The organism is Salinicoccus halodurans (genome assembly GCF_900114445.1).
Taxonomy (GTDB): Bacteria; Bacillota; Bacilli; order Staphylococcales; family Salinicoccaceae; genus Salinicoccus; species Salinicoccus halodurans.
Map to the genome: position 1 here is coordinate 466,964 of NZ_FOTB01000001.1, position 230,686 is coordinate 697,649.

Sequence of the window (230,686 nt, forward strand, 5' to 3'; positions counted from 1 at the left end):
TGCCGTTAAACCACTCATCATATCCCATGCCGTTCTGACAGAGGATGATTTCTGTCCCACTGTGACAAAGCTCCGGTATGATTTCTGATAAATCCTTTAAGGCAGTGGCTTTGGTGGCGATGAATATCAAGTCAAATTTAACAGAGGTATCATATGCATTGATATTCTTTATAGTGTATGGATAATTCATTCTCTCGCCATCTTCCAATATGGTGAAACCGGCTGCCTCCTTTCTGCCGAATAAAGTAACTGTGTGTTCCGTCTTTTTCAATTCACGGGCGATGATGCTGCCTACTGCGCCCATTCCCACTACTGCAATTTCCATTGATTTCTCTCCTTTGAAATAAGAGTGATGACTACATATTATGATGTGTTAAAATAAGTATAATATACATCAAGTGAAAGGAGTAGCCTGATGAAGACTACTAACGAACTGATCCAAATGAAGCAGGATGATAAAAAAATTACAATGGTTACTGCATATGATTATCCCAGTGCAAAACAAAGCGAGCAGGCGGGACTGGACACAATACTGGTCGGGGATTCCCTTGGGATGACAGTCCTCGGATATGAGAGCACTGTACAAGTCACAATGGCGGATATGGTCCATCACACCAGAGCAGTGAGACGGGGTGCGCCGGATACATATGTAGTGGTGGATCTGCCATTCGGCTCCTACCACACCAGTGATGACAAAGGACTTGAGAATGTACTTTCACTGTATCAGTCCTCAGGAGCAAACGCGGTTAAAATGGAGGGTGTCGGCTGCCTCGGAATCATCAGGCGTTCAGTGCAGGCAGGCGTACCTGTTGTGGCGCATCTTGGTCTGACGCCCCAGTCTGTCGGAGTGACCGGTTTTAAAATGCAGGCAGGGTCGATTGAAGAGGCGGAACAGCTTATGGGAGATGCCAGAAAAGTGGAGGAAGCGGGTGCATGCATGGTTGTCCTTGAAGCCATTCCCGCAGATCTGGCAGAGAAAGTCACCGGATCGCTGACAATTCCCACAATCGGGATTGGTGCCGGTGCCGGGACGGATGGCCAGGTAATTGTATATCATGATGTGCTGCAGTATGGAAGCGACCGTCTGCCGAAATTCGTGAAACCTTACGGGGATTTCAACAGCATCGGAGTATCCGGCCTTGAGCAGTATGTACAGGAAGTGAGATCCGGCGAGTTCCCGGATGAATCTACAACTTATAAAAAGAGGGTATTTGATAAATGATGAAAACTGCAGATACTATAAAAGCAACCCGTGAAATACTGAAAGCACACAGAGACAAGAAGATCGCACTCGTCCCGACGATGGGATACCTTCATGAAGGGCATATGACTCTGGTTGAAGAGGCGGGAAAGCATGCTGATTTTGTGGCCCTGAGTCTTTTTGTCAATCCGCTTCAATTCGGACCGGATGAAGATCTGGACACTTATCCGCGGGACCTTGAAAGGGATCTGAAGATCTGTGAGGAACACGGGGTGGATTTTGTGTTTCATCCTTCCGTCGAAGAGATGTATCCGAAAAAACCGGAACTGCTGCTCAACCTGGCAAGCATGTCTTCAATTCTGGACGGTATCAAACGTCCCGGCCATTTTGAAGGTGTGGTAACTGTTGTAAACAAGCTTTTCAATATCATTGAACCTGATTTTGCAGTTTTCGGAGAGAAGGACCGACAGCAGCTGATGATCATCAAAAGGATGGTCGCCGACTTCAATCATGATCTGGAGATCATCGGTGTGCCGACCGCCCGCGAAACGGACGGTCTGGCCAAGAGCAGCCGGAATGTAAATCTGACAGATATCGAGCGAGAGGAGGCTCCCGCAATTCATCAGGCACTGGAAATCGGAAGAGATCTAGTACAGGACGGGGAAACCGATGTTGAGGGCATTAAAGAACGGATTGAAATGCATATCATGGACCACACTTCCGGGGAAATCGATGATTTGCAGATTTTCACCCACCCGGATTTAAATACTATTCAAACAGTATCTACGGATGTTATAATATTTATTGCTGTAAAGTTCGAGAGTGTGCGACTAATAGATAATATGTTGGTGATTAAAAATGATTAGGACAATGATGAACGGCAAGATTCACCGTGCCGTCGTAACTGAAGCAAACCTGAATTATGTAGGAAGCGTTACTATAGATCCCGTACTTTTGGAAGCGGCAGATATTCTGCCGGATGAAAAAGTGCAGATTGTCAACAACAACAATGGCGAACGCCTTGAAACATATGTGATTGAAGGGGAACGCCACTCCGGTGAAATATGCCTGAACGGCGCTGCTGCAAGAAAAGTGCAGGTGGGTGATGTCGTCATCATCATCAGTTATGTTCAGCTGGAACAATCGGAACTTGAAGACCATCAGCCGAATGTAGTGATTGTCGACGAGGAAAACAAAATAATTGTTGCGGATTATAAAGAGAAAAGAAAAACAGAATATACAGCACATTAAGTAATTAGACGTAGGTTTAATTACTTTTTTTGTACAGGGAGGTGCAGCATGATCAAAAAAGCATTCATATTTGTTCTGATATACATCATTGCGATTTTAATCGCTCCAGTGATACAGTCCTATGACTTTAAAGAAGGGTTGAATATGCAGTATGCCGGAAAGTGGCTGGAAAACCACGTATACCCCGACTATGACAGGAGTGTCATCCATGAAGTGAACAGCACACAGACGCAGACAGTTGAAATCAGTATGGGTGAAAATTATGAGGCCGGAGATAAGGAAGTTCTGAGTTCAGAGTACAAAGGCGATTTTGTCGTCGAAGATGAACCTGGAATGTTCCGCCTTGTACTGGTGCAGGACGGCAAAGTAGCCGGCGGTTATACGAACAGCGACGATGTTTCCCTCAGCGATATAAATATTGAAGGACTTGACCGGGAAAAAGTCAGGGAAGTCTACGGGGAGCCGGAAGAATATATCGTAAAAGGTTTGAAGCGGCTCAGAGTAAACGAAGAAGGCTTCGAAGTGTTTGATCTTAAAGACAGCTATGTCTATTTCTTCTATGATCTGCATGAAGCGGATAAAGTGAATGGCATGCTGGTCCTGGATAAAGAACAGATCACCTCTATTGAAACACTCTATAACAATCCGCCGGCAGAAGAGAATTCCCGGCTGAATTATCTTGCTGTGAATGCTTCGCGCATCGAATATGGCCTGGAACCATTGAAATATGATTCGGAAGCATCCAATGCCGCACTTGGACACAGCAGCGACATGGCACAGAATGATTACTTTGAACATGAGTCGCCTGACGGCGGTACATTGAAAGACCGAATCGAATCAAATGATGTGGCATACCGCAAGGCGGGAGAAAACATAGCGATGGGTCATACATCAGCAATATTTGCCCATCACAGCTTGTTGAATTCTGCAGACCATAGAGTCAACGTTCTGAGTCCTGATTTTACGCATCTCGGGACAGGGACTGCCTATGGCGGAGAAGATGTGCCTTATTACACTGAAAATTATATACAAAAGTGAACCGGTATCCAAAAAGGATAAAATTAATCTTTTTATCTGGTTTATAAATGTTTACAAGGGGAAATTATTAATTGGACGCGACAGGTTTTTCACTATCTGAAATCCATCCAAACTGAACGATTGAATGAGGGGATGCAATTGATTGGTAAAACACAGGATAAAGACATTAGTGAACAAAAAGACATACTTGAGCAAGTTAAAATAATACTCGGAAAATAAATAGAGATACACCGGCTGTATTAAAAGGATGGATTGCCGGATAGTCAATATAGAAGGGCGTATGCAGATGCATACGCCCTTTACTGTTTCACTGATTAAAATTCGCGGAATAGACCGACCACTTTACCCAGTACTGTCACTGCATCCAGGTATATCGGATCCATCGTCTGGTTTTCCGGCTGCAGTCTGTAATAGCCGTTCTCTTTATAAAATCTTTTAACTGTCGCTTCATCATCTTCAGTCATTGCAACGATGATGTCACCGTTGTGTGCAATGTTCTGTTTTCTTACAATCACCCGGTCCCCGTCATGTATACCTGTCTCGATCATGCTGTCGCCGACAACATTCAACAGGAAAATCTCGCTGTTATGATTTGCAGTGAAATGTTCTGGAAGCGGGAAGTACTCATCTACATTTTCAACAGCTGTAATTGGCAGACCTGCCGTAACTTTACCCAGTACCGGTACCTGGATCACCGGAGCGTACTGGCTGTTTTCCTCCATGACGATTTCAATCGCACGGGGTTTGGTCGGATCGCGTCTGATATAACCTTTATCCTGCAGTTTGGAGAGGTGCCCGTGTACAGTCGAACTTGACTGCAGACCGACAGCATTTCCAATTTCCCGAACACTTGGCGGATAGCCTTTTTCCTGAACGGTCCTCTTGATGTACTGATAAATTTGCTTTTGTCTGTCCGTTAACTCCTTCATATTATACCTCCAGCTTTTATTAACTCAATTTTACCATATGAATATACGTGTTACAAACATTTGTTCGTAATGATGTTGACCCGGAACATCTGTTCTGTTATCATGATGATACAAACACACGTTCCAGGAGGAGATATTCATGACATTGAAGGAATTTCAGATGCTTTCTACCGTATTCGCTTTCGTATTGATTGCCGGTCTTATTTTCATGATACAGTCCCACAATGAAGAGAACATACATTCCGATGTTGCATATATAGATGAATTTCAGGTTGTTTCTTTTGAAGACGAACAAAACACATATGAGGAAACGGACGTTCCAGATGAACGGTATGCCGAACATACCAGGATGGACCAATTGGTCGAATTGATCGGTTTTATAAAATGATTGAAAGTATGAGGATGGTCTCATACTTTTTTTTATGGTAAATTATAGAGGAATGGACGGGAGGGTTCATTATGTTGGAAAATCATAAGCTGGAGCGGCTGAATGCACTTGCAGCAAAGAAAAAATCAGAGAACATATCCTCTGAGGAGCTGGAAGAGCTGAAAGGCCTTAGGGAAGCATATTTGAAAAACTTCAGGTCGTCATTCAGGAAACAGGTGGAAAACACCAAAGTCATAGACCCTGAAGGCAAAGATGTCACTCCCAAAAAGCTGAAACGCATACAGCAGAATAAAAACAATAAAAACTAAAGGAGCTTGTGCAATGACTTTTGATAAAACAGATCAGTTGGCAATCAATACTATCAGGACACTTTCCATCGATGCTATAGAAAAAGCGAATTCCGGTCACCCAGGCCTGCCGATGGGGGCTGCGCCGATGGCGTATACGCTTTGGAGCCGTCATCTTAATTTCAATCCGAATTCTGTAAAATGGTTCGACAGGGACCGTTTTGTACTGAGTGCGGGACATGGTTCCATGCTCATCTACAGTCTGCTGCATCTCTCGGGTGCACTTGAAATCGAAGAGCTGAAAGAATTCAGGCAATATGAATCCAAGACACCTGGACATCCAGAATTCAAGCATACAGACGGAGTGGAAATTACTACAGGGCCGCTTGGTCAGGGGCTTGCAATGAGTGTGGGTATGGCGATGGCTGAAAAGCATTTGGCTGCAAGGTACAACCGTGAAGGTATGGACGTTATCGACCATTACACTTATGTCATTGCGAGCGACGGTGACCTTATGGAAGGCATCTCTCATGAAGCATCTTCTCTTGCGGGGCATGTCGGACTGGATAAATTGATTGTATTGTACGATTCCAATGATATCTCCCTTGACGGAGACCTTGATATGAGTTTCTCCGAAGATATCCAAAAACGTTACGAAAGCTATAATTGGCATTATATCAGAGTCGAAGACGGCAATGATGTAGAGGAAATCGATAAGGCGATTACTGAAGCGAAGGCTTCAGATAAACCTGCGATGATCGAAGTGAAGACAATCATCGGCTACGGTTCCCCGAACAAGCAGGGCAAGAGTGCCTCGCACGGTGCACCGCTAGGCGCAGATGAAAGAAAAGCGGCATTTGAATATTACGGATTTGATCCGGAAAAAACATTTGAAGTGGATCCGTCTGTATACGACCGCTTCAGCGAAACATTGAAAATGCGCGGCAATGCCAAAGAGGCAGAGTGGAATAAAGTTCTCGAAGACTATCAATCCGCGCATCCCGACCTCTATAAAGAGTTCGATGATGCAATCAACGGAAGACTTGCAGAAGATTATGATAAGAATCTTCCGTACTATGAGGCGGGCGAGAAAAAAGCAACACGCGCCACTTCAAGCGATATGATACAGGTGCTGTCAGAAACAGTGCCGACGCTTTTCGGTGGTGCAGCTGACCTTGCGAGCAGTAATAAAACCAATGTCAAAGAAGAAGCGGATTTCTCCAAAGAGACACCGGAAGGGCGCAATGTATGGTTCGGTGTACGTGAATTTGGAATGGCTGCGGCTCTGAACGGCATGGCAGCCCACGGGGGTGTCCGTCCGTACGGTGGAACGTTCTTCGTATTCAGTGACTATCTGAAGCCGGCACTGCGTCTGAGTGCATTGATGAAACTTCCTGTGACATTTGTATTTACACATGACTCCATCGCAGTCGGCGAGGACGGCCCGACCCATGAGCCGGTGGAACAGCTTGCAGGACTCCGTGCGATTCCGAAACTGAATACGATCCGTCCGGCAGACGGCAATGAAACACGCGCTGCATGGAAAGTGGCAATGGAAGCGGAAGATGCTCCAACTGCGCTCGTCCTGACACGCCAGGATGTTGAAGCGATAGACGTACCTTATGAAAAAGTGGAAGAGGGCGTTAAGAAAGGTGGATATATCGCCTATGATGAAGGTGACGAAGCGATTCTGTTCGCATCCGGAAGTGAAGTGCCACTCGCTGTAAATGTGGCCAAACAGCTTAAAACACAGGGGATAAATGTCAAAGTTGCATCCATTCCGAACATGCAGCAGTTCTTCAATCAGGATAAAGAATACATTGACAGTGTTCTTAATCCTCATATTGAAAACAGGACAGCGGTCGAGATGGCAGCGGGCCTTGGCTGGCATCGTTTTGTAGGCCTGAACGGCAAGCTTCACACGATTGACACATATGGTGCCAGCGCTCCTGGAGATCTTGTCATTGAGAAATACGGCTTTACGGTCGAGAGAGTACTGCAAACTGTATTAGACAAATAACTTGTTGAAAAACACCTGTTTTTAATGTAAACTTTATAATGGTCTACGAAGAAAGAGGTGAGCAGTTTGGCTACTTGGATTTGGATAATTATTGTTACAGTTGCACTCATCGGTGGCGTTGCACTGGGATTCTTTATTGCGAGAAAGTATATGATGGACTATCTTGAAAAGAACCCGCCTATTAATGAAGACATGCTCAGAATGATGATGATGCAGATGGGACAAAAACCTTCCCAGAAGAAGATTAATCAGATGATGACAATGATGAATAAGCAAACGGATTCTAAAGATGCAAAAAACCGCGCTAAAGCCGCGAAGAAATAGAAATGGAACCTCTCTGCAGAAGCAGGGAGGTTTATTTTTTTAGAATCTGCTGTAATTTTGAATAAATATTTATTTCTTAAACACTTTGTTACCGATGTGACGAAGTGTTTTTTCATTTAAAATGTTTATAGATGAAATAAAATTATAAATTTTGGAAACATTACCATTTTTCAAAATATTAATTGATTGAGCATAAACATTCAGGAGGGGGATATGAAATGAACAAGAAGTATTTTATACTTTTCTTTGTTCTTGTACTGACACTGGCACTTGCTGCTTGTACTGATGATTCATCAGTGGACAGCGATGTCGAAGAGAGTACGGGGGGAGAAGAAGGATCTGATGAAAATGCAACTGGAGACGGCGGAGGCAAAGATCTGAACATTGCGATGATGGATGATGTGGTCACGTTGGATCCGCATGGCAGTAATGATTCAGCTTCAGCACAGGTCAGAAGGAATATTTACGAGACCTTAGTGTTCCAGGAATCAGACATGGCGCTTGCTCCGGGACTTGCTGAAGAGTGGGAAGCAGCTGAAGACGATGTTTGGAATATGAAACTGAGAGAAGGGACAACATTCCACAACGGTTCTGAGTTCACGGCAGAAGATGTCAAAGCGACACTTGACCGGGTCCGGGATACGGCAGTTGCATCGGAAGTTGCCTTCCTTTTCGAAATGATCGATGAGGTCGAAGTGGTCGGGGATTACGAAGTCAATCTACATACAGAATTTCCGTTCGCACCACTTCCAAGTCATCTTGCCCATAATACGGCAGGAATCATGAGCAAAGAGCTGATCGATCAGGATTATCAGGCGGCACTCGATGAAGCAGGTGTTGAGATGACTGCTGACGAATATTACGAACTGCGTGCTGAAGGCGGTTCTGAGTATGAGGATGTTGCGGAACAGATTTCTGAATACACCGGGGGAGTCATCGGTTCACAAAGTGACGGGACGAATCATCTGATGCTGCAATCGAGAACTTCAGGTGAAGAGACTGTTCTTGAGAAATTCGATGATTTCCAGGGTGGAGACCGCAGCTTCGAAACAGTCACTTTCCGTGTAATTCCAGAGAACGGTGCACGCATGGCCGAGCTTGAAACAGGCGGCATACAAATTGCAGGAGACGTCGATTCAAGCAGTGCCGTACGTGTTGTAGAACTTGATCCAGTCGGAAACATTCGAATTGAAAATGTTTCATTTGTAGAATAACGATAACTTTGTCCAAAGGCTTTTACAGTCTTTGGACTATTTTTATGCAGAAGTGTTTACATTCCTACTGAATTTATATACTATCAGTTTATTGTCTTTTTAGTTATATTTTATCGTATAGTTAATAATAGTAATTAAAATGGGAGCAATGTTATGAAAAAGAATAATAGAATGGTGAAAATCCTGAATTGGATAGAAAATACAGGGAATAAACTCCCGCATCCGGTGACCATTTTTGCACTTTTCACTTTGGCTGTTGTCGTTCTTTCGCATATCCTCTACATGATGGATGTCAGCGTGACTTATAACGGCGTCAATAATGAAACGATGGAACGTGAGATGATTACGGTGGAGGCGATCAGCCTGCTTGTGCCGGACGGCATCGCCTATATGTTCACGAGTGTGGTGGAGAATTTCACGACTTTCGTTGCACTTGGTCCCGTACTGGTTGCTATGCTTGGTGTGGGAATCGCTGAAAAAAGCGGCTATATCAGTGCGTTCATGACAAATACAGTCACCCGGGCACCTTCAAAACTCGTCACTCCGATTGTCGTGCTCATGGGTGTCCTGTCCAATGCGGCAGCATCAGTGGGCTATGTCGTACTGGTTCCGCTTGGCGCAATCATATTTTTAGGGTTCAGACGCCATCCGCTCGCAGGACTTGCGGCAGCATTTGCAGGTGTCTCCGGCGGTTACTCTGCCAATCTGGTATTGGGGACGAATGATCCACTGCTGAGTGGTATTTCAACAGAAGCTTCACACCTGATCGACCCGGGGTATACAGTGCTTGCAACGGATAACTGGTTCTTCATGTTTGCCTCCACATTCATCATTGTAATACTCGGTACACTGATTACGGATAAATTGGTTGAGCCGAGACTCGGTTCTTATGAGGGGAGCCTTGAAGGATCAGATGGCAATGGCATCAGTACATTGGAGAGAAAAGGGCTTCTGTGGGCGAACATTTCAGCTATCGCTGTCATCCTCGGAGTCGGACTTCTCGTTTTGATCCCCGGTGCGCCGCTTCAGGGTGAGGACAAAAGCATCATAAACTCTCCGTTCATCGACAGTATCATCTTCATCATGATGCTCGTCTTCCTTGTGCCGGGTGTAGTATATGGCGCGGTCACCAAAGAGATCAGAAATGACAAAGACATCGCAGAACTGATGACAGACTCTTTGAGTACAATGTCGGGATTCATCGTGTTGATTTTCTTTGCCGCGCAGTTCGTTGCATTTTTCAATTATACGAACCTGGGAACAATCATCGCAGTCAACGGCGCTTCTCTGCTGGAAGCGATGAATCTAAGCGGTGTAACAGTGCTGACGGCATTGATATTCATCACAGCAGTCGTAAATCTGTTCATGGCTGCGGATTCAGCCAAATGGGCGATAATGGCACCGGTATTCGTCCCGATGTTCATGCAGCTCGGAATAGCACCGGAAGTGACTCAGACAGCTTACAGAATAGGGGATTCGTCGACGAATATCATTTCTCCGCTTATGCCGTTCTTTCCGCTGATCGTTGCATTCGCGCAGCGCTACGGTAAAGAGAATGGTATTGGTACCGTCGTGTCCCTCATGCTGCCGTATTCCGTCATTTTCATTATCGTATGGTCAATATTCTTTATCATATGGTACATGATGGGTATATCGACGGGACCGGGAGCGAGTTTGGTTTATTAATAGATATGACTAACAGTATGAAAAGAAGACAAACCCTTTTGATAGGGGTTTGTCTTCTTGTTTACGCCTTCGTTTTATATTCAGTGATATGTTCCTGCAGTGTTTCATCCTTTCCAAACAGGAAATGCTTATGCATGTCCGGTGAATATTTGGAATTGACCGTCTCCAATCCGACTGCTTCTGCGACAGCACGAAGCATGGCGGGTGAAGCACCGCAGCAAAGTCCGATGTAATTGATTCCTGAATCATGTGCTTCTTTTGCCCACTCCGCAAGCTCATACCTGTTGTGATACAGTGGATCGAGTGCTGTAGGGAACGTTGTGTCCGTTGGAAGATGGCAGCTGCATCCGCCGTCCGGCAGATTGAAGAATGTTGGATTTTCTTCAGTTGTACGATAAGGCAAAGGCAAAGCCCCGACATATCCTGTAGTATTTTTACGTATTTTTTCCAGATAGGGCTGCATAGTATCCGGCCCCCTGAAGCAGTTCATGCCGACAACCAGTGCACCATTCTCCTCGAGGATTTTGCAGGATTCCTCTACGGTATATCCATCACGCAAGATGTTTTCACCCATCAGCCCGAGGGTGATGACAGCAGGCAGATCATATTTTTTGATTTCCTCCAGAGCGATTAATGCCTCTTCATGATAATAGTATGTTTCTCCATTGATATAGTCCACGCCTTCATCTTTACACCATGAAACCATCTCATTGAATATGGACCTTACCTTTTCTTTAGAGGCAGGATCATCAGGATTGAATATATTAGTGTTTGAAATATTGCCGGCGACCAGCGCTTCTTCTGACGGATGTTCTTTTGCGACTTCTTTCGCCAATTTGATTGCATTTCTGTTCAATGGTTCAAGAAGATCCTCTTTGCCGATGATCCTCATCTTTTCACGGTGTGCATTGTATGTGAAGGCAAGCACCACATCGGATCCCGCATTCATATAATCACGGTAGACCTGTTTCAATGCTTCCGGATTTTCAAGTGCCACTTCCGGTACAAATGAACCTGCCTGAAGATAGCCCCTTCGCTCCAATTCGAATAAATAACCTTCACCAACAATGACGGTACCTTGTTCCAGACGTTCCTTTAAACTTCTTTTGCTCATTTCTTTCGCCTCCTGATGGTATTGATATTAATAGCCGGAAGATATTCGGGAATTTAAAATGCCCTCTGCTTTTGAGAAAGAAGAGGGCAATGTATATATTAAAGTCTCCTCTTATCTTCTAGCGTGATGCTACTGGAATTAGCACAGTACTTTATATGCCTGTTGCCGAAGCGTCATAGGGCCAGTCCCTCGACTTCTCTGGATAAGAAAGTGTATCGAATATTTAATTGTTGTTTATCACTATAAACAGGAAAAATGTCAAAGTCAACACTAATTTGAAATATAATTTATTTTCCGAACTTTTAATAAAATAAAGCGGTATACCTTTGAAAGTCTTTCGATGTATGATATTCTGAAACTAGAAAATTAAATAGATGAGCACTGGGGGAGCCTTCTGGCTGAGACGATTTTCGGACCCTTGGAACCTGATCTGGATAACACCAGCGTAGGGAAGTGGTGAAATTTGCTGAATATAATTTATGTAAAGACGAATATATTTTCAAAGCCACTTATCCTTACGGGTGAGTGGCTTTTTTAGTGTTCTTTTCAATCAACGCAGAAAAAAGGAGTAATTGGATGAATGGACAGCTGCATCTTATCAGTGATGGTAATTTTTCAAAACAGCATTTGAATATCTTAATGAAAATTCACGGTGAAATCGATTATTTCCATCTGCGTGAAAAGAAAAAGTCTGCTGGAGAGCTGGTTGAAATTATTAATGTGCTGGAAAAGGGAAATATACCCCTGCACAAAGTGATTATAAATGACCGGATTGATATTTCGGTGATGAAAAAATGTGCAGGTATCCAATTGGCCTATCACAGTGCGCCGAGTACACTAGTAAGAAAAAGCTTTCCGGAAATAATGATTGGACAATCCATACACTCATTGGAAGAAGCGAAGAAAGCAAATGCAAAGGATATTGATTTTCTAGTGTATGGACACATTTTTGAAAGCCGGTCAAAAGTTGGGAAAACACCAAAGGGTGTGTACGAATTAAAATCTATTATTGATTACATATCTCTCCCGGTAATAGCGATTGGCGGCATAACACCGGAACGGGCTGAGGCTGTAATCAATGCAGGCGCTGAAGGTATTGCGGTAATGTCCGGCGTCTGGCAGGCAGATGATCCGGTGAAAGCAGTCAGGGATTATAGAAAAGTTCTGAAGGAAGGGATAATCGAGAGATGATAAAAATGTTTGACCAGATTATCGTGGGCGGTGGTGTGATTGGATGTTCAATTGCATATCAGCTGTCCAAAAGGGGATATCGGGTATTGGTTTTGGAAAGCAGCACGACAGGGTGTGAAGCATCTAATTCTGCTGCAGGCATGCTGGGGGCACAAAATGAATTTACTGAAGAAGGTCCGCTATTCCGATTTGCCCAGGATAGCAGACGTTTATTCAAAGAATTGTCTGATGAACTTATTTCAGAAACTGATATTGATATTCATTATGTCCATAAAGGAATTTTAAAACTTTCATTTGATCAGCAGCAAAATCGGCAATTGGAGGAAATCGAGGCGTTTCAGAAAAGTATGGGTAATCCTGCATATATTCTTTCACGTGCAGAAGTTCTGGAGTTGGAACCCGCTGTTACGTCTGAGGTGGCAAGTGCAGTCTATATGCCGGATGACGGACAGGTATCTGCACCAGACTTAAGCAAAGCATTTTTTAAAGCGGCTCAAAATCGTGGGGCAGTCATTCACGAAAATGAAAGAGTGGTTAATTTACTAGTGACGGATGGCGAAATATATGGTGTAAGCACGATCCATGATACTTACCATGCAGATCAGGTTGTTATTGCAACAGGTGCATTCAGCTCCGGATTGCTCCCGGAAACCGCTTCAACTATACCTGTAAAAGGCGAATGCCTGGAGCTGGAACTGGACACCCCGGTCATTCAGGCGACAGTTTCATCTGACAGCTGTTATCTGGTACCGAAACAGGCAGGAAAAGTGCTTGTAGGCGCCTCCTCCCTGCCGGGTCGGACTGATAAGGAAATCAGTGCCGAGGCTGTTTCGATGCTTTTGAAAAAAGCATTCCTTATGGTGCCGGAGTTATCGAAAGCAGGAATAAACAGATTATGGGCCGGAATTCGACCGGGAACTTCTGATGGTAAACCATATTTGGGAGCGGTGCCTGATGTTTCAGGTTTATATATGTCGGTCGGCCATTACCGCAATGGGATATTGCTTTCACCGATTACAGGGATCTATATGGCAGACCTGCTCACGGGAAAGCGGGTGGATCCATCCTATTATGAAAGTTTTAATGCAGGACGTGTGAAGGAATTTATTGGCAAGGGAGGTGGATGAAGATGAATTTAGTCATTAACGGAAACAGCATGGAACTGGGTGATGAAGTGAGTAGCGTCACCATGTTACTTGAGCACCTTGGGCTGGCAGAGAAGCCGCTTATCATAGAACACAACCAGGACATACTGCAGAAGGAACACTATCGTCAGGTAATGCTTGAAAATGGAGATACACTGGAAATTGTACATTTTGTCGGAGGAGGATAATTATGTTAAAAATTGGACAATATCAATTTGAATCGCGCTTATTTCTAGGAACGGGGAAATACCCGGATTATGATATTCAAAAGCAGGCTGTGGAGCAATCACAAACAGAAGTACTCACTTTCTCTGTGAGAAGGATGAACATATTTGACCCATCCTTACCAAACTTCTTGGAAAAGATCGATCCTGAAAAATATACATTCCTGCCGAATACCGCCGGAGCGAAAAACGCTGAAGAAGCTGTGAGGATTGCCAGATTGGCTGCCGCTTCCGGGAGATGTGACATGATTAAAGTAGAAGTAATCGGCTGTGACAGAACTTTGCTTCCGGATCCTGTGGAAACTTTAAAGGCAACTGAAGAACTGTTGAAACAAGGATTTACTGTCCTGCCTTATACGTCGGATGATGTTGTGCTCGCAAGGAAGCTGGAAGAAGCGGGTGCCCATGCCATCATGCCCGGTGCCTCTCCGATAGGCAGCGGCCAGGGGGTTATTAATCCGTTGAATCTTTCATTCATCATTGAACAGTCGAATGTTCCTGTCCTGGTTGATGCGGGGATTGGTTCTCCTGCTGATGCAGCTTATGCCATGGAACTTGGGGCTGACGGTGTCCTGCTCAATACTGCAGTATCTGGTGCAGAAGATCCGGTGAAGATGGCTGAAGCGATGAAACTTGCTGTCCATGCAGGCAGGTTTGGATACGAAGCGGGCAGGATTCCCAAAAAAGATTACGCTGTGGCAAGCAGTCCGGAGGAAGGTATCAGTGTCAGGAACTAACCGTTACCACCGTCAGACATTGTTTGAACCTATTGGTGAAACCGGACAGGACAGGTTGATGGAGAGTCACGTGCTTATTGTTGGTGCCGGTGCTTTGGGATCCGGCAGTGCCGAGGCTTTAGTACGGGCAGGCATTGGAAAGCTAACGCTTATCGACCGTGATTATGTTGAAGAAAGCAATCTTCAGCGCCAGCAATTATTCAGTGAACAGGATGCTTATGAAAAGCTGCCAAAGGCAATCGGAGCCAAGAATCGGTTGAATGATATCAATAGTATGGTCGAAGTGGAAGCGATCATAGCGGATGCAGGGGCAGACCTGTTATCGGAACTTGCGCCGGCCATTGATTTGATAATCGATGCGACTGATAATTTTGATATCAGGATGCTGGTGAATGACATTTCACAAAAATTCGAGGTGCCGTGGATATACGGTGCCTGTGTAGCCAGTTATGGAATGACTTTTACAATAATACCGGGTCAGACGCCCTGCCTTCAATGCCTGCAGGGATACCTGCCTGCCTCCGGTGCCACATGCGATAGCGTAGGGGTAATCCAGCCGGTAGTGCAACATGTTGTATCTTATCAGGTCACCGAAGCAATGAAACTTTTAACAGGGAACAGAGCACAAATATCCGGAAAATTGATTGCATTCGACCTTTGGAAAAATGAGCACATGGAGATGGAAATAGAAAAGTTGAAGAAACCGGATTGTTCGTCATGTTCCGAAAACAGGATCTATGCCCATCTGTCTTACGGAAATCAGATGAAAACTACGGTGATGTGCGGCCGGGACACAGTTCAGATTCGTCCACAGCATGGTATAGCCAATCTAAGCAAAGTGGCAGAAAACCTGCGGAGTAATAAAAACCTGCAGCTGTCATGGAACCCGTACCTCCTTTCAATCCAGGATGAAAATTTCCGGATTGTCCTCTTTAAGGATGGCAGGGCCTTGATACATGGCACAATGGATGAGATGGAAGCGAAAAATGTATACTATCGCTATATGGGGTGAAAATTGCAAAGAATTTCAATGATGAAAAATATAGATGCGGCTGCTATAAGAGCAGCCGTATTTTTTATGTGTTATTTCAAAATTAAAATCAGACTAAATGATTAGATATATATTATTTCATTTTTCGGAATATATGGTAAAATTTAATCTGAATGGGGCATTGGGGGTATGTATTATGCAGGTATTTGGAAAGCTGGGATGGTTTTTCAAAAGAGAATGGAGAAGTTATATTTTAGGCATCATCATGCTGGTGATGGTTGCACTGCTCGAGCTTGTCCCGCCGCAGGTAATCGGTTTTGTCATCGACCATATCACAAGATCCACATTGACAGGCGGCATTCTGATGCAGTATGTCTTCCTGCTTATCGGCGTTGCAGTCCTTACATATATCTTCAGGTATTTCTGGCGTATCATGATTTTCGGTGCGAGCTACAGGCTGGGGAGAATTTTGAGAAACAGGCTGTACAGGAAATATTCCGAGATGAGTCCGGCGTTCTACCAGAAAAGGCGTACCGGTGATCTGATGGCGCATGCCACGAATGACATCAGGGCGGTTCAGGCCACAGCCGGTGCGGGTATTCTGACGATTGCGGATTCATTGATCACCGGCGGTGCGGTGCTGATCACGATGGCGGTCACAATCAGTCCGGAACTGACGCTGATTGCGATGATTCCGCTCCCACTGATGGTGATCCTGACAAGCTATTACGGCACATTGCTGAACCGCGGATTTAAAAAAGCGCAGGCTGCCTTCAGCAAACTGAATGATAAGACGCAGGAAAGCATTGCCGGCATCAAAGTGACCAAAACGTTCGGGTATGAAAAGAACGACCATGAAGATTTCCGCAGACTGAGCGATGAAGTGGTTGAAAAGAATCTGAAAGTCTCGAAGGTGGATGCATTGTTTGATCCTACAATCATGTCGGTGATCGGCATAAGCTATTTCCTCGCTATTTTATTTGGCGCGCGGATGGTGCTGGATGATTCGATTACAATCGGACAGCTGGTGACGTTCATTACCTATCTCGGCATGATGGTCTGGCCGCTTCTTGCACTGGGATGGTTCTTCAACCTCGTGCAGCGCGGACGTGCCTCCTATGACCGGATTGAAGAAATCATGCAGACACGCAACCAGATCGGCGCAGCGCACAGGATTGAAGATCAGCCGGAGGGGGACATCAAATTTGATATCGGTGCATTCAATTTCCCGGAGGATGACTCCGATGGTCTGAGGGACGTCAGATTTACGGTGGAGAAAGGGACGACACTCGGAATCGTGGGACGGACAGGTTCGGGAAAAAGCGCTTTGCTCCGCCTTCTGCTCCGTGAATTCGACACGGTCAATCCGGAAGATATCATGTACGGCAGACACGCTATCAGGGACTACAGCCTGAAGAGTCTGAGAGGCCAGTTCGGCTATGTGCCTCAGGACCATTTCCTGTTTTCCACTACAATCAGGAATAACATCGCATTCAGCAACCCTGAAATGGATGACGGTGCGGTCGCTGAAGCGGCACGGCTCAGCCATATCCATGAGGATATCAAAGGATTTCCCGAAGGTTATGATACAGTCGTCGGAGAACGGGGTGTTTCCCTCTCAGGCGGACAGAAGCAGCGGATTTCCATTGCCAGGGCTTTGATTATTGACCCTGAAGTATTGATACTGGATGATTCTCTGTCTGCTGTGGATGCAGAGACTGAAGAACGCATCCTGTCCAATATGCAGTCGGAGAGAAAAGGCAAAACGAACATCATCACCGCCCACCGTATGAGTGCGGTCAGCCATGCGGATCTTATTATTGTGATGGAGGACGGCACGGTGATTGAAAGTGGAACGCATGCTGATCTCATGGCATCCCGGGGATGGTATCATGATACCTATAATGCACAGGCACTGCGTGAAGAACTTGAAAGTTCTCTGGATGCACTCGTTGAAAGGAGGGATGAGTAATGGAAGATAACACATTCAATCTCACCTTCCATGATCAGAAACGGGTACTGATCCGGCTGCTGCGGTATGTACTGCCTTTTAAAAAAATTCTTGCTCTTGGTTTTCTGATGCTGATCATTTCGACGGTGGCAGGTGTCGCGACACCTTATATCGTGATGATCTTCATTGATGAGTATCTGACGCCGGGCGTATTTCCTGAATCGGACATCACATGGCTCATCATCATATTCTTTGCCGTTCAGGTGGTGGGTGCGGTTACGACGTACATGCAGATATATCTGTTCCAGTATCTTGCTTTCAGGGTCATACAGCAGCTGAGGATCGATGCATTTGAAAAGATCGGCAGACTCGGGATGGATTATTTTGACAAAGTGCCCGGCGGCAGTGTCGTATCGAGGCTGACCAATGATACAGAAGCGATCGTGGAAATGTTCATCGGAGTGCTTGCGACCTTCCTCATGGCTTTCTTCATGGTGATTTCAAGCTTCGTCATGATGTTTGTCCTGGATTTCAAACTGGCGCTGTTCGCACTCATATTCATGCCGGTCATCGTATTGATACTCGCGGTCTACCGCAGGTATTCGGCAAATTTCTTTTCGCACGCAAGACAGCTTCTGAGTGATTTGAATGCAAAGTTGGCAGAGGGCATCGAGGGCATGAAGATCATCCAGGCTTTCAATCAGCAGAAGCGGCTCAGGAGTGAATTTGAAGAAATCAACGAAGCGCATTATCAGTTCAATATGAAGAATATAAGGCTTGACGGACTTCTGCTCAGGCCGGCCATAAGTATGATCAGTGTGCTGGCAATCGCATTGATTTTATCGTATTTTGGTCTGCTCAGTTTTGAAGGCGGCGTGACAGCAGGTGTCGTATTCGCCTTTATCCAGTACATGGAACGCTTCTTCGAACCGATCAACCAGGTCAGTCAGAATCTGAATATTTTCCAGCAGGCACTTGTCGCCGCAAGCCGGGTGTTCGCTCTGATAGATGACGGGCGGATGGAGCCGGTTCAAAATGAAAATGAGTCATATGACATTACAGAAGGGAAAGTGGAGTTTAAAAACGTCACTTTCAGTTATGACGGCAAAGTCGATGTTCTGAATGATATCTCATTTACAGCAGAATCGGGCCAGACGGTGGCGCTCGTTGGACATACTGGTTCAGGCAAGAGTTCGATCATCAATCTGTTCATGCGGTTCTACGAATTTGAAAGAGGCGAGATACTGATTGACGGGCAGTCCATCAAAGAAATTCCAAAGCTTGAAATGAAGGAGAAGATCGGACTGGTGCTGCAGGATCCTTTCATTTTCTACGGGACAGTGGAGTCGAATATAAAACTGTATCATCCTACAATGACTTTCGAGCAGGTGAAAGAGGCGGCGAAGTTCGTCAGGGCGGATCGGTTCATTCAAAAGCTGCCCGGTGACTATGGCCATAAAGTGATTGAAAAGGGGAGTGCGTTCTCAAGCGGGGAACGCCAGCTCATCGCTTTCGCCCGGACGATGGCCATGGATCCCAAAATACTGATCCTGGATGAGGCGACGGCAAACATCGATTCTGAAACGGAAGAGGAAATCCAGAAGTCACTTTCAAAAATGAGGAAGGGAAGGACGACCCTCGCGATTGCACACCGGCTTTCCACCATCCAGGATGCAGACCAGATCATAGTGCTGAACCGCGGCTCAATCGCAGAAAGCGGCACGCATGATGAACTGATCAGGAGCCGTGGAATCTATCACAGGATGTATCAGCTCCAGAACGGCCAGGGCTAAATGTCATAGAAAGTTCTAAAACATTCCCATAAACTATATAACAACCCCCATCACGTCTGATAAAATGACTATGAATGGGGGTAGTATCATGGGCAGTGAAGTAACGTTTCTCCTTGCATTCGGAGCCGGTGTTCTGAGTTTTATCTCGCCCTGTGTGCTTCCGGTGTTTCCTGCTTTCGTCTCTTACATAACAGGGATGAGCTATAATGAAGTGGAAAAACAAAAATTTAATGCAAGAGCGATATTGCATACACTTTTCTTCCTCGTCGGGTTTAGCCTGATATATATTGCACTCGGTTTTGGTACAGCATTTTTAGGCGGGTTCCTGATCGAGCATGGTAATCTGATAAGACAGCTGGGATCCATCCTGATAATCGTCTTTGGTCTGATCATAACAGGAGTGCTGAACTTCAATTTCCTGATGAAAGACAGGAAAGTACAGTTTAAAAACAGGCCTTCTGGGTTCCTTGGATCCATATTCATCGGTATGGCATTTGCTGCGGGCTGGTCGCCCTGCAACGGACCGATCATCGGTGCGATTTTCGCCATGAGTGCAACGGAGCCGGACAATGCCTTGATTTTAATGATCGTCTATTGCCTTGGTTTTGCAGTGCCCTTCTTCATTTTGAGTTTCTTTGTATCCCGCACACGCTGGATGCTGAAGTACTCTAATATCATCATGAAAGCGGGCGGCATCCTCATGATACTGATGGGAGTCCTGCTGTATTTTGACGGACTGACTCAGATCATCATCTGGCTGCAGCCGTTCTTTGGGGATTTCCAGGGGTTCTGATTATGAATATAGAGAATATTTTATTTATAACAGCCTCCATCATGGCGGTATTCATGGGAATCGGTGCAATAGTAGTAAGGCAGAAGGCGGCAAAACGACCTTTGACGATGAAGAAAATACTGATTCCGCCGGTCATGATGTCAACAGGTGCGCTGATGTATGTATTTCCGTACTTCAGACTGACACCTGTAGAAATCGGCGAATCGATCATAATGGGCGCCGTCTTCTCCGTCATACTTGTGGTTACCACGAGATATGAGGAGAGGGAAGGTGCATTATACGTAAGGCAATCCAAGCTCTTCCCGTTGATTCTTGTGACATTGCTGGTATTGAGGGTAGTGCTGAAATCAATTTTATCCATGAGTATCTCTCCGGGTGAAATCGGGGGCATGTTCTTTCTGCTTGCATTCGTCATGATAGTGATATGGCGGTTGAGCATGTATATTCATTTGAGGGCATTTAATAAGCAGCAGATCAGTTCACTCTGATCTGCTGCTTATTTTTTCTGTCTGCTCGAATATTGAGAATTTCTGCTTCTCATCATCCGCATATTGGAACAGGTCTTCATATGGTGTGTAATCTATCTTCAATTCGTTCAGCTTTTTCTTCATGAACTTATGGTCCCGTTTCGGAGTGGCAATGATGTAGCCCTTCATAATATGGTCGAGCGTAATCGTTTTAGCACCTTCATCCAGTGCGATTTTTGATATCCGTCCCGCAATCCGTTCCTTTGCGACATCCCTGAAAAGCTCGGGTACAGGGGAAACCAATTCATTCAATAATTCTTTCGACTCCGCATGCCACATTGGGAGTGCCCGGTCTATATAGTGATCCTGCCAGTCCAATTCGCTGTAACCATCTTCTTTGGGCATCCGCTTTAGAAACTTCCTGAACATGAAATATCCGCCGATGATCATCAGTCCCAGCATGATGAATGTCCACAGTGCAATCAGCCACATAAAAATGTCGTTCATACGCTCACCTCCTAGCCATTATAAGATTTTAAAGAATAATTGTCCATCTAACAATTTGTGTCGATATATGGTGTGAAAGGAGGTGGCGTACATGATCAAGAGTCTGAGTGCAAAGTTCTACTTCATTGAAGTGGATGGCGAAGGGGAAGAGAAGCTCCGTTTCAGATCCGTAAGGAATCTGGATACGAATGCGACGGACGCGGATATCAACACACTTGCTGATATCTATCAGAATTTGAGCAATGATTTTTATCCGACAGTCGAAAAAGAAGAAGTGTATGTAATCAAGTAGGCAGAAAAATTAGAAGGAGGAAGATTGAATGACTAAAAAATTGGTTGTTGTATTCAACACAGATGCAGACCGTCGTTTCACACTTAACATCAGTAATCCGGCGGATGACCTTACCGAAGCGGTCCTGCTCGAAGAAGCAGGACGCATCATCGCCACTGATGCGCTCGCACCCACGCAGGGCAAGCCGGTATCTGTCCATTCTGCGAAAATCGTAGAACAGAACGTCACTGAACTCATCTGACGATGGAGTGGGCTGCACTGGTCAGCGATGTTGGATTTCCGGCTGTGATCACATTTTTCCTTCTGTACAGAATGGAAAGTAAATTGGATGATCTCATAATATCCATCAGAGAGCTGCACTGAACCTAATCGAACCGTCCCCGAAAATTTACCCGGGGACGGTTTTTCTAGTATAATCATTTTAGTGAGGTGTTGATATTGAAAATTCTACATACAGCGGACTGGCATATCGGAAGACGTCTGAACGGTGCCGACCTGCTTTGCGATCAGATGCATGTGCTGGATCAGCTGATTGATTATATAAAGGAAGAGGAAATAGATCTGTGTGTGATTGCCGGAGATGTCTTCGACCGGAGCAATCCATCACAGTCGGCACTCGGGCTGGTCAATGAATATCTTTACAAAATAAATATTGAGCTCGGTGTACCGGTACTTGCCATCAGCGGCAACCATGACTCAAGATCCAGGCTGGATTACGGGAGCTACTGGTTTGAAAAAAGCAATTACCATATGCGGACATCCATCGAAGATATCCTGAAGCCGGTAATAATCGATGACCATCATTTTTATATGGTTCCTTATATGGACGTACTTGAAGCAAAGCAGTATTTTAAGGACGATACGATCGTTGCCCATCATGATGTATACAGAAAGATCACAGAAGAGATACATGGTGTCATGGACCGGGAGGCACGCAATATACTTGTCGGCCATATGTTCATGTCCAATGCCAAAGCGAGCGAGTCGGAACGTCCGCTTTCCATCGGGTTGTCGGAAGAGGTCGGGGCAGACTTGTTCAAAGATTTTGAGATGGTCCTGCTGGGCCATCTGCATCACCCATTCGCAATTGAGCATGACACTATTTTCTACAGCGGATCTTTATTGAAATACTCATTCTCCGAGGTCAGGCAACCCAAGGGGTTCAGGGTGATTGAAACGGGTGACGGGAATAAATGCCGCTTTGTTCCGACGAAATGCAAATACGACCTTGTACATTACAAAGGCAGTTATGAGGAAGTCATCAATGAAGCGGTGCGATTCGAAGATAACAATGCATATTTCAAATTTGAACTCACAGGCCTTGAAACCGTCAAGGACCCGATGGCTAAGCTGAAAATGATCTATCCGAATACGCTGGAGCTGCGTCCGGTGGTTGAAGCACATGAAAAATATCGGAGTACGGTGGATATCAATCAATCCGATGATGGTGAGATTTTCGATGCATTCATCAAACAGGTGCACGGCGCGGAACTCACGGAGTATCAGAGTGGACTATTCAATAAATTATTCAAAGGTGATGCAGATGAAACCGATTAGACTGGAGATGCATTTTTTCGGTCCGTTTGAAGAGGAATCGATCGATTTTGATTCGATAAAAGACAGCATGTTCCTGATCAGCGGCAAGACGGGATCCGGTAAGACGATGATTTTTGATGCCATCACATATGCTCTTTACGGCACATTGTCCACATCAGACAGGATGGAGGGTTCCGTCCGCAGCCAGTTCGCAGCGGATGGCGATGTAAGCCGCGTAAAACTAACATTTGAAATAAGAGGCAGGCAATACACTATCGAACGGACACTCAGCTATCAGAAGGAGGGCAGGAAGACGCCGGTGCCTCCGAAAGCCGTCATATTCAATGAAGACGGGGAAGTGCTGGAAGGCAGTATAAATGGCGTGAAGAATAAAGTGCTCGACATCATCAAGCTGGACGCAGACCAGTTCAGACAGATACTCATACTGCCGCAGGGGGAATTCAAACGCCTGCTCGTCTCCTCAAGTGAAAGCAAGCAGGAGATACTCCGGACTTTATTCAGAACAGAGCGGTTTGTACATTTTGAGCTCCGTCTGAATGAGCTGAAAAAAGAGAAACTCAGAGACATCGAACTTGTTGAAAGCAGGATTGAAGAACTGTTCAATACGCTGAGTGCAGGCGGAGATTCCGACTTGGAGGCGCTGATCAGTGCAGAATATCCCACAACAGGCAGGCGCATTGAAACAATTGATGAAATCCAGAACAGTCTGGGTGTCAAAAAGAAAAATCTGGACGCTGCACTTGAGAAACTGAAGGAGAATACAAATGTACTGAGGGAGACTATCCACGCAAAGGACAGGCATAATCAGCAGGTTGAAAAACTGCTCCTCACCAAAAAAGAACTGCAGCAGCATGAAGAACGCGCACCGCAGATAGAGGAACTCGAGACAGCTGTAAAAAATTATAAAAAGGTAAGGACCATAGAATATGAACTCCGCTCGGAAAAGGATCTGGACAGACAGAAAGAGACTCTGAAAGAGCGGATCAACACGCTGGACCATCAATATAAAGAGATGGAAGCGGCCGGGGAAACGCTGCAGAAAACGCTCGACAGACTTGAAGAATATAAAGAAGTATATAAGAAAAATGTGAGATGGATCAATGCGACAGAACGCTTCATAGAAGATGCGAGATATGCTGATCTGGATAGCACCCTTGCCAAAAAAGAAGAAGAGAAGACACGCCTGGATGCGGAAAATGAAAACCGGATGGCAGAACTTGAAGCAGTCCAAAAAGAGAATGACAGTATAGAATGGCATCATGAAGAAAGCGAAAAACTCCGTGATGAAAAAGCATATTCTGAATCTGAATCCGGTAAAATCCGGGAGCAGATTGAAAAAGAAAAGAAGAATGCCGAATATGATGAAAAGAAGAATATTCTTCAAAAGGAAATCAATACACTTAATAAAAAATTGGAAGAGACGGAGGCGGAGACGGCACAAAAACGTGAATCCGTAAGCAGCATGTATTCCTCAGAGGATAAGGCCCACATCGAACATCTTGTTGTCCACCTGGCCGAGGGACAGCCTTGCCCGGTCTGCCAGCAGACAGTGGGCATTCTGCCAGAGACACAGGAATATCTGAGTGAAGAAGATGAAGCGGAGTTCAAAAGGCTGGAGACGAAAAAGCAGAATCTGAAGAATGAACTGGATGATGCAAAAAAGAATCTCGGTATCATAATGGGCATACTCGGATCGATGGAACGGCATGATATCAAAGCGCTCGAAGAAAATCTTAAAGCGGCGCTTGACCATCAGACAGACCTCCAGGTGAGAATCGAAGAGGGTAATAAGCGCTATGCCAGGAAAAAACAGCTGGAGGCAGAAGTCAGCAAGCTTCAAAGCAGCATCAATGAAAACAAGCTCCAATTGAATAATGTGACCAACTCAGTGGAACAGCTGAAATCACTTAAAGCGGATTTTGAGGCGCAGACGCAGTTTGAAAATCAGGCTGATTTCGAAAGGGAATTCCATACAAGACGGGATAAAGTAAACCGCTATGAGATTCAGCAGCAGGAAGCAGACCGGAAAAAGCAGCATCACAATGAACAGAAATCACGGTTGGAGGAGAACAGGGAATCCAGTCAAAAGCAACTGGCGGAAATAGAGGAACACCTCTCCAAAGTCACGCCGGTAATCAATGATTTCATAAAAGACAATGATTCAGGAGACAGGGAATCATTGCTCGCCGTCATTAAAAATACGGCCATTGAGAGTGATGAGCAGCAGATAAAAGCATACTATACGCAAAAGGATATTTTGAAAAGCCGGATCACCGATCTGGAAGGAGTCCTTGAATCTGCGGAAACCATTCCATTGGAAGAAGAAAAGGAAAAACTGAGCCAACTTGAATCAGAGGTGGAGACAGGTACGAATGACAACGCCCGTCTGTCTGCAAAAATACACCATAATGAAACGATCAAGGAAAAGATCACGGATTTCGCATCCAGACATGAAGCTGAGCTGGGTGAAGTGAATGAACTGGTGGAGCTCGTCAATGCTGTCTCCGGTAAAAATGAGCAGAAAGTATCATTGGAACGCTTTGTGCTGACGTACTATCTGGATCGCATACTATACATCGCCAATGTCAGGCTGCTCGAAATGACCAGTCATCGTTATGAATTGAGACGGAGTACAGGCAGAAGTAACCGTAAGACAGGACTCGATATAGAAGTGTTCGACTTTTACAATAACCGGGCCAGACATATCTCATCGCTTTCCGGCGGAGAGACATTCCAGGCCTCCCTGACGCTCGCATTGGCATTGAATGAGGCACTGCAGCAGGAATCAGGCGGCATAAGCCTCGATACGATGCTGATAGACGAAGGGTTCGGTACACTGGATCCCGAAACACTTGATATGGCAATCAGCACTCTGATAGAGCTGCAGACCAGCGGCAAAATGGTCGGTATCATATCCCACGTTGAAGAGCTGAAGGAAAGAATGGAAAATATACTGGAAGTCAAAGCAGTGAATGAGCGGAGTACCGCAAACTTCAGATAACCGGGAGGGCAGCCTAATACATCAGGCTGCCTTCTTATTTCATGAGATTCCGAATGTCAATAAAACGCTTTACAGGTGCCACACAGTTTTCACAAAAAGCTATTTTTAGCGCTTGTCCGTGATTTTTTATTTGATATAGTTAGGTTAGGATAATTTCGGAGGTATGTTAGATGAGAAGGCTTTTATTGAGTATTGTTGTTTTTTCCATGATTTTATCTGCATGTAATTCCTCCGGCGTCGAGGTAATGTCAAGGTACGGCAATGAAATAAATGATTTTGAAGTCACCGACGAAAATGGTGAGACATTTACCCGCGAGGATATGGAAGGTAAAGTATGGATCCTGGATTTCATCTTTACAAATTGTGCGACTGTCTGTCCGCCGATGACCTCGAACATGACAGAGGTGGTCAATGAACTGGAAGCAAAAGGTATTGAAGATTACGGCATTCTCAGCTTTACAGTCGACCCCGAGACGGATACGCCTGAAGTGATGAGTGAGTATTTATCACATTATAATGTGCCGGAAGGCACAGAGTGGAAGCTCCTTAATGGCTATGATTATGATTTCATCAGAAACTTCGCAGAGAAGAATTTCAAGACAATCGTGGCACCGCCGCCAAAAGGCAGTAACCAGGTCACCCATGGCATCAGTTTTTACCTGATCGATCAGAATGGAAAAATCCTTAAGGACTACTCCGGTGTCGATACCGGGGATACATCGTTCCAATTGGATGAGATTGTTTCAGATGTGGAGACTGTCGTCGAAGAAGGGCCGCAATAATCATGGATCAGAACCTCCGGGTTCTGTTTTTTTGTCCTTTTTTCATAGATTGGTAAAATGATGAAGAATCTATTATTTTTGGAGGCGCGTTTATGGGAAAGAGAAACGTAATTTTGGATTGTGATCCAGGGCATGATGATGCGATTGCCATCATCATCGCAGCTTCAAAAAGAAGCCATTTAAACATTTTGGGAATTACGACGGTTGCCGGTAATGTTGCAGTGGAGAAGAACACCGTCAATGCGTTAAAAATTTGCGAACTGCTGGACCTGGATGTGCCGGTTTACAAAGGATCACAACGGCCGATGGTCAAGCAGAGTGAGATTGCCCCTGAAATACATGGAGAGACAGGGATGGACGGCCCGGCACTGCCTGAACCCATGAAAACACATGAAGATCAGCATGCAGTGGATTTCATTATAGAAACAGTAAAATCTTCCAAGGAAAAAGTGACGCTCGTACCGACAGGACCGCTTACAAATATCGCCATGGCTTTAGTCAAAGCGCCTGAGATAAAAGAAAACATAGAAGAAGTCGTACTCATGGGCGGCGGCACTTTCGGGAACTGGTCCCCTGCAGCCGAATTCAATATTTATGTGGATGCAGAAGCGGCTCAAGTCGTTTTTGAAAGCGGTGTGCCGATTACTATGTTCGGCCTTGATGTGACCCATCAGGTGATTGCTGATAGTGCTGTCCAGGAAAGATTCAATAAACTGGATAATAAAGTTGCGGTGTTCGTCTCCGAACTGCTGGAATTCTTCGGCGCGGCCTATAAAGACCATTTCGGTTTTGAGGGAGGACCTATCCACGATGCATGTACAACGATGTATCTGCTCGAACCGGAGGTGTTCGGAACGTGCCGTGTAAACGTCAGCGTTGAAACTAAAGGGGAATTCACTTACGGCATGACTGCAGTGGATCTGCTAGGGACAACCGGACTTGAGCCGAATACGCTGTTTGCGGAATCGGTCGATCAGGAGAGATTCTGGAATCTTTTTGAAGAGATATTGATCTCATACGATGAGGCGCTGTAACATAAACAGACCGAAAATTACAGTAATTGGAATCATCATGATCATATGAGGTGACACCCTATGGTTGTTACGTCAAGATTTTTATTATAGAGAATATTATTATGCATCCTCGCTGTCAGAGCGGGGATGTTTCTATATTCAAGCATGGATATTGCTCCCTCAGAAAAAACCTGATACAATCAATTATAATTCGGATAATCATTGTCCGGTTTAATGTATGATTAATGAGAAGCGGTGAATGATATGCAGATGAAAACAGGTGTCGAACAGTCAGTATACGCTGTTCTTCTATTGAATATGCTGCCGGAGAAGGCAGTGCTGCACAGTGAAGTGATCAGCGGACAGATCGGAGCATCACCCACATATTTTCAAAAACTTTTGAGAAAATTGGTAAGTGCCGACCTGATTACGTCCGTGCCCGGAGTGAAGGGTGGATTCAAACTTAAAAAGAACCCGGAAGACATCCGGGTATATGATATTTACGTTGCAATCGAAGGGCAGCAGTCTCTCTACAGTCCGAGCGGCATACTGAATGATGTACTGGAACTTGAGAAGGATGACCGGTGCTGTGTGCTGGGTGAGCTGATGGAAGAGGCTGAGGATTCCTGGAAGTCGGTATTGAAGCGGGAGACCATTGCTTCTTTGTCCGAGCAGGTGGAATCGAAACGTTTTGTGAACCATGTCACTGACCTGAAAAATTGGGTTGAAGAGAACATGGTGGTCTAATGAATATGGAATCAGGTGAGAGTATTGAAGCAGTTTGAATCACATAGAGGTTTTAACAGAACTTTCAAGGAAGGGAAGATGACTCTGGGATTGAACTTTCCTTTGGAAGCCTATAAAGGCAGTTTTCCGGAAATGGATCTGGAGAAACAGGTGCAGCTTGCGAGGCGTGCCGAGGATTACGGATTTGCCTCTTTGACAGTAAGAGATGCACCGTTGTATGACCCGGACTTTGGGGATGTTGGCGGTTTGTACGATCCGTTCATGTTCCTGACTTACATTGCGGCACATACGGATGAGATAGCACTTGCTACAGGCAGTATTGTCACAACTTTGAGGAACCCTCTCCATACAGCAAAATCCGCAGCGACATTGGAGAGTCTGTCAGGGAACCGGTTTTTATTCGGAGCAGCAAGCGGAGACCGTCCGGTAGAATTTCCGGCATTCAAAACAGATATTGATGATAAAGGAGAACTGTTCCGGGAATCCCTTCATGTTATGAGAAAACTATGGAAGGAAGAGTTTCCTGAAATCCAGACAGAACGTGTAAATTTGACGCACGGAGATGTGGTACCGAAGCCGGAGTTATCGGATATTCCTGTTTTCGGTACTGGCTACGGTAGTCAGACACTGGAATGGCTGGCTGAGAATATGGACGGCTGGTTCTTTTATCCGCAGGATTTAAAAGGACAGAAAGAGCTGATTGCGAAATGGCGGCAGGCAACAGAAATGTTCAAACCATTTGCACAGCCGTTGTTCGTCGACTTGTCCGAACGGCCTGGTGAAGCCCCCAAAAAGCGCCAGATCGGTTTCAGGGCGGGACGTAACTTTTTGATGGATTATCTTGATGCCTATCAGGATGCGGGAGTGAATCATGTGATGATCGGACTGAAGGATAGCAGCAGGCCGGCGGAAGAAGTGATTCAGGAACTTGGGGAGTACATTGTACCGAAATTTCCGGCAATAATGAAGCCAAAATTTACGTTTTTCAATAATTAAAGAAATGAGGATAGAGAATGATTATAGGACTCGATAGAATTAATGAACTTGCAAACAAACAGAAAACAACAGGACTGACAGACTTTGAAAGAGCAGAGCAGAAACAATTGAGGGAAGACTATTTGAAACAGATCAGAGGGCAGGTGCTCGATTCCTTTTCAGGATTGACTGTTGTCGATCCACTGGGTAATGATGTCACACCGGAAAAACTGAAGAGAGAGCAGGAATTCGCAAAGTCACTCGATATATAAACAAAGAAAAGGATGTTATCTGATGAGATTAAGTGTGCTGGACCAGGCGCCCGTTACAAAAGGAAATAATGCAGCAGATGCTTTGAAAAAAGCAGAGGAACTCGCAATACTTGCCGATGAACTGGGATATCACCGAATGTGGATGGCGGAACATCACAGTCTGCCGTCACACGTCAGTTCGGCACCCGAAGTCACAGCGGCAAGACTGGCGGCAAAGACAGAAAACATCCGTATCGGAACAGGCGGAGTCATGATGATGCACTATTCCCCGCTGAAAATGGCCGAAGTGTTCAAGACCCTCAGTGCCTTTTCACCGGGGAGGATAGATTTCGGTGCCGGAAGGGCACCGGGCGGAGATGGTCAGAGTATTTATGCATTAGCTGAAGGCAGACGGCCGCAGATGGATAATATGTATGAGAAATTCCAGATTGCTATGCAGTATATAAGTGATGAAACACCGGAAGGTAAATTGTACGGTGCAGTCAAGGCAACCCCGGAAAATGTCGCTTTGCCGGAAGCCTGGATGCTCGGCTCCAGTGGGAACAGTGCTATTGCGACCGGCAAACTCGGTGCGGGCTATTCATTCGCACAATTCTTCAATGGAGATTTGAGCAAAGGGATACTGGATGCATATAAAGAGAATTTCGAGCCTTCTGCTTTAATGGAAAAGCCCGAAATCAATGTATGTTACATGGTCACTGCTGCAGAAACGAAGGAAGAAGCAGAATTTCAGGCGCTGCCGCAGGACATCGCAAGCCTGAAACTCATGAGCGGGCAGATCACCCAGGCCATGACGCCGGAAGAAGCGGCGGAGTATCCGCTCACAGAGATGGATAAGATGCGGATTGCAGACAGACGTCATCTCCACATCGTCGGTTCGGCGGAAGAAGTTGCTAAACAGCTGAAAGATGAACAGGAAATGTACGGCTTCGATGAAGCGATGATATGCAGCATACCGCACTCCCAGGAGAAGCGGCTTGAAGTGTACAGATTACTTGCGAAAGAATTGTTCTAGTCAGCATATATATTAAAATGACACTCTTATTATTTAAAGGGTGTCATTTTAATATCATCTGTTTTTCAGGAAATCTTCACCAGTGCTGACATCTCTGTACTGCTTTTGTCATTATATAAAGCCGTCCAATCTGGTATATTAAGTGGCGAGGTGAAATTGATGAAAATTTATTTAGGAAGTCCGTTTTTTAATCAGGAACAGTTACATAGAGTGAAAAGAGTGGAGAAAGCTTTGGAAGAGAACGAATCAGTCACTAAAGTGTTCTCCCCGAGACTTCAGCAGGTGGATCATCTGGAACATGGTTCGGACGAATGGAGAGAAGCGGTTTATAACAATGACATCAAACATGTTGAGTGGTGTGATGCAATTGTTGCCGTCCATGATTATGAAGATAAGCATGTTGATCCGGGAACAGCTTTTGAAATTGGCTACGCCAAAGCCAAAGGGAAATTTATCGTCCTGTATCAGGAAAAAGATCCGCAACACGAGGCTCCGGTGAATTTGATGCTGTCAGATTCATTGGACGTATATCTGCAGGATTTGGAAAAACTGAAAAGTTATGATTTTAATAAAAAGAAAAGAATCAGACTCGAAAAATACTTCTTCGACGAAGTGGCGGAAGAAAAGTAATGGATCTACGTACACTTGAAATGCATGCAGATGAATTCCTTAATAAAAATTTTGATATTGGGCTTGGTGTTCCCATTCGGATTTCCAAACGCATGAAATCAAGGCTCGGGGCATTTCAAATAAAATACAGAGGCAATGAAGTTGTAAAAAACGAGATAGTGATATCCTATGAATTCATATATCATAACACGGAGGAAACAATCCTGGACGTCCTATATCATGAATGCGTCCATTACGCACTGTATGCCAAAGGGTTGCCATACAGGGATTCAGATGAAACGTTCATCAATGCACTCGGGCGTCTTGGAATCTCGAGAACCAGGACCTATGCCTACAAAGGCCGGAGTCACCTTTATGAATGCAGACGGTGCAGATATAATTTCAGCAAAAACATCAAGGGATATGAAAAACGGTATATATGCGGCAGATGCAGAGGGAAGTTCAGATATATAGGAGAAATGACATCACAGAATTGATGCGTTTCAGCAAAAAAGGCAGGCCTGATTTTGAATCAGATTCTGTCTTTTTTGCTATTTAAGTTATAAATTATATTTTTTGTTAAGATAGAATTATGAAAGCAGGGAAAAATACATATAATATACTTAAAAAGGGGAAGAGACGATGAAGCATCTGTTTACCATACTCATGGCTCTTACAGCAGTCCTGGCATTCGGACAAAGTGCTGAAGCGAATGAAATCAACAATTTGGAATTGGATATCCACATCAATGAGGACGGCTCTGTGAGTGTGACAGAAACACGTAAAGCGGAAATGACGGAAGGCACGGAAAATTATATGACCTTCAATGAAGAGGACATGGGTGAAGTCGAAGTTACGGATTTTTCTGTTGAGGGATACACTGAAGAAACAGATTGGGATCAGGATGCGGAACTTGAAGAGAAAGCCGGCAAATATGGGGTCATAGAGACTGATGACGGCATCGAGCTCGTTTGGGGCATCGGTGAGTATGGCGAACAGACATATGTTGTCAATTACACGCTTGAAAATGTTGTCAGAAATCTCGAGGACGGACAGTCACTGTATTGGAACTTTGATACGTTCAGTGATCTTCCCACAGAAGATTTCACCATGAATGTGACATCTGAAGTGCCGCTTGGCGAAGACATGCGGTTCTGGGGATTTGGCTTCGAAGGCGACATCAACCGTTCGGGTGACGGTATTACATGGAATGCGGAAGAAACACTGACGGATGCAAACGATGCTGTGCTGCTGATGCATTTCGCAGAAGGTACTTATAATACAAGTGTGACAGATGATGGCACACTCGCGTCAGAAGCTGAAGCGGCGAAAGACGGCTCCATATATGATGACGGGAGTCTGAGCGGCTGGGCCATCGGTTCAATCGTCGGAGGCATTTTTGCCGTTGGCCTTGCACTGATCTTAATCGTAAAACGATTTACTTCCAGGATGTCAAAAGCCGGTCATATCGATTCGGCTGCTGCTATCAACAGAAGGAATAAAGACCACGAAGCAGCCATGCCACCGGAAATTGATGATTATGCAGCTATCGCAATGATTCTGAAACATCTTCATATGGGTGGTTTCGAGGAAATATTCCAGGCGTACTTGATGAAGTGGACAAACGAAGGGAATATCACTATCGAAATCGACAGTGACCCGGATAAGAAACTTGATAAAGGTACAACTGAAATCTTCATTCGTGATTATCATACAATGGACGAACCTGATTCATACACTTTCAAAGAATTCAGCGATCAATTGAAGGATATGGAGCTCGGGGAAGACGGTTATGAACCGCTTCTATGGCGGATGCTCATTGAAGCGGCAGATGATGGCGGTCGAATCAATGAGGAAAGACTTACAAAATGGTCGAAGAAAAACGCGAAAGCAGTGAGTAAGGTTGCCGATAAGATTGAAAAGTACTCTGCTTATCGGCTGCAGGAGAACGGCTGTCTCAAATATGATACCGAGAAGATATTCGGCATTACGGTACCGCTCATGATTCCTACGGAGAAACTCCTGGATCATCTGACACAGTATAAGAATTACCTGAAAGAGGACTACGGCCGCATTCATAAAAATGCTGACTACAGACAGCATATGATATGGAGCGTACTAGTTGGCGAAGACCATGCTGTCAAAAAATATCTTTCCAAGTTAACTCCGGAAGACAGGAGTGACGCATATCCTGCATACATGCATTACTATTACGGACCGCATATGGTCAGCCAGAGCTGGTCGAAAGGACTCGGTCAGGGTGGTTTCAGCTCATCTGCAGCCTCAGGCAGTGGAGGCGCAACCGGTGCCGGCGGCGGTGCGGGAGCTGGTGGCGGAGGCGGTGGTGGTGCAAGATAATGCATCACCAGATGGTTAGAACGTATTTAAAGGGCGTGAAACTATGCTCCAGTTTGCCTGATTTTCACTTCTACTATATAAATTAGTGCCATAGAACCAGGCGGATCCTATGGCCTATTCTCAGTATTTTTTAGAGAATGAAGAATGTTAATCTATTTTATACAATAGGGATAAAATTGAGCAAAAAAATTACGGGGTTTTAAGAGATTTGTGTAACAATATTTTCTATACTATTATTTTTCTATTCATTTTCATAAGTCTTGAATCAATTTTTCGATTAAATCTCTAAATAAGTATAATTTTAATAGTACCAGTGCAGATATTCCAATTCTGTACTGTTTTTTTATGCAGTTTTTAATTTAAAAGCCAGTTAAACTCCAAATATTATGTTATTGCATTTTTACAACAATTTTAAAGTCTATTATTATAAGTTTGAAATGATATGGAGGGGATAACATGCTGGCAATAATTATGCTGGGTGGAGTAATTGCATCGTTCCTATATGCTGCAACTTCTATGAAGAACATTAATTTTATTTATAGAAGAAGCCAATGTGATTCATGTAATGGAAATTTGAGATGGCATCATCTTATACCAGTAATCAGTTATTTATTACTCAGAGGAAGATGTAAGTATTGCAGACGAAAAATCGACCTTAGTTATCCGATGTGCGAAATCATTGTAATTGTTCTTTTTGTTATGCCTTTATTCTTTGATTTAGGACTATCAGATTATACATTATATTATCTGCTTGTCTCTCTCTTAGTTCCTCTTTCATTCTATGATTTTAATACGTTGACTATACCGAATCATATGAACCTGCTGTTTTTATTTACGGGTCTGTACTTGACAGATTTATATTATATAGAGCCTGTCAGAGATATCATTGTTATCCTTATTCTGCATGTAATTTACATTCTTTTTTCTGACTCAATTGGATATGGGGATATAAAATTATTCACTGTCATCACTTTGATTACTCCTGTCAACTTCTTCATCTATACAATTTTGCTTACTTATATAATAGGTGGACTATTTGTTATTATGATCAATTTATATAAAGAACATAAAAATGAAAAAATACCGCTTGTACCCTTCATCGCAAATGCTGCAGTTCTATGTTTCTTTTTGTATGAAGATTTTAATCAGATATATTACGGAGGATTTTTATAACAATGATGATCAAAGAAATGCATACATCTGATAAACCGCGCGAGAGACTTATGACATACGGTCCAGATAAACTCACAAATCAAGAATTGCTGGCGATAATAATAAATACAGGAAGCAGGGACGAATCCAGCATTACTGTTGCAAATAGAATTATTAAAGATATGAAATCAATACGCGAGCTGCGGAACCTGACATACCAGGAATTGATCCAAATAAAAGGGATTGGCGCTGCCAAAGCGATTACAATTCTCGCAGTTATAGAAATCGCGATAAGAATGCATACGCATTCCCTGGAAGAGGACGTGTATATTAAAAGTCCAGATGATGTATGTAATTTGCTTATGGAGAAACTCAGATATTATCAGCAGGAGCATTTCGTTGTATTGTTTCTTTCCACTAAAAATATGATTATTCATCAGGAAACTATGTTCAAAGGTTCATTGAACAGCTCTATTGTTCATCCAAGAGAAATTTATAAAGAAGCAGTAAAAAGAAGTGCTGCTGCCATTATATGTGTTCACAATCATCCAAGCGGCGATCCCTCTCCATCAAGAGAAGATATTGAGGTAACCAAGAGATTGCATGAGTGCGGGGATATCATAGGTGTAGATTTTCTGGATCATATAATAATAGGCTCTGGAAAATATATCAGTTTAAAGGAAATGAACTATATAAAATAGGGGGAAGAGAATGGGCTTAGATATGTATATTTATCTAGAGGATAAAGAGACCGATGAAATTATCGAGTACAGCTATTACAGGAAGTTTAATGCATTGCAAGGGTACTTTGTTAAACAATATGAACTTGAAAACTGTGGAAAAATTGAACTGACCTATGAAATAGTGAATGAAATATATCTGATACTTAACGAAATACGACACCAACCTGAAAAAGCACATCTTTTGATGCCTACATTTCCAGGGCCTTTTTTCGGTTCATATAAATACGATCAGATATATCATGCTTATGTGCATCAGGCAGCAAGTGATTTTTATCATGCGAAGTTCATAGATCACAGCAGATATAAGCTCTATTTCACTTCAGACTGGTAAGGAACGCAATATATCTCTCGCATTGTTTTCGCCAGTATTGTTATACTTATCTTGAAATAATAAAATCTTTCATTGAAAGGGAGTTTCTATGTTTAAGAAAATGGCTTCAGATGCCCTCGGTTTATCCGATATCGGTAAAATTATCGATCCACAGGATTATGATCAGACGGATGCGGATGATTATGTAAGACATGAAGATGATGAAAAAATTTATTTCCTGATTAAAACTAAAATGGATGAGTACTGCTTTACTAATCTCGCCATTATTCATGTGGATGGAGAAAAAGCAACTTCCTCCAAACGTACACTGAAGCGTTATCCTTATACTCAGTTTGAAGTGAATAATGTTCTGCTTGAAACTGCCGGTACTATTGATATCGACATACAGATTAATTTTAACATGGGCAATGTGCCTTTCGTCATCGATGTCCAGAAGAACGAAATCGAGCGTCTGAAGGATCTTTATAAAGCACTCCTGTTCATTTCAGAACAGTCTTATGAAAATAAAATTATCAGCAGACATGCTGAACAGAGTTTGGATAAAGCGGTACAAATTCTTCAGAATGCACGACTTGGTGAAGAGAATACTGCAGATCAGTACAAAGCTTTAACAGAGTTCAGCTTCGACTGGTACAAGAACACCTATGAACAATATCAGAAACAGGATTACGGTGAGATTTTCGAAAAATATATTAATAATTAAAAACTAAATAAGTCCAGATGTATATATGGGCAATGAAAAGGGAGCAAACTCTATTTAATATAGATTTGCTTCCTTTCTATTAAATCTATCAGTACCCGGTACGGTCCGCAGCCTTTCTTACTTTTTAAACTTTATAGTCTGTCGGTTGACATGATAAATTTAATATCACATGACAATCACATTGTACTTATGTCCGTCCGGATCAGTGAACAGACAACCGTAGTAGCCTCTGATGACAGCGGGTCCTTCCAGTACTGATCCGCCGTTCAAGGTGATTTTTCTGCAGAGTTCATCGACTTCTTCGTTGGTTTCCATATTGAAAGAGACTACAAATTCATTTCCAGCGCTGGTGTCAGCGAGCTCTCCGCCTATGAAGGACTGTAGGACATCTTCCCTGAACAACAGTATCGGCTGCTCACCGACCAGAACCTGTGCAAGAGTTTCATCTTTGCCAGGATTTACGTCAAAGCCGATTTTCCCGAAGAACTCCATGGATGCCTGTACGTCTTTTACAGGAATGTTCAGCCAATATGACTTCATATTTTCACCTCCCATATAACCAGCTAAGTAAAATCGATGCGAAAAAATCTATAGTATTTCATTCAAATTGTAAAAAGTAATTTTTATTTTATTATATATGAAATGTTCACGAGAGTAAATTGAGTGTTACTTTTTAAATATATATAGTACTCTTTCATTATTTTCTAATAGGCTATGCCCACCCGCGATTTTACATAATTGTCATCTTCTACCTGACTGAACGCAAATTCTGCTGTATCCGGTACGGAGATCATTTTCCCTTCTTCCGGCAGATAATCTCTTTCTACGCGGTACTCCCCTGTATGTGCGCCGTCGGGAAGATAAGTCGGACAGACGATTGTCCAATCGAGCCCTGAGTCTTCAAGCAGCTCATAGACTTTGTGGTGTTCTTCCGCAGCCCTTGTTGTTTTGCGTTTTGATTCGCTTGACTGATAGCGCAGTATTTCCGGTTCCGTCCGGCTCTGGAGTATACCGGCTGTCCCGATAGTAATGATGCGTTTTATATCTTCCTCTTTCATCGTGCGGATGATTAAAGGCATGCTGTCTGTGAGAGTGGTGGTGCCGTCTGTCCCGAGTGCGCTGATTACCAAATCTGTTCCTTTTATTGCGTTTTGTATATCCATTTCATTTAAAACATTTCCTTCGGTCACATCCAGATTTTTATTATCCGTCTGCATATTCTCTGGATTACGCACCAGTACTTTAACATGATGCCCCTCACCAAGTGCAAATTCGAGTATGTGGCTGCCGACCCGGCCGGTGGCGCCTAAGAGTAAAATATTCATGGGGGAAGCCTCCTTCTATGGTATTTCCATTGTATTATAAATGACTGCTCTTTTTCAGAGGGTGTGTTTGAGCGGATTTTTATTACAATAATATTACAGAGGTGTAACATTTGTAAAATATGTTGATAACCGAAATTTATTACGATATGATGAACATGTCTTAAAAATAACATAACAAGGAGGACAACCTGATGATTAACTCAGCTAAAGTTTTATATACCCAACTTCATAACGGTGCCTCCTTTGATAGAGCCTGATTATTCATCATAAACTTGCTCTAGATATCATATATATTATTTTTTATCTGTGTTAGGGAGGCTTGAAGCCTCTCTATTTTTATGCGATTTTTCTGTGTGCACAAAATAGTGCGCACTTTTTTTATCGTTATTTTTAAGAAAATTCTGAATTCAAAGGGGATGACTTGATATGTCAATAATTGAGTTGGAAAGTCAGTTTGAAAATGCGCCAGAAGACTATGCGACAACAATGAAAACCAAGGGGTTTTATCGGCGGTAGGAGAAGATAAGAACCCTGATTGGGGACAGGGTGGTTAATCATGTTTGAATTTTTATTTAAATTGAAGTGGTTTTTTAAAGAAAACAAGGGACGCTATATATCGATCCTTCTGGTTTTGCTGATCGTCAATGTACTGGAAGTAATTCCGGCACAGTTGATCGGAAGGGCGATTGATTTTATCAGTACAGGAGAGATTACGACAATGCTCATGTGGCAGCTGATCTCCATTTTTGCTGCGGTCATCCTGCTGAGTTACACCGGCGGTTTTCTGTGGCAGTACCTGCTGATCGGCGGTGCAGTTAAAATTGAAAGTATCATCCGCATGAAACTGATGCGTAAATTCCTGATGATGTCTCCGAGTTTTTTTGAGAAGAATAAAACCGGTGACCTTATGGCACGTGCTACGAATGATCTTAGGAGTGTACACCAGGCGACAGCCTGGGGTGTGCTCACTCTCATCGATTCGACGACTTTCATGGGGACAATCATTCTGGCGATGGGCATTACGGTATCATGGGAGCTCACTTTTTATGCGCTGCTCCCCCTGCCGCTGCTTGCTGTGATTGAGGCGAAGCTTGGCCGAAAGATCAATGCGGCGCATAAGGAGAGTCAGGAAGCGTTCAGCCATATGAATGATTCTGTGCTTGAAGTGGTTGAAGGTGTCCGGCTCACACGAAGTTATGTACAGGAAGAGCCGGAAGGTGAAAGATTTAAGGGGATGACAGACAGCTACCTCAACAAGTTCATGAAGGTGGAGCGTCTCGATGCACTGTTCCAGCCGTTGACCATCATAGTGACGATGATAAGTTTCATGGTGGCATTCGGCTATGGTGCGGTACTCGCCAACCGGGGTGTCATCACCGTCGGCGACATTGTCACATTCAACATCTATCTTAATATGCTGGTCTGGCCGATGTTTGCGCTCGGCATGCTGTTCAATATCCTGCAGCGCGGCAATGCGTCTCTGACACGGATAGACACTGTGCTGGAGACGGAGGATGATGTAAATGATGACGGTAGCTTGATTGTTCAGGATACTGATATGAACTTCGATGATGTTTCATTCACCTATCCGCTGAGCACCTGTCAAAACCTTAAGAGTATAAATATCGAATTGGAGTCCGGGCAGACACTCGGAATCGCAGGGAAGACAGGAAGCGGAAAGACGACATTGATCAAACAGCTTTTGAAATACTATCCTGGCGGGGAAGGACGCCTGATCATTGACGGCATGGATGTTGCAGAACTCAGCAGGGTGCAGCTGCGTGAAAAGATCGGCTATGTCTCACAGGAAAACATCCTGTTTTCAAGGACTGTCGAACAGAACATCAGATTCGGGAAGCCGGAGGCCACTGACGAAGAACTGATGGAAGCAATCAGGCTGAGTGCATTTGATTCTGATCTGAAGCGGATGCCTGAAGGCCTCGGCACGATGGTCGGTGAAAAAGGTATTGCCCTCTCCGGCGGGCAGAAGCAGAGGATATCCATTGCGAGGAGTCTGATCAAGAACCCTGACATAATGATACTGGATGATGCACTGAGTGCAGTGGATGCTAAAACTGAAAAGAGGATCATTGATAACATCAGGGAGAGCAGAAAAGGGAAAACGACGATCATCGTTACACACAGATTATCTGCAATCACGCATGCAGATATCATCATCGTCATGGATGACGGTGAAATCGCAGAAATCGGCACCCACACAGAGCTTATGCAGAACAATGGCTGGTACAGTACACAAAGCATGTATTACCAGACGGGAGGTGTTTCCTGATGGAAGAATTAAAAAGATTACTGCAATATGCGCTTGTTTACAAATGGTTGTTCATCACAGGAATTGTCCTGATGATACTGATGGTCGGTTTTGAGCTTCTGGGGCCTTTCATTGCAATGCTGATCTTGGATAACCATATCAAGGTTGGCGGCAATTCAATCGAACTGACGCCGATTTTCCAGCTTCTCGGGCTTTTCTTCTTCATAAAAGTCCTTCATGCAATCTTCAGCTATTATCAGACGGTGATACTGCAGAAGTCGGGGGCACTCGTCGTCCAAAATATGAGAAATGATATTTTCCGGCATGTGCAAAAATTGCCGATCAGATATTTTGATGATCTGCCTGCCGGTAAAGTGGTGGCGAGGATTACCAATGATACCGAATCCATCCTTCAGATGTTCAGTATCGTCCTGCCCATGTTCATGGTCAGTGCGCTGACGGTGGGTGCGATTACCGTAATCATTTTCACCATCAATCTGTGGACAGGGCTGATGATGCTGATTTTCATCCCGCTTGTGATATTGTGGATGATTCTCTACAGGAAATATTCCAATGATTACAACCATAATAAAAGGGAGCGGAACAGTGATATGAATGCCATGATCAATGAATCGATCAATGGCATGCCGATTATCCAGATTTTCAACAGGGAAGCACAGATAGAGGAAGAATTCGGGGCGTTGAATGACAATTATGTAAAAAATTCAAAACGGCTCATCAATCTGGAAAGTGCAACAGGGGAAAATCTTCTGGAAAGTTTCAGGTCACTGATCTTTGCTGTCATGGTGTATATTTTTGCGTCCGGTTTTCTGAATGATACGCAGGCACTGTCGGTCGGAACGATGTATGTGCTGGTGGATTATATTACAAGGTTCTTCAATCCTCTCTATAACATCATCGGACAGCTCAATATTTTCGAAGAAGCGCGCGTAGCGGCAGTAAAAGTATTCGAGCTGCTGGATGCCAAAGAAGAACCGGATGACAATGGAAGACTTGAAAATTTCAGCGGGTCAATTCAATTTAAAAATGTCGGTTTCTCATATGATGGAAAAGAAAAAGTTCTGGAGGATATCAATATCAATGTTGCCACGGGAGAGACTGTTGCATTGGTCGGCCATACCGGCTCGGGTAAAAGCTCAATCATCAATCTGCTGATGCGGTTCTATGATCCGGCGGATGGCGAAATCCTCTTTGACGGCAGGAATATAAAAGATATTTCCAGGCAGTCACTCAGAAGCAAGATGTCCATCGTGCTGCAGGATCCGTTCATTTACAGCGGTTCACTTCTGTATAATATCCGTCTCAATAATAAAGACATCAGTGAAGAAGATGCCAGGGCTGCCCTCGTCAGCGTGGGCGGAGAGCATCTGATGGACAGGATGGACGCGGGCATACACAGTGAGCTTACCGAGCGGGGATCGACACTTTCGCTTGGTGAACGGCAACTGATTTCATTTGCCCGGGCTCTTGCTTTCAATCCGAAAGTGCTTGTGCTTGATGAAGCGACAAGCAATATTGATTCTGAGACGGAGCAGATGATCCAGCATGCGATGAAAGTTGTCAGCCGGGACAGGACCACTTTCATCATCGCCCACAGGCTGTCTACAGTGCAGCACGCCGATCAGATTTTAATGCTTGATGACGGCAGGATTGTCGAACAGGGCAATCACGAAAAGCTGATGCAGGATAAAAAGAACTATGCCAAAATGTATGAGATGCAGGTGACAGGAACACCTGTATAGTGTATTGACTTTTCGAATGGGTTGCTCTAAAGTTAAGAACAATCAAATAATTTATTTATCCAGAGAAGTGGAGGGATCAGGCCCGATGAAACTTCAGCAGCGGACTCTGCGGAGTACTGTGCTAAATCCTGCAGGCAGCGGCTTGAGAGATGAAATCTTAATAACCATTTGCCGATCATTTCGGCAGGTGGTTATTTTATTAGGAATGGAGGGTTTGAATGGGCATTGAGTTAAAAGATGTATCTAAAACATTTGAGGTGAAGGGCAGGAAAGTGGAAGCATTGAAGCCGACAGATCTGATCATCAATGACGGAGAGATTTTCGGCCTCATCGGTTTCAGTGGTGCAGGAAAAAGCACACTGCTCCGGCTGATCAATCTGCTTGAGCGGCCAACGACCGGCAGCATTACGGTTAACGGTGTGGCACTTGACAGGCTGTCTGAGAAAGAGCTGCGTATCAAAAGGCAGAAAATCGGGATGATCTTCCAGCAGTTCAATCTGATTGAATCGAAGACGGTGTATGAAAATATCGAGTTTGTCCTGAAAGCCAGTAAGTTCGACCGGCATCAGGTGAAAAGCAGGGTGGCAGAACTGCTGGAATTGGTCGGGCTGTCGGATAAAGTGCATTCATTTCCTGGAAACCTGAGCGGCGGACAGAAGCAGCGGGTCGGTATCGCACGGGCGCTGGCGAATGATCCGGAAGTCCTGCTGTGTGACGAAGCGACCAGTGCGCTTGATCCCGATACGACGAAAAATATACTTAAGCTGCTCAGGAAGATCAACAAAAACCTGGGAATAACGATTGTCCTCATCACCCATGAAATGGAGGTCATCAAAGAAGTGGCGGACCGTGTCGGTGTAATGTCGGACGGCGAAATCATTGAAACCAATGATGTATATAATATATTCAGTCATCCGGAACATAAAGTGACGCAGGGGTTCGTCCAGGACATTTATGATTTTGTCATCCCTCCGCATATAGTGGAAACGGATCAGTCCCGGGTGATCACCATCAAATTTTTAAATGAAAATGCAGAAGCCAATTATGTGAATCAGCTTTATCGTCATTTTGATCTGGAAATCAGCATTTTGAACGGCCGCATCGAATACATCAACGACATGCCGCTTGGTTTCCTTATGCTCCACGTCCAGGGCGGGAGCGGAGAAATCGGTAAATTAAAGCGGTTCATCGAAGAGTCCAAAGGTATAGAGGAGGCTGAAATTTATGAATAGACTGGTTGAAATTTCTCCACTTTTGTATAAGGCATTGCTGGAGACGACGCTGATGGTCTCCATCTCAATATTCTTCGCGGTACTGATCGGTCTTCCTCTCGGGATACTGCTTTATATTACGGCGAATCCTCTATTGTTTAAGATAAAGCCGCTGAATGCATTTCTCGGCGCACTGACAAACGTCATCAGATCTTTCCCGTTCATCATTCTGATCGTCGCGATCATGCCGCTTGCGACATGGCTGACGAACAGTTCACATGGCCCGGTTTTTGCAAGTGTGGCACTGTCCATCGCTTCAATACCTTTATTCGCAAGACTGGTTGAAACAAGCTTTAACGGCATCGATAAAGGCGTCATAGAAGCGAGTATTGCGGGCGGAGCTTCTTTGTTCCTCATCATCACGGATGTATTGATTCCGGAAGCGAAGCGCGGCATCACCCAGGCGATCACCCTGACGATCATTTCTGTGGTTGCATTCAGTGCGACAGCCGGAGTTGTCGGCGGCGGAGGCATCGGAGACCTTGCCATCCGCTATGGTTACTACAGATACGACACGGTAACGATGGTGGCGACTGTTGTTGTACTGATTATAATTGTTCAGCTCATTCAGATTATTGGCGACTATCTGAGCCAAAGACAGGAGGGGAGATAGATGCGCGGAATATTTACATTTTTGGGAATGACTCTGGCGATCATCATAGTGACCAGCGTACTCCTCTATGAAGATGAGGGGGAAGTCATCACGATCGGCGCCTCCTCAGGTCCTTACAGTGACATGGTGAATCTGGCCCTGAAACCGGCGCTCGAAGAACAGGGCTATACCGTTGAAATTGTTGAATACACAGACTATATCCAGCCTAATAATGCGCTGCACAATGGCGACCTGGATGCGAACCTGTATCAGAATGTGTCATTTATGAAGGATTTCAATAAGGAAAATGGGACGGATCTGTTAAATCTGATTCAGGTGCCGACAGCACCGATGGGGCTTTACTCGAGCCAGTTTGAATCATTGGAGGCCATTGAGAACGGCAGTGAAGTTGCATTGCCGCTGGATCCGGTCAACTCTTCAAGAGGATTCCAGACACTTGAAGACGCCGGCCTGATTGAAATTGCCGAAGATGCAAACATGCTGGCCATAGAGGAAGCAGACATTACCCAAAACAATAAAAACCTGGAATTCGTCTTCCAGGATTCGGGACAGCTGCCGAGGAGTGTCGATCAGATCGGTCTTTCCCTGGTGCCGGGCAACTACGCTCTGGCAAGCGGCATGAATCTGGCGGACGCCCTGCAGCTCGAAGTAATGAATGAAAACTTCCGGAATCAGATTGTCATCAATGCGGAAGATGAAAACAGCAAGATGGCAGATGATCTGATTAAGGCAGTGGAGTCCGAACACTTCAAGCAGACGATCGACGAAGAGTTCCAGGGATTCGATAAACCGGAGAGATTTTAAATGGCCAATAAACTGTTAAGCAGCATTCCGCCGAGCTATTTCGGCAGTGCCATGTCCAAAAAACTTGATATCGGCAAGCTGCCGCTTCTGAACCTGGCTGTCGGCATTCCGGACGGGGAGACACCGGACAGCATAAAAGAAGCCGTCACTGAATCAGTGTATCTGCCCGAAAACCAGAAGTATGGTGTATTCCGGGGCAAGCAGTCTTTCAAGGATGCAATCATACGCTTCTATAAAAATAGATATGATGTTGAACTCGGCGAAGAGAACATCGCGCTGCTGTACGGGACGAAAAACGGGCTGGTCCAGTTTCCGATGACATTCATAGAGCCGGGGGAGGGAGTCTATCTGCCCAATCCGGGATATCCGGATTATTATGCAGGTGTCAGACTTGCGCGCGGTGAAGTGTATGATCTGCCGCTTCTTGCGGAAAACGACTTTCTGCCTGATTATGATTCACTGGATGAAGAGGAAGTTTCAAATGCGAGACTGATCTATCTGAACTATCCTTCGAATCCTCTGGGTGCGGTGGCCACTAAAGAATTCTTTGATGCCACAGTGGAGAGATTCAAAGAAACGAAAACCAGAATCGTCCATGATTTCGCATATGCTGCATTCTCATTTGACGAAAAACATCCGAGCATACTGGAAAGTGATCCGTCCCTGGAATGTTCGATGGAAATCTATTCCTTGTCGAAAGGATTCAACATGTCCGGATTCAGAGTCGGTTTTGCCGTCGGCAACAGGGAGATGGTCGAATCCCTCAATATTTACCAGGACCACACCCAGGCGGGCATGTGGGGAGTGCTGCAGGATGCTTCCATAACGGCGTTACAGCATGAAGAGGAAATACTTCCTGTACAACACGTGAAGTTTCAGAAAAGAAGAAATATTATTGAAAAAGCTTTCGCGCAATCGGGTATCCCGCTGAACCCTGTGAAAGGCGGTATATTTGGCTGGATCCGGGTGCCGGAAGGCCATGATGGGGAAAGTTTTACAGACTTCCTCATAAGGGAGAAGTCGATACTTGTCACGCCCGGCATACCTTTTGGGACGCGCGGCCGCAATTATATCCGGATTTCACTCGCTGTGGATGACGAAACCCTGAAGTCCGTCATAGAGCGTTTTAACAGCATTAAAGGAATGTGGCAGTAATCTTTTTGTAAAATTTCTGCGAAATGCCCTTGAAACATTCCGGCATAACATGTACCATTATAAATGTAACGAAATCGACATAAAAGGGTAGATTTTCCGACTCATCATCGTTGAATCAGGCCTTTGATAGAACTTGGGTTCAATCCTGTTCTAGATATCATATATATTATTATCTTATCTGTGATAGAGAGGCTCCGGCCTCTCTATCTTTTTTGTATATGCTTTAAAAAAATGATCCGGATGTGGTATTCTTTTAATCAGATATAATGGATTATGGAGGCGCCTTACTGTGAATAAGCTTTTCAACCGAAATAAGATGCTGATGATACTATTCGGCATCATAGTACTCATTCTTCTGATCGGATTCTCGATGGGTGACAGGGATTCGACAACCAAAGCTGAACAGTTCACCGCTGATGCGACAGCCGGTACCCAGACAGTGATCGGTGCCCCCCTCAATTTCGTCAGCAGCATTTTCTCCACCATCAGCAAAAGTTTTGGTGCCATAGAGGAAAACGAAAAACTGAAGGCAAAACTTGATATGCTCCCGCAGATGGAAGCGGATATAGAACGGCTGGAAGCTGAAAATGAAGAACTCCGGGAAGCGCTCGATGTCAGTTCCAAAAGGGAATATGATACGACTGCGGCCCGTGTGATTTCCCGTTCGCCGGACCAGTGGCTGAACAGCTTTACCATAGATAAAGGGGAGAAGGACGGCCTTACAGAAGGCATGGCGGTAATGACGACTGAAGGACTGATTGGTACAGTAAGACGTGCCAACGGCGGATCCAGTTACATAGAAATGCTTACCACTTCTGTATCCCAGAACAATCTCTCTGTTGAAATCATGCATGATGATACACCTGTATACGGAAATGTCAGCAGGTATGACAATGAACGCAATCTTCTTGTTGTGGAGAATATCAAAAACAGGAGCGGCCTTGAAAAAGGGGATGAAGTCTTCACAAGCGGACTCGTCGGCGATTTCCCTGAAGGGCTCATTATCGGGACTGTAGTGGAAGTGGAAAATGATGAGTACGGACTGAGTCAGAATGCATACGTCCAGCTGAAGAGCAATGTGGACGATATCGATACGGTGTTCGTCCTGAAGCGCAGTCCGGAATCGACGGAGGATTAATATGAAAGCGATCATTATCTTCCTGTTCTCCCTTTTGTTCATGTACCTTGATTTTTTATTCGCGGAATTCAGCCCGGTCACGATCAGCGGTCTCGAAGTTTATTTTGTATCGAGGCTGCTGCTGATGTTTGTCCTGCTGATCTCGATCTATGTGAGCCCGTCGATGAGTGCATTCATCGGAATCGTCTTCGGTCTGATGCTGGATGTCTATATCGGTTCGGTCTATGGCATCCATTCTTTCGGCATGGTGGCCTTTGTGGCTTTCATGCATACGGCTTTCCGGGTGTTCTATAAGGATTTTGTAGCGATGGCATTCGTCATCCTGCTGCTCACATTCCTTTACGAAACATATATATATTTCATTTACAGGCTGCTTGATCTTGTATATATGCCGATTTTCGATTATTTGGCACTGAGGGCAGCCCCGAGCCTGCTTTTGAATGCGCTGCTCTTCTTTTTTGTATTTGTGACAGCCCTGAAGACCTCGAAAGTCAGAAACAACCTGCAATCTAAATATTGACACCTTTTATACCGCTTGGTATAATGCAGTAGTTGATGAATTTGTAGACATCAACCGCACAATTACGGGTTAAAGCGACATGTGTCCACCTGTAAATGGCGTGTCTTATTAAATCAGGAGGTGTAAGTATGTTTGCAATCATCGAAACTGGTGGTAAACAGTTGAAAGTTGAAGAAGGCCAAACAATCTACGTTGAGAAATTGAACGCAGATGAAGGCGATACATTCACTTTTGACAAAGTACTCTTTGTCGGTGGCGATTCTGTTAAAGTTGGTGCTCCGACTGTAGAAGGCGCGACTGTTTCCGCTAAAGTAGAAAAACATGGCCGCGGCAAGAAGATCACTGTTGTTAAATTCAAACGCAGAAAGAACTACTCCCGTAAACAGGGACATCGTCAGCCATATACGAAGCTCACAATCGGAAAGATTGAAGCGTAATGATTAATGTATCCATAAATATCAACGACGAAGGTCAGGTTGAGTCCTTTGACATGTCGGGTCACGCCATGTTCGATGAACACGGTAAAGATCTTGTATGTGCAGGCGCTTCGGCAGTTGTATTCGGATCTGTAAATGCAATCATCAATATGACCGGTGCCGATCCTTCCATAGAAATGGATGAGGATACAGGCTACTTCAGTTTCATAGCGCCGGATCCGGCGGATGAGAAGATGCAGGTTCTTTTGGAGGGCATGATCATATCATTAAAAACGATTGAAGAAGAATACGGCGAACATATCAGACTTGTATATAAGTGAGGTGAAAGCAATGCTTAAACTCAATCTTCAGTTTTTCGCATCCAAAAAGGGTGTTGGTTCCACAAGGAACGGACGTGATTCAGAATCCAAACGTCTTGGCGTCAAAAGACAGGACGGCCAGTTCGTAACAGGCGGTTCAATCCTTTTCCGTCAGCGTGGTACTAAAGTCCACCCGGGCGAAAACGTGGGACGCGGTGGCGATGATACATTATTCGCCAAAATCGACGGCGTTGTAAAATTCGAGCGCTACGGTAAAGATAAAAAACGTGTTTCCGTCTATCAGGAAGCTAAATAATTTATCTAACGGGCATCAGCTTCTGCTGATGTCCTTTTTCATTAAATGAGTAAAATACGATATGATATAATACAGAGGAATTGAGGTGAAATCATGTTCATAGATCAGGTTGATATATACTTGAAAGCCGGAGATGGCGGCAACGGAATCGTTGCATACAGAAGAGAGAAATACGTACCGATGGGCGGTCCTGCAGGCGGCGACGGCGGAAATGGGGCAGATATCATTTTCGAGGTCGACGAAGGACTCCGGACTTTGATGGATTTCCGCTATCAGAGACATTTTAAGGCAGCAAGAGGACAGAACGGGATGAGCGCGAATGCTCACGGAAGGAATTCAGAACCTCTGATTTTAAAAGTGCCGCCGGGTACAGTGATTAAGAGGAAAGATACAGAGGAGACTCTGGCAGACCTGACGCAGCATGAGGCGCGTGCAGTCATTGCAAAAGGCGGACGCGGCGGACGCGGCAACTCCCGTTTTGCGACATCAAGAAATCCGGCTCCCGACTTTGCCGAGAACGGTGAGCCGGGTGAAGAGTTCGATGTAATTATGGAGCTTAAACTCATGGCCGATGTCGGACTCGTCGGGTTCCCGAGCGTCGGTAAATCCACAATGCTGAGTGCAGTCTCAAAAGCGAAACCCAAAATCGGCAATTATCCTTTCACGACGATAAAACCGAATCTGGGTGTTGTGGAAACGAAAGACGGCAGATCTTTCGTAATGGCGGATCTGCCCGGTCTGATTGAAGGTGCATCCGAAGGCACCGGTCTCGGCCATCAGTTTTTACGCCATGTTGAACGGACGAAGGTCATCGTCCATGTAATTGACATCAGCGAATCGGAAGGCCGTGACGCCATTGAGGATTATAAAACGATCCGTAATGAGATGGCGCTGTACAATGAAAATCTGACACACCGTCCTGAAATCATCGTTTTGAATAAAGTGGATCTGGTTGCGGATGAAGAAGTCTTCGACCGATTTAAGAGGGAAATCGGCGGGGATAAGGAGATCTTCCGCATTTCTGCGGCTACCCGCAAAAATCTCGATGAACTCCTGTACAGAGTAGCCGATCTGCTCGAAGAGACGGATGCAGCTGAAGTCATTCCGGAAAACACAGACGAGAGGGTTGTCTATCGTCATGAAAAAGACAGGGACGCCTTTGAAATTACGCGTGATGATGACGGCGCCTATGTCGTGTCCGGTGCTTCAATTGAACGGATGTTCAAGATGACGGACTTCAACCGTGATGCGGCAGTACGCCGTTTTGCACGTCAGATGCGCACGATGGGCATAGACGATGCTTTAAGGGAAAAAGGTATTGAAGCCGGAGACACTGTAAGGATTCTCGGCGGCGAATTCGAATTTGTAGAATGATGGTGATTTCATGTATCAGTATATAAAAGGTGTGCTCAAAGAAGTGACACCGCAATATATAACACTTGACACAGGCGGTATCGGCCATTTGATCAATGTGCCGAACCCATTTAGGTTCGAAGCGGCATTGGACAGTGAAGTGACGATTTTCACTGAACTGATTGTGCGGGAAGACAGCCATACACTGTACGGTTTCAAAGATATGGAAGAGAAGTCTCTTTTCCAGTCCCTGCTCAAAGTGACAGGGATCGGACCGAAGAGTGCAATGGCGATACTTGCAGCTTCGTCTCCAGCAGGTGTCATCAATGCGATTGAAAATGAGGACCAGGCCTATATGCAGAAATTCCCGGGTATCGGCAAAAAGACTGCAAGCCAGATCATCCTGGACCTTAAAGGGAAACTGACAGCAGGGGAAGCCGTTGAGGAAGAAGCACCGAAAGACAGCAATGCACATTACATCAGCGAGGCGCTTCTTGCACTCGAGGCGCTCGGCTACTCGAAGCGGGAAATGACGCGTATAGAAAAGCATCTTAAAACCACCGAAATCCAGTCTGTGGATGATGCAGTGAAAAGCGGACTTAAATTTTTAGTACAGTAATGGGGTGCTTGTATGGATGAGCGTATTTTGGATGAATCCCAAATGAATGAAGAAGAAAATGTGGAGATGTCCCTGAGACCTGAACTTTTGCACCAGTACATAGGACAGAGTACTCTGAAGGACAATCTCAAAATTTTTATCGAAGCTGCAAGAATAAGGGAAGAGGCACTGGATCATGTCATTCTGCATGGCCCGCCGGGCCTCGGTAAAACGACGTTATCAAACATTATTGCGAATGAGCTCGGAGTGAATATCCGGACGACATCCGGCCCTGCGATTGAGCGGGCGGGGGACCTGGCTGCGATACTGTCGAGCCTTGATACCGGGGACGTGCTCTTTATCGATGAGATCCATCGTCTGCCCCGTGCGGTCGAAGAGATCCTTTATTCCGCAATGGAAGATTTCTTCCTGGATGTCGTCATCGGCAAGGGCGAAGAGGCGAGAAGCATACGCATCGACCTGCCGCCGTTCACTCTTGTGGGGGCCACAACGCGTTTCGGCAGTCTGTCCGCACCGCTCCGGGACCGTTTCGGCGTCCAGCTCAGACTGGAATATTATGATGTGGACAGCCTTGTTACGATCGTCAACCGCACAGCGGACATATTCGAAGTTGCAATTGATCCTGACAGCGCACTGGAACTTGCCAAAAGGTCGAGGGGGACGCCCCGCATCGCCAATCGTCTGCTCCGGCGGGTGAGGGATTTCTCCATCGTCAAAAAAGAGGATTCGGTTACGCTTGAAACGACGAATCATGCGCTTAAAGTGCTTGAAGTCGACGGGCTCGGCCTCGATCCGGTCGACCACCGCATCATGAATACCATCATCCAGACATATGGCGGCGGTCCTGTCGGCCTCGAAACGGTCGCGGTCTCGATCGGTGAAGAAGTGGTGACGTTACTCGATGTTTACGAACCCTATCTGATCCAGCGCGGATTTCTGGAAAGGACACCGAGAGGACGCAAGGCAACCGCTAAAAGTTTGGATTATTTTGGATCTCGGAGTGAGATCGATATTTTTAGAAATGAGGAATAGGGTTTGAAACTCGATGAATTTGATTTTGATTTACCGGAAGCATTGATTGCGCAGACGCCGCTGTCCGACCGTTCCGGCAGCAGACTGCTCGCTCTTGACAAAACGGGTGGGACTATAGAAGACAGGCATTTCACTGACATCATCGATTACCTTGACGCCGGAGATACGCTTGTATTGAACGATACAAGGGTGCTTCCGGCGCGTCTTTACGGCGTGAAGGCGGAGACGGGTGCGAAGATAGAAATGCTGATGCTGAAACCGATTGAGAACGGTTATGAAGTGCTCATCAAGCCTGCAAAGCGAGTGAAGCCCGGTACGAAGATTGTGTTCGGGGGAGGACTTCTTAAAGCAGTCTGTACGGATACTTTTGACGAAGGCATCAGGCACGTGGAACTCATGTATGACGGCGTACTTGAAAATGTACTCGACGAACTGGGTGAGATGCCGCTGCCGCCGTATATCAAGGAAACGCTGGATGACAAGGAAAGATATCAGACAGTGTATGCCAGACACAGCGGTTCGGCTGCTGCACCGACTGCCGGTCTTCACTTCACAGAGGCACTGCTTAAAGAGATAGAAGACAAAGGCATTAATATTGCGACGATTACACTGCATGTGGGTCTTGGGACATTCCGCCCGGTGAGTGCGGATGAAATCGAAGACCACAAAATGCATTCCGAGTTCTATATCATGAATGAAGAAACGGCGGATCTGCTCAATAAAACCCGTCAAAACGGTCGGAAGATCATCAGCGTCGGTACGACGAGCACCAGGACACTGGAGACGATCATGCGGGATTATGGTGAGTTCCGCGCTGCCAGCGGGTTCACGGACATCTTCATTTATCCGGGATTTGAATACAGGGCGGTTGATGCACTGATAACGAATTTCCATCTGCCGAAATCGTCACTGATGATGCTGGTCAGCGCATTTGCAAACCGTGATATGATCATGGAAACCTACCGTCATGCAGTGGACGAAAAATACAGGTTCTTCAGTTTTGGCGATGCGATGATTATTTACGAAGGTGATTATTAATGGCAATCAGATATGAACATATAAAAACATGTAAACAGACCGGCGCCCGTCTCGGCAGACTCCATACACCGCACGGCACGATCGATACGCCGATTTTCATGCCCGTCGGCACACTGGCCACAGTTAAGACGATGACGCCTGAAGAGCTTGCCGATATCGGCAGCCAGATTATACTGAGCAACACATATCATCTGTGGCTCAGACCGGGCAGTGATATCGTGGCTGAAGCAGGCGGCCTCCATAAATTCATGAACTGGGATAAGCCCATCCTGACCGATTCCGGCGGCTTCCAGGTATTCAGCTTGAGTGACAGAAGGAAGATAGAAGAAGAAGGCGTCCATTTCAGAAGTCATCTGGACGGCTCCAAACTTTTCCTGAGTCCTGAAAAAGCAATGGATATCCAGCACGACCTGGGGTCGGACATCATGATGTCATTTGATGAGTGCCCGCCCCACCCTGCCGAACACAAATATGTGAAGGATTCGATAGAACGCACGTCAAGGTGGGCGGAGCGGGGACTGAATCACCATATCAAAAGCGGCAAAGATAAAACACAGGCGCTGTTCGGTATCGTACAGGGCGGAGAGTATGCAGACCTGCGCGCGCAAAGTGCGAAAGATCTCGTTTCCATGGACTTCCCCGGCTATTCGATCGGCGGTCTTTCTGTCGGGGAACCGAAGCCGATCATGTACCGTGCGCTCGAAGAGACGATCCCTCATCTTCCGGAGGACAAACCAAGATATCTGATGGGCGTCGGTTCTCCGGATGCATTGATTGAAGGTGTAATCCGCGGTGTCGACATGTTCGACTGTGTCCTGCCGACACGGATTGCAAGAAACGGTACGACAATGACCTCAAAAGGCCGTGTCGTGGTCAAAAAGAAAATATACGAGAGAGATTTTACACCGCTTGATGCACAGTGCGACTGCTACACATGCAGAAATTATACGAAAGCGTATTTGCGCCATTTATTCAAAACGGATGAAATCCTCGGATTAAGACTTACTACTTATCATAACTTGTATTTTCTGTTAAAATTAATGGAAGATATTCGAACTGCGATTTTAAATGATAGTTTACTCGATTTTAAAGAAGCATTTTTCGAGTCTTATGGATTGAATGTTGAAAATCCGAAAAATTTCTAGTCAAGAGGAGAGATTTAGCAGATGGAATTTTTCATGGCCATCCTGCCGTTCCTGGTACTCATCCTGGTAATGTATTTCCTGATGATCCGTCCGGCACAGAAGAAACAGAAAGACGTACAGAACATGCAGAACAATCTGCAAAAAGGCGACCAGATCATTACGATTGGCGGTATGCACGGTGAAGTGGAATCATTCGACCAAAAGCATATGTACATCCGTACTGAAGATGCGGGCGGAGCAGTACTCAAGTTCGACCGTGTAGCGCTGAAAGAAATTGTAAAATAAATGCCGTGAGCTGACAGAATAGTGTCAGCTTTTTTTGGTTTCACTTTAAGTGTACAATAGGTATAATTGACACGTTGGTGAATTGTAGAAACAGAGGTGTAACATTGAAAACAAAATTTAGCAGAATAATAATGGCGCTGATGATAGTCGTCATCCTTTTTACAGTAATCGGTCTTACTCTTAAAGATGTTATGAAAGATGTGAATCTCGGTCTGGATCTGCAGGGCGGTTTCGAAGTCCTCTATGAGGTGGAGCCGCTTGATGAAGGTGATGAAATTGATGATACTGCACTGGAGAGCACTGCGAGCACCCTTGAATCCAGAGTGAATGTACTGGGTGTATCGGAACCTAATATTTCAGTGGAGAGTGACAACAGGATACGCGTGCAGCTCGCAGGTGTCGAAGATCAGCAGGAAGCGCGCGAATTGCTGAGCACCCAGGCGGAACTCACCATCCGTGACGTTGAGGATAACGTGCTGTTATCCGGAGCGGATCTTGTCCAGGGAGGTGCCAGCCAGAATTTTGATGAAACCGGCAATCCGATGGTTTCACTGGAACTTAAAGATCCCGACAAATTCCGTGAAATCACTGAAGAAATTTCACAAAGGCCCCAGGGTGAAAATCTGATGGTCATCTGGATGGACTTCGAGGAAGGCGAAGACAGCTTTGCCGAGGAAGCACAGAAGGAGAACCCTAAATTCGTCTCTGCACCAAGCGTGTCGGGGCCGATCAATTCATCCGAAGTCATGATTTCCGGCGGGTTTTCCGGAGAAGAGGGCCTGAAGCGCGCACAAAATATTGCCGCACTCCTCAATGCAGGCTCTCTGCCGGTCGAACTGACCGAAATCTATTCCAACTCCGTCGGTGCCCAGTTCGGTGAACAGGCGCTGGATGAAACTGTGACGGCCGGGCTCATTGGTGTGACACTGGTATTCATCTTCATGATTGCTTTCTACCGTCTGCCGGGACTGGTGGCAGCGGCTACGCTTACAGTCTATATCTACTTGACGGTATTAGGGTTCAACACCATAAGCGGTGTGCTGACACTGCCGGGTATTGCAGCCCTGATCCTCGGGGTCGGCATGGCAGTGGATGCCAATATCATCATGTATGAGCGGATCAAGGACGAACTCCGCATCGGACGGAATATCAAAGCAGCATATAAGAAAGCATCCGCCCAGTCATTGTGGACGATCGTCGATGCCAACCTTACAACATTGATTGCAGGTGTAGCACTGTTCATCTTCGGGACGAGCAGCGTCAAAGGATTTGCGACGATGCTGCTCCTTTCCATACTGATGAGTTTCGTGACAGCGGTCCTCCTGACACGGGTCCTGCTTTCACTGCTCGTGAAATCGGGATACTTCAACAGGAAACCCGGCTGGTTCGGCATCCGTGAAAAAGACAGGTTCGATATCAATGAAGGCAAGGAAATCGAAGACCTGTCGACGCCATGGGACCGTTTCGATTTCATCAGGCATTATAAAAAATTCTTTGCAGTCAGCATCGCAATGATCGTTGCCGGTGCAATCGTACTGTCCATATTCAAACTAAACCTTGGTATCGACTTTACAAGCGGTACACGGGCGGATATCACTACAGACGGTTCTGCCACAGTGGAACAGGTGGAAGAAGAACTTGAGGCGATGGACATCCCGCCTGAGAGCATTACGACTTCAGGCGAAGATAAAGTGACTGCACGTTACAATACGGACCTGTCTCAGGAAGAAGTGACGGGGATGCAGGAAAGGTTCGCTGAACTTTACGGCGCTGATCCGATGATCAGCACAGTCAGCCCGGTCATCGGCCGCGAGCTTGCAAGAAACGCAATGTTCGCACTTGCATTGGCTTCCGTCGGCATCATACTGTATGCGTCGATCCGGTTCGAATGGAGAATGGCCCTGCCGGCGGTCGTGGCGCTCATGCATGATGCATTCATCATGGTCGCCGTGTTCTCAATATTGAGGCTCGAAGTGGATATTACTTTCATTGCGGCCGTACTGACCATCGTCGGGTATTCGATAAATGATACGATCGTGAGTTTCGACCGCATCCGGGAGAACCTGAGGAAAGTCAAAGTCATCAAGTCGGATGAGGAGATTGACACTATCATCAACCGCTCAATGAGACAGACATTGACCAGATCCATCAATACGGTGCTGACGGTCATCATCGTAGTCATATTCCTCGTATTGTTCGGAAGCAGCGCAATACTGAACTTCTCAATCGCACTGCTTGTCGGGCTCGTCAGCGGCGTTTATTCCTCAATGTTCATAGCGATCCAGCTGTGGGGCATGCTGAAAAAACGGCAGCTCAGTAAAAATGACGGCAAACTCGTCGTTTATGAAGAGAAGAAAAAAGACGAAGAAAAAATATTGGTATAAAAGACCGCGCCCGGGGAAACCCGGGCGTTTTCAAAAGGGGGCAAAACTGTGTATCAGTCAAAGTATGAATGGAAAGTCCGCAAAAAAACGGCGGATATGGAAGAGGAAACCGTTCAGGCGTTCAAACTGAACAATCTGGAAAAGACTGTCCTGGAAAACAGAGGATACACCGCCCAGGCGGATTTGAATAGAATTTTTCGTCCCGAATCCTATGATGCATCGTTGATTTTGGGCATGGAATCTGCAACGTCAAGAATAGAAAAGGCAATCGCCAATGATGAGAGCATATTGGTCTACGGTGATTTTGATGCTGATGGTATTACGAGCACAGTGCTCCTGACCAATGCACTGAAGCAGAAGACACTCAACGTGGAATTCATCATTCCGGACAGGATCTCCGATGGCTATGGACCGAATATGTCGATTTTTGAAGAAGTCGTAGTCGGACAGTTCGACCTGGTGATTACAGTGGATAACGGGATTTCCGGGAAAAAGGAGATCGCATTCCTTACAGAAAACGGCGTGGACGTCATCGTCGTCGACCACCATGCATTCGGGGAAAATATACCCGACGTGACCATTATCCATCCGGATCATCCGGAGGGGAGCTACCCATGCAACGCACTTGCAGGTGTCGGGATTACCTACAAACTTGTGCAGGCACTGGGACTCGATAGACGGGAGGACCTGGCCCTTGTGGCCATCGGCACGGTAGCCGATCTTGTTCCGGTCATAGACGAGAACAAGAAACTCGTCATGGAGGGGCTCGAAGTGCTGAATGACAGACCGCTCCTTGGTATAAAATCACTGCTGAGAAGTGCCGGGCATGACGGACTGATTGATGAGGAAACAATCGGATTTACAATCGCGCCCCGTCTGAATGCCACAGGCAGGCTTGGGGAAGCATCCATTGCAGTCGAGCTTCTGATGGAAGAAGATCCGGATGCGGCCTACGAGCTGTCAATGGCGGTGGAGCGGATGAACCAGGAACGGAAACAGATTGTTGAAGAGATCCATGCAGAAGCGGCTGAAATGATAGACGGCACAAGCCAGATCAATGTGGTTTATAAAGAAGGCTGGCATCCGGGTGTAATCGGTATCGTCGCCTCAAGGCTCGTCGACCAGTTCGGCAAACCGGCAATCGTGTTCACCCTGGACGGCGAATCATACAGGGGATCTGCCCGCTCCATAGAGGGTGTGGATCTCCACGGTGTCCTCAAGGAGCATTCGAATCATTATACCAGCTACGGCGGCCACTCCCAGGCTCTGGGTGTAGAGGTGGCAGACAGTGATATTGAACTGTTCAAAGAAGAACTGGAACAGTACTTTGAATCCCTCGGCCTGGATCTGCGGCCGGTCAAACACATTGATTACCAGCTCAAGTCGGGCAATATGACGATGAAGGAATTCGAACGCTTTGAACGCCTGAAGCCATTTGGGCAGTCATTCAGGGCACCGATTTTCATGGTCAATAATGCAAAGATCGGTATGATCCGCCAGGTCGGGAAAGATAAATCCCATATTAAAATAACAATTCCCGAACTGGATCTGGATGTCATCGGCTTCAAGTTCGGCCACCTTTCACATGAAGTGGGCAACGGGGATACGATCAGCCTCATCGGCACAGTCAACATCAATGAATTCAACCAGAAGCGGTCGCTGCAGATGGTCCTTCTGGATGCGGGCATTGATACGGTGCAGATCATGGATATGAGGAGCCGTACGGATCAGCAGTTTGATATGATATCCAAAGATGACGTCTTCCTGATTCAGAAAGACAGGGAAAAGAAGGGGCAAAATTATTACCACTATGGTGAACGACTGCCTTTCGTAACAGGCAGTGTGGTGCTGCGCGATCTGCCGGACAGCCTGGATGACCTGACATACTCGCTGAATGATATACATGTATCTAAAATGATCCTGATTTTCCACAGTAAAACCGAACTGTTTTTCAGCGGCATCCCGGGCCGGAATGATATTGAAAAACTGCGGAATGTCGTCGAAAGTGCAGAAGACGGCTCGATCAATCTTGCCAGGCATGCACCGCCGCTCTCAAAAAAATTGGGCGTAACGATGACATTTCTTAAAATGATGACAGATATCATGGAAGATTTGCAGATAATCGAGCTGAAAAATGGTATAGTGTATAAGGGAAATGTTGATACAGACTGGAATTTGAATGAATCAACACATTTTAGACTTCTTAACAGCCGCATGGAAGCAGAAACGCGTCTGAAGATGTCCTCGACAAATGAATTAAAACAATATGTTAGAGCATTAATATCAAATTGAGTGGGTGTTACAATGGATTTAAGAAAATACGTGTCAGAGGTTCAGGATTGGCCTAAAAAAGGTGTGAGCTTCAAAGATATCACGACGATCATGGACAACGGTGAAGCATATGGCTATGCCACCGACCAGATTGTGGAATATGCCAGGGAAAAGGAAGTTGACATCGTTGTCGGACCGGAAGCGAGAGGATTCATCATCGGATGTCCGGTCGCCTACAGTATGGGAATCGGTTTTGCACCAGTCAGAAAAGAAGGGAAACTTCCTCGCGAAGTGATCCGGTATGAATATGACCTGGAATACGGTTCTAACGTGCTTACAATGCACCGGGATGCCATCAAACCGGGTCAGCGCGTTCTGATCACTGATGATCTTCTTGCCACAGGCGGGACGATTGAAGCGACGATTAAACTCATTGAATCACTTGGCGGCATTGTAGTGGGAATTGCTTTCCTGATCGAACTCAGCTACCTTGAAGGTAAGAAGCGTCTTGAAGGTTACGATACGATTTCATTATTAACTTATGATGAGTAATATCAAAAGTCTGTGAAAACAGGCTTTTTTTGGTCATTTATTTATTTGGAGCGCGTTTTATAGTATGATGATTCTAACTATTTCTTTCTGGAGAGGACGGTGAGGTCATGAATAAAGAATATCCATACACTAAAGATGATGTCATCCGCATGTGCAGTGATTACATGGATAATGATGATATCCGGATGGTGAAAGATGCTTATGAACTGGCTCATGAGGCCCACGAGGGGCAGTACCGGAAAAATGGCCTTCCGTATATTCTTCATCCGGTACAGGTTGCAGGCATATTAGCGGAACTTAAGCTGGATGGTCCGACCATCGTTGCCGGCTTCCTCCATGATGTTGTAGAAGACACACCATACACTTTTGAAGATCTTGAAAAGATGTTCAATGAAGAAGTTGCAGTGATCGTTGATGGTGTAACGAAGCTGGAGAAAGTCAAATACCGTTCAAAACAGGAAGAGCAGGCTGAAAATCACCGTAAGCTGTTTGTAGCAATTGCAAAGGATATCAGGGTCATCCTGGTAAAACTTGCCGACAGGCTCCACAATATGCGTACGTTGAAGGCGATGCCCGAAGCGAAACAGATCAGGACATCACGGGAAACACTGGAAATATATGCACCGCTTGCCCACCGTCTCGGTATCTCGAGCATCAAATGGGAACTTGAGGATACTGCGCTCAGATATATCGAACCGCAGCAGTACTTCAAAATTGTCAGCATGATGAAGAAAAAGAGAAGTGAGCGGGAAAGTGTCATCAATAATGCCATAGACCGCATTGAAGCGGAAATGGGCAAGACCGGCCTTGAGGGTCAGCTTTCCGGGCGGCCGAAACATATTTACAGCATCTACAAGAAAATGAAGAAGCAGCATAAGCAGTTCGATCAGATATTCGACCTCCTTGCCATCCGGGTCCTGGTTTCAAATATAAAGGACTGCTATGCGATTCTCGGTGTCATCCATACGATATGGAAACCGATGCCGGGACGTTTCAAAGACTATATCGCCATGCCGAAGCCGAATATGTACCAGTCACTCCATACGACCGTTGTCGGACCGAACGGGGATCCTCTGGAAATCCAGATCCGTACTTACGATATGCATGAGATTGCCGAAAACGGGGTTGCCGCACACTGGGCTTATAAAGAAGGCAGGAATCTTAAGGAATCGCCTTCTCTCGCCAACCGGATCCACTGGTTCAAAGATCTGGTCGATCAGGAAACATCATCTCCTGATGCTGAAGAATTCATGGAGGCGCTGAAGACCGATCTGCTGAGCGACAAAGTGTATGTCTTTACACCGAATGGGGATGTCGTCGAGCTGCCGAAGGGTGCAATACCGATTGATTTTGCCTATCAGGTGCATACTGAAGTCGGCAACAAGATGATCGGTGCAAAAGTGAACGGTAAAATAGTACCAATTGATTATGAGCTGTCCACCGGAGAAATCCTGGAAATCCGGACGAGCAAGCAGTCATACGGTCCGAGCATGGACTGGCTGAAACTCGTCAAATCATCGAGTGCAAAGAACAAGATCAGGGCATTCTTTAAAAAACAGGACCGGGCGAGCAATATCGAAAAAGGCAGATTCGCCGTAGAGCATGAGATCAAGAACCGGGAACATAAGCCGGATGACATATTAAAAGACCGCTATATAGAACCAGTACTGGACCGGTATAACCTGTCGAATGAAGATGATCTGTTCGCCATGGTCGGTTTCGGTGGCGTGACCGCACAGCAGGTGACGAACCGTCTGATGGAGAAATTCAAAGTTACCGAAGACAAGTCCAACCAGATCGAGGAAATCGACAGGACACATCATTATAAAGAGATAACGACCGAATCCGGCGTTTATGTACAGGGCATGGATAACATGCTGATCAATCTTTCAAAATGCTGCAACCCGATTCCAGGGGATGATATTACCGGCTACATCACCAAGGGCCACGGCGTAAAAGTCCATGTCTCCACATGCCCGAATATCAAAAATGAAACTGAGCGTATCATTGATGTAGAATGGGTGAGGAATAAAGACCGGGACCGCAAATATCAGGCCGACCTGGAAATAACCGGTTACGATAGACAGGGGCTGGTCAATGAAGTGCTGAACGTCATCGCCAGTACGAAATTCCCGATTACACGGGTGAACGGAAGATCGGACATCGATAAGCACGCCAGAATCAGCCTGTCCGTCATGGTGCAGAATGTCGCAGACCTTTACAGGATTGTCGATAAGTTAAAACAACTTCGTGATATATACAGCGTAGAACGCGTTTTTAAATGAGGTGAGAAAATGAGAGTCGTATTGCAGAGAGTTTCAAGTTCAACAGTAATCAGCAATGAATTTTTCAATGAAATCGGCAAAGGCTATTGTCTCCTTGTCGGTGTTTCAAATGAGGATACGGAAGCGGACGCGGTCAAGCTTGCTGAAAAAATTGCCGCAAGCAGGAACTTCGAGGATAAAGACGGCAAGATCAACCTCTCCATCAAGGATGTGGGGGGTGAAATCCTCAGTATATCGCAGTTTACGCTTTACGCCGATACCAGAAAAGGCAACAGGCCGAGCTTTACAAAAGCAGCAGGCAGAGAACAGGCTGATAAGTTGTATAAATTATTCAATGAAACACTTGAAGCACAGGGATTGACAGTCAAGACCGGCTTCTTTGGTGAAATGATGCATGTCAATATCAACAATGATGGTCCGATTACTATACTCTACGAATCTGAAGATGGAAAGATCAAGTGATGAACAGAGTAAAGAAAATACTTGGTGCAGCAGGACGGGCGATTCTTAGCTTCCTCAAATATAAGAAGCATCTGTATTTCCCGCCTTTGTTCTTTCTGATTCTGGCAGGCGTGGTCATTGGGGCAGCAGTCTTCATATACAGTAAATTCATAGAAGAAGAGTACACGCCGGTGGAAATGGAATTTGAAAAAGATTCCTATGATTTCACCGGACAGACGATTGTGCTGGATCCCGGCCACGGAGGAAAAGATCCGGGAGCCACAAGTGTCTCTGATATAAATGAGGCCCAAATCGTATATAATATCGCAGATAAACTGCGCAACCGGCTGGAAGAGAGCGGTGCTGAAGTAATTCTCACGCGGGAGGAAGGGCAATTTGTATCATTGGATGACAGGAAGAAAGAGGGCGACCTCTTCATCAGTCTTCACAGTGATGCAATGGATGACCCGTCCATTACCGGTTTCACTACTTACTATGCCTATCCGAATCAGAAAGAATTTGCGGCTTCACTGAATGCGTCACTGGATGAATATTCCTTTTTCCATAACAGGGGAAACCGGGAATATGGATATCAGGTGATCTGGCAGCTGGATTATCCGGCTGCCCTGATTGAACTCGGTTATTTGAGCAACCGTTTCGATGATCATACGATTACAGAAGCGGCTTATCAGGATCGTATGACGGAAGCGATTCTTCGAGGCATAGATAATTATTTGAATTGAATGCTTGACTTGAAAGCATTTAATCAATATTATATAACTTAATCGAATGAAATGAATTCAATCACCCGGAGAGGTGGTCGCCAGATTGTACAGAGATATCTGCCTTGGCTGGAAGCAGATACGTCAAACGACCAAAAACCGACACTCCGGCAGAATCCTGTTTTTTTGCAGGCGGTGACAGCCGTTAAAATGTCAGAGGGCTTATAAATTGATAAGCTGAATCAGGGTGGCAACGCGAGATTATCGTCCCTTATATCCAGTCGAGGATATAAGGGGCTTTTTTATATTTTAAATGAGGAGTGAGCCAAATGATCCAGATTCCAAGAGGAACACAGGATATTCTGCCTAAAGACAGCTATAAATGGCAGTTCATAGAAGAAAGACTGAACGAAATCGCAAAAAATTATAACTATAAAGAAATACGCACGCCGGCGTTCGAATCGACGGAACTTTTTGTCAGAGGTGTCGGCGGTTCAACAGACATAGTCAACAAAGAGATGTATACATTCCAGGACAAAGGAGACCGCAGCCTGACGCTGAAACCGGAAGGAACGGCGCCGGTAGTGAGGAGTTACATTGAGAATAAAATGCAGCATGACGTGGTTCAGCCGACCAAAGTGTATTATATGGCGCCGATGTTCAGGTATGAGCGCAAGCAGAAAGGACGTTACCGTCAGTTTGTGCAGTTCGGCATCGAGGCAATCGGCGTGGAAGATCCGCTGATTGATGTGGAAGTCATCAGCATGCTGATGCACATTTATAAATCATTCGGACTTAAGGATTTGAAATTATATATCAATTCAATCGGAGATCAGCACAGCCGTGCGGCGTATAACGAGGCACTTGTAAATCACTTCAAGCCATCCATCGATGAGTTCTGTTCAGACTGCCAGACGAGAATTGATACGAATCCGATGCGTATTCTGGACTGTAAAAAAGACCGCGATCACGAGCTGATCAAAACAGCACCGAGAATGTATGACTACCTGAATGAGGAGTCAAAACAGTACTTTGAAGAAGTGAAGGCAAATCTGGATGCCATCGGCATCGGATATGAAGTCGACTATAATCTGGTCCGCGGACTGGATTATTATACGCATACAGCATTCGAAGTGATGAGTGATGCCGAAGGCTTCGGTGCCATTACGACACTTTGCGGCGGCGGACGCTATAACGGATTGCTTGAAATGCTGGATGGTCCGCACGAAACCGGCATCGGGTTTGCACTCAGTATTGAAAGGCTGCTGCTGGCTCTGGAAGCAGAGAATATCGAAATTCCGGAACCCGAGGGCATAGATCTTTATATTTGTACACTGGACGCGCAGGCAACAGAAAAAGCAAGTCATCTCATACACACATTACGCACAAAAGGCATCAGCTGTGATATAGACTACAAACGCCGTAAGCTGAAGGCACAGATGAAAGATGCAGACAGAAAAGGGGCAGCATATACGATTGTGCTGGGCGAAGAAGAACTGTCGACAGGTAATGTTGAGTTGAAACATATGGAAACGGGAGAATCCAAAACAGTTCAGCTCGATGAGCTGGAAACATTACTGGAGGAGAAATAACCATGAGACATCATACAATTGAAGTGACAGAGTCACTGACAGGCGAAACAGTTAAATTAAAAGGCTGGGTACAGAAGCGCCGTGACCTGGGCGGCTTGATATTCATTGATCTTCGTGACCGTAAAGGCGTAATCCAGGTTGTGTTCAATCCTGAAGTATCCAGAGAAGCTTTGGAAACAGCAGAAAAAATCCGTTCCGAATATGTTATTGAAGTATCCGGAGAAGTATTGAAGCGTGATCCGTCCCAGTTCAATGACAATATTGAGACAGGAAAAATTGAAGTGCTCGTAAATGAAGTGACTGTGCTCTCCAAAGCGGAGACTCCACCGTTCCAGATTCTCGATGATACAATCGGTGAAGATGTGAGGCTCAAATACCGTTATATGGATCTGCGCCGCGAGAAATTACAAAATACGTTAAGGCTTCGTCACCAGATTAACAGAAGTGTAAGAAACTTTCTGGATAATGAGGAATTTGTGGACATCGAAACACCGGTTCTTTCTAAATCCACACCTGAAGGTGCGCGTGACTATCTAGTGCCGTCGCGTGTACACGAAGGCGAATTCTATGCATTGCCGCAATCTCCGCAGATATATAAACAATTGCTTATGCTTTCTGGTATGGAAAAATATTATCAAATCGTCAAATGTTTCCGTGATGAGGATTTAAGAGCGGACAGACAGCCTGAATTTACTCAGATTGACATTGAAATGTCATTCATGGATCAGGAACAGATCATGGAACTGAACGAACGCCTGATCCAGCACGTGATGAAAAATGTAAAAGGCGTCGATGTAGAGCTGCCATTGCCGAGAATGACTTATAATCAGGCTATGGGGGAATACGGGGTCGACAAACCGGATACACGCTTCGATCTCAAGCTGCGAGATCTCAGTGAGTTCAGTAAGACGGTCGATTTCAAAGTCTTCCGTTCCACAGTTGAGAACGGCGGCATGGTCAAAGCAATCGTTGTCAAAGGCGAAGCGGAAAACTTCTCGAGAAAAGATATCGATAAGCTTGAAGCATATGTGAAAACATACGGTGCCAAAGGTCTCGCTTGGCTTAAAGTGAAAGAAGATGCGCTGAATGGCCCGATTGCCAAGTTTTTCAATGAAGATAATCAGAAAGAACTTTTCGACACATTGAATCTTGCAGACAACGATCTCATTCTTTTTGTTGCAGACAAAGCAAAAGTCGTCCATGCATCACTTGGCAACCTGAGGAACAAGCTCGCAAAAGATCTGGATCTGATTACAGAAGACCAGTTCAATTTCCTTTGGGTCACAGATTGGCCGCTGTTCGAGTACGATGAAGATGCAGGCAGATATTTTGCTGCCCACCATCCATTTACATCTCCGAAAGCGGAAGATGTGGAACTGCTTGAAACAGAACCTGAAAAAGTAAAAGCAAATGCGTACGACATCGTTCTGAATGGCTACGAACTCGGTGGCGGCTCCATCCGTATCCATGACGCAGAAATGCAGGAGAAGATGTTCAAGGCACTCGGCTTCACAGATGAAGAGCGTGATGAACAGTTCGGGTTCCTGATTGAAGCATTCAAGTACGGTGCACCGCCGCACGGCGGCATTGCATACGGTCTGGACCGTCTGGTCATGCTCCTTGCAGGGACAGACAACATCCGTGACGTTATTGCATTCCCTAAAACAGCGAGCGCCGGGGATCTCATGATGAACGCACCATCAGAAGTGGCTCCGGAACAGCTGAAAGAACTGCATATAGAGCTGGATGTTGAGGAATAATTCTGATTTTCAATTTTCTTAATAAGACTTTGGACTGGGCAACAATAGTTGCTCAGTCTTTTCTATTTATGGATTGTTAAAAATATTTGAAAAATTTGTTACACTATAATAAATACAGTGGCATCAGTAAAAGGGGAACTTGGAGGGTAAATATGTTATTAAAGAATGCGACTTACTTAAACAGTGATATGAAATTTGAAACACAGGATTTTGTAATTGAAGAAGGGGAAATCAGTTTTAATTCAGAGCAGGAAACAGAAGAAGATGTAATAGACTGTGGCGATTATTATATCATTCCAGGATTAGCCAACGCACATTTTCACAGTTATTCCCCACTGGCTAAAGGGTTGATGAAAGAAATGGCACTCCAGAATTGGAGTGATGACTCGGATCAAGGAAAAATACAGCAGGCCTTATTTGATTATGTAGACAATAAACTGACAGAGGAAGAATTTACATACATTGCACAAAAAAGTTATATTGATATGGTGAAAAATGGCGTGACATTTGTAAGTGATTCAGACCCGCGATCTCCTGAATATTTAAAAGATGCACTGGATGAAATCGGTCTACGGGGTATTATTGATGCATATGAGGAAATTGGTGATTATTACAAAACAGAAGGAAAAGTCATATACGGCTCTCATTTACTTGAAGAAGAGGACATTACTGATGAAGAGTTGTTGAATGTTAAAGAAATAAAAGATAAGTATAATCCAATTATGATGACACATTGTCTGGAGAATAAGTGGAGATCAGATATCGTTCAATCCAAATATGGTCAATCCAGTGTGGATTTATACAAAGGCCGCGGTCTGCTTAATAAAAATACTGTGCTATTCCATGGAGTCTATATGTCAAATGAAGATATCGATATACTCGCTGAACTTAATGGTTCCGTTGTCCACTGTCCCATTTCTAATTTAGACACAGGTGCGGGTGTTGCACCCATATCTTCCATGATTGAGAAAGGAGTAAACGTTTGTTTAGGTACTGATTATTCCCATACAAATATTTGGGATGTAATGAGGATGACATACTATTTGCTGAAAATAAATAATCCTGTTCAAAGATATTCGGCTGAAGATATTTTCAAAATGGCGACTATTAATGGCGCGAGAGCTTATAATTTACAGGAAACGATGGGGAAAATAAAAGAAGGTTACAAAGCGGATCTAGTTTTCATTAGGAAAGAGCCAGAATTGGAACCTTTGGTATCCAGAAGTACTTTTACTAATTCACTTCATAATCTTTTGATTCATAGCAAAGAAGATTCAGTAGAACATGTAATGATTGAAGGTGGATGGATAATGAAAGATAGAGAAATCATGACGATAGACGAAGAGAAAGTAAAATCAAGGTATCGTCAAATTGCAGAAAAATTTGTAGAGTATCTTAACCGATAGTTTAATAAAAACGCACTTTATAGATGGCATGAAAATTAAAACGGCCATTTATCTTAGTTTCTTTATATTTTTTCTATAACAGTATATGATTTAAAGAAGTAATAACAACAAAAGGCGGTGTTTCATAATGAAAATTGCATTTATATCCGATATTCATGGCAACGCAACAGCACTTGAAGCGGTGCTCACAGATATTGAAAAGAAACAGGCAGATAAGATTGTCGTCCTCGGCGATATTGCCTACCGTGGTCCTGAACCTAAAAAGTCGCTTGACCTCGTAAGGAACCTTAATACGGAAGTCATCAAAGGAAATGCAGACGAATGGGTGCATCGCGGGATTAATGAAGGAGAAGTGCCGGATCAGGCTTTAGATATGATGAAAAAGGAACAGGAGTGGACGATTAGTAACTTATCGGCAGAAGATCTGGAATATTTAAGAAACCTGCCAGTAGAAGTGGAGGTTGATTTGACAGAGAAAATAAAAGTACATTGTTTCCATGCCACGCCTGATAGCGTGTTTGAGGTTGTCAAACCGGCAGAATCCGACCGGACACTGGAAGAAAAATTGATGACTAATAAAGAAGCACATATATTTCTGTATGGCCACATTCATCTGCCATATGTGCGTCATATCAATGGTAAATGTGTAGCAAATTTGGGCAGTGTCGGACTGCCATTTGACGGATTGAATCATGCTTCCTACCTGATTGCAGAAGGTGATGGGGAACAATTCAACATAGGAGTTCAGCGTGTACAATATGATGTGGAGAAAGTGAAAAAGCAATTGGAAGAAAATGAGTATCCAAACCTGGAATTCCTGAGCGGGATAATCGAACGCGGCGCTCTTCCACAATAATAACCATATAAAATGAAGTACAGAAAGAATCGACAGGGAGAATTCTCACCTGTCGATTCTTATTTTCTATCTATTTTTTGCGAGTGAGTTTCTTATTGATTTCATTTACCATATGTCTGTTCCTGAAGCGGGCAATCAACCAGATTGTGAAATAGATGATTATGAATATAATTATAAATATCATGAGACTTTCCGCAGTGAAAGGGAACCATCCTGCTAATATGGCTAACGGGAAAAATATCAGTAACGTAAGGGAGAAGTGGGTAATGGTAGACTTTGTGACGCTCATATCGGTATGGGAGAAAATCATGTCTCCCAATGCAAACATTATTCCCATTGCTCCCCAAACAAGCAAAGCAAGGGCTATAATCTGCAGTTCATTTAAGTTATTCTCGTATATCTGTCCCATATAGGACTGTGGATTAACCGGATGGTACTTGCCATCTGAAATGAGCAGCGAGAAAACAAGTGAAATGAAGATTCCTATGAACCATCCTGTTTTAATACCGTTAAATATCCTCATCATAAGCTCAACCTTTCTTTTATTGATTTTAAATAGCGTCGTGATGAAAAAGTGTATTCACCATTTTTCATGTAAATCTTAATCTGACCGGATGGGGTACTGGAAAGGTGATCCAGAAAATTGATATTGATAATTTCCGATTTGGATATTTTAATGAACTCCAAACCAGTAATTTCTTCAATCTGATAAAGTCTTTTGTCCACAGCATATGTGTTTTTGCAAGTCTGTACTTGAAGTATTTTATCTTCGATGAAAAAACGATGCACATGCTGTAATTTTATTCTGTAAATATCATTTTCAATCCTGCCGTTTAAAGTACTGTTAGAACCCATAGACTCAATATATTTAACGACGTTTCTTATTTCATCAGTCATTTCGGCTGCTTGGATAGAGATGATATCTTCAGATACTTTCGAACCGATCTCAATGTTAATTTTCATACAGGTAACCTCCTTATGTATAATTAAAGCAAAAGTCAGAATGCATTGGAAGGCAATCTGACCAAGCGGTGGATATGATAGATCAAGTGGTTGTAAAACGAGAGTGGTAATTCAAAAAAGCATTTTGAAACGGTGTTTTTCATAAATTATTAAGAACTGACCTCTATACTTTATAAGTGAAGGAGGAATCAATATGGAAAACTTAGGTATAATAATAATTTCAGTTGCGATGATTTTCCTGGCACTTACTTTTATACTGTTGATCATCGAACTGTATAACTACTTTTTTGATAAAGCTGGAGGGCATGCCTCAAGAAATTTTCGTTGGAAATGGCCGGTTGGTTTGTTTATCATCTATATTATACTCATAATAATAGGGATAATAATCATTAATCAGTGAGAAGGGTTGTCATGAACGGATATAATATTTTAATCGTTGAAGATGAAGTAAGCGTGTCTAAAGGATTGAAGAAAGTTCTGGAAGGTGAGGGAGCCAATGTTTCTGTTAATGAAACAGGTGAAGGTGTTGTTGAACAACTGGCAGATGCCCATTTAATATTAATGGATATCATGCTTCCTTTTGATGATGGTTTATCCATTTCCAAAGAAATTCTTCACCGGGTCGATATTCCAATCATCTTTTTGACGGCAATGAATGATATAGACAGTAAGCTTGATGGATTAAAATCCGGTGAGGACTATATTACCAAGCCATTTCATCCGTTAGAGCTAATTTCCCGTCTTAATAACGTAATCAGCAGACATTATGGAAATGAGATTAGCAAAGTGGATCATCTCAGTATAGATGAAAAAAATTTCACTGTTTTTAATGAGGAGATGCGAGAGATTTCTTTCACCAGAACAGAAAGGAAAATATTCTTTTATCTGTATAAGAATATTAACATGACACTTTCTAAAGATCAGATAATAGAATACACGTGGCCGGACGGGGATGTATTCGATAATATAGTGAGTGTCTACATTAAGAAAATAAGAAAAAAAGTTAATGATGCACATGGTGAACTTATTAAAACGATAAATGGTATTGGTTACAGGATGGAATTTCATGAATAATAAAAGTCTAATAAAAAAGTTCTATGTAGTAATGTTTCTGTCAGTTGCCGCAGTGCCCGTTGTATTTATATTAGTGAATTATTCAATGCTGCTCATTTATACGTTGTTCTCGGAAGTGCTGAATAACGAAGAGCCATTCAACAGTAGCTTCATGTACACCAATTTTTACCTTATATTTTTCATCGCATTGTCTATTCTGGTCATTTTAGGAGCGCAGTACTTTAAGAAAACAATAAATAGAATTAATGAAATACAGAATACAGTTAAACAAATTGCGTACGATGCGTCCGTCCCTGATAAGCTTATGACAGTTGAAGAAAGTGAAGATGAGATAAATCATCTCGCACAATCCATTAACATATTGATCGACAGGTTGAGATATAAGGAAGCCATGCTGAACCAACAGGAGAAACATCAGGATGAGTATTTAAGACAGTTGACTCATGATATCAACACACCGCTCACAGCATTAAACCTGGAATTGTATCAGTTTTCAAAAGAGCTTGATATTCAAGATGAAACTCTTACGCCTTTATACGAGAAAGTGAACTACATCAGTCAATTGGCTGGAAAGATTACAGTGGTGAATCAGTCTGATATAGATAACTACTATATTTTTAACAAAGATGTTGATGTCGGGACATTAATTGATAGGTCCTTGATGAAATGGGAATATTTATTTGATAAAAATGATATCGAGGTCCATTTAAGTGCGTTGGATGATCTTGTGTGGGTAGGGGATGAGCTCTGGCTGGAGAGATTACTGAACAATATTATTTCAAATATTTATTTGCATTCTCAAACAGACAGAATCGAAATTTCGTTAGAAGAGGGGTTGGTAATCAGAGATTATGGTACTGGGTACAATCTCAAAAAAACTTATCAGCCAGGTTCCGGAAGTTCAATTATTGACGATATAAGTAAGCGATTTTATATTGATCTTGATATAAAATCAAATATTAATGGAACAGAATACAGATTGAGACAACAGAAAAGCTCATGATGAACAAAGCCGATATTTATATAATATCGGCTTTAAAAGTATGGTTTCTAAAACCCATAGTATTTACAAGGATGATTGTAATTGGATATTTAATCAATAACTGCGCTTTCCAAAATGCTGAAGGTTAAATCTTTAGTATTCACTTCTGCCTTCAGACCATATGGTAATATAAATTTGGGTTCATTATGACCGAAGTTCATGTTATACAGAACTGGAATATCTTCACATCCTGATTCTTTTAGAATCTGTTTCCAAATATCTTTATATTCTTCGTAATACACTCCATCCTGGGGTCTTCCGACAATTATTCCATTTATCCGTTCAAAAATTCCCATTACTGACATTGCCCGTAAATAATCTTCGAAAAATTTCGGTTCAATATGGACTTCAGAGGTTTCCAGGAATAATATCGCATCATCGAATGCTTCAATCTCAGGAAAGAGTTCGGTTCCGCGCATGTTATTGAACACCTCGAAACATCCGCCGATAAGGTGCCCTTGAACGATGCCTTCACCATTGATACTTTCATATCCCTGGTTGCTTAAAAGAGGGCGTTCGATATCTTTATTCTCCTCGTTCCATCTCAAACCGAATTTCCTGATGTTATCGGCCGGTTTTATCTCACCAATGGCTTCAGATGAGAACCAGGTCTTTTTGATTGATTCGACAGTATATTCATCCATCGAAATATTCTCGGCAAAATCGGTCAGCAGGGCAGGACCGTAACTCGTGGAAATTCCATTATTATAAAACATGATGTGATTAGCGGTTGTATCGGAATATCCTGAGAAGATCTTAGGATAATTTCTCAATGCTTCAAAATCAATATAAGGCATTATGCGGATGGTTTCATTGCCGCCGATGCAACAGATGATCGCTTTTACTTCACCATCCTTGAGTGCAGCATTCAAATCTTCTGCACGCTTTTCAGGGTTTTCATATATATAGTCAATCCCTTTAAATGCATGCGGCATGATTTTCACTCTCAATCCGAAGACTTCTTCCAATCTTTTAATACCTTGTTCAGTACGCCAGCTGATGGTCTTTTCCCCGGCCAGACCGCTCGATAGGGAAACAATGGCTACAGTATCCCCTTTTCTTAATTTTTTTGGTTTAATCATAAAAATCTCCTTTACATATCAAAATATTCAAAAAACATATGATAATATAATACCATAGGTATTAATAAGGGGAATATGAATGAACAATATTGAAGTTATAAATAAAGTGCCGCAATTCATCGATTTTTTTGATACGAGCAGAGAGGAATATTTGGATCAGGAAGGTAGGTTTGAATTATGGAAAGAGACATATAATTTTGCTGCAGTTCCGCCGGGGGGAGGACGGACAGAGACTTGCGAAGACTTTATTGAATAATGCCTGGATTAAGTACGAAGCTAATATCAACATGATCAGACAGTGGAAACCGGAGAAAGGAAGACTGGAGAAATATCTGGAAGAGATAAAAGAATTGTTGGGATGTAGGGAACCTGTAGAACTTGTAGTGATATATTTTGTCGGAGGGTTTGAAGGCAATCCGTTCGTGGCGCCATATGATAAAAATAGAAGTGCGCTATGTCTGCCTATAGAGACCGATGTATCAGAAATCGTACTCTATCATGAACTGACACATATCGTTCATCATAAGATGGCAGGTTTAAAAGGAGAATGGGAAAGGCCCATTGGTACTTTAATATTGGAAGAAGGATTGGCAACACGGAGCAGTAGACATTTTGTATCCAACAAAAAAGATGAATCTTACATAGAATTTACACAGGGCTGGCTGGCTTCCTGTCAGGCAAGAAAGAGTGATATTATCAAAGAAATAATTCCCTATATAAAGGACTCCAGCGCAGAGACTATCATGAAATTCACTTTTGGTGAAGGAACCCAGGGTTTTGAAAGAGAATCTTATTATGTTGGCTGGGAAATGGTAGGAACCTTGCTTGAGAAAGGTGTTTCATTCGAAGAAATGGCTAATATTCCAGCGGATCAGATACCGTATAATATAGAAAAAGCCTGTAAAGACCTAGTTGAGAATTTCTAAATTATTGGAGAGCGCGGAGGATAATCAATGATCATTCAAGCTGAGAAAAGTCACATTGAAGATATGACAAGACTCGTATCTGTTCTGTGGAATGAGGATCGTGATATTTTGGAAGCAGAAATTACAAAGAATATCTGCAGGAATGATACCGTTTATTTTATAAAAATGGCAGATGGCAATCCGGTCGCTTTTGCCCAGTGTCAGCTCAGGTATGATTATGTTGAAGGGACAGATTCTTCACCAGTAGGCTATTTGGAAGGCATCTTTGTGAAAGAAAAATGGAGATTAAACCATATTGCAGCAGATCTGGTCAGGGAATGTGAACAGTGGGCGAAAGGTAGAGGCTGCACTGAATTTGCCAGTGATTGTGAACTGGATAATACTATAAGTCATAAATTTCATCTAAAAAGTGGATTTGAAGAGATGAACAGGATCATCTGTTTCAGAAAATCAATATAGGCATGGGGGCGTTGATAATGGATCAGTTGGTCGAAGAAATTAATAGATTCATAAAAAGCCGAAAGAAATGCCTGATAAGAATTAGCGGCCATGGGGCTGCAGGTAAAACAACATTTGCTGAGGCAATCATGAAAGAATTAAAAAGTAATACATATAATTATTTGAATACAGATTCTTATATCATCCATGGGGAGTACAGAAAACCTCTAGAGGCGACTTATAAATATAATAATGAAATACATAAAGGCAAAGTCACGGCCTGCCTGCCGGTGGCACATGAACTCAAAAGTTTGAAGCGGGATTTGAAAATGCTTAGGTCAGGAATGGATTTTCTGACTATCGATACAAACTGGGCACCAGCAAAGACGATTCATGCTGAACGGTATGTGACGATAGCCGACGGAATGAGTACTGCATTTTTGGAAGAGTCATTATTTGATCTATCCATCTATATCTATACAGATGGTCAGACAGAGTTGGAAAGAAGAGTGGAACGGGATGTTCATGAACGTGGAAAATCAATACAGGCTTTAATGGATACTCATAAGGAAAGAAGAATTCAATATGAACTATTCATGCATGATAGAAGGGTTGATTTTGATATTATTGTGAATGATTCATATGGTCGGTTTGTTGTTGAGAAAGGCTGGGTTAATTAGACGGAGAAATTGAATTATTATTTTAATGGTAAAGAAAAATCTGTTAAATCAGTGATTATCGGATAGTATTACGGCTTAAAAAGGAGATACCCATGAATACTACAACAATTAAAGAATTACATACAGAAGATGAAATACAAGATGCCTTTCCGATTATGCAACAGTTGAGAAGCCATCTTGATCAGGAAACCTACCTGGATTTAGTTTTAGAGGCAAAAGAAAAAGACAGCTATAAAATGTTTGCGCTGATTCATGAGGCGGAAATCGTTGCAGTAACTGGTTTTAAACCTATGATTACCTTATACTACGGCAGGTTTGTGTGGGTATGTGACCTCGTAACTGATACAAACAAACGCTCAAAAGGATATGGTGAAAAACTGCTTGGGTTTGTTCATGATTGGGCAGCAGAAAAGGGTTATGAAAGTGTCGCTTTATCATCCGGGTTGCAACGTACGGAAGCCCATCGCTTTTATGAAAATAAAATGGATTATGACAAAGCGAGCTATGTATTCAAAAATAATTTGAAGTAATTGGTTTATAAAATATTTTCTAAGTCATCCTTACATTGAGTTTGGCTTACACTTAGGTTGACATTAATAATAACAAAGGGGCAAATATGGATGTTAAGCAATAAAGGCTTTGATTTATGGGCAGACGATTACGATAAGACAGTGCAAATCAGTGAAGAAAATAATCTATATCCTTTTGCAGGATACAAAGAAATATTGAATCTGATATTCAATGAAGTGATGAGTAATGGCAAATCAAAAGTGCTGGATATTGGTTTTGGAACAGGGGTATTATCAAGCAGAATCTACGGGAATGCTCATGAAGTTCATGGTATAGATTTTTCTTCGGGCATGCATTCGATTGCTGAGGAAAAAATGCCGGAAGCGAATCTGGTGCTCTGGGATATTTCTGAAGGATTGCCGACTGAAGTGTCTGCTGAGAGTTATGACTTTATCATCAGTACTTATACTTTGCATCACTTGAATGATGAGGATAGGTATATTTTCATAAATGATTTGATGTCACATTTAAAAGAGAATGGTAAGTTGCTGATTGGAGATATTTCCTTTGAAACACGAGAAAAATCGGATAGATGCCGTCAGGATAATATAGATTACTGGGATGAGGATGAAATCTATTTTGTATCTGATGAAATAGGGGATAGATTGAAAATGGTTTATAGGTATGAGTACAAACAGGTGTCTCACTGTGGCGGCTTATATGTGCTTGAAAATTATTAATGACATAACACGACAATAATCATCTGATTTTTATTTTAAATACATATAGATAAGAAAATGAATAGAGGAGATACCCTTTGCCAAAAGTTATTCTAGGTATGACGATGTCACTGGATGGATTTGTGAATGATAATAAAGGGAGTATAGAACATCTGTTTCCAGATCTTGAGGCACTGCAGGGCAGTAAAATGATGAAGCAGTCGATTCGTGATACAGGAGCAGTGAATCTTTGCCGACTTTTATTTTATCATTTCAAGCACTTACTTTTGTGACTTATTCACATGAAATGGTACAATTATACATATATTAATAAAAGGAAGTTTCATGTTTATGAAAAATTTAACACCACGTCAGTTGTTAATCTTCATCGGTCGGATTCTAATGACAATCCTTGGTGCGTTTATTACTGCGTATGGTCTGGAGTCTGTTTTAATTCCAAACCAGGTGTCTGACGGCGGAATTACAGGTGTCAGTATTGTTGGCTCGAACCTATTTGATATTAAGTTGGGTTATCTGATTGCTGTATTAAATATTCCTTTTATCTGGCTCGGGTATAAACAAATCGGAGCTAAGTTTGCGATACTTTCTATTGTAGGAATACTTTCTCTCGCATTCTTCACATCCATAATGCATCATATACCGGCAATAATAGAAGGCGACTCCCTCCTTGTCACCATCGTAGGTGGAGTGATTATCGGTACTGGTATGGGAATTGCTCTTCGTAATGGTGGCGCTCTGGATGGCATTGATATGTTCGCAGTACTTTTATCGAGAAAGCTTCCATTTGGAACGAGTGATTTTATTTTATTTCTGAACATCTTTGTGTTTATACTTGTATCCACAGTATTTGGTTTCGAGGGTGCAATGCTTTCAGCAATTGCTTATTTCATCGCTTCTAAAGTCATCCATCTTATTGAAGAAGGATTGAGTGGCTCAAAAACATTTACGATCATTACAACAAAACCGAAGTCCATCATTGAAGAAATTAAAGATGAGTTGGGGCGTACATGTACATATAATGAAATTCATGGTGGATATACAGATATCGCCTTTACTCAGATTACATGTGTAATCAACCGTCTGGAAGAGCAGAAGCTCAAGGAAATCATTACTACAAAAGATCCTCATGCATTTATTGCCGTCTATGATGTTTCTGATGTCAAAAAAGGAAGTTTCATCAAGCAGGATCTTCAAAAATAATAATATTTGGAGCACGAAAAGAGCCTGAGGAAGACAAGTCATTAATCTTCCTCAGGCTTATTTTTTCATATAATTTTTTAGTCTAATGAGTTGGAAACTTTAACGACTTGTTTACCAAAGTTATCTCCGGTAAACAAGTTTCTGAATGCTTCTGGCAATTGATCAAACCCTTCCGCAATTGTTACTTCAGATTTGATCTTTCCTTCCTGGACCCATTTGGCAAGTTGTTCACTTGCATTTTTTGCATTATCCTGGAATTGTGCCACAAGGAACCCCTGCATCAGGGCCTGAGATTTAATCAGTTTTTGCTGAACACGCGGTCCATTATCCTCTTTACTGTTATAAGAAGAGATCGCTCCGCATACTGGAACTCTCGCGAAAGTGTTCAGATGATTGAATACTTCATCTGAAATAGGACCGCCAACATTTTCGAAGTATACATCGATGCCATCAGGCACAGCTTCTGCCAGCTTTTCAGAGAAATTATCCTTTTTGTAATCAATGCCTTCATCGAAACCAAGAGTTTCAGTAAGATAATTTACTTTTTCATCACCGCCGGCAATACCGACGACCTTCGCACCTTTGATTTTCGCAATCTGTCCAACGACAGAACCGACAGCACCGGACGCCGCAGAAACTACGACAGTTTCGCCTTCCTCAGGTTTGCCAATCTCCAATAAACCGCCATATGCCGTATGTCCTGGCATACCAAGTGTACTCAAGTATAGATGAAGTGGTACTTCAGTCGATGGAACTTTATTCACAGCATCACTTGAAACAGTGTTGAATTTCTTCCAGGGCAGTCCGCCCGTAACTACATCTCCTTCTGAAAAATTTTCGTGATTCGATTCAACAATCTTGCCGACGACATGACCATTCAATGGCTCGTCTATTTCAAAAGGCTTGGAATAAGATTTTGTATCATTCATTCTTCCACGCATATAAGGGTCCACGGATATATAAACACTTTCAATTAGGACTTCATCATTATCCGGCTTTTTAATTTCAGTATCTTCATATCTGAAAGTTTCATCACCAGGCAGCCCTTCCGGACGTTGTGCTAAAACTATTTGTTCGTTTTTCAAGGTAATCCTCCTCGTTTTTTAGTTAAATACATTTTGACATTTTATGACGCCTGAAGCAAAAATTAAAGCCTATTGTCAACAGAGTCTTCCATAGTATGCATCGTTATTTATCTGGTCTCATATATCCGATACAGTCGTATGATATTGATCTATGTAAACCTATTGACTCATAGAATCCTTTAGTTTTCTCAGTATAAACCAAATCCAGGTTACTCAGTTAGACTTGGAAGCCACATTTTAACGGCAGGGATATTATCTTTTATGACTCCCAACCGCACTTTCGATATATCTCTTTTAGATAAGTAGGTTACGACTTCATTATATATTTTCTGACCCAAGCCTTGTTTCCTGTATCTCTGATCGATGACTAAGTATCCAATCATGCAGGTGGAATCATCTGGATAGTGAAATAACAAATCCAGGAAACCAATGAGTTCCTCCTGATTGTATATTCCAAACACTTCTTTGTTTTGCAAATTGATGTTTGGTGGCACATCTATCAAAAATTCTTCCCGCACTTCTTGTTTGGTTGGTGTGTGCTGTACATAGTCAGTAAAATAATCTGTATTGTTCAGTATAAAATTATAGAATTCTGTAATATCTTCTGACGGATCTATTCTTTTCTTGAACAGTTTTTTCATCTAAATAACTCCTTAAATATCTTCTTCTAAATAAGTATATCAAATACAAAAGACATGAGGTCTGCACATTCGCAGACCTCATGTCTTTATTTTGAGGGCTTTATTCTAAAAGACCCGCTTCTTCCAGATAATCCTGCGCAACTGTATAAGGATCTTTGTTTTCCACCGCAACCTGATAATTCATCTCCTGCATCTCTGTATCACTGATCTGTCCGCTGAGTTTATTCAGAGGATCAATGATGTCCGGATGTTCTTCCAAAAACTCCTGTTTGAACAATGGTGCGCCCTGATATGGTGGGAATACATTCTGATCATCTTCCAGTATGACCATGTCATATCTTCTTAAGTCTGCGTCTGTGGAATATGCGTCCATCAGGTTTATATCTCCGTTGTTGATTGCCTGGTAACGCAGCTTCGGTTCCATGGTTCTCACATTATCGAAGTTCAGGTTATAGGCTTCCTGTATGGCTGGATATCCGTCTTCACGGTCATTGAATTCAAGGGTGAAGCCGGGATTGATCTGGCCTTCTATTTTCTTCAGGTCACTGATCGTTTCTAAATCATGTTCTTCGGCAAATTCCCGTTTTACAGCAAGGGTATAGGTGTTGTTAAATTCCATAGGCTCAAGCATCGTCATGTCGAATTGTTCTTCCAGGCTGGATTTTGCCTGTTCATAGACTTCCGCTTCATCTTTCGACTCGAGGGGCTCTTTTGTCAGTTCACCGAGCACTGTTCCTGTAAATTCCAGGTAGCCGTCGATGTCATCTGATTGTAAGGCGTTGAACAGGAAGGATGTCTTTCCCAATCCGTCTTCAACTTGTACTGTATAATCCGTTTCCTCTTCAATCAATATTTTATACATGTTCGTGATAATGGATGGTTCGGTTCCAAGCTTACCTGCAATCGTAATGGACTCTTCTTTTTGAGAAAACAGGGGAGCGACTGTAATCAGCAGCATCACTACAAGGATGGATCCCAGTGTGATGACAATCTTTTTGTAGGAAAGATTCTGTATCACTCTAAGTATGATATCAAATACGATTGCAAGGAGGGCTGCAGGTATGGCCCCTATGATAATCAGGGAGGTATTGTTGCGGTCTATACCAAGCAGTATAAGATCTCCCAGGCCGCCGGCACCGATTAACGCAGCGAGCGTTGCCGTACCGATGATGAGCACCATTGCTGTGCGTATACCGGCCATGATGACTGGCATTGCGATCGGAAGTTCCACTTTCATGAGACGGCGAATGGTCTTCATGCCGATGCCTCTGGCTGCTTCGACAAGTGAACCGTCGACTTCGACAATGCCGGTGTAGGTGTTCCTTAATATCGGCAACAGAGCATAGACGATCAGAGCAATGACCGCCGGCACTTTACCGATACCAAAAAGGGGTATCATCAGGCCGAGCAGTGCGAGGGAAGGAATCGTCTGCATCACAGCTGCTATGTTGATGACAATTTCAGATATCTTTCTCGTCTTGGTCAGCAGTATACCGAGCGGTACACCGATAAGTACAGCAATGATCAATGCAATGAATGAAAGCTGTATATGTTCAATAAGTGTCGTAAGGAGTTCACCTTTTCTTGCATTCAACGTCTCGAAAAATAGATTCATCGTTCGGCGCCTCCCTGTCTGTCAGCAAGATATCTGAAGACATCCTGGCTTTTCAGTATCTTTTTATTATCATCCTCACCGTTGACAATGATGCCGTCATGTTCAGAGAGGTGCTGGAAGGCGACCTGGATCTGGGTATCATCCGGTACAATCGGATAATCAGGGTAATCCGTATTATTTCCGGCAGGATGGCTGTCAGCGATGTCGCCGATTGTCAGCTGCTGCATTCTGTGTGTATCCAGGTCGCCGATAAAGTCCTTTACAAAATCATTTTCAGGCATTGTAAGGAACGCTTCCGGTGTGCCAATTTGTTCGGCGTGGCCTTCTTTAAGCAGGCAGATCCGGTCTCCCAGTTTCAAAGCTTCCTGGATATCATGGGTTACAAAAACAATTGTCTTCTTTATCGTTTTTTGAAGTTCTATGAGGTCATCCTGCAGTTTTTCGCGACTGATCGGATCAAGCGCACTGAATGGTTCGTCCATGAGGATGACGGGTGGGTCTGCGGCAAGCGCCCGTACAACACCTACACGCTGTTGCTGACCGCCGGAAAGTTCTTTCGGTTTTCTGTTTTTGAACTGCTCCGGTTCCATTCCGACCATTGTCAGTAATTCATCAATCCGGTCATCAATATCGGAGTCGGTCCATTTCTTCATCAGGGGCACTTGGGCAATGTTTTCCTTGATGCTCATATGCGGAAAAAGTGCAATCTGTTGAAGGACATATCCGATGTCCCAGCGCATTTCATAAACCGGATATTCACTGATCGGCCTCTCCTTGAAGTAGATATAGCCACTGGTCAATGGAATCAGCCGGTTGATCATCTTCAGTGTCGTTGTTTTGCCGCATCCGGACGGCCCAATCAAAACAAAGATTTCACCTTCTTTAATATCGAAACTCAAATCGTCTACTGCAATTTTGTCTCCATACTTTTTTGTCACATTTTTAAACTGGATCATCTTCTCGCTCCTATCAGTTTACTTATAGTTAAAGTATATAGAAAACCGGATACAATTAAAATTATTCGGGCATAATTGCTATCTTTTAAGTATGATATTTGCTCTATTGGGAGCAACGTTTTAATTTTTAAGATATAAGTGAAACGAAAGAACTCCGACCCTTGAGGAAAAGGTCGGAGTTCTTATAAACGAAAGCAGACTATTCTAGATTTGCATGATTGTCCTGCATTGTTTTTTCAGTGACATTTAGTTTCTTCTTGAGATCCATAACCATACTGTCTAAGAATATCTGGCAGCTTTGTTCGAATAAAGTGCCCAAAGGCTGTTGTGAGCCGGCTTCATCATACTTCGTTCCCGCTGGCAATTGAATGCTCAAGCTGGATAAATCCTTGATTGGAGCGTCGTCAGTTGTAGTAATCAGAACGATTTCTGCTCCAACACTGTCTGCTTTTTTAGCCAGTAATTGCAAATGTTCTGTAGTACCGGAGGCAGATATAACCAGCAGTACATCTTTTTCCTGTATTGAAGGTGTTAACGTGCCTCCTGCAACATAGACCTTTTGACCCAGCTGATTCAACCGCATGGCGAAACCCTGGCCAACAAGGCCGGAACGTCCCTTGGCAGCTATAAATAACGCAGAATCATTTAATAACATATCTTTGAGACGTTCAGTTTTTTCAACAGGCACCTGTCCTAAAGTCTGTTCTATCTCATTAATAATCAGTTTGTAATTATCCATCGTTACTTGCCGTCGATGACATCTCTGCAGTATTTTGCTGCTTCACGCGGATTTTCTGCATTGGCAATGCCTCCGCCAACAATGATAAGATCAGGGTTTTCATCCGCAACCGATTTGATTGTTTCAGGTTTAATCCCGCCAGCAACCGCAACTTTTGAATTTTTGATTACAGATTTAACAGTACGCAGGCTTTCCAATGGGGACTGTCCTTCAGCCTGTAAATCATATCCAGTATGGACTGCAATGTAATCTGCCCCCATTTCATCTAATTCTATTGCACGTTTCTCCAGATTCTGAACTGCAATCATATCGACCAGCAATTCTTTTCCATTTTTATGTGCTTCTTCTATAGCGGATTTGATGGAAGAATCTTCAGCAACACCCAGGATAGTGACGATGTCTGCACCAAAGTCCACTGCCTGGCTTACTTCATAACCCGCCGCATCCATAATTTTCAAGTCTGCCAAAACTTGCGCGTTATTCAGAGACTCCCTCATCAATTTAACGGAGGGTAAACCTTCATTGATTACAATCGGGGTCCCGATTTCAACGATATCCACAAAATCTTCTACCTCTTGGGCCAATTTCACTGCTTCTTCTTTGTTCAAAAGATCGATAGCCAACTGCAATTTCATATATTAAAACTCCTTCTCTAAATCTCTTACATAACCATTATGATACTATCTACTTAATGATACAATACTGACAAATATGTCATATAGGAGGAAGTCATGTTAATTGAGTATAATAATAAAGAATTTCATACTTCTAAAGATCTTGCACTATCAGTGGTAGGGGGCAGATGGAAGATTGCAATAATATATCATCTGCTGCAGACTGACGTCCTTAGATTGAATGAATTTGAAGAGAAACTGCCCGATATAAATCAGCGGATGTTAATAAGGCAGTTAAGAGAATTGGAAAATGACAGACTTATAGAAAGAATAGTCTATCATGTAGTTCCGCCGAAGGTGGAATATAAATTGACAGATGTGGGCCGCACTCTTGATAAAGTTGTTTATGCTATTTGCGATTGGGGAGATGAGTATTTAAATTTTATAGAAAAATCATGATGGAAAGGTTGGGGAAACTGCGAAAATGGCGTTGGATATATGCAAAGTGCATTAATTTTTGGAGAACGTATTCAAATCAGTTTCCTTTTTCATATTTATGTGGTATTATACTTGTAATAGGAATACCTGAGAAGTTCGTGATGTGTTGAATTATATTTTGACCTAACACCTTTTTAAACGGGAGCCTAATTGGTTTTCCTGCAAAAAACATGCCTGCCAGACAGGACGTTTGGAGCAGGAAACAGGGCACCCACCTGCAAATAGCAGGCCAAAATAATCAACAATAGCACACGGCTTATGCTTGGATATTCCAATAAGTATCGGATGATTTTCATCCGGTGCTTATTTTTTTGTCCTAATTTAATAAGGAGCATCTGTATAAGATGCTCCCGTTCATTCTACAAATTTTTAAGTTTTGAATAGATATCATTCAGCTGCTTTTCATACTTGGATACATCCGATGGCTCGAAGTAGGATCTTTTTGTCAGCGTATCTGGCAGGTACTGCTGTTTGACGACGTGGTTCGGGTAATTATGCGGGTATTTATAGCCGATGGCATTGCCGAGTTTTTCAGCACTGGCATAGTGGCCATCACGCAGATGTTTCGGCACTGCCCCGATTTTCCCTTTCCGGATATCCGATAGGGCAGCATCTATACTCTTGATGGCACTGTTTGATTTCGGTGACAATGCAAGTTCTATGACTGCCTGTGATAACGGAATCCTTGCTTCCGGAAATCCGAGGCGTTCTGCCGATTGGATGGCGTCCAGCGTCCGGCTGGCAAGCTGCGGGTTGGCGAGTCCGATGTCTTCATAACTGATGACGAGCAGTCTTCTGGCTATGGTCACAAGGTCTCCCGCTTCTATCAGCCTGCCGAGATAGTGCAGGGCGGCATCGACATCACTGCCGCGGATGGATTTCTGGAAGGCGCTCATGACATCATAATGCTGATCCCCGTCCTTATCATGTAAAAATGCTGACTTCTGCATGCAGGCTTCTGCATCATCAAGAGTGATAGTCACTCTTCCATTTTCATCCTTTCCGGTGCTGAGTGCAGCGAGTTCCAGTGCATTCAAGGCAGTCCGGACATCCCCATGACTCGAGAGGACGAAGTGTTCCATTGCATCATCTTCGATTTCAATATCCATCTCGCCGAGTCCGCGTTCTTCATCTTCGATTGCGCGTCTGACTGCAGTGCGGATGTCTTCTTCCTCAAGTGAATTGAGTTCGAAAATCTGGCACCTGCTTCGGATGGCCGGATTTATTGCATGATAAGGGTTGGATGTCGTGGCTCCGATCAGCACGATATTTCCGCTTTCCAGATGAGGGAGCAAAAAGTCCTGCTTTGCCTTATCCAGCCGGTGGATCTCATCCAGCAGCAAAATGACTGAACCGCTCATCTTTCCTTCATCTGCAACAATCTGCATATCTTTTTTTGTATTGGTCACTGCGTTCAATGTTCTGAATTTATAGCTTGTCGATCCTGCAATCGCACTTGCGATACTTGTCTTGCCGATACCGGGTGGCCCGTAAAGGATCATGGAGGACAGGCGTTTTGCCTGGACCATCCTTCTGATGATGCCGCCGTCACCCACAAGATGTTTCTGGCCGAGCACTTCATCTATGGATTTTGGGCGCATCCTGAAACTGAGGGGCTGTGTTGACATATTTTCACCTGCTCTGTTGATTATGTTATATTAATAGTACTACACTATATATTAACATGAACTTAAATTATGGGGTGCTTTATGAAAATCTCGACAAGAGGAAGATATGGATTATATTTTATGCTCGCGTTGGCCAAAGATTATGGAGTGAAAAAAAGAAGTGTGAAATCTGTTGCTGAAGAGCGGGGGATCAGTGATCTTTACCTTGAACAGATTGTTGCAAACCTTAAAAAGGAAAATCTGATTAAAAGTACGCGAGGCGCTTACGGTGGGTATGAATTGAACTTGCCGCCGGATGAAATCATGGCAGGCAGGATATTCAGGACGCTGGAAGAAAATATCGTTGCGGTTGAAACCGATGAGAAGGATACAGAGACGGAGAGATATCTCTGGAGAAGAATCAGGGATGCGCTGCGCGATGTTCTGGATCATACGACACTGCAAGACCTGCTGAATCACTCGGAAGACGAAGTGGACGACTATATGTTCTATATTTAAGAAATGCACCTTCGGGCTTCCCCGAGGTGCATTTTTACGTCAGAACCGACCGGATTTGAATATGGCATACAGCATGCCCATGAACAGGAGCACCGCAAGAGAGAAGCCGATTTCTATAACCGGTATGTTCCAGAATATGTTGGTCTCGCCACTCATCGCAGAACCGATGATCAGTCCGACCATGATGATACTGAATGACAGGAGGACGATACTGAAGGAGAGCCGGTTGCCAATCTGATCCAGCCTTCTCATATACTGTTCACTGCGTTTTAATTCAACCTCCACAGGCACCTGCCGTTTCTTCAGCGCCTTTGTGAACTCATAGAGATTGCTTGAGGCACTGGAAATATCATCACTGAAAGCATTCCATTGATCCATGGCACGCCCAGCAACATTTTTGGGGTTAGATCTTTCTTGGAGCAGCTGTTTGCCGAATGGTTCGGCGACATCCACGATGCTGAATTCCGGATCCAGTTTGCTGACGGTACTTTCCAGAGTCAGTATCGTCTTGCCCAGTATGGTAAAGTCGGCCGGCAACTTGATGCGGTGCTGGTTGGCGATGCCGAATATATCCTGCACCGCCTCGCCGAGATTCATCTGGCTGAGCGGTATATCGTAATATTTATCCCTCAGCAGCTCGGCATCCTTGGTCAGCTGCTTCATATCAACATCATCGGGCACAACGCCCATGCGCGCGATGGATCTGACGACACCGTCCGCATCTTTTCGCATCATGGAAATGAGAAGTGCACCGAAATTCGCCTTCATCTCTTTTGTCATTTTGCCCACCATGCCGAAGTCCATGAATGCAATCGTTTCACCCGGCAGCACATTGATATTGCCGGGATGCGGATCGCCGTGGAAAAAGCCTTCTATCAGAATCTGATGGAATACCGCATTCGTTACACGCTCAGCAAGTCTCGTGCGGGAATAACCGAGCGCTTCGATGGCTGCGAAATCATTGATCCTGACCCCTTCGACATATTCCATCGTCAGTACATTTTTCGTCGTTGCCTCCCAGTAGACTTCGGGAATATAGACTGTTTCGTCTTCCTTGAACTGCTTGCCCAGTCTTTCTGTATTGCGGGCTTCTATAGTATAGTCCAGTTCCTCCAGGATAGCGCGGGAAAATTCGTCGATCATGTCTTTGATCTGGTACTGCCTTGCCCAGTTCATGCGGGATTCGGCAAGGGAGGCAAGCCGGTGCAGTATTTCCAGGTCATTCCTGACCGTCTGCTCTATATCGGGACGCTGGACCTTTATGGCTACGGTTTCGCCGCTTAGAAGCCGCCCCTTATGCACCTGGCCGATAGAGGCGGAGCCGAGGGTATCCTTATCAATATATTCGAATATCTCGTCCTTGGTCGCCCCGAGAGAGGTTTCAATGATCGCCACGGCATCTTCATACGGAAAAGGCGGCACATTATTCTGCAGCTGTTCCAATTCTTTTATGATGTCTTCCGGAATCAGATCGGGACGGGTGCTCGCAATCTGTCCGAGCTTGATGAATGTGGGTCCCATCTCTTCCAGGAATAACCGGATGCGTTCGCCCCTTGATTTTTCCTCATTCTCACTCTTTCCCTGACGGAGCAGAATTCTCTTCGGCAGCGAAATCATCTCATCCAGTGCAAGTTCCTCCACGATGAAGCCGAAACCGGATTTGGAAAATGCGATCGCAATTTCCCTGTACCTTCTTATATATTGGATTCTTTTCTCAAAAATCATAGTGACCTCCTGGTTCAGCTAGTGTGCATTGTTCCCTTTAACTACAGTATACCCGCTGGAGGGGGCAATCATCTATTGAAATGCAAAAAGGACTTCCAAAAGGAAGTCCCCGGTTTACACACTGACGTGCTGAAAATAGTTATTGTAGATTGCTTTGAGTGCTTTTTCCTCATCTTCAATGCCGATTGCGAACATCATGCTGATTTCTGAGGCCCCCTGGTTGATCATGCTGATGTTGACGCTGTTATCACTCAGGGCGCTCGTCGTTTTGGTAGCGATGCCGATATGCTCCTTCATACCTTCGCCTACGATGACGAGGAGTACCAGATCTTCTTCGACGTACATATCTTCAGGTTCGAGCTTTTCTTCGATATCTTTCAGTATGTCCTCAAGCTTCGAATTGCCTTCGAACTGGTTGGATCTGATGATGACGGAAAGGTTGTCTATGCCTGACGGGATATGCTCAATATTGATCTCATGATCTTCAAGGATCTGCAGCAGCTGCCTTGTAAAGCCGATCTGCCGGTTCATCAGATACTTCCTCAGGGTGATTGATGTGAAGCCCTCATCACAGCTGATGCCGATGACCGGCATTTCGGGAATAAATTCCCTGTCCGCCACAATTTTCGTTCCTTCCACTTCAGGATCATTCGTATTGCGGATCATGATGGGCGTTTTATTCTTGTAGAGCGGCTCGATGGCCTCATCATGGAACACACTGAATCCGGCGTAGGAGAGTTCCCGCATTTCACGGTATGTGATTTCTTTGATTGCATGCGGGCTTTCGATAAGACCCGGATGCGCCGAATAGATGAAGCTGACATCAGTGAAGTTTTCATAAAGCTCGGCATCCACGCCCCGTGCCACGATGGCGCCGGTAATGTCCGAACCGCCGCGCGGGAAGGTTACAATCTGATCTGTTTCGGAAACACCGAAAAATCCGGGAATCACCAAAACATGGTCAGTGTAATCCAGTTTTGCAAGGGCGTCGTAGGATTCGGGGAGCAGCTGTGCATTTGATGGCTCATCCGTCACCCTGATCCCTGCTTCTTTCGGCGGCATGTATTTCGCAGGCACGCCGGTTTTATTCAGATATTCGCTTAAGAGCTGTGCATTGAAATCTTCTCCGCACGACTTCAGTGCATCGAGCAGCCGGTCTTTATTTTCTATGTTTTCAAGGTACCGATTTAAAATACTTTTGAAATCTTTCAGCAGATCGGAGGAGATATCGAGGTCGTTGATGATCAGCTCATATCTTTCCAGGATCTGCTCCATTGCATCATCCGTACTCAGGCCGGTCACCTTGTTTCCGTGAAGCGCAATCAGAAGATCCGTCACCTTGATATCGTCTTCGAATCTTCTACCCGGGGCGGATACGACGACAATACGTCTTGCCGGATCTTTTTTTATAATATTTGCCACTTTTTCCAACTGTTTTGCATCAGAGAGGGAACTTCCCCCAAATTTAACTACTTTCATGATCTTTACACCCCGCATAGGAATTTTAAAACTAATAATACATCAAAAATTATGAATTGTGTAGACATTAATTAAAAAACTTCTTGAATTTTTCAACTTTTCGCTCTAATATGTTATCTTATATGGTAATCCAGAAACAGGAGGTCTAATGACAATATGAAAATAGCGTTACTTGGTTTGGGTACAGTCGGAACTGGTGTCGTCAATGTACTCGAAAACAACAAAGAGAAAATTGCCGGACTCACAGGTGAGACACTCACCATCAGCCATGTTCTCGTCAACAATATTGATAAAGAGAGAGAAGTGGAACTGGGCGGGGCGGTTATTACAGATGATATTGATAAAATCATTGAAGATGACACTATAGATATTGTCATTGAAGTAATGGGCGGTATTGAAAATACGAAAGATATTTTAAATGCTTTCCTTGAAAAAGGCATCCATGTTGTAAGTGCAAACAAGGATATGCTTGCGGAACATATAGATGAATTGGTTGGAACTGCGAATAAAAACAATGCGCAGCTGCTTTATGAGGCGAGCGTGGCCGGCGGCATTCCGGTCATCCGCGGCATAGAACACAGCCTGAACAGCAACGAAATCACCAAGGTTCTGGGTATTCTGAACGGGACGACGAACTATATACTGTCCAAGATGACAATCGACGGCTGGAGTTATGATCAGGCACTCGATGATGCGAAAGCGAAAGGGTATGCCGAAGCCGATCCGACAAACGATGTCGAAGGAATCGATGCAAAACGTAAAATTGTGCTTCTGTCGAGGCTTGCGTACGACAGGACAGTGAATATGGAAGAAGTGCCGGTCACAGGCATCAGCGGGGTGGACATTACCGATATTAAAAACGCCGCCCGCGAAAATCTGACATTGAAACTGCTCGGTAAAAGTGAATTCAGGGACGGCACCCTCGCAATCAGTGTGGAACCTATACTGCTGCCGTCGGATCACCAGCTCGCAGGTGTGAACTATGAAAAGAACGCCGTTTTTGTAAACGGCAATGCTGTTGGGGAAGCGATGTTCTATGGTCCCGGTGCAGGGAGTCTGGAAACGGCATCCGCTGTCGTCTCGGACTTGATCAATGTGATCCGCTCCAAAGATTCGAACCACAAGAATTTTGCGCCTGACGAGCCGGCGGAAATCAAGACGGGCGGAGATACAGGCGAATATTATGTCAGGCTGAAAAGCGACGGTGGCGATGAAAAGCTCGAATCCGAATTAGATGCGCTCTCAATCGGCTTCCGGCGCATAGAAGCGGACGGAGATTTTGTGATCCGGACGCAGGTCCTCAGCAGCAGGAAGATTGAGGAACTTAAGCAGAATGATGCGGTGAGAGTTGAAGCGGTATATCAAATAGATGGAGTTGAATAGAATGGTGAACTGGCAGGGACTCATAAATGAATATACAGAATATCTTCCGGTGGGGGACAAGACGCCCCGGCTCACTCTGCATGAGGGGGATACACCTCTTATCCGGCTGGACAGCCTGAGTGAAAAGTACGGTTCAGAGATTTATGCGAAATATGAAGGTGCGAATCCCACAGGATCATTCAAGGACCGCGGAATGGTGATGGCTGTGGCCAAGGCGAAGGAAGAGGGCGCACATACGGTGATCTGTGCCTCCACAGGGAATACTTCCGCTTCTGCAGCAGCCTATGCATCAAGAGCGGGTCTGAATACGATTGTTGTCATCCCGGAAGGGAAAATTGCACTCGGCAAACTCGCGCAGGCGATGATGTACGGTGCGAAAATCGTTTCGATTGAAGGCAACTTCGACGAAGCGCTCAAGATCGTCCGCAAAATTGCCGAAGAGAAGAAAGAGATTGCTCTGGTGAACTCAGTCAATCCATACAGACTGGAAGGGCAGAAATCCGCAGCATTCGAAATCGTGGACGCACTCGGCAAAGCTCCCGACTATCTGACGATTCCTGTCGGCAATGCAGGCAATATTTCAGCCTATTGGAAGGGATTCAAGGAGTACAATGAGAAGAAAGGTTCTGAGCTGCCTAAGATCTACGGCTTTGAAGCGGAAGGTGCAGCTGCGATTGTGAATGATAAGATCGTTGAAGAGCCTGAGACGGTGGCTACAGCCATCCGTATCGGAAACCCGGCTAGCTGGCATCTTGCAGTGGAGGCACGGGATGAATCCGGCGGAATGATTGAATCCGTCACAGATGATGAAATCCTTGATGCCTATGAATACCTTGCAGCGACAGAAGGCGTATTTGCTGAACCCGGTTCGAATGCAAGTGTTGCAGGCATGCTCCGTTCGCTCGAAAATGGGAAGATAGAGAAGGGATCGACGGTTGTCACGGTATTGACGGGCAATGGTCTGAAGGACCCTCAGACTGCCATCGATCAGATTACGCAAAAGCCGAAAGTGCTGCCGAATGATGAGAATCAGATCATAGACTATATAGAAAGCATCACCGAAGATGGAAACACACCAGTTTAAAGTGCCCGCCTCCAGTGCGAACCTTGGCCCGGGATTTGATTCGATTGGTATCGCCCTTGAGAAATTCCTCTATATCGAGGCCCGCGAGAGTGATGCGTGGCAAGTAGAATTCAAGGATGCGTTTTTGGAAGTACTGCCGGATGATGCTACGAATCTGGTAGTCCAGACCGCAATCGCCACAGCCCGGAAATACGGCAGGGAGATGCCGGCTTTGAAGATATATATGGGCAGTGAAATCCCGCTGACCCACGGCATGGGCAGCTCCGCTTCGGCAATCGTTGCCGGCATCGAGCTTGCAGACCGTTTCTGTGATCTCAATCTGAGCGACTTTGAAAAGGTCTTCCGAGGCAGTGAAATAGAAGAGCATCCGGACAATGTGGGGCCTTCCGTTACAGGCGGCCTGTTTGTCGGATACTACAAAGATGATGAGCTGTTCTACAACACGCTTGACCTCGAGGGCCTCGAAGTCATCATGAGTGTGCCGGAATACGAAATCGATACGAAAGAGGCAAGAGGTGTGCTGCCCGAGACATATCCCAAGCAGGATGCCGTCGATCAGAATGCAATCAATAATGCACTGCTCATGGCAATGATGGCCAAAGACTTCAAATCGATGGGAAGACTCATGATGAAAGACCGGCTCCACGAACCCTATCGCAGGCAGCTGATCGGGGAATATGACCGGATCAGGGAGATAGCGCTCGATGGCGGTGCATATGCCACGGTGATCAGTGGAGCAGGACCTTCATTGCTGACGGTATGTGACGCCCGGGACGCAGAGGGAATCCTCGGTGCGCTCCAGGCAGTGCCGGGTTGTATACATGAACGCATCAAACTGTACAGGCAGAGATAGAAGAATCCCGCAGGTCAAGTGACCTGCGGGATTTCTGTATGAAATACGTATTATTCCTACCCGTTATATTTCCTGACGACTTCTTCGAATATATCATAGGAACGTTTTTGGGCATCCCTGTCATAAATATAGCTTACTGCCATGATTTCATCGACATTGAACTGGCTCTGGAATAATCTCAGCTTTTCGAGCACCGTGTCCGGCGCGCCGAGCATCGCCACAGGGAATCTGCTTTCAACAGCCTGTTTTTCATACGGTGACCAGAGCGTGTCCATATCATCGACAGGCGGCTGGAGCTTTTTGCGTCCGCCGCGTATGACATTGAGTACGAATTGGGACATCGTTGTGCTCAAGTATTTTGCCGCCTCATCAGTATCTGCACAGATGACATTCAGACAGGCGATTTTATAAGGCGCATCCAGCTGTCCGGAAGGTTCGAATTCCGCTTCGTATATTTTGAATGCATCTTCCATCTGCCCGGGGGCAAAGTGGGCCGCAAATGCATACGGGAGACCGAGGCGTGCCGCGATATGCGCGGAATCTGTGGATGACCCAAGAATATACATCGGGATATTCGAGCCGTGGCCGGGAAAAGCCACAACCTGGGTCTCCTCATCTGAAAGATATTTACGTATTTCTTCCACTTCGGATCCAAATGTATAGACGCCGTCATGGTTATTCCTCCTGATGGCTGCAGCAGTCCTCATATCCGTACCGGGCGCCCGGCCCAGACCGATATCGAGCCGGTCTCCGAATATCGCCTTCATTGTCCCGAATTCTTCCGCGACAATGAGCGGTGAATGGTTGGGCAGCATGACGCCGCCGCTTCCTACACGGATTTTATCCGTGTGGTGGAGTATATGATGAATCAGCTGGCGTGTAGCTGATGAAGCGATGGATGTCGTATTATGGTGTTCAGCCACCCAGTATCTTTTATAATCAGAGCCATCTACATGTTTTGCAAGCCCGATCATATCATTGATGGCATCGCTCGCATCATGTCCTTCGCGCACGGGTACAAGATTGAGCAGTGATGCGGATAATTTCTTTGGCATAAGTGCTATTCCTCCTTTTAAAATATAATTATCAGCCAAAGGATTTATTTTGTCTAATAAACGGTTTGGAAAGTATTAAAAATAACTATTCCATGTTAAAATCATTTAGTGTATAATTAATTCTATTTGAAAAGTGGAGGGTGAATGAAAGTGGAAGTATATGCAGACTTTGCAGCAACGACACCGATGGATAAAGAAGTCATGGAAAAGGTGTTTGCGAATGCAGATGAATTCGGAAATCCATCAAGTATTCATAAGATAGGCAAGCGTGCAAAAGCGAGGCTCGAGCAATCCCGCAGGGAAACAGCCGCTCTGCTGAATGCAAATCCTGCTGAAATCACATTCACCAGCGGTGCCACCGAAGCGAACAACCTCGCGATCAGGGGCATCGTTTCAAAATATGAACATCCACATATCATCACGACGGAAATAGAACATGCTTCCGTACTGAACACTTACAAGTCCCTGGAAGATGTGGCTGAAGTAACATATATCCCTGCCACAAAGAAAGGCGCCATCGATATGGAAGCGTTCAGGGACGCGCTCCGGGAAGACACGGTACTCGTCTCCATCATGCTTGTAAACAACGAGACCGGCGTGATGCAGCCACTATATGAAATCGGCGAAATGCTCGCAGAACACGGCGCAAAACTCCATGTGGACGCCGTCCAGGCATTCGGCCATATGGGTGTCGACGTGAAGGATCTCGGTGTGGATCTGCTCACTCTGAGCGGCCATAAGATATATGGACCGAAGGGCATCGGTGTGCTGTACAGAAAGAATGATGTTGTTTTGAGCCCGATGATTACCGGAGGATCCCAGGAGAGGGACCGCCGCGGCGGGACGGAAAACAGCATGTTCATATACGCGATGGCGGAAGCAATGAAGAAGGCCGACGCAGAAAGAACGATGCGCACTGTAAAAGAGATGCAGCTCAAAGAGAAATTCCTGAATGCAATGACCCATGCGGAAATACCGTTTGAAGTGAACGGGGATGTCAACCAGGCGGCAAGCCATATCATCAGTATCTATTTCCCGTGGACGGAAGCGGAGTTCCTGCTGACTGCCCTCGATATGGCCGGTATATATGTATCCGGCGGTTCAGCCTGCAGTGCAGGTACCGTGGAACCCTCCCATGTGCTCGAATCGATGTACGGTAATGACGAACGCGTTAAAAAATCCGTGCGTTTCAGTTTCTCCCATCTGATGGAGGAAGCGGAGATAGATACGATAGCACGCGCACTAAAAGAGATATATGAGAGATTATTCATAGAAAGTTAGATTTGAAAGGAATGTTGGATTTGGATAATTCAAAAATTACCGTAGTTGTCGGCATGAGCGGCGGGGTGGACAGCTCCGTCACCGCAAAACTGCTGAAGGAACAAGGATATAACACAATTGGGATATTCATGAAGAACTGGGATGATACGGACGAGTTCGGCGTATGCACAGCAACGACGGACTATGAAGATGTAAGGCTTGTTGCAGAACAGATCGGCATCCCTTATTACTCAGTGAATTTTGAAAGAGAGTATTATGACAGAGTGTTTAAATACTTCCTCGAAGAGTACAAAAAAGGAAGGACGCCGAACCCTGATGTAATGTGCAACAAGGAAATCAAATTCAATGCGTTTTTGGACCACGCGATGAAGCTCGGTGCGGATTACGTGGCAACAGGCCATTATGCGCAGGTAATCCATGGCGAAGACGGTGTAACTATGCTCCGAGGTGTGGATAATAATAAGGATCAGACTTATTTCCTCAATCAGCTGTCAACGGAACAACTGTCAAAAGTGATGTTCCCGCTCGGCCATCTGAACAAACCGGAAGTCAGGGAGCTCGCACAAAAATATGATCTCGCGACTAAAGACAAAAAAGATTCCACCGGCATCTGCTTTATCGGAGAAAGGGACTTCAAAGAGTTCCTGAGCGGCTATCTGCCTGCCAACCCGGGGCGCATGATTGAAATGGATACGGGGGAAGACAAAGGGCGGCATGACGGTCTGATGTACTATACGATCGGCCAGCGTCAGGGACTTGGTATCGGCGGGGACGGCGGACCTTACTTTGTAGCAGGCAAAAATCTTGAGACGAATGAATTATATGTCGTTTCAGGATATGATAATCCGGCGCTCAGCTCATCCAGCCTGGAAGCTTCCGAACTGAACCTGATCAACGATATGCCTGAAACATTCGACTGCACCGCAAAATTCAGATACCGTCAGGAAGACGTGCCGGTTACTGTAACGCGCATGGGCGACGATGAAATCAAAGTGGATTTCCATGAACCTGCCCGCTCAGTCACGCCGGGACAGGCCGTTGTACTTTATGACGGAGATGTATGTCTCGGCGGTGCAACGATCGACCGTGTCTTCAAGGATTCCAAAGTATTGGAGTACCTCGGATAATGGCGCTTGATTATGAGACGCTGATAAGAGACGGCAGGACTGAAGAAGCGATAGAAGCGATTTTCAAAGCGATTGATGCGGAACCAAAAGAGGAAGCTCACTATATAAACGCCGGCAACATGCTGCATAAAGCGGGAAAAGACGAGGAGGCGGAACGCTTTTTCCAAAAAGCGATTTCGCTGAACTCAGGCAGCACAAGCGCCTTTTATTCCCTCGCAAACCTTTACTTCGACCACGGACGGTTTGAAGAGGCCATCCGCCTCTATCTGCTTGCCTATTCAAGAAATGAGGAAGACGCGGATCTGAACTTCATGCTGGCGATGTCACATATGCATCTCGAACAGCCGGAAAAAGCGATACAGTTTTTTGAAGCGGCGCATGAGGCAAAACCGGATGATACGGGCATCAGTTTCCAGTATGGTCTGCTCTGCTGCCAGCTTGGACTGTATGAACCTGCGGAAAAACTGCTGGGTAAAGTGACCGCAGCGGAAAAGCATGCGGATGCCGAATATAATATGGGACTGCTGAAACTCATGAAATATGATGACAGGAAAACTGCCATAGGGCATTTTGAAAATGCGGCGGAGATTCAGAAAGACCATCATCTAGCACACAATGCAATTAAAAAATTAAAAGAAATGAAGTAAAAGCGCCTTTTAAGGAAAGTGATCCTGCATGGAACAGTCGACAATCTATGATGATGTATACATTACCGGGGAAGTGGAGCGTGTCATATTCATGAGTGAACAGACGCGTTTTGCTGTCCTGAAAGTGAATATAAGCGAGACGAATACCCATTTCAATGACGAAGCCATTGTGACGGGTTATTTCCATGCGGTGGCTGAGGGGGATTCATACCGGTTCTCCGGGAAAATAACAAACCATGCAAGGTACGGGGAGCAGTTCAGTGCAGATTCGTTCAAGAAGGAACTGCCGAATACAGTGAGGGGGGTCATCCAGTATCTATCCGGTGACACTTTCCCGGGAATAGGGGAGAAGACGGCCAAAAAGATTGTGGAATCCCTTGGCGTGAATGCCCTGGAGAAAATTTCTGATGATGCCTCTGTGCTGAAGGATGTCGGCGGATTGTCAAAAAGTAAAATAGAGATGATCCACAGGACGATCCTGGAAAACCGTCAGACCGAGCAGTCGGTGATCAAGCTGACGGAACTCGGCTTCGGCCCGAGGATGAGTGCGAAGATCCTGAAGACCTATCAGGATGAGACGATGCACATCATTGAAAAAGAGCCCTACAGGCTGGTGATGGATGTAGAAGGCGTCGGATTTGCGACAGCCGATAAGATTGCCCTCTCTTCCGGAATTGCGCTGAATGACACAGGACGTCTGAAAGCCGGCATCATGTATGTGATGGAGGCGGAAGTCATGGGGGACGGCCATACCTATATAGAGATGGGGCAGCTGATCGAGCTGACTGACGGCCTGCTTTCCAAAAACGGCGTCCGGCATTTCAATGACGATGAAATTACAGAAGCCGTCGAAACACTCGCAGACAATGACCAGCTGATCAGATATTCCGGCCGGATCTACATCCCTTCATTATTTTATTCGGAATATAAATCGTCAGAACAGATCTACCGCCTGATGAATGACAGAACTGATATTTCAATCAGTGAGGAAAAGGCGGGCGACATGGTCACAGAAGTCGGTGAACATTTTGGCATCGGTTATAATATCCGGCAGAAGGAAGCGATCATTTCCGCTTTGACCAAGAAGATATCGATTATCACCGGCGGACCCGGGACAGGCAAGACGACGATCGTCAAAGGGATCATCAATGCCTATCACCGGCTTCATAAACTCAAGGATTATGATGAATATGAAGCCGATGAGTACCCGATACGTCTGATTGCACCGACCGGCCGGGCGTCGAAAAGGCTGAGTGAAACTGCAGGCATCGCTGCATCCACCATCCACCGGCTCATCGGCTGGGGCTTGGATACCGGCAAGGATGAGATCATCGATGCGGAAATTGACGCGGAACTGATCATCATCGACGAAATGTCGATGGTGGATACATGGCTTTTCTATCAGTTCATGCGAAATGTCAAACCCTATACGATCCTGGTGTTCGTGGGGGACCGCGATCAGCTGCCTTCAGTAGGGCCGGGAACGGTATTCAAAGATCTCATATCTTCCGATGTCGTGCCCGTCACAGAACTAGATACCATCTACCGGCAGGGGGAAGGATCCTCAATCATCCGGCTCGCCCACCAGATCAAGACCCGTGAACGGATGAACATCACTGAAAAATTCAGTGACCGGCTCTTCATCCCGGCCCGCGTCAACCAGATACCGGAGCTCATAGAGAAGGTCGTGGACAAAGCGGTCGGCAAAGGCTATGATATGCGGGATATCCAGGTCCTCGCCCCCATTTACAGGGGGAATGCCGGCATTTCGAAACTCAACCAGATCCTGCAGACGATACTGAATCCTGAAGCGGAGGAAAAAAACGAAACCGAATTCGGTGACGTCATTTTCCGTGAGGGCGATAAAGTCATCCAGCTCGTCAACCGGGGCGAAGATAACGTCTTCAACGGTGACTCCGGTATCATTGAGTCCATACTGTTCAAAGATCAGGATGAAGCGGAGAAAGACACCATAATGGTGGATTTTGACGGCATCCACATTGCGTATGAGCGCAAAGAGCTGACTGAATTATCCCATGCGTACTGCACCAGTATCCATAAGGCGCAGGGCAGTGAATATCCGATCGTCATCATGCCGGTTGTAAAAAGCTACCGCCATATGCTGATGAAGAACATCGTGTACACAGGCATTACAAGAGCAAAGGAATCACTGATCATCTGTGGAGATTCAGAGGCTTTTTACGACGCGCTTGAGCGTGAAGGCATAGAACGTAATACGTCATTGGAAGAAATGATCCATGCACTGTTCGGCATTACTGAGAAAAAAGAAGAAGTGCAGGACCTGCCTGACGGGGAAAAGATTCTGAGTGAGGAAAACATGATGAAAATTCCTGCAATGATCAACATGGATGAAGTGTCACCCTATGATTTCAATTGACACACAGGGTTTAAATACTTATAATCAAAATCAAGTAATGACCGTAAGATTAAGTTGACGGAGCGCACTGTCAGAGACATTGTGGGTGGTGAAAACAATGATGCGCCCGTCACCGTGCTGTCTTCCGGTACAACGTGATAATACAGGAGTGACGGCTCAGGCCGTAACTTGGGTGGTACCGCGGTTTAGATCGTCCCATATTTTGGGAGGGTCTTTTTTTATTTCAAAAATCTTAATACGGAGTGATGGATATGAAAAAAAGAACAGGTAATGAATTAAGAGATCTTTTTCTTGAATATTTCAGCAATATGGATCACATGGTGGAACCGAGTGCACCGCTTGTGCCGATTGATGATGATTCACTGCTTTGGATCAACTCAGGTGTAGCAACGCTGAAAAAATATTTCGACGGACGTGTCATCCCTGAAAATCCGAAAATCGTCAATGCACAAAAAGCGATCCGTACGAATGATATCGAGAACGTCGGCTTTACAGCACGCCACCATACATTCTTTGAAATGCTCGGAAACTTCTCAATCGGGGACTATTTCAAAAAGGAAGCGATTGAATATGCATGGGACTTCCTGACAAATAAAGACTATATCGGCTTCGATCCTGACCTGCTCTATGTGACGATCCATCCGGAAGATGAAGATGCCTACAGGATTTGGAATGAGACCATCGGCCTTTCTCCTGAGCGGATCATCCGCATTGAAGGCAACTTCTGGGACATTGGTGAAGGTCCGTGCGGACCAAACAGTGAAATATTCTATGACCGCGGGACATCCTATGAACTGGATTCGCCTGCTGAAGAATTATATCCCGGCGGCGAGAATGAGAGATATCTCGAGATTTGGAATCTGGTATTCAGTGAGTTCAATCATAATAAAGACGGTTCATACACACCGTTGCCGAAGAAGAATATTGATACCGGCATGGGCCTTGAGCGGCTGGCGAGTATCATTCAGGACGCACCGACGAACTTCGACACCGATCTCTTCACCCCGATTCTCGGCGCCCTTGAAAAAATCAGCGGCAGCAGCTACGGACAGGATGATCAGATAGACACTGCATTCAAAGTGATCAGCGACCATATCAGGACGGTCAGTTTTGCAGTGGCTGACGGTGCGCTGCCTTCGAATGAAGGCCGCGGATATGTACTGCGCCGCCTCATCAGACGCGCAGTGCGTTTCAGCAAGGATCTGAATATCAGACGTGCATTCATGTATGAGCTTGTCGATACCGTTGCCGAAGTCATGGGCGGGTTCTACAGCAATGTCCGGGAAAGAAAGGACTTTATCAAAGAAGTGATCAAGAAGGAAGAGGAACGTTTCCTTGTAACACTTGATGAAGGAATCCGCATATATGAAGGTCTCAGGGATGAAGCGAAGAAAAATGATTCCGTAATCAGCGGGGAGGCGGCATTCCGTCTGTATGACACATACGGATTCCCGTATGAACTGACTAAGGAATATGCTGAAAACGACGGTCTCAAAGTCGATGAAGAAGGATTCATAGAAGAGATGAAACAGCAGCGTGAGCGTGCAAGAAATGCAAGAAAGGCCGGCGAATCCATGCAGGTCCAATCAGAAACGCTTGCTAACATCACTGCACCGAGCGTGTTCACGGGATACGATTCCAGGAAAGAAGAGGCGGTGCTCACGCATATCATCAAAGCAGACACTGCACTCGAATCTCTTTCAGAAACAGGCAGTGTTGAACTGCTGTTTGACAAGACGCCGTTTTATGCCGTAAGCGGCGGACAGATTGCGGACAGGGGAATCATCGAAAATAGAGAGGCAAAACTCGAAGTGACCTCTGTCTACAAAGCGCCGAACGGACAGAATGTGCATGTTGCAAATCTGCTCAGCGGTACAATCAATACGGGCGCAGTGTATTCTCTTACAGTCAGCCGTAATGACCGCAACTTCATTATTAAGAACCATACTGCAACCCATCTGCTGCACCAGGCACTTAAAGATACACTCGGCGATCATGTGAATCAGGCAGGTTCACTTGTTGAAAAAGAACGTCTGCGTTTCGACTTCTCCCATCTGGAAGGGCTGTCTGAAGCAGAAATAAAGACAATCGAGGAGATTGTAAACGAAAAGATATATGAAAATATGGATGTCAGGATTTCTGAAATGCCGATTGAAGAGGCGAAAGCGAAAGGCGCAATGGCTTTATTCGGCGAAAAATACGGCAGCGTTGTCCGTGTGGTGGATATCGATGAGTATTCAGTTGAGCTGTGCGGCGGCATTCACGTCAGAAACACGGCGGAAATCGGTCTGTTTAAAATCGTTTCCGAGTCAGGCATCGGTGCCGGTGTGCGCAGAATCGAGGCTGTGACCAGCAAATATGCTGCAGCCACGTATAAAGCGAAAGAAGACCAGTTGCAGAAAATCGCGTCTGTGCTCAAGGTGAAGGAAAATCAGGTCACTAAAAAACTGGATGCTGTGCTTGAGGAATCCAAGGCCTTGAAAGAGGAAAACAAATCCCTCAAAGCATCCAGACAGGATGAGAAGCTCAGCAATATCGACGCACTGGCGGAAACGATTGAAGGCGTGCGGGTAATTTCTGCGGAAGTGCCGGCCGGCAATGCGAAAGAACTGAGGGAAACGATGGATAACATCAAATCCAAAGCCCAGGATGCCATCATTGCACTCGCATCCGTGAATGATGATAAAGTATCACTTGTCGTCACTGTGCCAAAAACGCTCACAGACAGGATCAAGGCAGGCGAAATCATGAAAGGCATGGCTGAAGCGGTTGACGGAAAAGGCGGGGGACGTCCGGATATGGCCCAGGGCGGCGGAACCAACCCGGCGAATATAACAATTGCATTACAATTCGTTAAAAACCACGTTAAAAGTTCATTATAGAGGTATATGCATGCTATAATGGAACATAAATGTTAGTAGGATGGGAGTGCTGATTTTGAATCAATTTGACGAAACGATGAAGTTCAATGTTGAAGATACACAGGCACACAATGTCAAAGAAATACTCACAAATGTTTACAACACCCTGGAGGAACGCGGCTACAATCCTATCAACCAGATTGTCGGCTATCTTCAAAGCGGTGATCCCGCTTATATCCCACGTCATAATGAAGCCCGGAACCACATACGTCATGTGGACCGCGATGAGATCATGGAAGTTCTCGTAAGAACGTATATCGAGCGGGAGATAAATGAATAGAACGCTCGGTCTTGATGTTGGCACTAAAACGGTCGGGGTTGCCCTCAGTGATGCACTGGGGTGGACTGCCCAAGGTTTGACGACTCTGAAAATTGATTCTGAAAATGGTGTTTTCGGCATTGATGAAGTGGAGAAGATTGTACAGGAAAATGACGTATCCACCATCGTAGTCGGACTTCCAAAACACATGAACAACTCGATAGGCGAAAGCGGAGAACGATCCATCCATTATAGTAAATTGCTTGAAAAGAGCATGCCAGATGTTAAAATACTATTATGGGATGAGCGTCTCAGCACTGCAGGTGCCGAGAGAACGCTGTTGGAAGCGGACGTCTCCCGCAAAAAACGGAAAGCTGTAATCGATAAGATGGCTGCTGTATTCATATTGCAGGGCTTCCTCGATAATCCAGCAAAAGGAGAATAACCAATGAGTCAGGAAGAAATGGATTTTAACCAGGAAGAAGAACTTCTTACGTTATATGACGAAGAAGGCAATGAAGTACTGTACCGGAAAATGCTTGAATTCCATCATCCTGAATTCGGTAAAGACTATGTAATTCTTGCCGAAGAGGGCAATTTCTCGAATGATGATGAAGAGATTGAACTCATCCCGATGATAAATGTTGCCGATGAAGATGGCGAAGGCGGAAAATTCCTGCCGGTTGAAACTGATGATGAGTGGGATATGATCGAAGAAGTGGTCAACACCCGCATGGATGACCCGGAAGAGTAGGTCATTAGAAAAAGGTTACAGAATGGCTTCCAATGTCAATTGGAAGCTATTTTTGAGATAGGAGTTTTATATGAGTAGACATGATGACATCAAATTTTCCAAAAATGTATCTTCTTACCTGTCGCTGTTTGTCATCGGAATACTGGCACTCGCTCTGATCATTGCAGCAATCGTGATTTATATGTACATAAAATCAGGCAGTGAACCTCTTGATGCCAATTCAACGGAGACAAAACAGGTTGTCATTGAACAGGGCGCGTCATCTGAAATGATTGGGCAGCAACTGGAAGAAGAAGGCATCATAAGGAATGGAATGATGTTTGAGTATTTTCTTAAGCTGAACAGCATCACCGACTATCATGCCGGTGAGTACGAACTTTCGCCAAGTATGGATTTTGAACAGATTGCAAAGACTCTTGAAACAGGGCGGGTCTATCAGGAAGTCCTGTATCGTCTGACCATACCTGAGGGTTATTCGGTTGAAGAGATAGCGGCACAGGCTGAAGAACAGCTGCCCATTTCTTCGGATCGTTTTATGGAATTGATGGAAGATGAAGAATTTATCAAATCCCTCATCGAAGAGTACCCTGAAATGCTGACGGATGAAATACTGGATGAAGAGGTGAAATTCCCGCTGGAAGGCTATCTTTACCCGGCGACATATGATATTACAGAGGAAGAGCCGAAAATTGAGAACCTCGTCCGTAAAATGCTGGATGCCACGAAAGCCAACAGTTACAGTGTTTATAACTCAGTGGACAGCTACAGCATCAATGTAGAGGGCGAAAACAAAGATCTCACATTCCATGAGTTCCTCACCCTTTCTTCACTGGTTGAAAAAGAAGCCACTTCACTTGCGGACCGCTCCAAGATTGCGAGCGTATTTCTGAACAGGATGTCTGAAACGCCGAGTATGCCGCTTCAGACAGACCCGACAGTCCTGTATGCCCTCGGTGAACACCAGGAACGTACATTATTTGAAGACCTTGAGGTTGAAGATCCTTATAACACCTATATCAATACTGGATTGCCACCGGGACCCATTGCTTCTCCGGGCCTTGAATCACTGCAGAGTACAATGAATCCTTCCAATACGGATTATTATTACTTCCTTGCAGACAGCGAAGGGAACAACCACTTTGCAAGAACTTTCGAGGAACATGTAGAAAACAGGGAAAAATATATTAATAATCAGGAGTAGTTGGTAAAAGTATCTTTTCAAGTGATATAAACTGTGCTACTATGAATTGTGATAAATACAGCAACTGATAACTTCCGTTATCAGTTGTATTTTTTATATGTGGTGAGGACATGGAAATATTTGAATATATAGAGAAGATGAACAGCAGACCTGAACTGTTTCCTGATATGCTCGCCTATGCCGTGGAACATAAAGTGCCGATCATGGATCCCGACGCACTGCAGGTGATGAAACATTACATGCATCTTACCGGTTCGAGATACATATTGGAAATCGGTACTGCCATCGGCTACAGTGCAATGCATATGCTTTCGGTAAGTGACGATGTGAAAGTCGTGACGATAGAAAAGAATGAGGACAGTTACAGGACAGCCCGTGATTTTTTCAAAAACCATGGTGTGGCAGCAAGGGTTGAATCGATTCTCGGAGATGCCAAAGAAGTTGGAACCGGGAGTCTGTCCGACACTCCTTTCGATATGCTGTTCATAGATGCCTCCAAGGGCAATAATGAATACTTTTTCGAAACCTTCAGTCCATTGGTCAAAGATGGCGGGCTGATCATCGTGGATAATATTCTGTTGAGAGGACTGGTGGTGGAAGAAGAGATCCAGTCAAGAAACAGGCGGCGGATGAAAGAGAAAGTCGATATGTTCAATAAAAGAATCGCTGCGTCGGGAATGCTTTCATCATTTTTACCCGTCGGCGACGGACTGCTTATCATCAGTAAAAAGGAAGAGGGAACGAACGCATGAAAAGACCGACGATTATAGGGATAGCCGGGGGATCCGGGTCGGGTAAGACTTCAGTTACCAGAAAAATAATGGAATCATTGAACGGTCACAGTGTAGTGCTGATCGAACAGGATTATTACTATAAGGACCAGAGTGATAAAACTTTTGAAGAACGTCTGCAGACGAACTACGATCATCCATTTGCATTTGATAATGACCTTCTCATTTCTCATATCATGCGGCTTTTAGATCGTGAGCCTGTTGAAGTGCCAACGTACAATTACGAAATCCATACGAGAAGTGACGAAACGATTTTGGTCGAACCCAAAGATGTAATCATCATCGAGGGGATATTTGCATTGGAGAATGAAAAACTCAGAGATCTGATGGATGTAAAACTTTATGTGGATACTGATTCCGATATCAGAATTCTTCGGCGTATGCAGCGGGATATTGAAAAACGCGGCCGCACGATGGATTCTGTAATCAATCAGTATTTGACGGTCGTACGGCCGATGCATCTGCAGTTCATCGAGCCGACAAAACGCTTCAGTGATATCATCATACCTGAGGGCGGAGAGAACAATGTCGCCATCGACCTGATAACAACCAAGATCCGAACACTGATTGACAATTAATATTTTTAAAAAACATATAAGTATACGGAGGAATTATAATGGATATGCAAAAAGAATTTCCGATGACACAGAGTGGTTATGAACAATTACAGGAGGAGCTTGAACAGCTGAAGACTGTCAAACGTCCTGAAGTTGTTGAAAAGATCAAAGTTGCAAGAAGTTTCGGAGACCTTTCCGAGAACTCTGAATACGATGCAGCAAAAGACGAGCAGGGCTTTGTAGAGCAGGAGATTACAAAGATCGAAGATATGCTGCGCCACGCTAAAATCATTGAAGAGAGCAACAATACGAATGAAGTTCAGCTTGGTAAAACGGTAACATTCACTGAGCTTCCTGATGGGGATAAAGAACAGTACCAAATTGTAGGCAGTGCGGAAGCCAATCCTTTTGAAGGCAAAATTTCCAACGAATCACCGATTGCCAAAGCGCTGCTTGGTGCAAAACTCAAAGATGAAATCAACGTTCCGCTCCCAAATGGCAATGACATGAAAGTTAAGATCGTATCCATTGACTAATAACAGCATCATAGGAATCATCGGTGCGATGAAACCGGAAGTTGATATCCTGAAGGAGTGGATGGATATCAGCGCCACTGACACCATTGCGCATGCGAAAGTATACAGAGGCCGGCTCGAAGGCCGGGAAGTGGCTCTGGTTGAAAGTGGCATAGGCAAAGTGAATGCCAGTATGATCACTGCACTTTTAATAGAAAGATACGATGTACGCATCGTAATCAACACCGGAGTGGCGGGCGCCTTATCCAGTAAACTTGATGTGACTGATATGGTTGTCAGTACATCCGTGCTCCACCATGATGTTGACGCTGTGGAGTTTGGTTATGAGCTTGGTCAGGTTCCTGGCATGCCTAAATTCTATCTGGCTGACAAAGGGCTTGCCAAACTTGCTCTGGAAGCGATCAGCAGAGATCCGGATATTGAAGGTCACGGAGGTCTGGTTGTAAGCGGTGATTCCTTTGTGAGCAGCACTGCACAGAAAAAATCAATCACGGGTAACTTCCGGCAGGCCCTGGCAGTCGACATGGAATCTGCGGCCATTGCACAGACCTGCTATCAATATTCGACATCTTTTGTCATCATCAGATCGGTTTCCGACAAAGCAGATGATTCTGCGGATATGACATATGACGAATTTTTAGCGAAAGCTTGTATTCATTCGTCTGAAGTTGTAAAATCATTATTGAAGGACTTGTAATTTGGAGGGATATCCATGCTTTTTCTCATGATCATTTCAATCGTCATTACAGTCGGTATCGGATACCTGGTCTACAGGGATACTGAAACAGAAGATAATGAAATCATTGAATAATCCATAAAGCGCCTTAATTTATTAAGGCGCTTTTAATTTTGTGTTAAAATATAGGAAAACTCATCAGAGGTGCAGTATATTGAAGCTCTTAGAAAAATACTTCCTGCCCAGTGACCATGTAAAGCATTTTTACACCATCACTCCTGAATATTTGAAAGAACGGGGCATCAGGGCAGTGATTACTGATTTGGATAATACCCTTGTCGGATTCGATGAAGCACACGCAAATGAAGTTGTCATCAATTGGTTCAAATCTTTAAATGCTCATGATATAAAAGTGGCAATTGTCTCAAACGGCAACAGAACCCGTGTGAGCGGATTTTGTGACCCGCATGACATCGATTATATATTCAGTGCAAAAAAACCTTTGGGTAAGGCGTTTAGAAAAGCGATACGTATGATGGATGTTGAAGCCTCAGATACTGTTATGATCGGAGATCAGCTTATGACTGATATTTTCGGAGCCAACAGAGCAGGACTTGAAAGCATACTCGTCCTTCCGGTCAAAAAGAAAGATGGATGGGCGACACTGCTGAACCGCAGGATAGAGAGACGGATTATGAAGTACTTCGACCGTAAAGGTCTGATCAATTGGGGGTAATAAAGTTTGGAACAGCTTAAATGTATCGGCTGCGGCGCAGCGCTGCAGCCGGAAGATGAAACGAAACCTGGATTCATACCGGCGAGCGGCATGAATAAGGAAGACGCTATATGCAAAAGATGCTATCGTCTCAAGCATTACAATGAAGTAATGGATCTGGATGTTGATTCCGGGGACTTCATGGCGATGCTCAATGCACTTTATGAGACGGACGGTCTGATTGTCAAGGTGCTTGACGTCTTCGACTTCAACGGCAGCATCATTCCTTCATTCAATAGGATTGTAGGAGATAAAAAAGTGCTTGCAGTCATCAATAAGATAGACCTGCTGCCGAAATCGGTCAACAGGAACAGGGTGGTTCACAGAGCTAAACACATGCTCAGTGAAGCCGGTATCAAAGCCGTTGACACTGTAGTAATCAGCGCCAGGAAGAATGAAGGCATAGACATGCTGGTCAGGAAAATGTCTGAAATGGCTGACGGTCAGGACGTGTACGTCGTCGGAACGACCAATGTCGGTAAATCGACGCTGATCAACAAGTTGATTGAGAATACTACAGGGGATAAGGAGGTCATCACCACCAGCAAGTTTCCGGGGACGACACTGGACTTGATTGATATACCGCTCGGTCCGGATTCATTCATCTTTGATACACCAGGCGTAGTCGTAAAATCACAAATGGCACATTATGTGCATAAAGATTCCCTTAAATTCATCACACCGGTCAAAGAGATAAAATCAAAAGGCTTTCAGCTTAATGCCGGGCAGACTTTATTCATCTCGAATCTTGCAAGGGTGGACTTCACGGAAGGCGAACGCAACAGTTTTAATGTATATGCTTCAGATAAAGTGAACATCCATCGGACAAAACTGGAGAATGCGGATGAATTTTATGAGAAGCATTATAACGGCCTGCTGGCACCGCCGGAAATCGACCGTCCTTATTTGTCCGAAGATTATTCCGAGTTCGAATTCAGTGCGGACAGTGACAGTGATCTGTCTATCAGCGGTCTTGCATTTGTGTCCATAGGTGCAGGAGCAAAAATACGTGTCAGGGTTCCAAAGGGTGTGGATGTTGTTTTAAGGCCGACTATATTTAAAGGTGGGCTATGATGGGTAGATATGCAGTAATAGGACACCCGATTTCACATACACTGTCTCCGCTCATCCATCATGCAAACTTCGATGCAAAAGGAACCGATGATGAATATAAGGCGCTGGATATATCCGCGGATCAGCTGAAGTTCATCAGAGAGATAGCCGTGCGGGAAGCTCTTGACGGATTCAACGTCACAATCCCTCATAAAGAGACGATAATGGAGTTTCTGGATGAAATAGATGAGGGTGCAAGAATGATTGGCGCCGTGAATACAGTAGCTGTCAAAGATGGTGTTTTCAAAGGATACAACACTGATATTTCAGGGTATATGAATGCATTCACAGCACGTTTCGGGGAACAGAAACGAAAAGTCCTCATCATCGGTGCCGGCGGGGCTGCGAAAGCGGTGCAGAGGGCGCACAGTGACCACGGAGATGACGTGACTGTCGCTGCGAGGAGAAAAGAAAGTTTCGCACAGTTTAAAACTGATGATTTCACACCGTTGCTGATTGAAGATATTTCGATTCAAAACCAATATGACGCAATCATTAATACGACACCTGTCGGCATGAAAGATGAAGATGTCTTTGAAGTTATGCATATCCCTGCGACGATTGTCAAAGAGGACACTATCGGCATGGATCTGATATATCAGCCCGGATGTACAATATTCTTATCTTATTTTAATGGGAAAAATGCGATGAATGGTCTGCCGATGCTGGTTTCACAGGCAATGGACGCCTACACTATATGGACCGGCAAAAAGGGCGACTATGAAGCTGCAAATAAAAAATGCAAGGAATACTTTGGAGGTAAATCATGAATAATTTAACTTCACGTCAAGTGAAGCAGCTCAAATCTAAGGCACATCACCTGAATCCGATTTTTCAGGTCGGAAAAAATGGAGTCAATGACAATTTCACAGAGCAGATCAGTGATGTTCTGGAAAAAAGGGAACTTATAAAAATCTCAATACTGCAGAACTGCCTGGAGGACAAGGATGATATTGCCAAACAGATCAGCGATGCGACAGAAAGTCATGTGGTTACGATAATCGGCAATACGATTATCCTGTATAAAGAATCCGAAAACAGCAGGAAAATCGAACTCTCATGAAAATAGGCGTTTTTGGAGGTACTTTCGATCCGGTCCATATCGGGCATATCCATGCAGTGGCTGAGGCGAAGATTGCATTGAATCTGGATAAAGTCATTATTATACCGGCGCGGCAATCTCCATTGAAATCCAGTTCGCCGACCAAGGATAAGCACCGTTTAAACATGCTGCATCATGCTGTCGAAGGGTATGGTTTCATAGAAATAGACACTTTTGAACTGGAACAGGAAGGTGTCAGCTACACTTATGGAACAGCTCTGTATCTGGCCCGGAAGTATCCGGAGGATGAACTTTATTTCCTGATGGGCATGGACCAGTATCGGAGCTTTGATAAATGGCACAAGAACGATGAATTACTGGAACTGATGAACTTTGCAGTAATGGCGCGGGCCGCTGAAGATGTGAGGGTAAAACAGCCGTTCATTCATATTCAACAGCCTGTGGTAGAAGTGTCTTCGACTATTATACGTGAACGCATCGCCAACGGAAATATAGTACGCCATCAATTGAACAGCGCCGTTTACAAGTATATAAAGGAGCAGGGATTGTATGAAGCGTAAAGAAGCTATCGAGATTGTAAAAGAAAAATTACCGGAAAAAAGATATAAACATTCCAAACGTGTAGCCGAAACCGCTGCAGAGATGGCAAAAATCTTTAAAGGGGATGAAGATAAATGTTATCTTGCAGGGATGCTTCACGACTATTCAAAATATGATGAACTCAGTGAAATGTACCAGTATGTCACACAGTATGATCTGGATCCAGATCTTCTGAGCTTTAAATCTGAGGTCCTTCACGGTCCTGTCGCAGCTGTGAAGATGCGTGAGGAATTCGGTATAGAGGATGAAGAGATTTTTCAGGCAATCATGAATCACACTTCCGGCAGAAGCCAGATGACATTGAATGAGAAGATTATTTTTGTCGCGGACTATATAGAACCTAACAGAAGCCAGCCGGGTGTGGAATACATCAGGGACATCGTTTTTGAAAAACAGGATCTGGATTTTGCAGTCTACGAAATCACGAAAGCCAATATACTGCACCTTGTATCAAAAGATCGTGCAGTCTATCACAGGACGGTAGATTGTCTGAACTACTACAATATGGTAAAGGAGTGACAGGATGAAAAGTGTACAACTTGTACAATTGATGATTGAAGCATGTGATGATAAACGTGCTGAAGATATAATGAAATTTGATGTGACTGGTTCAAGCAGTGTGACAGATTATTATATTATCTGCCATGGTACTTCGGACAGACAGGTCCAGGCAATCGCGGATGAAATTAAAGAAGTTGCAAAAGACAACGATATAGAGGCTGTTGTTGAAGGATACAGAGAGGCTAAATGGATTTTATGTGACGTGAATAATGTGGTCGTTCATGTGTTCCATAAACCTGAACGTGAATACTACAACCTTGAACGCCTGTTTAAAAATGGTGAACACGTTGAAGTCTGATACGGTCTACAGACAGTTCAGCATGTATTATGATGAACTGACATATGATATGCCGTACGACCTCTGGCTTGATATCATACACCAGTATAAAGATGGTCGTAAATCTGTACTTGATATCGGCTGCGGGACAGGCACCCTGACCCGGCTTCTTGATTTTGAAAGTGTGTCTGCATTTGATCAGTCTGAACTGATGGTCACTGAAGCAAAGAAAAAAGAAACAGGGAATATTGAATATTTCACTGATGATATGCGCTACTTTGAACTGGACAGAAAATTTGATGTCATCTGTGCAACCGTGGACGTAGTGAACTACTGTCAGGATCCAGATGAACTGATGCAGGTATTCGGTCAGGTCAAAAAACACCTCGATGAAGATGGTGTTTTCATTTTTGATATACACAGTGTGTTTAAAATGGAAAATGAACTGAATGATGTGACCTACAGTGATGAAACTGAGCATATCACATATATTTGGCATGCAATCGCTGGTGAAGTGCCATTGTCAGTCGTGCATGAAATGACATTTTTTGTCAATGAATCCGAAGACAGTGAATTGTACAGACGTTTCAGTGAAACACACAGGCAAAGAACTTATAAACACAAAGATATGTTGAAGATGATTGATGATGCCGGTTTGAAGATCGAACTTGCCTTCAGTGATTTTAATATGGAAAATGCAGTAACAGATGTCTGCGAGAGAATATTTTATGTTGTCAAAAAAGCTTTGTAATCAATAGGTTACAAAGTTTTTTTGAGTTTTTTTATTTATCTGACAAATAAAAAAATCAAAATGGCCATTTTTACCTATATATAGATAAAGAGTCTTTTTATAAGGAGGTATATTATGGACATTAAAGATTTTTGGAACCGCTATAATATTTATATCGCTGGAGGTCTGTTTTTAGTTGCCGTTGTCATTATTGCCGTGTTGATTTTCCCACGGGAGAGCAAAGTCGAGATGATTGAACCGTTCCCGTCGGAAAATTTTGAGGAAGAAAGCCAGGAAGAACCGGCAGCACAGGAAAATACTGAGATCTTTGTTGAAGTCAAAGGTGCCGTGAAATATCCAGGCGTCTTCGAAATGCCCAAAGATGCCCGAGTGAAAAATGTGCTTGAACTGGCACAGCCTGAACCGGCTGCCGATCTTTTAAGTGTGAATCAATCGATGAAGCTCATCGATGAAATGGTGATCTACATACCGAAGGATGGCGAAGTTACCGAATTCGATCCTGCAGACGGGTTCGGATCCGAAACGGAAGAAGAGGGCAGTACAGTCAATATCAATACAGGAGGTATTCCGGAACTTACGACTTTAAACGGTATTGGGGAGAAAAAAGCACAGCTTATCCTGGATTACCGTGAAGAAAACGGCTTATTCATGAAAAAGGAAGACATCATGAACATACCGGGTATCGGAGAAAAAACGTTTGAAAGTCTCGAACCGTATATTACAATAGATTAAAAGAGAAAGCGGGGGATAATTTTGAGAATCGATTGGCATGAGTATTTTTTAGCGCAGAGTCACCTTCTCAGTCTCAGATCGACATGTGAAAGATTAAAAGTTGGTGCGACGATCGTTAAGGATAACCGCGTCATCGCGGGTGGATATAATGGTTCTGTTTCCGGCGAAGATCACTGCATTGATGTCGGATGCCTTGTTGAAGACGGGCACTGCATACGCACAATTCATGCGGAAATCAATGCAGTGCTCCAGTGTTCGAAGTTTGGTGTATCCACAGAGGGAGCCAGCGTGTATGTCACTCACTTCCCGTGTGTACACTGTACAAAATCACTCATACAAGCAGGAATCAGCAACATATATTATGCGGAAGACTACAAAAACCATGAGTATGCCCTGTATCTGCTGGATAAAACAGGCGTTCATTACGAACGCATCGATTTTGATAATAAGCGGGTTGCTCATTATTTTGAGAACATCGTATGATCATATTTTTAATATTGTTATCCATAATGAATGGTTATATCAGTTTGGAATCCCCGTTATTGGGGATCTTTTTTATGGGAGTAAGCAGTATGATCACGTGGCGGAGATTTCGTTCAATAAAATTTCTTCTCAGTCTATTACTATTGACAGCCCTGGTAATCACGGCTGTTTTTTTATTGCCTGAAAACGTTGAAGAAAAGCAGTTGGATCATATTACAGTTACAGGATACAAATATTATAAAGACGGTATTGCACATACTGTGACCCATGAAGAGGGGGCATATGATATGTTTTTAAATGATTCTGTAAAAGTTCCGATTGGAAAAAAGTGCAGTGGATTTTTTGAGACCTCTGTTCCGGGGGAAGAACGGAATTTCATAAAGAATAATGAACGTCTGGCTTTGAGAATCAACGATATGGATGGACGGATATATCATGAGACGATCGATGCTGCATCATGCAAAGACACTTCCATCACTTTCGGTATGCGGATTTCCGACATGCGGGATAAATATATAAGCAAAATGCTTTCGAATTCAGAATTCGAATATGCATATGATATTCTGACTCTCTCCATCGGTAATAAATCCTATATTACTTCAGAGTTTTTTGATGCGTTGCAAAAGCTGGGTATATATCATCTATATGTCATTTCAGGTACGCATGTCGCTTTCCTCAGCGGAATATTATTCTTTGTCCTGCAAAGACTCAGAATCACGATCAATGTGATAAAAGTGATCATGATCATCTGCCTCCTGTTCTTTTTAACTTTAAACTTTTTCAGTCCGAGTGTATTGAGGGCGGTAATGATGGCAATACTTCTGATCATTACTTCTTTTTTCAGGGAAAAACCTTATCTGACAGTAATTTCGACTACTGCAATCATCCAGATATTATATAATCCCTGGGTGATGTATCATGCTGGATTTCAATTATCCTACATTACAACATACCTTATCATTCTGAGTCGGCCATACTGGCAGAAGACAGGGCCGTTCACCCAACTGATGGGGATAACCGCCATTGCGGAAGTTTCGACGCTTGCAGTCGTCCTACAGCAGTTCAATGTGGTCAGCTTAAGTGGTCTGATCATGAATTTTTTCTTTGTTCCCTTATTTTCATTCATCATCTTTCCGATGGTGATCATCTATAATTTCATGTCCTTTACCATCTTTCCAGTATTTGCCGACGAAATATACCACTCTGTATTTACAATGCTGAAGGACATGATCTTTTTTATAGCTGATCTGTTCAGACATCGTTTTTCTGTTAAAAGTCCAAACGCAGTCTGGCTGATCATACTGATCACTCTGTCATATATGATTATGAAGGAAATCTGTCTTTTGAATCTGAAAAGGATCGGAGTATATTCTGTACTTTTTATTTTCAGCATCATATTTATTAACAGACTTTCCTGGTATGATTACACTGTGACAATGGTCGATGTGGGTCAGGGTGATTCATTCATAGTCGAAGATCATAAAAATAATGCAACAGTGCTGATCGATACAGGCGGGAAGTTCTATCCGGAGGAAAGTCAGTATCCACTGTCTGAAAAAACAGTCCTGCCATATTTGAAAGAATCCGGCATCGACCGCCTCGATATGATGGTGTTGTCGCACATGGATCTGGATCATACAGGGGAAGCCGCCCATATTTTACAGAAAAAGCAGGTGGATTACGTTTATCTGAACCCCGGCGATCCTGCTTTCAAAGATTGGTATATGTCAGAAGATGTTGTAAACTATGAAGGGCAGTTCATCAATGCAATGGATACTAAAGTAATGAATATAGGCGGCATTGAAATTACGAAGCTGTTTCCGATGGAGGAAGTGGAAAGTGAAGATTCCAATCAGCATTCTCTGGTCATGAAGGTGAACACAGGCGAATTCAGTTTTCTTTTTACTGGGGATACTGATATAGAAATGGAAAATCGTCTGATGGAAACTTATGGGCGATTGGAGGCAGATGTATTAAAATTGGCACATCACGGTTCGAATACTTCAACGGGAGGGGCATTTATTGAAAATACGAAGTTCCGCTATGCACTCGTATCTGCAGGAGTGGATAACAGCTATGGACATCCTCACCCTGAAGTGATTGACCGGCTGGGGCCTGTGCAGGTCTTTGATACTTCAAGACATGGAATGGTGCGTTTTAATATAAGAGGCGGAAAAATGTGTGTCGAAGCGAAGCTTGCACCGGAGCTCTCTCACTGCATAAAAAAAGAGCTGAATTAACAGCTCTTTCTGGAAGACTTACAGGTCTGCAACGATCTGGAAGATCTGTGCAATGACGTAGATTACAGTAAGTCCGAGGAAACCTACAACAAAGGCCAGACCGGAATCAATGACATCGTTGTTTTTGGATTGTACATGTTTTTCGAATTTATTCATGAGATAACCTCCTAAACATATCAGTTACAGTATAGGATAAATTGATGGAAAAAGCTATAATAGAATTAGAAATAATATAGGAGTGACTTAATTTTGGAACGATTGCAGCTGATATATGGTTCAAATACCATGCGCATAACAGAGATGGCAAAAGAGCTTGCAGGTTCATTCCTGGAATCACCGGATGAGTTCAGCCTGGTTACTCTGAATTACAAAGAAACATCAATTGAAGCGATAATAGAAGAAGCACAGACGCTGCCGTTCCTGTCCGACCAAAAAGCCGTCGTTGTGAATGACGCATTTTCCTTTACCGGAGCCAAAGTGAAATCTGAAGTGAATCATGATATCGACCGTCTCGTAGATTATCTGACGAACAAAAATGATGATACACTGCTGATCTTCAAAGTATTTAATGAGCAGCTTGATAACCGTAAGAAGATCACTAAAATAATGAAACAAAAGGGTAAAGTGACGGAAGTGGCTGAAATGGATGAGCAGGAAGTCCGTCAATATCTTTCAAGTATTCTTGCAGAGAATGAAGTGGCGATGGATAAGAGTGCGATGGATATATTCATCAATCGGACCGGCATCAATTATGAGACGGTGACCAATGAAATGAATAAATTGATTCTGTACGCAGAAAACACGATTACCGCTGAGGATGTAGAAGCCGTAGTCAGCGTCAGTCTGGAACAGAATATTTTCAAATTGACAGACCTCATCCTTTCAAGAAAGAAGGCGCAGGCAGTCAGATTGCTCAGGGAGCTGATACTGCAAAAAGAAGAGCCGATGCAGCTGCTCCATCTGATTATCGGACAGTTCAGGCTGCTGTATCAGGTGAAACTTTTACTTTCTCAAGGGTATCAGGCGGATAATATAGCAAAATCTCTTAAAGTGCATCCATACCGGGTAAAACTTGCGAGCCGTGATGTGGGGAAATACAGTCAGGAAGTTCTGGAGAACAAAATGGTGATGTGCAGAGATATAGATTACAAATTCAAATCCAGTTACCTGGACAGGGAAACACTGTTCGAGCTCTTCGTCCTGGAGATTTAAAAACCCGGTGCCAAAAAATTAATGGCACCGGGTTTATTCTGTATAAGTATCGGCAAAATAAAAAAACCTCCGCTATGGAAGGTTTTATTTAGACATGAGTCTGGATTTCATACGTGCAGCTTTGTTCGTATGAACAAGGTTTTTCTTTGCTGCTTTATCAACATGTTTAACTGCTTCAGACACAAGAGCGTCAACGTTTTCTGCATTGTTTTCTTTAGCAGTCATTGCGCGCTTTACTGCAGTACGCATTTCATTCTTTTGGGCAATGTTCTGAGCATGTGCCGCTTCACTTGTTTTTACTCGCTTGATTGCTGATTTAATATTAGGCATAGCATTCACCTCCGTCTCGGACTTGTACAACTTTAATTGCAACAAAAGTTATTTTACCAAAAGTAGCAGGCATATGCAATATAAATGGGGAAATGAATTGAAGAAAAATTTGATTGTTGTTATAATACAAGCATTGTCATTAAGAGAAAGTTGGAAGATATATGAATGATCAAGAGCGTATTGAACGACAGAAAAAGATAAGGAATTTTTCAATCATTGCGCATATCGACCACGGTAAATCCACTCTGGCCGACCGTATTCTGGAAAATACGCAGTCGGTTGCGACGAGAGAGATGAAAGCTCAGCTTTTGGACTCCATGGATTTAGAGCGTGAGCGCGGTATCACAATTAAACTGAATGCCGTTCAGTTGAAGTACACAGCAAAGAATGGCGAAGATTATATTTTTCATCTGATAGATACTCCGGGACACGTCGATTTTACATATGAAGTTTCCCGATCACTCGCTGCGTGTGAAGGGGCCATACTGGTAGTGGATGCTGCTCAGGGAATTGAAGCCCAGACGCTTGCGAACGTTTATCTTGCACTGGATAATGATCTGGAACTCATACCGGTGATCAATAAGATCGACCTGCCGGCAGCTGATCCTGACCGTATTGCCCAGGAAGTTGAGGACGTAGTCGGTCTCCCCAAGGAAGATGCAATCAAAGCATCAGCCAAAGCGAATATCGGTATCGAAGAGATACTGGAGAGTGTCGTTGAGACAGTGCCGCCTCCCGAGGGCGACCCGGCTGCTCCGCTCAAAGCGTTGATCTTCGACTCTGTCTTCGATCCTTACAGAGGGGTGATCTCTTCCATAAGAATTGTTGAAGGAACAGTCAGAGCAGGCGACAGGATCAAGATGATGGCAACAGGCAAGGAATTCGAGGTTGCCGAAGTCGGCATCAATACACCGAAACCGATGGCTGCAAAGGAATTGACAGTGGGTGATGTAGGCTTCCTTACAGCAGCAATCAAAAATGTAGGGGATTCCAGCGTCGGCGACACGATCACACTTGCCGATAATCCCGCCCAAACACCGCTCCAGGGATACAAGAAAATGAATCCGATGGTATTCTGTGGTATGTATCCTATAGACTCCAATAGATACAATGATCTGCGTGAGGCATTGGAAAAACTGGAACTGAACGATTCCTCCCTCGAATATGAAGCTGAAACTTCCCAGGCGCTGGGCTTTGGTTTCCGTACAGGATTCCTTGGGCTGCTTCATATGGAAATTGTACAGGAGCGCATCGAAAGGGAGTTTGGAATCGAGCTGATTGCAACAGCACCTTCGGTTATATATGATGTGCATCTGACGGACGGATCCAAAGTTGTAGTCGACAACCCGTCCCAGATGCCGGATCCGCAGAAAGTGGACCGCATAGAAGAACCTTATGTCAAATCGACAATCATGGTTCCGAATGATTATGTCGGAGCAGTCATGGAACTGTGTCAGAGAAAACGCGGCAATTTCATCACTATGGATTACCTGGATGACATCCGGGTCAATATTATCTATGAAATTCCTCTCTCTGAAATTGTGTTTGATTTCTTCGACCAGCTGAAATCCCAGACGAAAGGGTATGCATCCTTCGATTACGAACTGATCGGCTATAAGGAAAGTAATCTCGTCAAGATGGATATCCTGTTGAACAATGAGAAAGTGGATGCACTGAGCTTTATCGTACACCGTGACTTCTCATACGAACGCGGTAAGCTCATCGTGGAAAAACTCAAGAAACTGATTCCACGCCAGCAATTCGAAGTTCCCATCCAGGCTGCTGTCGGACAGAAAATCATTTCCCGTACGAACATCAAGTCCATGGGTAAAAATGTTCTTTCCAAATGTTACGGCGGGGACATCAGCCGGAAGCGCAAGCTGCTTGAGAAGCAAAAAGAAGGTAAGAAAAAAATGAAGTCAGTCGGTAATGTGGAGATTCCACAGGAAGCATTCCTGGCCGTCTTGAAAATGGATGAAGAGTAACAGCCACTGGTTCAGTGGCTTTTCCTTTTGACTGGAGTGAAGTTGATGGCTGAAAGCATGTATATCCATATCCCGTTCTGCAATCGAATCTGTACCTATTGTGATTTCAACAAAGTGCTGATCGATAATCAGCCGGTGGATGCTTATGTGGATGCATTGATAAAAGAATTGAAACAGATAGACCCTCAGACTCTGCGGACAATTTTTGTCGGCGGAGGCACACCGACGGCGCTCGATGAAGCGCAGCTCGAGAAACTTCTCATTGAAATCAATAACAGGTTTACAGTGACCGAAGAATTCAGTTTCGAGGCAAATCCGGACGAGCTCACCATGGCAAAACTCGATCTGCTTCACAAATACGGGGTGAACAGGATCAGTCTCGGCGTACAGACTTTCAATAATGAACTTCTGCGAGTACTCGGCCGGTCTCACAACTATGATGACATATTCCGGGCGATCAACCATCTCGAAGAAATCGGTCTGACCAATTATTCCATCGATTTGATGTACAACCTCCCGGGTGAAACGATGGCGGATATCGAAGACAGTCTGAAATATATATCAGAACTGAAACCTAAACATATATCATGGTATTCTCTCATCATTGAACCACATACTGTCTTTTATAACCGGATCAGAAAAGGACAGATGAAAGTGGATGATGATGAAGCTGAAGGTGAGAAGTACATGCACATCATCAAAGCACTGGATGGACTTGGCTATCCCCAATACGAAATATCCAACTTCTCCGCGCCCGAATATGAATCAGAACACAATAAGACATATTGGAAGAATGATGAATACTTTGGTGTCGGAGCGGGAAGCCATGGGTATATCGGCGGCAGGAGATACTTTAACATCAAGCCGGTCAATCATTATATCCAATCGATGGAGCAGGAGGGAACTGTCGTCAAAGAAACGCTTGAGCTGAAATTGAAGGAGCAGATGGAAGAGGAAATGTTCCTCCGACTCCGGATGAACCGCGGTGTGGATATTCGCAGATTTGAGGAGAAATACGGAAGAAGCATTGATTCCGTCTATGGAAAAACGATTGAAGATGAAATATCCAAAGGCAATCTTGAAAGAAGCGGCGGCCATATTTATCTGACAGAGGCCGGAAGGCTTGTGGGCAACAGCGTTTTCATCGGTTTTTTAAACTAATTCAATAATAAAAATCTTATGGATTGACATACTTTGACCAATTTGATAAATTAATATTGGCACTTAAGGATATGGAGTGCTAATGAGGTGATGTCAATGTTAACAGGCAGACAGAAAACCATCCTTTATTCAATTGTAGATGATTTTTTGAATGTGACGATGCCGATTAGCTCTAAACACCTGATTGACAAGTATAACCTTGACATTTCATCTGCAACTGTAAGGAACGAAATGGCGAAGCTGGAAGCGTATGGTTTTTTAACCAAACCCCATACTTCTGCCGGCCGCATACCTTCGAGGAAAGCATTGAGGCATTATATTGAAATGCTGACTGATCAATTGAGTGACGAGTATGATGCAAAGGACTCGAAACTCAAATCCCGTGTTGCTGATGAAATGAAACACAATGAAATGAGTCAGGCGCTTGCTGATTTTTTCAGCGGTATGACAAGTTACCTGACCCAGGTTTCTATGTCTGAGGAAGATGAACTGGTGAAAGGACTCTACCTGACACCAATAACAACTTCTACTTTACTTGTCATTATCGTCCTTGAATCGGGAGCCATTAAAAAGATTCCGATCAGAATGAGTGAGGATATCACCATTACGGACCTTGAAAAACTGGGTAATGAATTGAATTCGGCCGTTGTCAATCAGCCACTCAGTAAATTGACGGTTAAGATGAGTGACATGACGTCAATTGACCGGATCAATATTCTGAAGGCGGGTATCATCGATGGTATTACAGACGGAATCAATGGACAGAAGCTGATCAGCGGCCGTTCGGGCTTCAATCATTTGATTCATCAGATAAACAAAGACACAAGCACCCTGCAGTTTCTATATAATGATATGGAATCAGATCAGTTGAATAAACTCATTGATCTGAATACAATTGACGGTGTTGATGTGTACTTTGGCGATGAACTTAACAGGAATTATGATTCTATATCGGTAATTACCACGAACTTTGACATTTTTGGTCGAAGGGCAAATCTGATGGTTATCGGTCCCGAAATAATGAGTTACAAAGAAGTCATCAGACTGTTGTACTCATTCAGGAACCAGGAACGTGAAAGGGAGTGACTGCAGTGGCAGAAAAAGAAAAGAATGAAGAAGTAATCCAGGATGAAAAATTTTCTTCTGATGAAGAGGTGCCTGGCGGCATGGCTGAGACAGAGGAAGCAGTTGAAGCAACAGAGGAGGATACTCCGGAAGCTGATCCTAAAGATGAAGAAATCGAATCTCTTAAAAAACAGTTGGATGCAGAAGAAAATAAGTACTTGAAACTGCTCGCCGAATTCGAAAATTACAAGCGCCGTACAAAACAGGAAATCGACCTGAACAACAAGTATAAAGATCAGAATATCGCAGAGAGTCTGCTGCCGATAATTGACAACCTTGAAAGAGCGCTTAAAATCGAAGGTGAAACAGAAGCTTTCAACTCTCTGTCGAAAGGTGTGGAGATGGTCTATAATGACATGGTCAACACACTGATGAACCATGATATCCATGAAATCAAATCGACAGGCGAAGTTTTCGACCCCAACTATCACCAGGCTGTAATGACGGAACCCACCGACGGTGAACCGGGAATCATCATTGAAGAGTTCCAAAAAGGGTATACACTGAAAGATCGGGTTATCCGTGCAAGCATGGTTAAAGTGAGTGAATAATTTTAATTCATATAATTAATTGAACTAGTAATAGGAGGAATTTTTTATGAGTAAAGTAATAGGTATTGACCTCGGTACTACAAACTCAGTTGTATCTATTCTGGAAGGTGGGGAACCGAAGGTTATCCAAAATCCTGAAGGTAACCGTACGACGCCTTCTGTAGTATCCTTTAAAAATGGTGAAAAACAAGTCGGCGAAGTAGCTAAACGTCAGGCAATCACGAACCCTAACACAATCATGTCCATCAAAAGACATATGGGTACTGACTATAAAGAAGAAATCGAAGGCAAGGAATATACACCGCAGGAAATCTCTGCAATGATTCTCCAGAACTTGAAAGAAACTGCTGAAAGCTATCTTGGGGAAAAAGTCTCCAAGGCAGTTGTTACCGTCCCTGCCTATTTCAATGACTCTGAAAGACAGGCCACTAAAGACGCAGGGCGCATTGCAGGACTTGAAGTGGAACGCATCATCAACGAACCGACTGCAGCAGCACTTGCATATGGTCTTGATAACAAAGAATCAGAAGAAAAAGTACTCGTATTCGACCTCGGTGGCGGTACATTCGACGTATCCATCCTTGAACTCGGCGACGGCGTATTCGAAGTGCTTTCTACAGCAGGTGACAACAGGCTCGGCGGCGATGACTTTGATGATGTTATCATCGATTTCCTTGTTGAAACGTTCCAGAAAGAGAACGGCATCGACCTTTCCAAAGATAAAATGGCAATGCAGCGTTTGAAAGATGCAGCTGAAAAAGCGAAGAAAGATCTCTCAGGCGTGACAACAACTCAAATTTCACTGCCATTCATCTCAGCAGGCGAGGCAGGCCCTCTGCACCTTGAAACGACACTTTCACGTGCGAAATTCGAAGAGCTCACTCATAAACTTGTAGAACGCACTATGGGACCTACACGCCAGGCAATCAAAGATGCCGGCATTGACAGAAATGAAATCGACGAAGTGATTCTTGTCGGCGGTTCTACACGTATCCCGGCGGTACAGGAAGCAATCAAGAAAGAAGTGGGCAAAGACCCTAACAAGAGTGTGAATCCGGATGAAGTTGTGGCAATGGGTGCTGCAATCCAGGGCGGTGTGCTTTCCGGTGATGTTCAGGACGTAGTCCTTCTTGATGTAACGCCACTTTCACTTGGCATTGAAACTATGGGCGGTGTTTCCACGGTACTCATCGAAAGAAACACGACAATCCCTACAAGCAAATCGCAAGTATTCTCCACAGCCTCTGACAATCAGCCTGCAGTTGATATTCATGTACTTCAGGGTGAACGTCCGATGGCCCAGGATAACAAAACTCTCGGTCGTTTCCAGCTTACGGATATTCCACCGGCGCCAAGAGGTGTACCTCAGATTGAAGTGACATTTGATATTGATAAAAACGGTATCGTAAATGTTACTGCAAAAGATCAGGGTACAGGCAAAGAGCAGAAGATCACGATTGAATCCAGCTCAAACCTTTCCGATGACGACATCGACAGAATGGTGAAAGAAGCGGAAGAGAATGCTGAAGCGGATAAAACACGCCGTGAAGAAGTCGATCTCCGCAACGAAGCTGAACAGCTTGCATTCACTACAGATAAGACAATCGAAGACCTTGGAGACAAAGTAGAAGCTGAAGAAAAAGAAAAAGCTGAAGCTGCAAAAGAAGAACTCAACAAAGCACTCGAAGGATCTGACCTGGAAGAAATCAAATCCAAAAAAGAAGCGCTTGAAGAAATCGTACAAGGCATGTCCATGAAACTTTATGAACAGATGGCACAGGAACAGCAGGCGTCTGAAGGTGCTGAAGGCACAGAGTCGGGCACACAGTCAGAAGATGATGTTGTAGATGCAGATTTCAAAGAAGTGGACGAAGACGAAAAAGATAATAAATAATATATGATATTGAATGATGATTGAAGAAAGTCAAAGCCAACAGCATTGGCTTTGACTTTTTTAAATGATATAGTAAATAAGTTGGAGGCGATCAAATGGCGAAAAGAGACTATTATGATGTACTTGGAGTGGATAAGAATGCCTCTAAAGATGAGATTAAAAAAGCATATCGGAAACTCTCCAAAAAATATCATCCGGATATAAATAAAGAAGATGGCGCAGACCAGAAGTTTAAAGAAGTGTCTGAAGCCTATGAAGCATTGAGTGATGACAATAAGCGCGCGCAATATGACCGTTTTGGACACGAAGGCATGAATCAGCAGTTCGGCGGTGGAGGCGGTGGATTCTCCGGTTCCGGCGGCTTTGGCGGTTTTGAAGATATATTCAGTTCTTTCTTCGGAGGCGGCGGGAGAATGGACCCGAATGCACCAAGAAAAGGTGACGATCTTCAATATACGATGACAGTTACTTTTGATGAAGCGGTATTCGGTGTAACGAAAACAATCACAATCAAAAAAGAAGTCACCTGTGAAACCTGTGATGGGAATGGTGCAAAACCGGGCACATCCAAAACAACATGTAAAATGTGTTCAGGTGCAGGCCGTGTAGCTGTGGAGCAGAACACACCATTCGGCAGAATCCAGACGGAACGCACTTGTCCGACATGTAACGGTACCGGTGAAGAAATCGAAGACCCATGTGACAATTGTAAAGGTGCAGGTACTGTAACCAAAGATGTCAAAATCGAAGTGACAGTGCCAGAAGGTGTGGATAATGGCCAGCAGATCCGTCTGCAGGGCAAAGGTGAGCCTGGCGTAAACGGCGGGCCGGCCGGAGACCTGTATATCGTGTTTCGTGTTAAGCCGGATACAAGATTTACACGTGACGGAGATGATATTCATTATGAACTGCCAATTTCATTTGCACAGGCAGCACTCGGCGATGAAATAAAAGTGCCGACAATCCATGCTGAAGTGGTCCTTACGATCCCATCCGGCACACAGTCCGGGAAACGTTTCCGCTTGAAGGAAAAAGGCGTTAAAAATGTTCACGGGTATGGCTACGGTGACCAGTTTGTTACAATCAAAGTCGTAACGCCTACCAAGCTCTCAGATAAGGAAGTGGATATTTTCAGACAACTGGCAGAGCACGGTGGAGAAGAAATCAATGAACAGAATGAAAATTTCTTCGATAAAACAAGACGCTTTTTTAAGGGTGACTAATTATGAAATGGCATGAAGTTTCAATTAGCACGGCCAAAAATAACGAAGATGCTTTTTCTTCATTCCTGAATGAAATTTCCAAAGGGATATCAGTTGAACATTCCCTGGAGTTATTAAAAGAGAATGTAGAGGATTTCGATGACAAATACCGCCTTGATCCATCATTGCTGCCGGAACGTGATATCCGTATCCTTGTTTATTTCGATGAGACGGAAGACATTGAAGAGAAGATGGCACGCATTGATTCTTTCATAACCGGTTCTGAATTGGACCGTAAAGAGGACATCCTGGTTGAAAGAAAAATGATTGACGAAGAGGACTGGGAAAATGAGTGGAAGAAATATTTTCACAGCTTCAGAGTCTCAGAAAACTTTGTCATCGTCCCCTCCTGGGAAATTGAGGATTATGAATTCAAAAAGGATGACAAACTGATAAAACTGGACCCCGGCATGGCGTTCGGTACAGGGGACCATCCGACAACGAGCATGTGTCTGAAGTTTATCGAACGTATTGTTGAGCCAAAACACAAAATCATTGATGTGGGGACAGGTTCAGGCATTTTGACAATCGGTGCCCATCTAATGGGTGCAAGAAATCTGAAAGCCACGGATATAGATGAGTTATCTTTAAAAGTTGCCAGGGAAAACTTTGAATTGAATGAATGTGCATCTGATGTGTCAGTTGAAACAGGGGACCTCCTCACTACTGAAGACGATCAGTATGATATAGTGATTGCGAATATTCTGGCCCACATTATTGACCGAATGATTGATGATGCTTTCGAGACGTTGAAATTTGGCGGAGTCTTCATTGCTTCCGGTATTATTACTAAACGCCGTGATGATATTATCAAGCATATGGAAAAAACAGGATTCGACATTGTCGAAGTGCTTGAAGATAACGGCTGGGTAAGTATCATGGCTAAAAAGGCGTGATGATATGCAAAGGTATTTTACTGAAGAACGACTTATTGCAGGTGAAGTATACGCCTCAGAATCGGATACACATCACATGAAGAATGTCATGCGGTTCCGTGAGGGACAGGCATTTCATATGGTGGACAGTACGCGCACAGCATTTCTTTGTGAAGTAGTGGATGTCGATGATTCGGTTCATTTCAAAGTGATGTCGAAAATAGATGAATCTCCGGAACTCCCTGTGGAAACAACTATTTTCTGCCCGTTGCTGAAGGGTGAGAAATTTGAATGGATGATTCAAAAATCAACGGAGCTCGGTGCATTCGATTTTAATATTTTTGATGCTGAGCGAAGTGTGGTCAAACTCGATGAGAAAAAACGGTTAAAGCGTCTGACACGCTATGAAAAAGTGATTAAAGAAGCGGGAGAGCAAAGCCGCCGTAATCAAATCCCGGAAATTCATTTTACAGGCACTTTAAAAGATCTGGATTTCGATGCATTCGATGCTGTGCTTTTTGCATATGAGGGCAACGTCAATAACCCCGCAAAAAGCATGAACCAGGTACTGGAATCATTAAAACCTGATAGCAGAATCGCTTTTGTATTCGGCCCGGAAGGCGGCTTCAGTGATGATGAAGCCGCTCTGATGGAACAATATCATTCGGTCCGCCTGGGCGCACGTATTCTTCGTGCTGAAACTGCGCCGTTATATGCATTGTCAGCGATAAGCTATAAATTTGAACAGCCCGCATCTCATTGAAGAATGATGCGGGCTGTGCTATTATGTTCAGAAGATGAAATCATCAAATACATTAGGAAAGATCTGATTATATGAATGAAAAAACGATCGCATTTCACACTCTCGGGTGTAAAGTGAATCATTATGAAACAGAAGCAATGTGGCAGGTTTTCAAGGATGATGGATACAGCCGTGTTGATTTTGATCAGAATGCGGATGTTTTTGTGATCAATACATGTACAGTGACCAACACAGGGGATAAAAAAAGCAGACAGGTCATAAGGCGCGCAATCAGAAAGAATCCGGATGCAGTTGTCTGTGTAACCGGCTGTTATGCACAGACTGCGCCGAAAGATATTATGGATATACCGGGTGTCGATATCATAATTGGTACCGAAGATCGTGATAAACTCCTCGGCTATGTAGATCAATATCATAAAGAAAGACAACCGATCAATGGTGTCAAAAACATCATGAAGAAGCGTACATACGAAGAGATGGATGTGCCTTATTTCACAGATCGCACGCGAGCAACGCTTAAAATCCAGGAAGGGTGTAATAACTTCTGTACATTCTGTATCATTCCATGGGCACGCGGTCTGATGCGCTCCCGTGATCCTGAGAAAGTTGTTGAGCAGGCTGCTCAGCTGGTGGATCAGGGATATAAGGAAATTGTCCTGACTGGCATCCATACCGGCGGCTATGGTGAAGATCTCAAGGATTACAATCTTGCGCAGCTGCTCCGTGATCTTGAAGAAGTCGATGGTCTGAACCGTCTCAGAATCTCAAGTATAGAAGCAAGCCAGCTGACGGATGAAGTCATTGATGTCATCAATGACTCAAACAAAATTGTGCGCCATCTTCATATTCCAATCCAATCGGGCAGTGATACGGTATTAAAACGCATGCGCAGAAAATATACGATGGAATTTTTCGAATCCCGCATCATCAAACTTAAGAAAATCATGCCGAATGTAGCGATTACAAGTGATGTGATTGTAGGATTCCCGGGTGAAACAGAAGAAGAATTCATGGAAACATATGACTTTATCAACAAACATCATTTCTCAGAATTGCATGTATTCCCTTATTCCATCCGTACAGGCACGCCGGCAGCAAGAATGACGGATCAGGTTGATGAAACGGTCAAAAGTGAACGTGTACACCGTCTGATTGAGCTGTCAGACTCACTCGCTCAGGAATATGCGAATTTATTCAAAGATGATGTCCTCGAAATTATTCCGGAAGAAGAAAAAGACGGTAAACTCATTGGCCATTCCGACAACTACCTGAAAGTGGAAGTTGAAGGAGACGCCTCACTGACAGGTGAGCTTGTAAAAGTCAAAATAACAGAGCCGGGTTACCCGGTGAGTAAAGGTGAAGTTGTCAAAGTGCTTGAAAAACCGATGGTTAAAGCATACGCCTATCTCGAACGTACAATCTGATGAACGTGGAGCCATTTTACTGTATAATTTTATGAGAAAGCCTTGTGAAGGCTTCAGTTATGAAATCGGAGGAAAACAGATATGGAACTATCCAAATATATCGATCACACACTATTAAAGCCGGAAACGACTCAGGACCAGATTTTCGAGCTTTGCAAAGAAGCGATGGAGCATGATTTCTGCAGTGTCTGCATCAGTCCTGCCTGGGTATCGACGGCTAAGGAGATTCTAAAGGACAGTGACGTTAAAGTATGTACAGTCATCGGCTTCCCGAGCGGTGCCGTAACATCGGAAGTAAAAGCATTTGAGACGATGAATGCTATACAGAACGGTGCTGACGAAGTGGATATGGTCATCAATATCGGTGCACTTAAATCAGGCAATGAAGATTACGTATTCAATGATATCAAAGCTGTATGCGATGCTGCGGGGCAGGAGGTTCTTGTCAAAGTAATCATTGAAACTGCACTGCTTGACAGCGATGAAATCGTCAAAGCATGTGAGATCAGTAAAAAGTGCGGGGCTGATTTTGTCAAGACATCCACCGGTTTCAACGGCGGTGGTGCCACAGTTGAAGATGTGACTCTCATGAGACTTACTGTCGGTGAAGAAATGGGTGTCAAAGCAAGCGGTGGAGTAAGGTCATTTGAGGATGCGAAAATGATGATTGAAAGTGGAGCCACCCGTATTGGAGCATCCAGCGGAATCGCCATAGTACAAGGCGGAGTAAGTGAGAGCGACTATTAATTTTCGGTTGACCAGTTTTTGTCATTGTATTATAATGTGTGAGTACATAGTATAATACTGTGTAAACCAGATAGGCTTTTTGTTTATTCGGAGGGAGGGAAAACCATGTCTAAAACAGTTGTTAAAAAGAACGAACCAATTGAAGACGCGTTGCGCCGTTTCAAGCGTACAGTTTCAAAAAGCGGTACAATCCAGGAAGCTCGTAAAAGAGAATTTTACGAAAAACCAAGTGTAAAACGCAAAAAGAAATCTGAAGCTGCCCGTAAGCGCAAATTCAAGTAATCCGGCTCCCTCGGATAAATCATTATACAGAAGACAACATAATATATTATGTTGTCTTTTTTTTTGTAATATTTTAATTAATCGCGTTATTGATGTATAATGAAAGTAATGGAGGGGATTCTAATGGCGGTTATTCCAACATTCATACATACATTTCAATTCGGAAGTATTCTCGCTGATTTCAGAGATGTAGTAACCATGCCATGGGTTGCCTTTATTTTACTAGCAATTTTCTTCCTGGGCCTCATCTACCAGTTGTTTTCGGAGCATGTCAGCAGTATTGGGTTATTGTCAATTCTGTCAATCATCGTCTTCTACTCTGGCCACCTGCTGATCAGTGACTACAGCGGAATTTCACTTGTACTGTTTATCATCGGAACCATCTTCATCATTGTGGAATTTTTTATCATCGGTGCAATTTTGGGTATCATTGGCAGCATCATGCTCCTCATCAGTATTCTGCTGGTGGGGAATAATGTGGCTCTTTTCAGTCTTTTTCTACTGGCCATCATTATATTAGCAATCATAGAGTGGGTGATATTAGTGAAATTTAAAAAGAGGAAAATTCCATTTCTCAACAAGTTTATACTTACTGACGCAACGGATGCTGAATCAGGATATACTTCATTCGATGATCGTTCCTACCTTGTCGGTGAACAGGCTGAGACAGCAACGGCTCTGAGACCGTCCGGTATTATTCGTTACGGTGATGAGCGTATTGATGCTGTGGCAGAAGGTGCATTCATTGAAAGCGGCAATATTGTGAAGATCATACATGTAGAAGGCACCCGAGTAGTTGTACGTCCGCTGGAAGATTAAAACCAAATCAAAGGAGAGTTAAGCATGAACTTGTTCTTTATCACAGGATCCGGGCTGATGATTATATTCTTGGTGATCATTGCCTTTATCGTTATTTCTTTCTTCCTGTCTTTTGTACCGATAGGCTTGTGGATTTCAGCCATCGCTGCAGGAGTTAACGTTGGAATCTTCTCCCTTGTCGGGATGAGATTGAGACGTGTTAAACCAAAGCGTGTTATTGAACCAATGATCAAAGCCCACAAAGCGGGACTTAAAGTAACTACTAACCAGCTTGAGTCACACTTCCTCGCCGGTGGTAACGTTGACCGTGTCGTCGATGCACTGATTGCTGCTCAGCGTGCAAATATCAACCTTACATTTGAAAGATGTGCGGCAATTGACCTTGCCGGCCGTGACGTGCTTGAGGCCGTACAGATGAGTGTTAATCCGAAAGTCATTGAAACACCATTTATCAACGGTGTTGCTATGGACGGTATCGAAGTCAAGGCAAAATCGCGTATTACAGTACGTGCAAACATTGAAAGACTAGTCGGTGGTGCGGGTGAAGATACAATCGTTGCCCGTGTCGGTGAAGGTATCGTTTCAACAATCGGTTCTTCTGAAAAGCATACTAAGGTTTTGGAAAACCCGGACAGCATTTCTCAGACTGTACTGTCCAAAGGTCTGGATTCGGGTACGGCATTCGAAATTCTTTCCATCGATATCGCAGATGTGGATATCGGTAAGAACATCGGTGCCGATCTTCAGACTGAACAGGCTGTTGCAGATAAGAATATTGCACAGGCTAAAGCTGAAGAACGCCGTGCGATGGCTGTAGCGCAGGAGCAGGAAATGAAAGCCCGCGTACAGGAAATGAGAGCAAAAGTTGTGGAAGCTGAATCCAAAGTACCTCTTGCATTCGCACATGCGCTTGAAAACGGAAATATTGGAGTGTCAGACTACTACAACCTGAAAAACGTCGAGGCAGATACCAGTATGAGAGATTCAATCAATAAGATGACAGATCCAACTCGTTATAATGATGAAGACGAATAGGTCGTGATATTATGGAATTACTGCCTCTTCTTATCTTTTTGGGCGGCATAGTCTATTCATTGATTGCCAGTCAGAAAGATAAAGGGAAAAAGGAAAAGAGGGATATAGATCCCGGTAAGCTGGGTAATCCTTCCAAAACGAACAGACGGCAGCCTGGAAGTAACAAACAGGATTCCTCAAAAGGATTTTTTGAACAGATGAAGAACGAAATTGAGCGTTCATTTGGTGCTCCTGATGATAGCTCCGATGAGCAGCGCAGACAGCAAACGCCTGCATCCCGGAAAACGGAAAATTCAGGCCAGAGACCGGAAAGATCGAGCCAGCAGCGTCCTCAGTATCAGAGGGCTGAAAGGACGAGTTCATCAAGACCTGCGACAAACCGTTCATTTGGAAGATCTTTTGAGGAAAAAGCCGGAGAGTCCAAAATCGGAAGGAAGGTTATGGACTATTACGAGGACAAAGTTCCCATAGATCGTTCCAAGCATAGGGAACGGGCGCAAAAAGCGAAAGACTCCGTCTTTACAGAAGGATTCAACCGTTCTGAAGCTGAAAAACGTGTGGGAAGAATTGGCCGTGAATCAGCCGAACTGGCAAGATATTCACAGGACGATGATGATCTATCCCAATCCTCTGGAAAATCACCTGAAGTACAAAAAGAAAAACATGCACCCGCACTCGATAAAGGAGATTTTTCATTCGATCGTAAAGCAGTCCTTAACGGAATAATATTTTCTGAAATCCTTGGTAAACCCAGATCTAAAAGATGATGTCAGCATATGCTGACATCATCTTTTTGTCTTTTATGATTGATAATGATTATATATGATTGACTTTGATTGAATTGGGTGTTACCTTAATAGTGGTGATGAGATGATAACTAATCAGAGATATGAAAAAATCATGAATTACTTGAATGAAAATGGAAGCGGCTCTGTAAATGATCTCGTGGATATTACAAACAGCAGCACTGCAACTGTCCGCAGGGATCTGACTCATCTTGAATCGAAGGGGTTTCTGAAAAGATTCCATGGAGGCGCCACTGTGGATCAGATGGAACAGGAAGAAGATTACAGTGAAAAGTCTGTTAAAAATCTTTCCAAAAAGCTTAAAATCGCTCAAAAAGCTGCAGAATTGATTGAAGACGGTGATACCATATTCATCGATGCGGGCACTACCACATACGAAATGATGCCTTTTATAAAAGCTTCAAATATCACGGTAGTGACAAACAGCATCACATTGATTGACCAGCTTGTCAGAAACGGCCATAACACCCATGTATTAGGCGGAAAAGTAAAACCATCGACGAAAGCGGTAGTAGGTCATGATGTGATTGAAAAACTTAAAACACTTTCTTTTGATAAGTGTTTTGTCGGTGTGAATGCTATTGATATCCACCATGGATACACCACGCCTGATGAAGATGAGGCATATATAAAGCGGACAGCTGTAGAACAGGCGAGAAGAGCTTTTGTTCTGGCGGACAGTTCAAAATTCGAAAGAAGTGCCTTTGTTAAATTTGCGGGAGTGGAAGAGGCAGTAATCATTACTGAAAACGAAAATCATCCTTTTCTTGAAAAGATTGATGACAGAACGACTATCATAGGAGGTGGCGTCAGTGATCTATACAGTGACATTTAATCCATCGGTCGATTATGTATTAAGGCTTGGAGAAATAGAAGTTGGCGGTCTTAATCGTACAGATGATACAGAAAAATATGCCGGCGGAAAGGGTATCAACGTCTCAAGAGTATTAAAACAGCTTGCATCTGATTCAACGGCACTGGGATTCTGTGGCGGTTTTACGGGTGAATTTATAAAGGATTCTTTAAACTCCCAGGGAATATCCCATCAATTTATCGAGATTGAAGAAGATACTAGAATTAACATAAAACTTAAAACCGCATCCGAAACCGAAATCAATGCAGGTGGACCGAAGATAACAGAAACAGATATCGAATCATTAAAAAAGCAATTACTCATACTTAAAAATGATGACCATGTCGTATTTGCAGGAAGTGTGCCGAAAGGGCATGATCGCCTGTATGAGGAACTGACTCAAATTTTATATGAAAAGGGTGTCTCTTTCACCATCGATGCTGAAGGTGAAAAACTTACTTCCACACTACAGTATCAGCCTTATCTCATAAAGCCGAACCTTTTTGAACTTGAGGGAATCACAGGGAGGAAGCTAAGCGGCGATAAAGAAATTGCAGAGGCTGCAAATGAACTGCTTAAACGCGGTGCGGGAAACGTACTGGTCACTCTTGGAGGCGATGGCGCTTTATTCATAAATCAGGACCATCAGTTCCGGATTCCTTCTCCTGAGGGTGAACTCAGGAATTCTGTCGGCGCAGGAGACTCCACCGTTGCAGGTTTCATCAGCAAACGTGGTGAATCTATTGAAGAACAGGTGCGTTATGCTGTTGCATGCGGAAGCGCAACAGCATTCAGTGATGACCTCGCGTTGAGAAAAGAGATTGAAGCTCTGGTTCCGCAAATAGAAATTAATCCGATTGAAAGGGTGAAATGATGAGAATAACAGAACTATTGACAACCGGCACTATTAATATGGACGTCAGTTCGACGGATAAAAATTCTGTAATCAGAGAGCTTACCGAAGGTCTCTTTAAGGCAGCCAGAATTACAGATATGGATAAATTCGAAGCAGCAATCCACAAGAGGGAGTCACAGAGCACTACAGGAGTAGGGGATGGTATTGCTATACCCCATGCACAGACAGCAGAAGTCAGGGAGCCGGCCATTATGTTTGGCAGGAGTGAATCCGGTATCGATTATGATTCGATGGATGGTCAACCAGCATATTTATTCTTCATGATTGCAGCGCCTGAGGGACAGGCAACAACACATCTTGATGCTTTGGCGAAACTTTCCACCATCCTGATGAACGGGGAGGCAAGGGAAAAGCTGATGGCTGCAAAAACTGAAGAGGAAGTAATTCAGACAATCGATTTCTACGATGAATCTGAACCGACGGAAGAGGAAACAGCCACAGAAGCCTCTGATAAACCATTCATTGTCGCCGTAACTGCGTGTCCGACAGGGATTGCCCACACTTATATGGCAGCGGATGCGATTAAGAAAAAAGCCGGTGAACTTGGCTACGATATAAAAGTGGAAACGAACGGTTCTGCCGGTGTAAAAAATGCTCTGACATCAGAGGACATTGAGCGGGCGGCCGGAGTCATCGTCGCTGCAGATACCAATGTCGAGATGGCACGTTTTGATGGTAAGAATGTTGTGGAAGCTCCGGTGGCGGACGGCATTAAACGTCCTGAAGAATTGATCAGTCAGTCAATCGACAACGACAGACCCGCTTATTCAGCCGGCAGTAAAAAGCAGAAAAATGACAGTCAGGAAGGCGCTTCAAAAGGGAAGTCATCCATCTACAAACATTTGATGAGCGGTGTATCCAACATGCTGCCGTTCGTAGTAGCGGGTGGTATTCTGATTGCCATCAGCTTTATGTTTGGTATACATTCTGCTAATCCTGAACATGCAGAATATAATCCGCTCGCAGAAATGATCAACTTCATCGGTTCCAATGCCTTTGAACTTATGATTCCTATACTTGCAGGTTTCATTGCGATGAGCATTGCAGACAGACCGGGTCTCGCTCCCGGTATGGTCGGCGGTCTCATGGCCGCAGCAATGGGTTCAGGATTCCTTGGCGGTCTGATTGCAGGATTCCTCGCTGGTTATCTGATGGTCGGTATTAAAAAAGTGCTTGAAAGCCTGCCGCAGGTGCTGGAAGGATTGAAACCGGTACTTCTTTATCCATTGATCGGTGTGTTCCTGACAGGATTGATCATGTACTACATTGTTGATCCGCCGGCAACGGCCTTGAACGAATGGATGAACACGACACTGGGCAATATGAGCGGTGGAAACATCGTGCTGCTCGGAGCTATTGTCGGCGGAATGATGGCAGTAGACATGGGCGGACCTGTCAACAAGGCCGCTTACGCATTTGGGATTGCAGCATTGTCCGCAGGAAACCCGGAACCTATAACTGCTGCTATGATCGGTGGTATGGTGCCCCCGCTTGCAATTGCATTTGCAACAATGGTATTCAGAAACAGATTTACTAAAGTGGAAAGATCTTCTGGTCCGACAAATCTCATCATGGGTGCATCGTTCATTACAGAAGGTGCGATACCATTTGCTGCCGCCGATCCGGTCAGAGTCATTCCATCCATGATTATAGGTTCTGCTACAGCGGGTGCCTTGGCAATGGCATTTGCAACATCCATCAATGCACCTCATGGTGGTCTATTCGTAGCGCTTACAATCGGTGAAGGGAAAATGATGTTCCTTGTCGCATTGCTTATCGGCGCAATATTGTCAGGCATCATTCTTGGCCTGCTTAAAAAGCCCGTGGAAAATAATTAAAAATTAAAACTGGGAGGCGGTTGATATCCGTCTCCCAGCTTTTTGTTTCTCCGCACATTTTCCGTTGATTATTGTTCTAAAAAGTTGCTCAGAAACTGTCTGTCCTCAAGTCCAAGTATATCCACACCGAAATAAAAGAGGAGGGATATACCGATTGTCCACACGATAACGCTTAGTGTCACCCACCAGAACGTCGCTTTTTGTGTACCTCCCAATATGACTGCCATCAATGCGGTGAAATGACTGCCGACGAAGAATGGACCGATAAACGCAAGTCCGGGCAGACCATATTTGCGGAAAAGGTTCTCTGCTCTCTGAATCTTCCTGCTCTTCCCTTTACCTGCTTTTTCAAGCCTGTCCAAGTACCATCGTTTGATGCGATCCATCATGACGACGAGTGTCAGTAAGGTTATGAGATTTCCGGCTATACCGATGATATTCGTCATTAAAAAGTCCATTCCTGCGACAATTCCGATCGGAACAACGATAAAAGCCTCGAACAGCGGTATTGCTGAAAATATAAATACGATTATATATGCGATGATGAGAGAAGTGTTCATTTTATCCTCCTACAGCTGAATGTGGCATTACATCATAAATTATAAACGAAACCGTTTCATTTGGAAGATGATGATTTTAGTATGGCACTGCAAACTATTTTCAGTCATGTTATAATTATTCAAAATTCAAAAAATAAAGGTGATACGAATATGAGAGTTTCCAATGAAATCGTCAGTGATGCAATTGCTCTCAGGAGAGAATTGCACAAGAACCCAGAGCTCAGCACCAAAGAATATGAGACTTCCCGCCGTATTCAAAATCAGCTTGACCGGCTGGGAATCCCTTATAAGGCTGGATACGCCGGTACAGGCATACTCGGAGTCATCGAAGGAGGACACCCGGGAAAGATTGTGGGTTTGAGGGCGGATATCGATGCGCTTCCCATCCAGGAAATATCACAGGAACCATTCAGTTCCGAAAAAGCGGGGGTCATGCATGCATGTGGACATGATGCCCATACTTCCATGCTGATTGCAACAGCGCGTGTGCTTCTAGAACGTATTGATGAAATTCACGGGACGGTGCTGCTGATTTTTCAGCCTGCCGAAGAGTTATCCCCCCTTGGTGGTTCACAGAGTATGATGGATGATGGTGTATTTGATGAATACAAACCTGATGTATTGATCGGCCAGCATGTCTGGCCGGGACTGCCTGCCGGGCAGTTTGGTGTGATGTCCGGGCCAATCATGGGCAACTCGGATAAATTTTTTCTACGAATAAAAGGGTCGGGCGGCCATGCGTCGATGCCTCATGATACTGTCGATGCGATCATTGTTGCCAATCAGGTGGTTGCAAGTCTGCAAACGATTGTAAGCAGAAATGCAGATCCCATGGAACCCGCTGTCGTGACGGTCGGCCGTTTTGAAGGCGGGACAAAGCACAATGTAATTGCAGAAACGGTTGAAATAGAAGGAACGATCCGCACTCAATCTGATAAGATGAAAACACTCGCGAAAGAAAGGTTTTTTGATATTGTTGAGAAAGTGACCAGCGCAATGGGAGCTGAAGTTGATATGCAGTTCGATGATGGCTATCCTGCAACTGTAAATACAAAAAAATGGGCAGACCAGCTTTATGAAACTGTGCATGGATTATACGGTGAAGAGGCACTGCCGAAGGTGAATCCAAGCCTTGCCGGTGAAGACTTCAGCAGGTTCCTGCAAAACTATCCAGGGGTTTACTATTGGTTGGGCAGCTCAGTCGGAGAAGGACAGAAACCGCTTCATAATCCAGCATTCAGATTCAATGAAGAGGCGATTCCCTTTGGTGTGGAAGTGATGTCCGAGGCAGCAATTGATACTTTAAACACTTTAAAGACTACATGACTGAACGTGGAAAATCACCCGTTTCATAATCCAATTAAAACGGGTGATTTTCTGTCATACCTGGGCATTCAGTTTTTCATTGCAGTACTCCAGTGCTTCCCGGGTTATCCCAATTAGTTCCGGATTGTTTTTTCGACTGCTTATATTTAGAGCACTTTCAAAAGCGTCTTTTGCCCAATTGTAATATCTCATTTCCAGATAACATTTCCCGCGCTGATATTCCAAAAGATCAGTGTATTCATCAATGTTATTTCTATTGATGATTGTTTCAGCTTTTTCAAAACACAGCAGCGCTTTTTTTAATTCATCTGCGTATATATAACTGACACCCAGACGTATGAATGCAGGTACTTGTTTATTTTCATCTTCTGAAATCAACCGTAAGTTTTCTGAATGATAATGGATGGATTCATCCGGTTTATTGATTACTCTGTAGAGGTCTCCCAATGCCTCTGTGGCGAACAGTTCATTTTCCAAAGACAGTGTGTCCTGTTCCATATGCTCTTCAAGTTCAAATATAATATTCAGAACTTTTTTTTCGTCATCCGTCTTTTCCCTCAAATTTTGATTTGGATCAAAATGAGTATTCTTGAATACCTGTTCTACTCTTTCCCTTATCGAATGCTTCATCCACATCATCCCCTCTGTTTTTAATGTGAACCTTATTATTAACTTTTTACACGTATAGCATACCATTAACTTAAAAAAGTAGAAAGCCGGAACATTAATCCTGCATAGCAGTAATGTTTGAAAGATGACATTTTAGTAAATAGTCTATTACTGTAATGCAAAATAAGAGGAGGAAGGAAATTGGATATCAAAAAAGGCGAAAATATGTTTTTCGCAGGCGAGGATGAATTAAATCCTGAAGCTGAAATTGTTTTTTATATAGATGACGACGGAGACTATGTGATTGAACACACTGAAGTACAGGATAGTCTGAAAGGGCAGGGGGCAGGCAGCCAGTTAGTGGATACAATGGTGGAATTCGCAAAACAGGAAGACAAAAAGATTACAGCCAATTGTCCATTTGCCAAAAGTGTCATTGAAAAGAATGATGAATATAAGCAAATGCTCAAATAATAGTCTGATGCCGGGGATGACCAGTCCCCGGCATTTTCTGTATAATGTAAATGATGTATACTGGATGAGTATTTGAAAGGATGATGAGATTGGCTAAAAGTGTAGTATTGGCTGAAAAACCTTCAGTCGCACGCGATATTGCGGGTGTGCTGAAATGCCATAGAAAAGGGAATGGCTATATAGAAGGAGATAAATATATTGTTACATGGGCGCTTGGACATCTTGTGACACTTGCAGATCCGGAAAGCTACGATAACAAATATAAGCAGTGGAAACTGGAAGATCTGCCGATGCTTCCAGAGCCCTTAAAACTGACTGTGATTAAAAAATCAGGCAAACAATTCAATGCGGTGAAATCACAACTCCTCCGTAAAGATGTTGATAAAATCATAGTGGCCACTGATGCAGGTCGTGAGGGCGAGCTCGTTGCCAGATGGATCATAGAGAAAGCGAAAGTCAAAAAACCGATAGAACGTCTGTGGATTTCCTCTGTGACAGATAAAGCGATCAAAGAAGGATTCAACAATCTGAAGCCGGGGAAAAAATATGAGACTCTTTACGAGGCTGCTGTTGCAAGGTCTGAAGCAGACTGGTACATAGGCCTCAACGCGTCAAGGGCACTGACTACAAAATTCAATGCCCAGCTTAACTGCGGACGTGTCCAAACGCCGACGCTCGCCATGATCGAGCAGAGGGAAGATGAAATCAGGAACTTCAAAGCCAAAACGTATTATGGCATAGAGACAGTAACAGATTCTGTCAAATTCACATGGCAGGACGATAAAGGCAGCAACAGAAGCTTTGACAAGGACAAGATCGATTCAATCATAAGTAAAATCGGAAATGAAGATTTAAAAATTACAGATATTCAGAAGAAAGCGAAAAAGACTTTCGCGCCTGCTCTATACGATCTGACAGAACTTCAGAGAGATGCAAACAAACAATTCGGCCTTTCTGCAAAGGAAACATTGAATGTAATGCAGAATCTTTATGAACGTCATAAAGTGGTGACTTATCCGAGAACGGATTCCAGGTTCATCTCCCAGGATATTGTCGCAACCATTCCCGAGCGTCTTAAAGCATGTGGAATCGGCAATTACAGAAGCTCAGCTGTCAAAATACTGAGAAATAAAATCCAGGTGAACAAATCTTTCGTGGATGACAAAAAAGTCAGTGATCACCATGCAATCATTCCGACTGAAAATCATGTTCATCCTTCCGACTTCAATGAAAAGGAAAAGAGAGTGTATGACCTGATTATCAAAAGGTTCATAGCTGTACTGCTTCCTCCTCATGAATTTGAGCAGATGACAATCAATGCTTCAATAGGGAAAGAATCATTTACCGCCCGGGGGAAAACAGTTATGAAGGAGGGTTGGAAAGAGGCGTATTCCAACAAATACGATGATGATATTGAAAATGATGTGAAAGATCAGCTGCTTCCGAATCTTCGGAGAGGAGATGTACTCAAAACAACCCGTATTACGCAAACTGCGGGCCAGACGAAAGCGCCGTCGAGGTTTACAGAAGCCAGTCTATTATCTGCAATGGAAAACCCGGCAAAATATATGGAAGTTCAGGACAAGAACCTGAAAGCAACACTTGATTCCACAGGGGGACTCGGCACTGTGGCAACAAGAGCAGACATCATAGACAAGCTGTTCAATTCCTTTGTGCTTGAGCGTCATGGACAACAGATTAAAATCACTTCCAAGGGCAGACAGCTTTTGGATCTCGTACCGGATGCATTAAGATCTCCGGCAACAACTGCAGTATGGGAACAGAAGCTTGAAAATATCGCTGAAGGTAATCTTAAAAAAGAGGTTTTCATAGAAGAGATGAAGCAGCATACTAAAAAAATCATCTCTGAAATCAAGAACAGTGATAAAAAATACAAGCATGACAATATTTCAGGCAAGATTTGTCCTGATTGCGGCAAACCCCTTCTTGAAGTGAATGGAAAACGCGGGAAAATGCTTGTGTGCCAGGACAGGGAATGCGGGCACCGTAAAAACATATCAAAAACTACGAATGCGAGATGTCCGAGATGTAAAAAGAAGATGACGCTAAGCGGCGAAGGAGACGGTCAGATCTTTACATGCATATGCGGCTATAGGGAAAAGCTTTCAGCGTTTGAGGCCCGCAGGAAGAAAGAAGGTCGCGGCAAGGTGGATAAACGGACAGTCAATAAGTATATCAAAAATCAGGACGAGGAAGAGCCAATCAACAATGCACTTGCTGAACAGCTGAAAGCTTTAAAACTGGATGAATAATCTATATTCAGTATCATTTATGTAATCATATAGAAAACAGCCTTAGGGATGGGGGTTCAAATGGAAAATAAAATTTTATTCATACACAGTGCCGGACCACAGACAGATACTGACGGAAGTACAGGAATGCTTGAGCGATTGAAAGATACTCTCGGTCCAGCATACACAATAATCGCTCCGGATATGCCGGATCCGTCAAATCCGTCTTATGCAGGGTGAGCGGAAGATATTGGAATAAGTCTTTCAGGAGTGGACAATGTCATACTCATTGGTCATTCTCTTGGGGGCTCGATTCTTCTCAAGTATTTATCGGAACAGCATCCAAAGGCCAATGTAAGGGCCCTGTACATAATATCCTCACCATTATGGGGGTTCGACGGTGAATGGCATAGTGATGACTTCGAACTTAAAAAAGGGTTTGATAACAATCTTCCGAAGATTGGACATCTTGCCCTGTACCACAGTGAAGAAGACAGTGTTGTACCTTTAAAACATCATACTGCATACAGAAGAATACTGGATGCTGATGAAACTAAAATCATCAAAGGAAATTCACATAGTTTTCCGGAGGGTCTTCCCAATCTCGCAAGAAGCATACAGAAACTTGAGGAGCAGATTTAATGAGTACACTTTTCATGATCATATTCATGATACTGATGTTTCCGATCATCGCTACTGCGTTTATTTATCTGATAGGAAACAAAAAAGAATTCAACAAAGTGATTCTGTATATATGGATATCCGCTATATTCATCGCGGGACTTTATGTGTTATACTTCCTGTTCACAAAACTTTTATAGTCGCAGCAAAGTAGACACTTATTTTAAGGAGAGAACACTTTGGTCAAATGCAAAAACTGTGAACAAGAATGGCCGGCTAACGCCATCTTGAAAAGATATATCACATTGGATATAGGCATGGACTGCCCCCATTGCGGCAAAACTCAATATTTATCAAAAGAATATCGGAAAAGAAGCATCATGGCGACGCTGCTCATTCCTCTTCTTATATTGATCCCGGCCTTCTTTGATGTTTCCTTCCTCACAATTGCCATTACTTTCATGGCGGCTTTCATTGCTATTACTTTCGTCCATGTATTTACATTGGAACTTGCGTGTGAAGAAGAAACCTGGAGGAACAGTCCGTATGGATAAAGCAAAACGTAATATTACCATTGTTGCAATCATACTGATCATTTATCTCGTACTTGCAAATTTTGCACTCGAAACTGCTTGGTGGGCGCAGATGATCGTCATACTGATCGGTTTGTCTGCCATCATGCAAAATTACCGGGTGGTTAAAAAAGATGAAATGACAAAAAAGAAAAAAGAGATCAGCAACAGAAAAAGATAATACATTTCGAGCCACTCATCCAGAGTGGTTTTTGTATTTATATAGAATCCACAGTTTTAGGGTAAACTCCAGTATGTATAATATAGACATGAGGTGTACAGAATGAAGATGGAGAGACTCTATGAATCTGCCAAATCCCAATTGAATACAGTCAGAACAACAAGAAACGGTAAAATGGGACATGTCGCTGCTGCACTGGTCACAGACCGGGGCAATGTGTATACAGGTGTTGCTCTTGACCTGCCATCATCAATAGGATTTTGTGCAGAACATTCAGCTATCGCTTCCATGGTGACTGCCGGGGAATACAAGATTGATAAGATCATCGCTGTTTATGAAACAGGTGACATATTGCCGCCCTGCGGACGGTGCAGGGAACTGATCAATCAAGTAGGGGAAGATAACTATCATTGTGAAATCGGACTGCCGGACGACAGAACCGTCAGACTTGATGAATTGCTGCCTGAGCGTTGGGATGCAAAATATTTCATATAATTGATATAGTATTCCTATATAGGAATTAAGAGAGGATGTTTCAAATGGCAAGTAACTTTAATAATATCAATCTAGTTGCCCAGGAAAATACGAAAAGATTGCAGAAAACGATTCCTGATACGATGAAAAGCTTCAAGGCATTGCAGGATTCAGCATATAAAGCAGGTGCTTTGGATGAAAAGACAAAGGAATTTGCAGCTTTATCATTCGCAATTGCGGATAAATGTGAAGGATGTATCGGCAATCACGTCAATAAACTCATAAAACTGGGTGCAACACGTGAGGAAATCGCAGAGATAGCGGGTGTTGCCATCGTAATGGGAGGTGGTCCGGGCAGTGTATATGGCGGTAAAGCACTGCAGGCTTATGATGATTCAACAGATGCATAAAACATGAAAGGCTCCCAAAGATTTTGGGAGCCTTTCATGTTTTCAGCCATCATATGCTCCTTTCAGCTCGGCAATATCCAGCTTTTTCATTTTCAGGAATGCCTCAGTCACTCTCTTTATCTGCTCTGGTGAACCTTCCACCATCATTTCATCCATTACGGACGGAGTAATCTGCCATGAAACCTCGTATTTATCTTTCAGCCAGCCGCACTGCTCAGCTTCAGGCACTGCAGATAATTCTTTCCAGTAATAATCGATTTCTTCCTGATTTTTACAATTGACAAGCAGTGAAACCGCTTCGTTGAAATTGTAATCATGATTTCCTGGCCCATCCATTGCTGCCAGGCACTGGTTTTCTAGTTTGAAATCAGCAAACATTACCGTCATATCTTCTCCGGATCTATTTCCAGCTATTTCACCCATTCTCGAATTTTTGAATATTGAGAGGTAGAAATCGACTGCTTCTTTGGCTTTGCCGAAATTATGATTCACAAACATCAGTGACGGGACTATGAATGGTCTGTCCTCACCAGCAGGATCAGTCAATATCAGCTGCCAGCATACTCCGTATTTATCCTGGACGCATCCGTACTTTCTGCTGTATGGATATTCACCCAGTGGCATAAGTACATTACCACCGTTTTTTAATTTTTTCCAGGTCTCTTCCAGGTTCCGTTCCGCATTATCATCATACGATGGATCAAAGTTCACGAAAAATGATATTGATGGATTGATTTTAAAATAAGGTCCTCCGCTGATGGCCATAAATGTATAGCCATTTATTTCAAATGTGACGGATTGTGCATCTCCTGAGGGTGTATTATGAAGTTGTGTCTTATTCAAAACTTCAGAGTCGGGAAATACATTCACGTAAAACTCAGCTGCTTCCAACGCTTCATTGTCAAACCACAGATGCGGCACAATCGTTTGTTTCATAATTAACCATCCTTCCATGTTTGATCAATGCTTTTATAGAACGATTATCTGGTAAGTACAGTCATACTATTTTAAAGTATTCCCGATGGCCGGAATTGGATTGTTCTTCAAGATCCGTGCCAGGTGGATGAGGTTATAACTGAGCATTTCCGTCTGTTTCTTAGTAAAGTCACTGTCCTGTCCTGCTTTTATATAGGAAGGTCCGGGACCGGCTTCTCCTACCCAGTAGGCAAGGTTATTCGGCGGAATGGTAAAACCAAGGTTGGCCATCCGGGAAAGGATTGATCCCCCCGCTTCCTTGGCGCCATCCTCATTGCCGGTTACAACCGTACCGAAGACTTTGTTGTAATATTTGGACTGGCCGTTTTCGGCAGTTTCACCGCTCTGGGCATAGATTCTTTCCATGACGAGCGTCGCCACGCTGCTCTTATGGCCGTTCCAGATCGGCGTACCCATCACGATGATATCCGAATTAACGATTTTATCAAATATCATCGGCCATTGGTCGCCTTCGCCCATGTCTGCACTCATTCCGATTTTGATATTGTAGTCGGAAACTCTTAAGAGCTCGGTTTCGACACCTTCATTTTCAAGGATCTCAATGGACTTTTTCATCAACGCTTCCGTGTTGGACTCCTGATCACCGTGTTTTAAAGAAGTGTTCAGATACAATGCTTTCAAAGCCATCATTAAAAACTCCTCTCATTATTTTTGATTCATTCAATCTGTTCCCCGGTACCGGATGGACGAAACTATTGAGCAATTAAATAATCAGCAGGAAAACGGGTAGAGATTATAGTTAAAGATTTGAAAGGAGTTATACAGATGGGAAGATTAGAGAACAAGATGGCATTGATAATCGGTGGTACTTCAGGCATAGGTGAAGCTGTTGCCAGAGCATTTGCCGATGAAGGAGCAAAAGTTGCCGTAGCTGGAAGGAAGGAGACAGACGGGAAGCGGATTGTGGATGAAATAGAAGAGAATGACGGCAAAGCCATTTTTATCCGCATAGACACGACAAAAGCAGAAGACCTGAAGAAAGGCTTTAGCAAGATGATAGAGGAATTCGGGACGATAGATATCCTATATAATGGTGCAGGCATCCACGACAGTTATCAAAATGCCGTAGAAACTGATGAAGAGATGTATGACAAACTGATGGAAGTCAACGTAAAAGGGCCGTTTCTTGCAGCGAGGGAGGTACTCCCGGTCATGCTGGAAAAAGGTAAAGGGACAATTATAAATATAGGATCCCAGTCTACTTTCGTAGCCGGTGCCGGCGGTTCCTCATATGTAACAAGTAAACATGCCATTGAAGGATTCACTAAACAGCTGACCTACGATTTCGGCAGTAAAGGGATTAAAGCCAATTTAATAGCACCTGGTTTTATAACGACTCCAATGGTTGAAGGCGTGAATGAAGAACGATTGAAAGATATACCGGCGCAAAGGGCGGGCAAACCTGAAGAAGTCGCTTCGATTGCTGTGTTTTTAGCATCTGAGGAATCTGATTATGTACAGGGTGCGTCAATCAAGATGGACGGCGGATGGACGGTAGGCAGATAGGGGTATACTGATAATAATATATTGAGAAAGCAGGAGTCTTATGCAAACTTTAAAAACAGCGAATGGTATTGTAATGGAGTACCCTGGAGGGTGCGGTAATGCACCGAGAAAGTTTTTTATCGTCAAAACTCTGGCAGCGGCAGCCGAAAAGGATAAACGATTTCTGGCCGATGCTTTTGCAGAAGATGTGGGCATTCCTGAAATGCCGCAGAACATTGAGAAAATCATCGTGCAAAGTGTCATCACCCATGGCAGGGATGCCGGTTTCGAATGCACTGTCTATTTCACAGACAGAGCACCGGTTGCAGCGGGTGTTTTCATGACTTTTAAAAGTGCTGGAAAAAATGAAATCATCCGCATAAATGTTTTCAAAAAAGATGCTGAAGTATAACCTTTTGTTACTTTTTCATTGTAGTAATTCATTGCAGTGACTGGGGCTTAGTGGTAAATTTAGATTGAAAGAGACTAAGAAAAAGGGGTTTATGAATGCCTAATATTATTAGTATAGACAGCCTTGAAGAGGCACAGGCACTTATCGGTGCCAACGATCAGCATATTACTTACCTTGAGGAGGAGTTCGGCGTCACGATCCATACGCTCGGAAATGAGATTACCGTGAGCGGTGATGATGATGACAATGTCGAGCTTGCAGAGGATGTTCTGATCAATCTTTTAAAAATCATTCAGCGGGGGATGAAGGTCAACCTTCGCGATGTCCAGTCTGCTGCAATGATGGCCAGAAAGGGTACAATCGAGTACCTTGCCGATCTCTATAATGAAGAAATAGCACGGGACACCAAAGGGAAAGGCATCCGTGCGAAAACTACGGGGCAGAGGCTCTATATTGAAAATATTAAAAAGAATGACCTGACATTCGGCATCGGTCCCGCCGGTACAGGCAAGACGTTTCTCGCAGTCGTTTTTGCCTGCCAGATGCTGCGTGAAAACGATGTGAAACGTATCGTGCTGACACGCCCTGCAGTCGAAGCGGGTGAAAACCTGGGCTTTCTGCCCGGTGACCTGAAGGAAAAAGTGGATCCTTATCTGCGTCCATTATATGATGGTCTTCATACTGTCCTTGGAGTAGAGCAGACAGACCGGCTGATTGAGCGTGGTGTGATAGAGGTTGCACCTCTTGCATACATGCGCGGTCGTACTTTGAACGAAGCCTTTGTCATCCTTGATGAAGCCCAGAACACGACGGAAATGCAGATGAAGATGTTTCTGACACGTCTTGGATTCGGTTCAAAAATGGTCGTAACGGGCGACGAAACACAGATCGACCTCCCGGGTTCCACAAAGAGCGGCCTTGTCGAATCTGTTAAACTGCTAAGTAATGTAAGAGGCATAGCAATCAATAAGATGGATGAATCTGACGTTGTGCGTCATCCACTTGTATCGAAAATCATTAAAGCATATGAGAAGGAGCAATAATATGATTACAACAGACTTCATTGATGACGAAAATCATACTGACAGTGGCCAGCAGGAGGAAATCCAAAAGCTTCTCAGTTTTGCCTATGATTATTTGAAACAGGAACAGGATGCCGAAGTCAGCATTTCATTTGTGGGCGAAGAGGAGATCCGGGAAATCAACAGGAATTACCGCGACAGGGATCAGGTGACGGATGTCATCAGTTTTGCCCTTGAAGATGAAGAAGACAACCTGATCCATGAAGATGCACTCCGCACATTGGGGGATATCATAGTCTGCACTAAGAGGGCCGGAGAGCAGGCATCTGAATACGGGCACTCATACAGACGCGAACTTTTATTCCTGACTCTGCACGGGTTTCTTCATCTGTTGGGCTATGACCACATGGAAGATGAAGACGAACGTGAGATGAATACCCTGCAGGATGAAATTTTAGATGCTTTTGGGGTCTCCAGAGAGGTATAATATGATTAACCGATTATTCAGGCGTTTCAAATTCGCTTTCATGGGGCTCGAAACCATGTTGAAGAAAGATATGCATGTTCTCTCCCACATGATGGTTACAGTCCTGGTAATTTTGCTTGGACTGTTTTTTAACCTTGAAAAAGTGGAATGGCTGTTTATCATCAGTGCGATCTTTGCTGTGCTTATCACTGAAGTCATGAATACCGGTGTGGAATATACGGTCGATTTGGTGACGGAAGATTTTCATGAATATGCCAAAGCGGCAAAGGATGTTTCTGCGGCAGCTGTTCTGCTCGCCTGCATTTATGCAGCGGTTATTGGATTGATAATATTTATCCCATATATATTTTAGCCGGAGAATGGAGAGAAAAATATGAACGATGGAATTTTTAAGGAAGAGTGGATCAAAGAAGTGCGTACTGCCCAGTCAAGGGCATATACACCTTATTCGAACTTCAACGTAGGTGCACTTTTAATCACTGAGGATGATGAATACATCTATGGTGCAAATATTGAAAACGCTGCTTATCCGGCGACTATATGCGCTGAAAGAAGTGCGCTTGTCAGTGCATATTCGAATAACATAACCAGGTTCAAAGCCATCGTTATTGTAACGGATGCCGATGAACCCTCAAGCCCCTGCGGGACATGCCGCCAGGTAATGAAGGAACTCTGTTCCGATGATATGCCTGTCTATATGACCTGCAAAACGGGGAAAATAATCAAGCGTACAGTGGATGAATTGCTGCCGCTTGGCTTCTCAGGAAAGGATTTTGATTAATGAGTGAACAGGAATTCAAATCCGGATTTGTCAGCATCATCGGGAGACCGAATGTAGGGAAATCCACATTTATGAATAAAGTGCTCGGACAGAAAATAGCAATCATGTCCGACAAGCCACAGACGACAAGGAATAAGATACAGGGTGTCTATACGACCGATGATTCACAAATGATCTTCATCGATACCCCCGGTATACACAAACCCAAGCACCAGCTTGGGGAGCATATGATGAAAGTTGCCAGGAATACGCTGCGTGAAACGGAAGTCATTTTATTCCTGGTGAATGTTTCTGAGGAAATCGGACGCGGTGATGAATTTATCATTGATATGCTTCAAAATACAAAAACACCAATTGTTCTGGTGATGAACAAAATCGATCTGGTGCATCCGGACAAGCTGATCCAGCAAATAGAAGTATACAAGGATAAGCTTGATTTCAGCGATATTGTGCCGATTTCAGCATTGCAGGGAAATAACATCGATAAGCTGCTCGAAGTGATTGAAGGATATCTGCCTGAGGGCCCGATGTACTACCCCGCTGACAGAGTCACTGACCATCCCGAACATTTTATTGTGAGTGAGCTCATCCGTGAGAAAGCGCTCCATTTGACGAGCCAGGAAATTCCGCATGCCATCGGCGTTGAAATCGATAAGATGAAGGCCGACGAAAGAGGAACCATCCATGTCAGTGCAACCATATATGTAGAACGGAATTCACAAAAAGGCATGGTCATCGGCAAGAATGGAAAAATGCTGAAGGAAATAGGCAAACTGGCCAGGGTGGATATTGAAAATCTGCTGGGCAGCAAAGTCTTTCTGGAAGTCTGGGTCAAGGTGCAGAAAGACTGGCGCAATAAAACACAGTTCATCCGTTCACTTGGTTATAAAGACGAGGAGTATTAGATAAAACAATGATATATCAGCAGAAAGGCGTGATGATCCGGCAGACGAACTACAGTGAGTCGAGCCGGATCATCACTATATTGACAGAAGAGGGCGGCCAGGTTCCTTTGATGGTCCGCGGCTTCAACAAACCCAACAGTCCATTCATCGTTTTGCGTCAGGGTATAAAGGAATTCCTGTTTACGTATACGCGGTTTAAAGGAATGGGGACATTGAATGAAGTGGATGAGGTCCAGCCCTTCAAAAAGGTGAATGCGGATTTCGACATATACAGTCATGCTTCCTACGTCATGGAGCTCGTCATCAGGGCACTCGAGGAAGATGTGCTCCATGACAGTTTCTACAGACTGCTGATCAAATCATTGAAACTTATGGAAGAGGGCAGTCAGCCTGCCGGTGTCGTCGCTTTCTGTGCGATTAAGATGCTGCCGTATTACGGCGGCGAATTGAATGTTACCGAGTGTGCGGTATGCGGTTCCAAAAACAACAGGAACTTCTTTAATTATTCTTTCAAGTATCACAGTGTGATTTGCAGCGCCTGTATGAATGATGAAACCGGTGCGCGTTCTGTACCGGTAACGAATCGTGTGCTCTATCTGGCAGGATATATGAAGCATGTGGCAGTCACCAATGTGGATTCTATAAAAATTTCTGAAGAGAACGCCGGAAGTCTGTTGAAATTCGTTGAACTGATCTATGATGAATACACCGGTGTTTATTTTAAATCACGAAAACTGCTGCAATCCTATTAAAAAAGCGTGGGTCCTTAGGGACTCACGCTTTTAGCTTCTTAATAATTCATTTTTTCTTTGAGGAAACTGTTCACTTCATCAATGTCGACGCGTGTCTGTTCCATAGTGTCGCGGTCACGGATTGTCACTTTGTTGTCCTCGAGGGAATCGAAGTCGAAAGTGATGCAGTAAGGTGTGCCGATTTCATCCTGTCTTCTGTAACGCTTTCCGATGGATTGTGATTCATCGAATTCGACGTTGAAATCACCGGCAATCTTTTCGTAGACTTTAATCGCTTCATCACTGAGCTTCTTGGAAAGCGGAAGTACTGCAGCTTTGAATGGTGCGAGCTGCGGATGGAAACGCAGAACAGTACGGGATTCGCCGTTTTCAAGTGTTTCCTCTTCATAGGCATCGCACAGGAATGCGAGTGTTACCCGGTCGAGCCCGAGTGAAGGCTCGATGCAGTATGGAATATATTTTTCACCGGTCTCCTGGTCGTGATATCTGAAATCTTCACCGGAATGCTCCATATGCTGGCGGAGGTCATAGTCTGTACGGCTTGCGATGCCCCAAAGTTCACCCCAGCCGAACGGGAATTTATACTCGATGTCTGTTGTTGCATTGGAGTAGTGGCTCAGCTCGTCTTCATCATGATCCCGAAATCTTGTGTTTTCAGTTTTCATGTGCAGGTCCGCAAGCCATTTCTCAGCAAAATCTTTCCAGTAATTCTGCCATTCGATCTCGGTGCCCGGTTTACAGAAGAACTCAAGTTCCATCTGGTCGAATTCACGGGTTCTGAATGTAAAATTACCCGGCGTGATTTCGTTACGGAATGATTTACCGACCTGGCCGATGCCGAAAGGCAGCTTTTTACGCATTGTGCGCTGTGCATTTTTATAGTTGACGAAAATGCCCTGTGCTGTTTCCGGTCGCAGGTACAGTTCGTTTGTTGATGACTCTGTAACCCCCTGGAATGTTTTGAACATCAGGTTGAACTGGCGGATATCAGTGTAATTGTGAGCGCCGCAGTTCGGGCATCGGATGTCACGATCATCGATGAGGCGTTTCATTTCTTCAAAGCTCAAACCGTCAGCGACAAAAGTATCATCTTCTTTCTGCATTACGTCTTCGATGATCTTATCCGCTCTGTGACGTGATTTACATTCTTTACAGTCAATCATCGGATCGTTGAAGTTACCCAGGTGCCCGGATGCTTCCCACGTTTTAGGGTTCATCAGTATTGCAGCATCAAGACCAACGTTGTACGGTGATTCCTGGATGAATTTTTTCCACCATGCATGTTTGACATTACTTTTAAGTTCCACACCCAGTGGACCGTAGTCCCATGTGTTGGCAAGACCGCCATAGATTTCACTACCTGGGAATACAAATCCCCTGGTTTTAGCTAAATTGACAATTGTATCCATTTCCATTTGAATCGGCTCCTTTTAAATATTGAGTTAATGTTGTATGGAGAAAAACACAAAAAGTCCCCGGACAACAATAGACGATTGTCATCCGGGGACGAGCGTAGCCCGCGGTTCCACCCCAATTAGTGTATACACTCCGCTTTTATATAATAGGTTGTTTTATCCATCATCTACGCCAATTAATATGTTAAGCTCACACCATCCTTAACTCGCTTCAGTATCATTATAGCCGGAGTTTGATTGTTCTGCAAACATTTGCTTATATTTCTTTATTGCCATGAATGTATTATAATTAGTTTGTTGGGAGTGATGGCATGGAATTGAACGAGAGACAAGAAAAAATACTTAAAATTGTGAAGCAGCACGGACCGATCACCGGAAGTAAAATTGCAGAGCAACTATCTCTGACTAGAGCCACACTGCGCCCTGACCTGGCTATACTTACGATGTCAGGCTATCTTGACGCAAGACCGAGGGTGGGGTATTTTTATACTGGAAAAGAGTCTGAAGAAGTAATGAGTTCCAAAATAAGAAATATCATTGTCAGTGATGTACAGAGCGTCCCTATTTTAATCAAGAAAGATACATCCATTTATGAAGCGATCGTCAAGATGTTTTTGGAAGACGTGGGGACGCTGTATGCGATAGATGAAGATAATGGCCTGGCCGGTGTCATATCCAGAAAAGACCTTTTAAGAGGAACGATGGGCGGCAATGATATAGAGAAAACACCGGTCAGTGTCATCATGACCCGTAAACCGAGTATCACTATTTGTTATCCAAATGATCTATTGATATATGCGGCAAATCAGCTGATTGAAAAGCAGATCGATTCGCTGCCTGTTGTTGAAAATCATGATGGCGTGGAACGCGTAATAGGAAGAATAACCAAAACGAATATTGCACGTGTATTTGTCAATCTCATGGAATAAGGAAGTGTTTGAATGTCTAAGTTGAAAGTGATTGTCGCCTCTGATTCTGTCGGTGAAACGGGAGAGCTGGTCGCAAAGGCCTGCCTTTCACAGTTCAATATTGATGAATCAGGTGAAGTACTGATCAGGTATCCTTATATAGAAACAGAGGAACATGTGGATGATGTAGTCGATCTTGCGAAAAGTAAGAATGCAATTGTAGTCTTCACCATCATTACACCGGATCTCCGCAAGTATATACAAAAGGAATTGAAAAGCGAAGAGATCCCTTCTGTGGATATCATGGGACCATTGATGAACGTCCTGGAAGGCAAAACAGAAGAACAGCCATACTATGAACCGGGACGTGTCCATAAGCTGGATGAAGATTACTTCAAGAAAATTGAAGCTATTGAATTTGCCGTAAAATATGATGACGGCAAAGATGCCGGCGGCCTGGACAAGGCGGATATCGTCCTTATCGGCGTATCCAGGACATCGAAAACGCCATTGTCCCAGTTCCTTGCGCTAAAAAAATACAAGGTGATGAACGTACCATTGGTGCCGGAAGTCGTTCCTCCCAAAGAGCTCTTTGGTGTAGATCCAAAAAAATGTGTCGGATTGAAAATCAATCCGCAGACATTGAATAAGATCAGGAAAGAACGTCTGACGCAGCTCGGACTGAAAGACACAGCAAGCTATGCAAATGATAAAAGAATCCAGGAAGAGCTGGACTACTTTAATAAAATCATTTCAAAAATAGGCTGTCCTGTAATTGACGTATCGGAAATGGCCATTGAAGAAACAGCGAATGAAATCATGAAATACGTCGATGGCCGAATAGATGTTAAGGGATGATGAGACTTGCGAATCTCTGAAGAGACAGTAGAAGCAGTTAAAAATGGGACCGACATTACTGAACTGGTTTCCAGTTATATAAAACTGGAAAAACGGGGCCGGAATTATGTCGGTCTCTGCCCGTTTCATGATGAAAAGACACCGTCATTCACAGTAAGTCCAGATAAGCAGATCTGTCATTGTTTCGGGTGTAAGAAGGGCGGCAATGTATTCCAGTTCTATATGGAAGTTGAGAACAAGACATTCACTGAGTCCGTGAGACTTCTCGGGAAGCCTCTCGGCATTGAAATAGAAGCGGACGAAGCCGGTGCGCCGGACAGTGACATGCAGCTGATCCGCATGCATGAATATCTGACTGACCTGTATCATCATATTCTGATGCATACCAATGAAGGTCAGCAGGCTTTGGATTATTTGACGGACAGAGGTTTTTCCGCCGACATCATACGGAAAGAAAAAATCGGCATTGCCCCCGATATGCGTGATTTCACAAAAAACGCCCTGTCTGAAAAAGGTTATTCCATGGAGCTTGCCTATCAGGCAGGACTGATTTCAAGAAATGAAGAGAACTTCTCATATTATGACAGATTCAGCGGCAGAATCATGATCCCCATACGCAACCATCAGGGCTATATTGTCGGATATACGGCCAGAAGCCTTGACGGCAGGGAACCAAAGTATCTGAACACCCCTGAAACACCAATCTTCCAAAAACGACAGCTTTTATATAATTTAAGTGATGCCAGAAAAGACATCCGCAAAAAAGACGAAGTCATTCTGATGGAAGGCCACCTTGATGTCGTGAAAGTAAAGATGACGGATGTCCAGAATATTGTCGGGCTGATGGGAACTGCACTGAGCGGAGAGAACATCCATACACTCAACCGCCTGGCATCAAACATCACTTTCATGTTCGACGGGGATGAGGCCGGCCAGAGCGCCCAGATGACACTTGGTGAGCAATTGCTCAAATCCGGTGCGAATGTTTATGTAATCTCGATACCAAAAGGATTGGACCCCGACGAATATATTGAAACCCGGGGGACGGAAGCATTTGAAACACTCGTAAAAAATGAAAGGAAACATTATATTCATTTTAAAGCTGACCAATTGCTTGAAGAGAGCCTGAATAACGATATGGCATTTTCGACCAATCTGAATTCCCTTGCTGAACAGCTGAAATTTGTCAAAGATGAAGTGACCAGGGAGAAATTGCTGCAGCACATTTCTAGTGCTTATAAAATAGATAAAAAATCGATTGAAAACAAGGTCCCCGCTGTAAATAAGAATTCCACTGGCAATGCAGCAAATACCGGCGTAATCAGACAGCTGCCGCTCCGTGAGCGTAAAGAAAGATACTTTTTACGCGCGATGATCAAGGATCGTGAATTGTTTAAAGAATTTGAAGATGATATTGATGAAGAAGTATTAACCACGCCTGATTATTATGTTATATTTAAAGGGTTGTGCGCATATTTTGACAACCAAGATGTATTTGATATATCCTCATTTAGCCAATATATAGAGGGAGGATTATTCAGTACTGTCGTTGAACTTGATAATATGCTGATCCATGATGACATTACAAGGGAAGAAATCAATGATTATCTCGAGGACCTAAGTGGTATTAGGAATAGTGAGAAAGAAAAACAGTCCCTTTATATGCAGCTTCAGGAAGCAGAAAATGACAACGACATTGAACTTCAAGCAAGGTTGGCACAGAAGTTGAACGATTTAAACATTCGTTACAAAAGGTGAGCGTAAAGTCTTACTAGGAGGGCTTTTAATGGCAGAGAAGAAAGAACAAACAACTGAAACTAAAGATGTCGAACTGTTCACTTCCGTTGAACAAGTTAAAAACTTTTTACTGGAGAGAGGTAAGAGTCAAGGACACCTTTCCCATGAAGAGATAGCTGATAAACTTTCAAGCTTCGAGCTGGATGCTGATGCTATGGACGAGTTCTTCGACGAATTGAACGAAAATGATATCCAACTCATAAACGAAAAAGATGCTACAGATACTGATGAAAAACTTAACCTCCATGATATGAGCGCACCGCCCGGTGTCAAAATCAATGACCCTGTAAGGATGTACCTGAAGGAAATAGGCAGAGTCGATCTGCTGAGTGCGCAGGAAGAAATTGAACTTGCCAAGAAGATAGAACAAGGGGATGAAGTTGCCAAAAGCCGTCTTGCGGAAGCAAACCTGCGCCTGGTGGTGAGTATCGCCAAGCGTTATGTAGGGCGCGGCATGCTGTTTTTGGACCTCATCCAGGAAGGTAACATGGGGCTGATCAAAGCCGTGGAAAAATTCGACTTCTCCAAAGGTTTCAAATTTTCCACTTACGCGACATGGTGGATCAGGCAGGCGATTACGAGAGCGATTGCCGACCAGGCAAGGACAATCCGCATCCCTGTGCATATGGTAGAAACGATCAACAAATTGATCCGTGTGCAGCGCCAGCTGCTTCAGGATCTTGGTCGTGAACCGATTCCAGAAGAAATAGGAGAGGAAATGGACCTGCCTGCTGAAAAAGTCAGGGAAATCCTTAAAATTGCCCAGGAGCCGGTATCACTCGAAACACCAATCGGTGAAGAAGATGACAGCCATCTGGGTGACTTCATTGAAGACCAGGAGGCACAGAGTCCGTCAGATCATGCCGCTTATGAACTGCTGAAAGAACAGTTGGAAGATGTGCTTGATACTCTGACCGACCGTGAAGAAAATGTACTGCGTCTGAGATTCGGACTTGATGACGGAAGAACCCGCACTCTTGAAGAAGTAGGCAAAGTTTTCGGTGTCACACGTGAGCGAATCAGGCAGATAGAGGCAAAAGCACTGAGAAAATTGAGGCATCCAAGCAGAAGCAAGAGACTCAAAGATTTCATGGATTGATTTTCAATAATCTAGTGTAATTTTTATTGAAAAAATCTTTTGACTTTACTGCGTTTTGATATACAATTAAATATGTGAATACGTATATGTAAAGAGATTAGGGGGGTTATTAAAGATGAATCGAAATCCTGTTATACCTTTTATACTTATTATTTTTCTGGGTATAGGACTCGTTTTTCTCCTTTCTTCCCAAGGAGCGACTTCTGATCAAGGAGAAGAAGAGCAAACTGCTTCCGAAGAAGGTGGAGGAGAAGAAGGTGCTTCAAGCGGTGACTTCGACGCTGAAGGTTTCGCCCGTGATAACTGTGCTTCCTGTCACGGTCAGGACTTCTCTGGCGGCATGGGACCAGCATTGGCGGGTACAAGCCTTGACGAAGCGACGTTCACTGAAACTGTAAGAAATGGTAAAGGCTCAATGCCCGCATTCAGCCAGGATCAGATCGCTGACGAAGATCTGACAGCACTTTACGAATTTATGGCAGGTCAATAATTGACAAAGAAACCTCCGCATATGATGTGGAGGTTTTATTTTTATTCATACAAATCCCCGACGGAGGAACTCTAGATGCTTGATGAGAGACTGACGAAAGTAGCAGCATATATAAAGGGCGGAACACTGGTGGATATTGGATCTGACCATGCGTATCTTCCTATTTATGCAATTAAAAATAACATCGTTCAAAATGCAATCTGCGGTGAGGTTGTAAAGGGACCTTTTGATTCCACAGTTGAAAATATAAAGTCACATGCACTGAAGGATAGAATCGAAGCCAGATTCGGTTCAGGACTCGAAATCGTGAACCATGATGATGACATTGATTCCATTACGATATGTGGCATGGGCGGACCCTTGATTGCGGATATTCTGAAAAGCGGATTTAAAAACGTGAAGGGGAAGCCGAGACTGGTGCTTCAGCCCAACACATATTCATATCCAGTGCGGAAGGCACTTGTGGATTTGGGATATTCAATAATAGAAGAGACTGTAATCAGAAATGGGCGGCATTTCTACGAAATCCTCGTTGCCGAAGCGGGGCACGCTTTCTATGATGAAAAGACATTGATGTTCGGTCCGGTGAATCTGCAGAAACGCGAGCAGGCGTTTATACAGAAACTGGAACGGGAACTCGAGCATCAGAAACGCATTCTCGCGAACTTGGAAATCAATTCAGGAAATCAGGAAAAAATCAATGAAATCCGTGAAAATATATACTTGCTGGAAGAGGTGTTATAAAAATGGATGTTAAAGCATTACTTGGTATTCTGGACAAAATTGCCCCATTCAATGACAGTGAGGACTGGGACAATACCGGACTTCTGGTCGGCGATATGAACGCTGAAGTGACTGGGATTCTGACAACACTTGATTGCGGTCCCGGGACAGTCGATGAAGCAATCGAAAAGGGTATGAATGTCATCGTGGCCCATCATCCTCTTATATTTCCTGAAGTTTCCTCTGTCACAGAGGAAGGTGTGGGTGCCATTATCCGCAAACTGATCAAAAATGATATAAGTCTGATCGCCATGCACACAAATCTGGATCATCAGCCAAAAGGTGTCAGCTACATGATTGCTGAACAGCTTGGGTTTGAGAACACGGAAATATTAATCAGACATCAGGAATACTACAAAAAACTGAGAATCAATATTCCGGCTGAAAATCGTGAACAATTGAAGCGCGATCTCTCTGAAGCCGGAGTCGGGGAGCAGGGAGATTATACTGAGTGTTTCTTCGAATACCCCGTAAGCGGGCAATTCAGACCAGGCGACGGAGCAAATCCCCATATCGGTGCCCGTGGCGAGCTTGAAAAGGTTGAGGAATATATAGTAGAAGCCATATACGAAGCTGCCCGAGAGACACAGGTGATAGAAGCACTGATCGCTTCCCATCCTTACGAAGAACCGGCATATGACATCCTTTCAATAAATAAACCGGGTGACAAAGGTCTGGGTGTTTCATTTGAGTATCAGGGAACCCTGGATGACCTCGTTTCACTGGTCGAAGAAAAATCCGGGCTGTCTGTAGTCAATGTGGTTAAAGGATCAGATGAAACTATCAATAAAGTAGCTGTGATCGGCGGGTCAGGTATGAGTTATATCGATGGGGCGTTCGCCTCCGGAGCTGATGTTCTTTTGACAGGTGACGTAAAATATCATGAAGCCTATGACGCAAAACTCGCAGACAGGAATATCATCGACACGGGCCATTATATGGAAGTTGCAATGGCTGAAGGATTGAAAAAATTAATAGCGGAAGAAATAGATATAAATGTAGAGGCTGCTAAGATATCTACTAATCCATTCTCATAAGAAAATCCCCGGCATTCAGAGTTTCAGCTCTGAATGCCGGGGATCAATATTATGAAGATTTTTTTATTCCATAATCTTAACTGGTTTCGGATTCCTGATTTTTGGCAGAATTTTATTTTTCGGTACGGTTGATTTAGGAGATTCTGCATTTTCTTTATCATATTTCTTAATATATTCAATAACTTCGCGAACAATCGGCGTTGGCGTTGATGCGCCCGCGGTGACGGCGACAGAATCAATGCCTTCCAACCACTCGGTCTTCAGTTCATCCAGGGAACTGATGCGGTATGCATTTGTATGGGCAATTTCCTTTGATACCTGAGTAAGGCGATTGGAGTTGTTACTCTTAGGATCGCCGACAACGATAAGGAGTTCTGCTTCCTGTGCCTGTTCAGCAACTGCTTCCTGACGGACCTGTGTTGCAAGACAGATCTCCTTATGCACTTCTATATGCGGGAATTGAAGTTTGAGCTGATCCATCAGATGTCCTACATCCCACTGACTCATGGTGGTCTGGTTCGTAACAATAAGTTTCTTGTTTGCAATATCATGAGGAAGTGCCTTGACATCATCAAGTGTTTCAACCAAATGAACCCTTTCCGGATTGACGCCTACGGCACCCTCCGGTTCAGGATGTCCTTTCTTGCCGATATAGATGACATCGTAGTCATCGGCAGTCTTCTCGCGGATCAGTTCATGTGTGATTTCCACATCCGGACATGTCGCGTCAATGCACGTCAGCCCTTTTTCTTTCGCTCTTTCCTTGACCTGGGGCGAAACACCGTGGGCTGTAAATACTACAGTGCCCTCGTTGATGTTTTCCAGGATTTCCAGACGGTTGGGACCATCCAGTGTGATGATACCATCCTCTTCAAATGCATCTGTCACATGTTTATTATGAACAATCATGCCTAGTATATATATCGGTCGGGGTAGTGACTTATCCATAGATGCATTTCGTGCAATCACCATGGCATCCACCACACCGTAACAATAGCCGCGCGGGGTAATTTTAATAATATCCATAGAAAGAATTCCTCCTTATATAGCATTATAACCAATATCGGGATGTTTTTAAATCATCTCGAGGTCTGATTAATGAATAATAGCATCACGGACATATTTCGGTTATAATTGAAGTCGAGTTTATTTATAGAAATCAGGTGAAACAATGAGTAATGCTTTTAAAAGATTCAACTTTGACGATAAAATGATGGAAGCGATAGATGAAATAAAATTTACACATCCAACACTGATCCAGGAACGGGTAATCCCTAAAATCCTGAAAGGCGATAATGTTGTCGCCCAGTCCGAGACTGGAAGTGGAAAGTCACACGCCTTCCTGCTTCCGATCGTTTACAAAGTGGATGCAGAAAAAGACCATCCACAGGCGGTCATTCTTGCACCAACAAGGGAGCTTGCCAAACAGCTTCATAAAATGACGATGGATCTTCTGAAGTCCTATCCCGAAATCCGTACAGCTGCCTTTATCGGCGGTACGGACTTGTCCAAGGATGAACAAAAAGCCGGCAGAACTCCTCATATTGTAATCGGTACGCCAACAAGAGTCAAAGATCTGATGCAGTCAGGTGCACTTGATCTCCACCTGGCCGACAGGGTGGTCATCGATGAGGCCGATCTGATGATCGATCTCGGATTCCTGGAACAGATTGATGAAATAGCGAGAGCACTGAGTGACGATGTCAGTCTTCTGGTATTCTCTGCCACCATCCCTGGGGCACTGCGTATTTTCCTGAAAAAATATATCGGGGAAGTTGAAACAATCATTATAGATACGCCTAAAAACAAGACGTCCATACATTACAGTCTTGTTCCGGTCCGCGGAGAAGAAAAACAGAATAAAGTTCTGGATATCGTACAGCATGTCACGCCTTACATCGGTCTGATTTTTGCAAATTCCCGTGAACGAGCAGATGCCTTGTTCGATCATCTGAACAGCGCGGGGGTATACGTCGGTCTTTTCCATGGCGGTCTCAAACCACGTGAACGTGCAAAAGAAATCAAGAAGATCAGGGCACTTGAATATGAATGGGTAGTCGCAAGTGACCTTGCGGCAAGAGGTCTGGATATTGACGGTGCTTCGCACGTCATCAACTATGACATTCCGAAAGAAATCGAATTCTTCACCCACAGAGTGGGGAGGGTCGGCCGCGGCGAATATGAAGGAACGGCGATCACACTGTATACCCCGGATGAAGAACATCTCATCAATCTGATTGAGAATAAAGGATATGCCTTCAACCATGAAGATTTCAAGCATGGTGAGTTCATTAAAATAAAATCGAGAACCCAGCGTGCTTCGAGAAAGAAAAAAGAGACAGGTCTCGAATCGAAACTCTCACACAGAGTGAAGCGTACTGGTAAAGTGAAGCCGGGCTATAAGAAAAAGATGAAAGCGGAAATGGATACTTTGAAAAGGGAAGAGCGCAGAAAGTATTCCATGAAAAATAAGAAAAAAAGATAAAAAGGATGAATAAGATGCTTTTAGGTTCCCATGTATCAATGAGTGGTAAAAAAATGCTGGAAGCAGCAAGTATGTCTGCAGAAAGTTATGGTGCCAACACATTTATGATCTATACGGGTGCGCCGCAAAACACCCGAAGAAAGAAGATAGAAGATCTAAATATCGAAGCAGGAAAAAAACATATGGAGGAACACGGCATCTCGAACATTGTCGTACACGCTCCATATATTATCAATATCGCAAATTCCGAACGTGAAGGTGTGTTTGAGCACGGGGTGGAATTTCTGCAGGAAGAGATCATCCGGACGGAGCATCTGGGCGCCAAACAGATTGTCCTGCACCCTGGCAGCCATGTCGGCACAGGTGCCGAACGAGGAATCGAATCCATCATCGAAGGCCTGAATGAAGTGCTGTCTTCCAAACAGGATGTTCAGATTGCACTTGAAACGATGGCTGGCAAAGGTTCAGAAGTGGGGAGAACATTCGATGAACTTGCAAAAATAATCGATGGTGTAACCAATAATGACAGGTTGAGCATATGTTTCGATACGTGTCACGTCCACGATGGAGGATACGATATCGTAAATGACTTCGACGGCGTCATCGAAGAATTCGACAAGACCATTGGCATTGACAAAATCAAAGTCCTCCATATTAATGACTCCAAAAATGAACGTGGTGCACATAAAGACCGTCATGAAAACATCGGTTTCGGACATATCGGTTTTGATGCTTTGACCCGTGTCATCAACCACCCGGAATTCAAGGATATTCCTAAAATACTGGAGACACCTTTTGTCGGTCCGGATAAGAAGAACAGGAATGCGCCTTACAAACATGAAATTGAAATGATCAGAAATGGCAGTTTCATTCCTGATCTGAAAGAGCAGATCAATCCGGATATTAAAGATCTCGTATAATAGTATTATTATAAAAGACTGTACCTCATTTTTGAGATGCAGTCTTTTATTTCGTAATGATTCCTATTTACAAATCGTAATGATTCCTGTATTATATTGTAATGACTAAAACTAAAGGAGCAATTGGAATGGAGCACCCAATATTTGAGATAGAAAATCTCTCCTACACTTATAAAGATAAAATGGAAACAACCCCTGCTCTTAAAAACATCAACCTTAAAATAGACAAAGGTGATTTTGTTGCACTGGTTGGTCCAAATGGATCGGGAAAAACGACATTGATCAAGCTCATCCTGGGTGTCATCAAACCACAAAAAGGTGAGATCTCCATAAATGGTAAAAGTCTTAGAAATTTCAATGCCTGGCAGGAAGTAGGCTATGTATCACAGAAATCCAACAGTTTTTCAAAAGGATTCCCTGCAACTGTAAGAGAAGTCGTATTGAGCGGACTGACAAAAGAAAAAGGTCTGTTTAAACGTTTCAACAGGAATGATGGAAAAAAGTTGGATGATGTATTGAAACTGTTGAATATAAGCGATCTCAAAGAGAAGAATATTTCTCTTTTATCCGGTGGGCAGACACAGCGTGTTTTCATTGCACGGGCACTGATCAGCAACCCGAGCATACTGGTGTTGGATGAGCCGACAGTCGGCATTGATGCGAAACATGTCAAGGAATTTTATGATGTCCTTCTGACACTGAAAGAAAAATCAGTGACCATCCTGCTCGTGACTCATGATATCGGTGTCGTTGTCGATCATGCCGACGAAGTCGCATGTCTGAATGAACATCTGCATTTCCATGGGACAAATCACGAATTCAAAAATCTGGGCGAAGCAGAATTGTCCAAAATCTACGGTTTTCCGCTGCAGCTTGTCAGCCATGACCATGAAAGGGAGTGCTGCAGTTGATCCAGGCATTGATGGAATATGACTTCATGAGGTTCTCATTTATAAGTGGACTTATTGTAGGTCTTATTGCACCACTTATAGGAACATTCATCGTCATCCGCAGATTGTCACTTATTGCCGATGCACTCAGCCATGTCACACTGGGCGGCATCACTTTCGGAGTTTATCTTTCATCCCTGATCGGGACAACGATAAATCCTCTGATTACAGGCATACTGTTCTCTGTTGCAGGTGCACTCGGAATCGAGAGACTCAGAACAGTCTATAAGCATTACCAGGAACTGGCGATTCCAATCATCATGAGCTTCGGCATCGCACTCAGTGTATTGTTCCTTTCACTGGCAGATGGGTTCAACCAGGATTTGTTCGGTTATCTTTTCGGCAGTATCAGTGCTGTGAGTATTTCAGATCTGATACTTATCGCAGTAATCGGCGTTATCGTCCTCACATTCATATATCTGTTTTATAAGGAAATGCTGTTGGTTTCATTCGATGAAGAATATGCAAACGTAATGAATATCAGCAAGTGGATTCATTTCATGTTCATCATCGTCGTTGCACTCGTCATCAGTGCCTCGATGAGAATTGTTGGAATACTGCTTGTCAGTGCTCTGATGACACTGCCGGTTGCTTCGGCAATGCGGGTAACTTCGAGCTTCAGACAGCTTATGATATTCAGTGTGATATTAGGCGAGGCATCAGTAATTGCGGGCCTTTTCCTGAGCTTCTATCTTAATATTTCACCCGGCGGCACAATCGTCCTTGTTTCTATATTAATATTATTGGTTACAATTCTTCTTGACCGTATGGGAGTGAGTAAAAATGACACAACAACTGAATCAGTACAAGGATAAATTAAAAGAGAAAAAACTTAAAATTACAGATAAACGTATGAGAATGATCGATCTGTTTTTGGATGAAGAAAGATATTTAAGCGCCAGGGAAGTACAGGAAAAGATGAATAAAGAGTTCCCGGGCATCAGTTATGATACAATCTATCGTAATTTATATACATTGAATGATATTGAAGTATTGGAGAAAACAACATTCGATGGAGAGATGCAGTATAAAATTTCATGCACCTCACATCATCATCATCATTTCATCTGCAACAGCTGCGGTGATACCAAAGTAATTCATTACTGTCCAGTCGATACATGGGCAGATGAATTGAATGATGTCGAGATTACGAATCACAAAGTCGAACTTTATGGTCTGTGCAAATCATGCAGATAAATTCAAAGGGCAGCCTGTCACACAGATGACAGGCTGCCCTTTACTGTTCCGGTCTATATTCAAGTATTAAAAAAATGCCACCGGTATAATTTCCCGGCGGCTGCAGCCAAATACGATATCTATGATTTTGCTGCTTCTTCTTTCGCTTGTCGTTCTTTTTCAAAATGTTCTTCAGCAAGAATATCGATTTCTTTCTTAAGCTCATCGACCATTGTTTCCTCCGGTACTTTACGAACAGTTTTGCCGTGCATGAACAGAAGTCCTTCGCCGCGTGCACCGGCAATTCCGATATCTGCTTCCCTTGCTTCACCCGGTCCGTTTACTGCACAGCCGAGTACTGCGACTTTCAGTGGTGCTTTTATATTAGAAATGTATTCTTCAACTTCATTGGCAATGGCAATCAGGTCGATTTCAATCCTTCCGCATGTAGGGCAGGCGATGAGTGTTGCTGCATTACTTGCAAGACCATAGCTCTTGAGTACTTCTTTCGCAACTTTCACTTCTTCAACAGGGTCTGCTGAAAGTGACACCCTCATTGTGTTGCCGATACCTCTCGAGATGATTGCGCCGAGGCCCGCTGCACTCTTAACAGTTCCGGCAAACAATGTGCCACTTTCTGTAATGCCGAGATGCAGTGGATAATCAAATGCTGCAGCTGCTTTCTCATACGCTTCAATCGCAAGATTCACATCTGAAGCTTTCATTGAGACGATGATGTCGTGGAAATCAAGCTCTTCCAAAATTTTGATATGGTGCAGTGCACTTTCCACCATACCATCTGCAGTAGGGTAACCATATTTTTTGATGATATGTTTTTCGAGACTTCCCGCGTTCACTCCGATACGGATCGGGATACCTTTTGCTTTGCAGGCTTCAACAACAGCTTCCACTTTTTCGCGGCGGCCAATGTTGCCCGGGTTGATACGGATTTTATCTGCGCCGCCTTCAACAGCGAGTAAAGCCAGCTTGTAATCAAAATGGATATCAACGACGAGTGGAATATTTATGCGTTTCTTTATTTCCGGAATCGCAAGGGCATCTTCCTCTTTCGGGCATGCTACCCGTACGATCTGACATCCTGCTTCTTCCAGCCGATGAATTTCATTTACAGTCGCTTCCACATCATGAGTTTTCGTCGTTGTCATGCTCTGAATGATTATCTGATCGGCTCCGCCGATGGTAAGATCGCCAACTTTAACCGGTCTTGTTTTAGTACGGTGTGTAATTTGAGACATAACCAAACTCCTCATAATTAATGATTCTCTGAATCAAATGCTATTATACTAGATATTCTGTAAAAATGTAAATGTAGTGCATCCAAGATTACGTTTTCATCACAGGAAGTTTCCTGAAGTAGTGATAATAGAACGGCAATGACAGGAAATACAGCCACCACAGGCTCAATCCTGAAAAAATGGTGATGACTATGATCGGGATAAGCATAAGGACCGTGATGAACGATGATATTTTAAACCAGTTCATGAGCCTTGATTTTTTCTTAGCAGCAACAGCCGCGAGATGAAGTATATAATTCCCTGCCCACATCAGAATAACTGCAAAAAACGTGATGAGCGCAAGATACAGGACGCTGTAGACCATAACATAGAAATAGAGACTTGAAGTTTGCTGATCAATGAAGGTTTTCAAATCTTCATCATTATTGACCTGTCCGATATAGGAATAATCCAGGCCGGAATCCTGTACATCTTTTATATATATGCCGTCTTTCAGAAAACCTATAAAGACATCCTCACCAATTTCATCCACATTTCCAGTTTCCAGGTCCTCTGTGAATAAAATCTCTCTGCCCCCGGCGGTGACTGTTCCCGTCTGGCCGGCATATTCGCCGTTTATAATTTCGAAATCCGGCACCTCGGATTCAATATCACCTATCCCCGATGCTGCCTGAACCGTCTGGAAAAGGGTGATGATGTTCGGCAGGGAAACCAGGAGTGAAATGATGAATATATTGAGAAGCAGCTGTCTGAAGTTCACTGTTCTGAATAAGGGATATTTCTCAAATGTAAGTATGCGTTTAAAAAAAGTGAGATATTTCATTGGTATCCATTGTCCTTTTTTACTATTTGTATAAATATATTCTTTCCATAAATAATTTAATCATACAAAGGGCTGAAAAGAATACAGATAAATCAATACATTTGTTATTTTAACATCGAATTGATATATTTAGTATGTAATCAATAATATTTGGAGGGGAATTTACTATGGCTTTTGAACTACCAGAACTACCTTATGCTTATGATGCGTTGGAACCACATTTCGACAAAGAAACTATGGAAATCCACCATTCTAAACACCACAACACTTATGTCACTAAACTGAATGATGCTGTTCAGGGTACAGACCTTGAAAGCAAATCAATTGAAGAGATCATTAAGAATCTGGATTCAGTGCCAGAAGATAAGAAAACTGCTGTCAGAAACAACGGCGGCGGTCACTTGAACCACTCACTATTCTGGAAACTTCTCACTCCGGACGCAAAAGAAGTATCCGGCGAAGTCAAAGATGCAATCGAATCCAAATTCGGATCAATCGATGAATTCAAAGAGAAATTCGAAGCTGCAGGCGCAGCACGTTTTGGTTCAGGCTGGGCATGGCTGGTTGTAAACAACGGTGAACTTGAAATCGTTTCTACTCCTAACCAGGACAACCCTGTATCTGAAGGTAAGACTCCAATCCTCGGCGTTGACGTCTGGGAGCACGCTTACTACTTGAAATACCAGAACAAACGCCCGGAATACCTCAAAGCATTCTGGAATGTTGTAAACTGGGATAAAGTCAACGAACTTTACAGCAATGCAAAATAATCAATTGAAATTTTTTGGACGGGATACTGATCCCGTCTTTTTTTATGAATTTATTGATCCCGGTCAATTTTATTCTGCAGTCCTTTACTTAAAATATAAGTAAAGGCCGATGATTCTGTCATTGGCTGAAGGAGGAGCAGAGCATGAAAAAAGCAATTGCTGTTCTTGTGATGGGGTTCTTGCTTTCATCCTGCAGTGTTCCTGCAGACACCGTCGTACTGCCAGAACCTGTACCTTATCAGAAGCTGGGTGACCACTCTGAAGGAATCACTATGACATTGGAAGAAGATACTTTTTACACGCAGCCGGAATACATGAATATTTCACTGGTGAACAGAGGAAGTGAGAGCTATCATTACGGCACATTTTATCAGCTGGAATATAAATCGGACGGTTTTTGGCATATTGTACCCTACAGAGACAATGTTTTCGCCAAGTATCCCGATTTTAAAAATACTGGACGGATGATGCTGCCGGACCACGGTGCTGACCAGGTCTATTCACCGAAAAAACTTGACCTGCGGCTTTTCTCAGGTGAATACAGACTGGTGAAGACTTTCGTACATTCAGATTTCAATTATACTGTGACCGTTGCCGTGCCTTTTAAAATCACTGATCGACAAATCGAGAAATGAATCTGTTTTGTTTTCAATACAGTTGTGAAGGAGGGTGGTAAGATACTACTATTATAAATATAGGCGAAACAGATTTTAATTGTAATATTTTCGTCTTCGATTTATGATAGAATAGCTTTACAGATTGAGTTGTAAAAAGGATTGAGTTGTATTGAAAAGAGCAAAAATTAAAAGTCTTGCGGCCATAAACAGGCAAATATTAAAATCCAGGATCAATATAATAATGCTTGTTGTATTCCTGCTTTGCCTGACACTCATCTTCAGACTGGGCTACCTCCAGATTGTACAGGGGGATACTTACCAGGAAGAAGTGGAGAATGCACAATATGTGGAGATTAATCAGAGTGTGCCGCGGGGAGAGATTTATGACCGCAATGGTAATCTGCTGGTAGGGAATGAATCCCAGCGTGCCATCTACTTCACACGGCACCGCAATATGAATTCAGGCGAAATCATGGATCTGGCAAATGAACTGAGCGGATACATAAATATGGATACTGAAACGATCACGCTCAGGGATAAGCAGGACTATCTTATCGGCCAATACCCTGAGGAAGTAGAGTCCATCATGAGCAATGAAGTCACACTGCTCGAAGACGGCAACATCACCCAGGATCAGTTCAATGAAGAATTATACAGCCGGGTGACTGAAGAACAGCTGGATGAGATTCTGACAGAAGAAGATCTGAATACACTTGCTATATATGTAAAGATGATCAATGCGAAAGAGCTGAATCCGGTAATCATAAAAAGTGGAGATGTCACCGAGGAAGAGTTTGCCAAAGTTAATGAATCATTGGAAGAGCTTGACGGAATCACTACTGGAATGGACTGGCAGAGACATTATCCTTATGACGATACTCTAAAAACAGTTTTCGGGGAAGTTTCTTCATCTGAAGAAGGGCTGCCTAAAGAACTGCTCAATTATTATATGGCCAGAGGCTATTCGAGAAACGACAGGGTAGGCAAGACGTATCTGGAGTTCCAATATGAGAATGTACTCCGCGGCGAGAAGGAGCAGGTCAAATATTCTACGGATAAATCCGGTGAAATCATTAACCAGGAAGTGATAAAGCCAGGTGTGGCCGGAGATGACCTCTACCTGACGATTGATATCGAGCTGCAACAGGAGCTTGAGGAGCTGGCGGAACATCATCTTACTTCATTAAGGGAACTTGCAGAAGATGCGGCCGACCGCAACGAACAGAACGGGGATGTCGATTATACGATCATTCCGGACCACATGGACACTGTCGTACTGGTAGTACAGGATCCGAACAATGGTGATGTACTTGCAATGGTCGGTAAGAGGTTGAACGATGAAGGTGAAATTGTCAATTATAACTACGGGGCTCTGACATCCACCTATGTTGTAGGTTCATCAATCAAGGGTGCGACCGTAACGACAGGGTATCAGAATGACGTCATCGAAGCAGGCGAGTTCATGATCGATGAACCGCTGACATTCGCTGATGGTACGAGCAAGAGTTCCTTCTTCAACAGAGAGGGCGGAGTCAGAATTGATGATCAGGAAGCTCTGATGGTCTCTTCCAACGTCTATATGTTCAAAATTGCACTTAGAATGGCAGGTTTGAATTATTATGATGGCATGCCGCTGCCTAACGATATAGAAGAAGCGGGCCACAAATTGAGGAACGGCCTGAACCAGTTCGGCCTGGGTGTCTCCACTGGAATCGACCTGCCGAATGAGGCGACCGGACTCAGTCCTGAATTAAAACACAACCCGGGGAATTATATTGATCTTGCAATAGGGCAGTATGATACTTATTCAGCACTGCAGCTGTCGCAATATGTATCGACGATTGCCAATGACGGACAACGGGTTCAGCTTCATCTAGGAAAAGAAGTAAGAGGCAGTGATTCAAATGCTGATGGACCGATTTTGCAATCATTCAATGGCAAGGTATTGAATAATGTCAAGTACACCGAAGCCCAGCTCAATCAGATTCAAGAGGGATTCTATGATGCTTTCAACACACATGATGAGGCAACGGACAGATATGGTACCGGTTGGGACGCCTATCATGAAATCGAGCCGGAGGCCGCTGGTAAAACGGGAACAGCCGAAGCATACAAAGATGGCGATCCGGTTCTTAACCAGACTTACGTAGGGTATGCGCCTTATGACAATCCTGAAATGGCATTTTCCGTTATTTTCCCGAATATGCCAAATACAATCCCGTTCTTCCCGGCACAATACCTTGGACGGGATGTCATAAACAAATACTTTGAAGTGGTACATGGAGAAGAGGAAGTACCTGAATATCAATATGAACTGAGTGAGTTCTATCCTAAGCTGGTATATGGAAGTTATTAATGAGAACCACCCAAATGGGTGGTTTTTTTATGTCTTTACATAATCTTTACAAACCTTTCATTTCAAATTTACATTCAACCATTAAAGTATAAATGTAAGCAAATCACATATATTCTACTGGAGGAATTTAAGAATGAAAAAGAGTATGTTTCTTGCAGCACTGCTGATGAGCTTAATGTTCATACTTGCAGCTTGTGGCGGAGGTAACGCTGAAGATCCGACCAGCGGGGAAGGCAATGAAGCTTCGGGTGAGTCCGGAGGGGGCTCTGAAGAAGGTTCCGGTGAATCAGGCGGTTCAATCATCGGTGACGGTTCTTCTACAGTATTCCCTATCATGGAAATCATCAACGAAGAGTTCAATGCTGAACATGGTATGGCTGCTGAAATCGGAGTTTCCGGTACAGGCGCAGGTTTTGAAAGATTCACTGCAGGCGAAACTGACTTCCAGAATGCTTCCCGTGATATCAAAGAGGAAGAAGTTGCTGCTCTGGAAGAAGCAGGAATCGAATATACAGAATTCCTTGTTGGTACAGACGGATTGACTGTTGCAGTCAGCCAGGAGAACGATTTCATCGACAGTCTGACTTTCGATGAACTTTATACAATCTACAGTGGTGAAGCTGAATCCTGGAGCGATGTGCGTGAAGACTTCCCTGATGAACCCATCACTGCCTACGGACCTGACCAATCTCATGGAACACACGATTTCTTCAAAGAAGAAGTCATGAATGACGAGGACGTACAAGCTGAACTTATACAGGATACGAATCAGGTTGTCTCTTCTGTAACAGCTGACCCTAATTCAATCGGTTTCTTCGGCTACAGCTTCTACCTGAACAATCAGGATACTTTGAAAGCAGTACCTATCCAGGGACCTGACAGCGAAGAAGCGATTGAACCTACGGACGAGACAGTACAAAGCTACGAATATCCATTATCCCGTCCGCTGTTTGTCTATGCTAAGAATGAATCGCTTGAGAACAATGAATCATTCAGGACATTTATGGAATTCACACTTGAGAATGCTGCAATGGCAGCAGAAGAAACTGGGTACGTAGCGCTTCCTGAGGAAGACTACCAGGAACAGATTGACCAATTGCCATAAGTCATGACAATGAGAAATGGACGGGATCACCCGTCCATTTTTCAAGTATTTTTAAGCGAGGTTTATTATGAACGAATATAATATACGGGAAATGATTCAAAATAATAAAAACAACAAGAGCACAAAATTTATAGAAAAAGCTGTGCCAACCATACTCTTTATCATTACTTCTGTTTCAATTCTTACTACCATTGGAATTTTATATACTTTACTATCTGAAACGTTTATTTTCTTTACAAGAGTATCCTTCATCGAATTCATCACTGCAACCGAATGGAAAGCATTCAGCAGTAATCCTTCATTCGGTATCATTGCATTGATTATGGGAACTTTGAAAATAGTGGTCATAGCAACAATGGTTGCTGTTCCAGTCGGATTGGGGGCCGCAATCTATCTGAGTGAGTATGCAACTGACCGGATTAGAAGAATAGTCAAACCTATTCTTGAAATTCTGGCGGGTATCCCGACAGTCGTTTACGGTACGTTCGCAATCACCTTTGTAACACCGTTGATCAGGGAGATGTTTCCAGGAGTCAGTCTCTACAATGCGATATCTCCAGGTGTCGTTGTTGGCATAATGATCGTCCCGATGATTGCCAGCCTGAGTGAGGATGCGATGAGTTCTGTACCAGGCACAACAAGGGAAGGTTCCCTCGCACTCGGGGCAACCCGGCTGGAAACGGTATTCAAGGTTATTCTGCCAGCGGCTGCTTCCGGAATCATCGCCTCATTTGTACTTGGGATTTCCCGTGCAATCGGGGAGACGATGATCGTATCCATCGCAGCGGGCAGTACCCCGGGCGCTGATTTTGATCTGACTTCATCACTGCAGACAATGACTGGTTTTATTGTGCAGGTCACTTCGGGTGATGCAGCGTTTGGCACAGACCTTTATTACAGTTTGTATGCTGTCGGTATGACACTGTTCCTTTTCACACTGATTATGAACCTTGCAGCACAGTGGATCACCAAAAAATTCAAGGAGGAATACTAAGATGCAGCTTGTAGACAAAGACCAAGTCGCCAAATCTTTGGGCGGCAGACAACTTTTAAACAAATCGATGAAATTTTTATTCCTTCTGTGTACTTTGGTTGGTCTTGTAGTGCTGGTCACTTTAATAGTGGATACAGTATTGGACGGATGGAGTCATCTCACGTGGGATTTCCTGACAAGTTTCAGTTCCAGTCGTCCTGAGAGTGCCGGTATTTACGGTGCCATCATCGGATCGGTCTGGCTGATGGCTGTCACAGCGCCTGTAGCGATTGTACTGTCCGTCGGTACAGCACTCTATCTTGAAGAATACGCACCGAAAAATAGAATTACTAATTTCATCACAGTAAACATTTCAAATCTTGCAGGTGTGCCGTCCGTGGTATTCGGTCTGCTCGGTTTAACAATTTTCGTAAGACAGTTGTCACTCGGCAACTCTGTTCTCGCAGCCGGTCTGACTCTGGCTCTCATGATCATGCCGGTAATTGTCGTTGCAGCACAGGAAGCAATTAGAGCAGTACCAAGTTCCGTCCGTGAAGCATCGACCGGCATGGGGGCAACCAAATGGCAGACCGTTTCAAGAATAATTCTTCCGGCAGCCATTCCGGGAATAATCACCGGCATCATTCTTGCACTGTCCCGTGCAATTGGTGAAACGGCGCCATTGGTCGTTATTGGCGTGCCGGTGTCCTTACTCGTAACACCAAACGGTGTATTTGATACATTCCAGGCACTGCCGATGCAGATTTATAACTGGGTTAAGATGCCGCAGGAAGAGTTTCAGTATTTAACTGCAGCAGGAATTATCATTCTTCTACTCATCTTATTCTTAATGAACTCCGTCGCAATTTATATCCGTAACAAATATTCTAAAAGGTTTTAATTGGAGGTATTTATCATGGCAGAACTAAAAATGAAAGAGGAATTAGATATGAATGCAACTATTAATACTCAGACTGAAAAGAAAGATCCAGCGTCAGGCATAGTGCAGTCTTCCAAACCGGTTTTTGAAGCCAGGGATTTCAACTTATGGTATGGAGATAATCACGCACTGCAAAACATCAATCTTACGTTCAAAGAAAACGAAATTTCTGCAATCATCGGTCCTTCAGGCTGCGGCAAATCCACATTCATAAAATCCCTGAACAGAATGGTCGAACTTGTGCCCGTAGTACGTACAGAAGGTGACATCGTTTACCGTGAGCAGAATATATTCGATAAATCCCTGTCAGTTGAAGAACTCAGAACCAAAGTCGGCATGGTTTTCCAGAAACCGAATCCATTCCCTAAATCCATCTATGACAATGTTGCCTATGGTGCAAGAGTACACGGTATCCGCAAGAAGAAAGTTTTGGATCAGATTGTTGAGAAGAGTCTGCGCGGTGCAGCAATCTGGGATGAAGTAAAAGACCGTCTTAATGCAAATGCCTATGGGCTCTCCGGTGGTCAGCAGCAGCGTATCTGTATCGCAAGAGCACTTGCCATTGAACCGGATGTCATTCTGATGGATGAGCCTACAAGTGCCCTTGACCCGATTTCAACAACCAAAATCGAGGACCTCATGCAGGAACTCAAAGAAAAGTACAGCATCATCGTTGTTACGCACAATATGCAGCAGGCTGCACGTATTTCTGATAAGACCGCATTCTTCTATCAAGGATACGTTGTGGAACATGATGATACAAAAGTCATTTTTGAAAACCCGAAAGATAAGCGGACAGAAGACTATGTCTCCGGCAGGTTTGGATAAATGACTTACCGCAGTAAATTCCAAAGAGAAATGCATTCTCTCTATCAGGATGTCGTGAAGCTTGGAATTGAATGTTACCGGCGCCTTGAGGGGAGTACCGAAGTGCTGTCCGATGCAGATACAGGACGGGCCAGAGACCTCGTCAGAGGGGATAAGACAATCAATATCATGGAGTATGACATCAATACCCAGGTGATCAACCTGATTACAACACAGCAGCCCGTTGCGACCGACTTGAGGCTCATCATATCAAGCATCAAGGTTGCGGATGACCTTGAACGGATCAGTGATAACATCAGTAATCTCGGAGAAGTGAGAAAAAGGGTCAGACTCACCAATGAAAAACTGCTGCTGAGACTTTCCACGATGGAACGTCTTGCATTGCTGATGCTCGAAGATGTGCAGACAGCTTATGAAAATCAGGATACGGATCTGTGCATTGAAATCATTGAACGCGATAAAGACATCGATTCCCTGTTCGTTCAGATTACAACGACTGATATCATTGAAGAATCTGATGTATTTGTGACCGGCCAAAGCCAGCTGACTGCCAAATACCTTGAGCGCATCGGGGACCATATTAAAAATATCGCTGAACATGTGTATTTTGTACTGACAGGTGAAAAGTATGAAAAGATCACAGAGCGGTAAGAAAAGAGAACTCCGGATTTGTTTCCGGGGTTCTTTATTTTGATTTTTTATATGGGAGATTCTTTTTCTTTGCACATGTAAATACTATAATATGTATAATAGATATTATATAAACATTAATGACGATTATGGAAAGGGGGAATTTTTTGGATAAAAAATCTCTGCGTAAAAAAATGATATCAACCTTATCTTCACTGGACAAAAACTACAAAAATGAAAAAGAAGAAATACTGAAAGATAGACTTGTTGATTTTATAAAAGAGCATGATATTAAATCCATGGGAATTGTGCTGGCAATGCCCCATGAACTCGATACCGACGGCATCATCGCCTGGATGAAGGAAGAAGGCCGTGAGGTATATACACCCGTATGCGATTATAATTCCAAAGAGATGAATTTCTGCAGATTCGTTTCGTTCGATGATGTGACGATGGATGAGAAAAATCTGCGTGTACCATCAGACAGCAGAGACATAAACAACGAGGTCGATCTGATTGTGGTTCCCGGCCTGATCTATTCAGATACAGGATACAGGATTGGTTACGGAGGCGGTTTCTATGACCGTTTCCTGCAGGACTATCAGGGTTTGAAAGTTTCACTGCTGTTTGATGAACAGATTGGCGAAGTGGTTACAGAAGAGCATGACATACCTGTGGATGTGCTAATCACACCAGAGCGTATCATCGATGCAAAAAGCAGGAGGCTTATGGATGAGAAGTAAGTGGCATACAGCTTATGAACTAGCCCGTTACACGGGATATTCTTTTTTCAACTATGACAGGGACAATGGTACGATATGGCTTAAAAATCCTAAAGAAAATTCCATCATGTGCCTGAATGATTTCGACCTGACGGAAGAGGAAATGGATCACACTTCCGACACTCTTGCCGACAGGAGAAGAGCACTTTCACAGCATGCAGGTTTCAACATAAACACGATACACTGCATTCACATGACTGAGGGCACTGTCCGGAGAAAGGTGAAAGCAGACGGTCTTAAAATCGTACATAGGGGCATTGCCGATATGAAGCAGGTCATCCGCAATCCTTTCTTCAGGCTGGATATGGAATACAAGAATGCCAAAGATGACGGATACTACCAGCGACGTCTGATGGGGCAGCATCCTTTTGAAAAGTATATGATCAAATTCACACCGATGACCTATCTTCTGATCAGCATCAACCTGATTATCTTTCTGTTCAATTTTATTGCTGTCAGATTTTTCGACTCCTATCTACTGACGAACGGAATGGCTTTAAGTCATTTCAATGTTGTTTCAGGTGACTTTTACCGACTGCTGACCAGCTCATTCCTGCACGTGACGGTAGATCATTTCCTTTTCAATATATTTGCGCTCTATATATTGGGGAAATTTACAGAAAGCCTCTATGGGAAATTTCATCTTTTCATTGCATATTGTCTGACCGGAATCCTTTCAAGCCTGTTTTCTTTGATGTTTGTCATAGAAGGCATCTCACTTGGAGCGAGCGGGGCAGTCTATGGATTGCTCGGCATCATCATCGTCCACCTCCTGGTGCACGGCCGCATCAATGCAAAACTGTTGATACAGATCGCTTCAATCTTCATCGTGATATCCATATTTTCCCAGCTTTTCGCCAATATAAATCATTATGCGCATATCGGCGGACTGTTGTTTGGCGTGCTGCTCGGCATCATCTACAACCCACGGAGCTTTAGTTCAAAGTGGTTTTTTGGTGCATTCGCATTGACTATAATTCTTGCAGTGACTTCTTATTTTGTCATGCAGTCAAAAGATTCCAGCCAGCCTTTTGATGATATGGCAATTGAACATATTGAAGTCGGCGAGTATGAAGATGCATTGAAGATCGTCAATGAAGCGCTGAGGTCCGGAAATGGGACTGCTACAACATACTATGCACTGGGGCTGTTGGCAGGGCATGCGGGTGAGCGCGAACAGGCAGAGAAATATCATGAAAAGAGCTATCAACTCGATCCATCCAATGAATATGCAGCAAAATACCGGCTGATACAGTTGCGGAAACAGAGGGACTATGAAGAAATGGAAGTAGTCTTCGACCATCTGAACACAAAAAATATCGAAGATGAGGGGCTGAAACTCCTGACAGAGGAATATGATGAATAATAAAGATCTAAGTGATATAAATGCCCTGCTTAGAAGGTTTGGCATTTATGTATATGACAAAAATGAGAAAAATAAGCTCGCGCTCATAGAGATGGAGATAAAAGAGCTTTTTAAACACGGACTTATCACAAAAGAGGAATTTGCGGAATCACTTCTTATATTGAGGAAAAGGGGTTAGGAAATGGGTATGATTCTAGCGGCAGACATTGGCGGCACAACTTGCAAACTGGGAATTTTTGACGAAACACTTTCATTGATTGAGAAATGGGAGATCGACACAGATATTGCAGACGAAGGCAAGTATATATTATCCAACGTTTATGAAGCATTTAAATCGAAAGAGGAGAAACTGGAATTCAAAGTGGAAGAAAGCCTTGGTGCAGGGATCGGGATGCCGGGTCCTGTCGATTTTAAAAACGGAATTCTGGATGGCTGTATAAACCTTAACATCAGGGGGAAAAAATCCATTTCATCAATTTTCGAGGGAATCAGCGGTGTCAGAACAATTGTAGATAATGATGCGAATGTAGCAGCTCTCGGGGAACAGTTCAAAGGAGCAGGCCATGGACACTCGGAAGTAGTGATGATTACCCTCGGTACAGGTGTCGGAGGCGGCGTCATCGCGGATGGCAGGCTTATACACGGCACTGGCGGGTCAGGCGGGGAAATCGGTCATATACCAGTCGATTTCGCTGAAAGATTCCAATGCAACTGTGGGAAAAAAGGCTGTTTGGAAACAGTGGCTTCTGCAACAGGGATGGTGAATCTTGCGAAATTTCACCACTCACAGGACTTCAGGGATACAGTTTTGTCAGAAGAGATTAAAAATAATACTGTCACTTCCAAATCAATCGTGGAAGCGGCGATGGCCGGTGACCATCTGGGAGAATTCGCAGTTGATGAAGCGGCCAGGTATCTCGCCATGGCCATGAGCAATATATCGGTCATTACAAACCCTGGATACTTCATATTCGGCGGCGGGGTAAGTGAAGCTGGAACTTTTTTGACGGATAAAATAAAAAAATACTATACGCCGCTTACTTTCCCGCCGGCTGCAGAAGATATGGAAATTGTGATGGCCGAACTCGGTAATGACGCAGGAATGTACGGTGCTGCAAGACTGGTGAGACAATATTTGATGTAAAAAAGCGAGAACCTGAAGGTTCTCGCTTTTTTACATATAATCGTTTATATCATAGTTTGCGGATTCACCATACGTGTCTGATGTGATGATTTTCTTCAGTACCGAAGCGACAAAATCCGGCTCAAGCAGACGTTTCTCAGATTTATAATCTTTAAACTTGCCGATATTCGGAAATTCTTCTGGATCGGAACTTCTGATTGTATTCTGCATCTCTGTATCGATGACTCCTGGTCTGAATGTTGCCGATTGTATCGGGTATTTTAAATTGGCTGTTTCTGCCCGTGTTACACCGCTCAGCATATTCACTGCTGCTTTGGAGGTACAGTATGCCGCCCATCCCTCCATCGGACTGACTGCTGCACCGCTGGAGACAGTTAATATTTTCTTCACTGCCCGGAAGGATTTATATGACTTTATGAATCCTTTTATAATCAGGGCGGGAGCAAGCACATTCACTTTATAATTATCCAGATAACCCTTTGCGTCCATACTTTCAATAGATTTTATCGGATTTACCGTTCCGGCATTATTGATCAGGAGGATTTCATCCTCCTCTGCCGGTGAAATTGAGCTGAAAATATCCATGATATCCTCTTCAAGTGCGGTTTCATTCAGAAAATCGACATGATGTTCCTTGTATAAATCAATTTCCGTTTCAACTTCACGCCGCGTGATACTGATGATACGATCTTCTTTGAATGTCTCGATCAATGCCTGGCCGAGACCTCCTGTTGTGCCGGTGATAAAAACATATCTCATCTGAAACTCTCCTCTCTATCGCTAAATCAAGTATAGATAACCGGGATTTATTTGTAAAATAATAAAAAATACATAAATATGAATAAATATACTTGATTAAGCATGTTTATAATGGTAACATTTAAATCATTAAATTGATTATAGAGGTGAATGGATATGAAAGAAAAAGTGGTACTAGCGTATTCAGGTGGTCTTGATACAAGTGTTACAATACAATGGTTTATCGATAAAGGGTATGAAGTCGTTGCAGTCTGCCTTGATGTAGGAGAAGGAAAGGATCTGGACCTTGTGCATCAGAAAGCACTGGATATGGGAGCAAGCGAGTCCCATGTCATTGATACGACCAAAGAATTTGCAGATGAATTTGTTGCATATGCAATCTACGGCAACGCAATGTATGAACAGAAATATCCGCTCGTTTCTGCACTGAGCAGGCCTCTTATTTCCAAAAAGCTTGTGGAAATTGCCCATCACTCCAATGCGGACTACGTAGCACACGGATGTACAGGTAAAGGAAATGACCAGGTGCGCTTTGAAGTTGCGATCCAGAGTCTTGATCCATCACTGAAAGTGCTGGCTCCTGTACGCGAATGGACATGGAGCAGGGAAGAGGAAATCGACTATGCAAAAGAGAAAAACATCCCGATTCCAATCGACCTGGATTCACCATATTCCATTGATCAGAACTTGTGGGGAAGAAGTAACGAGTGCGGTGTACTGGAAGACCCGTGGAATCAACCGCCGGAAGATGCCTATGACCTGACTGTAAATATTCAGGACGCTCCGGATGAGGCAGAAGAACTCCTGATCACTTTCGAAAATGGACTGCCTAAAGCCATTAACGGCGTAAACTATAATCTGGATGACCTCATCATCAAACTGAATGAAATCGCAGGGGCGCACGGCATTGGAAGAATCGATCACGTTGAAAACAGGCTTGTAGGAATAAAATCACGTGAAATATATGAAACACCGGGAGCCAAGGTGATTTTGACTGCGAAACATGATCTTGAAACGATCACACTGACAAAAGACATCGCCCACTTCAAGCCGGTAATCGAGCAGAAGTTTGCCGAGCAGGTATACAATGGTCTGTGGTTCTCTCCGCTTTCTGATTCACTGAGAGGTATGCTGAAAGATATGCAGAATCCTGTTACCGGTGAAGTGAGAATTTCTCTCTACAAAGGTAATGTGACTGTTACAGGCAGACGTTCAGACAACAGCCTCTATAACGAAAAGCTTGCAACATACACTAAAGAAGATGCATTTAACCAAAATGCTTCCGTCGGTTTCATAGAAATATTCGGATTGCCTACAAAAGTGAAATCCATGCTCGACAGCGGAGTCAAACTCTATGACTAAGAAAGCATGGGGAGGAAGGTTTCAAGGTGAAGCCATTGAATGGGTGGACGAGTTCAACGCGTCCATCCATTTTGATAATGCTTTAATTGAAATGGACGTTGCCGGAAGCATAGCACATGCGACAATGCTTGCAAAACAAGCGATAATCACTGATGAAGAAAAGGATGAAATCACAGACGGTCTAAAAGCGGTCCTCCATGATTACAAAGAGGGGAATCTTGAATTTTCCGTCAGCCGTGAAGACATCCATATGAATATTGAACATGCATTGATTGAAAAAATAGGGGAAACAGGCGGTAAGCTGCATACGGCACGCAGCAGGAATGATCAGGTTGCGACGGATATGCATCTTTATGTCAAAGGCCGAGTCCAGGAAATCATAGAGAGCATAGAATTGATGCAAAAAACAATTATTGGCTTGGCAAAGGATAATATGCATGTGATCATGCCGGGTTATACACATTTACAGCGTGCCCAGCCTGTTTTATTCTCACACCATATCATGGTGTATTTCTGGATGTTAAAAAGAGATAAGGAACGTTTCCAGGATTCACTTAAACGCATAGACATATCTCCCCTCGGAGCGGGGGCAATCAGCGGCACCACGTTTGATATCGACAGAGAAGAAACGAAACAGCTGCTTGGTTTCTCCGACCTTTATCAGAACAGCATGGATGCTGTAAGTGACAGGGATTACATCATCGAAACACTCTCGAATATAAGTCTCGTCATGGTACATCTTTCCAGATTATCAGAAGAGATCATTTTCTGGATGACGGAAGAGGCGAACTTCATACAGCTTTCCGATCAGTTTACTACAGGCAGTTCAATGATGCCGCAGAAGAAAAATCCGGATATGGCTGAACTGATCCGCGGCAAAAGTGCACGTACAACAGGGGCACTTACAAGCATGCTGATGCTTTTGAAAGGACTGCCGCTGACATACAACAAAGATATGCAGGAGGATAAAGAAGGTCTTTTCGATGCGATCACGACAGTTACCGGTTCACTTAAAATCATGAATGGCATGCTTGAGACGATGGAGCTCAATGAAGATGTGCTTGAAAAGTCTGTGGAAGAAGACTTTTCAAATGCCACCGAACTGGCAGATTATCTTGTACAAAAAGGTGTGCCTTTCAGAAATGCCCATGAAGTCGTAGGTAGAGTCGTTTTGAAATGCATCAATGAGCAGAAATATCTTAAGGATCTGTCGCTGGAGGAATTTAAAACGGAGCATACAGCAATAGAAGAAGATATTTATGAAGTGCTGACACCCAAAGTTATGGTCGACAGAAGAAACAGTGCAGGTGGAACAGGCACCGAAGCAGTGGAAGAGCAGATAAAAATTGCAGAAGCCTCTCTGATGAATTAAATAAAAGAAGCAGGCCTCCGGCGGAGGCCTGCTTCTTTTTGGTTTTCATGTAACGATTCTCTTCCTAGTGTCCCAGGTCAGGATAACCGTATGTAAAGATTGTAGCGATTGCAAAGAATCCAAAAGTAGCTACAGTGGCAACACTGAAAAGTACCGCCAGCAGGTTTTTGTTTTTAATTGAAGCAACAAGTGCCCAAATACCAACGATGAAGACCATTAATGCTAATAATGAAAAGGCATTGATTCCAATATGAATGGTAACGCCACCGATTTCAAATAGTTCCCCTGTATCGATGAATGGCATTTTCGTTCAACCTCCCAATATTTCTCTTTTACCTCATATATATTGTATAATTAAAACATGACTTTGTCGAGTAGATTTTAAGGAGTGGTAAGAATGGATATCAGAACATTGCCTTTGGGCATGCTGGAGACAAACTGCTATATATTGAATAATGGGACAGGAGTATTGATTATCGACCCTTCGGGTGAGGCTGAAGTGATTGCGGGTGAAATCGAGAAGATCGGATTGCCTGTGGAAGGGATCCTCCTGACACATGCACATTTTGATCATATCGGCGCATTGGAAGAGACAGCCTGGGTTTACGGAGCAGACACGTGGGTCGGCAGTGAAGAAGCGGATTGGCTTTCCGATCCGGATAAAAATGGGTCGGGAAAATATAAAAGTATGGGCATGGAGCCGATATCTGCTGCCGTTGAACCGAACATTCTGGAAGAAGGGTCGATGCAGATCGGGAGCTTCGAATTCGAAGTCATCAATACACCCGGTCATTCACCGGGCAGCATGAGCTTTTTATTTGGTGATTTTGTCGTTTCCGGAGATGTACTCTTCAGCGGCGGCATAGGCAGGACGGATCTGTATATGAGCAATCATATCGATCTCATAAATTCCATCAGGGAAAAACTTTATGTGATGGATGAAGATACTGACGTCTATCCAGGTCATGGTCCCGCAACGACGATCGGACAGGAGAAGAGTTCAAACCCGTTTGTCAGAGGATAACAGAAGAAGGGAAATAAAAAAACAGGCGGAGTCCAAAAGGAATCCGCCTGTTTTTTATCCGAAGCTTGGTTCTAACAGGAATGTTGTGTAGTATGTAAATCCTACAAAGAAAAGGACTAAGTATGCAGCGAATACATACATATACATTCTTTCAGTTAATTTCATATACCCCAACAGAATGAAGAAACCGGTTTGGGCGATGAAGAATAATGTCATCATCATCATATCTCCGACATAGAACAGGATTGCAAACATTGCAGTCCAGAATCCAAGTGTCTTAAATACCTTATCCATAGGAACAGTCCTTTCATCGTTACTTAAACATATCATAATCAATTATAAATAAAGTTGACATTAAAGTAAACACTAAAAAAGCTAATAGTTTTGTAAGCTATTTCCATTAATCATAATTATACCTTAAAAACATATGCAAAAACAGAAAATCTGTATATTTATTTCTGAAAAGATCAAAACGGCCTTTTTTACCTATATATAGGGTAGGAGGTGTTTTTTATTGAAAACAATTTTAAGTGAAATCTTCAAAGACGCAATGCGTCAAAATGCAACCGACATTCATTTAACACTCGAGAGCAACACTGGTCTCATCAGAGTGAGAAGAAGAGGGGAAATGGTTACTCTGAATGAAGTGACCATAGAAGTATACAGGAAACTGATCAACTATTTGAAATTCACAGCTGAATTGGACATCAACGAGCATAAAGTGCCGCAAAGCGGCCGCACAGTATTTGAAACTGGAGAGCTTAAAGTCGGGGTGCGCGTAAGCACACTGCCAATCTCTCTGATGAACGAAATCATTGTCATAAGGATTCTCAATCCAATGGAAGACAGACAATCCGATGAATTATTCCATGCACGGGACAAGTATGAATTTCTAAAAGATTATATGTCACGAATGCAGGGGCTTATACTCTTTACCGGACCGACAGGATCGGGCAAGACCACTTTGATGTACCGTCTCCTCGCGGATATCATTTCAGAAAACAAGCGTCATGTAATCAGCATAGAGGATCCCGTTGAATATGAACTGGACGGCATCGTACAGGTGGAAATCAACGAAAAGGCAAACATGGATTACGCACCGTTATTAAAAGGCGTCCTGAGATGCGATCCGGACGTAATCATGTTTGGCGAAATCCGCGATGCGAAAATTGCAACGGAACTGCTCAGGGCAAGTCTGTCCGGACACCTTGTACTCAGCACTTTCCACAGTAAATCCGCAACCAGTACATTAAGCCGTCTCAAAGATTACGGCTTATATGTTGAAGAAATGATACAGAGCCTTTCTCTTATCATCAACCAGAGAATAATTCACACCCAGAAAGGAAGTTACATCATCTATGAATTCATGGATGAGCATCAGATAAAAAAATATCTGTTGGATGGCACATCCGACATCTTCACGCTGTCAGAGCAGCTTGATACATTGCATGAAGGAGGGATGATTACTGAAACGGAACTCACGTCGTTTAAGAGCAGGTTCAAATAGACTGGGGAAATATGACTCGCACTTTTTATACAAATTGGCGGATTTACTGGAAAACGGCTTCACGATGCATAATGCGCTTATATTCCTGCTTGAACAGTATGATGTGCTGAAAGAAAGAGATAAGAAAGATTGTCTGGTCATGGTGGAGGAAGGGGCGAGCATCAGCAGTATTTTGAAACGTCTTGGGTTTAAGAACACCATCATCATACAGATTTCATTTGCAGAAATCCATGGGGAAATGCTCATGAATCTGAGGGAATCCGCTTTTTACCTCGATCATATGCGTAACACCTCAAAGAAGCTGATCAAGGCAGTTCAGTATCCGCTTGTACTGATAGCGATATTCATCACTATGCTCGTCGTCCTCAACTATACAGTCATTCCCCAGTTCAATTCACTCTACAGTGCCATGGGGACGAGCTCACAGGGAGTCGTAACAATACTGACAGCATTTCTGCAGCTGCTGCCGCAGGCAGTGCTGATCGTCATCATGTCAGTTGCTTTGTTCGCCATCGCTGTCACTTTTGTCATGATGATGGAAAATGTAGAAAGAAAAGCAAAAATACTGCTGTTCATACCCATGCTGCGGTTTTATTTCAGAAGTTATCAAACCTACAGATTTGCCAGGGAATTCGGTTATTTCATAAACAATGGTCTAGAGGTAAAGGAAATTCTCGATCTGTTCATCCATCAGACACTGAATGAATATCTGCAGTATTCTTCCGCATTGATAGAAGAGAAGCTGATGCAGGGGGACACACTCTCCGGAGCAATCGGCGACATTGATATGCTGGATTCGAAACTTGCCGTGTTTGTCAGCCATGGTGAACAGAACAGCAGCGTCGGGAAAGAACTGATACTTTTCAGTGAGTACACACTGGAAAACATAGTAATGAAAATTGAAAACATCACAAGGAAAATCCAGCCGGTCATATTCCTGATACTCGGATTGCTCATCATCTGTCTGTATCTCGTTATTGTGCTTCCGATATTCCAGATGATGGCTACTATAAACTAGGAGGAATTATAAATGATTAAAAATTTAATGAAGAAAAAATTCAACAGCAAAAAAGATGATGGGTTTACATTGATTGAAATGCTCCTCGTGCTTCTCGTAATATCAGTGCTGATCATTCTTATCATCCCCAATATTGCGGCACAGAGTGCCAATGTACAGGATACAGGGTGCGATGCACAGGTGAAGATGGTCCAGAGTCAGATACAGGCTTATACATTGAATGAAGGCGGTGCACCGGCATCTGTCAGTGCCCTTGTTCCGGATTATCTGACGAATGATCAGGTGACTTGTGCAAATGGAACCGGAATTGTGATTGTAAATGGCCAGGCAGCGAAATCGGAATAGCGGCTTTACAATGATGGAAATGATGCTGACGCTGTTTATCATCAGCACATTGCTCATGATTACAGCTCATGCCATTCCGGAAAAGCATGAAAATTCAACGGATCAGGAAGTGAAAAATATTGCTTTCTTTTTCCAGGTTGCACAGACCAATGCATTGAATAAAAAGGAAGCGCATCTTGTGGAATTCGACCGCGTAAACCACCGCATCACCATCAAAAATGGTTTCGGACAGGCGTTGGAAGTTTATTCGCTCAATACATGCAGAATACTGCAGGGCGGGCTTCCCGGATTCCTATATAAATCCAACGGAGACACAAATGCATTCGGTACCATCCGGTTCGACTGCATGGGGGAACAGGTCAGTTTCATTTTCCAGATCCAGAAAGGAAGGTTCAGAATTGAAAGATGATGGATTCATGATGCTGGATGCAGTACTCGCGATGCTGATATTCTCAATGATCATCGGTGTGCTTATACCTGCATTGATGCTGATACGAACGACCGTAATCCATGCCGATAACACGCTCGAATTCAGCAGGTCATTATATATTGAACTTTTAAAGCATGATGAACCGGAAAATTTTGCACATGACGACTATATCCGCAAAGGAGACGCGATATGTGATAAAAACAATACGGAACTTTGTGTGCCGCTCAGGTAAAAATGGCGGTTTCACATATATCGAGGCGCTCGCCGCCCTGTCAGTTGCGGCACTCATAATGTCAGCCATGCCTGCTGCAATTTCGTACTTCGAAACACTGGATGAGTATACACATGATTTTGAAGCGGATTTTTTTGTCCTGGATATTACCGATGTGTATAACGAAAATAATAAGACGGCAGTGTCATCAACCGGCTTTTCTATAAACTTCGAGAATGATAAACGAACAGTGAGCTACCGCAAATCCGGTGACAGGATCATTAGAAGCGTGGACGGCAGCGGTTTTGTTACTGTCATGTTCGGAGTTGAAAATTTTAATATCAAAGACAGTGGAAAAGAAGTCAATTTGACTGTCGAAACTGAAAATGGTGACTTCAATGAAACGTTTACTTTCAAAAAATGATGGATTTTTCAGCTTTTCTATATACATTATTCTCATTTATCTGATAAGTTTATACTATCAATATTACAATGAGATGATGATTACACTGGATATACGCATGAATTTTATAGAAATCTATCAGGGTAAAATTCGCGGACTGGTTGAATAGGAGAGAGGAACCATGATTCTTATAGGCTTTATGGGAAGCGGCAAAAGCACAGTAGCTCGGGAATTGGGTGAAAGACTGTCACTGGATGTATTGGAGCTGGATGATGAGATAAGCAGGCTGAGCGGGAAAACTATCCCTGAAATATTTGCCGAAGAGGGGGAGGCGGGTTTCAGGTCGTATGAACATCAGGTGTTATCGGATGCCTGCAAAATCGACGGTATTATCTCGACCGGCGGCGGTATCATCACATATGATGATTCTTATGAAATTATAAAAAATACGGAGCGGAAAGTAATCTTTCTCAATGCTGAGTTCGAATCTCTGTATGACAGGATTTCGAATGACGCGACAAGGCCGCTTGCAAGCCAGCCTAAAGCACAGGTGAGGGCTTTGTATGACAGCAGGATAGAGAGATATAAAAGAGCAGCTGACCTGGAAGTGGATACCGCCTGCTGTCTCGAAGACACTATGAAAGCCATTCTGGATCCCACACCTTGACAGGCTTACACTTTTATTAGAATCAGCTTGCTATTTATTCACCCATGTGGGTATAATAAGGTCGAAATATTAATTGAATATTTTGCGATTGAACAATGCTCGAGAGAACGAGTGATCGTCGCCGAAGGAGCAAGCCGTACAGGTGAATCTCTCAGGCAAAAGTACAGCATTGGGACGCAATCCTGAAGACAAATCAACAGGGCAGCTCATACGAGCTGTTCTGTTTTTTTAAATTAAAGGAGGAGAATCATGTCTGAATTAAAAAAGACACCATTGTATGACTACTACCAGGAATCAGGAGCGAAAGTAATTGACTTTTCTGGTTGGGCACTGCCTGTGCAATTCTCAAGCATCAAGGAAGAACACCGTGCTGTGAGAGAAGCGACAGGTATGTTCGAAGTCAGTCATATGGGTGAAATCCGGGTTTCCGGCAAAGAATCTGTAGAGTTTTTGAACTACGCTCTGACAAATGATGTGACAAAACTCACAGATGTAAGAGCACAGTATACTATGCTCTGTAACGACCGGGGCGGCGTAATTGACGATCTCGTCATTTATAAACTGGATGAAAATGACTATCTGCTTGTAGTCAATGCCGGTAATACAGATACTGATTATGATGTACTTAAAGCGATCGGGGGCTTCGATGCTACTGTAGAAAATATTTCCAGTGAGTATGGACAGCTGGCTGTGCAGGGACCGGGTGCGCGTGCATTGGTGCAGAAGCACGTTGAGGAAGACATCAGTGAAATGAAGATGTTCCGTTTTAAAAAAGATGTAGATATCGAGGGGTCCAAAGTCATTCTCTCACAGACAGGATACACAGGTGAAGACGGCTTTGAGATTTACTGCGCAGCGGAAGATACTTTGAAACTGTGGAAACTTTTCCTTGACGGCGGTGCGGAACCTTGCGGGCTCGGTTCACGTGATACGCTGAGATTGGAAGCTGGCCTGCCGCTCCATGGTCAGGATCTGGCAGAAGACATCACGCCGGTTGAGGCGAATATGGGCTTTGCCGTTAAAACTGAAAAAGATGATTTTGTTGGTAAAGAAGTGCTCAAAGAGCAGAAGGAAGACGGTGCCCCAAGAAAACTCGGCGGTTTTGAGCTTCTTGAGAGAGGTATTGCCCGCACGGATTACGAGGTTAAGGACTTAGAAGGCAACAAAGTGGGTTACGTTACAAGTGGTACACAGTCACCATTGACTAAACGTTCTATTGGTCTCGCTCTTGTTAATGCAGACTTTTATGAGCTGGATAAAGAATTCAATGTAATCGTCAGAAATAAAGAAGTGAAGGCGAAGTTTGTTAAGATGCCATTCCATAAAAATTAACTGTGAGAAGGAGTGTATGAATTGAGTCATCGTTATTTACCATTAACAGAAAAAGATAAAAATGAGATGCTGGACACAATCGGCATCTCAGATATATCTGAACTTTTCAGCGATATTCCCGAGAACGTAAGGTTCAAAGGTGATTTGAACATCAAACCAAAGAAGAGTGAAACTTCACTGCTTCGGGAATTGGGACGTATTGCAAACAAAAACATCACGACGGAAACACACGTCTCATTTTTAGGTGCGGGTGCATATGACCATTACATCCCTACTGTGGTAGATCATGTGATCTCACGTTCCGAGTTCTATACGGCATATACACCTTACCAGCCTGAAATTTCACAGGGTGAACTTCAGGCCATCTTCGAATTCCAGACATTGATATCCGAGCTGACTGCTATGGATGTGGCGAACTCATCAATGTATGATGGTCCGACTGCTTTTGCAGAAGCGGCAACGATGGCAGCCGGAAAAACACGCAAGAAGAAAGTCGTTGTTTCAAAAGGTGTCCATTACCAGGCGGTCGAAGTACTGAAAACATACTGTAAAGCCCAGAACATCGAAGTAGTAGAAGTGGGGCTGGACGGTTCATACACTGACCTTGAAAAGCTCGATGCAGCTTCTGATGAGGATACTGCAGCAGTTATGGTACAGTATCCTAACTTCCTCGGCTCTGTTGAAGATCTGGAAGCAATCGAAAAGATTGCCCATAAGAATAAAGGCCTGTTTGTTGTAAACAGCAATCCGCTTGCACTCAGTATTCTGACACCACCGGGTGAATTCGGCGCTGACATCGTGACAGGTGATACTCAGGTGTTCGGTATACCGACACAATTCGGCGGACCGCACTGTGGTTATTTTGCAGCGACAAGCAAATTGATGCGTAAAATGCCAGGAAGACTTGTCGGTCAGACTCAGGATGATGAAGGCAACCGCGGTTTTGTATTGACACTTCAGGCTCGTGAGCAGCATATCAGGCGTGATAAAGCGACAAGTAATATCTGTTCCAACCAGGCGCTTAACGCACTTGCATCTTCAGTTGCGATGAGCGCCCTCGGTAAAAAGGGCGCCGTGGAAATGGCAGAAAGCAACATTCAAAATACGTATTATATGAAAAATCAGTTGAAATCCAAAGGTTTCGAAGTACTGGATGGACAATCATTCAATGAGTTCGCAGTCAAACTTTCAAAAAACGTGGATGAAATCAATGACGTTCTTTATGATGATGGATTCATCGGCGGGTTCAACCTTGGCAGAGTAGATGAGAATTTCAAGAACCACATGCTTATTGCAGTCACAGAACTGCGTACTAAAGATGAAATTGATTCATTTGTTGAAAGGTTGGGTGAATACAATGCTTAAGGGATCCAGTCCTTTGATTTTCGAAAGAAGCACAGAAGACCGTTTCGCATATTCACTTCCTGATCTGGAAGTTGAAAAGCACGAACTATCCGATATCATCGATCCGAAATTCATACGTAAGACAAAGGCCGAGCTTCCTGAAATCAGCGAACTCGATCTGATGAGACACTATACAGAATTGTCCAATAAAAACCACGGTGTTGATTCAGGTTTCTACCCGCTCGGCTCATGTACAATGAAATACAATCCTAAAATCAACGAAAAAGTTGCCAGGATGCCCGGATTTGCAAATAGCCATCCTGAACAGAATGACAAGGCGATCCAGGGTTCACTGGAAGTTGTCTACGATATGCAGGAGCATTTGAAAGAGATTACGGGCATGGATGAAATCACGCTCCAGCCGGCAGCAGGTGCACAGGGCGAATGGACTGCATTGATGATGATCAAAGCATTCCACGAAGCGAATGGCGACCATAACCGTACAAAAGTGATTGTACCGGACTCTGCACATGGAACGAACCCTGCAAGTGCGGTAGTAGCCGGTTTCGAGGCGGTTACTGTAAAATCAAACGACAGAGGGCTTGTCGATATTGACCATCTGAAGACCCTGGTGGGGAATGACACAGCTGCAATCATGCTGACAAACCCGAATACACTCGGTCTGTTTGAGGAAGACATTATTGAAATCCGTGACATCGTTCATGATGCCGGCGGCAAACTTTACTATGACGGGGCCAACCTGAATGCCATCATGGCCAAGGTAAGACCCGGAGACATGGGATTCGATGCGGTCCACCTCAATCTTCACAAGACATTTACTGGACCTCACGGCGGCGGCGGACCAGGTTCCGGACCTATCGGTGTAAAAGCCGAACTGGCGAAATTCCTTCCTAAACCGCTTGTTGTAAAAGATGAAGATGACACTTACAGAGTAGAGCACAACGTACCAGACAGCATCGGCCGCGTTAAACCGTTCTACGGCAACTTCGGCATCTTCCTCCGTGCATATACCTATATCCGTACAATGGGACCCGACGGTCTTAAAGAAGTGTCAGAAAACGCAGTGCTCAATGCCAATTATATGATGAGGAGACTTGAAGGCACCTTCGAGCTGCCATACGAACAGCATTGTAAGCATGAGTTCGTGATCAGCGGCTCCAGACAGAAGAAAATGGGCGTACGTACACTTGATATCGCTAAACGTCTGCTCGACTTCGGCTATCATCCGCCAACAATATACTTCCCGCTTAATGTTGAGGAATGTATGATGATTGAACCTACTGAAACGGAATCAAAAGAAACTCTTGATGGATTTGTCGATACGCTGATCCATATCTCCAAAGAAGCTGAAGAGAATCCTGATATCGTATTGGAAGCACCGCACACTACAGTCATCGGACGTTTGGATGAAACGCTGGCTGCAAGAAAACCTGTACTCAGATTCCAACGTGAAGAAATCATAGAAGAAAAATAGCATTAAAAAAAGGACCCGCGGGTCCTTTTTTTAATACAGATCATTTTGATTTTGTTTTTATTTTTCCAGTCCATTTGCTGATGCCGTTTTTCAGCATGTAAATATCACTATACCCCTTTTTCTTGAGCATTTTTGCCGCTCTGACTGACAGCCTGCCATTATGATCATATAAATAGATCGGCTGATCTTTTCTTAATGAATTCATTTTCATAGAGAAGTTCATCATTGGAATATTCCTTGCGCCCATGATATGACCGTGTTCATACTTTTCCTTTTCTCTCAAATCAATCAATTGAACTCTTCTCAGGTCTTTTTTAAATTCTTCTTCCGACAGGGTTTTGACATTACGCATGTTCCTGTATCCGTTTAATAGAAGCAACAGCAGGACAACGACAGCCGCCAGAAGGATGATCATCCAATTTTCCAAAACTCATCTCTCCTTAAAATTTCACATAAGTATATTATAAAGATATTTGTTATACTTTTAAAGAGGAAATGATAAGGGAGAGATGAGGAATGTCAGAACGTGTCTGGTATTACATAGAAAGTCATAAGAATGATGCTTTTTATAATATGGCTCTCGATGAACTTTTGATGGAAAAGGTAAGAAATAGAGAACTGCCCGCTGTGCTCAGATTCTATGAATGGGAAACGCCGACTCTTTCTTTGGGTTATTTTCAGAAAGTCAGAAAAGAAATTGACCTGGAGCGCGTGGAATCATATGGATATGAAATGGTCCGCCGCGCTACAGGCGGCAGAGGAGTGCTCCATGATAAAGAACTGACATACAGTGTTGTTCTGCCTGAGAGTTATGAAGGGATGCCGGAATCCGTCACAGAGAGCTACAGAGTTCTTTCCGGCGGCCTGCTCGAGGGATTCAGAAATCTCGGGCTGGATGCCCATTTCAGCGTACCTCAGACAAAAGAGGAAAGAAAAGAACTGACCAGTATCAGGAGCAGTGTGTGTTTTGATACACCAAGCTGGTATGAGCTGGTAGTGGAGGGCAGAAAAATTGCCGGCAGTGCGCAAACCCGCCAGAATGGCATCATCATGCAGCATGGATCCATTCTTCTCGATGTCGATATCGATCATCTTTTTGACATGTTCAAGTATCAGAATCAACGCTTTAAAGAAAAGATGAAAAAATCCTTCAAGGAGAAGGCCGTGGCGATCAATGACATCAGTGAAAATCATTTTACCGTGGAAATGCTGTACCCGGCTTTTAAGAAAGGATTTGAAAAAGGGCTGGATATGAAGACGGCGCCCTATGAACTGACTGAGGAAGACACCGAAAGACTGGAAGAGATCAAAATCAAATATGTTTCCGATGATTGGAACTTCAGAAAATAACAAAAGCCGGATTTGAGAATCCGGCTTTTCCTATCGCTTGCTCTTTTGTCTGTATTTGCGCTTTGATTTCCTCAGCGCCTTCTTGTATTTCCTCTGGCTGGGTGTAAGGATGAAGAAATAATATATTCCGTAAACAATCAGTCCCAGAACAAGAAGGAATATCAGCGAGCTTACAATCATGTTGAGAAAATAATCTAGGTTTGTCAATAAACCTATTGCTGCGATAATCACTACTATATATAACAAGATTTTCTTCAAAATCAGTCTCTCCTTAATAATTTATTAAATGAATGGACCGCGACCTCCACCTGGGTGTCATCCGGTTGTTTTGTCGTCAGATACTGAAGCAGCAATCCCGGGATGCCGAGCCACTTCAATACCGGAATATCCCTCAATTTGTTTGTCAGCTGCAAAAATTCAAAAGATAAGCCGATTACAACAGGAATCAGTGCGATCCTGTTCAGGATTCTCACGTAGAATGGCTCTACTGGAACAAACATGTAGACGACGAAACCGACGAGTACCGTGAAAAGTATGAATGAACTCCCGCATCTGTAATGGAGCCGGGATTGCCTTTGAACATTTTCGACAGTCAGATCCTGATCATTTTCAAAAGTGTTGATCACTTTATGCTCCGCACCATGATATTGAAACAGTCTTTTGACCATCGGCGTCATTGAAATCACATATATATACCCCAGCAGGAGTATCAACTTGAAAACCGATTCCAACAGCACTTGTCCGAAATGCGAAGTCACTGTCCCCGAAAACACTTCTGCAATAAATACTGGTATCAATGTGAATAAAAATTTGCCGATGATGAATGACAGTATGCCGACAATAATCGTCGACAAGACCACTTTTGTTGAGTTGGCCGCCTGTTTTTCCTGCTCGATATTGACATCGTCTTCAGGGTCACGCTCATAGCGGTCTGTTGCAAAATCCAGATGTTTCATGCCGTATATGCTGGATTCCAAGATTGCGACATTTCCTCTCAGCAGAGGGACTTTCTTTAGATTTTTGACCCATTTCTTCTCAGGCCGTTCCATTTCGAAATATTCTATTTCATCATTATTTCTGCGGATGGCAGTTACCATCCGGTTTTTTGTCTGGAACATGACACCTTCTACGACGGCCTGTCCCCCTATGGTTGGTTTATCCATTAGCTACGCTTCTTTCTCATCAGTAATATTCACTGGCGCTGTTGAGCTGCTGTATCCCTTCATCAACAGCTTCCATGGAACCTGTATCTGCTCCATTTTCAACCGACTGCAGAGCACTTTCTATTTCATCATTGGCAAGCTGCAGGGAGCTGTGCTGCCTTTTGAGGTATTCATTGAGTTCCAAACCTTTGGCAGAACTTTCATAGGTGCCCATGGCATCTTTGATTCTGGAGTTTATTCCGTCCATATCCTCACTGATAATAGACAGATCTTTTTCTTCTTTGGCCTTCTGGATCAATGAACTGAGATTGGCCAGTTCTTTTTCCAGAGTGCCTGAATACTCACCTACGATTGAAACGTATTCATCAATGTCGGAATTGCCGATTACAGATTGCATTTTTGAAATATCCTCTTCCAGCGCATCCAGGCGAAGGGTGTTTTTCTGAACATTCACTTCCTCGGTCTGAAGCACCCCCTGGAGTTCTGCTTTTCTGTCCTCGGCCTCGGACAGCTGTTCTTCTGCGGAAGGACTTCCGCATGCCGATAATAAAAGTATGGGTAATAGTATATAAATTGATCTTTTCATGTATAATTTCTCCTGTACATCATTTTATTATTCTATCATGTTATGAAATAATATTAAATCAATAAGTTACATGAGTTTAAGAACTTTAAAACGTTGATATTACAGGCTTTGGCGTTTTATCCTTCCGTGCCAGTAAGCAACCGTTCATTATATTTTAGTCACATGGCAGTCACAATGCAGCGAGTGCTTTCAGCGCTTTTTCCTCTTCCAGATCTTCCTTCTCTTTTATCAGATGACTGTAGACCCTCAGAGTGATGTTTACGTTTTTGTGCCCAAGCCGCTTGCTGATGTAGTGTATGACACATCTTTAAAAATAAGCAGACTGCAATGTGTATGGCGCAATCCGTGGAAGCCGATCTCTTTTATTTTTATCTCTCTGCACAACTTCTTCAAATAGTACCCCATCGTGCCGGCTTTAATTGATGAGCCGCGATCTCTGAATACATAGCCGTTCATATTCCGAGGGAGGGCAGCGATAAACGTTTGGATTTCTTTCATGTCTCATGCCGTGACTTTGACTGTCCGGGCTTACACTCCCTGGGTGGGCATACATATTTTTTAATCAACGAACATCCACAATATCGCCTATATAGACATAACAAAACCGCCCCGAGAGGCGGTTACTTTAAAGGTTAGTATAAATTAAAATCTACTGTTTCGTTAGTGAACATATTATCTTTATATCTTAATGTTAAATCTTCATCACCTTTCGGTACTTCAAAAACAACGGTGCCTGACACATTCCCGCCAGGGTCCAGAGCCCCCGAACTTAGTTGCTCTCCAACACCATCAAGTGAGACGGTTCCGAAAGTGTCAGTGATGTTGCCATTCCCATCCTGTAATTCAAAGTTTAAAGCATTATAATTAATTTCTTCATCTGATCCATTTACTATATCAAGATTTATAATGACAAATTCATAACCCTCTTTTACTACTTCAAATTCCCCCGGTTGGCGTTTTTCTACATTAGTGACAGTGATCTGTTTGCCATCAATATCTGCGGTATCACCAACGCTGTACTCTTGTGCTTCGGGTGCTGTTTCTTCTTCAGTAGTCTCTTCGGATTCTTCCTTTGTTGCTTCCTCAGTCGTTTCTTCTGTAGACGTTTCTGATGATGCAGTTTCTGAATCCTCTGTAGTAGATGTATCTCCGCCACCACTAAATGCAGCGGTACAGGCCCCGAAAAGAATCAGTACACCGATAATAATAGCCGCCCATTTTTCTTTTGCTTTTCTTCTTTCATATGTAATACCTCCTAAATATTGTTAAATTAATTGTACCATGAATTTACTTATAGTAAGTAGTGAATTTTATAATATTACCTTGGACTTGCTATGCTGGTGTTTTTTTGGTCACAGAGCAGTCACCAAATCCGCGCCAATACTGGTGCTATGCACGGCGTTCATGTTATGAAATAATATTAAATTGAATACTACTGAAATCTCCAACGATTTAATGTAGAATATATTTGAAAGGTGGATGAACAATGATCAAGTATGAAAAAGTCAATGCACTACTGGATAATAGGAACCTTGATGCGCTTCTTATCATGAGTGATTATAACAGACGTTACCTGACAGGATTCACTGGTTCCAGCGGAGCGGTCATCATGACCAAGGATGAAAAGTATCTGATTTCCGATTTCAGGTACAAAGCGCAGGGCAGAGAACAGGCAAAGGATTTCGAATTTGTACTGCAAGATAAGGCTCTGCTTGATTTCATCATGGAATTTATGGAAGCGAAGTCTTTTGAAAGCGTTGGTTTCGAAGGGGAACATGTAAACTTCAACACTTTCGACAGACTTGACAGCACTTTTGATCTTGTACCACTTACAGGGGAAATAGAAAAGATCCGCATGTACAAGACTTCCGATGAAGTGGACCTGGTAAAAAGAGCCTGTAATATTGCTGATGAGACATATGAGTACATACTTAAATACATTAGGCCGGGCATGAGCGAACTTGAAGTGAGAAATGAAGTTGAAAACTACATGCGCAAACTTGGTGCAGAGGGTTCAAGTTTTGATATGATAGTTGCAAGTGGCTGGAGGGGAGCACTTCCCCACGGTGTGGCGTCGGAGAAGACAATAGAGTCAGGTGAAATGGTCACGCTCGATTTCGGCGCCTACTATCAGGGTTATGCCTCGGATATCACGAGGTCATTCGGTGTCGGTTCCGTTTCTGAGGAGATGGAGAAGATTCATGACATCGTCCTGAAATCACAGCTTGCTTCACTGGATGAAATCAGACCGGGAATGACAGGCAGGGAAGCGGACAAAATTGCAAGGGACATCATAGAGAATAGCGGATACGGTGCAAACTTCGGTCATTCACTCGGACACGGACTCGGTCTTGAAGTCCATGAAATGCCAGGGCTTTCCAAATCGAGTGATGTAAAATTGGAGAGCGGTATGATCGTCACTGTTGAACCGGGAATATATGTTGATGATGTCGGCGGTGTGCGCATTGAAGATGATTGCCTTGTCACGGAAAGCGGTCTCGAAAAACTATCACACAGCAGCAAAGAACTATTCATTCTATAATTTGAAACAGTCCAGAATTCTGAGGAGGAAAATTTTATGATTTCAGTAAATGATTTTAAAACAGGCCTTACAGTTGAAGTTGAAGGCAGTATCTGGAGAGTCATCGATTTCCAGCATGTAAAGCCTGGTAAGGGAGCGGCTTTTGTCAGAAGTAAACTCAGAAACCTGCGTACAGGTGCAATCCAGGAAAAAACTTTCCGCGCAGGTGAAAAAGTCGGCAGAGCCCAGATTGACAACAATAAAATGCAATATCTGTATGCGGACGGCGACAGCCATGTATTCATGGATAACAACACATTTGAACAGGTTGAACTTCAGGCCTCCGCCCTTGAAGATGAACTCAAATATCTGAAAGAGAATATGAATGTCTCCATCATGATGTATGAAGGTGAAGTAATCGGCGTTGAACTTCCTAAAACTGTCGAACTCGAAGTAACAGAAACAGAACCTGGCATTAAAGGCGATACTGCCAGCGGCGCTTCAAAATCAGCGACACTGGAAACTGGTCTGGTTCTGCAAGTACCATTATTCGTGAACCAGGGAGACGTTCTGGTCATTAATACAGAAGAGGGCTCATATGTATCCCGTGCCTAAAAATAAAAGCAGATTTCAATCTGCTTTTATTTTTGCTTGAATTGGTATGACCACTTGAGTAAAATAAAAGACAGTAATTTTTAATTGTTAAGGAGAAGTAAAACATGAATCTGGAATATATCGATAGTCTAATTGAAAAAATGGAAAAAGCATCATTGACAGAACTCTCCTATAAAGATGGAGATGTTGACATCAAATTAAAAAGGGATACCGGAAATCATCTGCAGGCTGCCGCTCCCGCGCAGGTTCCTATGCAGCAGCCAGCTGTTGAACAGGCACAGGCAAGCGCACCTGTCGAGGAAGGCAAAATGATCAAGGCACCGATGGTCGGGACGTTCTACAAGGCCGCCTCGCCGGAAGCGGATGCCTATGTTCAGATTGGCGATAAAGTCGATAACACTTCCGTGGTCTGCATCCTTGAAGCGATGAAGCTTTTTAATGAGATACAGGCAGAAATTTCCGGTGAAATTACAGAGATCCTTGTCGAAGACGGAGAAATGGTTGAGTACGACCAACCGTTGTTCAGAGTACGATGATCAATAAAATACTCATAGCAAACCGTGGTGAAATCGCAGTTAGGATTATCAGGGCATGCACAGAGCTGGGTATAGATTCTGTAAGTATATATTCAGAAGCGGATGCCGACAGCCTTCACCGGAAAATAGCCACTGAATCCTATTGCGTAGGACCAAAGCTTTCCAAGGACAGTTATCTGGATATGATCAGTATTATTACCATTGCCAAAAAGACAGGATGCGATGCCATTCACCCAGGATACGGATTCCTGGCGGAAAACAGTGATTTTGCTGAAATGTGCGAGGCTTCAAACCTCATTTTCATCGGTCCTATGCACGAGACCATTTCACTCATGGGTGTAAAAGACGTTGCAAAAGATACTATGAAAAAAGCAGGGGTGCCTACGGTACCCGGCAGTGACGGCGTAGTCGCTTCGATAGAGGATGCCAAAAAAATCGCAGCTGACATCGGTTATCCGGTCATCATCAAGGCAAGCTACGGCGGCGGCGGAAAAGGCATACGCGTTGCACGCACAGAAGAAGAGCTCGTCCAAAACTATAAGATGACAGAGCAGGAAGCGGAAAGTGCGTTCGGCAATAAAAGTCTCTATATAGAAAAATATATTGAGAACTTCAGACACATCGAAATACAGGTGATAGGAGATTATCACGGCAATGTCATCCATCTCGGAGAACGTGACTGTACTGTACAGCGCCGCATGCAAAAACTTGTCGAGGAAGCGCCAAGCCCCATACTTTCCGAAGAAAAACGTGTGGAAATGGGAGAAACGGCAGTCCGTGCTGCAAAAAGTATCGATTATATCGGTGCCGGCACCATAGAATTCATTTATGACCTGAACGACGACCAATTCTATTTCATGGAAATGAACACGAGGATCCAGGTGGAGCATCCAGTGACGGAATTGATAACTGGAATCGACCTTGTTAAAATGCAGATCAAAGTTGCACGTCGTGAAGCGATCCCTTATAAGCAGGAAGACATAGAAATAAAAGGGCATGCAATTGAATTCCGTATCAATGCGGAGAACCCTTATAAAAACTTCATGCCGTCAGCGGGAAAAATCACCGACTTTATCGTTCCGGGCGGTTACGGTGTGAGAATGGATACTGCATGTTATGCAGGTTATCGTATTCCACCGTATTATGATTCAATGATCGCTAAATTGATCACTCATGCTGATACCCGGGAAGAGGCAATCATGACTGCACAGCGGGCGCTTGGAGAATTCATAATTGGAGGGATAGATACGACGATTCCATTCCATTCGAACCTCCTTAAAAATGAAGCGTTCAGAACAAATGATTACAATACAAACTTCCTACAGGAACACGATGTAATGAAATAAACCGGTTGAAAACCTGCTTTTTCTTATTTCCAGCGAAAAAGCAGGTTTTCAATTTGCCGAATCTGTGCAATTAAATTCTATATTTTCTTCCATAGAGAAATAGCTGCAAGTTGTTTCTAATTTCACGCATAATCATGCTATAATAAACTGACGGGGTGATGAACATGAGAATCCAGGACGTTAAATCGAACTTGGGATTGATAGAGATTTCTTCTGAAGTGCTGGAAGTTATTGCAAGCATTGCAGTTACAGAAACCAAAGGCGTTCATTCATTGCAGAATAATTTTGCCAGTGGCAACTTTGAAAAAATAGGCAAAAAATACAGAGGCCGTGGAGTCAAAGTTGAAACTCAGGACAATGAAGTGCTGATTTCAATTTATGTGACTTTGGATTCAAAAGGCAAAGTGCATGAAACAGCTGAAAACATCCAGAAGAATGTCAGTCAGGCGATCAGGAATATGACTGATCATGTGGTTAAGGAAGTCAATGTACACATCGTAAATATTAAATAAGAATTCAGATAGGTGTTATTAATGAACAGACACGAACAACGAAAAAAAATATTCCAGATAATATTCCAAAAAGACCATGATTTGGTAGATCTTGAAAATACCGCATTTTATGATTTATATAAGACGCACGAGTATATTAAACGGATCATTGACTTTTATCTCGCTAATAAGACACGGGTGGATGCTGATATTAGCGCACATTTGAACAAATACACGTTGGAGCGTATCCCGAAAGTGGAGCGCAACATTCTGCGTACTTCAATCAGTGAACTTCTGGAGGGTGACTCGCCTGAGAAGGTGGTTATCAACGAAGCAGTGCTGCTCGCAAAGTCTTACGGTGAGAAAGACAGCTACCGTTTTATCAACGGTGTGCTTAAAAACTTCATTAGAGAAACGGATGAAAATCCATATGGAGAACAGTAAGTATCTATCTGTGGGTGCTCTGACCAAGTACCTCAAATATAAATTCGACCAGGACCCGTATTTGACACGGGTCTTTATCAAAGGCGAATTATCCAACGTGAAAAGACATACCAGCGGCCACATTTTTTTTGCTTTAAAAGATGGCAATGCTGTAATTCGGGCCATTATGTTCTCTCGGAGTGCTAGTGGCTTAAAATTTGAACCAGAGGAGGGACAGAGTGTCCTGCTCCAGGGTAGAATCAGTATTTTCGAATCCAGTGGACAGTACCAGATTTACGTGGATTCCATGGAAATCGACGGCATAGGTATGCTGTTTGAACAACTGGAAAAAGACAAGAAGGAACTGGACGGGAAAGGTTATTTTGATGCCGGGCATAAAAAGCCCCTTCCCAGGTACCCGGGTACTATCACAATCATCAGTTCAGAAACCAGCGCAGCATACCGGGATATGATCACCACACTGCGCCGCCGCTTCCCGCTTGTCAGAGTGTCAATGATCAATACTATGATGCAGGGCCGGGGAAGCAGGCAGGCGGTCATCGACAGCCTGGATTACGCAGACAGTCTAAGCAGTGATGTCATCATACTCGCCCGCGGCGGCGGATCGATTGAAGATTTATGGACTTTCAATGAAAAGTCCGTTTCATTGAAAGTATTTGAAATGAAAACTCCTGTGATCACCGGAGTCGGTCATGAGACTGACACTACACTGGTTGATTTTGTTTCTGATGTCAGAGCCGCAACACCGACGGCAGCAGCAGAAGTTGCTGTACCTGACACCAGGGATATACAGGATAATCTCAGCAGTTTCGACACTTTCATGATGCGCAGTATGTCCAAAAAGATTGAGTTCCATAGAAATCAACTGGAATCTCTGTCGAACTATTACAAATTAAAAAATCCTGAGCTTCTTTATGATCAGCAGACGGAAAAGCTGGCAACCCTCAGGATGAATCTCGATACAAGAGTTAATACGATACTGCGGGAAAAGAGATACCGTCAAAATAGCATAAAAGATAAAATAGAATATAATAGTCCCCGGCCGATGATTGAACGGTTCAAAGAAATACTTGGTGAATCAAAAGCACGTCTGGATGAAGAGATGGCCGATACGGTCACTGACAGAAAAAAGCAGCTTTCATCCACAATTGAACTGCTCAACTCACTGAGTCCGACTAGCATACTGCTCCGGGGTTATTCATTCACTGCCAAAGATGGTAATATTGTCCGCAATTCGGAAACACTTGCCCCGGGTGATGAGATAGAAACAACGTTGAGTGACGGGGAAATCACATCTAAAGTGACAGAGGTGAAAAACAATGTCAGAAAATAAGACCGAGACTTTTGAAGAGAAAATGCAGACGCTGGAAAAGATTGTAAGACAGCTGGACGAAGATGAAGTTTCACTCGAAGAATCTCTCAAACTTTATCAAAGAGGGGTGGAACTGTCTTCAGAATGTGATAAAATCCTGAAAAATGCCGAACTGAAAGTGGAAACCTTGAATCGAAAGGACGATGAGGATGAATGAAGAGCTGAAGCACTACAATGATAGAGCGGAAAATCTTATACTGAATCATCTTGAATCGGGTAATGTTTCCAAAATGATAAAGGATGCAAGCATCTATTCAATACAAGCTGGCGGAAAAAGATTCCGTCCCTATTTAGTATTTGCCACATTAAAGTCATTCGGGTTGGACCCGGCTGCAGGTCTGTCTGCTGCGGGTGCAATTGAAATGATCCATACCTACTCATTGATCCATGATGATCTTCCTGCCATGGATGATGACAATTACAGACGCGGACAACTGACAAATCATAAAGTGCATGGAGAAGCAGTGGCAATTCTGGCAGGGGATAATCTGCTTACAGAAAGCTTTAATGTCCTGGCAGAAGATGAATCACTGCCTGCTGATATCCGAATCCAGCTTGTCCAGGTCGTTTCCAGGGCTGCCGGCCAGTCAGGGATGATTGGAGGACAGATGCTGGATATAGAGGCAGAAGGGAAAAATATCACTATGGATGAATTGGTGATGATCCATCGCCATAAGACAGGAAAACTGATCGTTGCTCCAATTGAATCCGCAGCAATCATTGCAGCTGCCGACGATGAAACCAAGGCTCTTCTGTTGAGATTCGCCGAATATCTCGGCATCCTATTTCAGATCAGAGATGACATCCTGGACGTTGAAGGGGACATGTCTGTTACAGGCAAGCTGTCCGGAAGCGATGCACGTAAAGAAAAAGTTACATATGTAAGCACATATGGTCTCAATGGCGCAAAAGAACAATTGGAATTATTGAAGGATGACGCAGAAGAAATATTGGAAAATCTGTCTTCAAAACTTGATACCGATGAGCTTTACAGCGTTCTGCAGATGTTTGCAGTAAGGGAACAGTGATAATTCATTATAATGAATTATCATTTTTTGTTTTTTAGTATTATCCAATAGTGGTATAATTGGCATTAGTAAATTCAAAGGTGGTTGCTATATGAACCTGTATAGTATAGAAAATCCATCATTTTTGAAAGGTAAAAGTGATGAAGAACTTAAAGAACTGGCACAGGACATCAGAGAATTCCTTATCCAGTCATGTTCCGAAACGGGCGGCCACATCGGCGCCAATCTCGGAGTAGTGGAATTGTCGATTGCACTGCATAAATATTTTGATTCACCGACAGATAAATTCATATTTGACGTTGGTCATCAGGCATATATCCATAAAATCTTAACAGGACGCATCAGTGGTTTTGATACACTGAGGCAATACAAGGGTTTGTGCGGTTTCCCCAAAGTTCGCGAATCAGAGCACGATGTCTGGGAAGCCGGTCATTCATCCACTTCTCTTTCAGCTGCGATGGGGATGGCAAAAGCGCGTGATATCCAAGGCGGAAGCCATCATGTAGTCCCTGTAATCGGTGACGGTGCATTAACAGGCGGCATGGCGCTTGAAGCACTCAATCATATTGGCTCCGACAGGACCAATATGACAATCATCCTAAATGATAATGAAATGAGTATTGCTCCTAATGTAGGAGCAATGCATAACATGCTGGGCAGGATGCGCACAAATACACAGTACAATCGTGTGAAACATGATATTGAAGATTTCATTAATGGTCTTCCGCAGGTAGGTTCAAAACTCAGGGATATGGCAGACCGTATTAAAGACAGCATGAAATACCTTGTAGTCAATGGTATCTTCTTTGAAGAACTCGGCATAAAATATATCGGTCCGGTCGATGGTCATGATTTTGAAGATCTTGCCCGGGCAATCAAATCATCCAAGGATTACAATGGTCCTGTTGTCGTGCACGTAATTACGAAAAAAGGAAAAGGGTATCATCCTGCAGAAGCAGATAAGCTGGGAAAATGGCATGGTCTCGGTCCTTATAAAATTGATACCGGTGAAGTGCTCGGCAGTAAAACAACGCCTTCCTGGAGTGAATTCATGTCCAACACTGTCCTTGAATACGCAAAGGAAGACGATCGCATTGTCGCTATGACACCTGCAATGCCGGTGGGAAGCAAGCTTACGAAATTCCAAAATGAACTTCCGGAACGTTTCTTTGATGTAGGAATTGCTGAACAGCACGCCGTAACAATGGCAGGCGGTCTTGCAGCAGCCGGCATGAAACCTTATCTGGCAATCTATTCAACTTTCCTTCAGCGCGGTTATGATCAGCTTCTTCATGACGTTGACAGGCAAAACCTGAATGTAATGATCGGCATCGACCGGAGCGGTCTGGTAGGTGCTGACGGCGAAACACACCAGGGTGTGTTTGATATCAGTTTCATCTCGCCACTTCCGAATATGACACTCATGATGCCAAAAGATGAAGTGGAGGCCCGGCAGATGATAGACCTGTCGATCCGCCACGAAGGGCCGGCAGCCATACGCTATCCGAGAGGAAACGTAAAAGGATTGGATATGACAGAGGGAAGAGCATCATTCGAACTTGGAGAATGGGAGGAAGTCGTATCCGGTGAAGATATCGCAGTCATTTCATTCGGTCCGACATTGGATCTTGCCATCGCTGCCGCTGCCGCTCTCAAAGAGTCGGGCATTGATGCAAAAGTGATAAATGCAAGGTTCATCAAACCGCTCGATGAAAAAATGCTACTTTCACTCGGCGTTCAAAATATACCGATCGTTTCAGTAGAGGAGTCCATGCTCGCAGGCGGGCTTGGGAGCATGATCGCTTCGTTCATGGCAGATCATCATTTCACAAATCCTATAAAGCGCATCGGCATTGACAGCGAATATGTCGAGCATGGTGATGTAAATAAACTCCTTGACGATATCGGCATATCGGTCGGAAATATCATACTGCAGTCTAAAACTTTACTGGAGCAGACCAATGAAAAAGAAATTAAGAATTGATGAATATATTCATCAGGAATTCAATTTTGGTTCATTGGAAGATATCAGAAGAATCATAATGGCAGGAAAAGTGCTGAATAACGATACACCCGTATATAAACCTTCTGAAACCATTGAGACGGCGAAAGCAAACATCCGTTTTAAAAATATCCGTCCTTTTGTTTCGAGGGGTGGTATAAAACTTAAGCACGCTTTGGAAGTCTTCGATCTGAAAATAGAAGGCAGCGTTGTCGCAGATATCGGTAGTTCGACCGGCGGTTTCACCGACTGCGCATTGAAAAATGGCGCTGTGCATGTCTACGCCATCGATGTCGGTACAAATCAACTGGACTACAGGCTCCGAACGGACAAAAAGGTCACTGTAATGGAACAGACCAATTTCAAAAATACCGTGCATGGGGATTTCAAGGATAAACCTGTTGTTTTTACGATTGATGTTTCATTTACCTCAATCGTTCCTATCCTGCGGCACATAGTGGATTTATTTGATCATGAATATGACATCATTGCACTCATCAAACCCCAGTTCGAATCCTATTTGGAGGAAAGGGAAGAAGATGGGATCATACATTCTTTGGAAACTCACGAAGCTGTGGTTACCAGAGTGATAGATGAATGTACCAGACTCGGACTCACTTCTATTGCTCTTGACCGTTCCCCGATAAAAGGGGGCAAAGGCAACATTGAATATTTATTGCATTTGAATCATGGAAGAACTGACTTGAAATCCATTGATGAGAAAGGCATTCGGCCAATTATTTTCGGCTGAATGCTCTTTTTTGTGTTATATTCATAAGCTTTATGATATTATATGAATAAATATACAACGGGAATCGAGGAGGACAGCCCATGTCAAATAAGTCAATAAGGCAGATTAAAATCAGAGAAATCATTTCAAATGGAAAAGTCGAGACGCAGGAGGACCTGGTGGAAAAATTGAATGTATATAACTTCAATGTTACACAGGCCACTGTATCCCGGGATATTAAAGAGCTACAGTTGATAAAAGTTCCTACACCGAGTGGATCTTATATCTACAGTATGCCAAAAGACAGGAAGTTCCATCCTCTGGAAAAACTCGGGAGATATTTGATGGACAGTTTTGTGAAACTTGATTATACAGGTAATCTCCTTGTTCTTAAAACACTGCCTGGCAACGCCCAATCCATCGGAGCCATAATTGACCAGCTGGAGTGGGAAGAAGTCATTGGTACAATATGCGGCGATGATACCTGTCTGTTGATTTGCAGGGATGAAGAGGCACAACTGGAAATTAAGGACCGAATCTTTAATCTGATTTAATTGGAGTGGTAACTTTGCTCATACGTCTGAATATAAAGAACTTTGCAGTACTCAAAAATATTGAGCTTGAATTTAATAATGGTCTGACAGTAATTTCCGGAGAATCCGGTGCCGGAAAATCCATGATCATCGAGGCGATCAGATATCTTTATGGAAAAAGGGCCTCGGTCGAGGATATAAGGTTTGAGACGGAAGGTGCTGTAATCGAAGGAGTATTTGATTTCCCTGAATCCCGGGAAGTAAGAAAACTTCTGGCCGAAAATGACATTCCTCAAGAAGAACTTTACATTGTCAGACGTGAAATTATGCAAAATAGAAAAAGCATCATCAAAATCAATTCCCGTATGATCACTTTGGGGGCACTCAGGAATATCATGAATGAAGTCATCAGCATTCATTCACAATCCTCTCAGAATGAAGCGTTGGAGTATGGAATGCATATTGTCTATCTGGACCGTTTCATAGGTATCCATGAAGAGGAAAAATATAAACTCTATAAAGAAAGTTACAAAAAATTCAAAGCACTTGAAGAAAAAATACAGGATCTGGAATACAAGGATCGGAACCGCATGCAGCAGCTTGAGCTCTACAGGCACCAGTACGATGAGCTTTCATCAATGGGTTTGGTACATGGAGAGGAAGAGCAGCTGGAAGAGGAAATCAGCTATTTCAATAATTACGAAAAGATCCACGATACACTTTCCATTATGAGGACCCAGCTGGACTCGGAATATTCCCCGCAGGTCATGTTGTATGAAATCCATAAATCTATCGAAACCATGAGTAAGTTCGATGAGACATATACAGCTTTCACAGAGACGATTTTAGAATCCTATCATCTGTTGAACGAGCTGGACAGCAAGGTGTCGGGCGACTTATCAAATGTTGATTACGATGAAGGAACGTATAATGAAAAACAGCTGAGGCTCGCTTCTATAAATAATCTTAAACGTAAGTATAACAAGACGACTGAGGAGCTGATTGATCTTAGGGAATCATTGAACGAAGATATCATGCAGCTCGAAAATATCGCCCAGTCATTTGAGAAGTTGGAAAGTGAAAAATCAGCTGCACTCGATGAAATGGAAAAACTGGCCAGCTTTCTCCAAAATTACAGAGTGGAACGTAAACATTTCCTTGAAAACCGTATAAAGAAAGAGCTTCATGATTTGGATATGCCGGATGCCGACTTCGAAATAGAAGTTAAAGAGGGGACATTCAATCAAAGAGGATATTCAGATGTTAAGTTTCTATTCTCACCGAATAAAGGAGAGCCTCTGAAATCGATGAACAGCATTGCTTCCGGTGGGGAAATATCCAGGGTGATGCTTGCCCTGAGGACAATATTCACAGAATTTGACAGGCATTCGCTGCTCATTCTCGATGAGATAGACACTGGAGTGAGCGGAGCTGTAGCTACAAAGATGTCAGAAAAGATGAAATTGCTGTCCAAAGCCAGACAGGTACTGGTCATCTCCCATCTGCCGCAAGCTGCAGCTGTTGCTGATAATCATCTGTATGTGTCCAAGAAAACCATGGGCGCGCGGACTGTTTCCACGGCTGAATATTTGGATGAAAGCGCACATGTATATGAAATTGCACGAATGATGAGCGGTTCCGATGTCACTGATGCAGCCCTTGAAAATGCAAAGACTCTCATCGAAGGACAAAAATAAGAGGCGGACATCAATCAGTCCGCCTCTTTATTGTTTCCCTGAGCCTTCCGACTTTGCCGGGATTGTTCTATAAACCGTTCCGACACCCTTTTATTCTTCCTTTCACGGTGCAGTATATAACCGCCAATGAACCATACGCCGAAAATTGTCAGCCCAAGACCGACAACAAATTGAACGACTGTCAGTGTAAAGGGATCATTGACTACCCCGAACATGCTGTCTCTCATATATTTAATTCCCAGTCCCGCAAGGAATACAGGAACAATCAGTATAACCAATGCAATCATTTTTCTCATGAAATCACCCGGAATTCTAATAGATAATACACATTATACATGAACAAAACTTCAGTTTAAAATAAATCATTCTTTTAAAACTTCTGAATATTCCATGTTTCGGTAAAATCATGTATTTTGATTTAGGGATATGTATAATAAAATATATGGGGAGGGGACATAATGAAGTTTGATGAAATATTCGAAGAGTACAAACATGAAATGACAACGCTTTCAATTTGCAAAGCGGCCGATATGGATGTGCTCAAACCTGTTCTTCGTCTTTTCAAAGAAACGAATATGAGATTTCATCTTGTGGATGATAAGTCCAGACTTGAAGAAATGCTCGAAACACTTGACGAAGAACTTATTGATGGCAACCGGATGATCGTCCATCATTCTGCAACTGATGAAGAAGCAGCAACAATTGCTGTAGGTCTCGCTGCAGAAGGTAAAGCAGATATTCTCATGAAGGGGCTGATTTCAACCTCGACGATCTTAAAGGAAGTATTGAATAAATCGCACGGTCTTATCCAAGACCGCATTCTGAGCCATGTTGCATTATTCGACCTTCCGAATTACCATAAAGCTGTACTGCTCAGTGATGCAGCAATGAATATTGCGCCTGACGCTGAGCAGAAAACAGCAATTATACGTAATGCTGCAGAGACCGGTCATAAATTGGGGATGGAAAGACCTAAGGTCGCGCTATTGGCAGCTGTAGAAAAAGTGAACAGAAAAATATCATCTACAATAGATGCCGAAACAATTATAGAAGCGGACGGACTTGCCGATCTGGATATATCAATCGACGGTCCACTGCAGTATGACCTCGCAATATCAAAAGAGTCAGCTGAACATAAAAACTTAGAATCTGAAGTCGCAGGGGATGCAGATATACTTATAGCCCACAATATCGATGCGGGCAACGTGCTGTACAAGGCGCTTGTTTATTCAGCAAATGCCAGGGTTGCATCTGTTATTACTGGCGCAAGTTTACCAATAGTATTAACATCAAGAGCAGATAGTGCGGAAGATAAATATAATTCAATAAGGCTTGCAATGAAGATTTCACAAAATTAAACAACGGGAGTGCTTATAATGATATTTGATAAAATGGTAGAGTTTGATTATGAACAATTGGTATTCTGTCACGATGAGACAAGCGGTCTGAAAGCAATCATCTGTATACATGACACTACACTCGGGCCGGCTCTGGGCGGATGCAGGATGTGGAATTATGAAACAGAAGAAGAGGCGATTGAAGACGTACTGCGCCTTGCCCGGGGCATGACTTATAAAAATGCTGCAGCAGGACTTAATCTGGGTGGCGGTAAAACAGTTGTAATCGGAGATGCCAAAAAAGATAAATCCGAAGCTTTCTTCAGAGCGTTGGGCAGATATGTTAACAGCCTGAACGGCAGATATATCACTGCAGAAGATGTGGGTACCACAGTGGCTGATATGGATCTTATCTATCAGGAGACCCCTTATGTCTGCGGAATGAGCGAATCCTATGGTACAGGCGGCAATCCAAGTCCGATGACGGCATTCGGAGTTTATATGGCGATGAAACGAACTGCCAAAGAAGCTTTCGATGACGATTCCCTCGAAGGCAGGACAATTGCTGTTCAGGGTGTAGGAAATGTTTCTTACAGTCTCTGCAGACATCTTCATGAAGAAGGTGCAAAACTCGTCGTTACGGATATCAGCCAGGAGGCCATTGACCGTGCCGTTAATGATTTTGGTGCAAAAGCCGTTGGGATTGAAGAAATATACGATGTGGAGGCGGATATTTTCGCACCTTGTGCACTCGGAGGCGTCCTGAACGATGAAACTATTCCAGCTCTGAAAGTCAAAGCGGTATGTGGCAGTGCCAACAACCAGCTTCTTGAAGAGGATAAGCACGGTGAACTGCTTCAGCAGCGCGGTATCGTTTACGCACCTGACTATGTCGTCAATTGCGGCGGCGTAATCAACGTGGCTGATGAACTTCAGGGATATAACAAAGAACGTGCCAAATCCAAAGTGGAAGGTATTTATGACCAGATGGATAAAATATTCAACATTGCCAGGCGTGACAGGATAACGCCGGCAGTTGCAGCAGACAGACTTGCAGAGGAACGTATCGAGAGCATGATGCGTGTGAAAAGCACATTTTCACAAAATGAAATCACACCCCTCAGCAGGAGGTAGCCGCGACTGATGCGATATAATATTCTCGTTCTCAACCTTGGGAGTACATCCACCAAAGTTGCGATTTACAATAATTTGAACAGCCTTGCCGAAGAAACTCTCAGACATCCTTCATCTGAAACTGTTAAACCCATGCCGGAACAGATTGAATATCGGTTGAAAGCGATTCTCGGATTTCTGACTGAGCAGAACTTTGATCCATCCACCATCGATATTGTGAGTGCGCGCGGAGGCACACTCAAGCCGATTGAAGGCGGCACTTACAACATCAATGACCAGATGGTGACAGATCTCCTCGAAAGCAGATACGGCAGACATGCTTCAAATATGAGCGGTCTCATAGCGGACAGGTTCAGAAACAAATATGACTGCAAAGCTGTAATCACCGACCCGGTAGTCGTCGATGAGCTTGTAGATGAAGTTCGTATGACTGGATTGAAAGGCATTGAACGAAAATCGATTTTTCATGCGCTGAACCAGAAAGCCGTTGCGAGAAAATATGCCGAATCAGTTCATAAAGATTATGAAGATATAAATGTTATCATATGTCATATGGGCGGAGGCATTACTGCGGGGGCGCACAGAAGAGGGAGAGTCATAGATGTAAATGACGGACTTTCCGGTGAAGGGCCGATGAGTCCGAACAGAACCGGTTCACTTCCCAATGGTGCATTCGCAAAATATGTCATCGATCATCAACTGGACTATGACTCAGCTTATGAACTCATTACTAAAAAGGGCGGATTCATGTCTCTTGCGGGCACACAGGACGCTCTTGAACTGGAAAAACAGGCACTTTCGGGCGATGGCAGTGCCATAGCGATATACGAGGCGATGGCAGTGCAGATTGCCAAAGAAATTGCCGCCCGGGCGGCAATTTTAAAAGGCGAAACCGAGCAGATCATTTTTACAGGCGGTCTCGCATACAGTGAATATCTCATCAACCTTATAAACCCGTATATTTCATTTATCGCACCGATCACCGTCTATCCGGGAGAGGAAGAGATGAGTGCATTGGCTGAGGGCGCGTATCGCGTGATAAGCGGTGAAGAAAGCATGAAGACCTACGAATAGGAGTGAAACTGAATGGCCCATGAATATGATTTAGTAGTTCTCGGCGGAGGAACAGCAGGATATGTGGCGGCAATCAAAGCCAGCCAACTTGGTTTGAAAACTGCAGTCGTAGAGAAAAGCAAGCTTGGGGGCACCTGTCTGCACAAAGGGTGCATACCGACAAAAAGCATGCTGAAATCCGCCGAAGTGGCAAATACGATTAAAAACGCAGAGCGATATGGTATAGAATCCTTTGTCCCTTCCATTTCCATGGAAAAGATAATCAGCCGTAAAAATGATGTCGTTGAACGGATGCACGGTGGTATCAAACAACTTATGAAGAAAAACAAAATAGATGTATTCAATGGATACGGGCGCATACTGGGACCATCCATCTTCTCTCCTATGGCAGGAACGATTGCTGTTGAAAACCCTGAAGATGAAGAAGCTGAAAGTGAGATACTTGTGAACCAAAATGTACTGATTGCATCAGGGTCTTATCCAAGAGCGCTCCCCTTCCTGCCGTTTGATGGAAAGGTCGTGCTCTCCAGTGATGATATGATGTCACTCAGCACAGTGCCCGGGAAAATGGCTGTTGTGGGAGGCGGCGTCATCGGTCTTGAATTTGCAAGTCTGCTTGCGGATCTTGGATCTGAAGTGACTGTCATGGAAGCAGGTGATCAAATCATCCCTGCAGAAGATAAAGACATCGCCAGCCATCTTAAAAAAGCTCTGGAAGATAAAGGCATCGAATTTATCACAGGCCTCTCACTCGACTCAGATTCTGTACAACGCTCTGCCTCCTCCATCACTTTTGATACAGATGGTAAAAGCAGAACATTTGATAAAGTCCTTGTTTCCATCGGGCGAGCACCGAATGTCGATGATATCGGCCTTTCGAATACCAAAATCCAATTGGAAAATGGTTTTATAGCAGCAGATGAGCATTATCAGACAAAAGATAAAAATATATATGCGGTTGGTGACGCCATCGGCAACCTTCAGCTTGCCCACGTAGCAACAAAAGAGGCGATGATCGCCGTAGAACATATGGTAGACAGTAATCCATTCCCACTTGATTACAGAACTGTACCAAGATGTATATATACTTCACCTGAAACAGCATCGGTAGGCTACACTGAAAAGGAACTGAAAGAAGAAGACAGGGAATACAAAGCACATAAAGTACCGCTTGCAGCCATCGGCAAAGCTGTGATTGCAGGGGGCGAAAAAGGGTTCGGAAAAATAATAGTGGACCCTGCTACAAAAGATATCCTTGGCGTTTCAATCGTCGGACCCGGTGCAACGGAACTGATTAATGAGGCTGCACTGGCAAAATTCCTGGATGCCTCGTCACTTGAACTTGGAATGTCGGTCCATGCCCATCCTTCCATAGGGGAAGTGCTGATGGAACTCGGACTCGATGCAGACGGGATAGCAATACATGTTTAAGGAGGACAATCGCTTGATGGATTTTAAAGAAGTGGGTCTCGATAAAGAAGACCTTAAAAAAATGTACCGTACAATGCTTCTTGCCAGAAAACTTGATGAAAGAATGTGGCTTTTGAACAGGGCGGGAAAACTGCCTTTTGTCATTTCCTGCCAGGGTCAGGAAGCAACACAGGTAGGTGCAGGATATGCACTGAATAAGGAAGTGGATGTAATCAGTCCTTATTACAGGGATTTGGCACTAGTGACTCATTTCGGGATGACACCGGAGGAAACAATGCTTTCCGCTTTTGCCAAACAGGGTGATATTTCCAGCGGCGGCAAGCAGATGCCTTCCCACTTCAGCAAAAAGGAAAATAACATTCTGACCCAGGGGTCATGTGTTGCAACACAAGTGTTGCATGCTGTGGGAGCGAGCTTCAAGTTCAAGATGGACAATGAAAAGCGCGTCGCTGTAACTACGCTCGGCGAGGGTTCGTCCAACCAGGGAGATTTCCACGAAGGCCTGAACTTTGTAGGGGTACATAATCTGCCCTTCATATGCATCATCGAGAACAATAAATATGCCATCAGCGTTCCGGCAAGCCTTCAATATGGTGCAGATAAACTTTCTGACCGTGCGGTCGGTTACGGGATGCACGGCGAACACATTGACGGCAACGACCCAATCGCCGTATATAAAGCAGTTAAAGAGGCCAGGGATCGCGCCGTCAATGGAGAAGGTGGAACATTGATCGAAGCGATGTCAACAAGACTTACTGCACATTCTTCAGATGATGATGACTCATACCGCGGAAAGACTGAACGTGAAGGAATCAAAGAAGAGGACTGCCTTATCAAATTCAAAGAATACATGATGGAACATGAGGTTGCTGAAAATGCCTGGTTCAATGAATTGGATGCAGAACTCAAAAAACAAGTGACAGATGCAACGAAAACAGCTGAGAAAGCACCTTATCCGATGGCTTCAGAAGCATTGACAAACGTGTACGAGGAGGTAAACCATGGCTAAAATATCCTACCTGCAGGCGATTAAAGAAGCACTCGATTATGAGATGGGCCAGGATGAAAATGTATTTGTCCTCGGTGAAGATGTCGGTAAGAAAGGCGGCGTTTTCAAAGTGACAGAGGGCTTGCAGGAAAAATACGGCGAACTCAGATGCTTGGATACTCCTCTTGCAGAATCCAATATTGTAGGGACGAGTATTGGTGCGGCTATGATGGGAAAACGTCCCGTTGCTGAAATTCAGTTTGCTGAATACATTCTTCCTGCAACAAATCAGATACTTAACGAAGCTGCAAAAATAAGGTACCGCTCTAATGGAGACTGGAATTGTCCAATGGTGATCCGCTCACCTTTTGGTGGTGGGATCCATGGTGCTCTTTACCATTCGCAGTCAATAGAGACAATATTCACATCGACTCCCGGACTCAAAGTGGTCATACCATCTACACCTGCTGATGCAAAGGGTTTACTTATCTCAGCAATCAGAGATAATGACCCGGTGCTTTTCTTCGAACATAAAAAAGCGTACCGGCTGCTGAAAGAAGAAGTGCCGGAAGGAGACTACACTGTGCCGATAGGCAAGGCCGATGTAAAACGCGAAGGTGACGATATTACCGTCATCACTTACGGTCTGTGTGTAAATTACGCACTTCAGGCGGCTGAACGTCTGTCGAAAGACGGCTATGAAGCAGAAATTCTCGACCTTAGAACTGTATACCCGCTGGATAAGGAAAGCATCATTAAAGCTGCATCCAAAACAGGCAAGGTACTGCTTGTGACTGAAGACAATCTGGAAGGCAGTGTGATGAGCGAAGTATCTGCCATCATAGCAGAGAACTGTCTCTATGATCTTGATGCCCCGGTCATGAGACTGGCCGGACCGGATGTGCCGTCGATGCCTTATTCGCCACCGATGGAAGATTTATTCATGGTCAATCCAGAAAAGATTGAAGCTAAAATGAAAGAACTTGCAGAGCATTAAAAGGGGGATAGCATAATGGAAGAAGTATTAATGCCCAAGCTGGGAGAAAGTGTAACTGAAGGTACGATTGAAAAATGGCTGGTTCAGCCTGGTGACACGGTTGAAGAATATGACGCATTGTGTGAGGTCCTTACAGACAAAGTCACGGCTGAAGTCCCTTCAGTGTTTGATGGCACCATCAAAGAGCTTCTAGTGGATGAAGGCGATACGGTTGAAGTCGGCACACCCATCTGCAGGATGGAAACGGAAGGGAATACCGAGTCTGAAGAACCTGCCTTACAGGAGGGAAACTCAGCAGAAGCACCTCCTGAGGAATTAAAACCGGAACAGCATGCTGCACCTGAGAAAGTGAATGCGCCGAAAGGCGCCCGTATTTCACCGGTAGTCATGAGACTTGCCAGTGAAAACGGCATCAATCTCGAAGAAGTGGCCGGTACTGGCTTTGAAGGCAGGATCACCAAAAAAGATATTCTCAAAGTGATCGAAGAAGGTCCAGCCAGAACAGAAGGACCAAAACAGGAAGTACAAAGCACCAAAAGCCCAGAGCCTGCTCCGGAATCATCAGCACAGCAACCTGCTGCAGGTGAGGAAATTCCTGTTACAGGTGTCCGTAAGGCGATCGCGGGCAAGATGGTCCAATCCAGCCAGGAAATCCCGCATGCATGGCTGATGATGGAGGTTGATGCTACAAACCTCGTGAACGTAAGAAATAAACATAAAGCAGCTTTCAAAGAGAATGAAGGTTATAATCTCACCTTCTTCAGTTTCTTTGTTAAAGCGGTTGCTGAAACACTGAAGGAATATCCTATGCTTAACAGTTCATGGCAGGGTGATAAGATTGTTGTCAATAAAGACATCAATATCTCCATAGCTGTCGCCGGTGATGACAAACTCTATGTACCGGTGATCAGAAACGCGGATGATCTGTCCATCAAAGGCATCGCAAAGCAAGTCAGTGAGCTGGCTAAGCTCGGACGGAATCATCAGCTGACACAACAGCATATGCAGGGCGGCACCTTCACCGTCAATAATACAGGTGCGTTCGGATCTGTTCAGTCCATGGGAATCATCAATCATCCCCAGGCTGCAATCCTGCAAGTGGAATCCATCGTAAAGCGTCCTGTCATCGTAGATGATATGATTGCTGTAAGACACATGGTCAATCTTTGTTTGTCCATCGACCACCGCATACTTGACGGACTTGTTGCCGGGGAATTCATGAAAGCTGTCAAGTCGCGCATTGAAAGTTATTCAAGTGAGCATACATCAGTTTACTAACCTTTACAAAAACGGTGATTCGATATAGAATTGAACCAAAGTATATTAAGTAAATCTCGTATTTATGAGGTTTATTCCCAAAGGAGTTTTTGTGATGAATATGGATTTCAATCTCTACATGAACGATGTCGTAACTCAGGCGCGAAGCGAAATGCGCGAATCCGGATATACAGAACTGACAACACCCGAAATGGTGGATGAATATCTGAATAAAGAAGGCACTTCACTCGTCATGGTCAATTCAGTCTGCGGCTGTGCCGGAGGCATTGCACGTCCTGCTGCGAAGCATGCACTCAACTATGATAAACTTCCAACCCAGCTGCTGACGGTTTTTGCAGGTCAGGATAAGGAAGCAACAGAACATGTGCGTGAAAAAGCAACGGACTTTCTGCCATCCTCACCGTCATTTGCATTATTCAAAGATGGTAAAATTGTAGACATGATCGAAAGGCATGAAATTGAAGGTCATGAAACAATGAGTGTCATTACGAATCTGCAGGCATGGTTCGAAGAGCATGGTCAAGAGGTATGATCATAAAAAGAGAGGTCCCCGGAGGGACCTCTTTAATTTGGTTACATCGTAGTAAGCATACTTACGCCAAACAGCAGACCTGAAACAACAATCAGAAAGATCATAAACCAGATTACTATTTTTTGAATTTTACTATTGCTCATAATATCATCCTTAAATTTTTGCTCTTTTTATTATAATATACACTGCTGTGACAATCAACAAAGTAACGGAGGAACGAAGCGATGAATAAAGAAAGACTGATCAATCAATTTATGGAAATGGTCCAAATCGATTCGGAAACAGGAAATGAAAGAAAGATGGCAGATTATCTGCTGGATATTTTCAATAGTATGGATGTTGAAGTTTATGAAGACGATACACAGAAAGAAACAGGCTATGGTGCCGGCAATATATTTGTGCGTCTTAAAGGGGATGACAGTGAAACTGAACCTGTCTATTTCACAGTACATATGGACACCGTAGTCCCAGGTGTCGGCATTAATCCTTCGATTGAAGGAGATTACATCGTCAGTGACGGCTCGACGATTCTGGGCTCCGATGACAAAGCTGGAATTGCTGCTATCGTTGAAGCAATCCGTTCTTTATCTGAATCCGGAACTTCCCATGGGGATGTTGAATTCGTCATTACTGTCGGTGAAGAATCCGGGCTGGTCGGCGCAAAAGCGTTTGATACTTCGGTGTTAAAAAGTAAGTTCGGCTATGCCGTGGATTCTACGGGGAAAGTTGGGACTGTTGTCACTTCAGCTCCGACACAGAGTAAAATCGAAGCGCATATCCACGGCCGTACAGCCCATGCAGGGGTTGCTCCAGAAGAAGGGGTCAGTGCGATAAATATAGCTGCAAAAGCAATCAGCCAGATGAAGCTCGGCCGTATTGATGCCGAAACGACTGCCAATATTGGACGCTTTCAGGGAGGCGGTCCTACCAATGTAGTGACTGACTACGTGAATATCCTGGCGGAAGCCCGCAGTCTGGATGAAAATAAGATGCATGCCCAGACACAGCATATGAAGGAAGCATTTGAATCCGCAGCAGAAGAGCTCGGCGGCAAAGCTGAAGTGGTAACTGAAGTGATGTACGCAGCACTGCAGGCTGAGAATGACTCCGAAGTGGTCAAAACCGTATCCAAAGCGATTGAAAACATCGGCAGGGAAGTCAGCCTGATCAGTCTCGGCGGTGGAAGCGACGGGAATGTCTTTGCAGGAAAAGGTATTGATACAGCAATTCTCGGACTGGGATATGAAAACATCCATACAACAAGTGAAAAGATGCCAATTGAAGAGCTTGGCAAGATTACTGAACTCATTACAGAAATCATCAAAGTACAGAAAGAAAAGAGGTAAGCTGTATGATTTATGATATTGGAGTCATCGGCCTGGGTGTCATGGGGACGAATATTGCGAAAAATATGTCACGGAAAGGATTCAAAGTCGTTACGTACGACTTCTTTGATGATGTCCGTAAAAATCGGATGAATGAATTGAAACAGGAAAATGTCGATATTGCCGCTTCACTCGAATCCTTCGTCAATGATCTGAAGAAGCCCAAAAATATACTTATGCTGGTAAAAGCAGGTGAGGTAACTGATCAGACGATCGAAAAAGTCGCTCCTTTACTTGAAAGAGGAGACACACTCATTGATGGCGGAAATGAACAGTATGAAAATACACGTCGCAGAAACATTGAACTTACCGAGAAAGGCATCAATTATATCGGTATGGGAGTCAGCGGAGGAGAAGAAGGTGCCCTGAACGGACCTTCGCTTATGCCGGGCGGCCAGAAAAAAGCATACGAAAACGTCAGAAATATTTTTGAAAAGATTGCTGCAAAAGCTGATGACGGCAAACCATGTGTGACCTACATTGGCAATGACGGCAGCGGCCATTACGTCAAAATGATTCATAACGGTATCGAATATGCGGATATGGAACTCATCGCAGAAAGTTACTTCTTTATGAAACATGCCCTCAAAATGTCGAATGATGAAATGAGTGATGTATTTTCAGAGTGGAATAATGGGGAGCTGAACAGCTATCTTATAGAAATAACAGCTGAAATCTTGAAATTCAGGGACGAAGAGGGTAATTATGTCCTTGATCTTATCCTCGACAAAGCAGGCCAGAAAGGGACCGGTAAATGGACAGGGATAGAAGGTCTGAAACTGGGTATCCCTCTATCACTCATAACAGATAGTGTGTTTGTCAGATGCCTCTCCAGCCTGATTGATGAACGTGCTCTTATCAGTGAAGCCTACCCAAGTGAAATGGGTACGGTAGAAGCAGATAAAGAAGCTGTTCTGGAAGATCTTAAAAATGCTCTTTATATCAGCAAGCTTATGTGCTATTCACAAGGGTTCAGACTGCTTAAAGAAGCCAGTGATATTTATGACTGGAATCTGCAGCTCGGCGAAATCTCGATGATTTGGCGCAAAGGATGCATCATTCGTGCCCATTTCCTCGAAAAAATCAATCAGGCGTATACAAATGATCCGGGTCTGACTAATCTCATACTCGACGACTTCTTCAAGGAAATCGTCACTGAAAATCAGCAGAGCCTGCGCAATATTGCCTCATCTGCAATAAAAAATGAAATACCGATGCCGGCTTTCCTGAGTGCCGTTTCCTATTTCGACAGCATGAAGCAAAAGCGCGTTTCCAGCAACATGGTTCAGGCACAGCGTGACTATTTTGGTGCACACACTTACGAAAGAGTGGATAAGGACGGCGCATTCCATACAGATTGGTTCTAATTATAAAACGGAGTGGCAGGATCAAAATGATCCCGCCACTCTTTTTCAATCAATATATAATGCCTGCCACACCTGGACTTTGGTATCCGGTGAGCCAATATCAAATGTACTCTTCAGAACTTCCATCGAAAAGTTGCAGTTCAGTTCACTGTCTTCTTTGAAACGCCATCTCCTGAATATATAATTGTAAATCCTCTCAACCGTATCCGGCGCCGGCCCCTGGGATTCGAATATGACGAAATCGCTGGATTCCGTATAAGTCTCTTCAAATGGAGCGGCGAGGGTCGAAGTCACACCGATAAGGACTTCCATCTCGTTAGCCACATACCTCTCATGCAGAAGAATCCCTTTTATACTGCCATTGTTGAACCTGAGCATTTCGTCAATGATGCCATTCCTGTTGAGATCATCCAGCAGCCGGTATTTGCGTTCCGCACTGTATTCGGAAATTGAAAATCTTTCCGCGACACCTACAATCCTGGTGCTTTCCAGATATTGTCTTCTTGCCGGGTATCTCGGTTTGTCAACCGGCACCACTTCAAAAGAAATGCGTTCGAGGAGATCCAGCGATCTAAAGTACTTTTCCGTTTCATATGGAGAGATTCCAAATTCATCGAGGTATGCATCTTTAAACGTCTCAATGCTTGAGAAACCATAGTATTTTGCAATGTCAATAATGCGCCTGTGCCCAGTGTACAATTCATAGGCAAGTTCTGTCATCTTCCGTTTCTGCTGGTATTCATAAGGTGTCATGCCTACCAGGGAAGTGAAGATCGTCATGAAGGACTTCTGTTCAACGCCCAGATTATTCAGCACTTTGTCGTAGTCGATCTTATCCCTGAGGTGGTCTTCTATATATACGATAAATTTTTCCACGAAATTTACTGTTTCCATGATATCCTCATTTCACTCATCATACATCCCACCACTTGAATCCATCACGCGAGAGCAGGAGGGTACTCTTTACCGGTCCGCTTGAACCGGATTGATAGTTCGGGAAGGACGCAGGGGCATTTTCCCAGGCTTTATTCACAGGATCCACGAATGCCCAAGCGTTCATCAATTCCTCCTGATGGGTGAAGTTCGTCGGATCACCGTTCAGGCAGTCATATATAAGATTTTCATACGCATCGACTGTACGGTCAAGATCTTGTTTGGCAACCGTGTATGACAATTTGATCTCTTTTGTATCCTTTTCACCGGCATAATCTTTTACATTAAGGTGAAGTGTGATGCTCTCGTCCGGCTGAATGCGGATAACCAGCAAGTTTTTAGCAAGCACATCATCTTCCTCATCCTGGTAATAAAGATTCTTTGGAACTTCTTTGAATTCCACTACAATTTTCGTTTCTTTTTCCTTCATCCGTTTACCGGTACGTACATAAAATGGTACGCCTGCCCATCTGAAATTGTCTATGAAGAGTCTGGACGCGATGAAAGTCGGCGTATTGGAATCTGATGCAACATTTTCCTCATTCCTGTATTTTGGTACAGCTTCGCCGTCTACAAGTCCTTCATCATACTGCCCACGGACAAAATGATTTTTAACATCTTTTTCGTCAAGCCTCCGGAGACTTTTCAGCACTTTTATCTTTTCGTCACGAATGTCATCACTATTCAGACTTATAGGCGGCTCCATTCCGAGAAGGGATACAATCTGGAGAAGGTGGTTTTGGAACATATCCCTCACAGCACCACTTTTTTCATAATATTCCCCGCGATCCAGGACACCGAGCGATTCGGAGGACGTGATTTGTATATTGGATATATAGTGATTGTTCCACAAAGGTTCGAACATTGAGTTGCTGAACCGGATCACCTCAATGTTCTGAACCATTTCCTTGCCCAGGTAGTGGTCGATGCGGTAGATTTCATGCTCATCAAATGTCTTTGCTATTCTGTTGTTGAGCGCGAGTGCACTGTCATAATCCTTACCGAAAGGTTTCTCGATGATCAGACGTTTGAAACCGGTTGTATCTGTCACTCCGGATTCTCTCAGGTTATCTGTAATCACTGTAAAGTACTGGGGCGGCATGGCAAGATAGAATAGTCTGTTTCTGCCGGTATCAAACTGCGCTTCCAGCGATTCGAATCTATCATTTAATATTTTATAAGTATTGCTGTCAGCAATATCCAGTTTCACGTAGAACACATGCTGAAGAAATGTTTCCAGACCATCCAGGCTCTTCAATTTTCTGTTGGCACTTATGGATTCTTCTGCTGTGCGTCTGAAATCCTCATCCGAAAGATCTCTCCGGCCCACGGCAATGATTACAAAATTGTCTTTTAAAGAACCTTCCTGAAATAAATGGAACATGGAAGGCAATAGTTTTCTGCTTGATAGATCGCCTGTTGCACCAAATAATGCAATGGCTACTTTAAACGGGTGTGTATTCATTTCCAACAAGTCCTTTGGTCAAATTTTTTCCTTACATTATTATTCCACTGTATACTGAAAAAAACAACTCTTTAATATGGTATAATGAACCAATCATTATAGATAGGTGATCATATGAAATTTACAGTTCTCGGTTCCGGGGCAGGCATTCCTTCAAGAACCCGAAACACACAAAGCTATATTCTCGATGTGGTGGAGGAAATCAATCAATATTTTCTGATCGACGCATCAGAAGGTGTGCAGCATCGTATATTACATACGACTGTACGCCCCTCTAAAATAAAACATATATTCATCACACATCTGCACGGTGATCATATTTACGGACTTCCAGGGTTTTTATCTTCGCGTGCCCATCAGGGCGGAGAAGACATCCCCCTAACCATTTATGGACCGCCCGGTTTGAAGGAATGGATCGGACTTACTTTAAAAACCAGCCATTCCCAATTGAATTATCCGGTCCATTATGAAGAAGTATCTCACAATGTACAGTATGAAGTCGAAGGTTTTACTGTAGACACATATTTACTGGACCATACCATTGACAGTTATATGTATGTATTCAATGAACCGGAAAAACTTGGAAAACTGAATACGGATAAACTGAAAGCGATAGGCATACAGCCCGGTCCTTCATATAAGGAGATTAAAAACTCCGGCACATTTTCTCATGAAGGTGTCACATATGATACGAAAGCGTTTCTCAGCGATCCTGTTCCCGGCAGGAAAGTATCTGTACATGGTGACACCAGGGTGATTACAAAACCCGATTATCTTTCCCTTTTGGAAGGTTCCGATCTGATTGTGCATGAAGCCACCTACCTGGAAAGGGAAATAGAAAAAGCACACATGTATTTCCATTCAGAAATACACAATGTGCTTCAGAATTTCTCTCAGATCGATTACCGGAAGATTCTGTTCAGCCATATCAGCAACCGGTATGACGAAGATGATATCAGACTGATCAAGGAGACACTGGATGAACATGTGTCCATCGCACATGATTATCTTGAAATTACCATCCCGCGTATTTCTTTATAAAGGAATCCACGGTTTCCCTGTAATTTTTCGGATTCCTGTTATAGCTTTCAACATGCCCGCCGCGTTCAGGGTACCAGGCCACCTTTGGTGGCTTTTTCTTATCATATAATTGTTTGCTCTGTTCATATGGAATGAACTTATCCGGTTTTGAGTGGATGAAAAGCATCGGCTGTTCAATTTTTTCTATCACACGGATGGGTGACACTTTAAATAGTGAAAAACGGCTTCTTATCCTGAAGAAAATGTTAGTGAAGAATAAAACGAATGGAGAACCTATTTTAGTGTATTGGCTGAATATGTTCGTCAGCTCATCTCCGAGCGTCGAGAAAGAGGCATCCGATATATAGAACTTCGCCCTGTTGGACAGCTCACCGGCATATAGTATCATTGTGGCTGCTCCCATGGATTCTCCGTGAACTCCCACTTCTATATCGGGACCATAATGCTCAAAAAGATGATCGATGACGGTCTCCAGATCATATTTTTCATAAAATCCGTAAGTCGAGTGGACGCCCCCTGTATTGCCATGACGCCTTGCGTCATATATTACAGCATTATATCCCATTTCCACGAACATATTCAAATATTTGATTGAACTGATTTTATTCTCCGTGACGCCGTGACACAGTACTATCCAATTGTCTGTATCATTCGGATGGACGAAAACTGCATTGATACTGTAGTCAAATCTGGAAGGAATCAGTACATCGTCCTGTTTCAGTTTCTGGAATTCTTCCATATTCAGGCGTTTGGCACGAGTTTCACGCCGTTTGATAACTTCCACATCTCTTAATTTGAAAAACAGAATCTGGCTGGAAGCGTAGTATCCGAGAGAAACCAGGAAAACAATTAAAGATGATATGGCTGCAATCAGCCATTTAATCATCGATTTCATATTCTATGCTCTCCGTATTTCAAAGTTTTTACCGCCTTCAGAATCCTGCTGTATTCCTGTTCTGTCAAATCTTCGGTTTTGCCATAGCTCTTCAGGTTGTCATTCAACTGTTCGAGACTGCTCACGCCGTTGACAATCACTGCGTTATTTTTTCTCAAAAAGGCATAGGAGAGGGCGGTCAGGTCTGAATTGAGGCGTGCAAGAGCGTCGATTGATTCTTTCAGTTCATCTTTCGAGTAGTCGAGGATACCTGACTCAAATTTTTCTTCCAGCACTTTTGAGGATTTGTGGCTCATAAGCCCCTTCATTACCGGTCCCCGTGCAAGCGGCCGGATGTCGCCCAGTGTCTCCATCACTTCGAGAGGACGATTATCGATCGGATTGAATTGCATCATCAGAGTGGCCATTGAACTGTGTTTTCTGTAATAATCAATGACGTTCATACGGATGGAAGAGATCCCGTAACTTCTGATCACACCGTCCTGCTTCAGGTCTTCAAAAGCCTGGATTGTTTCATCTTTATCATCTTCGATGGTTCCCCCGTGCAGCTGATACAGATCGATTTGATCGATGCCGAGACGATGAAGGGAATCCTTGACTGCCTCTTTAATATAGGAGGCTCCCGGATTCCAAGCTATTTTTTCCTGTTTGGCTGCATCGAACTGGTTGCCGACCTTTGTTCCGATGGTGAAATTGTATTGCGAACGGTATTTACTTAATATTTCACCAACCATTTGTTCATTTTCTCCGAATTGGTAAAGATCTGCCGTATCAAAATACGTGATGCCTGCACTGAGTGCCGCTTCAATTATTTTCTCAGCTTCTGCTTTGTCATCAGTGGGAAGGTTCATGCATCCCAAAGAAAGTTCTGAAAGAGAAAGGCCGTCTTTAGTATTCAAGTTTCTCATTTAAATCAGTCCTTTTTTAATAATCGTTTAATGCATACATTCCAATTATAGCAATTGTAACGCCATTCTTGCAGTAATGTGCAAAAATCACCCCATTAAACCAATTGCTTCAGGGTAAGGAATATGGGAACATATTCATGAGGGTATAGTTTACATATTGTCCGAATTCCGATGGACGATATATATGATACCATGTATATTTGATAATGGACACGAGGTTTCCTATATTGGAAAGGAAGTTAATCATGACGGAAAATAATAATTACAATCATCTTAAGGAAAAGATTATCCACGTGGACAGAGTATTTGACGGCAAAGTGATACAGGTCGATCATGACACTGTCGAACTGCCGAATGGAGAACAGTCCAAAAGGGAAATCGTCTATCATAACGGGGCCGTCTGTCTGATTGCAGTGCATGAAGATATTATGTATTTTGTCAGACAGTATCGTATTGCACCGGATGAATTCCTGCTGGAAATCCCTGCCGGCAAGATTGAAAAAGGGGATTTTCCCGAAGCTTCTGCGAAGCGTGAACTGGAAGAGGAAATCGGGGCAGCGGCAGACAGACTGGAACTGATCCATGAATTTTACGTCTCTCCGGGGTTTTCAAATGAATTTGTCTATCTCTATGAAGCAAAAGATATAAAAATGCAAACTCAGAAGCTGGATGATGATGAATTTCTGGATGTTGCAAAAATCCCGCTTCAGAATCTCAGGCAGATACTGTCGGATGGATCAGTCAGAGATTCCAAAACAATCATTGCAATTCAGTATGTAATTGAGAAGTACAATTTATAATCATTATAAATAAGTCTTTTAAAATAGTTGTAAATTCGATATAATGTTTGTGATTATCAAACAAAGTAGGTGAACACGTGGAAAACAGGATTGAGAGAATTAAAGACGCACTGCAGGAGGCAAGATATAAACTTACGCCTCAGCGGGAAGTGACGGTCCGGGTTCTGCTTGAGAATGAAAAGGATCATTTAAGTGCAGAGGATGTCTTTATGAAAGTAAAGGACAAATATCCTGAAATCGGACTGGCGACTGTCTACCGCACACTGGAATTGCTGAGTGATCTGAAGGTTCTCGACAAAATAAACTTCGGCGACGGGGTCAGCCGCTATGATCTCAGGAAAGAGGGCGCCAACCATTTCCACCATCACCTTGTCTGTATGGAATGCGGCTCGGTTGAAGAAATCGAGGAGGACCTGCTGACAGAAGCAGAAAAAATTGTAGAAAAAGATTACAATTTCAAAGTCCTGGATCATCGACTCACTTTCCATGGTGTTTGCAAAAAATGCCAGGAGAAGGAGTGACAGATGGATTTGGAAAGAAATATAGATGAGTACCTGCTTTTTTTGAGTGTAGAAAAGGGGCTGAGCCAGGCTTCGATCAGTTCCTACAGGCAGGATCTGAAACAATACGAGGTTTTTCTGGAAGAAAGGAAAATCCGGGATTACAGTACTGTTGACACAGAACTGATCATCTCATTCCTCAAACTTTTAAAAGAAAGCGGGAAAAGTGGGAAAACCATCACCCGGATGCAGTCGACGCTCAGAAATTATCATCAATTTCTGTTAAATGAAAATGTTGTGACCAGCAACCCGGCACTGCGCCTGCATTCAATTAAAGAAGATAAGAAACTGCCCGTCTATCTGACCGTTGAAGAGATGGAGACACTTTTGAAAACACCCGACGCATCGACAGCTGGTGTCAGGGACAAGGCGATGATGGAGCTGCTCTACGCTTCAGGCCTCCGCGTCAGTGAAGTCATCGACATAAAAACGACGGATTTAAATACCGATATGGGATTCATCCGTGTAAGGGGCAAAGGCAGCAAAGAGAGGATTGTACCGATGACCGACCATGTAGGCAGGCTTCTCACAAGCTACATAGCAAATGAAAGACTGTATCTGCTCAAAGATGACAATGTGGATGCTTTATTCATTACAAACAGGGGTAAAGGTTTCACCAGGCAGGGATTATGGAAAACGATCAAAAAATATGAAATGCTGAGCGGTATCGGAAAAAATATTACACCGCACACTTTCAGACATTCATTTGCTACCCATCTGATTGAAAACGGCGCAGATCTGAGGGCTGTGCAGGAAATGCTCGGGCATTCGGATATCAGTACAACCCAAATCTACACCCAGATATCTGCAGTTAAAATAAGAGAAATGTACACGCAATTCCATCCGAGAAAGTAGGAGATATTAATGTTTAATAAAATTCACCTCATCGTCCTTGATTCAGTGGGAATAGGGGAACAGCACGATGCAAAACAATTCGGAGATGAAGGTGCCCATACTTTAAGGCACACCCTGGAATCTTATCCGGTAAAACTTCCGAACCTGGAAAGTTTAGGTCTCGGCTGCATCGATCCACTCCCGGGCGTGGACTGCTCCGCGGAGCCGGAAGCATTCTACAGTAAGATGAATGAAGTGTCGCAGGGCAAGGATACAATGACGGGACACTGGGAAATTGCCGGACTGAACATTGAAGAACCTTTCAAAGTCTATCCGGACGGTTTCCCTGAAGCACTTCTTGATAAGATCCGCGAAGCAACAGGAAGAGGAATTGTGGGCAACAAACCTGCAAGCGGTACGGAAATTATCAAGGAATACGGAGAGCATCAGATGGAAACCGGGGATCTCATCGTCTATACTTCAAATGATCCTGTGCTCCAGATTGCCGCACACGAAGAAGTTATCCCGCTGGAGGAGCTCTACGATATCTGCGAGAAGGTGCGGGCCATGACGACAGATCCGGAATTCCTCGTCGGAAGAATCATTGCCAGACCGTATGTCGGGGATTCAAAAGAGACTTTCACCCGCACGGAAAACCGTCATGACTATGCACTGGAGCCCTTTGGCAGAACAGTGCTTAATGCACTAGAAGATAACGGCAATGATGTCATTGCGATTGGCAAGATCGATGATATTTTCACGAGTTCCGGAATCACAGAAGCTGTACGCAGTAAAAACAATGAAGATGGCGTAGATAAACTTCTGGAAGTGATGGACAAAGACTTCAACGGTATTTCATTCCTTAATCTTGTGGACTTTGATGCATTATACGGACACAGACGTGATCCAAAAGGATACAGCAATGCACTGAAGGCATTTGACGACCGTCTGCCGGAAATCACCTCTAAATTGAAAGATGACGATCTCCTGATCATTACAGCGGACCATGGGAATGATCCGACTTTCACCGGTACTGATCACACAAGGGAAAGCGTTCCTCTATTGGTCAAAGCCGGCAAAGATATGGCCTATGGTAAAATCAGCGATTCAGATACATTCAGTAATATTGCCGCTACCATTGCCGACAACTTTAAAATCGAATACCAGACTCATGGCAAAAGCCTGCTTCAGGAGCTCAACTAATATGAAGAACAGATACTCTGTCTTGATTTTCCTGCTTCTGTTTGCACTCATATGGGGCTTTGTGTACTGGATTTTCATAGTATAGAAAACATCAATTCTGATGTTTTCTTTTTTTGAGTGCGGCCTCCCGCTCCATTACAACATGCTCTCTGTCACGCAGCAGGTGCTTGTTGACTGTAAACTCGTCTGAGACCTTCTGATTCCTGCACCAGATGAGAAAATCATCATATGGTAAATGGGGAAGGTACGCTTCATGAAGGCTGTGCAGCATTTCATCTGTAAGCGGAAAGTGCAATGGTTTGAATTTGACCGAAGACATATTTTTGATGCGCTCTCCCATGACATCAATAAGAGAGGAATCCATGCCTGCCTTTTCGAGGCTGAACGGGTTTTCATCATATATCTTCAATGCTTTCCGGTATGACTTTTTGGCACCGGCTGTATTCTGCCGTCTGTAGTGATATTCTCCCACGGCCATTAATATAAGAAAAACTTCCTGGTCTTCTTTCGTTCTCGCAGGCTTACTTTTCCATGCTTCTTCCATGATTTCATGGCATTCAAAGTAATCTTGCTTTATAATGAGTTCGTTATAGAATTCTAGCAGATTGGATATTTTCAAAGAAAGACAACTCCCAAGTCAGAGGTAATTTTATGGATGTGTATAATGTAAAACTGGATATATTCGAAGGGCCGCTTGATCTGCTTCTCCATTTGATCAAGGAGCTCGAAATTGATATTTACGATATTCCGATGAAGACTCTTACAAAACAGTATATGGAATATATCGATCAAATGAAAGAACTTGAAATAAATATAGCGAGTGAATACCTGGTGATGGCAAGTGAACTTTTGAAGATAAAAAGCCATATGCTTCTGCCTGAACCCGCATATATGGAAGAAGAATATGAAGATCCACGCGAAGCGCTCATGGAACAATTATTGGAATATCAGAATTATAAGCAGTATGCTGAACAGCTCCAGTTCCTGAAAAACGAAAATGAAAAGATTTTTGTCAAAGCACCCCACGAATTTGACGAAGAAGAAGTTGATGATGGTGAAGTGGATATCTCCCTGTCCGATCTTCTGGCTGCATATGAAAAAGTGCGGTCAAGAGTGTCCATTGATCGGCCGATGAGTGTGACGATCCAGAGGGAAGCTGTTTCACGGGAGGAAGCTGAAGATTTTTTAAAAACCAGATTTTCAGGCTTAAAGAGACTGAATTTCACAGAAATCTTCAGTTTCAACGAATCCAGATCGATGGTCGTGGCTGTGTTTATTACCATTTTGGAACAGGTGAAATCAAGAGAGCTTGCACTGCACCCCGCATCCCGGGGGAATTTTGAAATTGAAAGGCTGTAGAAAGTATGGATAAGATAGATATTATAGAAGGTCTTCTGTATGTCGCCGGAGACGTCGGCCTGCCGGAAGAGCAGCTGATCATGCATGTGCCGATCACACGGGAACAGCTGAACAATGAAGTGAGTAACTATGACCGTACCAATCTGATGATACGCAGACATGGAGACCGCTTCTTCCTTGAGACGACTGTGGAAATGGAAAAGTATATACGCAGGATAATTGATGATAAACCTGCATCAAAACTATCCCAGGCGTCACTTGAAGTGCTTTCCATCGTTGCTTATAACCAGCCGGTTTCCCGGAACGATATAGAGATGCTGCGGGGCGTCGCTTCCGACGGTCCGGTATCCACTTTGACCGGCAAAGGACTTATTCAAAAAAAGCATCTGCAGGACACGCGCGCTGTACATTTTATAACTACGGATTATTTTCTCCAGATATTCGGTCTCAAATCACTAGAGGAGCTGCCGAGTCAGAAGGATATCATGGAGCAGGAAGAAATGGACTTGTTTTTCAACAGTATAGAGGAGGATGAATAGTTATGGAAGAAATCAGATTACAAAAAGCAATTGCAGACAGTGGAGTGACATCAAGGAGAAAAGCGGAGCAGCTCATCACAGAAGGACGTGTGGCAGTGAACGGAGAGATCGTTTCTGAACTCGGATCGAAAGTGACTATGTCAGATAAGATTGAAGTGGATGGTGTCCCTGTGACTAAAGAAGAGAAAGTCCATATTCTGTATTACAAACCGGCAGGGGAGATTTCAGCTGTCGAAGATGACCGCAGCAGAGGTACAGTTACAGATGCATTCAAACAGATGGATGCGAGACTTTATCCGGTGGGCCGCCTGGACTATGATACTTCGGGCATACTTCTCATGACCAACGATGGGGAGTTCACACAATATATGACCCATCCGAAATTCGAGATGAGCAAAACCTACCGCGTTAAAATCGACGGTATCCTAAAACGCGACCAGCAGAAGGAGATGCGTAAGGGCATTACTTTAGAAGACGGTAAAACTGCCCCTGCAGGTGTAAAAGTGATCCGCGATAAAAAGGACAGGCAGATGATTCTTGAACTTACAATCCACGAAGGAAAGAACCGTCAGGTAAGGCGGATGTTCGAACATTTCGGCCTGGAAGTGATCAAACTTACAAGAATCAGGTATGATTTCCTCACTCTTGACGGATTGGCAGAAGGAGAGTACAGGTTCCTTAAACCGCATGAAGTCAAGAAACTGATTGCGAATGCAAAGGACGAGTAACCGTCTCCAATTGTCATAATACTGTCATACAGGTCAAATTTATAAAATGCTATAATGAAATTTATGAATGAACGTACAGGCAGGTGAGAATATGAAGCGCGGAACACGCAATATATTAAGGGTAAGCATCATTGTAACTGTTGCCGTTTTAATCGGCATCACACTCTGGTTCAACTTGACCTCAGACAACAAAACTGTTGCAGTGGGGGATGAGGCAGTCGATTTTCAACTTACCACTATGGAAGGCGAACAAATACGCCTTTCCGAATTGACCGATGAAGGCAAAGGCGTGATTCTTAATTTCTGGGGAACATGGTGTAAACCATGCCGTGAGGAAATGCCTGATATGAATGATATCTACACAGCTGATGATAATGATGAATATGAAATCGTCGCAGTGAACGTTGCGGAAAATGAACAGCAGATCAAACAATTCATATCCGGTCTCGAATCGGATCTTGAATTTCCGATAGCACTGGACAAGACGCGGGATGTCACTGAGGCATACAGCATCGGGCCGCTGCCTACAACAATAGCAGTCAACCAAGAAGGCACTGTAGTCAAAAAACAGGAATATCAGCTTACTCACGAAGATATCCTGGCATTCATTGAAAATGCCACAGAATAGGATGAATGGATGATGGAATTAAAAGAAATCAAATGTGGATCCTGTGGTCATGTGAACCCGCCCGGCACCCAGCTGTGCCAGTCCTGCGGGAAAATGATCAACAGTGATTACGATAAGAAAAAGATTAAAGATCTAATGAGATATGATGGCAGCGCTGTAAGATCCAAGGTTAGGTCAAAAAGCATTTTTGACAAGATCTGGATCTTCTTCACTTCTATCAAAGTCGGTGTCTCGATTATACTGGCAATCGCCGTAGCAGCTGCAATCGGCACTATATTCCCGCAGGAATATTTCATACCGATTGGTGTTGATCCGGCAGACTACTACCAGGAGAACTACGGCACTCTCGGCTATCTCTATTATACACTGGGTTTCCATAATCTTTACTCCTCCTGGTGGTTTGTCCTGTTAAACGGAATGCTTGCCCTGTCAATCATCGCAGCAAGCATCGACAGGGGCATACCGCTGTTTAAATCGCTGAAGAACCAGCGGGTCAAAAAGCACGAATCTTTTTTCAGGAGACAGCGTCTGTTCAAACATGATGAAAATACTGAAAATGCCGAAAAAATCATAGGTCAGCTTAAGAAAAAGAGATATAAAGTCCGTCAGGACGGAAATAATTACTTACTTGAAAAAGGCAGACTGTCAAGGTGGGGGCCATATATCAACCATGTTGGCCTGATCATTCTTCTTACAGGCAGCATGCTCAGATTCTTCCCAGGCATGTATGTAGATGAAATCGTCTATCTCAATGAAGGGGAAACGAAGGATCTGCCGACTACGAACGGTCAGTATTATGTGAAAAATGATGGTTTTACCCTTGATACTTATGACGAAAAGTCAAAAGAGGTTTTCGACCAGGCACTGAACCAGGGCAATAATATAGTGAGCAACTTCCAAACGGATATAACCGTCTATGAAAATGAAAGCTCGGAAGTTGTAGGGGCAAAACCTGATCTGACTGAAATAGACAACTACAGCATCAGAGTGAACCATCCGTACCGTTTTGATTCATATGAACTGTATCAGTCGAGCTATGATGATTCGCAAATGAAGGCGATGACGTTCAGACTGGAAGACGCAGAGGGCAATACTGTCGGCGAGAATTTCACAGTAAACCTGGATGATCCGGAGCAGTCCTATCAGATAAATGAAAATACCGAAATCAAAATGAGGGCC

The 230,686-nt window shown here is 43.8% G+C and carries 256 protein-coding genes, 1 other RNA gene, 4 riboswitches and 1 other annotated feature (2 of these 262 cut by a window edge); of the genes, 212 read left to right on the forward strand and 45 right to left on the reverse strand.

Features of this window, described 5'->3' with window-relative positions:
- A protein-coding gene (locus tag BM271_RS02270) for a 2-dehydropantoate 2-reductase N-terminal domain-containing protein (RefSeq protein ID WP_046790021.1) crosses the window boundary here: on the reverse strand, window positions 1–325 show its beginning. The gene continues 545 nt to the left of window position 1, outside the view; 325 of the gene's 870 nt are visible here — the first part of the coding sequence; it begins with the start codon at window positions 323–325; its stop codon lies beyond the left edge, outside the window.
- 90 nt (window positions 326–415) lie between these two features.
- On the opposite strand from BM271_RS02270, the gene panB reads away from it, so the two are divergent.
- The 4 genes from panB to BM271_RS02290 are packed head-to-tail and all read left to right on the forward strand — an operon-like array spanning window position 416 to window position 3,490.
- Complete coding sequence (gene panB / locus BM271_RS02275) at window positions 416–1,222, forward strand: 3-methyl-2-oxobutanoate hydroxymethyltransferase (protein WP_046790022.1); 807 nt, start codon at window positions 416–418, stop codon at window positions 1,220–1,222.
- A complete protein-coding gene (gene panC / locus BM271_RS02280; RefSeq protein WP_420806924.1) occupies window positions 1,222–2,067 on the forward strand; it encodes a pantoate--beta-alanine ligase in 846 nt (281 codons plus the stop codon). Before panB ends, panC begins: the two co-directional genes overlap by 1 nt.
- Window positions 2,060–2,452, forward strand: coding sequence for an aspartate 1-decarboxylase (gene panD / locus BM271_RS02285; protein ID WP_046790024.1), 393 nt, complete (start codon window positions 2,060–2,062; stop codon window positions 2,450–2,452). The genes panC and panD overlap by 8 nt, the downstream gene beginning before the upstream one ends.
- Window positions 2,453–2,500: 48 nt before the next feature.
- On the forward strand, window positions 2,501–3,490 hold the full coding sequence (locus BM271_RS02290) for a CAP domain-containing protein (protein WP_046790025.1): 990 nt from the start codon (window positions 2,501–2,503) through the stop codon (window positions 3,488–3,490).
- A 314-nt stretch (window positions 3,491–3,804) separates the two neighbouring features.
- On the opposite strand, the gene lexA is transcribed toward BM271_RS02290, so the two are convergent.
- The gene (gene lexA, locus BM271_RS02295) at window positions 3,805–4,419 is read right to left on the reverse strand and encodes a transcriptional repressor LexA (protein WP_046790026.1); all 615 of its coding nucleotides are present in this window, start codon (window positions 4,417–4,419) and stop codon (window positions 3,805–3,807) included.
- Window positions 4,420–4,558: 139 nt separating this feature from the next.
- On the opposite strand from lexA, the gene BM271_RS02300 reads away from it, so the two are divergent.
- The 6 genes from BM271_RS02300 to BM271_RS02325 all read left to right on the forward strand — a co-directional run bounded on the left by BM271_RS02300 (window position 4,559) and on the right by BM271_RS02325 (window position 10,338).
- Window positions 4,559–4,807 (forward strand): hypothetical protein, encoded by a 249-nt coding sequence (locus BM271_RS02300; protein ID WP_046790027.1) that lies wholly within the window; start codon window positions 4,559–4,561, stop codon window positions 4,805–4,807.
- A gap of 71 nt (window positions 4,808–4,878) precedes the next feature.
- Window positions 4,879–5,115 carry a DUF896 domain-containing protein gene (locus tag BM271_RS02305; protein WP_046790028.1) on the forward strand — a complete coding sequence of 79 codons (237 nt, stop codon included), beginning with the start codon at window positions 4,879–4,881 and terminating at the stop codon, window positions 5,113–5,115.
- 13 nt (window positions 5,116–5,128) lie between these two features.
- A complete protein-coding gene (tkt, locus tag BM271_RS02310; RefSeq protein WP_046790029.1) occupies window positions 5,129–7,114 on the forward strand; it encodes a transketolase in 1,986 nt (661 codons plus the stop codon).
- Between the two features lie 66 nt (window positions 7,115–7,180).
- Window positions 7,181–7,438 (forward strand): YneF family protein, encoded by a 258-nt coding sequence (locus BM271_RS02315; protein WP_046790030.1) that lies wholly within the window; start codon window positions 7,181–7,183, stop codon window positions 7,436–7,438.
- 218 nt (window positions 7,439–7,656) lie between these two features.
- Entirely contained in the window at window positions 7,657–8,652 is a 996-nt protein-coding gene (locus BM271_RS02320) for an ABC transporter substrate-binding protein (protein ID WP_234960373.1), read from the forward strand.
- 153 nt (window positions 8,653–8,805) lie between these two features.
- Window positions 8,806–10,338 carry an AbgT family transporter gene (locus BM271_RS02325; protein ID WP_046790031.1) on the forward strand — a complete coding sequence of 511 codons (1,533 nt, stop codon included), beginning with the start codon at window positions 8,806–8,808 and terminating at the stop codon, window positions 10,336–10,338.
- Window positions 10,339–10,399: 61 nt separating this feature from the next.
- On the opposite strand, the gene BM271_RS02330 is transcribed toward BM271_RS02325, so the two are convergent.
- Entirely contained in the window at window positions 10,400–11,452 is a 1,053-nt protein-coding gene (locus BM271_RS02330; protein WP_046790032.1) for a homocysteine S-methyltransferase family protein, read from the reverse strand.
- A gap of 108 nt (window positions 11,453–11,560) precedes the next feature.
- Window positions 11,561–11,661, reverse strand: a riboswitch (SAM riboswitch).
- A 164-nt stretch (window positions 11,662–11,825) separates the two neighbouring features.
- Window positions 11,826–11,921, forward strand: a riboswitch (TPP riboswitch).
- 107 nt (window positions 11,922–12,028) lie between these two features.
- Here BM271_RS02330 and BM271_RS02335 point away from each other — a divergent pair.
- From BM271_RS02335 to BM271_RS02375, 9 genes are all read left to right on the forward strand, one after another.
- The gene (locus BM271_RS02335) at window positions 12,029–12,643 is read left to right on the forward strand and encodes a thiamine phosphate synthase (RefSeq protein WP_046790033.1); all 615 of its coding nucleotides are present in this window, start codon (window positions 12,029–12,031) and stop codon (window positions 12,641–12,643) included.
- 5 nt (window positions 12,644–12,648) lie between these two features.
- On the forward strand, window positions 12,649–13,770 hold the full coding sequence (thiO, locus tag BM271_RS02340) for a glycine oxidase ThiO (RefSeq protein WP_158462226.1): 1,122 nt from the start codon (window positions 12,649–12,651) through the stop codon (window positions 13,768–13,770).
- Window positions 13,771–13,772: 2 nt separating this feature from the next.
- Window positions 13,773–13,976: a sulfur carrier protein ThiS gene (gene thiS, locus BM271_RS02345; protein ID WP_046790035.1), complete on the forward strand. Its 204-nt coding sequence runs from the start codon at window positions 13,773–13,775 to the stop codon at window positions 13,974–13,976.
- Window positions 13,977–13,978: 2 nt separating this feature from the next.
- The gene (locus BM271_RS02350; protein ID WP_074924525.1) at window positions 13,979–14,749 is read left to right on the forward strand and encodes a thiazole synthase; all 771 of its coding nucleotides are present in this window, start codon (window positions 13,979–13,981) and stop codon (window positions 14,747–14,749) included.
- Window positions 14,736–15,761: a ThiF family adenylyltransferase gene (locus BM271_RS02355; RefSeq protein WP_046790037.1), complete on the forward strand. Its 1,026-nt coding sequence runs from the start codon at window positions 14,736–14,738 to the stop codon at window positions 15,759–15,761. Before BM271_RS02350 ends, BM271_RS02355 begins: the two co-directional genes overlap by 14 nt.
- Window positions 15,762–15,936: 175 nt before the next feature.
- Window positions 15,937–17,712: an ABC transporter transmembrane domain-containing protein gene (locus tag BM271_RS02360; protein ID WP_046790038.1), complete on the forward strand. Its 1,776-nt coding sequence runs from the start codon at window positions 15,937–15,939 to the stop codon at window positions 17,710–17,712.
- On the forward strand, window positions 17,712–19,484 hold the full coding sequence (locus tag BM271_RS02365) for an ABC transporter ATP-binding protein (RefSeq protein ID WP_046790039.1): 1,773 nt from the start codon (window positions 17,712–17,714) through the stop codon (window positions 19,482–19,484). The genes BM271_RS02360 and BM271_RS02365 overlap by 1 nt, the downstream gene beginning before the upstream one ends.
- An 88-nt stretch (window positions 19,485–19,572) precedes the next feature.
- Window positions 19,573–20,277 carry a cytochrome c biogenesis CcdA family protein gene (locus tag BM271_RS02370; RefSeq protein WP_046790040.1) on the forward strand — a complete coding sequence of 235 codons (705 nt, stop codon included), beginning with the start codon at window positions 19,573–19,575 and terminating at the stop codon, window positions 20,275–20,277.
- 2 nt (window positions 20,278–20,279) lie between these two features.
- Window positions 20,280–20,765 (forward strand): CcdC family protein, encoded by a 486-nt coding sequence (locus BM271_RS02375; RefSeq protein WP_046790041.1) that lies wholly within the window; start codon window positions 20,280–20,282, stop codon window positions 20,763–20,765.
- Here BM271_RS02375 and BM271_RS02380 read toward each other — a convergent pair.
- Window positions 20,757–21,251 carry a DUF2621 domain-containing protein gene (locus BM271_RS02380; protein WP_046790042.1) on the reverse strand — a complete coding sequence of 165 codons (495 nt, stop codon included), beginning with the start codon at window positions 21,249–21,251 and terminating at the stop codon, window positions 20,757–20,759. The two genes, BM271_RS02375 and BM271_RS02380, sit on opposite strands and share 9 nt — an antisense overlap.
- Window positions 21,252–21,342: 91 nt before the next feature.
- On the opposite strand from BM271_RS02380, the gene BM271_RS02385 reads away from it, so the two are divergent.
- The 18 genes from BM271_RS02385 (at window position 21,343) to BM271_RS02470 (ending at window position 36,801) form a co-directional block, all read left to right on the forward strand.
- Window positions 21,343–21,543, forward strand: coding sequence for a DUF1659 domain-containing protein (locus BM271_RS02385; protein ID WP_046790043.1), 201 nt, complete (start codon window positions 21,343–21,345; stop codon window positions 21,541–21,543).
- A 28-nt stretch (window positions 21,544–21,571) separates the two neighbouring features.
- Entirely contained in the window at window positions 21,572–21,784 is a 213-nt protein-coding gene (locus BM271_RS02390; protein WP_046790044.1) for a DUF2922 domain-containing protein, read from the forward strand.
- Between the two features lie 2 nt (window positions 21,785–21,786).
- Window positions 21,787–21,906: a YvrJ family protein gene (locus tag BM271_RS02395; RefSeq protein WP_074924526.1), complete on the forward strand. Its 120-nt coding sequence runs from the start codon at window positions 21,787–21,789 to the stop codon at window positions 21,904–21,906.
- 66 nt (window positions 21,907–21,972) lie between these two features.
- Window positions 21,973–23,100, forward strand: coding sequence for an exonuclease SbcCD subunit D (locus tag BM271_RS02400; RefSeq protein ID WP_234960374.1), 1,128 nt, complete (start codon window positions 21,973–21,975; stop codon window positions 23,098–23,100).
- Window positions 23,087–26,101 (forward strand): AAA family ATPase, encoded by a 3,015-nt coding sequence (locus tag BM271_RS02405; RefSeq protein ID WP_046790046.1) that lies wholly within the window; start codon window positions 23,087–23,089, stop codon window positions 26,099–26,101. Before BM271_RS02400 ends, BM271_RS02405 begins: the two co-directional genes overlap by 14 nt.
- Before the next feature lie 170 nt (window positions 26,102–26,271).
- Window positions 26,272–26,883 (forward strand): SCO family protein, encoded by a 612-nt coding sequence (locus BM271_RS02410; RefSeq protein WP_046790047.1) that lies wholly within the window; start codon window positions 26,272–26,274, stop codon window positions 26,881–26,883.
- 92 nt (window positions 26,884–26,975) lie between these two features.
- Window positions 26,976–27,917, forward strand: coding sequence for a nucleoside hydrolase (locus BM271_RS02415; RefSeq protein ID WP_046790048.1), 942 nt, complete (start codon window positions 26,976–26,978; stop codon window positions 27,915–27,917).
- A 243-nt stretch (window positions 27,918–28,160) separates the two neighbouring features.
- Window positions 28,161–28,643, forward strand: a complete 483-nt coding sequence (locus tag BM271_RS02420) for an RrF2 family transcriptional regulator (RefSeq protein ID WP_046790049.1) — start codon at window positions 28,161–28,163, stop codon at window positions 28,641–28,643.
- Window positions 28,644–28,667: 24 nt separating this feature from the next.
- The gene (locus tag BM271_RS02425) at window positions 28,668–29,639 is read left to right on the forward strand and encodes an LLM class oxidoreductase (protein WP_046790050.1); all 972 of its coding nucleotides are present in this window, start codon (window positions 28,668–28,670) and stop codon (window positions 29,637–29,639) included.
- Between the two features lie 17 nt (window positions 29,640–29,656).
- A complete protein-coding gene (locus tag BM271_RS02430; RefSeq protein ID WP_046790051.1) occupies window positions 29,657–29,890 on the forward strand; it encodes a DUF896 domain-containing protein in 234 nt (77 codons plus the stop codon).
- A 22-nt stretch (window positions 29,891–29,912) separates the two neighbouring features.
- Entirely contained in the window at window positions 29,913–30,905 is a 993-nt protein-coding gene (locus BM271_RS02435) for an LLM class flavin-dependent oxidoreductase (protein ID WP_046790052.1), read from the forward strand.
- A 159-nt stretch (window positions 30,906–31,064) separates the two neighbouring features.
- Window positions 31,065–31,535 (forward strand): nucleoside 2-deoxyribosyltransferase, encoded by a 471-nt coding sequence (locus BM271_RS02440; RefSeq protein WP_046790053.1) that lies wholly within the window; start codon window positions 31,065–31,067, stop codon window positions 31,533–31,535.
- Window positions 31,535–32,011, forward strand: a complete 477-nt coding sequence (locus BM271_RS02445) for a SprT-like domain-containing protein (RefSeq protein ID WP_046790054.1) — start codon at window positions 31,535–31,537, stop codon at window positions 32,009–32,011. The genes BM271_RS02440 and BM271_RS02445 overlap by 1 nt, the downstream gene beginning before the upstream one ends.
- Window positions 32,012–32,156: 145 nt before the next feature.
- Window positions 32,157–33,872 carry a DUF2207 domain-containing protein gene (locus tag BM271_RS02450; protein ID WP_046790055.1) on the forward strand — a complete coding sequence of 572 codons (1,716 nt, stop codon included), beginning with the start codon at window positions 32,157–32,159 and terminating at the stop codon, window positions 33,870–33,872.
- A gap of 456 nt (window positions 33,873–34,328) precedes the next feature.
- Window positions 34,329–35,045: a prepilin peptidase gene (locus BM271_RS02455; RefSeq protein ID WP_046790056.1), complete on the forward strand. Its 717-nt coding sequence runs from the start codon at window positions 34,329–34,331 to the stop codon at window positions 35,043–35,045.
- 2 nt (window positions 35,046–35,047) lie between these two features.
- A complete protein-coding gene (radC, locus tag BM271_RS02460; RefSeq protein ID WP_046790057.1) occupies window positions 35,048–35,725 on the forward strand; it encodes a RadC family protein in 678 nt (225 codons plus the stop codon).
- A gap of 10 nt (window positions 35,726–35,735) precedes the next feature.
- A complete protein-coding gene (locus BM271_RS02465) occupies window positions 35,736–36,098 on the forward strand; it encodes a hypothetical protein (RefSeq protein WP_046790058.1) in 363 nt (120 codons plus the stop codon).
- Window positions 36,099–36,186: 88 nt separating this feature from the next.
- Window positions 36,187–36,801: a PH domain-containing protein gene (locus BM271_RS02470; RefSeq protein WP_046790059.1), complete on the forward strand. Its 615-nt coding sequence runs from the start codon at window positions 36,187–36,189 to the stop codon at window positions 36,799–36,801.
- Window positions 36,802–36,966: 165 nt separating this feature from the next.
- Here BM271_RS02470 and BM271_RS02475 read toward each other — a convergent pair whose 3' ends face one another.
- Together BM271_RS02475 and BM271_RS02480 are read right to left on the reverse strand one after the other, a co-directional pair.
- Entirely contained in the window at window positions 36,967–37,341 is a 375-nt protein-coding gene (locus tag BM271_RS02475; protein ID WP_046790060.1) for a VOC family protein, read from the reverse strand.
- A 164-nt stretch (window positions 37,342–37,505) separates the two neighbouring features.
- Window positions 37,506–38,126 (reverse strand): NAD(P)-dependent oxidoreductase, encoded by a 621-nt coding sequence (locus BM271_RS02480; RefSeq protein WP_046790061.1) that lies wholly within the window; start codon window positions 38,124–38,126, stop codon window positions 37,506–37,508.
- 556 nt (window positions 38,127–38,682) lie between these two features.
- Between BM271_RS02480 and BM271_RS02485 the strand changes: the two genes are divergently transcribed.
- The 27 genes from BM271_RS02485 (at window position 38,683) to BM271_RS02615 (ending at window position 68,452) form a co-directional block, all read left to right on the forward strand.
- Window positions 38,683–40,416 carry an ABC transporter ATP-binding protein gene (locus tag BM271_RS02485; protein ID WP_046790062.1) on the forward strand — a complete coding sequence of 578 codons (1,734 nt, stop codon included), beginning with the start codon at window positions 38,683–38,685 and terminating at the stop codon, window positions 40,414–40,416.
- A complete protein-coding gene (locus BM271_RS02490; RefSeq protein ID WP_046790063.1) occupies window positions 40,416–42,158 on the forward strand; it encodes an ABC transporter ATP-binding protein in 1,743 nt (580 codons plus the stop codon). Before BM271_RS02485 ends, BM271_RS02490 begins: the two co-directional genes overlap by 1 nt.
- A 52-nt stretch (window positions 42,159–42,210) precedes the next feature.
- A riboswitch (SAM riboswitch) is annotated at window positions 42,211–42,314 on the forward strand.
- 62 nt (window positions 42,315–42,376) lie between these two features.
- The gene (locus tag BM271_RS02495) at window positions 42,377–43,390 is read left to right on the forward strand and encodes a methionine ABC transporter ATP-binding protein (RefSeq protein WP_046790064.1); all 1,014 of its coding nucleotides are present in this window, start codon (window positions 42,377–42,379) and stop codon (window positions 43,388–43,390) included.
- Window positions 43,383–44,042 (forward strand): methionine ABC transporter permease, encoded by a 660-nt coding sequence (locus tag BM271_RS02500; RefSeq protein ID WP_046790065.1) that lies wholly within the window; start codon window positions 43,383–43,385, stop codon window positions 44,040–44,042. Before BM271_RS02495 ends, BM271_RS02500 begins: the two co-directional genes overlap by 8 nt.
- On the forward strand, window positions 44,043–44,846 hold the full coding sequence (locus BM271_RS02505) for a MetQ/NlpA family ABC transporter substrate-binding protein (RefSeq protein WP_052749843.1): 804 nt from the start codon (window positions 44,043–44,045) through the stop codon (window positions 44,844–44,846). It begins immediately after the preceding gene.
- The gene (locus BM271_RS02510) at window positions 44,847–46,001 is read left to right on the forward strand and encodes an aminotransferase class I/II-fold pyridoxal phosphate-dependent enzyme (protein WP_046790066.1); all 1,155 of its coding nucleotides are present in this window, start codon (window positions 44,847–44,849) and stop codon (window positions 45,999–46,001) included. It abuts the gene before it with no gap.
- 289 nt (window positions 46,002–46,290) lie between these two features.
- Window positions 46,291–47,139: a rod shape-determining protein MreC gene (gene mreC, locus BM271_RS02515; protein ID WP_046790067.1), complete on the forward strand. Its 849-nt coding sequence runs from the start codon at window positions 46,291–46,293 to the stop codon at window positions 47,137–47,139.
- A 1-nt stretch (window position 47,140) separates the two neighbouring features.
- Window positions 47,141–47,659, forward strand: coding sequence for a rod shape-determining protein MreD (gene mreD / locus BM271_RS02520; protein WP_046790068.1), 519 nt, complete (start codon window positions 47,141–47,143; stop codon window positions 47,657–47,659).
- A gap of 42 nt (window positions 47,660–47,701) precedes the next feature.
- Window positions 47,702–47,775 (forward strand) — a sequence feature (ribosomal protein L21 leader region).
- A gap of 12 nt (window positions 47,776–47,787) precedes the next feature.
- Window positions 47,788–48,096 (forward strand): 50S ribosomal protein L21, encoded by a 309-nt coding sequence (gene rplU, locus BM271_RS02525; protein WP_046790069.1) that lies wholly within the window; start codon window positions 47,788–47,790, stop codon window positions 48,094–48,096.
- The gene (locus BM271_RS02530) at window positions 48,096–48,416 is read left to right on the forward strand and encodes a ribosomal-processing cysteine protease Prp (protein WP_046790070.1); all 321 of its coding nucleotides are present in this window, start codon (window positions 48,096–48,098) and stop codon (window positions 48,414–48,416) included. Before rplU ends, BM271_RS02530 begins: the two co-directional genes overlap by 1 nt.
- 10 nt (window positions 48,417–48,426) lie before the next feature.
- Window positions 48,427–48,711 carry a 50S ribosomal protein L27 gene (gene rpmA, locus BM271_RS02535; RefSeq protein ID WP_046790071.1) on the forward strand — a complete coding sequence of 95 codons (285 nt, stop codon included), beginning with the start codon at window positions 48,427–48,429 and terminating at the stop codon, window positions 48,709–48,711.
- A gap of 93 nt (window positions 48,712–48,804) precedes the next feature.
- The gene (gene obgE / locus BM271_RS02540; protein ID WP_046790072.1) at window positions 48,805–50,085 is read left to right on the forward strand and encodes a GTPase ObgE; all 1,281 of its coding nucleotides are present in this window, start codon (window positions 48,805–48,807) and stop codon (window positions 50,083–50,085) included.
- A 10-nt stretch (window positions 50,086–50,095) separates the two neighbouring features.
- Window positions 50,096–50,683, forward strand: a complete 588-nt coding sequence (gene ruvA / locus BM271_RS02545) for a Holliday junction branch migration protein RuvA (RefSeq protein WP_046790073.1) — start codon at window positions 50,096–50,098, stop codon at window positions 50,681–50,683.
- A 12-nt stretch (window positions 50,684–50,695) separates the two neighbouring features.
- Window positions 50,696–51,715, forward strand: a complete 1,020-nt coding sequence (ruvB, locus tag BM271_RS02550) for a Holliday junction branch migration DNA helicase RuvB (RefSeq protein ID WP_046790074.1) — start codon at window positions 50,696–50,698, stop codon at window positions 51,713–51,715.
- 3 nt (window positions 51,716–51,718) lie between these two features.
- The gene (gene queA / locus BM271_RS02555; RefSeq protein ID WP_046790075.1) at window positions 51,719–52,753 is read left to right on the forward strand and encodes a tRNA preQ1(34) S-adenosylmethionine ribosyltransferase-isomerase QueA; all 1,035 of its coding nucleotides are present in this window, start codon (window positions 51,719–51,721) and stop codon (window positions 52,751–52,753) included.
- Window positions 52,753–53,898, forward strand: coding sequence for a tRNA guanosine(34) transglycosylase Tgt (gene tgt, locus BM271_RS02560; RefSeq protein WP_046790076.1), 1,146 nt, complete (start codon window positions 52,753–52,755; stop codon window positions 53,896–53,898). The genes queA and tgt overlap by 1 nt, the downstream gene beginning before the upstream one ends.
- A 21-nt stretch (window positions 53,899–53,919) precedes the next feature.
- Entirely contained in the window at window positions 53,920–54,183 is a 264-nt protein-coding gene (gene yajC / locus BM271_RS02565) for a preprotein translocase subunit YajC (protein ID WP_046790077.1), read from the forward strand.
- A 104-nt stretch (window positions 54,184–54,287) separates the two neighbouring features.
- On the forward strand, window positions 54,288–56,567 hold the full coding sequence (secDF, locus tag BM271_RS02570; protein ID WP_074924527.1) for a protein translocase subunit SecDF: 2,280 nt from the start codon (window positions 54,288–54,290) through the stop codon (window positions 56,565–56,567).
- A 48-nt stretch (window positions 56,568–56,615) separates the two neighbouring features.
- The gene (gene recJ, locus BM271_RS02575; RefSeq protein WP_046790079.1) at window positions 56,616–58,859 is read left to right on the forward strand and encodes a single-stranded-DNA-specific exonuclease RecJ; all 2,244 of its coding nucleotides are present in this window, start codon (window positions 56,616–56,618) and stop codon (window positions 58,857–58,859) included.
- A 12-nt stretch (window positions 58,860–58,871) separates the two neighbouring features.
- Entirely contained in the window at window positions 58,872–59,390 is a 519-nt protein-coding gene (locus tag BM271_RS02580; RefSeq protein WP_046790080.1) for an adenine phosphoribosyltransferase, read from the forward strand.
- 149 nt (window positions 59,391–59,539) lie between these two features.
- Entirely contained in the window at window positions 59,540–61,675 is a 2,136-nt protein-coding gene (locus BM271_RS02585; RefSeq protein ID WP_420806925.1) for a RelA/SpoT family protein, read from the forward strand.
- Between the two features lie 9 nt (window positions 61,676–61,684).
- Window positions 61,685–62,137 (forward strand): D-aminoacyl-tRNA deacylase, encoded by a 453-nt coding sequence (gene dtd / locus BM271_RS02590; RefSeq protein WP_046790082.1) that lies wholly within the window; start codon window positions 61,685–61,687, stop codon window positions 62,135–62,137.
- Window positions 62,137–62,859 carry an N-acetylmuramoyl-L-alanine amidase family protein gene (locus BM271_RS02595; RefSeq protein ID WP_046790083.1) on the forward strand — a complete coding sequence of 241 codons (723 nt, stop codon included), beginning with the start codon at window positions 62,137–62,139 and terminating at the stop codon, window positions 62,857–62,859. Before dtd ends, BM271_RS02595 begins: the two co-directional genes overlap by 1 nt.
- 308 nt (window positions 62,860–63,167) lie before the next feature.
- The gene (hisS, locus tag BM271_RS02600) at window positions 63,168–64,430 is read left to right on the forward strand and encodes a histidine--tRNA ligase (RefSeq protein ID WP_046790084.1); all 1,263 of its coding nucleotides are present in this window, start codon (window positions 63,168–63,170) and stop codon (window positions 64,428–64,430) included.
- Entirely contained in the window at window positions 64,427–66,190 is a 1,764-nt protein-coding gene (aspS, locus tag BM271_RS02605) for an aspartate--tRNA ligase (RefSeq protein WP_420806926.1), read from the forward strand. Before hisS ends, aspS begins: the two co-directional genes overlap by 4 nt.
- Before the next feature lie 152 nt (window positions 66,191–66,342).
- Window positions 66,343–67,596: an amidohydrolase family protein gene (locus BM271_RS02610; protein WP_046790086.1), complete on the forward strand. Its 1,254-nt coding sequence runs from the start codon at window positions 66,343–66,345 to the stop codon at window positions 67,594–67,596.
- Window positions 67,597–67,723: 127 nt separating this feature from the next.
- A complete protein-coding gene (locus tag BM271_RS02615) occupies window positions 67,724–68,452 on the forward strand; it encodes a metallophosphoesterase family protein (RefSeq protein ID WP_046790087.1) in 729 nt (242 codons plus the stop codon).
- 70 nt (window positions 68,453–68,522) lie between these two features.
- On the opposite strand, the gene BM271_RS02620 is transcribed toward BM271_RS02615, so the two are convergent.
- Both BM271_RS02620 and BM271_RS02625 read right to left on the reverse strand, forming a co-directional pair.
- On the reverse strand, window positions 68,523–68,978 hold the full coding sequence (locus BM271_RS02620; protein ID WP_046790088.1) for a DUF3021 domain-containing protein: 456 nt from the start codon (window positions 68,976–68,978) through the stop codon (window positions 68,523–68,525).
- The gene (locus BM271_RS02625; RefSeq protein ID WP_046790089.1) at window positions 68,975–69,415 is read right to left on the reverse strand and encodes a LytTR family DNA-binding domain-containing protein; all 441 of its coding nucleotides are present in this window, start codon (window positions 69,413–69,415) and stop codon (window positions 68,975–68,977) included. Before BM271_RS02625 ends, BM271_RS02620 begins: the two co-directional genes overlap by 4 nt.
- Window positions 69,416–69,608: 193 nt before the next feature.
- Here BM271_RS02625 and BM271_RS02630 point away from each other — a divergent pair, with 193 nt between their 5' ends.
- Genes BM271_RS02630 through BM271_RS02640 form a run of 3 tightly spaced genes read left to right on the forward strand, consistent with a single transcriptional unit; the run spans window position 69,609 to window position 71,492 of the window.
- Entirely contained in the window at window positions 69,609–69,815 is a 207-nt protein-coding gene (locus BM271_RS02630; RefSeq protein WP_046790090.1) for a hypothetical protein, read from the forward strand.
- 11 nt (window positions 69,816–69,826) lie between these two features.
- Window positions 69,827–70,489 carry a response regulator transcription factor gene (locus BM271_RS02635; protein WP_046790091.1) on the forward strand — a complete coding sequence of 221 codons (663 nt, stop codon included), beginning with the start codon at window positions 69,827–69,829 and terminating at the stop codon, window positions 70,487–70,489.
- Entirely contained in the window at window positions 70,482–71,492 is a 1,011-nt protein-coding gene (locus BM271_RS02640; protein WP_046790092.1) for a sensor histidine kinase, read from the forward strand. The genes BM271_RS02635 and BM271_RS02640 overlap by 8 nt, the downstream gene beginning before the upstream one ends.
- An 89-nt stretch (window positions 71,493–71,581) precedes the next feature.
- On the opposite strand, the gene BM271_RS02645 is transcribed toward BM271_RS02640, so the two are convergent.
- Window positions 71,582–72,613, reverse strand: coding sequence for a S66 family peptidase (locus BM271_RS02645; RefSeq protein ID WP_046790093.1), 1,032 nt, complete (start codon window positions 72,611–72,613; stop codon window positions 71,582–71,584).
- A gap of 79 nt (window positions 72,614–72,692) precedes the next feature.
- On the opposite strand from BM271_RS02645, the gene BM271_RS14255 reads away from it, so the two are divergent.
- The 8 genes from BM271_RS14255 to BM271_RS02680 all read left to right on the forward strand — a co-directional run bounded on the left by BM271_RS14255 (window position 72,693) and on the right by BM271_RS02680 (window position 77,107).
- A complete protein-coding gene (locus BM271_RS14255) occupies window positions 72,693–72,869 on the forward strand; it encodes a hypothetical protein (RefSeq protein ID WP_158462227.1) in 177 nt (58 codons plus the stop codon).
- A 31-nt stretch (window positions 72,870–72,900) separates the two neighbouring features.
- Window positions 72,901–73,539, forward strand: a complete 639-nt coding sequence (locus BM271_RS02650; protein WP_143544893.1) for a DUF2268 domain-containing putative Zn-dependent protease — start codon at window positions 72,901–72,903, stop codon at window positions 73,537–73,539.
- Window positions 73,540–73,566: 27 nt separating this feature from the next.
- Window positions 73,567–73,998, forward strand: a complete 432-nt coding sequence (gene aac(6') / locus BM271_RS02655) for an aminoglycoside 6'-N-acetyltransferase (protein ID WP_046790095.1) — start codon at window positions 73,567–73,569, stop codon at window positions 73,996–73,998.
- Between the two features lie 17 nt (window positions 73,999–74,015).
- Window positions 74,016–74,657 (forward strand): uridine kinase family protein, encoded by a 642-nt coding sequence (locus tag BM271_RS02660; protein ID WP_046790096.1) that lies wholly within the window; start codon window positions 74,016–74,018, stop codon window positions 74,655–74,657.
- 92 nt (window positions 74,658–74,749) lie between these two features.
- Window positions 74,750–75,187: a GNAT family N-acetyltransferase gene (locus tag BM271_RS02665; RefSeq protein WP_046790097.1), complete on the forward strand. Its 438-nt coding sequence runs from the start codon at window positions 74,750–74,752 to the stop codon at window positions 75,185–75,187.
- 90 nt (window positions 75,188–75,277) lie between these two features.
- A complete protein-coding gene (locus tag BM271_RS02670) occupies window positions 75,278–75,907 on the forward strand; it encodes a class I SAM-dependent methyltransferase (RefSeq protein WP_046790098.1) in 630 nt (209 codons plus the stop codon).
- Window positions 75,908–75,984: 77 nt separating this feature from the next.
- Window positions 75,985–76,179, forward strand: a complete 195-nt coding sequence (locus BM271_RS02675; RefSeq protein ID WP_046790099.1) for a dihydrofolate reductase family protein — start codon at window positions 75,985–75,987, stop codon at window positions 76,177–76,179.
- A gap of 58 nt (window positions 76,180–76,237) precedes the next feature.
- Window positions 76,238–77,107 carry a YitT family protein gene (locus tag BM271_RS02680; protein WP_046790100.1) on the forward strand — a complete coding sequence of 290 codons (870 nt, stop codon included), beginning with the start codon at window positions 76,238–76,240 and terminating at the stop codon, window positions 77,105–77,107.
- Window positions 77,108–77,184: 77 nt separating this feature from the next.
- Here the strand turns inward: BM271_RS02680 and BM271_RS02685 are convergent, their stop codons facing one another.
- From BM271_RS02685 to hxlA, 6 genes are all read right to left on the reverse strand, one after another.
- Window positions 77,185–78,192 carry an NADP-dependent oxidoreductase gene (locus BM271_RS02685; protein WP_046790101.1) on the reverse strand — a complete coding sequence of 336 codons (1,008 nt, stop codon included), beginning with the start codon at window positions 78,190–78,192 and terminating at the stop codon, window positions 77,185–77,187.
- Between the two features lie 209 nt (window positions 78,193–78,401).
- Window positions 78,402–78,833, reverse strand: a complete 432-nt coding sequence (locus tag BM271_RS02690; RefSeq protein WP_046790102.1) for a GNAT family N-acetyltransferase — start codon at window positions 78,831–78,833, stop codon at window positions 78,402–78,404.
- Between the two features lie 100 nt (window positions 78,834–78,933).
- The gene (locus BM271_RS02695) at window positions 78,934–80,448 is read right to left on the reverse strand and encodes an ABC transporter permease/substrate-binding protein (RefSeq protein WP_046790103.1); all 1,515 of its coding nucleotides are present in this window, start codon (window positions 80,446–80,448) and stop codon (window positions 78,934–78,936) included.
- Window positions 80,445–81,404, reverse strand: coding sequence for an ABC transporter ATP-binding protein (locus BM271_RS02700; RefSeq protein WP_046790104.1), 960 nt, complete (start codon window positions 81,402–81,404; stop codon window positions 80,445–80,447). The genes BM271_RS02695 and BM271_RS02700 overlap by 4 nt, the downstream gene beginning before the upstream one ends.
- A 199-nt stretch (window positions 81,405–81,603) precedes the next feature.
- On the reverse strand, window positions 81,604–82,143 hold the full coding sequence (gene hxlB / locus BM271_RS02705) for a 6-phospho-3-hexuloisomerase (protein ID WP_046790105.1): 540 nt from the start codon (window positions 82,141–82,143) through the stop codon (window positions 81,604–81,606).
- Between the two features lie 2 nt (window positions 82,144–82,145).
- Window positions 82,146–82,778: a 3-hexulose-6-phosphate synthase gene (gene hxlA, locus BM271_RS02710; protein WP_046790106.1), complete on the reverse strand. Its 633-nt coding sequence runs from the start codon at window positions 82,776–82,778 to the stop codon at window positions 82,146–82,148.
- A 96-nt stretch (window positions 82,779–82,874) separates the two neighbouring features.
- On the opposite strand from hxlA, the gene BM271_RS02715 reads away from it, so the two are divergent.
- Complete coding sequence (locus BM271_RS02715) at window positions 82,875–83,216, forward strand: winged helix-turn-helix transcriptional regulator (RefSeq protein WP_046790107.1); 342 nt, start codon at window positions 82,875–82,877, stop codon at window positions 83,214–83,216.
- Window positions 83,217–83,336: 120 nt separating this feature from the next.
- A non-coding RNA gene (ssrS, locus tag BM271_RS02720) (6S RNA) lies at window positions 83,337–83,528 on the forward strand.
- A gap of 86 nt (window positions 83,529–83,614) precedes the next feature.
- Here the strand turns inward: ssrS and BM271_RS02725 are convergent.
- Window positions 83,615–84,883 carry a replication-associated recombination protein A gene (locus BM271_RS02725; RefSeq protein WP_046790108.1) on the reverse strand — a complete coding sequence of 423 codons (1,269 nt, stop codon included), beginning with the start codon at window positions 84,881–84,883 and terminating at the stop codon, window positions 83,615–83,617.
- 81 nt (window positions 84,884–84,964) lie between these two features.
- Between BM271_RS02725 and BM271_RS02730 the strand changes: the two genes are divergently transcribed.
- Window positions 84,965–85,381, forward strand: coding sequence for an RrF2 family transcriptional regulator (locus BM271_RS02730; protein ID WP_046790109.1), 417 nt, complete (start codon window positions 84,965–84,967; stop codon window positions 85,379–85,381).
- Window positions 85,382–85,420: 39 nt separating this feature from the next.
- Here the strand turns inward: BM271_RS02730 and BM271_RS02735 are convergent, their stop codons facing one another.
- Window positions 85,421–87,106 carry an ABC1 kinase family protein gene (locus BM271_RS02735; RefSeq protein ID WP_046790110.1) on the reverse strand — a complete coding sequence of 562 codons (1,686 nt, stop codon included), beginning with the start codon at window positions 87,104–87,106 and terminating at the stop codon, window positions 85,421–85,423.
- Window positions 87,107–87,220: 114 nt separating this feature from the next.
- A complete protein-coding gene (locus BM271_RS02740) occupies window positions 87,221–88,585 on the reverse strand; it encodes an aspartate kinase (protein ID WP_046790111.1) in 1,365 nt (454 codons plus the stop codon).
- A 156-nt stretch (window positions 88,586–88,741) separates the two neighbouring features.
- On the opposite strand from BM271_RS02740, the gene BM271_RS02745 reads away from it, so the two are divergent.
- Genes BM271_RS02745 through thrB form a run of 3 tightly spaced genes read left to right on the forward strand, consistent with a single transcriptional unit; the run spans window position 88,742 to window position 91,905 of the window.
- Window positions 88,742–89,968 carry a homoserine dehydrogenase gene (locus tag BM271_RS02745; protein WP_046790112.1) on the forward strand — a complete coding sequence of 409 codons (1,227 nt, stop codon included), beginning with the start codon at window positions 88,742–88,744 and terminating at the stop codon, window positions 89,966–89,968.
- A gap of 1 nt (window position 89,969) precedes the next feature.
- Window positions 89,970–91,052, forward strand: a complete 1,083-nt coding sequence (thrC, locus tag BM271_RS02750) for a threonine synthase (protein WP_200795315.1) — start codon at window positions 89,970–89,972, stop codon at window positions 91,050–91,052.
- Window positions 91,033–91,905, forward strand: coding sequence for a homoserine kinase (gene thrB, locus BM271_RS02755; protein ID WP_046790113.1), 873 nt, complete (start codon window positions 91,033–91,035; stop codon window positions 91,903–91,905). Before thrC ends, thrB begins: the two co-directional genes overlap by 20 nt.
- Before the next feature lie 56 nt (window positions 91,906–91,961).
- Here the strand turns inward: thrB and BM271_RS02760 are convergent, their stop codons facing one another.
- A complete protein-coding gene (locus tag BM271_RS02760; RefSeq protein WP_046790114.1) occupies window positions 91,962–92,960 on the reverse strand; it encodes an LLM class flavin-dependent oxidoreductase in 999 nt (332 codons plus the stop codon).
- Window positions 92,961–93,104: 144 nt separating this feature from the next.
- Here BM271_RS02760 and BM271_RS02765 point away from each other — a divergent pair, with 144 nt between their 5' ends.
- From BM271_RS02765 to BM271_RS02880, 24 genes are all read left to right on the forward strand, one after another.
- The gene (locus tag BM271_RS02765) at window positions 93,105–94,241 is read left to right on the forward strand and encodes a cysteine desulfurase family protein (protein WP_420806920.1); all 1,137 of its coding nucleotides are present in this window, start codon (window positions 93,105–93,107) and stop codon (window positions 94,239–94,241) included.
- A 20-nt stretch (window positions 94,242–94,261) separates the two neighbouring features.
- The gene (gene mnmA / locus BM271_RS02770) at window positions 94,262–95,368 is read left to right on the forward strand and encodes a tRNA 2-thiouridine(34) synthase MnmA (RefSeq protein ID WP_082103661.1); all 1,107 of its coding nucleotides are present in this window, start codon (window positions 94,262–94,264) and stop codon (window positions 95,366–95,368) included.
- Complete coding sequence (locus BM271_RS02775; RefSeq protein ID WP_046790115.1) at window positions 95,368–96,015, forward strand: tetratricopeptide repeat protein; 648 nt, start codon at window positions 95,368–95,370, stop codon at window positions 96,013–96,015. Before mnmA ends, BM271_RS02775 begins: the two co-directional genes overlap by 1 nt.
- Window positions 96,016–96,043: 28 nt before the next feature.
- Window positions 96,044–98,413: an SF1B family DNA helicase RecD2 gene (recD2, locus tag BM271_RS02780; RefSeq protein ID WP_046790116.1), complete on the forward strand. Its 2,370-nt coding sequence runs from the start codon at window positions 96,044–96,046 to the stop codon at window positions 98,411–98,413.
- 251 nt (window positions 98,414–98,664) lie between these two features.
- Window positions 98,665–101,295: an alanine--tRNA ligase gene (alaS, locus tag BM271_RS02785; RefSeq protein WP_046790117.1), complete on the forward strand. Its 2,631-nt coding sequence runs from the start codon at window positions 98,665–98,667 to the stop codon at window positions 101,293–101,295.
- A gap of 55 nt (window positions 101,296–101,350) precedes the next feature.
- Window positions 101,351–101,614, forward strand: coding sequence for an IreB family regulatory phosphoprotein (locus BM271_RS02790; RefSeq protein WP_046790118.1), 264 nt, complete (start codon window positions 101,351–101,353; stop codon window positions 101,612–101,614).
- On the forward strand, window positions 101,607–102,038 hold the full coding sequence (gene ruvX, locus BM271_RS02795) for a Holliday junction resolvase RuvX (RefSeq protein ID WP_046790119.1): 432 nt from the start codon (window positions 101,607–101,609) through the stop codon (window positions 102,036–102,038). The genes BM271_RS02790 and ruvX overlap by 8 nt, the downstream gene beginning before the upstream one ends.
- Before the next feature lie 3 nt (window positions 102,039–102,041).
- Complete coding sequence (locus tag BM271_RS02800) at window positions 102,042–102,347, forward strand: DUF1292 domain-containing protein (protein WP_046790120.1); 306 nt, start codon at window positions 102,042–102,044, stop codon at window positions 102,345–102,347.
- Between the two features lie 70 nt (window positions 102,348–102,417).
- Window positions 102,418–103,548 carry an endolytic transglycosylase MltG gene (gene mltG / locus BM271_RS02805; protein ID WP_046790121.1) on the forward strand — a complete coding sequence of 377 codons (1,131 nt, stop codon included), beginning with the start codon at window positions 102,418–102,420 and terminating at the stop codon, window positions 103,546–103,548.
- Between the two features lie 110 nt (window positions 103,549–103,658).
- The gene (locus BM271_RS02810) at window positions 103,659–104,300 is read left to right on the forward strand and encodes an O-methyltransferase (protein WP_052749844.1); all 642 of its coding nucleotides are present in this window, start codon (window positions 103,659–103,661) and stop codon (window positions 104,298–104,300) included.
- Entirely contained in the window at window positions 104,297–104,917 is a 621-nt protein-coding gene (gene udk / locus BM271_RS02815; protein WP_046790122.1) for a uridine kinase, read from the forward strand. The genes BM271_RS02810 and udk overlap by 4 nt, the downstream gene beginning before the upstream one ends.
- 38 nt (window positions 104,918–104,955) lie before the next feature.
- Window positions 104,956–105,432, forward strand: a complete 477-nt coding sequence (greA, locus tag BM271_RS02820) for a transcription elongation factor GreA (protein WP_046790123.1) — start codon at window positions 104,956–104,958, stop codon at window positions 105,430–105,432.
- Window positions 105,425–106,129: a 5'-methylthioadenosine/adenosylhomocysteine nucleosidase gene (locus BM271_RS02825; RefSeq protein ID WP_052749845.1), complete on the forward strand. Its 705-nt coding sequence runs from the start codon at window positions 105,425–105,427 to the stop codon at window positions 106,127–106,129. Before greA ends, BM271_RS02825 begins: the two co-directional genes overlap by 8 nt.
- Window positions 106,130–106,322: 193 nt before the next feature.
- The gene (locus BM271_RS02830; RefSeq protein ID WP_046790124.1) at window positions 106,323–106,844 is read left to right on the forward strand and encodes a YqeG family HAD IIIA-type phosphatase; all 522 of its coding nucleotides are present in this window, start codon (window positions 106,323–106,325) and stop codon (window positions 106,842–106,844) included.
- A gap of 6 nt (window positions 106,845–106,850) precedes the next feature.
- Entirely contained in the window at window positions 106,851–107,957 is a 1,107-nt protein-coding gene (gene yqeH / locus BM271_RS02835; protein ID WP_046790125.1) for a ribosome biogenesis GTPase YqeH, read from the forward strand.
- A complete protein-coding gene (aroE, locus tag BM271_RS02840; protein ID WP_046790126.1) occupies window positions 107,957–108,766 on the forward strand; it encodes a shikimate dehydrogenase in 810 nt (269 codons plus the stop codon). The genes yqeH and aroE overlap by 1 nt, the downstream gene beginning before the upstream one ends.
- Window positions 108,763–109,059, forward strand: coding sequence for a ribosome assembly RNA-binding protein YhbY (gene yhbY / locus BM271_RS02845; protein WP_046790127.1), 297 nt, complete (start codon window positions 108,763–108,765; stop codon window positions 109,057–109,059). The genes aroE and yhbY overlap by 4 nt, the downstream gene beginning before the upstream one ends.
- Window positions 109,056–109,619: a nicotinate (nicotinamide) nucleotide adenylyltransferase gene (gene nadD, locus BM271_RS02850; protein ID WP_046790128.1), complete on the forward strand. Its 564-nt coding sequence runs from the start codon at window positions 109,056–109,058 to the stop codon at window positions 109,617–109,619. Before yhbY ends, nadD begins: the two co-directional genes overlap by 4 nt.
- Window positions 109,609–110,178, forward strand: coding sequence for a bis(5'-nucleosyl)-tetraphosphatase (symmetrical) YqeK (yqeK, locus tag BM271_RS02855; RefSeq protein ID WP_046790129.1), 570 nt, complete (start codon window positions 109,609–109,611; stop codon window positions 110,176–110,178). Before nadD ends, yqeK begins: the two co-directional genes overlap by 11 nt.
- A 4-nt stretch (window positions 110,179–110,182) precedes the next feature.
- A complete protein-coding gene (gene rsfS / locus BM271_RS02860; protein WP_046790130.1) occupies window positions 110,183–110,518 on the forward strand; it encodes a ribosome silencing factor in 336 nt (111 codons plus the stop codon).
- On the forward strand, window positions 110,499–111,248 hold the full coding sequence (locus tag BM271_RS02865) for a class I SAM-dependent DNA methyltransferase (RefSeq protein WP_234960414.1): 750 nt from the start codon (window positions 110,499–110,501) through the stop codon (window positions 111,246–111,248). The genes rsfS and BM271_RS02865 overlap by 20 nt, the downstream gene beginning before the upstream one ends.
- 114 nt (window positions 111,249–111,362) lie before the next feature.
- On the forward strand, window positions 111,363–111,980 hold the full coding sequence (locus BM271_RS02870) for a helix-hairpin-helix domain-containing protein (RefSeq protein WP_052749847.1): 618 nt from the start codon (window positions 111,363–111,365) through the stop codon (window positions 111,978–111,980).
- Window positions 111,981–111,998: 18 nt separating this feature from the next.
- Window positions 111,999–112,463, forward strand: coding sequence for a ComE operon protein 2 (locus BM271_RS02875; protein WP_046790132.1), 465 nt, complete (start codon window positions 111,999–112,001; stop codon window positions 112,461–112,463).
- A 176-nt stretch (window positions 112,464–112,639) separates the two neighbouring features.
- Window positions 112,640–114,703, forward strand: coding sequence for a DNA internalization-related competence protein ComEC/Rec2 (locus BM271_RS02880; RefSeq protein WP_234960377.1), 2,064 nt, complete (start codon window positions 112,640–112,642; stop codon window positions 114,701–114,703).
- A gap of 18 nt (window positions 114,704–114,721) precedes the next feature.
- Here BM271_RS02880 and BM271_RS02885 read toward each other — a convergent pair whose 3' ends face one another.
- Window positions 114,722–114,859: a YqzM family protein gene (locus BM271_RS02885; RefSeq protein ID WP_074924528.1), complete on the reverse strand. Its 138-nt coding sequence runs from the start codon at window positions 114,857–114,859 to the stop codon at window positions 114,722–114,724.
- 93 nt (window positions 114,860–114,952) lie between these two features.
- On the opposite strand from BM271_RS02885, the gene holA reads away from it, so the two are divergent.
- A complete protein-coding gene (holA, locus tag BM271_RS02890; RefSeq protein ID WP_052749848.1) occupies window positions 114,953–115,915 on the forward strand; it encodes a DNA polymerase III subunit delta in 963 nt (320 codons plus the stop codon).
- A gap of 84 nt (window positions 115,916–115,999) precedes the next feature.
- Here holA and rpsT read toward each other — a convergent pair whose 3' ends face one another.
- Window positions 116,000–116,245 carry a 30S ribosomal protein S20 gene (gene rpsT, locus BM271_RS02895; RefSeq protein WP_046790135.1) on the reverse strand — a complete coding sequence of 82 codons (246 nt, stop codon included), beginning with the start codon at window positions 116,243–116,245 and terminating at the stop codon, window positions 116,000–116,002.
- Window positions 116,246–116,406: 161 nt separating this feature from the next.
- Here rpsT and lepA point away from each other — a divergent pair, with 161 nt between their 5' ends.
- The 17 genes from lepA (at window position 116,407) to BM271_RS02980 (ending at window position 134,581) form a co-directional block, all read left to right on the forward strand.
- Entirely contained in the window at window positions 116,407–118,230 is a 1,824-nt protein-coding gene (gene lepA / locus BM271_RS02900; RefSeq protein ID WP_046790136.1) for a translation elongation factor 4, read from the forward strand.
- Between the two features lie 45 nt (window positions 118,231–118,275).
- Window positions 118,276–119,391, forward strand: a complete 1,116-nt coding sequence (hemW, locus tag BM271_RS02905) for a radical SAM family heme chaperone HemW (RefSeq protein ID WP_046790137.1) — start codon at window positions 118,276–118,278, stop codon at window positions 119,389–119,391.
- Window positions 119,392–119,481: 90 nt separating this feature from the next.
- Complete coding sequence (gene hrcA, locus BM271_RS02910) at window positions 119,482–120,477, forward strand: heat-inducible transcriptional repressor HrcA (RefSeq protein WP_234960379.1); 996 nt, start codon at window positions 119,482–119,484, stop codon at window positions 120,475–120,477.
- A 5-nt stretch (window positions 120,478–120,482) separates the two neighbouring features.
- Window positions 120,483–121,067 carry a nucleotide exchange factor GrpE gene (gene grpE / locus BM271_RS02915; RefSeq protein WP_046790139.1) on the forward strand — a complete coding sequence of 195 codons (585 nt, stop codon included), beginning with the start codon at window positions 120,483–120,485 and terminating at the stop codon, window positions 121,065–121,067.
- A 46-nt stretch (window positions 121,068–121,113) separates the two neighbouring features.
- On the forward strand, window positions 121,114–122,961 hold the full coding sequence (gene dnaK, locus BM271_RS02920) for a molecular chaperone DnaK (RefSeq protein WP_046790140.1): 1,848 nt from the start codon (window positions 121,114–121,116) through the stop codon (window positions 122,959–122,961).
- A 95-nt stretch (window positions 122,962–123,056) separates the two neighbouring features.
- Entirely contained in the window at window positions 123,057–124,184 is a 1,128-nt protein-coding gene (gene dnaJ / locus BM271_RS02925) for a molecular chaperone DnaJ (protein ID WP_046790141.1), read from the forward strand.
- A 2-nt stretch (window positions 124,185–124,186) separates the two neighbouring features.
- Window positions 124,187–125,119, forward strand: a complete 933-nt coding sequence (prmA, locus tag BM271_RS02930) for a 50S ribosomal protein L11 methyltransferase (protein WP_046790142.1) — start codon at window positions 124,187–124,189, stop codon at window positions 125,117–125,119.
- 4 nt (window positions 125,120–125,123) lie between these two features.
- Complete coding sequence (locus BM271_RS02935; RefSeq protein ID WP_046790143.1) at window positions 125,124–125,861, forward strand: RsmE family RNA methyltransferase; 738 nt, start codon at window positions 125,124–125,126, stop codon at window positions 125,859–125,861.
- A gap of 71 nt (window positions 125,862–125,932) precedes the next feature.
- Complete coding sequence (gene mtaB, locus BM271_RS02940; RefSeq protein WP_046790144.1) at window positions 125,933–127,285, forward strand: tRNA (N(6)-L-threonylcarbamoyladenosine(37)-C(2))-methylthiotransferase MtaB; 1,353 nt, start codon at window positions 125,933–125,935, stop codon at window positions 127,283–127,285.
- An 81-nt stretch (window positions 127,286–127,366) separates the two neighbouring features.
- Complete coding sequence (gene deoC / locus BM271_RS02945; protein WP_046790145.1) at window positions 127,367–128,032, forward strand: deoxyribose-phosphate aldolase; 666 nt, start codon at window positions 127,367–127,369, stop codon at window positions 128,030–128,032.
- Window positions 128,033–128,137: 105 nt separating this feature from the next.
- Window positions 128,138–128,314: a 30S ribosomal protein S21 gene (rpsU, locus tag BM271_RS02950; RefSeq protein WP_017548804.1), complete on the forward strand. Its 177-nt coding sequence runs from the start codon at window positions 128,138–128,140 to the stop codon at window positions 128,312–128,314.
- A 123-nt stretch (window positions 128,315–128,437) separates the two neighbouring features.
- Entirely contained in the window at window positions 128,438–129,133 is a 696-nt protein-coding gene (locus tag BM271_RS02955; RefSeq protein WP_052749849.1) for an NfeD family protein, read from the forward strand.
- Window positions 129,134–129,172: 39 nt separating this feature from the next.
- Window positions 129,173–130,168: a flotillin-like protein FloA gene (floA, locus tag BM271_RS02960; protein ID WP_046791477.1), complete on the forward strand. Its 996-nt coding sequence runs from the start codon at window positions 129,173–129,175 to the stop codon at window positions 130,166–130,168.
- Between the two features lie 11 nt (window positions 130,169–130,179).
- Window positions 130,180–130,935, forward strand: coding sequence for a hypothetical protein (locus BM271_RS02965; protein ID WP_046790146.1), 756 nt, complete (start codon window positions 130,180–130,182; stop codon window positions 130,933–130,935).
- 103 nt (window positions 130,936–131,038) lie between these two features.
- On the forward strand, window positions 131,039–131,809 hold the full coding sequence (locus BM271_RS02970) for a DeoR/GlpR family DNA-binding transcription regulator (RefSeq protein WP_046790147.1): 771 nt from the start codon (window positions 131,039–131,041) through the stop codon (window positions 131,807–131,809).
- Window positions 131,787–132,701: a 1-phosphofructokinase gene (gene pfkB / locus BM271_RS02975; protein ID WP_046790148.1), complete on the forward strand. Its 915-nt coding sequence runs from the start codon at window positions 131,787–131,789 to the stop codon at window positions 132,699–132,701. The genes BM271_RS02970 and pfkB overlap by 23 nt, the downstream gene beginning before the upstream one ends.
- Window positions 132,701–134,581 carry a PTS fructose transporter subunit IIABC gene (locus BM271_RS02980; RefSeq protein ID WP_046790149.1) on the forward strand — a complete coding sequence of 627 codons (1,881 nt, stop codon included), beginning with the start codon at window positions 132,701–132,703 and terminating at the stop codon, window positions 134,579–134,581. Before pfkB ends, BM271_RS02980 begins: the two co-directional genes overlap by 1 nt.
- Window positions 134,582–134,649: 68 nt before the next feature.
- Here the strand turns inward: BM271_RS02980 and BM271_RS02985 are convergent, their stop codons facing one another.
- The gene (locus tag BM271_RS02985; RefSeq protein ID WP_046790150.1) at window positions 134,650–135,141 is read right to left on the reverse strand and encodes a small multi-drug export protein; all 492 of its coding nucleotides are present in this window, start codon (window positions 135,139–135,141) and stop codon (window positions 134,650–134,652) included.
- Window positions 135,142–135,291: 150 nt separating this feature from the next.
- On the opposite strand from BM271_RS02985, the gene BM271_RS02990 reads away from it, so the two are divergent.
- Window positions 135,292–136,467, forward strand: a complete 1,176-nt coding sequence (locus BM271_RS02990; RefSeq protein ID WP_046790151.1) for a M20 metallopeptidase family protein — start codon at window positions 135,292–135,294, stop codon at window positions 136,465–136,467.
- A gap of 54 nt (window positions 136,468–136,521) precedes the next feature.
- Here the strand turns inward: BM271_RS02990 and BM271_RS02995 are convergent, their stop codons facing one another.
- Window positions 136,522–137,097, reverse strand: coding sequence for a hypothetical protein (locus BM271_RS02995; RefSeq protein WP_046790152.1), 576 nt, complete (start codon window positions 137,095–137,097; stop codon window positions 136,522–136,524).
- A gap of 180 nt (window positions 137,098–137,277) precedes the next feature.
- On the opposite strand from BM271_RS02995, the gene BM271_RS03000 reads away from it, so the two are divergent.
- The 9 genes from BM271_RS03000 to BM271_RS03035 all read left to right on the forward strand — a co-directional run bounded on the left by BM271_RS03000 (window position 137,278) and on the right by BM271_RS03035 (window position 142,060).
- On the forward strand, window positions 137,278–137,550 hold the full coding sequence (locus BM271_RS03000) for a GNAT family N-acetyltransferase (RefSeq protein ID WP_234960383.1): 273 nt from the start codon (window positions 137,278–137,280) through the stop codon (window positions 137,548–137,550).
- An 80-nt stretch (window positions 137,551–137,630) separates the two neighbouring features.
- Complete coding sequence (locus tag BM271_RS03005) at window positions 137,631–139,823, forward strand: DNA topoisomerase III (RefSeq protein ID WP_269146996.1); 2,193 nt, start codon at window positions 137,631–137,633, stop codon at window positions 139,821–139,823.
- A 60-nt stretch (window positions 139,824–139,883) separates the two neighbouring features.
- The gene (locus tag BM271_RS14260) at window positions 139,884–140,042 is read left to right on the forward strand and encodes a hypothetical protein (protein WP_158462228.1); all 159 of its coding nucleotides are present in this window, start codon (window positions 139,884–139,886) and stop codon (window positions 140,040–140,042) included.
- Between the two features lie 30 nt (window positions 140,043–140,072).
- Window positions 140,073–140,444 carry an alpha/beta hydrolase gene (locus BM271_RS03010; RefSeq protein ID WP_052749850.1) on the forward strand — a complete coding sequence of 124 codons (372 nt, stop codon included), beginning with the start codon at window positions 140,073–140,075 and terminating at the stop codon, window positions 140,442–140,444.
- Window positions 140,444–140,623, forward strand: a complete 180-nt coding sequence (locus BM271_RS03015; RefSeq protein ID WP_046790154.1) for a hypothetical protein — start codon at window positions 140,444–140,446, stop codon at window positions 140,621–140,623. Before BM271_RS03010 ends, BM271_RS03015 begins: the two co-directional genes overlap by 1 nt.
- 39 nt (window positions 140,624–140,662) lie before the next feature.
- On the forward strand, window positions 140,663–140,977 hold the full coding sequence (locus BM271_RS03020) for a TIGR04104 family putative zinc finger protein (protein WP_046790155.1): 315 nt from the start codon (window positions 140,663–140,665) through the stop codon (window positions 140,975–140,977).
- Window positions 140,970–141,176 (forward strand): hypothetical protein, encoded by a 207-nt coding sequence (locus BM271_RS03025; protein ID WP_046790156.1) that lies wholly within the window; start codon window positions 140,970–140,972, stop codon window positions 141,174–141,176. The genes BM271_RS03020 and BM271_RS03025 overlap by 8 nt, the downstream gene beginning before the upstream one ends.
- Window positions 141,177–141,278: 102 nt before the next feature.
- Window positions 141,279–141,671, forward strand: coding sequence for a cytidine deaminase family protein (locus BM271_RS03030; RefSeq protein WP_082103662.1), 393 nt, complete (start codon window positions 141,279–141,281; stop codon window positions 141,669–141,671).
- A gap of 44 nt (window positions 141,672–141,715) precedes the next feature.
- Window positions 141,716–142,060, forward strand: a complete 345-nt coding sequence (locus BM271_RS03035; protein WP_046790157.1) for a carboxymuconolactone decarboxylase family protein — start codon at window positions 141,716–141,718, stop codon at window positions 142,058–142,060.
- A gap of 42 nt (window positions 142,061–142,102) precedes the next feature.
- Here BM271_RS03035 and BM271_RS03040 read toward each other — a convergent pair whose 3' ends face one another.
- Both BM271_RS03040 and BM271_RS03045 read right to left on the reverse strand, forming a co-directional pair.
- Window positions 142,103–142,996: a VOC family protein gene (locus tag BM271_RS03040; protein ID WP_046790158.1), complete on the reverse strand. Its 894-nt coding sequence runs from the start codon at window positions 142,994–142,996 to the stop codon at window positions 142,103–142,105.
- Between the two features lie 66 nt (window positions 142,997–143,062).
- A complete protein-coding gene (locus tag BM271_RS03045) occupies window positions 143,063–143,686 on the reverse strand; it encodes a flavodoxin family protein (protein WP_200795310.1) in 624 nt (207 codons plus the stop codon).
- Window positions 143,687–143,821: 135 nt separating this feature from the next.
- Between BM271_RS03045 and BM271_RS03050 the strand changes: the two genes are divergently transcribed.
- From BM271_RS03050 to recO, 8 genes are all read left to right on the forward strand, one after another.
- Complete coding sequence (locus tag BM271_RS03050; RefSeq protein WP_046790160.1) at window positions 143,822–144,562, forward strand: SDR family NAD(P)-dependent oxidoreductase; 741 nt, start codon at window positions 143,822–143,824, stop codon at window positions 144,560–144,562.
- A 40-nt stretch (window positions 144,563–144,602) separates the two neighbouring features.
- The gene (locus tag BM271_RS03055) at window positions 144,603–144,953 is read left to right on the forward strand and encodes a hypothetical protein (protein WP_046790161.1); all 351 of its coding nucleotides are present in this window, start codon (window positions 144,603–144,605) and stop codon (window positions 144,951–144,953) included.
- Window positions 144,954–145,048: 95 nt separating this feature from the next.
- Window positions 145,049–145,996: a PhoH family protein gene (locus BM271_RS03060; protein ID WP_046790162.1), complete on the forward strand. Its 948-nt coding sequence runs from the start codon at window positions 145,049–145,051 to the stop codon at window positions 145,994–145,996.
- A 1-nt stretch (window position 145,997) separates the two neighbouring features.
- Window positions 145,998–146,462 (forward strand): rRNA maturation RNase YbeY, encoded by a 465-nt coding sequence (ybeY, locus tag BM271_RS03065; RefSeq protein ID WP_046790163.1) that lies wholly within the window; start codon window positions 145,998–146,000, stop codon window positions 146,460–146,462.
- A 1-nt stretch (window position 146,463) separates the two neighbouring features.
- Window positions 146,464–146,814 carry a diacylglycerol kinase family protein gene (locus BM271_RS03070; RefSeq protein WP_046790164.1) on the forward strand — a complete coding sequence of 117 codons (351 nt, stop codon included), beginning with the start codon at window positions 146,464–146,466 and terminating at the stop codon, window positions 146,812–146,814.
- Window positions 146,815–146,835: 21 nt separating this feature from the next.
- On the forward strand, window positions 146,836–147,243 hold the full coding sequence (gene cdd / locus BM271_RS03075) for a cytidine deaminase (RefSeq protein ID WP_046790165.1): 408 nt from the start codon (window positions 146,836–146,838) through the stop codon (window positions 147,241–147,243).
- Window positions 147,243–148,148 carry a GTPase Era gene (gene era, locus BM271_RS03080; protein ID WP_046790166.1) on the forward strand — a complete coding sequence of 302 codons (906 nt, stop codon included), beginning with the start codon at window positions 147,243–147,245 and terminating at the stop codon, window positions 148,146–148,148. Before cdd ends, era begins: the two co-directional genes overlap by 1 nt.
- 8 nt (window positions 148,149–148,156) lie before the next feature.
- Entirely contained in the window at window positions 148,157–148,900 is a 744-nt protein-coding gene (gene recO / locus BM271_RS03085; protein WP_046790167.1) for a DNA repair protein RecO, read from the forward strand.
- 38 nt (window positions 148,901–148,938) lie between these two features.
- Here the strand turns inward: recO and BM271_RS03090 are convergent, their stop codons facing one another.
- On the reverse strand, window positions 148,939–150,315 hold the full coding sequence (locus BM271_RS03090) for a glycine--tRNA ligase (protein ID WP_046790168.1): 1,377 nt from the start codon (window positions 150,313–150,315) through the stop codon (window positions 148,939–148,941).
- 311 nt (window positions 150,316–150,626) lie between these two features.
- Between BM271_RS03090 and ccpN the strand changes: the two genes are divergently transcribed.
- From ccpN to BM271_RS03125, 7 genes are all read left to right on the forward strand, one after another.
- Complete coding sequence (ccpN, locus tag BM271_RS03095; protein WP_046790169.1) at window positions 150,627–151,244, forward strand: transcriptional regulator CcpN; 618 nt, start codon at window positions 150,627–150,629, stop codon at window positions 151,242–151,244.
- Window positions 151,245–151,256: 12 nt separating this feature from the next.
- Window positions 151,257–152,081, forward strand: coding sequence for a pyruvate, water dikinase regulatory protein (locus tag BM271_RS03100; protein WP_046790170.1), 825 nt, complete (start codon window positions 151,257–151,259; stop codon window positions 152,079–152,081).
- Between the two features lie 6 nt (window positions 152,082–152,087).
- On the forward strand, window positions 152,088–153,839 hold the full coding sequence (dnaG, locus tag BM271_RS03105; protein WP_046790171.1) for a DNA primase: 1,752 nt from the start codon (window positions 152,088–152,090) through the stop codon (window positions 153,837–153,839).
- A gap of 28 nt (window positions 153,840–153,867) precedes the next feature.
- Complete coding sequence (rpoD, locus tag BM271_RS03110; protein WP_046790172.1) at window positions 153,868–154,977, forward strand: RNA polymerase sigma factor RpoD; 1,110 nt, start codon at window positions 153,868–153,870, stop codon at window positions 154,975–154,977.
- Window positions 154,978–155,092: 115 nt separating this feature from the next.
- The gene (locus BM271_RS03115; RefSeq protein WP_046790173.1) at window positions 155,093–155,467 is read left to right on the forward strand and encodes a c-type cytochrome; all 375 of its coding nucleotides are present in this window, start codon (window positions 155,093–155,095) and stop codon (window positions 155,465–155,467) included.
- A 75-nt stretch (window positions 155,468–155,542) separates the two neighbouring features.
- Window positions 155,543–156,211 (forward strand): tRNA (adenine(22)-N(1))-methyltransferase, encoded by a 669-nt coding sequence (locus tag BM271_RS03120; RefSeq protein ID WP_046790174.1) that lies wholly within the window; start codon window positions 155,543–155,545, stop codon window positions 156,209–156,211.
- A 2-nt stretch (window positions 156,212–156,213) separates the two neighbouring features.
- Window positions 156,214–157,287 carry a Nif3-like dinuclear metal center hexameric protein gene (locus BM271_RS03125; RefSeq protein WP_046790175.1) on the forward strand — a complete coding sequence of 358 codons (1,074 nt, stop codon included), beginning with the start codon at window positions 156,214–156,216 and terminating at the stop codon, window positions 157,285–157,287.
- 63 nt (window positions 157,288–157,350) lie between these two features.
- Here the strand turns inward: BM271_RS03125 and BM271_RS03130 are convergent, their stop codons facing one another.
- Window positions 157,351–158,313, reverse strand: coding sequence for a 4-hydroxy-3-methylbut-2-enyl diphosphate reductase (locus tag BM271_RS03130; protein ID WP_046790176.1), 963 nt, complete (start codon window positions 158,311–158,313; stop codon window positions 157,351–157,353).
- A gap of 145 nt (window positions 158,314–158,458) precedes the next feature.
- Here BM271_RS03130 and BM271_RS03135 point away from each other — a divergent pair, with 145 nt between their 5' ends.
- The 5 genes from BM271_RS03135 (at window position 158,459) to BM271_RS03155 (ending at window position 162,839) form a co-directional block, all read left to right on the forward strand.
- The gene (locus BM271_RS03135; protein ID WP_046790177.1) at window positions 158,459–159,772 is read left to right on the forward strand and encodes a DEAD/DEAH box helicase; all 1,314 of its coding nucleotides are present in this window, start codon (window positions 158,459–158,461) and stop codon (window positions 159,770–159,772) included.
- A gap of 14 nt (window positions 159,773–159,786) precedes the next feature.
- Entirely contained in the window at window positions 159,787–160,692 is a 906-nt protein-coding gene (locus tag BM271_RS03140; RefSeq protein ID WP_046790178.1) for a deoxyribonuclease IV, read from the forward strand.
- Between the two features lie 128 nt (window positions 160,693–160,820).
- Window positions 160,821–161,603: a metal ABC transporter ATP-binding protein gene (locus BM271_RS03145; protein ID WP_046790179.1), complete on the forward strand. Its 783-nt coding sequence runs from the start codon at window positions 160,821–160,823 to the stop codon at window positions 161,601–161,603.
- Entirely contained in the window at window positions 161,600–162,457 is an 858-nt protein-coding gene (locus BM271_RS03150) for a metal ABC transporter permease (RefSeq protein ID WP_046790180.1), read from the forward strand. Before BM271_RS03145 ends, BM271_RS03150 begins: the two co-directional genes overlap by 4 nt.
- Window positions 162,426–162,839, forward strand: a complete 414-nt coding sequence (locus BM271_RS03155) for a Fur family transcriptional regulator (protein ID WP_046790181.1) — start codon at window positions 162,426–162,428, stop codon at window positions 162,837–162,839. Before BM271_RS03150 ends, BM271_RS03155 begins: the two co-directional genes overlap by 32 nt.
- A 119-nt stretch (window positions 162,840–162,958) precedes the next feature.
- Here BM271_RS03155 and ispG read toward each other — a convergent pair whose 3' ends face one another.
- Window positions 162,959–164,074 carry a flavodoxin-dependent (E)-4-hydroxy-3-methylbut-2-enyl-diphosphate synthase gene (gene ispG / locus BM271_RS03160; protein ID WP_046790182.1) on the reverse strand — a complete coding sequence of 372 codons (1,116 nt, stop codon included), beginning with the start codon at window positions 164,072–164,074 and terminating at the stop codon, window positions 162,959–162,961.
- Between the two features lie 88 nt (window positions 164,075–164,162).
- On the reverse strand, window positions 164,163–164,897 hold the full coding sequence (locus BM271_RS03165) for a DUF1189 family protein (protein ID WP_046790183.1): 735 nt from the start codon (window positions 164,895–164,897) through the stop codon (window positions 164,163–164,165).
- 167 nt (window positions 164,898–165,064) lie between these two features.
- Between BM271_RS03165 and BM271_RS03170 the strand changes: the two genes are divergently transcribed.
- From BM271_RS03170 to BM271_RS03225, 12 genes are all read left to right on the forward strand, one after another.
- Window positions 165,065–165,667 (forward strand): superoxide dismutase, encoded by a 603-nt coding sequence (locus BM271_RS03170; RefSeq protein ID WP_046790184.1) that lies wholly within the window; start codon window positions 165,065–165,067, stop codon window positions 165,665–165,667.
- 143 nt (window positions 165,668–165,810) lie between these two features.
- Window positions 165,811–166,302 (forward strand): immunoglobulin-like domain-containing protein, encoded by a 492-nt coding sequence (locus BM271_RS03175; protein WP_046790185.1) that lies wholly within the window; start codon window positions 165,811–165,813, stop codon window positions 166,300–166,302.
- Between the two features lie 151 nt (window positions 166,303–166,453).
- Window positions 166,454–168,640: a peptidoglycan D,D-transpeptidase FtsI family protein gene (locus BM271_RS03180; protein ID WP_046790186.1), complete on the forward strand. Its 2,187-nt coding sequence runs from the start codon at window positions 166,454–166,456 to the stop codon at window positions 168,638–168,640.
- Window positions 168,641–168,773: 133 nt separating this feature from the next.
- Window positions 168,774–169,745: a phosphate ABC transporter substrate-binding protein PstS family protein gene (locus tag BM271_RS03185; protein ID WP_046790187.1), complete on the forward strand. Its 972-nt coding sequence runs from the start codon at window positions 168,774–168,776 to the stop codon at window positions 169,743–169,745.
- Window positions 169,746–169,812: 67 nt separating this feature from the next.
- Window positions 169,813–170,739 (forward strand): phosphate ABC transporter permease subunit PstC, encoded by a 927-nt coding sequence (gene pstC / locus BM271_RS03190; protein ID WP_420806921.1) that lies wholly within the window; start codon window positions 169,813–169,815, stop codon window positions 170,737–170,739.
- Between the two features lies 1 nt (window position 170,740).
- The gene (gene pstA, locus BM271_RS03195) at window positions 170,741–171,619 is read left to right on the forward strand and encodes a phosphate ABC transporter permease PstA (RefSeq protein WP_046790189.1); all 879 of its coding nucleotides are present in this window, start codon (window positions 170,741–170,743) and stop codon (window positions 171,617–171,619) included.
- A 15-nt stretch (window positions 171,620–171,634) separates the two neighbouring features.
- Window positions 171,635–172,486, forward strand: a complete 852-nt coding sequence (gene pstB / locus BM271_RS03200; protein WP_269146991.1) for a phosphate ABC transporter ATP-binding protein PstB — start codon at window positions 171,635–171,637, stop codon at window positions 172,484–172,486.
- Window positions 172,487–173,137: a phosphate signaling complex protein PhoU gene (gene phoU / locus BM271_RS03205; RefSeq protein ID WP_046790190.1), complete on the forward strand. Its 651-nt coding sequence runs from the start codon at window positions 172,487–172,489 to the stop codon at window positions 173,135–173,137.
- Window positions 173,138–173,283: 146 nt separating this feature from the next.
- Window positions 173,284–173,859: a 5-formyltetrahydrofolate cyclo-ligase gene (locus BM271_RS03210; RefSeq protein WP_046790191.1), complete on the forward strand. Its 576-nt coding sequence runs from the start codon at window positions 173,284–173,286 to the stop codon at window positions 173,857–173,859.
- A complete protein-coding gene (locus BM271_RS03215; RefSeq protein WP_046790192.1) occupies window positions 173,849–175,264 on the forward strand; it encodes a rhomboid family intramembrane serine protease in 1,416 nt (471 codons plus the stop codon). Before BM271_RS03210 ends, BM271_RS03215 begins: the two co-directional genes overlap by 11 nt.
- Window positions 175,257–175,442: a YqgQ family protein gene (locus tag BM271_RS03220; protein WP_046790193.1), complete on the forward strand. Its 186-nt coding sequence runs from the start codon at window positions 175,257–175,259 to the stop codon at window positions 175,440–175,442. The genes BM271_RS03215 and BM271_RS03220 overlap by 8 nt, the downstream gene beginning before the upstream one ends.
- A 3-nt stretch (window positions 175,443–175,445) precedes the next feature.
- Window positions 175,446–176,408: an ROK family glucokinase gene (locus tag BM271_RS03225; protein WP_046790194.1), complete on the forward strand. Its 963-nt coding sequence runs from the start codon at window positions 175,446–175,448 to the stop codon at window positions 176,406–176,408.
- A 30-nt stretch (window positions 176,409–176,438) separates the two neighbouring features.
- Here BM271_RS03225 and BM271_RS03230 read toward each other — a convergent pair whose 3' ends face one another.
- Window positions 176,439–177,167, reverse strand: a complete 729-nt coding sequence (locus BM271_RS03230; RefSeq protein ID WP_046790195.1) for an SDR family NAD(P)-dependent oxidoreductase — start codon at window positions 177,165–177,167, stop codon at window positions 176,439–176,441.
- A gap of 156 nt (window positions 177,168–177,323) precedes the next feature.
- Between BM271_RS03230 and BM271_RS03235 the strand changes: the two genes are divergently transcribed.
- Together BM271_RS03235 and argH are read left to right on the forward strand one after the other, a co-directional pair.
- Window positions 177,324–178,529, forward strand: coding sequence for an argininosuccinate synthase (locus tag BM271_RS03235; RefSeq protein WP_046790196.1), 1,206 nt, complete (start codon window positions 177,324–177,326; stop codon window positions 178,527–178,529).
- Complete coding sequence (argH, locus tag BM271_RS03240; protein ID WP_046790197.1) at window positions 178,522–179,901, forward strand: argininosuccinate lyase; 1,380 nt, start codon at window positions 178,522–178,524, stop codon at window positions 179,899–179,901. The genes BM271_RS03235 and argH overlap by 8 nt, the downstream gene beginning before the upstream one ends.
- Window positions 179,902–179,965: 64 nt before the next feature.
- On the opposite strand, the gene BM271_RS14070 is transcribed toward argH, so the two are convergent.
- Complete coding sequence (locus tag BM271_RS14070; protein WP_046790198.1) at window positions 179,966–180,205, reverse strand: DUF2759 domain-containing protein; 240 nt, start codon at window positions 180,203–180,205, stop codon at window positions 179,966–179,968.
- Window positions 180,206–180,298: 93 nt separating this feature from the next.
- Here BM271_RS14070 and BM271_RS03250 point away from each other — a divergent pair, with 93 nt between their 5' ends.
- On the forward strand, window positions 180,299–180,925 hold the full coding sequence (locus tag BM271_RS03250; RefSeq protein WP_046790199.1) for an MBL fold metallo-hydrolase: 627 nt from the start codon (window positions 180,299–180,301) through the stop codon (window positions 180,923–180,925).
- A gap of 54 nt (window positions 180,926–180,979) precedes the next feature.
- Here the strand turns inward: BM271_RS03250 and BM271_RS03255 are convergent, their stop codons facing one another.
- On the reverse strand, window positions 180,980–181,219 hold the full coding sequence (locus BM271_RS03255; protein WP_017548861.1) for a DUF2626 family protein: 240 nt from the start codon (window positions 181,217–181,219) through the stop codon (window positions 180,980–180,982).
- Between the two features lie 220 nt (window positions 181,220–181,439).
- On the opposite strand from BM271_RS03255, the gene comGA reads away from it, so the two are divergent.
- From comGA to gcvPB, 10 genes are all read left to right on the forward strand, one after another.
- Window positions 181,440–182,432: a competence type IV pilus ATPase ComGA gene (gene comGA, locus BM271_RS03260; RefSeq protein ID WP_046790200.1), complete on the forward strand. Its 993-nt coding sequence runs from the start codon at window positions 181,440–181,442 to the stop codon at window positions 182,430–182,432.
- A gap of 34 nt (window positions 182,433–182,466) precedes the next feature.
- A complete protein-coding gene (comGB, locus tag BM271_RS03265; protein WP_234960387.1) occupies window positions 182,467–183,450 on the forward strand; it encodes a competence type IV pilus assembly protein ComGB in 984 nt (327 codons plus the stop codon).
- A 12-nt stretch (window positions 183,451–183,462) separates the two neighbouring features.
- Window positions 183,463–183,795, forward strand: coding sequence for a competence type IV pilus major pilin ComGC (comGC, locus tag BM271_RS03270; protein WP_143544895.1), 333 nt, complete (start codon window positions 183,463–183,465; stop codon window positions 183,793–183,795).
- On the forward strand, window positions 183,770–184,204 hold the full coding sequence (locus BM271_RS03275; RefSeq protein ID WP_074924529.1) for a prepilin-type N-terminal cleavage/methylation domain-containing protein: 435 nt from the start codon (window positions 183,770–183,772) through the stop codon (window positions 184,202–184,204). Before comGC ends, BM271_RS03275 begins: the two co-directional genes overlap by 26 nt.
- Window positions 184,194–184,457, forward strand: coding sequence for a hypothetical protein (locus BM271_RS03280; RefSeq protein ID WP_046790203.1), 264 nt, complete (start codon window positions 184,194–184,196; stop codon window positions 184,455–184,457). Before BM271_RS03275 ends, BM271_RS03280 begins: the two co-directional genes overlap by 11 nt.
- Window positions 184,417–184,860 (forward strand): ComGF family competence protein, encoded by a 444-nt coding sequence (locus BM271_RS03285; protein WP_234960389.1) that lies wholly within the window; start codon window positions 184,417–184,419, stop codon window positions 184,858–184,860. Before BM271_RS03280 ends, BM271_RS03285 begins: the two co-directional genes overlap by 41 nt.
- Window positions 184,861–185,020: 160 nt before the next feature.
- Window positions 185,021–185,506 (forward strand): shikimate kinase, encoded by a 486-nt coding sequence (locus BM271_RS03290; protein ID WP_046790204.1) that lies wholly within the window; start codon window positions 185,021–185,023, stop codon window positions 185,504–185,506.
- 88 nt (window positions 185,507–185,594) lie between these two features.
- Window positions 185,595–185,683: riboswitch (glycine riboswitch) on the forward strand.
- 69 nt (window positions 185,684–185,752) lie between these two features.
- Window positions 185,753–186,838, forward strand: coding sequence for a glycine cleavage system aminomethyltransferase GcvT (gcvT, locus tag BM271_RS03295; protein ID WP_046790205.1), 1,086 nt, complete (start codon window positions 185,753–185,755; stop codon window positions 186,836–186,838).
- A 21-nt stretch (window positions 186,839–186,859) separates the two neighbouring features.
- Window positions 186,860–188,203: an aminomethyl-transferring glycine dehydrogenase subunit GcvPA gene (gcvPA, locus tag BM271_RS03300; protein WP_046790206.1), complete on the forward strand. Its 1,344-nt coding sequence runs from the start codon at window positions 186,860–186,862 to the stop codon at window positions 188,201–188,203.
- The gene (gene gcvPB / locus BM271_RS03305) at window positions 188,196–189,677 is read left to right on the forward strand and encodes an aminomethyl-transferring glycine dehydrogenase subunit GcvPB (RefSeq protein WP_046790207.1); all 1,482 of its coding nucleotides are present in this window, start codon (window positions 188,196–188,198) and stop codon (window positions 189,675–189,677) included. Before gcvPA ends, gcvPB begins: the two co-directional genes overlap by 8 nt.
- A gap of 40 nt (window positions 189,678–189,717) precedes the next feature.
- On the opposite strand, the gene BM271_RS03310 is transcribed toward gcvPB, so the two are convergent.
- Complete coding sequence (locus BM271_RS03310) at window positions 189,718–190,104, reverse strand: rhodanese-like domain-containing protein (protein ID WP_046790208.1); 387 nt, start codon at window positions 190,102–190,104, stop codon at window positions 189,718–189,720.
- An 89-nt stretch (window positions 190,105–190,193) separates the two neighbouring features.
- Here BM271_RS03310 and BM271_RS03315 point away from each other — a divergent pair, with 89 nt between their 5' ends.
- Window positions 190,194–191,027 carry a lipoate--protein ligase family protein gene (locus tag BM271_RS03315; RefSeq protein WP_046790209.1) on the forward strand — a complete coding sequence of 278 codons (834 nt, stop codon included), beginning with the start codon at window positions 190,194–190,196 and terminating at the stop codon, window positions 191,025–191,027.
- Between the two features lie 30 nt (window positions 191,028–191,057).
- Here the strand turns inward: BM271_RS03315 and BM271_RS03320 are convergent, their stop codons facing one another.
- The 5 genes from BM271_RS03320 to BM271_RS14650 form a co-directional block, all read right to left on the reverse strand.
- On the reverse strand, window positions 191,058–191,285 hold the full coding sequence (locus BM271_RS03320; RefSeq protein ID WP_046790210.1) for an SA1362 family protein: 228 nt from the start codon (window positions 191,283–191,285) through the stop codon (window positions 191,058–191,060).
- A 2-nt stretch (window positions 191,286–191,287) separates the two neighbouring features.
- The gene (locus tag BM271_RS03325) at window positions 191,288–192,190 is read right to left on the reverse strand and encodes a DUF1385 domain-containing protein (RefSeq protein WP_046790211.1); all 903 of its coding nucleotides are present in this window, start codon (window positions 192,188–192,190) and stop codon (window positions 191,288–191,290) included.
- 19 nt (window positions 192,191–192,209) lie between these two features.
- A complete protein-coding gene (locus tag BM271_RS03330) occupies window positions 192,210–192,776 on the reverse strand; it encodes a hypothetical protein (protein WP_046790212.1) in 567 nt (188 codons plus the stop codon).
- A 258-nt stretch (window positions 192,777–193,034) separates the two neighbouring features.
- Window positions 193,035–193,274, reverse strand: coding sequence for a site-specific integrase (locus tag BM271_RS03335; RefSeq protein WP_046790213.1), 240 nt, complete (start codon window positions 193,272–193,274; stop codon window positions 193,035–193,037).
- 134 nt (window positions 193,275–193,408) lie between these two features.
- On the reverse strand, window positions 193,409–194,026 hold the full coding sequence (locus tag BM271_RS14650) for a DUF4352 domain-containing protein (RefSeq protein WP_082103663.1): 618 nt from the start codon (window positions 194,024–194,026) through the stop codon (window positions 193,409–193,411).
- Window positions 194,027–194,262: 236 nt separating this feature from the next.
- Between BM271_RS14650 and BM271_RS03345 the strand changes: the two genes are divergently transcribed.
- From BM271_RS03345 to recN, 13 genes are all read left to right on the forward strand, one after another.
- On the forward strand, window positions 194,263–195,318 hold the full coding sequence (locus tag BM271_RS03345) for a M24 family metallopeptidase (RefSeq protein WP_046790214.1): 1,056 nt from the start codon (window positions 194,263–194,265) through the stop codon (window positions 195,316–195,318).
- Between the two features lie 36 nt (window positions 195,319–195,354).
- The gene (gene efp / locus BM271_RS03350; RefSeq protein ID WP_046790215.1) at window positions 195,355–195,912 is read left to right on the forward strand and encodes an elongation factor P; all 558 of its coding nucleotides are present in this window, start codon (window positions 195,355–195,357) and stop codon (window positions 195,910–195,912) included.
- Window positions 195,913–196,016: 104 nt separating this feature from the next.
- A complete protein-coding gene (gene accB, locus BM271_RS03355; RefSeq protein WP_046790216.1) occupies window positions 196,017–196,448 on the forward strand; it encodes an acetyl-CoA carboxylase biotin carboxyl carrier protein in 432 nt (143 codons plus the stop codon).
- The gene (accC, locus tag BM271_RS03360; protein ID WP_046791483.1) at window positions 196,448–197,794 is read left to right on the forward strand and encodes an acetyl-CoA carboxylase biotin carboxylase subunit; all 1,347 of its coding nucleotides are present in this window, start codon (window positions 196,448–196,450) and stop codon (window positions 197,792–197,794) included. Before accB ends, accC begins: the two co-directional genes overlap by 1 nt.
- 164 nt (window positions 197,795–197,958) lie before the next feature.
- Window positions 197,959–198,306, forward strand: a complete 348-nt coding sequence (locus BM271_RS03365) for an Asp23/Gls24 family envelope stress response protein (RefSeq protein ID WP_052749852.1) — start codon at window positions 197,959–197,961, stop codon at window positions 198,304–198,306.
- A 21-nt stretch (window positions 198,307–198,327) separates the two neighbouring features.
- Window positions 198,328–198,729: a transcription antitermination factor NusB gene (gene nusB / locus BM271_RS03370; RefSeq protein ID WP_046790218.1), complete on the forward strand. Its 402-nt coding sequence runs from the start codon at window positions 198,328–198,330 to the stop codon at window positions 198,727–198,729.
- On the forward strand, window positions 198,716–200,062 hold the full coding sequence (gene xseA, locus BM271_RS03375) for an exodeoxyribonuclease VII large subunit (protein WP_046791484.1): 1,347 nt from the start codon (window positions 198,716–198,718) through the stop codon (window positions 200,060–200,062). Before nusB ends, xseA begins: the two co-directional genes overlap by 14 nt.
- Window positions 200,049–200,258, forward strand: coding sequence for an exodeoxyribonuclease VII small subunit (xseB, locus tag BM271_RS03380; protein ID WP_046790219.1), 210 nt, complete (start codon window positions 200,049–200,051; stop codon window positions 200,256–200,258). The genes xseA and xseB overlap by 14 nt, the downstream gene beginning before the upstream one ends.
- Window positions 200,251–201,129 carry a polyprenyl synthetase family protein gene (locus BM271_RS03385; protein ID WP_046790220.1) on the forward strand — a complete coding sequence of 293 codons (879 nt, stop codon included), beginning with the start codon at window positions 200,251–200,253 and terminating at the stop codon, window positions 201,127–201,129. The genes xseB and BM271_RS03385 overlap by 8 nt, the downstream gene beginning before the upstream one ends.
- Window positions 201,130–201,220: 91 nt before the next feature.
- Window positions 201,221–203,113, forward strand: coding sequence for a 1-deoxy-D-xylulose-5-phosphate synthase (gene dxs / locus BM271_RS03390; RefSeq protein ID WP_046790221.1), 1,893 nt, complete (start codon window positions 201,221–201,223; stop codon window positions 203,111–203,113).
- Window positions 203,091–203,882: a TlyA family RNA methyltransferase gene (locus tag BM271_RS03395; RefSeq protein ID WP_046790222.1), complete on the forward strand. Its 792-nt coding sequence runs from the start codon at window positions 203,091–203,093 to the stop codon at window positions 203,880–203,882. The genes dxs and BM271_RS03395 overlap by 23 nt, the downstream gene beginning before the upstream one ends.
- An 80-nt stretch (window positions 203,883–203,962) precedes the next feature.
- A complete protein-coding gene (ahrC, locus tag BM271_RS03400) occupies window positions 203,963–204,415 on the forward strand; it encodes a transcriptional regulator AhrC/ArgR (RefSeq protein ID WP_046790223.1) in 453 nt (150 codons plus the stop codon).
- Window positions 204,416–204,420: 5 nt separating this feature from the next.
- Window positions 204,421–206,091 (forward strand): DNA repair protein RecN, encoded by a 1,671-nt coding sequence (gene recN / locus BM271_RS03405; protein ID WP_234960392.1) that lies wholly within the window; start codon window positions 204,421–204,423, stop codon window positions 206,089–206,091.
- Between the two features lie 14 nt (window positions 206,092–206,105).
- On the opposite strand, the gene BM271_RS03410 is transcribed toward recN, so the two are convergent.
- Complete coding sequence (locus BM271_RS03410; protein WP_046790225.1) at window positions 206,106–206,387, reverse strand: DUF2627 domain-containing protein; 282 nt, start codon at window positions 206,385–206,387, stop codon at window positions 206,106–206,108.
- A 162-nt stretch (window positions 206,388–206,549) separates the two neighbouring features.
- Here BM271_RS03410 and BM271_RS03415 point away from each other — a divergent pair, with 162 nt between their 5' ends.
- The 8 genes from BM271_RS03415 (at window position 206,550) to BM271_RS03450 (ending at window position 214,862) form a co-directional block, all read left to right on the forward strand.
- Window positions 206,550–207,449: a phosphate acyltransferase gene (locus BM271_RS03415; RefSeq protein ID WP_046790226.1), complete on the forward strand. Its 900-nt coding sequence runs from the start codon at window positions 206,550–206,552 to the stop codon at window positions 207,447–207,449.
- A gap of 18 nt (window positions 207,450–207,467) precedes the next feature.
- A complete protein-coding gene (locus BM271_RS03420; RefSeq protein ID WP_046790227.1) occupies window positions 207,468–208,562 on the forward strand; it encodes a Leu/Phe/Val dehydrogenase in 1,095 nt (364 codons plus the stop codon).
- A gap of 9 nt (window positions 208,563–208,571) precedes the next feature.
- Window positions 208,572–209,636 carry a butyrate kinase gene (gene buk / locus BM271_RS03425; RefSeq protein WP_046790228.1) on the forward strand — a complete coding sequence of 355 codons (1,065 nt, stop codon included), beginning with the start codon at window positions 208,572–208,574 and terminating at the stop codon, window positions 209,634–209,636.
- A gap of 12 nt (window positions 209,637–209,648) precedes the next feature.
- The gene (gene lpdA / locus BM271_RS03430; RefSeq protein ID WP_046790229.1) at window positions 209,649–211,067 is read left to right on the forward strand and encodes a dihydrolipoyl dehydrogenase; all 1,419 of its coding nucleotides are present in this window, start codon (window positions 209,649–209,651) and stop codon (window positions 211,065–211,067) included.
- A gap of 16 nt (window positions 211,068–211,083) precedes the next feature.
- The gene (locus BM271_RS03435) at window positions 211,084–212,076 is read left to right on the forward strand and encodes a thiamine pyrophosphate-dependent dehydrogenase E1 component subunit alpha (protein ID WP_200795316.1); all 993 of its coding nucleotides are present in this window, start codon (window positions 211,084–211,086) and stop codon (window positions 212,074–212,076) included.
- Entirely contained in the window at window positions 212,069–213,052 is a 984-nt protein-coding gene (locus tag BM271_RS03440) for an alpha-ketoacid dehydrogenase subunit beta (protein ID WP_046790231.1), read from the forward strand. The genes BM271_RS03435 and BM271_RS03440 overlap by 8 nt, the downstream gene beginning before the upstream one ends.
- Before the next feature lie 15 nt (window positions 213,053–213,067).
- The gene (locus tag BM271_RS03445) at window positions 213,068–214,330 is read left to right on the forward strand and encodes a dihydrolipoamide acetyltransferase family protein (RefSeq protein WP_046790232.1); all 1,263 of its coding nucleotides are present in this window, start codon (window positions 213,068–213,070) and stop codon (window positions 214,328–214,330) included.
- A gap of 94 nt (window positions 214,331–214,424) precedes the next feature.
- Window positions 214,425–214,862, forward strand: a complete 438-nt coding sequence (locus BM271_RS03450; RefSeq protein ID WP_046790233.1) for a BrxA/BrxB family bacilliredoxin — start codon at window positions 214,425–214,427, stop codon at window positions 214,860–214,862.
- A 41-nt stretch (window positions 214,863–214,903) separates the two neighbouring features.
- On the opposite strand, the gene prli42 is transcribed toward BM271_RS03450, so the two are convergent.
- A complete protein-coding gene (prli42, locus tag BM271_RS14145) occupies window positions 214,904–215,005 on the reverse strand; it encodes a stressosome-associated protein Prli42 (protein ID WP_143544896.1) in 102 nt (33 codons plus the stop codon).
- 81 nt (window positions 215,006–215,086) lie between these two features.
- Here prli42 and BM271_RS03455 point away from each other — a divergent pair, with 81 nt between their 5' ends.
- Both BM271_RS03455 and gndA read left to right on the forward strand, forming a co-directional pair.
- On the forward strand, window positions 215,087–216,208 hold the full coding sequence (locus tag BM271_RS03455) for a M20/M25/M40 family metallo-hydrolase (RefSeq protein WP_046790234.1): 1,122 nt from the start codon (window positions 215,087–215,089) through the stop codon (window positions 216,206–216,208).
- Between the two features lie 5 nt (window positions 216,209–216,213).
- Window positions 216,214–217,614, forward strand: a complete 1,401-nt coding sequence (gene gndA / locus BM271_RS03460; RefSeq protein WP_046790235.1) for an NADP-dependent phosphogluconate dehydrogenase — start codon at window positions 216,214–216,216, stop codon at window positions 217,612–217,614.
- A gap of 45 nt (window positions 217,615–217,659) precedes the next feature.
- On the opposite strand, the gene BM271_RS03465 is transcribed toward gndA, so the two are convergent.
- A complete protein-coding gene (locus BM271_RS03465; protein WP_046790236.1) occupies window positions 217,660–218,508 on the reverse strand; it encodes a helix-turn-helix domain-containing protein in 849 nt (282 codons plus the stop codon).
- Window positions 218,509–218,527: 19 nt separating this feature from the next.
- Entirely contained in the window at window positions 218,528–220,012 is a 1,485-nt protein-coding gene (gene zwf / locus BM271_RS03470; protein WP_046790237.1) for a glucose-6-phosphate dehydrogenase, read from the reverse strand.
- A gap of 114 nt (window positions 220,013–220,126) precedes the next feature.
- Here zwf and BM271_RS03475 point away from each other — a divergent pair, with 114 nt between their 5' ends.
- A complete protein-coding gene (locus BM271_RS03475; protein ID WP_046790238.1) occupies window positions 220,127–221,053 on the forward strand; it encodes an MBL fold metallo-hydrolase in 927 nt (308 codons plus the stop codon).
- Here the strand turns inward: BM271_RS03475 and BM271_RS03480 are convergent.
- Together BM271_RS03480 and BM271_RS03485 are read right to left on the reverse strand one after the other, a co-directional pair.
- Complete coding sequence (locus tag BM271_RS03480; RefSeq protein WP_046790239.1) at window positions 221,028–221,948, reverse strand: alpha/beta hydrolase; 921 nt, start codon at window positions 221,946–221,948, stop codon at window positions 221,028–221,030. The genes BM271_RS03475 and BM271_RS03480 overlap by 26 nt on opposite strands.
- Window positions 221,945–222,856 (reverse strand): aldo/keto reductase, encoded by a 912-nt coding sequence (locus BM271_RS03485; RefSeq protein WP_046790240.1) that lies wholly within the window; start codon window positions 222,854–222,856, stop codon window positions 221,945–221,947. The genes BM271_RS03480 and BM271_RS03485 overlap by 4 nt, the downstream gene beginning before the upstream one ends.
- Window positions 222,857–223,101: 245 nt before the next feature.
- Between BM271_RS03485 and BM271_RS03490 the strand changes: the two genes are divergently transcribed.
- The 4 genes from BM271_RS03490 (at window position 223,102) to deoB (ending at window position 226,253) form a co-directional block, all read left to right on the forward strand.
- Window positions 223,102–223,656 (forward strand): NUDIX hydrolase, encoded by a 555-nt coding sequence (locus BM271_RS03490; protein WP_046790241.1) that lies wholly within the window; start codon window positions 223,102–223,104, stop codon window positions 223,654–223,656.
- Between the two features lie 77 nt (window positions 223,657–223,733).
- The gene (gene fur / locus BM271_RS03495; protein WP_046790242.1) at window positions 223,734–224,177 is read left to right on the forward strand and encodes a ferric iron uptake transcriptional regulator; all 444 of its coding nucleotides are present in this window, start codon (window positions 223,734–223,736) and stop codon (window positions 224,175–224,177) included.
- Window positions 224,178–224,186: 9 nt separating this feature from the next.
- On the forward strand, window positions 224,187–225,071 hold the full coding sequence (xerD, locus tag BM271_RS03500; RefSeq protein WP_234960416.1) for a site-specific tyrosine recombinase XerD: 885 nt from the start codon (window positions 224,187–224,189) through the stop codon (window positions 225,069–225,071).
- Window positions 225,072–225,080: 9 nt separating this feature from the next.
- Entirely contained in the window at window positions 225,081–226,253 is a 1,173-nt protein-coding gene (deoB, locus tag BM271_RS03505) for a phosphopentomutase (RefSeq protein WP_046790244.1), read from the forward strand.
- A gap of 91 nt (window positions 226,254–226,344) precedes the next feature.
- Here the strand turns inward: deoB and BM271_RS03510 are convergent, their stop codons facing one another.
- The gene (locus BM271_RS03510; protein WP_046790245.1) at window positions 226,345–226,872 is read right to left on the reverse strand and encodes a DUF309 domain-containing protein; all 528 of its coding nucleotides are present in this window, start codon (window positions 226,870–226,872) and stop codon (window positions 226,345–226,347) included.
- 32 nt (window positions 226,873–226,904) lie between these two features.
- On the opposite strand from BM271_RS03510, the gene BM271_RS03515 reads away from it, so the two are divergent.
- From BM271_RS03515 to BM271_RS03535, 5 genes are all read left to right on the forward strand, one after another.
- Window positions 226,905–227,612, forward strand: coding sequence for a segregation and condensation protein A (locus BM271_RS03515; protein ID WP_082103664.1), 708 nt, complete (start codon window positions 226,905–226,907; stop codon window positions 227,610–227,612).
- A gap of 5 nt (window positions 227,613–227,617) precedes the next feature.
- On the forward strand, window positions 227,618–228,151 hold the full coding sequence (gene scpB, locus BM271_RS03520) for an SMC-Scp complex subunit ScpB (RefSeq protein WP_046790246.1): 534 nt from the start codon (window positions 227,618–227,620) through the stop codon (window positions 228,149–228,151).
- Between the two features lie 2 nt (window positions 228,152–228,153).
- Window positions 228,154–228,879: a pseudouridine synthase gene (locus BM271_RS03525; protein ID WP_046790247.1), complete on the forward strand. Its 726-nt coding sequence runs from the start codon at window positions 228,154–228,156 to the stop codon at window positions 228,877–228,879.
- 67 nt (window positions 228,880–228,946) lie between these two features.
- Entirely contained in the window at window positions 228,947–229,507 is a 561-nt protein-coding gene (gene resA / locus BM271_RS03530; protein ID WP_234960396.1) for a thiol-disulfide oxidoreductase ResA, read from the forward strand.
- Between the two features lie 9 nt (window positions 229,508–229,516).
- Window positions 229,517–230,686: the 5' portion of a cytochrome c biogenesis ResB family protein gene (locus BM271_RS03535; protein WP_234960398.1), read on the forward strand. Its footprint extends 465 nt past the window's final position; 1,170 of the gene's 1,635 nt are visible here — the first part of the coding sequence; its start codon is at window positions 229,517–229,519; its stop codon lies off the right edge, out of view.

What these genes read in the sequence shown, in the direction of transcription:
- rsfS (WP_046790130.1), top strand. Translation starts at nt 110,183, where the DNA reads ATGAAAAGTGTACAACTTGTACAATTGATGATTGAAGCATGTGATGAT.
- BM271_RS03025 (WP_046790156.1), top strand. Translation starts at nt 140,970, where the DNA reads ATGGATAAAGCAAAACGTAATATTACCATTGTTGCAATCATACTGATC.
- BM271_RS02500 (WP_046790065.1), top strand. Translation starts at nt 43,383, where the DNA reads ATGAATAGACTGGTTGAAATTTCTCCACTTTTGTATAAGGCATTGCTG.
- BM271_RS03070 (WP_046790164.1), top strand. Translation starts at nt 146,464, where the DNA reads ATGATTAACCGATTATTCAGGCGTTTCAAATTCGCTTTCATGGGGCTC.
- BM271_RS03100 (WP_046790170.1), top strand. Translation starts at nt 151,257, where the DNA reads ATGTCTAAGTTGAAAGTGATTGTCGCCTCTGATTCTGTCGGTGAAACG.
- efp (WP_046790215.1), top strand. Translation starts at nt 195,355, where the DNA reads ATGATTTCAGTAAATGATTTTAAAACAGGCCTTACAGTTGAAGTTGAA.
- BM271_RS03480 (WP_046790239.1), bottom strand. Translation starts at nt 221,948, where the DNA reads ATGAAATCGATGATTAAATGGCTGATTGCAGCCATATCATCTTTAATT.
- ccpN (WP_046790169.1), top strand. Translation starts at nt 150,627, where the DNA reads ATGGAATTGAACGAGAGACAAGAAAAAATACTTAAAATTGTGAAGCAG.
- dxs (WP_046790221.1), top strand. Translation starts at nt 201,221, where the DNA reads ATGAACCTGTATAGTATAGAAAATCCATCATTTTTGAAAGGTAAAAGT.
- thrB (WP_046790113.1), top strand. Translation starts at nt 91,033, where the DNA reads ATGGAAACACACCAGTTTAAAGTGCCCGCCTCCAGTGCGAACCTTGGC.
- deoC (WP_046790145.1), top strand. Translation starts at nt 127,367, where the DNA reads ATGGAACTATCCAAATATATCGATCACACACTATTAAAGCCGGAAACG.
- BM271_RS14255 (WP_158462227.1), top strand. Translation starts at nt 72,693, where the DNA reads ATGAACAATATTGAAGTTATAAATAAAGTGCCGCAATTCATCGATTTT.
- ispG (WP_046790182.1), bottom strand. Translation starts at nt 164,074, where the DNA reads ATGTCTCAAATTACACACCGTACTAAAACAAGACCGGTTAAAGTTGGC.
- lexA (WP_046790026.1), bottom strand. Translation starts at nt 4,419, where the DNA reads ATGAAGGAGTTAACGGACAGACAAAAGCAAATTTATCAGTACATCAAG.
- BM271_RS03525 (WP_046790247.1), top strand. Translation starts at nt 228,154, where the DNA reads ATGGAAGAAATCAGATTACAAAAAGCAATTGCAGACAGTGGAGTGACA.
- BM271_RS02660 (WP_046790096.1), top strand. Translation starts at nt 74,016, where the DNA reads ATGGATCAGTTGGTCGAAGAAATTAATAGATTCATAAAAAGCCGAAAG.
- BM271_RS02405 (WP_046790046.1), top strand. Translation starts at nt 23,087, where the DNA reads ATGAAACCGATTAGACTGGAGATGCATTTTTTCGGTCCGTTTGAAGAG.
- BM271_RS03170 (WP_046790184.1), top strand. Translation starts at nt 165,065, where the DNA reads ATGGCTTTTGAACTACCAGAACTACCTTATGCTTATGATGCGTTGGAA.
- scpB (WP_046790246.1), top strand. Translation starts at nt 227,618, where the DNA reads ATGGATAAGATAGATATTATAGAAGGTCTTCTGTATGTCGCCGGAGAC.
- BM271_RS03145 (WP_046790179.1), top strand. Translation starts at nt 160,821, where the DNA reads ATGGAGCACCCAATATTTGAGATAGAAAATCTCTCCTACACTTATAAA.
- BM271_RS02990 (WP_046790151.1), top strand. Translation starts at nt 135,292, where the DNA reads ATGAGAGTTTCCAATGAAATCGTCAGTGATGCAATTGCTCTCAGGAGA.
- thiO (WP_158462226.1), top strand. Translation starts at nt 12,649, where the DNA reads ATGTTTGACCAGATTATCGTGGGCGGTGGTGTGATTGGATGTTCAATT.
- deoB (WP_046790244.1), top strand. Translation starts at nt 225,081, where the DNA reads ATGTTTAATAAAATTCACCTCATCGTCCTTGATTCAGTGGGAATAGGG.
- panB (WP_046790022.1), top strand. Translation starts at nt 416, where the DNA reads ATGAAGACTACTAACGAACTGATCCAAATGAAGCAGGATGATAAAAAA.
- BM271_RS03450 (WP_046790233.1), top strand. Translation starts at nt 214,425, where the DNA reads ATGAATATGGATTTCAATCTCTACATGAACGATGTCGTAACTCAGGCG.
- yhbY (WP_046790127.1), top strand. Translation starts at nt 108,763, where the DNA reads ATGAATAATTTAACTTCACGTCAAGTGAAGCAGCTCAAATCTAAGGCA.
- BM271_RS02640 (WP_046790092.1), top strand. Translation starts at nt 70,482, where the DNA reads ATGAATAATAAAAGTCTAATAAAAAAGTTCTATGTAGTAATGTTTCTG.
- BM271_RS02985 (WP_046790150.1), bottom strand. Translation starts at nt 135,141, where the DNA reads ATGAACACTTCTCTCATCATCGCATATATAATCGTATTTATATTTTCA.
- BM271_RS02465 (WP_046790058.1), top strand. Translation starts at nt 35,736, where the DNA reads ATGGGCTTAGATATGTATATTTATCTAGAGGATAAAGAGACCGATGAA.
- BM271_RS03060 (WP_046790162.1), top strand. Translation starts at nt 145,049, where the DNA reads ATGCCTAATATTATTAGTATAGACAGCCTTGAAGAGGCACAGGCACTT.
- BM271_RS02320 (WP_234960373.1), top strand. Translation starts at nt 7,657, where the DNA reads ATGAACAAGAAGTATTTTATACTTTTCTTTGTTCTTGTACTGACACTG.
- BM271_RS03220 (WP_046790193.1), top strand. Translation starts at nt 175,257, where the DNA reads ATGAATAATAAAGATCTAAGTGATATAAATGCCCTGCTTAGAAGGTTT.
- BM271_RS02690 (WP_046790102.1), bottom strand. Translation starts at nt 78,833, where the DNA reads ATGAAAAAACTGTTCAAGAAAAGAATAGATCCGTCAGAAGATATTACA.
- obgE (WP_046790072.1), top strand. Translation starts at nt 48,805, where the DNA reads ATGTTCATAGATCAGGTTGATATATACTTGAAAGCCGGAGATGGCGGC.
- ahrC (WP_046790223.1), top strand. Translation starts at nt 203,963, where the DNA reads ATGTCAAATAAGTCAATAAGGCAGATTAAAATCAGAGAAATCATTTCA.
- BM271_RS02305 (WP_046790028.1), top strand. Translation starts at nt 4,879, where the DNA reads ATGTTGGAAAATCATAAGCTGGAGCGGCTGAATGCACTTGCAGCAAAG.
- hisS (WP_046790084.1), top strand. Translation starts at nt 63,168, where the DNA reads ATGATCCAGATTCCAAGAGGAACACAGGATATTCTGCCTAAAGACAGC.
- BM271_RS03175 (WP_046790185.1), top strand. Translation starts at nt 165,811, where the DNA reads ATGAAAAAAGCAATTGCTGTTCTTGTGATGGGGTTCTTGCTTTCATCC.
- dtd (WP_046790082.1), top strand. Translation starts at nt 61,685, where the DNA reads ATGAGAGTCGTATTGCAGAGAGTTTCAAGTTCAACAGTAATCAGCAAT.
- BM271_RS03255 (WP_017548861.1), bottom strand. Translation starts at nt 181,219, where the DNA reads ATGGATAAGGTATTTAAGACACTTGGATTCTGGACTGCAATGTTTGCA.
- accB (WP_046790216.1), top strand. Translation starts at nt 196,017, where the DNA reads ATGAATCTGGAATATATCGATAGTCTAATTGAAAAAATGGAAAAAGCA.
- BM271_RS02955 (WP_052749849.1), top strand. Translation starts at nt 128,438, where the DNA reads ATGGCGGTTATTCCAACATTCATACATACATTTCAATTCGGAAGTATT.
- pstA (WP_046790189.1), top strand. Translation starts at nt 170,741, where the DNA reads ATGCAGCTTGTAGACAAAGACCAAGTCGCCAAATCTTTGGGCGGCAGA.
- rpsT (WP_046790135.1), bottom strand. Translation starts at nt 116,245, where the DNA reads ATGCCTAATATTAAATCAGCAATCAAGCGAGTAAAAACAAGTGAAGCG.
- BM271_RS03490 (WP_046790241.1), top strand. Translation starts at nt 223,102, where the DNA reads ATGACGGAAAATAATAATTACAATCATCTTAAGGAAAAGATTATCCAC.
- comGC (WP_143544895.1), top strand. Translation starts at nt 183,463, where the DNA reads ATGATTAAAAATTTAATGAAGAAAAAATTCAACAGCAAAAAAGATGAT.
- hrcA (WP_234960379.1), top strand. Translation starts at nt 119,482, where the DNA reads ATGTCAATGTTAACAGGCAGACAGAAAACCATCCTTTATTCAATTGTA.
- BM271_RS02625 (WP_046790089.1), bottom strand. Translation starts at nt 69,415, where the DNA reads ATGAAAATTAACATTGAGATCGGTTCGAAAGTATCTGAAGATATCATC.
- BM271_RS02375 (WP_046790041.1), top strand. Translation starts at nt 20,280, where the DNA reads ATGAATATAGAGAATATTTTATTTATAACAGCCTCCATCATGGCGGTA.
- BM271_RS02650 (WP_143544893.1), top strand. Translation starts at nt 72,901, where the DNA reads ATGATCAGACAGTGGAAACCGGAGAAAGGAAGACTGGAGAAATATCTG.
- BM271_RS02330 (WP_046790032.1), bottom strand. Translation starts at nt 11,452, where the DNA reads ATGAGCAAAAGAAGTTTAAAGGAACGTCTGGAACAAGGTACCGTCATT.
- BM271_RS02870 (WP_052749847.1), top strand. Translation starts at nt 111,363, where the DNA reads ATGGACATTAAAGATTTTTGGAACCGCTATAATATTTATATCGCTGGA.
- BM271_RS03250 (WP_046790199.1), top strand. Translation starts at nt 180,299, where the DNA reads ATGGATATCAGAACATTGCCTTTGGGCATGCTGGAGACAAACTGCTAT.
- BM271_RS03395 (WP_046790222.1), top strand. Translation starts at nt 203,091, where the DNA reads ATGAAAAAGAAATTAAGAATTGATGAATATATTCATCAGGAATTCAAT.
- BM271_RS02670 (WP_046790098.1), top strand. Translation starts at nt 75,278, where the DNA reads ATGTTAAGCAATAAAGGCTTTGATTTATGGGCAGACGATTACGATAAG.
- BM271_RS03040 (WP_046790158.1), bottom strand. Translation starts at nt 142,996, where the DNA reads ATGAAACAAACGATTGTGCCGCATCTGTGGTTTGACAATGAAGCGTTG.
- BM271_RS03335 (WP_046790213.1), bottom strand. Translation starts at nt 193,274, where the DNA reads ATGAAAGAAATCCAAACGTTTATCGCTGCCCTCCCTCGGAATATGAAC.
- phoU (WP_046790190.1), top strand. Translation starts at nt 172,487, where the DNA reads ATGACTTACCGCAGTAAATTCCAAAGAGAAATGCATTCTCTCTATCAG.
- BM271_RS02935 (WP_046790143.1), top strand. Translation starts at nt 125,124, where the DNA reads ATGCAAAGGTATTTTACTGAAGAACGACTTATTGCAGGTGAAGTATAC.
- BM271_RS02300 (WP_046790027.1), top strand. Translation starts at nt 4,559, where the DNA reads ATGACATTGAAGGAATTTCAGATGCTTTCTACCGTATTCGCTTTCGTA.
- BM271_RS02335 (WP_046790033.1), top strand. Translation starts at nt 12,029, where the DNA reads ATGAATGGACAGCTGCATCTTATCAGTGATGGTAATTTTTCAAAACAG.
- BM271_RS03120 (WP_046790174.1), top strand. Translation starts at nt 155,543, where the DNA reads ATGCTTGATGAGAGACTGACGAAAGTAGCAGCATATATAAAGGGCGGA.
- argH (WP_046790197.1), top strand. Translation starts at nt 178,522, where the DNA reads ATGACTAAGAAAGCATGGGGAGGAAGGTTTCAAGGTGAAGCCATTGAA.
- BM271_RS02420 (WP_046790049.1), top strand. Translation starts at nt 28,161, where the DNA reads ATGCAGATGAAAACAGGTGTCGAACAGTCAGTATACGCTGTTCTTCTA.
- BM271_RS02430 (WP_046790051.1), top strand. Translation starts at nt 29,657, where the DNA reads ATGATTATAGGACTCGATAGAATTAATGAACTTGCAAACAAACAGAAA.
- BM271_RS14070 (WP_046790198.1), bottom strand. Translation starts at nt 180,205, where the DNA reads ATGCCATTCATCGATACAGGGGAACTATTTGAAATCGGTGGCGTTACC.
- BM271_RS03330 (WP_046790212.1), bottom strand. Translation starts at nt 192,776, where the DNA reads ATGAAAAGATCAATTTATATACTATTACCCATACTTTTATTATCGGCA.
- panC (WP_420806924.1), top strand. Translation starts at nt 1,222, where the DNA reads ATGAAAACTGCAGATACTATAAAAGCAACCCGTGAAATACTGAAAGCA.
- BM271_RS02395 (WP_074924526.1), top strand. Translation starts at nt 21,787, where the DNA reads ATGGAGTGGGCTGCACTGGTCAGCGATGTTGGATTTCCGGCTGTGATC.
- BM271_RS02885 (WP_074924528.1), bottom strand. Translation starts at nt 114,859, where the DNA reads ATGAATAAATTCGAAAAACATGTACAATCCAAAAACAACGATGTCATT.
- BM271_RS03165 (WP_046790183.1), bottom strand. Translation starts at nt 164,897, where the DNA reads ATGAAATATCTCACTTTTTTTAAACGCATACTTACATTTGAGAAATAT.
- BM271_RS03485 (WP_046790240.1), bottom strand. Translation starts at nt 222,856, where the DNA reads ATGAGAAACTTGAATACTAAAGACGGCCTTTCTCTTTCAGAACTTTCT.
- BM271_RS02715 (WP_046790107.1), top strand. Translation starts at nt 82,875, where the DNA reads ATGTTAATTGAGTATAATAATAAAGAATTTCATACTTCTAAAGATCTT.
- zwf (WP_046790237.1), bottom strand. Translation starts at nt 220,012, where the DNA reads ATGAATACACACCCGTTTAAAGTAGCCATTGCATTATTTGGTGCAACA.
- BM271_RS02800 (WP_046790120.1), top strand. Translation starts at nt 102,042, where the DNA reads ATGAGTCAGGAAGAAATGGATTTTAACCAGGAAGAAGAACTTCTTACG.
- BM271_RS03290 (WP_046790204.1), top strand. Translation starts at nt 185,021, where the DNA reads ATGATTCTTATAGGCTTTATGGGAAGCGGCAAAAGCACAGTAGCTCGG.
- BM271_RS02695 (WP_046790103.1), bottom strand. Translation starts at nt 80,448, where the DNA reads ATGAATCTATTTTTCGAGACGTTGAATGCAAGAAAAGGTGAACTCCTT.
- lpdA (WP_046790229.1), top strand. Translation starts at nt 209,649, where the DNA reads ATGGCCCATGAATATGATTTAGTAGTTCTCGGCGGAGGAACAGCAGGA.
- ruvB (WP_046790074.1), top strand. Translation starts at nt 50,696, where the DNA reads ATGGATGAGCGTATTTTGGATGAATCCCAAATGAATGAAGAAGAAAAT.
- BM271_RS02350 (WP_074924525.1), top strand. Translation starts at nt 13,979, where the DNA reads ATGTTAAAAATTGGACAATATCAATTTGAATCGCGCTTATTTCTAGGA.
- thiS (WP_046790035.1), top strand. Translation starts at nt 13,773, where the DNA reads ATGAATTTAGTCATTAACGGAAACAGCATGGAACTGGGTGATGAAGTG.
- BM271_RS02680 (WP_046790100.1), top strand. Translation starts at nt 76,238, where the DNA reads ATGAAAAATTTAACACCACGTCAGTTGTTAATCTTCATCGGTCGGATT.
- BM271_RS03325 (WP_046790211.1), bottom strand. Translation starts at nt 192,190, where the DNA reads ATGGATAAACCAACCATAGGGGGACAGGCCGTCGTAGAAGGTGTCATG.
- BM271_RS02965 (WP_046790146.1), top strand. Translation starts at nt 130,180, where the DNA reads ATGGAATTACTGCCTCTTCTTATCTTTTTGGGCGGCATAGTCTATTCA.
- alaS (WP_046790117.1), top strand. Translation starts at nt 98,665, where the DNA reads ATGAAAAAAAGAACAGGTAATGAATTAAGAGATCTTTTTCTTGAATAT.
- BM271_RS02610 (WP_046790086.1), top strand. Translation starts at nt 66,343, where the DNA reads ATGTTATTAAAGAATGCGACTTACTTAAACAGTGATATGAAATTTGAA.
- BM271_RS03005 (WP_269146996.1), top strand. Translation starts at nt 137,631, where the DNA reads ATGATGAGATTGGCTAAAAGTGTAGTATTGGCTGAAAAACCTTCAGTC.
- BM271_RS02370 (WP_046790040.1), top strand. Translation starts at nt 19,573, where the DNA reads ATGGGCAGTGAAGTAACGTTTCTCCTTGCATTCGGAGCCGGTGTTCTG.
- cdd (WP_046790165.1), top strand. Translation starts at nt 146,836, where the DNA reads ATGAACGATGGAATTTTTAAGGAAGAGTGGATCAAAGAAGTGCGTACT.
- BM271_RS02505 (WP_052749843.1), top strand. Translation starts at nt 44,043, where the DNA reads ATGCGCGGAATATTTACATTTTTGGGAATGACTCTGGCGATCATCATA.
- BM271_RS02970 (WP_046790147.1), top strand. Translation starts at nt 131,039, where the DNA reads ATGATAACTAATCAGAGATATGAAAAAATCATGAATTACTTGAATGAA.
- BM271_RS02410 (WP_046790047.1), top strand. Translation starts at nt 26,272, where the DNA reads ATGAGAAGGCTTTTATTGAGTATTGTTGTTTTTTCCATGATTTTATCT.
- BM271_RS02580 (WP_046790080.1), top strand. Translation starts at nt 58,872, where the DNA reads ATGGATTTAAGAAAATACGTGTCAGAGGTTCAGGATTGGCCTAAAAAA.
- BM271_RS02665 (WP_046790097.1), top strand. Translation starts at nt 74,750, where the DNA reads ATGAATACTACAACAATTAAAGAATTACATACAGAAGATGAAATACAA.
- rpsU (WP_017548804.1), top strand. Translation starts at nt 128,138, where the DNA reads ATGTCTAAAACAGTTGTTAAAAAGAACGAACCAATTGAAGACGCGTTG.
- gcvPB (WP_046790207.1), top strand. Translation starts at nt 188,196, where the DNA reads ATGCTTAAGGGATCCAGTCCTTTGATTTTCGAAAGAAGCACAGAAGAC.
- BM271_RS02745 (WP_046790112.1), top strand. Translation starts at nt 88,742, where the DNA reads ATGAAAATAGCGTTACTTGGTTTGGGTACAGTCGGAACTGGTGTCGTC.
- BM271_RS02810 (WP_052749844.1), top strand. Translation starts at nt 103,659, where the DNA reads ATGGAAATATTTGAATATATAGAGAAGATGAACAGCAGACCTGAACTG.
- BM271_RS03050 (WP_046790160.1), top strand. Translation starts at nt 143,822, where the DNA reads ATGGGAAGATTAGAGAACAAGATGGCATTGATAATCGGTGGTACTTCA.
- BM271_RS03415 (WP_046790226.1), top strand. Translation starts at nt 206,550, where the DNA reads ATGAAGTTTGATGAAATATTCGAAGAGTACAAACATGAAATGACAACG.
- BM271_RS03090 (WP_046790168.1), bottom strand. Translation starts at nt 150,315, where the DNA reads ATGGAAATGGATACAATTGTCAATTTAGCTAAAACCAGGGGATTTGTA.
- BM271_RS03410 (WP_046790225.1), bottom strand. Translation starts at nt 206,387, where the DNA reads ATGAGAAAAATGATTGCATTGGTTATACTGATTGTTCCTGTATTCCTT.
- BM271_RS02455 (WP_046790056.1), top strand. Translation starts at nt 34,329, where the DNA reads ATGCTGGCAATAATTATGCTGGGTGGAGTAATTGCATCGTTCCTATAT.
- prli42 (WP_143544896.1), bottom strand. Translation starts at nt 215,005, where the DNA reads ATGAGCAATAGTAAAATTCAAAAAATAGTAATCTGGTTTATGATCTTT.
- BM271_RS02485 (WP_046790062.1), top strand. Translation starts at nt 38,683, where the DNA reads ATGTTTGAATTTTTATTTAAATTGAAGTGGTTTTTTAAAGAAAACAAG.
- BM271_RS02415 (WP_046790048.1), top strand. Translation starts at nt 26,976, where the DNA reads ATGGGAAAGAGAAACGTAATTTTGGATTGTGATCCAGGGCATGATGAT.
- BM271_RS03455 (WP_046790234.1), top strand. Translation starts at nt 215,087, where the DNA reads ATGAATAAAGAAAGACTGATCAATCAATTTATGGAAATGGTCCAAATC.
- BM271_RS02595 (WP_046790083.1), top strand. Translation starts at nt 62,137, where the DNA reads ATGAACAGAGTAAAGAAAATACTTGGTGCAGCAGGACGGGCGATTCTT.
- dnaK (WP_046790140.1), top strand. Translation starts at nt 121,114, where the DNA reads ATGAGTAAAGTAATAGGTATTGACCTCGGTACTACAAACTCAGTTGTA.
- BM271_RS03215 (WP_046790192.1), top strand. Translation starts at nt 173,849, where the DNA reads ATGAGAAGTAAGTGGCATACAGCTTATGAACTAGCCCGTTACACGGGA.
- BM271_RS02290 (WP_046790025.1), top strand. Translation starts at nt 2,501, where the DNA reads ATGATCAAAAAAGCATTCATATTTGTTCTGATATACATCATTGCGATT.
- BM271_RS02510 (WP_046790066.1), top strand. Translation starts at nt 44,847, where the DNA reads ATGGCCAATAAACTGTTAAGCAGCATTCCGCCGAGCTATTTCGGCAGT.
- BM271_RS03140 (WP_046790178.1), top strand. Translation starts at nt 159,787, where the DNA reads ATGCTTTTAGGTTCCCATGTATCAATGAGTGGTAAAAAAATGCTGGAA.
- BM271_RS03435 (WP_200795316.1), top strand. Translation starts at nt 211,084, where the DNA reads ATGGATTTTAAAGAAGTGGGTCTCGATAAAGAAGACCTTAAAAAAATG.
- pstC (WP_420806921.1), top strand. Translation starts at nt 169,813, where the DNA reads ATGAACGAATATAATATACGGGAAATGATTCAAAATAATAAAAACAAC.
- BM271_RS02630 (WP_046790090.1), top strand. Translation starts at nt 69,609, where the DNA reads ATGGAAAACTTAGGTATAATAATAATTTCAGTTGCGATGATTTTCCTG.
- mltG (WP_046790121.1), top strand. Translation starts at nt 102,418, where the DNA reads ATGAGTAGACATGATGACATCAAATTTTCCAAAAATGTATCTTCTTAC.
- thrC (WP_200795315.1), top strand. Translation starts at nt 89,970, where the DNA reads ATGGTGAACTGGCAGGGACTCATAAATGAATATACAGAATATCTTCCG.
- tgt (WP_046790076.1), top strand. Translation starts at nt 52,753, where the DNA reads ATGGCAATCAGATATGAACATATAAAAACATGTAAACAGACCGGCGCC.
- BM271_RS02325 (WP_046790031.1), top strand. Translation starts at nt 8,806, where the DNA reads ATGAAAAAGAATAATAGAATGGTGAAAATCCTGAATTGGATAGAAAAT.
- buk (WP_046790228.1), top strand. Translation starts at nt 208,572, where the DNA reads ATGCGATATAATATTCTCGTTCTCAACCTTGGGAGTACATCCACCAAA.
- BM271_RS02380 (WP_046790042.1), bottom strand. Translation starts at nt 21,251, where the DNA reads ATGAACGACATTTTTATGTGGCTGATTGCACTGTGGACATTCATCATG.
- BM271_RS03345 (WP_046790214.1), top strand. Translation starts at nt 194,263, where the DNA reads ATGATCAAGTATGAAAAAGTCAATGCACTACTGGATAATAGGAACCTT.
- BM271_RS02450 (WP_046790055.1), top strand. Translation starts at nt 32,157, where the DNA reads ATGAAGCATCTGTTTACCATACTCATGGCTCTTACAGCAGTCCTGGCA.
- prmA (WP_046790142.1), top strand. Translation starts at nt 124,187, where the DNA reads ATGAAATGGCATGAAGTTTCAATTAGCACGGCCAAAAATAACGAAGAT.
- dnaJ (WP_046790141.1), top strand. Translation starts at nt 123,057, where the DNA reads ATGGCGAAAAGAGACTATTATGATGTACTTGGAGTGGATAAGAATGCC.
- BM271_RS03225 (WP_046790194.1), top strand. Translation starts at nt 175,446, where the DNA reads ATGGGTATGATTCTAGCGGCAGACATTGGCGGCACAACTTGCAAACTG.
- BM271_RS02765 (WP_420806920.1), top strand. Translation starts at nt 93,105, where the DNA reads ATGAAAGTGGAAGTATATGCAGACTTTGCAGCAACGACACCGATGGAT.
- BM271_RS02740 (WP_046790111.1), bottom strand. Translation starts at nt 88,585, where the DNA reads ATGAAAGTAGTTAAATTTGGGGGAAGTTCCCTCTCTGATGCAAAACAG.
- BM271_RS03275 (WP_074924529.1), top strand. Translation starts at nt 183,770, where the DNA reads ATGGCCAGGCAGCGAAATCGGAATAGCGGCTTTACAATGATGGAAATG.
- BM271_RS02775 (WP_046790115.1), top strand. Translation starts at nt 95,368, where the DNA reads ATGGCGCTTGATTATGAGACGCTGATAAGAGACGGCAGGACTGAAGAA.
- BM271_RS02480 (WP_046790061.1), bottom strand. Translation starts at nt 38,126, where the DNA reads ATGAATATTTTACTCTTAGGCGCCACCGGCCGGGTCGGCAGCCACATA.
- BM271_RS03235 (WP_046790196.1), top strand. Translation starts at nt 177,324, where the DNA reads ATGAAAGAAAAAGTGGTACTAGCGTATTCAGGTGGTCTTGATACAAGT.
- BM271_RS02440 (WP_046790053.1), top strand. Translation starts at nt 31,065, where the DNA reads ATGAAAATTTATTTAGGAAGTCCGTTTTTTAATCAGGAACAGTTACAT.
- BM271_RS03420 (WP_046790227.1), top strand. Translation starts at nt 207,468, where the DNA reads ATGATATTTGATAAAATGGTAGAGTTTGATTATGAACAATTGGTATTC.
- rplU (WP_046790069.1), top strand. Translation starts at nt 47,788, where the DNA reads ATGTTTGCAATCATCGAAACTGGTGGTAAACAGTTGAAAGTTGAAGAA.
- BM271_RS03230 (WP_046790195.1), bottom strand. Translation starts at nt 177,167, where the DNA reads ATGAGATATGTTTTTATCACCGGCACAACAGGAGGTCTCGGCCAGGCA.
- BM271_RS03135 (WP_046790177.1), top strand. Translation starts at nt 158,459, where the DNA reads ATGAGTAATGCTTTTAAAAGATTCAACTTTGACGATAAAATGATGGAA.
- BM271_RS02730 (WP_046790109.1), top strand. Translation starts at nt 84,965, where the DNA reads ATGAAAATCTCGACAAGAGGAAGATATGGATTATATTTTATGCTCGCG.
- nadD (WP_046790128.1), top strand. Translation starts at nt 109,056, where the DNA reads ATGAAAATAGGCGTTTTTGGAGGTACTTTCGATCCGGTCCATATCGGG.
- BM271_RS03465 (WP_046790236.1), bottom strand. Translation starts at nt 218,508, where the DNA reads ATGGAAACAGTAAATTTCGTGGAAAAATTTATCGTATATATAGAAGAC.
- tkt (WP_046790029.1), top strand. Translation starts at nt 5,129, where the DNA reads ATGACTTTTGATAAAACAGATCAGTTGGCAATCAATACTATCAGGACA.
- recO (WP_046790167.1), top strand. Translation starts at nt 148,157, where the DNA reads ATGATATATCAGCAGAAAGGCGTGATGATCCGGCAGACGAACTACAGT.
- BM271_RS03055 (WP_046790161.1), top strand. Translation starts at nt 144,603, where the DNA reads ATGCAAACTTTAAAAACAGCGAATGGTATTGTAATGGAGTACCCTGGA.
- BM271_RS03125 (WP_046790175.1), top strand. Translation starts at nt 156,214, where the DNA reads ATGGATGTTAAAGCATTACTTGGTATTCTGGACAAAATTGCCCCATTC.
- BM271_RS02995 (WP_046790152.1), bottom strand. Translation starts at nt 137,097, where the DNA reads ATGAAGCATTCGATAAGGGAAAGAGTAGAACAGGTATTCAAGAATACT.
- rpoD (WP_046790172.1), top strand. Translation starts at nt 153,868, where the DNA reads ATGGCAGAGAAGAAAGAACAAACAACTGAAACTAAAGATGTCGAACTG.
- panD (WP_046790024.1), top strand. Translation starts at nt 2,060, where the DNA reads ATGATTAGGACAATGATGAACGGCAAGATTCACCGTGCCGTCGTAACT.
- aroE (WP_046790126.1), top strand. Translation starts at nt 107,957, where the DNA reads ATGGGTAGATATGCAGTAATAGGACACCCGATTTCACATACACTGTCT.
- gndA (WP_046790235.1), top strand. Translation starts at nt 216,214, where the DNA reads ATGATTTATGATATTGGAGTCATCGGCCTGGGTGTCATGGGGACGAAT.
- BM271_RS02360 (WP_046790038.1), top strand. Translation starts at nt 15,937, where the DNA reads ATGCAGGTATTTGGAAAGCTGGGATGGTTTTTCAAAAGAGAATGGAGA.
- BM271_RS03035 (WP_046790157.1), top strand. Translation starts at nt 141,716, where the DNA reads ATGGCAAGTAACTTTAATAATATCAATCTAGTTGCCCAGGAAAATACG.
- BM271_RS02390 (WP_046790044.1), top strand. Translation starts at nt 21,572, where the DNA reads ATGACTAAAAAATTGGTTGTTGTATTCAACACAGATGCAGACCGTCGT.
- BM271_RS02385 (WP_046790043.1), top strand. Translation starts at nt 21,343, where the DNA reads ATGATCAAGAGTCTGAGTGCAAAGTTCTACTTCATTGAAGTGGATGGC.
- BM271_RS03315 (WP_046790209.1), top strand. Translation starts at nt 190,194, where the DNA reads ATGTCAGAACGTGTCTGGTATTACATAGAAAGTCATAAGAATGATGCT.
- ruvX (WP_046790119.1), top strand. Translation starts at nt 101,607, where the DNA reads ATGAATAGAACGCTCGGTCTTGATGTTGGCACTAAAACGGTCGGGGTT.
- yqeK (WP_046790129.1), top strand. Translation starts at nt 109,609, where the DNA reads ATGAAGCGTAAAGAAGCTATCGAGATTGTAAAAGAAAAATTACCGGAA.
- ruvA (WP_046790073.1), top strand. Translation starts at nt 50,096, where the DNA reads ATGTATCAGTATATAAAAGGTGTGCTCAAAGAAGTGACACCGCAATAT.
- BM271_RS02445 (WP_046790054.1), top strand. Translation starts at nt 31,535, where the DNA reads ATGGATCTACGTACACTTGAAATGCATGCAGATGAATTCCTTAATAAA.
- BM271_RS02645 (WP_046790093.1), bottom strand. Translation starts at nt 72,613, where the DNA reads ATGATTAAACCAAAAAAATTAAGAAAAGGGGATACTGTAGCCATTGTT.
- BM271_RS03185 (WP_046790187.1), top strand. Translation starts at nt 168,774, where the DNA reads ATGAAAAAGAGTATGTTTCTTGCAGCACTGCTGATGAGCTTAATGTTC.
- hxlB (WP_046790105.1), bottom strand. Translation starts at nt 82,143, where the DNA reads ATGGATAATTACAAACTGATTATTAATGAGATAGAACAGACTTTAGGA.
- BM271_RS02980 (WP_046790149.1), top strand. Translation starts at nt 132,701, where the DNA reads ATGAGAATAACAGAACTATTGACAACCGGCACTATTAATATGGACGTC.
- BM271_RS03365 (WP_052749852.1), top strand. Translation starts at nt 197,959, where the DNA reads ATGAGAATCCAGGACGTTAAATCGAACTTGGGATTGATAGAGATTTCT.
- greA (WP_046790123.1), top strand. Translation starts at nt 104,956, where the DNA reads ATGGATATGCAAAAAGAATTTCCGATGACACAGAGTGGTTATGAACAA.
- BM271_RS03385 (WP_046790220.1), top strand. Translation starts at nt 200,251, where the DNA reads ATGAATGAAGAGCTGAAGCACTACAATGATAGAGCGGAAAATCTTATA.
- BM271_RS02435 (WP_046790052.1), top strand. Translation starts at nt 29,913, where the DNA reads ATGAGATTAAGTGTGCTGGACCAGGCGCCCGTTACAAAAGGAAATAAT.
- BM271_RS02490 (WP_046790063.1), top strand. Translation starts at nt 40,416, where the DNA reads ATGGAAGAATTAAAAAGATTACTGCAATATGCGCTTGTTTACAAATGG.
- radC (WP_046790057.1), top strand. Translation starts at nt 35,048, where the DNA reads ATGATGATCAAAGAAATGCATACATCTGATAAACCGCGCGAGAGACTT.
- hemW (WP_046790137.1), top strand. Translation starts at nt 118,276, where the DNA reads ATGGCTGAAAGCATGTATATCCATATCCCGTTCTGCAATCGAATCTGT.
- BM271_RS02495 (WP_046790064.1), top strand. Translation starts at nt 42,377, where the DNA reads ATGGGCATTGAGTTAAAAGATGTATCTAAAACATTTGAGGTGAAGGGC.
- BM271_RS02620 (WP_046790088.1), bottom strand. Translation starts at nt 68,978, where the DNA reads ATGATGAGGATATTTAACGGTATTAAAACAGGATGGTTCATAGGAATC.
- BM271_RS02760 (WP_046790114.1), bottom strand. Translation starts at nt 92,960, where the DNA reads ATGCCAAAGAAATTATCCGCATCACTGCTCAATCTTGTACCCGTGCGC.
- BM271_RS03045 (WP_200795310.1), bottom strand. Translation starts at nt 143,686, where the DNA reads ATGATGGCTTTGAAAGCATTGTATCTGAACACTTCTTTAAAACACGGT.
- BM271_RS03515 (WP_082103664.1), top strand. Translation starts at nt 226,905, where the DNA reads ATGGATGTGTATAATGTAAAACTGGATATATTCGAAGGGCCGCTTGAT.
- rpmA (WP_046790071.1), top strand. Translation starts at nt 48,427, where the DNA reads ATGCTTAAACTCAATCTTCAGTTTTTCGCATCCAAAAAGGGTGTTGGT.
- nusB (WP_046790218.1), top strand. Translation starts at nt 198,328, where the DNA reads ATGAACAGACACGAACAACGAAAAAAAATATTCCAGATAATATTCCAA.
- BM271_RS02530 (WP_046790070.1), top strand. Translation starts at nt 48,096, where the DNA reads ATGATTAATGTATCCATAAATATCAACGACGAAGGTCAGGTTGAGTCC.
- BM271_RS03015 (WP_046790154.1), top strand. Translation starts at nt 140,444, where the DNA reads ATGAGTACACTTTTCATGATCATATTCATGATACTGATGTTTCCGATC.
- xseB (WP_046790219.1), top strand. Translation starts at nt 200,049, where the DNA reads ATGTCAGAAAATAAGACCGAGACTTTTGAAGAGAAAATGCAGACGCTG.
- BM271_RS02615 (WP_046790087.1), top strand. Translation starts at nt 67,724, where the DNA reads ATGAAAATTGCATTTATATCCGATATTCATGGCAACGCAACAGCACTT.
- hxlA (WP_046790106.1), bottom strand. Translation starts at nt 82,778, where the DNA reads ATGAAATTGCAGTTGGCTATCGATCTTTTGAACAAAGAAGAAGCAGTG.
- resA (WP_234960396.1), top strand. Translation starts at nt 228,947, where the DNA reads ATGAACGTACAGGCAGGTGAGAATATGAAGCGCGGAACACGCAATATA.
- BM271_RS02700 (WP_046790104.1), bottom strand. Translation starts at nt 81,404, where the DNA reads ATGATCCAGTTTAAAAATGTGACAAAAAAGTATGGAGACAAAATTGCA.
- BM271_RS02635 (WP_046790091.1), top strand. Translation starts at nt 69,827, where the DNA reads ATGAACGGATATAATATTTTAATCGTTGAAGATGAAGTAAGCGTGTCT.
- mreD (WP_046790068.1), top strand. Translation starts at nt 47,141, where the DNA reads ATGAAAGCGATCATTATCTTCCTGTTCTCCCTTTTGTTCATGTACCTT.
- era (WP_046790166.1), top strand. Translation starts at nt 147,243, where the DNA reads ATGAGTGAACAGGAATTCAAATCCGGATTTGTCAGCATCATCGGGAGA.
- BM271_RS03030 (WP_082103662.1), top strand. Translation starts at nt 141,279, where the DNA reads ATGAAGATGGAGAGACTCTATGAATCTGCCAAATCCCAATTGAATACA.
- udk (WP_046790122.1), top strand. Translation starts at nt 104,297, where the DNA reads ATGAAAAGACCGACGATTATAGGGATAGCCGGGGGATCCGGGTCGGGT.
- BM271_RS02365 (WP_046790039.1), top strand. Translation starts at nt 17,712, where the DNA reads ATGGAAGATAACACATTCAATCTCACCTTCCATGATCAGAAACGGGTA.
- xseA (WP_046791484.1), top strand. Translation starts at nt 198,716, where the DNA reads ATGGAGAACAGTAAGTATCTATCTGTGGGTGCTCTGACCAAGTACCTC.
- yajC (WP_046790077.1), top strand. Translation starts at nt 53,920, where the DNA reads ATGGAATTTTTCATGGCCATCCTGCCGTTCCTGGTACTCATCCTGGTA.
- BM271_RS02585 (WP_420806925.1), top strand. Translation starts at nt 59,540, where the DNA reads ATGTGCAGTGATTACATGGATAATGATGATATCCGGATGGTGAAAGAT.
- ybeY (WP_046790163.1), top strand. Translation starts at nt 145,998, where the DNA reads ATGATTACAACAGACTTCATTGATGACGAAAATCATACTGACAGTGGC.
- BM271_RS03440 (WP_046790231.1), top strand. Translation starts at nt 212,069, where the DNA reads ATGGCTAAAATATCCTACCTGCAGGCGATTAAAGAAGCACTCGATTAT.
- BM271_RS02475 (WP_046790060.1), bottom strand. Translation starts at nt 37,341, where the DNA reads ATGAAGTCATATTGGCTGAACATTCCTGTAAAAGACGTACAGGCATCC.
- BM271_RS02735 (WP_046790110.1), bottom strand. Translation starts at nt 87,106, where the DNA reads ATGATTTTTGAGAAAAGAATCCAATATATAAGAAGGTACAGGGAAATT.
- BM271_RS02725 (WP_046790108.1), bottom strand. Translation starts at nt 84,883, where the DNA reads ATGTCAACACAGCCCCTCAGTTTCAGGATGCGCCCAAAATCCATAGAT.
- BM271_RS03445 (WP_046790232.1), top strand. Translation starts at nt 213,068, where the DNA reads ATGGAAGAAGTATTAATGCCCAAGCTGGGAGAAAGTGTAACTGAAGGT.
- mtaB (WP_046790144.1), top strand. Translation starts at nt 125,933, where the DNA reads ATGAATGAAAAAACGATCGCATTTCACACTCTCGGGTGTAAAGTGAAT.
- BM271_RS03115 (WP_046790173.1), top strand. Translation starts at nt 155,093, where the DNA reads ATGAATCGAAATCCTGTTATACCTTTTATACTTATTATTTTTCTGGGT.
- BM271_RS02470 (WP_046790059.1), top strand. Translation starts at nt 36,187, where the DNA reads ATGTTTAAGAAAATGGCTTCAGATGCCCTCGGTTTATCCGATATCGGT.
- pstB (WP_269146991.1), top strand. Translation starts at nt 171,635, where the DNA reads ATGGCAGAACTAAAAATGAAAGAGGAATTAGATATGAATGCAACTATT.
- BM271_RS03155 (WP_046790181.1), top strand. Translation starts at nt 162,426, where the DNA reads ATGACACAACAACTGAATCAGTACAAGGATAAATTAAAAGAGAAAAAA.
- lepA (WP_046790136.1), top strand. Translation starts at nt 116,407, where the DNA reads ATGAATGATCAAGAGCGTATTGAACGACAGAAAAAGATAAGGAATTTT.
- BM271_RS03130 (WP_046790176.1), bottom strand. Translation starts at nt 158,313, where the DNA reads ATGGATATTATTAAAATTACCCCGCGCGGCTATTGTTACGGTGTGGTG.
- BM271_RS03475 (WP_046790238.1), top strand. Translation starts at nt 220,127, where the DNA reads ATGAAATTTACAGTTCTCGGTTCCGGGGCAGGCATTCCTTCAAGAACC.
- BM271_RS14260 (WP_158462228.1), top strand. Translation starts at nt 139,884, where the DNA reads ATGGAAAATAAAATTTTATTCATACACAGTGCCGGACCACAGACAGAT.
- recD2 (WP_046790116.1), top strand. Translation starts at nt 96,044, where the DNA reads ATGGAACAGTCGACAATCTATGATGATGTATACATTACCGGGGAAGTG.